The organism is Pseudomonas laurylsulfatiphila (genome assembly GCF_002934665.1).
Taxonomy (GTDB): domain Bacteria; phylum Pseudomonadota; class Gammaproteobacteria; order Pseudomonadales; family Pseudomonadaceae; genus Aquipseudomonas; species Aquipseudomonas laurylsulfatiphila.
This window is the reverse complement of record NZ_NIRS01000005.1, coordinates 228,670-453,943: the sequence shown is the minus strand read 5'-3', so window position 1 is coordinate 453,943 and position 225,274 is coordinate 228,670. Positions and strand designations below refer to the sequence as shown.

The following is a 225,274-nucleotide window of genomic DNA, read 5'->3' as shown; positions in this document are numbered from 1 at the left end:
GGCCTGCCTCTGGGGTTGGGCAAACCCAATCACTTCGTCAACGCGCTGTATCGACGAATCGCACAGTTGCCCGAGCGGCGGCTGACGATCTACACCGCGTTGTGTCTGGGCCGCCCGCCCTTGGGCGACGGATTGCAAAAGCGCTTCCTGGAACCCTTTGTCGAACGGGTGTTCGGCGATTATCCGGAGCTGGATTTCCTCGCCGACCTGCGTCGCGATCAACTCCCGGGCAACATCCACATCCAGCAGTTTTTCATGCAGCCCGGCAGCCTGCTCAACAGTGCCACGGCGCAGCAGGATTACGTCAGCAGCAACTACAGCCATGCGGCGCGGGACATCAATGCCGCCGGTTTGAACCTGGTGGCGCAACTGGTGGCCAGTCATGCCGAGCATCCCGACCGCTTGAGCTTGAGCTGCAACCCGGACATCACCCTCGACCTGTTGCCGATGATCGCCAAGCGCCGCGCCGCCGGAGAAATCATCCTGATGGTCGGCCAGGTGCACAACGATCTGCCCTACATGCCCGGCGATGCGGAACTGGGCATCGACACCTTTGACCTGCTGATCGATGAGAAAGACCACACCACACTGTTTTCCACGCCGAACATGCCGGTGGGGTGTCAGGACCATTTCATCGGCTTGCATGCCAGCACCCTGGTGCGTGACGGCGGTACGTTGCAGATCGGCATCGGCTCCATGGGCGATGCGCTGACGGCGGCGCTGCTGACGCGGCAAGCGGACAACGACGCTTACAAGGCGTTGCTGGCCGACGTAAACCTCAGCCACTGGGCGCAACTGATCGAGCGCCAAGGTGGCATCGAACCCTTCGCCAAAGGCCTGTATGGCTGCAGCGAAATGTTCGTCAACGGCTTGTTGGTGCTGGCCGATGCCGGAATCGTACGGCGCAAGGTTTATCCGGACGTGGCGACCCAGCAGCAGGCGAATGCCGGCACCCTCGACGAGGCTGCGCAAACCGATGGCATCTCGGTGCACGGCGGTTTCTTCCTCGGTCCGCGCAGCTACTACGAACGCTTGCGCGAATGGTCACAAAACAAGCGGCTCGAATTCAACATGACCCGCATCAGCTACATCAACGAACTCTACGGCCAGGAAGAACTCAAGCGCTTGCAGCGCCTGGATGCGCGGTTCATCAACACCGCGTTCACCGTGACCTTGCTCGGTGCCGCGGTGGCGGATCAGCTCGAAGACGGACGTGTGCTCAGCGGCGTAGGCGGGCAATACAACTTCGTGGCTCAGGGCCATGCGCTGCAAGGCGCGCGCTCGGTGTTGCTGCTGCGCAGCTGGCGTGAGTCTGGCGGCGATGTCAGCTCGAACATCGTCTGGGAGTATGGCCACTGCACGATTCCCCGGCACTTGCGGGACGTGGTGGTCACCGAATATGGCATCGCCGATCTTCGTGGCAAAACCGATGCTGCAGTGATCGAAGCCTTGCTCAATATCAGCGACTCGCGTTTTCAGTCGGGATTGATTGAACAGGCGCAGAAGGTCGGCAAATTGCCCAAGGACTTCCGACTCGAGCCGCGCTTTACCGATAACAGTCCGCAGCGGTTGCAGGGCATTCAGGCACAGCATCCGCAGCTGTTTCCAGAGTATCCGCTGGGGTGTGATTTCACCGAGGTCGAGCGAGATGTGTTGCGGGCGCTGAACTGGCTCAAGAGCAAGTTCAAGCTGAGCGAGGTGCTGGAGTTGGGCAAGGCAGCGCTGGATGCGCCGGAGGCGGCAGCGTTCCCGGAGCATCTGGAGCGCATGCAGCTGGCCAACCCGGAGGGACTGAAGGAGGATTTGTATCAGCGGTTACTGCTGGCTGGCCTGAAAGCCACCGCGCAATAACTGCCCACCCAAAATCAACTGTGGGAGCGAGCCTGCTCGCGATAGCAGTGTGTCAGTCAACGAAGATGTCGACTGACACTATGCAATCGCGAGCAGGCTCGCTCCCACAAGGTATTACTGTGTCCCGGCTTACTCGATGAAGGTCACAACCCCATCGGCCAACGACTTCACGCGAGCCAACGACTCCACGCGATAACCCTGCGAATCCAGCTCCGCACGGCCGCCCTGGAACGACTTCTCGATCACGATGCCCAGCCCCGCCACAGTGGCGCCGGCCTGTTTGATGATCGAAATCAGCGCCTGGGACGCCTTACCGTTGGCCAGGAAGTCATCGATGATCAGCACGCGGTCACTGCTGGTCAGGTGGCGCGGGGAGATCGCCACGGTGCTTTCGGTTTGCTTGGTGAACGAGTACACGGTCGCCGACAGCAGGTTTTCGGTGAGGGTCAGGGACTGGTGCTTGCGGGCGAAAATCACCGGCACACCGAGGTTCAGGCCAGTCATGATTGCCGGGGCGATGCCCGAGGCTTCGATGGTGACGATCTTGGTGATACCCGAGTCCTTGAACAGCGTGGCGAATTCGTCGCCGATCAGCTTCATCAGGGCCGGGTCGATCTGGTGGTTCAAAAAGGCGTCGACCTTCAGGACCTGGTCGGAAAGCACAATGCCTTGTTCGCGAATTTTCTGGTGCAGGGCTTCCATGAAGCTGTCCTCTTTTGGCGCCTGTGCGCCGAAGGTCATATAAAAGTGGTCAATTCTAGCGCTTTAACATCGCGCGTATATCCGCCAATGCGTTGTTGCCCCGCACGGCTTTGACTTCGGTCGGTGTGTCGTCGTTGCCTTCCCAGGCCAGATCGTCCGGTGGCAACTCATCGAGAAAGCGGCTCGGCGCGCAATCGATGATCTCGCCGTACTGCTTGCGCTTGGCCGCGAAGGTGAAGGCCAGGGTCTGGCGCGCGCGGGTAATGCCCACGTAGGCCAGGCGACGTTCTTCTTCGATGGTGTCGGCTTCGATGCTGGAGCGGTGCGGGAGGATTTCCTCCTCCATGCCCATGATGAACACGTAGGGGAATTCCAGGCCCTTGGACGCATGCAAGGTCATCATCTGCACGCCTTCGGCGCCGTCTTCCTCTTCCTGCTGACGCTCGAGCATGTCACGCAGGACGAGTTTGCCGATGGCGTCCTCGACGGTCATTTCGCCTTCTTCGTCTTTTTCCAGGGTGTTCTTCAGTGCCTCGATCAGGAACCAGACGTTACCCATGCGGTAGTCGGCGGCCTTGTCGCTGGAGCTGTTGGTGCGCAGCCAGTTCTCGTAGTCGATGTCCATGACCATGCTGCGCAGGGCCGAGATCGGGTCTTCGCCGGCGCACTGCTCGCGCACCCTGTCCATGAAGCGCTTGAAGCGCGACAGGCGATCGGTGAAGCGGCTGTCCAGATGCTCGCCCAGGCCGATTTCGTCGGTGGCGGCGTACATCGAGATCTTGCGTTCGGTGGCGTAGTTACCCAGCTTCTCCAGCGTGGTCGAGCCAATCTCGCGGCGCGGCACGTTGATCACCCGCAGGAAGGCGTTGTCGTCATCCGGGTTCACGATCAGGCGGAAGTAGGCCATCAGGTCTTTCACTTCCTGACGGCCGAAAAAGCTGTTGCCGCCGGACAGGCGATACGGCACCTGGTGGTGCTGCAATTTCAGCTCGATCAGCTTGGCCTGGTAGTTGCCGCGATAGAGGATCGCGAAATCGCTGTAAGGCCGGTCGGTGCGCAAGTGCAGGCTGAGGATTTCCATGGCCACACGCTCGGCCTCGGCGTCCTCGTTGCGGCAGCGGATCACGCGGATCTCGTCGCCGTGACCCATTTCACTCCACAGCTGTTTTTCGAATTCGTGAGGGTTGTTCGAGATCAGCACGTTGGCGCAGCGCAGGATGCGACTGGTGGAGCGGTAGTTCTGCTCCAGCATCACCACTTTCAAGGACGGGTAGTCTTCCTTGAGCAACATCAGGTTTTCCGGGCGGGCACCGCGCCAGGCGTAGATCGACTGGTCATCGTCGCCCACCACGGTGAACTGGTTGCGTTTGCCGATGAGCATTTTCACCAGCAAATACTGGCTGGCGTTGGTGTCCTGGTATTCGTCGACCAGCAGGTAGCGCACCTTGTTCTGCCACTTTTCCAGGATGTCGGCGTGTTCTTCGAACAGCTTCACCGGCAGCAGGATCAGGTCGTCGAAGTCCACTGCGTTGAACGCCTTGAGCGTGCGCTGGTAGTGGGTGTAGACGATGGCAGCGGTCTGCTCCTTGGGGTTGCGCGCGTTTTCCAGGGCCTGAGCCGGCAGGATCAGGTCGTTTTTCCAGGCGCCAATCATGTTCTTGATCTCGTCGACACCGTCGTCGCCCGAGTATTCCTTCTGCATGATGTCGGTCATCAGGGCTTTGACGTCGGTCTCGTCAAAGATCGAGAAGCCCGGTTTGTAGCCCAGCCGCACGTGTTCCTTGCGGATGATGTTCAGGCCCAGGTTGTGGAAGGTGCAAACCGTCAGCCCGCGACCTTCACCGGCACGCAGCAGGGTGCCGACCCGTTCCTTCATCTCGCGGGCGGCTTTGTTGGTAAAGGTCATGGCGACGATGTACTGGGCGCGGATGCCGCAGTTCTGGATCAGGTGCGCGATTTTGCGCGTGATCACACTGGTCTTGCCGGAGCCTGCACCGGCGAGCACCAAAAGAGGGCCGCCGACGTAGCTCACGGCTTCTTGCTGCCGGGGATTGAGTCGGGACATAGGTAAATTCAGGAGTCAGTCACGAAATGGGCCGGCATTTTAACAGGCTCAGCGAATTGTGCTGCTCTGTCCGACTTGTGACGTACCGCGCTATCTGCAATTGCCGGTTTTGTTACTTTCACGCAGGATGCGCAACGAATTTGCGGCTAATGTTCGTAATTCCAGATACAAAGGGCCCGTTTTGATAACTGATGTCATTGTCATTAGTTATCGGGACGGCATAATGCCCGTCGCCTACATCTTTGCAGAGTCTAGGGAGCTAGCTTGTCTACGCCTGTCGAACCCTTGCGTTTGCTGCTACTGGCCGAAGAGCCAGCGTGGGCAGCGTTGTTGCGCGAGTGTCTGGCTCCGATGGGGAGCTCGGCCGTGCTCATCAGCGCGCCGAGTTGGGAGTCGGTCAGCAGCCTGTTCGATGACAACCGCAGCGCGGTGTTATTGACGATCCCGCAACTTCAACCGGCGCCGGGCCGTTGCAGCCTGCCGACGGTGTTGCTGCTCGACCATGAGCCGCTGACCCCGCCTGACGGTGTAAGTGACTGGCTGGTGCGCGATCATCTCGATCCGGGCATGTTGCGCCGTTGCCTGCGCCATGTGCGCGAACGTGGCGTCCTGGAAAACACCCTGCAACGCCTGGCCGAGCAAGATCCGCTCACAGGCATCGCCAACCGCCAGGGCTTTCAGACCCTGTTGACGGCGCGGCTGGCGGAAAACGACGGTCGCGGCCTGGCCCTCGGTCATCTCGACCTCGACAACTTTCGTTATGCCAACGATGCCCTCGGCCATCAGGCCGGTGACCGCCTGATCCTGCAAGTGGTGGCGCGGCTCAAGAGCCAGCTTGAAGCCGGTGATCAACTGGCACGCCTGGGCAGCGATGAGTTCGCGCTGCTGATCGACACCCGTCGCGCTCCCCAGCGTGCCGAGTGGATGGCCGAGCGCATCAGCGAAGCGCTGGCCGAGCCCTATTGGATCGACGGCGAAAGCTTGTTGATCGGCTCCAGCCTGGGCATTGCCCACGCCCGGGCCCAGGCCGGCGCGGACCCGCTGATGTGGCACGCGCACATCGCGATGCAGCAGGCCAAAAGCACGCAAGGTTGCACCTTTCATATTTTCAACGAGCGCATCAATCGCAATGCCCGCAGCATCGCCGACCTCGAAACCGAACTGCGCCGGGCACTGCGCCGCGATGAGCTGGAATTGCACTACCAGCCACGGCTGAACCTTGAAGACGGACAGATCGTCGGCCTCGAAGCGTTGGTGCGCTGGCGGCATGCCGAGCGCGGCTTGCTGCCGCCAAGCGAATTCGTGCCGCTGGCCGAGCAAAGCGGCCTGATCGTGCCGCTGGGCTACTGGGTGATTTCCCGGGCCTTGCGCGACATGCAGGCGCTGCTTGAGCTGGGTTTGCCGCCGTTGCACATGGCGATCAACCTGTCGTTCCGACAGTTCCAGGACAGCCAGTTGCTGTCGACCCTGAGCCGCCTGATTGCCGAGCGCGGCGTCGAGGCGCAGTGGCTGGAGTTCGAACTGACCGAAACGGCGGTGATGCGCCGCAGCGATCTGGTCAAGCAGACCATGGACGCCCTCGGGCGCCTCGGTGTGCGCTTCTCTCTCGACGACTTTGGCACCGGCTTCTCGTCGTTCGTGCACCTCAACAGCCTGCCGATCACTTTGCTGAAGATCGACAAGAGCTTTGTCGGCGGCATGGAACAGCGTGAGGAAAACCGCAAGCTGGTCCACGCGATGATCAACCTGGCACACAACCTCAACCTTGAGGTGGTCGCCGAAGGTGTGGAGACACCGGAGCAACTGGATCTGCTGCGCGGGTTCGAATGCGATCAGGTGCAGGGGTATTTGATCAGCAGGCCATTGCCGTTGGCCGAGCTGGTGGAATATCTGATGTTTGGCTCCAGTCAGCAGCCGCCGCTGGAAGTCGTGATCTGATCACGAGTAATTGGTTGCCACGGAACCCTGTAGGAGCGAGCTTGCTCGCGATGGTCGTCAACGATAACGCTGGTTGGCAGGTGCCCCGCGGCGTTCTCGGATTTATCGCAAGCGGGCTCGCTCCTACAAGGGATCTCAGTCAGGCTGAGCGACTTCGAAGCGCTGCTCTGACGTCGTTTCGCGCTTGATCATCCGCTTCATCTTCCACTCAAACCCCAGCGTCAGGCTCACCGCCGCAAACGCCAGGCCCAGCGCCAGGCCCCACCAGACACCCGTTGGCCCCCAGTCCAGGTGGAACGCCATCCACCACGCCGCCGGAGCGCCAATCAGCCAATAGCAACCCAGGCCCACCAGGAACGTGGTCTTGGCATCCTTGAGCCCGCGAATGCAGCCCATGGCAATGGTTTGCGTGCCGTCGAACAGCTCGAACCATGCCGCCACCGCCAGCAGGCTCACGGCGAGGTTGATGACATCGCGGAACGCCGGGTCGTTATGGTCGAGAAACAAACCGACCAACTGATTCGGCAATAGCCAGAAGACCATGGCGAAACACAGCATCGCCGCCGCCCCGAACGCAATGCCGACCCGCCCGGCCAGCCGCGCATCCAGCAATTGCCCGGCGCCGTAGTGCTGACCGATCCGCATGGTGATCGCATAGGAAATGCCCGCCGGCACCATGAACGCCACCGAGACGATTTGCAGGGCGATCTGGTGTGCACCCAGTTGCGTGCTACCCATGGTGCCCATGCACAGCGCGGCGAAGGCAAACAGCCCGACTTCCACCGCGTAGGTGCCGCCAATCGGCAGGCCCAGACGCCACAACTCCTTCAGGTACTGACGGTTCAGCCGTGACAGGCCCTGACGCAGCGGATAGGCCTCATACGCCGGGTGCCGACGAATGTGCCACGCCAGCGCCAGGGCCATCAGGTTGGCGACAATCGCCGTGACCAGCCCGATGCCCATCAGCCCCAGTTTCGGCAGGCCGAACATGCCGGTAATCAGCGCATAGTTGAGCAGGAAGTTGGCCACGGTCCCGCCCAGGCTGATAACCATAACCGGTGTCGCACGGCCAATGGCGCTGGTGAACCCGCGCAGGGCCATGAAGCTCAGGTAGCCGGGCAGGGCGAACGGCAGGAATATCAAAAACTGCCCGGCCATCTGGACATTGCTTTCGGTCTGGCCGAACAGCAGCAGCACCGGTTTGAGGTTCCACAGCAGCAAACCGGCGACCAGCGCCATCAGCCATGCCAGCCACAACCCGGCCTGGGTCAGCCGGGTCGCCCCGAGAATGTCGCCAGCCCCCTGACGGATCGCCACCAGAGTGCCGACGGCAGCAATCACGCCGATGCAGAAAATCGACACGAACGAATAGGTCGCCGCGCCGAGCCCGCCACCGGCTAGCGCCTCGGGACTCAGGCGCGCCATCATCAGGGTGTCGGTGAGGACCATCAGCATGTGCGCCAACTGCGAGGCAATCAGCGGCCCCGCCAGCCGCAGGATGGCCCAGAGTTCAGTACGTGCTGGATGCTGCATGGTCATCGCGCTCGATTCTAGAAGTGGACAGGAAAGCGTCGATTCTCGGCGCTCTGCGGCGTTTGCACAAAGGGATAAAAAGGATGGGTAGCATGATTCAAACTCATGCTGGATAGTTTCTGCTAGGGTATCCAAAAACCGCTGTAGGAGCTTTCCTGATGTCGCGTCGTCTTCCTCCCTTATATGCCTTGCGCGCATTTGAAGCGGCGGCGCGACACACGTCGTTTACCCGGGCCGCGGAAGAACTGTCCATTACCCAAAGTGCGGTCAGCCGGCACATTCGTACGCTCGAAGAGCATTTTGCCTGCCGCTTGTTTCACCGCAGTGGCCGCAACCTGCAACTGACCGAGTCGGCCCGTTTGCTGTTGCCGGGTATTCGCGAGGGCTTCACCGCCCTGGAACGCGCCTGCAATACCTTGCGTGCCGAAGACGACATCCTGCGTATGAAAGCCCCGTCGACCCTGACCATGCGCTGGTTGCTGGCGCGCCTCAGTCGCTTCCGTCATCTGCAACCGGGTAACGAAGTGCAGCTGACCAGTGCGTGGATGGACGTCGACTCCGTGGATTTCAACGACGAGCCGTTCGACTGTGCGGTGCTGTTAAGCAACGGACACTTCCCTCCGGACTGGGAGGCGAGTTACCTGTTCCCGGAGGAGTTGATCCCGGTCGGCGCGCCTCATCTGCGGGGTGACCAGCCCTGGGATGTCGAGCGCCTGAGCAACACCGAGTTGCTGCACCCGACGCCGGACCGCCGCGACTGGCGCAACTGGCTGGAGCGCATGGGCCTGGCTGAACAGGTGTCGCTCAAGGGCGGGCAGGTGTTCGATACCCTGGAACTGGGCATGATCGCCGCTGCGCGAGGCTATGGCGTGTCCATGGGCGATCTGCTGATGGTCGCGGAGGACGTGGCCCAGGGACGTTTGAGCCTGCCGTGGCCGACAGCGGTGGCCAGCGGCTTGTGTTATTACCTCGTGTGGCCGAAAACCCGTCCCGGTGGCGAACGCATGCGCCGGCTCAGCGACTTTCTGCAAAACGAAGTCCGGTCCATGGAGTTGCCGGATGTCGTGCACCTGAGTTGAACGATGTCTCCGCTTTCTCCCCTCATCGCCGTCCCCTAATGAAATGGTTACCCCCGCTGCTCCCTGTGATCGCCCACTAAGCTTTCACAGGGGGTTTATCGGAGATCGTTGCCATGAAAGTCGCTATTGCCGCCATCGACCTGGGAAAACACTCCTTTCACCTGCACGCTCAAGATGAGCGCGGTCATGAGCTTTGCCGCAAAAAGTTTACTCGGCCGTCTCTCATTCAATATCTGGCCAACCTCGACCCCTGTACTGTCGCGATGGAGGCCTGCGGCGGAGCCCATTTCATGGCACAGGAGGTGGCCAAACTGGGGCATACACCCAAGCTCATTGCCCCGCATCTGGTGCGTCCTTACGTCAAAAGCAACAAGAACGACTTCGCCGACGCCGAAGCGATCTGCGAGGCGGCGACCCGCCCCACCATGCGTTTTGTGGCCCCCAAGACCCAGGCCCAGCAGGTGCTGGCCATGCTCAACTCGACACGTGATGCGTTCATCAAAGACCGTACCGCTACCGTCAATCGGATTCACGCCGCCCTCCTGGAGGTTGGCGTCAGCCTGGCCCCAGGTTTCAAGTCCATCATAGAACTTCCGGCGCTGCTTGAAGCAGGTTCATTCTCTGTCCCCCTCAAAAAAATTCTGATGAGGTTGCATGGGCATTTCTGTTATCTGGATGAGCAGGTCAAGACCTCGGACAAAGACCTTGAGTGCCAAGCCGCTGAAGATGATCTGGCGGCTCGTTTGATGACCATGCCGTGTGTCGGCCCGATCACCTCCAGCGCCCTGGCTGCCGAGCTCGGTGATGGCAAACAGTTCAAGTGTGGGCGAGGTTATGCGGCCTCCATCGGCCTGGTGCCCAAACAGCATTCCACGGGCGGCCAAACAGTGCTTTTGGGCATCAGTAAACGCGGCGATCGAAACCAGAGGCGCCTGCTTATCCAGTGCGCCCGGGTTTATTTGATACAGCTGGACCGTCAGAAAGGCGCTTTGGCGGACTGGGTCCGCCAACTCTTGGCATCGCGCCATCACTCCAATCTCGTGGTCTGCGCGCTGGCCAACAAGCTGGCCAGGATCGCTTGGGCGATTGCGGCCCACCACACTGAATTCGATGCGGGGCCAGCCGCGATGAACGCCTGACCCCGCTGCCACCCGAGCACCACCCACCTGGTTTTGCGATGCTGGATAACAGATGACGTGAACGGCCAACCGGCCTGACGACAACCCTGGGCTCTCACACGGCTGAAAGGCCGTTCTCTTAATCAGGATCGTTGGGCATCGATTCTCATCGAGGCGCTGGGGCTACAACCCCAACTCAGACGCCGGATAGATGAAAGCAAGCCAAACACGCATCAAAAACAGTATTGCAGAAAAGGGGGTAACCATAGATGTGGGAGCGAGCCTGCTCGCGAAGGGCGCGCCTCGGTTTCAGACTCACTGAGTCGCCGGCCGATACTGCAACGCCTCCGCCAGATGCTCACGGCTGATCGCATCAACCTGTTCCAGATCCGCCAGCGTCCGTGCCACCTTGAGCAATCGGTGGGCCGAGCGCAGCGACAGGGTCAGTCGTTCACAGGCAGATTCGAGCCAGTGCTCATCGGCTGTGGATAACTTGCAGTGCTGGCGCAGACCCGGCAGATCGAGAAACGCATTGGCACAACCCTGGCGCTTCTGCTGGCGCTCACGAGCCTCGGCGACAAGCGACGCAGCACTGGCGCTGTTCTCGCCTGGCTTCACTTTGGGATTCAACGCCGTGGCTTCCCGGGCAACAGTCAGGTGCAGGTCGATGCGATCGAGCAGCGGCCCCGACAGTTTGTTGCGATAACGCTGCACCATGTCCGGCGTGCAGGAGCAGCGCCCGCTTGGCTCGCCAAGATATCCACAGGGACACGGATTCATTGCCGCCACCAATTGGAAGCGTGCTGGAAAGCGCACGCGATCTTTCGCTCGCGAGATGACGATATGCCCGGATTCCATCGGCTCCCTCAGGACTTCCAATACTCTGCGCTCAAACTCGGGAAGCTCATCAAGAAACAGGACGCCGTGGTGGGCGAGGGTAATTTCACCCGGCTGCGGTTTCGAGCCGCCACCCACTAAAGCGGGGCCAGAGGCGGAGTGATGGGGCTGGCGAAAGGGGCGCTGTGGCCAGTGACGCAAGGGCACACAACTGGTGACCGATTGAATCGCCGCCACTTCCAGCGCCTCGCTTTCGGTCAGCGGCGGCAGCAGCCCTGGCAAACGACTCGCCAGCAAGGTTTTTCCGGTCCCCGGGGGACCACTGAGTAACAGGTTGTGAGCGCCCGCAGCCGCAATCAGCAGCGCACGCTTGGCCGCCAGCTGCCCTTGCACTTCATTCAGGTCGGGATAAGGTTTGCTGGCGCAGAGCAGCCCATCGGAAGCATAAGGCTCGATCGGTGTATGCCCGTTGAAGTGCGCAACGGCCTCCAGCAAATGGTCGACAGCAATCACTTTCAGTCCCGACGCCAGGCACGCTTCCTCAGCGTTCGCCCGTGGCACCATCAGCCAGCGCCCGGCCTTGCGCGCCGCCAACGCCGCCGGCAACACCCCTCGAACTGCCCGCACCGCACCTGATAGGGCCAACTCCCCCAAACACTCCACGTCATCCAGTGTCAGCGTCGGCACCTGCACACTGGCCGAGAGAATCCCCAGGGCAATCGCCAGATCGAAGCGCCCTCCATCCTTGGGCAAATCAGCCGGCGCCAGATTTAGCGTGATTCGTCGCGCCGGAAATTGCAGCCCCGAATTGATGATCGCACTGCGCACCCGGTCCTTGCTTTCCTTCACCGCCGCCTCGGGCAGGCCGACCATGGTCAGGGATGGCAGGCCGTTGGCCAGATGAACTTCTACGGTGACGGCAGGCGCCTCCACGCCGACTTGGGCGCGGCTGTGGACGATGGAGAGGGACATGGGCGTTCCTTGAGTTGAAGAGCACCGCTTCCTGCGGGTTTGTGAAGGGTAGACGGGGGAGAGGGAATTGGTGAGGTGGTTACGTGGGCAAAATTTCACGAGATATTGCGGTTACGAACCAGGGCATTGGCGAGGTACAAAAAAACCGCCATTTAGACGGTTTCTTTCACGAAAGAAATTCAGCTTCGTCCACCGGCCAACCAACCACCTGGCTCAAGTTCTTTACCGCGCGCGATGGCGACTTCAATAAAGCGTCGTTGATTGGCCGATAAATTTCCAGCCAAACGACGTGCTTCGGCGTGAAACTCAACAACTTGTAACAGCTTCGCCTTTCGCTTTTTTGGGCTCATACGCACCTCCTGCGATTGGATGTTATTGGTCGCTCAAGTAGATGACAAGGCGGTTGTTATGGTCAAAGTCGAACCCGAGATCTCGATAATAAAAAACAACGTTCGGATCAGGGTCCTGGATTTCGATCTCTCTGCACCCAAGCATACGCGCATAGAAATCAGCGGCCAGTATCGCGATCGGAGCGATCAAGCCACGAAGCGGATGGGATCTGTCTGGATCGCTCTGCAGAAGAACTACCTTCAGACAGAGAGCGCTCCTTCGCGGTGTTGCATAGCTCAAGCCACACAGATTCTGCCCATACCAAATTGCCAAATCCAAACCTTTGGCATCTTTGCGCTTCCAGTCGGGGATGTGATCCCATGGGTAGATTGTTGCTCCTTCCCATAAATGACATTTCTCTAACGCTGCTGTGGTAATCGGCTCAAACCTGACAGCTGCTACGTCCATTTTTAATGCACGAGGCGCGATGTTTTTAATAAATGCTTGGTAGGTAAGCTTCCGTGCGTTCGATTTAAAAGTCTGGTTACGAAGGTCCGTGCCTTTCCCTTTTCTTCTCATTGCTAACGTCTATGGAATATCAAGGTGAAAAGCGTAGGGGAACGGGTCCGGGGAATAAATCAGGCCGGAGAGCTGCTTTTTGTAGGACCCTGCCGAGACAGATGAAGGACATCGGTGAAAGAGCGTGGATGGTCTTGCCGGATGAAGGCTGCTGCTTATGATCTCGCTGAATGCAGTCGTAGGAGGTGTGAATGAACAGGAATGGGAGGCGCCCGATTCATCCTGGTGAAATTCTCAGTGAGGAGTTTTTGAAGCCGCTGGGCGTGACAGCCGATGCTCTGGCTCGCTCGCTGAACGAGCCAGAGGCTGAAATAAGTGATGTTGTGAATCAGCTGAGCGGTGTCAGTGTTGGTCTGGCGCAAAAGCTATCCATCCACCTGAACACCACACCCGATTTCTGGCTGAATCTGCAATCGACCTACGAGTTGCGCTCAACCCGGATCGAGCGTGGTTGAGCGTTAAATATTCAAAGCGACTGCAGGACACGTGAAGCCCGCTTCCACCACGGTATTACTGGGCGTCCTGCCTGCTTCCGCTCTGTCATCATCTGCGGCACATCCTGAAGCCGAATCCATGGCTGGTTATTCCAGTGCAGCAAGCTCAACGACATTTCCGGCCAGTTGAGCAGGCTCAGTTGTGGGCGTTCGGTTGTGGTGGGGTGTTGGGCGTCTCGCAGGGCGGGGACGACTTCGTGGGTGAGCCATTCACGCAAGGCTCGATATTCGGGGCAGTAGTGGTAGACGAGCATGGCGTAGACACCGGATTCGCTGATCAGCAGGGTGTTTTCGATGTGACCGTGGATGAGGGATTTGATGGTTTGGAATTGGTCGGGATCGAGTTTTCGGAGTTGGCGGTCGTTGAGATGGATGCGTAGTAATCGGCCGAGGTCGCGGGCGCTGAACCAGGGTTGGTTATGTATTAGGAGGGCGTGGAGGTGGAGTTAGTGGCGGGTGAAGATGTTAGGGATTAGATAGCTTTCTTCCATTTTGCAACTCCGGATGCGTATGAAGGAAGCTGCCTCTATTCGTCGCCAAACGAAAGGGTGGCAGCTGCGCGCGGGTTGGCGAACCGGTGCATCCGGACAAACCGGCAGACCTGAAGGTCTCCCACGCACAGCCGCCATAATTCGAGATGGGATAATTCCCTGAATCGAATGTGGTCGCGGTGCGTCGGATGCTATCTAGGTCGCCAAACCCAGTGCTGAACATTCAGCGGGGATGAGCTTAGAGACCGGATACCTGGCGACGCAATCGGACGGCGGAGTGATGTTTGTAGGACGTTGCCGGGATTTTTGCGGGGCTTGGGATCAAAAGATCGCAGCCTTCGGCAGCTCCTACAGGGGGCTGTGTTTCAAAGCGGGATTGATGGGTTACTCGGTTGGCGGATTCAGCTTCGCTTCCATCTCCGCGACCTTCGTTTCAAGAGCCTCCAGCCGCGCCCGCGTGCGTGCCAGTACAACCATCTGGCTATCGAACTCTTCCCGGCTCACCAGATCCAGTTTGCTGAAGCCGCTCTGCAGCAACATTTTGAACTGGCTTTCGATTTCGGCTTTCGGCAGCGGCGTGTCGCCGCTGAAGAGGCGGGAGGCGGTGCCGGTCAGGGCGTCGAGGAAGTCTTTTGGCGCGAGCATGGGCGATGTCCTGGAAACAATGACGGGCAGTGTATCACGCAGTGTCTATAGTCATTTGCGCGGGCAAGGGGTGCACGGTTTTCGCGCATCGGGACGGGCGGCGTCGCACCGTTGTTGTGCGTAACGTGCCGGGTGTTGTCGCGAAGTATTCGCCATCCGCCGGTAAAGACTTGAAAACAGTCAATTTTGTGGAGATGGCAAGCTTTCTGCTTAGATGCTGGTGACCCATGCACTGATGCAGTCGCTGTGACGAATGCAGTGCGCCAGGCGAATCACGGGGAGTGCTTCGCAAGGAGCGGTTAGCTGGCGTCGGACGGGCAGGTAAGGCCGACGATGCGTTACAAAGCCAGGCACTGCGCTTAGACTTGAGACGGGTTTGTTTTCCTGGGGCAAGTCCACCAATTCGGGAGAGAGTTTTCATGAAGCTAGTCACTGCCATCATCAAGCCGTTCAAGCTGGACGACGTACGCGAGTCGCTGTCCGAGATCGGCGTGCAGGGCATTACCGTCACTGAAGTCAAAGGCTTTGGTCGGCAGAAGGGTCACACCGAGCTGTATCGCGGCGCGGAATACGTGGTCGATTTCCTGCCCAAGGTGAAGATCGACGTCGCCATCGACGACAAGGATCTGGACCGGGTAATCGAGGCCATCACCAAGGCTGCCAACACCGGCAAGATCGGTGACGGCAAGATCTTCGTGGTCAATCTGGAACAGGCGATTCGCATCCGTACCGGCGAAACCGATACCGACGCTATCTAAGCCGCCACAAACCCAACGCCCCAGGAGAAAACAATATGACTCTGCGTAAATTCGCAGGGCTAGGAGCCCTGTTGTCTATCGTAATGCCCAGCCTTGCTTTGGCGGCAGACGAAGTGGCGGCCCCGGTCCTCAACTCCGGCGACACCGCCTGGATGTTGACCTCTACAGCCTTGGTGCTGTTCATGACCATTCCCGGCCTCGCGCTGTTCTACGGCGGCATGGTCCGGTCGAAAAACATTCTTTCCGTGATGATGCAATGCTTCGCCATTACCGGTCTGATCAGCATCCTGTGGGTCATCTATGGCTACAGCATCGCGTTCGACACCACCGGCATGGAGCAGGGCGTCGTCAACTTCAACTCGTTCTTCGGCGGCATGGGCAAGGCATTCCTTGCCGGTGTCACGCCAGCCAGCCTGACCGGTCCTGCGGCGCTGTTCCCTGAAGCGGTGTTCATCACCTTCCAGATGACCTTCGCCATCATCACGCCGGCGCTGATCGTCGGTGCCTTCGCCGAGCGGATGAAGTTCTCCGCGATGCTGGTCTTCATGGGCATCTGGTTCACCCTGGTTTACGCGCCGATTGCGCACATGGTCTGGTCCGGTAACGGCGGCCTGATGTGGGACTGGGGCGTTCTGGACTTCGCCGGCGGCACCGTGGTGCACATCAACGCCGGTGTGGCCGGTCTGATTGCCTGCCTGGTGCTGGGCAAGCGTAAAGGCTTCCCGACCACGCCGATGGCACCGCACAACCTCGGTTATACCCTGATGGGCGCGGCCATGCTGTGGGTCGGCTGGTTCGGTTTCAACGCCGGTTCCGCCGCTGCGGCCAACGGCACCGCCGGTATGGCGATGCTGGTGACACAAATCGCGACTGCCGCTGCTGCGCTGGGCTGGATGTTTGCCGAGTGGGTCACCCATGGCAAACCTAGCGCACTGGGCATCGCTTCGGGCGTGGTTGCTGGCCTGGTGGCAATTACTCCGGCTGCCGGCACCGTTGGCCCGATGGGCGCGCTGGTCATCGGTCTGGCGGCTGGCGTGGTGTGCTTCTTCTGCGCCACCACCCTGAAACGCAAGCTCGGCTATGACGACTCCCTGGATGCCTTCGGCGTACACGGTATCGGCGGTATCCTCGGTGCAATCCTGACCGGTGTGTTCGCCGCGCCGTCCCTGGGTGGCTTCGGCACCGTGACCGACATCGCCGCACAAGTGTGGATTCAGTGCAAAGGCGTAGGTTTCACGGTGATCTACACCGCGATCGCCACGTACATCATCCTCAAGGTGCTGGATGCGGTCATGGGTCTGCGCATCAATGAAGAAGAAGAGGCGGTCGGCATCGATCTGGCGCTTCACAACGAACGCGGCTACAACTTGTAAGCACGCGCATAAAAAACTTGCCCGGCTTGCCGGGCATTTTTTTTGTCTGAAATTTGTCATTGAAGGGTGAGCTGAAAGGTTTTTTCCTACAGGTTTTAGGATCTTTGCGTCGGGTGTTTTTGTGCGGTCGAAGGCTTACATGATTGAAGGAATATTAGGGCCTTTGTTTTTTCCCAGAGCGCGCTAGAATGCGCCCCGAACGTGCGGAGAACTGTATGTGGCAACAGACTCTGATTACCTTGCGGGCGAGGCCCCGGGGCTTTCACCTGGTAACGGACGAGTTACTCGCCGGCCTGCCTGAACTCAAGGCGTGTCGGGTCGGTCTGTTGCATTTGTGGCTACAGCATACCTCGGCGTCGTTGACCATCAACGAGAACGCCGATCCGGCGGTACGTCGCGACTTCGAACGGTTTTTCAATCGTCTGATCCCACAAGGAGCAGACGGCTATGAGCATAACGACGAAGGCCAGGACGACCTCCCGGCGCACTTCAAGGCCAGCGTGCTTGGCTGTCAGCTCTGTTTGCCGATTTCGGCAGGCCGGCTGGCGTTGGGAACCTGGCAAGGCGTTTACCTGGGCGAGCACCGCGATCATGGCGGTGCCCGTAAAGTCCTCGCCACCGTGCACGGTGAAGAGGCATAACCGCTGGTCAGCAGCGGCTGTTGATTTTTTTCCGGCAGCCTTCGACAGAGGGCAAAGCTGGGCTATAACTAATCTGCTTTTCGCAAGTCATGAGGTAGAACATGAGCGACGATGATCTGGAAAACGACGACCTCGAAGTAGGCGACGACGACGAAACCGAAGAAGGTCTGGAAGCAGCGGCGGAAGACGTCGCTGAAGACGACGGCGGTGATGCGCCGGTTCCGACCGCCAAAGGCAAGGCCAAGGCAGCGGTATCGGTCGATGAGCTGCCGAGTGTCGAAGCCAAGAACAAGGAACGCGATGCCCTGGCCAAGGCCATGGAAGAGTTCCTTGCGCGTGGTGGCAAGGTGCAGGAAGTGGAGGCCAATGTGGTCGCCGATCCTCCCAAGAAGCCGGATAACAAGTACGGCAGCCGGCCTATCTGAGCCTGCTACCCGCTTGCTGAAAAAGCCCGCCGTCGCTGCGGGCTTTTTCATGCCCGGAACAAAAAATATGAAACCTGTGGTGATCCCTGTGGGAGCGAGCTTGCTCGCGATGGCGGAGTGTCAGGCAACATTTATTTTGAATGTTAAGCCCTCATCGCGAGCAAGCTCGCTCCCACAGGTATTGTGTCAGGCCGAAGCCTTGTTCCACCGCGCCAACAACGCCGGCAATTCGGTCAGGCTGCAAATTTCGGCATCAGGCAACCGTTCCGCCTCCCAGACCTTGCCCGCCGGGTTGAACCAGATCGCCCGCATCCCCGCTTGTTGCGCACCGGCAATGTCATCGCCCGGATGATCGCCAATATGCACCGCCGTATCAGCCGTCGCGCCGCCGCGTTGCAAGGCTTCATGGAACAGCCGCGCATCAGGTTTGGCGATGCCGATGTCTTCGGCACACAACGCAAACTTGAAGTAGTCCGCCAGCCCCAGCCGACGCACATCGGCGTTGCCATTGGTGACCACGCCGAGGGCGTAATGGTTGGCCAGCAACTCCAGGGTCGGTTGGACCTCCGGAAATATTTCCAGCTGATGCCGGGCATGCAGGAACACTTCGAAGCTCTGATCGGCCAGGTCCGACGCTTCAGCGTGGGGATATCCGGCTTCTTCCAGGGCCTGGAACAACACGCGCCGGCGCAAGGCGCTGATGCGGTGCTTGAGGTTCGGCTCGATGCTCAGGATGCGTTCGCGTATGGCCCACAAATGTTCCACCGGCACCGCCCCCAGGTTGGGCGCATGTTCGGTCAGCCATGCACGCAATATGGCTTCGGCGCTGACGATGACGGGTGCGGTGTCCCACAGGGTGTCGTCGAGGTCGAAGGTGATCAACTGAATGCTCATGAATCGTCGCCCTTAATGCGTTTGGCCCTTGGGTGGGCGCTGTCGTAGACCGTGGCCAGGTGCTGGAAGTCCAGGTGGGTGTAGATCTGCGTGGTCTTGATGTCCGAGTGCCCGAGCAGTTCCTGCACCGCGCGCAGGTCCTGGGAGGATTCCAGCAAATGGCTGGCGAAGGAGTGCCGCAGCATGTGCGGATGCAGGTTCTGCCCCAGTTCGCGCTCGCCGGCAGCCTTGACCCGCACCTGGATCGCTCGGGGGCCGAGACGTCGACCCTGTTGGCTGACGAACACCGCATCGTCCGCCGGGTTGGCCATGGCCCGCAGTGGCAGCCACTGCTCCAGTGCTTCGCGGGCTTTTTTCCCCACCGGCAGCAGGCGGGTCTTGCTGCCTTTGCCGAGCACCTGGACCATGCCGTCGGCGAGGTCGAGTTGATCGAGATTGAGCCCTGTCAGCTCCGACAGCCGCAGCCCGGAAGAGTAGAACAACTCCAGAATCGCCTGGTCCCGACGTGCCAGAAAGTCATCTTCAACTCCGCCTTCAAGCAGTTGCAGGGCACGATCGGTGTCGAGGGTTTTCGGCAGGCGGCGTTCACCTTTCGGCGGCGCCAGGCCATTGGCCGGATCGTGGTCGCACAGGCCTTCGCGATTGAGGTAGTGATAGAGCCCGCGAACGGCCGACAGCAATCGCGCCAGGCTGCGGGACGATTGCCCTTGGGCGTGCAGGCGGGCAATCAGGCTGCGCAGGCGCTGGATGTCCAGTGCCGCCCAACTGCCGATGTTCTGTTTGACGCACCAGCCCAGCACTTTATCGAGGTCGCGGCGGTAGGCCGACAGCGTGTGCGGCGACACCTGCCGCTCACTGCGCAGGTGTTCGCAGTAAGCGTCCAGTTGTCGTTCCATGTTCAGCGTACCGAGCGCAGGGGATTGTTGACCCGTGGCAGCACGCGACCCATGACTTCAGCGATGTAGCTCAGGAACAAGGTGCCCACCGAGCTTTTGTAGTGCTGCGGATCACGGCTGGCGATGGCCAGGATGCCGTGGATGCCCTGGTGGCTGATGGCGACGACCGCGGTGGAGCCGATCTGCTTGCGCTGTTCTTCGCCGAACAGGAAGTCCAGCTCATGCTCGCGCAGGCTGCCGCTGACGCTTTTGTCTTCCGAGAGCAAACCGCCGATGGCCACTTGCGCTTCGGCGTGAGTAGCCCAGCGGCCCACCGGCATGGCGTTGTCGCCGAGCAGGATGAGGCTGACGAAGGGCACCTGGAATTCCTGGCGCAGGCTGTCTTCGACGCACATCACCACGTCTTCCAGGCTGGCGGCGTCCATCAGCGCGAGGATCAGGCGACGGGTCTTTTCGAACAGCCGGTCATTGTCCCGGGCCACGTCCATTAAATGCGACAGGCGATGACGCAGTTCAATGTTGCGGTCGCGCAGAATGGTCATCTGACGCTCCACCAGCGACACGGTATCGCCGCGTCGATGGGGAATACGCAGGGACGGGAGCAGTTCTTCGTGCTCGACGAAGAAGTCCGGATGAGCCTCCAGGTACGCGGCAACAGCCGCCGCCTCCAGGCTTTCGGACGGTGATTCGTCAGCTTGTCGTGCGGGTACCTTAGGCTTGTCTGTCATAGGTTTCGCTCACTCAAAGACGCACTTGTCCTTCGTATACGCGCACTGCCGGTCCGGTCATCATCACCGGCTGGCCAGGGCCCGCCCATTCGATGGACAAGCGCCCGCCAGGCAGGTCGATCAATAGCGGCGAATCCATCCACCCCTGGCTGATCGCGGCCACTGCGGCGGCACAGGCGCCGGTTCCGCAAGCCTGGGTTTCCCCGGCTCCGCGTTCCCAGACGCGCAACTGCGCGCGGCTCCGGTCGATGACCTGGAGAAAACCGACATTGACCCGTGCCGGGAAGCGCGGGTGATGTTCGATTTTCGGCCCCAGCTCATGCACCGGCGCGTTGTTGATATCGCTGACCCGCAGCACGGCATGGGGGTTGCCCATGGACACGGCGGCCAGATCGACCGGGGTGCCGTCGACGTCGACCTGATAACTCTTGGCCTGCTCCGGTGCCTGGAACGGAATATCAGCCGGCACCAGGCGTGGGGCGCCCATGTTCACGCTGATCTGGCCGTCGTTACGCACGTCCAGTTCGATGATGCCGCTTTTGGTCTCGACCCGAATCAGCCGTTTTGCGGTCAGGCGTTTGTCGAGCACGAAACGGGCGAAGCAGCGTGCACCGTTGCCGCACTGTTCCACTTCGGAACCGTCGGCGTTGAAGATCCGATAGCGGAAATCCACGTCCGGATTGCTCGGTGCCTCAACGATCAGCAACTGGTCGAAACCGATGCCGGTGTGCCGGTCGCCCCATTGCTTGGCATGCTTGGGCAGGATGTGCGCGTGCTGGCTGACCAGGTCGAGGACCATGAAGTCATTGCCCAGGCCGTGCATCTTGGTAAAACGCAGCAGCATGGTTTTACTCCGGCAGCAGGCTTTCGCCAGCAAACAACTCGGCTACCGTTTCACGGCGACGCACTTCAAATGCCTGATCACCGTCCACCAACACTTCAGCGGTACGGCCGCGGGTGTTGTAGTTGGAACTCATGACAAACCCGTAGGCACCGGCCGAATGCACGGCCAGCAGGTCGCCTTCTTCCAGGGCCAGCTGACGATCCTTGGCCAGGAAGTCGCCGGTCTCGCAGATCGGGCCGACGATGTCGTAGGCGCGGGCCGCCGATTGACGCGGGCGCACGGCCGTGACGTCCATCCAGGCCTGGTACAGCGCCGGGCGGATCAGGTCGTTCATGGCGGCGTCGACGATGGCGAAGTCTTTGTGCTCGGTGTGCTTGAGGTATTCGACCTGGGTCAGCAATACACCGGCGTTGGCAACGATGAAACGGCCCGGCTCGAACACCAGCGCCAGGTCGCGACCATCGAGGCGTTCACGCACGGCCTTGATGTAGTCGGCAGCCAGTGGCGGCTCCTCGTCCTTGTAGCGCACGCCCAGGCCACCACCGAGATCGATATGGCGCAGGTAGATGCCGCAATCGCCGAGGCGGTCGACCAGGCCCAGCAGGCGGTCGAGAGCGTCGATGAACGGCGGCAGGGTGGTCAGTTGCGAGCCGATGTGGCAATCGACGCCGACCACTTCCAGGTTCGGCAACTGCGCGGCACGCACGTACACGTCTTCGGCGTCGGCGATGGCGATGCCGAACTTGTTCTCTTTCAGACCGGTGGAAATGTACGGGTGGGTGCCGGCATCGACGTCCGGGTTAACACGCAACGAAATCGGCGCGCGAACGCCCAGTTCGGCAGCGACCACTTGCAAGCGTTCGAGCTCGTCGGTGGATTCGACGTTGAAGCAGTGCACGCCGACTTCCAGGGCGCGACGCATGTCGTCACGGGTCTTGCCGACGCCGGAGAACACGATCTTGTCGGCGCTGCCGCCAGCGGCTAGTACACGCTCCAGTTCACCACGGGAAACGATGTCGAAGCCGGCGCCCAGACGCGCCAGGACATTCAGGACGCCCAGGTTGGAGTTGGCCTTGACTGCGAAACACACCAGGTGCGGCGTGCCAGCCAGCGCATCGGCATAAGCCAGGTACTGGGCTTCGATGTGTGCACGGGAGTAAACGTAGGTCGGCGTACCAAAGCGCTCGGCGATGGCAGACAGGGCAACACCTTCCGCGAACAGTTCACCGTCACGGTAGTTAAAAGCGTCCATGAGGTTCCCTTATTATTGGTAGACGTCGTGCTTGTGTGCTTTGGAGGCAGGCTGCTGCTGCGACGACTTGGCTTGCTCGACAGGGTCCTGGTCTTCATCGGGCAGGTACAGCGGGCCTTTTTGACCGCAGGCCGACACAAGGCAGGCAACCGCGAGGAGCGCAGCAAGGGAAGAGATCAGGCGCTTCATGGCGAAATCCTTGAAAATGCATTAATTGCGCCGGAGTATACCGGCCACCCGGCAGCTTGCCTATGCAACGGACCGCCCGTCCGGCGGGGGTTGGGCGGGTGCAGGTCGGTAACGTGCAATCCCTGTGGGAGCGAGCCTGCTCGCGAAAGCGGTGTGTCAGCCAACGAATAGGTTGAATGTACCTGCCATTCGCGAGCAGGCTCGCTCCCACAGGTCGTTATTCTTTGCATTCAGCAGGGCTCGGCCGTATCTTGCGGCGCTTGAGCCTGATCAGACACTTTTTGAGGTTGCCGTAATGAGTTTGTCCGAAGCGCGTTTCCACGACCTGGTCGATGCCACCCAGCAAACCCTGGAGGACATCTTTGACGACAGCGACCTGGATATCGACCTCGAAAGCTCGGCCGGTGTGCTGACCGTCAAGTTCGAGAACGGCAGCCAGTTGATCTTCAGTCGCCAGGAGCCGCTACGTCAGCTGTGGCTGGCGGCGGTGTCCGGTGGTTTCCACTTCGACTACGACGAAGAAAGCGAGCGCTGGATGTGCGACAAGAGTGAAGAGCAGTTGGGTGAAATGCTCGAGCGTATCGTCCAGCAGCAGGCCGGTGTCGAGCTCGATTTCGAAGGCCTGTGAGATCGTGACCCAGCCTGCGTCTGTCCGCCCACCGAAGCCGCTCTACAGCAATGTCAGCCCGGCGGTGCCGTCGCCGTGCAGCGGTGTGTGTCGGCTGGACGAGCAGAAAGTCTGCCTGGGCTGCTTCCGCCATGTCGAAGACATCCGCGAATGGCGCTCGGCTGATGACGAGCGCCGACGGGTGATTTGCGCGCAGGCCTCTGAGCGCAAAGCCACCTCCCTGTAGGAGTTGTCGAGCGAAGCGAGGCTGCGATCTTTTGATCTTCAGCGTCTTCAGCACCTTCTGAGCCGCAAAAAATCCAGATCAAAAGATCGCAGCCTTCGGCAGCTCCTACAGGGGGGGGCGGTGCTGGCGTCCGGCCCCAGCTTGTATATTTTTTGAGCTGTGATAGTGTCCAGATACGCCTCAACCCATCGAGGCTTGTGAAAACCCCGCCTTTTTCTGGCGGGGTTTTGCTTTTTTCGTGCAGAAGAAAGGAGTCTGCCCAGATCATGACCGCACCTTCCATCACCCTTACCCGTCTGGACGTCCAGCGTCTGGAGCGTCTGATCGACAGCCTGGACGACACGCTGCCGGGCGTTATTGCGTTGCAAACCGAACTGGATCGCGCCGATACCGTGGTCGGCCACGATGAAGTGCCGGCGGATGTCGTGACCATGAATTCCCGTGTGCATTGCCGGGAAGAAGGCAGTGGCAAGGACTACCACCTGACCCTGGTGTACCCCAAGGATGCGAATGCCGACGAAGGCAAGGTCTCGATCCTGGCGCCGGTGGGCAGCGCGCTGCTCGGCCTGAAGGTTGGCCAGCATATCGATTGGCCGGCTCCAGGCGGCAAGACCCTGAAGCTGACGCTGCTGGAAGTCGAATCGCAGCCGGCCAATGGCGGCGCGTTCCCGGAGTGACATCCCCTCAGACCTGATCGAGCGCCTCGTTCAATGCCTGCTCCAGGTCTGCTTTGTAGCGCAGGTACAGATGGGTGGAACTCTGCCCTTCGCCGAGCAGGCCTGACAGGTCGAGGTCGGTGATGTAGCAGCGGTAGCGTTCGGTTTCCCGGCGCTGCCCGACGATTTCCCGGGCGACCACGCTGAACAGCTGGTCGCCATGCTCCAGTTCGAAAAACTCCCGTTGATTGCAATACAACGTCACCTGCACCTGACCCGGTGCGGCTTTGCCGATGATTGCCTGCACGTCGTAAAACGGTTTGTTCGCTGGCGTCTGCGGCACCGGCCGGGCTTCAATGCGGCGCGCCCGGCCAGGGCCTGACGGCAACAGCAGGCAATACAGGGTGTCGAGGTTCAAGGGGTGGGCAGCGTCCATCGGCAACAGGGCATCGCGACGGTACTGGATCGATTGCAGGAAACGTTGCAGCGGCACCAGCAAACTTTGCTCGTCGTGCCAGGGCAGGCGTTGCTGCCACAGGGCATTGAGCTCATCGAGCACGTACAGATCGGCCTGATCTTCGTTGACCCGATAGAACACTTGGATGCAGTTCGGCTGGCCCGTTGGCAGGAACAGCGCAAGGTCGTGCTCTTCCAGTGCGTTTGGGTCCAGGTGAAGCGGGCTGTAGCTCGCCATTTCTTCACCCAGGTAGTCGATCAACGCCGGCAGGGTGGCCAGTGCGATGTGCTGGACCTGTCCCGGCACCAGCTCCAGCACGTGGTAGTGCTGCTGGACCTGGATCAGGTAGCGGTGATTGAGTCGGCTCAGCAGCAGGTTCTGCGCGGTGTCGAGGATGTTTTCCACCCGTTGGGCGATGAACTGCGCGCGGTTATGGCAGAAACAGCGCACCCTCAGCTTCGGCTGTTGCGGCCCGACGGGCAGGTTGTTGAGATAATCGCGAATGCAGTCGAGCAGGGCGTGGGGACCGTCGTAGCGAGCCACCAGCACTTCGTTCCAGCTATTGAGCGTGACCTGGTCCAGCGTCAGCACCAGGTTTTCCCGAACCCCGGCGTAGCTCAGGGAATCGGTGCGCTCAGTGGTCATCAGGATGTTCAGGTCGCGATGGTGCTTGAGCGGATCGATGCCGACATTCACCAGAATCAGCACTTCACTCGGCACGCTGGCGCGCAACAGAGGTTCTTCGGCAACCGTGGGCAAGGGCAGGGCGATAGTCTGTTGCAGGCTGCCGAGCAAGTTGAACAGCTCGAACTCGCTCAAGTCGCTGGTGCCAGGGTGCAGGGCCAGGCGGGTACTGCTGTCGATTACGCCATTGCGGTGGCACCAGGTCAGCAGCTCGAGCAAGTGACGGCTGCGTTTGATCGGTGCGAAATGCTCCCACTCCAGCGCCGTCAGGCTGCCGTTGTAGACACCCCACTGGCTTTGCCCCGGTTCTTTCCTGTTCGGCGCGTGCACCAGCGTCAGGGTGTCTTCAGCCAGGTCCGGGGCGATCCCGGGGTTGATGAATTCTACTTTGCCGGCCTTGCGCTCGAAAGCGGCGTATAGCCGACGCCCGAGGACACTCAGGTCGCGCTTGTTGATGCGGCTGACCGTTTGCTCCTCTCGGGCAAACTGGGTGAGAAAGCGGTAGCTGTAGTTCAGCTCATTGACCAGCGCCCGCCGCTCGGAGCCGACCTGGCGGACTTTCCACTGACTGCGGCTATCTAGCAGGGCCAGTTGGCGCTGGTCCCAGCGCCATTCATGGGCCAGACGCTCAAGCAAAGAACGTTGCCAGCCCTGGGTGCGGCTGCTGCCGGTCAGTTTGCGATTGACCTTCAGGTACAGCGCGCGACGCACCAGTTCCAGCCGTTCCGGTTCGTTGCGGGCGATCAGGTATTCCTCGATGCGCCGGTACACCACGACGTACGGGTCCAGCTCGTCGAGGTCGAGCCGGTTGGCGAACACCGCTTGCTTGAAGCGCAGGCTCAGGCAATGGACCCTGGGGTGTTCGCTGGCATAGACCTCGGTCAGCAGCAGCTTGAGTACCGACTTGTAGGGCGACTCGATGCCCTTGAACAACTGCCAGAGTCCGGCGCCGATAAATTCGCCGGGGGGGATAAAGGCCAGGTTGCCGAGGTCGAGGGTTTCATCGGCGCGGATAAAGCGCTTGGAAATCAAGGTATGGGTGTAGCGGTCGTAGCTCGATTCTTCGTAGACCGGCACCAGCCACCAGATCGGCGTACGCCCGGCCAGCCAGATTGCGGTGCGGTAAAACTCGTCCAGCAACAGGTAGTGCTGGGTGGTGCCGCAATCCTCCGAACTCAGCTGGGTATCGCGCTCGCCACGGACGAAACGGGTCGGTTCGATCAGGAAAAAGTGCGCTTCGGCGCCCTGGCTGGCGGCCCAGGCTTCCAGCAACTGGCATTTTTTGCGCAGTTCGGCGAGTTCGTTCTCGGTCAGGTCCGGCCCATGACAGACCCAAACATCCATGTCGCTCTGGTCGGCCTGGGCCAGGGTGCCGAGGCTGCCCATCAGGAACAGCCCGTGAATCGGCCTCGGCGGGTTGCTGCCGTGGCGAGGCTTGTAGGAAAACGAGCGGGTCAGGCGCTGGGCTTCTGCGAGGACATTGGCGTCCGGTTCGAAATTCGACAGCCCCGCCGGCGTACTGCCGGAAACGTAGCCGGGCAATAGCGGATGATTAACGTGGAAGAACAGCGGCAGCAAGGTCAGGACCCCTTGCTGGCGGGTCGACAAGCCTTCCATGGCGCGAGCCATGCGCCCTTCGTTGAGTTTCAGAAAGCGTGCGCGCAGCTGGCTGAGAACCTTGCGGTCGATTCCCTCGTCCAGATCAGGGCGGATTTCATGGGTGCGCGTCATGTCAGCTCAAACCGGCTCGCAGGGCTCGGACGTGGGAGTCTCAGGTGGGGGGCAGTTTAGCGCCTCGATCACGGGACTTTTAAGCTGATTTTGTATTTCTGGCGGCAGATTTCTATCGCGTCGCGACAGCGGACAATGAAGTGCGCCCGCGGAAATCCTTTCAGCAGGGGTTTCCGTGGGCGATGCGGGCGAATTCAGGCTGTTTCTTCGGCTCTCAGAATGGTGAGCATCGTTTGCACATTTTGCGCGGCGTCGCGACCCAGACTGGTGAGGTAGCCACCATCAGGCTGATCGGTCAGTTCTTTTTCAAAGAGGCGTTTGGCGGCGGCAATGTGTTTCGGGGCAGCGGTCTGATGAATTTTCAGGCCTTCCTGGGAACTGTCCAGGTTGAAGAGTGCGAGGACTTCCAGTTCGGCAACCAGCTCAGGGGTAAGCGACATAAGGACTCCAGACTTTCTAGGAATTGGACGACAGCGCCCCTAAGGTGAACCCGCTTGTCCGGCATGTCCAGTGCTGGCGACAGAGATTTTTTGCCTCACATAAAAAAGATCGCAGCCTGCGGCAGCTCCTGCCTGGAATGCGATCCACGCAGGAGCTGCCGCAGGCTGCGATCTTTTGATCTTACTGCTTTTGCGGCGGCAACTCGGGCAATGCGCGCAGCGCAGCTTCGTACCATTCGGTGTTGAACGCGCGGTCTTCTTCGAGGATCGCGTCGATTTCTACCGCCAAAACGTGAGCCATCAGGTTGAGGATCTCTTCCCGCTCGTAGCCCACCAGGGTCAGCTTGTTGAAGGTCGCCTTGGCCGCTGGCGGGTTGTCGCTTTCGATCTGATTTTCGATAGCTTCGATCAAGGTATTTTCGGCGAATTCTTCTTCGTCGTCTTCGATGTCGATTGGCTCGCTCATGGCAGGCTCCTCAGGGAAAGGCGGCCAGTTTACCCGTATTCATTGGCGTGATGCTGCTGGCAAGAAACCCTCGAGCGTTCTATAAACAGGCACTGCCCACCCCGCATGGCCTGGAGGCTTTGTGATGATCAAGCTTTATGGATTCTCCGTCAGTAACTACTACAACATGGTCAAACTGGCGCTGCTGGAAAAAGGACTGCCTTTCGAAGAAGTGCCGTTTTACGGTGGCACCACCCCCGAAGCACTGGCCATTAGCCCGCGTGGAAAGGTCCCGGTGCTGCACGTAGAACAGGGATTCATCAATGAAACCAGCATAATCCTTGAGTACCTGGAGCAAAATCACAACGGCACGCCGCTGCTGCCGAGCGACCCGTTCGAGCGCGCGCAGGTGCTGGCACTGGCCAGGGAAATCGAGCTGTATATCGAGCTGCCTGCGCGCGCCTGCTACGCCGAAGCGTTTTTCGGCATGACCCTGCCGGATGCGATCAAGGAAAAAACCAAGGCGGAACTGTTGCTGGGGATAGCTGCGCTGGGCCGGCACGGCAAATTCAGCCCTTACGCGGCGGGTGACAGCTTGAGCGTGGCGGATCTGTATTTCCTGTACAGCGTGCCGTTGGCGTGTGGCGTGGCGCACAAGTTGTTCGGCATTGATTTGTTGGCTGAAATGCCGAAGGCCAAGGCGTTGCTGGAGCGTCTGGAACAGAATCCGAATGTGAAGCGGGTCGCAGCGGACAAGGAGGCGGCGATGCCGGCGTTCATGGCGATGATTGCTGCCAGGAGGTAGGTTTTGTAGCGTTTGAAAGTCAGTCATCGCGAGCAGGCTCGCTCCCACATTGGATCGGGTTCATACATCAAACCCTGTGGGAGCGAGCCTGCTCGCGAAGCTTTTAACGGCTGGCGAGCAGCGCCTGACCGCGAGCCACAGCAGCCTTCACCTGTGCCGGCGCGGTGCCGCCGATGTGGTTGCGGGCATTGACCGAGCCTTCGAGGGTCAGCACGGCGAACACGTCCTGATCGATCTGGTCGCTGAACTTGCGCAGTTCTTCCAGGCTCATTTCCGCCAGGTCCTTGCCGCTGTCCACGCCGTACTTGACGGCATGGCCGACGATTTCGTGGCAATCACGGAATGGCAGGCCGCGACGCACCAGGTAGTCGGCCAGGTCGGTGGCGGTGGAGAAACCGCGCAGGGCTGCTTCGCGCATCATCGCGTGCTTGGGCTTGATCGCCGGCACCATGTCGGCAAAAGCCCGCAGCGAGTCGCGCAGGGTGTCGGCGGCGTCGAACAGCGGTTCCTTGTCTTCCTGGTTGTCCTTGTTGTAGGCCAGGGGCTGGCCTTTCATCAGGGTCAGCAGGCCCATCAGTGCGCCGAATACGCGACCGGTCTTGCCGCGTACCAGCTCCGGCACGTCCGGGTTTTTCTTTTGCGGCATGATCGAGCTGCCGGTGCAGAAGCGGTCGGGCAGGTCGATGAACTGGAATTGCGCGCTGGTCCACAGCACCAGCTCTTCGGAGAAGCGCGACAGGTGCATCATCGCGATGCTGGCGGCCGAGCAGAATTCGATGGCGAAATCGCGATCGGAGACGTTATCCAGCGAATTGCCGCCAACCGCGTCGAAACCCAGCAGTTGGGCGGTGTACTCACGATCGATCGGATAGGTGGTGCCGGCCAGTGCCGCGCTGCCCAGTGGCATGCGGTTGGTACGCTTGCGGCAGTCGACCAGGCGCTCGTAGTCGCGGCTGAGCATCTCGAACCAGGCCAGCATGTGGTGCCCGAAGGTCACTGGCTGAGCGGTCTGCAGGTGGGTGAACCCCGGCATGATGCTGGCGGCTTCGTGCTCGGCCTGCTCCAGCAAGCCTTTTTGCAGGCGGGTGATTTCGGCCAGGATCAGGTCGATTTCGTCACGCAGCCACAGGCGGATATCGGTGGCGACCTGATCGTTACGGCTGCGGCCGGTGTGCAGTTTTTTACCGGTCACGCCGATGCGGTCGGTCAGCCGCGCCTCGATGTTCATGTGGACGTCTTCAAGGTCGATGCGCCAGTCGAACTGGCCGGCCTCGATTTCACCCTGGATGGTCTTCAGGCCATCGATGATGCTGTCGCGCTCGGCATCGGTCAGCACGCCGACCTTGGCCAGCATGGTGGCGTGGGCGATCGAACCCATGATGTCGTGGCGATACAGGCGCTGGTCGAAGGTGACGGAGGCGGTGAAGCGGGCGACGAAGGCGTCGACGGGTTCACTGAAGCGGCCGCCCCAGGACTGATTGGTCTTGTCAGTGCTCATGAATTCGCTCGTATCGGCTTGAAGAAAGAAGGCGTGGAACGCTGGCGCGGATAATAACAGGGTTGCCAACCCTGTCGCTGACACTGGTCGATACGTTTTTTGGTGTAGGAACGAGCTTGCTCGCGATGAACCTGAAGTCGAGGCGTTTATCCAGGAGGCACGCGTTATCGTTAACGCCCATCGCGAGCAAGCTCGCTCCTACATTAGCGCAACGATATTTTTCAATTGAGCAATAACGTCCCGGCAACCGTCTACAGTTGGACAGTAGGATCAGCGCACTTCTCGGTGCAGAAGCTGACCATAAGTAGAGGGGGGGTGTTCATATTGCATATCAGCAAACCCTGTGGCGATGTGTCGCCAATGCGGGCCTGGGCCGCCAATCGCCCGGCAGATGAAAATTTAGCCGCCGGACAAGCGGCACTTTTTGACGCTCGGGCTAGTCTTAGCGTGGATCGCGGTGACGGACGTCACTTCACCTGTCTACGCTATCCTTGTGCGAGACTCACGCAGGAATCCAGCGCAATATGAATGTCCTGATCGTTGATGACGAACCCTTGGCCCGCGAGCGCCTGTGCCGAATGGTTGGCGAACTCGAGGGATACAGTGTCCTGGAGCCTAGTGCCACGAATGGCGAAGAGGCGTTGGCACTGATCGACAGCCACAAACCGGATATCGTGCTGCTTGATATCCGCATGCCCGGCCTCGATGGCCTGCAAGTGGCTGCACGGTTATGCGAACGCGAAACTCCGCCCGCCGTGGTGTTCTGCGCCGGGCCCGATGAATTTGCCGTGGAAGCCTTACAGGCCAGCGCCGTAGGCTATCTGGTGAAACCTGTGAGAACTGAACAGTTACATGACGCATTAAAGAGAGCCGAGCGCCCAAATCGTGCCCAGCTCGCCGCCCTGACCCGCCCTGCTGCCGAAAGCGGCAGCGGACCGCGCAGCCATATCAGCGCCCGAACCCGTAAAGGGATCGAGCTGATTCCGCTGGATCAGGTGGTGTACTTCATTGCCGACCACAAATACGTAACCTTGCGTCACGAAAGCGGTGAAGTACTGCTCGATGAGCCACTCAAGGCCCTCGAGGACGAATTCGGAGACCGTTTCGTGCGTATCCATCGCAACGCACTGGTCGCCCGTGAGCGTATTGAGCGACTGCAACGCACACCCCTGGGGCATTTCCAGCTGTTCCTCAAAGGCCTCAATGGTGATGCGCTGATCGTCAGCAGGCGCCATGTGGCTGGCGTGCGCAAGATGATGCAACAGCTCTAAACAGCTGTGCGCAGGCGAATTTCACACCCGATTGCCGGACATCCGGGGCCAGGGAGGCCGAGTAGTATCTGATACAAGTCAAAGTGGATTTGGCTGAGCTGTTATTATCCGCCGTATCTATTCAGTACGGATTGATCCATGTCCTCTCGCGAAATCCGCATCGCCACCCGCAAAAGCGCACTCGCCCTGTGGCAGGCCGAATACGTCAAAGCCCGCCTTGAAGCGGCTCACCCGGGCCTGCTGGTGACTCTCGTCCCCATGGTCAGCCGTGGTGACAAGCTGCTTGACTCACCGCTGTCGAAAATCGGCGGCAAAGGCCTGTTCGTCAAGGAACTCGAAACCGCGCTGTTGGACAATGAAGCCGACATCGCCGTGCACTCCATGAAGGACGTGCCGATGGACTTCCCCGAAGGTCTCGGCCTGTACTGCATTTGCGAGCGGGAAGACCCGCGCGACGCCTTCGTTTCCAACACTTTCACCAGCCTGGATGAGTTGCCTCAGGGCAGCATCGTCGGCACCTCCAGCCTGCGCCGTCAGGCGCAATTACTGACCCGTCGCCCTGATCTGGAAATCCGCTTCCTGCGCGGTAACGTCAACACGCGCCTGGCCAAGCTCGATGCCGGTGAATACGACGCCATTATCCTTGCCGCTGCCGGCCTGATCCGACTGGGCTTTGAAGACCGCATCACGTCGGCCATCAGTGTCGACGACAGCCTTCCGGCCGGTGGCCAGGGCGCGGTGGGTATCGAATGCCGCAGCGCCGACAGTGAAATCCATGCGCTGCTGGCGCCCCTGCATCACCAGGACACAGCCACCCGCGTGACCGCCGAACGTGCCCTCAACAAGCACCTCAATGGCGGTTGCCAGGTACCGATTGCCTGCTACGCCGTGCTGGAGGGTGAACAGCTCTGGTTGCGCGGACTGGTGGGCGATCCCGCCGGTGGCCTGCTGCTCAGCGCACAAGCCCGTGCCCCTCGCGGCGATGCCGAGGCACTGGGTGTGCGTGTCGCTGAAGACCTTCTAAGCCAGGGTGCCGACGCCATTCTCAAAGCGGTCTATGGCGAGGCAGGTCACGAGTGATCGGCTGGCGCTTGCTGCTGACGCGTCCCGCCGATGAGGCGGCGGCGCTGGGCAGCTTTTTGGCCGGACAGGGGATTTTCAGCAGCAGTCTGCCGCTTTTGGACATCATGCCCATTGCGGCAACTGACACAATGCGCCAGGTGATTCAGACGCTGGAAAAGTTCTGCGCAATCATCGTGGTCAGCAAGCCGGCCGCCCGGATCGGCGTCGAACTGCTCAAGCGGTTTCGGCCAGCGCCGCCCGCTGTGAAGTGGTTCAGCGTCGGCGCGGCGACAGCGCAGATCCTCCAGTCTCACGGATTGGATGTGAGCTTCCCGGCAGAAGGCGATGACAGTGAAGCCTTGCTCGAACTTTCCCGCCTGCGCGAGGCTATCGCACCACCCGATGCGCGGGTGCTGATCCTGCGCGGGGAGGGTGGGCGCGAATTGCTGGCTGAGCGTTTGCGTGAGCTTGGTGCTAGTGTCGAGTATCTGGAGCTGTACCGCCGGGCAATGCCGATTTACCCACCGCAAGTGCTACCGCAACGGATCCAGGCGGAACGCCTGAACGGGCTGGTGGTCAGCAGTGGACAAGGTTTTGAGCACCTGCATCAATTGGCCGGCGATGCCTGGCCGCAGTTGGCGCGGTTGCCGTTGTTTGTACCAAGCCCCAGGGTTGCCGAGCTGGCGCTTGCCGCCGGGGCCAAAACAGTTGTGGATTGTCGCGGCGCGAGTGCCGCGGCCTTGCTGACGGCGTTACGGGAGCAACCCGTACCCGTTTTCTGATGCAAAGGATGGATACGTGAGCGAAACAGCCTTGCCTAAAGATGACTCGCGACCGGTGCTTGATGCACCTGTTGATGCTCCTCTAGAAGAAATGCCGCCGCCGTCACCAGCTGCCGAGCAGCGTAGAGGCAATGGTCTGGCAATCCTCGCGCTGTTGCTGGGCGCGGCCGGTGTCGCGGTGGGCGGTTGGGGTGTCTGGCAGGTTCGTCACCTGCAGGCCAACAACCAGCAGCAGTTGAGCCAGGTACAGGCGCTGAATGACCAGGCGCAAAATCTCAAGCTCAATGAGGAGCGCCTGAGTGCACGCCTGGCACAATTGCCTGCTGCCGATGAGCTGGAAGCACGCAGTCGCCTGGTGATCCAGCTGCAAGGTGATCAGCAGCGTTTGAACCAGCGTCTGGAAACCGTACTCGGCGCCAGTCGCAAGGACTGGCGCCTGGCCGAGGCCGAGCACTTGCTGCGTCTGGCCAGTCTGCGACTGTCGGCCTTGCAGGACATCAGCAGCGCCCAGGCACTGGTCCAGGGAGCCGACGAGATACTGCGTGAGCAGAACGATCCGGGCTCCTTTGCCGCGCGCGAGCAGGTGGCCAAGACCCTGATTGCCTTGCGCAGTACCGAACAACCGGACCGCACCGGGCTGTTTCTGCGTCTGGGCGCACTGCGCGATCAAGTGGCCAGCCTCACCGAGCTGGCACCGGAGTACAAGGACCGTGGCGATTCGCTGCTGGGCCTGACTGCCGATGGCGACGGTGCCAGTCGCTGGGCGCAATGGTGGGATCAGATTTCGCGCTACATCCGTATCGATTTCAATGCCGATAAAAACGTTCGTCCATTGCTGGCCGGCCAGAGCCTGAGTCAGGTACGCCTGGCCTTGAGCCTGGCGCTGGAGCAGGCACAGTGGGCCGCACTCAATGGTCAAGCTGCGGTGTACTCCCAAGTGCTGGACGAAGCGCGGGACATCCTCAAGGGCAACTTCAACCCGGACAACTCGCAAAGCAAAGTCATGCTTGAGCAGGTAGCCGAGCTGAGCAAGCAACCTGTCACCGTAGTCACCCCAGACATGACCGGCACCCTGAGCGCGGTGCAGGGGTACCTGGAACGGCGCAACGTCAACGCCGAAGACTCGGTCAAGCCAATGGCCAGGCCTGCCGCGAACACCGCGTCGGAGGCCACGCCATGAAGCGCCTCTATGTGATCGTGTTCCTCGCGATCGCCGCTACCGCTGCGCTGGGGCTGGCGATTGCCGAACATTCCGGTTACGTGCTGATTGCCTACAAGACCTTCCGCTATGAGTCGAGCCTGTGGGCTACTTTGGCGCTGGTGGCTGTGCTGTGGCTGGTGATCTGGGGTATCAAGGCGCTGGTCGAACTGGTGATGGCTTCCAGCGGAGTGGTCAACCCGTGGTCCCGGCGTAACCGCAGCCGTCGGGTGCAGGTGGCGATCGAGCATGGTCAACTGGACCTGGCCGAGGGGCGCTGGGCCAGCGCGCAACGTCACTTGCATCGTGCTGCCGAGGCCGAGCGCCAGCCGTTGCTTTACTACCTCGGTGCGGCCCGTGCCGCAAACGAACAAGGCAATTACGAAGAAAGCGACAACTTGCTGGAGCGCGCCCTGGAGCGTCAGCCTCAGGCCGAGTTGGCGATCGCCTTGAACCACGCCCAGTTGCAGACCGACCGCGGTGATACCGACGGCGCCCTCGCCACCTTGCAAGCCATGCGTGAGCGCCATCCTCATAACGCACAGACCCTGCGTCAGTTGCAGCGCCTGCTTCAACAGCGTGGTGACTGGTCGGCAGTGATTCGCCTGCTGCCGGAACTGCGCAAGGACAAAATTCTGCCGGCGGCCGAACTCACCGAACTGGAGCGTCGGGCCTGGGGGGCGAACCTGTCTCTGGCGGCGCAACGGGAAGAAGACGGAGCGGTGGGGCAGCAAGCGCTCGAACGTGCCTGGCAGCAACTGACCTCGGCGCAACGCCAGGAGCCGCAGCTGGTGCTCGCCTATGCCGAGCAACTGCGGCAATTGGGGGCTCAGGTCGAAGCCGAGGAAGTCCTGCGCACCGCGCTCAAGCGCAGCTACGACAGCCATCTGGCTCGTCTCTACGGGCTGGTGCGCGGCAATGATCCGGCCCGCCAGCTGCAGGCCGCTGAAGGCTGGCTCAAGGACCATCCGACCGATCCGGGCCTGCTGCTGACACTGGGTCGTCTGTGCCTGCAAAACAGTTTGTGGGGCAAGGCCCGGGACTATCTGGAAAGCAGCCTGCGTGTACAACGCAATCCGGAAGCCTGTGCGGAGCTGGCGCGGTTGTTGGCGCAAATGGGCGATACCGAGCGCAGCAACCAGCTGTTTCAGGAAGGCCTGGGATTGCTGGATGAACGCTTGCTCGCGGCCCCTCTGCCAGTGGCAGTTCGCGCTTGACCCATTCGCTGGCGCCAGGCTCCGGCGTCTGTGTGATGAGCTGCGGCGAGGAAGCAATCTTCCTCGTCGCAGTGAGATGATTCGCTGAAACTCGGTTACCCATTCTCGTCGCAGGCAAAGTCCTACAGAGGACTACGTTTTATCCTCTCGTCTGCGTCGGGATTTCCCTACACTTCTGCTGAAGTCTCCGTGGGCGCCTGCCTTGAAAGGCCGCCGCGCTTTCCTCTACCGTAACGGCCTGTCACTACTTTTACGGATAAGCCATGTCTTTGGCCTGCTCACGCTCCTTGTTTTTCATGGCTTTCATTGCGGGTGCCCTGGCGTTGGGCGTTTCCTACTACCTGGAATATGCGGTCGGCCTACGGCCTTGCGGCTTGTGTCTGGTACAGCGGTTTTGTCTGGCGCTCCTGACCGGTGTCTGCCTGATGGCTTCGGTCCATGGTCCAGGTCGCATCGGAACCGTTCTGTATTGGCTGCTCAGTCTTGGTTGCAGCCTGGCCGGCACTGTCACGGCGTGGCGACAGGTTCTGCTGCAAAGCCTTCCGATGGAACAGGCAGCGGCGTGCTCGACCCATCTGGCGGATCTGTTCGCCGGTTCTGCGCTGCGCTCCGTCCTGCAGCAAGTGTTCAAGGGCACTGTCGATTGTGTGGAAATTTCCTGGACGCTGTTCGACCTGAGTCTCACGGAGTGGAGCCTGCTGTTCTTCGTCGCGATGATGATTCTGGCTGTTTACCAGTCGTTGCGAATGGTCTGGATCAGCTATCAGCGACCGCTCAGCGACGAGTCGTCGCACCGGGCCTTTGCCGGCGATTAAACACTTGTATGAACTTTATCGCCTGCGTACCTTGAAGCCAGTGTCGTGCGGGCATAATCTGGCCCGCACGTGTCATTGGAATTATGTTGCTCGATGACGCTCTGCCTGACCGCCCACCGATGTTTACAAGAGGCGAGCGGGCATAGAGCAGCTGACCCACAAGGGAAGAGAGATCACCATGCTCGAAAGTTGTCAGAATGCTCAGGAACGCTGGGGTGGAGTGCACCTGCTGATCGATCGCTGGTTGCAGGAACGACACGAACTGGTCAAGGCCTATGACACGCTGGGCGCAAAGCCTGAGGCGCTGGGTGAGAACCGCAAGCCTTTGCAGGAATTCTGCGGCGTGCTGGTCGATTATGTATCGGCCGGGCACTTCGAGATCTACGAGCAACTGACGGGGGAGGCCAAGGCCTTCAACGACAAGCGTGGCCTGGAGCTCGCCGAGACGATCTACCCGCGTATCGACGTCATCACCGAAAAGCTGCTCGCGTTCAATGACCTGTGTGATGCAGGAAAGTGTGTCGCCGAAGAGTTCAAAACACTCGGCGGACTGTTGCATGAACGCTTCGAGCTGGAAGACTGCCTGATCGAAGTGCTGCACACGGCCCACAAGGAAGTCGATTCGGTTCAGGCCTGAAGCGCTTTCTGCAAGATCTCGAAACGGCGTGCCAAGGCACGCCGTTTTTCGTTTGTGTCGTCAGCCGGTGGCACCGCGCAATTCGATTTCAAACACCAGTGGTGTGAACGGTGCGATCACGTCACCGGCACCCTCGGCGCCATAGGCCTGGGCCGAGGGAATCACCAGTCGCCATTTCGCCCCGACCGGCATGTTTTGCAATGCGCTGCGCCATCCGGCGATCACGCTGTCGAGACTGAACCATTGAGGCTGACTGTTCTGATCGAACACCGTGCCGTCGGGCAAGCGACCGATGTACAGCACCTGCACCTTACCGTTGGGTCCTGCCTTGGCGCCAGCGCCTGGCGTCAACTCGGTCAGCAGCACGCCGTCATCCAGTTCGCGCACGCCGGGTCTGGCTTTCTCGGTGGCGAGAAAACGCTGTTCCTTTTCCAGTGCCAATTCACTTTGCGGCTCGGCTGACTGCATGGCAATCCGCGCTTCATGCTCGGTCAATATCTGCTGGATCTGCTCGTCTTTCAGCGCCAGCGGCTTGCCCTGATAGGCTTGTTGCAATCCCTCGACCAGTGCCTGGAGTTGCAGGTCGGGAGCCTCTTGGCGCAAGCGTTCGCCAAGGCTCGCACCCAGGCTGTAAGCGAGATCGTGGGCTTCATTTTCCGGTGTTTTTTCGGCGGCTTGGGCCACCGAAAAAAACACACACAGCGATAAAAAAAGGCAGCGCGACATGGGCACTCTCCGACCTGAATTGCGGGCGATTATGCCAGTGAGAATGCGCGCAACGGTGAACTGCTTTCACGTCGACGCAGAAGTTTTTCAGTCCTTTGCAACACAACGCTTTCGATAGTGTCAACATGCCCTAGCGGCGGTTGCTACAGAGGTCTAGTATGAGCCGCACTCACTTCAGCCAGGAGGTAAACCATGTCGGCCACCAAGAAGCCAGTAAACACTCCATTGCACCTGCTCCAACAACTCTCGGGCAGCCTGCTCGAGCATCTGGAAACCGCTTGTTCCGAAGCCTTGGCTGATGCTGAAAAACTGCTCGCCAAACTGGAAAAGCAGCGCGGAAAAGCGCAAGAAAAACTGCACAAGTCCCGCACCAAATTGCAGGACGCGGCGGCGGCCGGAAAAGCCAAGGCGCAAGCCAAGGCCAAGGGCGCAGTGACCGATCTTGAGGAACTGCTCGATGCCCTCAAGGATCGTCAATCGGAAACCCGCGGCTACATTCTGCAACTCAAGCGCGATGCCCAGGAAAGCCTGAAACTGGCCCAGGGCGTCGGTCGTGTACAAGAGGCTGTCGGCAAGGTGTTGTCCCTGCGTGCGGCCAAGCCTGCTGCGGCACCTGCGAAGAAAGCCGCTGCCAAACCGGCTGCTGCAAAAGCACCGGCCAAGCCTGCTGCTGCAAAACCTGCAGCTGCCAAGCCAGTCGCTAAAACTGCCGCAGCCAAACCTGCTGCCAAACCGGCAGCGAGAAAACCGGCTGCTGCCAGCGCTGCAAAACCTGCGGCTAAAACCACGGCTGCCAAACCAGCCGCTGCACGACCTGCCGCCGCAAGAACCGCTGCTGCCAAACCAGCCGTGGCTAAAACAGCTGCCGCTAAACCGGCTGCAAAACCAGCTGCCAAACCGGCCGCTAAACCAGCTGCCCGCACCGCTGCTGCGAAACCTGCTGCCAAGCCGGCTGCAAAACCTGTCGCTGCAAAACCGGCCGCTAAACCAGCAGCCAAGCCAGCGGCAAAACCTGCTGTAAAAGCGGCTGCCAAACCTGCTGCTAAACCAGCCGCAAAACCAGCTGCAGCTAAACCAGCAGCCAAGCCCGCCGCTGCCAAGCCAGTTGCCGCCAAACCGGCTGCTGCAAAACCGGCTGCTGCAAAACCTGCTGCTGCAAAACCTGCTGCTGCAAAACCTGCTGCAAAACCTGCTGCAAAACCCGCAGTGAAGAAGCCGGTTGCCGCCAAGCCAGCCACCGCACCGGCTGCCAAGCCAGCCAACCCGGCTCCGGTAGCAACGTCTGCTTTGGCAGCAGCCACCTCGACAGCCACGCCAGCGCCAACGCCGGCCGCCGCATCGATCGCAGCAACCACCCCAACCAGCGCTTCCTAAGTGCCGGTTACCGCGACGCGCAGCTGATGCAGCGCGTCGCGGTGCAGGTGGGCGGCCTCGGCCGTCACACCTTCCAGCCAGGCCGCCAGATCGGTCTCGGCATTTTGCGGCCAACTCTGCGCCGATCTCTCCAGCCGCAACAACAGATGCCGTTCGGCTTCCAGCTCGAGTGCCTTCACTTGTTCACGCAGAGCATGCAGATCTGCGTCTTGCGTAGCCCCGACCTTCCATTGTGTGCGTAAGGTGCGTAACGGCCGCACGACATCGATGTCCCACGAGGTGGCCACTCTGCGCAGTTGCTGCAAGCGCTGCTCATCGCAGGCCACGCCTCGGTGTCCCAGCCACGCACCACACAGCAACAGACACACATTGACCCCCGCCGACTGCAATTGCAGGCATGCCTGCTCAACACCGGGACGGGCATAAGTGGTCAGGGAAAAGCTCCACAGGTCAGAGGACATAGTGCTACTCGCGCCAGTTGCGAGCGAAGCTGGTAGACTCCGCCGCCATTATGATTCGACTTCAGAACCTGACTTTACAGCGTGGCCCGCAACGTCTGCTAGAAGACGCCGAGCTGACCCTGCACGCCGGCCAGAAAGCCGGCCTCATCGGTGCCAACGGCGCCGGCAAATCGAGCCTGTTCGCCTTGCTTCGGGGTGAGCTGCACCCGGACTCGGGTGATTGCTTCCTGCCGGCCGACTGGCGTATCGCCCACATGCGCCAGGAGGTCGACACCCTCGAACGCCTGGCCGTCGACTACGTGCTCGATGGCGACCTGCGCCTGCGCCAGGTGCAACGCGACCTGGCGGCAGCCGAAGCGGCCCATGACGGTGCCGCACAGGCGCGCCTGCATTCGGAACTCGACAGCGCCGACGGTTACACCGCCGACGCCCGGGCGCGCAAGTTGCTGGCCGGTCTTGGATTCACCAACGAGCAGATGGATCGCCAGGTCGGGGACTTCTCCGGTGGCTGGCGGATGCGTCTGAACCTGGCACAGGCCTTGATGTGCCCGTCGGACCTGCTGCTGCTCGACGAACCGACCAACCACCTGGACCTCGACGCCATCATCTGGCTTGAGGAATGGCTCAAGAGCTATCCGGGCACCCTGATGCTGATCTCCCACGATCGGGACTTCCTCGATGCCGTGGTCGATCACGTGGCCCACGTCGATCAGCGCAAGATCACCCTGTACCGCGGTGGCTACAGCGCCTTCGAGCGCGCCCGTGCCGAACGCCTGGCCCAGCAACAGCAAGCCTACGAGAAGCAACAGGCGCAACGTGCGCACATGGAAAGCTACATCGCCCGCTTCAAGGCCCAGGCCACCAAGGCCCGTCAGGCCCAGAGCCGGATCAAGGCCCTGGAGCGGATGGAAGAGCTGACCGCTGCCCACGTCGATTCGCCGTTCGACTTTGTCTTCCGCGAATCGCAGAAGATTTCCAGCCCGCTGATCGACCTGTCCGACGCCCGCCTGGGTTACGGCGACAAAACCGTGCTGGAGAAGGTCAAGCTGCAACTGACCCCGGGTGCGCGAATCGGTCTGCTCGGCCCTAACGGTGCTGGTAAATCGACCCTGATCAAGAACCTTGCCGGTGAGCTCTCGCCATTGGCCGGTCGCTTGACCCGTGGCGAGAACACCGTGGTCGGTTACTTCGCCCAGCATCAGCTCGACTCTCTGGATTCCAAGGCCAGCCCGTTGCTGCACCTGCAGCGCCTGGCACCGACCGAGCGCGAACAGACCTTGCGCGACTTCCTCGGCGGTTTCGACTTCCGTGGCGCGCGGATCGACGAGCCGGTACTGAATTTTTCCGGTGGTGAAAAGGCGCGCCTGGCCCTGGCATTGATTGCCTGGGACCGGCCGAACCTGTTGCTGCTCGACGAACCGACCAACCACTTGGACTTGGAAATGCGCCTGGCGCTGACCATGGCCCTGCAGGAGTTCAGTGGTGCGGTACTGGTGGTCTCTCACGATCGTCATTTGCTCAAAAGCACCACCGACAATTTCTATCTGGTGGCGGACGGCAAGGTCGAGGAGTTCGACGGCGACCTGGAGGACTACACCCGCTGGCTGGTGGAGTATCGCCAGCGTAATGCCCCGGTCAGCAGCACCCCGGTCAACCCGGACAAAACCGACAAGAAAGCCCAGCGTCAGGCCGCAGCGGCGTTGCGTCAGCAGCTGGCCCCGCACAAGCGTGAGGCTGACAAGCTCGAAGCCGAACTGGGCAAGCTCCACGAAAAACTGGCGAAGGTCGATACCAGCCTCGGCGACAGCGACATCTACGAGCCGGCGCGCAAGAACGAATTGCGTGATCTGCTGGCCGAACAGGCCAAGCTGAAGGTGCGTGAGGCGGAGCTGGAAGAAGCGTGGATGGAAGCCCTGGAATTGCTGGAAAGCATGCAGGCGGAGTTGGAGGCGCTGTCCTGATGGACGCCTTCAAGCTGCCGTTGCCGGCGGTGTGGGTCGAGCCGATCTGGCTCGGCGTGCAACTCCTGCTGATCCTGCTCGCCGGCTACTTCACCCAGCGCTTCGTCGCCAAAGGCCTGACCCGTCTCGGTGAGCGTTACCCGTTTCCGCCGCAATTGATGATGCCGCTGCGAGGCGGCTTGCGCTGGCTGATCATGGGCAGCGCGCTGATTTTCGTGCTGGAGCGACTCGGTGTATCGGCCACGGTGCTCTGGACCGCGTTGTCCGGTTTCGTCGCGGTCGCGGCGGTGGCGTTTTTCGCCATGTGGAGCGTGCTCTCGAACCTGCTGTGCGCGATCCTGATCTTTACCGTCGGCCCGTTCCGCATAGGTGACGTGGTCGAGTTGGTGGACACCACCGACAAGCCCGGCGTCAAAGGCCGGGTGGTGGCGATCAATCTTCTTTACACCACGTTGATAGAGGCTGAAGAAGCCGGCACCGGCAGCGCCATGGTGCAGGTGCCCAACAGTTTGTTCTTCCAGCGTTCGGTTCGGCGTTGGCGGGGGACTGATATGTTCCCTTCGAGCGGGTTTGAAAAGTAGTCCTTCTGTTGCGTGACAGATTGCTTTCGCGAGCAGGCTCGCTCCCACAGTCGATCTTCAGCGAACACAAATCTTGTGGGCACCTGAGAGCCAATGTGGGAGCGAGCCTGCTCGCGAAGGGGCCCGCCCCTGTAAACGCTGGTCGGCCGTCGCCATGCCCCACAAAAAATCGGTAGCCATCCAATCAAAGCCGCATTAGCTTAGACGTCTGTCACGAGTCCGAGTCGAGGTGTGCAATGGAGCTTCAAACATGGCTGGCGTTTTTTGCCGCCTGCTGGGTGATCAGCCTGTCCCCCGGTGCCGGCGCCATTGCGTCGATGTCCAGCGGCCTGCAATACGGCTTCTGGCGTGGCTACTGGAATGCCCTGGGCCTGCAACTGGGCCTGGCTTTGCAGATCGCCATCGTCGGTGCCGGTGTCGGCGCCATTCTCACGGCTTCGGCCACGGCCTTCTACGCCATCAAATGGTTTGGCGTGGCGTACCTGGTCTACCTCGCGATCAAGCAATGGCGTGCGCTGCCCAGCGACATGAGCGATGACGCGGCGGTGCGTCAGATCGGCAAGCCGATGGCCCTGGTATTCCGTGGTTTTCTGGTGAACATCAGCAACCCCAAGGCGCTGGTGTTCATGCTGGCGGTGTTGCCGCAGTTCATCGACCCTCATGCTCCGCTGCTGATTCAGTATCTGGTGATTGGCGTGACCATGGTCTGCGTCGACCTGATCGTCATGGCCGGCTACACCGGTCTGGCGTCCAAAGTGCTGCGTCTGTTGCGCACACCGAAACAGCAAAAGCGCATGAACCGGACCTTTGCCGGGCTGTTCATCGGGGCGGCGGCGTTTATGGCGACGTTGCGCAGGGCCGCCGTGTAAAACGGCGACTGACAAAAAAAGGCGGCCCGGGTGGTCGCCTTTTTCGTTTGGGGGGAGCTGTTCCCGAAACCGATGCAATTACGAAGAAGTATCAACAAAGCTTGAGCGAAACCCGTTGGGCGATAACAATATGTAACTTCGTTTTTCAAATTGAGATTCATTCATGATTGCCCCCTCCCGTTTCCTGGCCTGGCTGTTGCTGCCGCTGGTGGCTGCGTGCAGCTTTCAACTGCTGGCCGCCTCCGCCGAAGGTACGCCGCAGGCGCTGCACTTGCTCGACTACATCGGCGCGGATTACCCGGGCACGGTGCAGGCGGGCAGCATCACGGACCCGTCCGGATTTCGCGCGCAGCAAGAGTCGGTCAGGACCCTGGGAAGTCTGATTGCAGCCATGCCGGCCAAGCCGGAAAAAGCCGCGCTGGAGCAAAGCCTGGCCGCGCTGGGAAACTCCATCGACGCCCATCAGGACGGTGCCGAAGTTGCACGCCAGGCCCGGCAACTGGGTGCGAAACTGGCCGTGGCCTATGAAGTCAGCCAGGCCCCGGTCATTACGCCGGACCCGGTGCGTGGCGCGCCGCTGTACACTCAGCAATGCTCGGTCTGCCATGGCGACTCAGGAGCCGGTGACGGCCCGGCAGGTGTCGGCATGACGCCAGCGCCCACCGATCTGCGTGATGCCTCACGGCTGGACCGCCTGAGCCTCTACGCGATCTACAGCACCCTCGGCCAAGGCATTGAAGGCACTGACATGCCGGCCTTCGCCGACCAGCTGGATGATCGTCAGCGTTGGGACCTGGCCACCTATATTGCGGGCTTCAGTGTTGACCCGGCGACGGCCAAGGCTGAAAAGACCTACAACATCGCCGACCTCGCTCGTCAGACCCCGGCCGAAGTACAGGCCGTCGAAGGCCCGCAAGCCGCCGCGACCTTCCGTGCCCAGCGGGCGCAACCGCCGCAGGTCAAGCGTGGCCCGGCGCAACTGCTTGACTACACGGCGGCCACGCTGGACAAGAGCATCGCGGCGTATCGTGCCGGTGAGCATGATCAGGCTTATGACTTATCGGTAGCGGCGTATCTGGAAGGCTTCGAGCTGGTCGAGAGCTCGCTGGATAACATTGACGCCAACGTGCGTAAAGACACGGAAAAATCCCTGATGGCCTACCGTCAGTCGTTGCAGGACGGCTTGCCGGTGAGCGAGGTCGAGCAACGCCTGGACGTGGCCAAGGACAAGTTGAAGGCATCGGCCGGCTTGTTGGGCAAAGACGGTTTGAGCTGGTCGCTGAGTTACATTTCCGGCTTGCTGATTCTGCTGCGCGAAGGTCTGGAGGCGATCCTGGTGCTGGCGGCGATCCTTGCCTTCCTGCGCAACACGGGTCAACAGGCGGCGGTGCGCAGCGTCAACGTCGGTTGGGGGCTGGCATTTCTGGCCGGGTTGGGCACCTGGGCGCTGGCAGCTTATGTGATTGATGTCAGCGGTTCGCAGCGCGAGTTGCTGGAAGGCGCGACGGCGTTGTTTGCCAGTGTCATGGTGCTGTGGCTGGGCGTGTGGATGCATGACCGTCGTCATGCGGCGGCCTGGCAGGATTACATCAAGTCCAGCCTGGTCGGTGGCGGTGGGCGTTTCGGCTTTGCGACCCTGGCGTTTTTCTCGGTGTATCGCGAACTGTTCGAAGTGATTCTGTTCTACGAAACCCTGTGGCTGCAGGCAGGTCCCGCAGGGCACAACGCCGTGTTGGCCGGTGGGGCCACGGCGGTGGTGCTGCTGATCGGCCTGGCCTGGGTGATTTTGCGCGGTTCGGCGAAGTTGCCGCTGGCGCTGTTCTTCAGCATCAACGCGGGTCTGCTGTGCGCCTTGTCGGTGGTGTTTGCCGGGCATGGCGTGAAAGCGCTGCAGGAAGCCGGAATTTTCGGCACGCGGCCGGTGCCGTTCTTTGACTTCGACTGGCTGGGGATCCACGCCGATGCCTACTCGCTGAGTGCTCAGGCCGTGGCGATCATTGCGATTGTCGTGTTGTATGGTCGTAGCCGGGTGGTTGAGAAGCGGCGGGTGCAGGTTTCTTAAACAACAGCATTCGCTGCGCTCACATTCGCGGGCAAGCCCGCTCCCACAGGTTTAGCGCTAACCTGTGGGAGCGGGCTTGCCCGCGATGCTTTTCAACAGAGGAATATACAATGCGTGTGTGGATCGACGCCGATGCCTGCCCACGGGCAGCCAAGGATCTGGTGGTGAAGTTCGCCCTCAAGCGCCAGTTCGAAGTGGTGCTGGTGGCCGGGCAGCCGCAGACCAAGCCGGGGCTGGCGTTGGTCAAGCTGATCGTGGTGCCGAGCGGACCGGATGCGGCGGATGACTACCTGGTGGAGCACGCGGTGCCTGGTGAACTGGTGATCTGCAGCGATGTGCCATTGGCCGACCGTCTGTTCAAGAACGGTGTGGCCGTGCTCGATCCTCGGGGCAAGGAGTTTGACGCGCAGAACATGGGGGAGCGGCTGGCGGTGCGCAACCTGTTCACTGATTTGCGCGAACAGGGGCAGATGGGGGGTGGACCGGCACCGTTTGGCGACCGTGAGAAGCAGGCGTTTGCCAATGCGCTGGACCGGATCCTCACACGGCTGGCCCGCAATTCTTGAGACCTGCGGCGAACCTTGTGGGAGCGAGCTTGCTCGCGATAGCGGACTTACAGACAACATCAAAGTTGAATGTGTTGGCCCCATCGCGAGCAAGCTCGCTCCCACATTTTTGAAGGGTGTCAGGCGTCGTTTTCGTGGGTCAGTTCCAGCACCCGGTCTACCAGCTTGTTGATCCCCGATGCCACTTCACTGATCGATTGCGCCAGCATGTAAGCCGGGGTGCTCACCAGTTTGCGTGCCTTGTCTTCGACGATGTCACTGACCGCGCAATCGGTATGGGTCGCGCCCATCTTGTTCATCGCGGCAGCGGTGTCGGTGTCATTGCCAATGGTGCAGGTGACGCCGGGGCCGTAGATCTTGGCCGCCAGGGCAGGGGATATGCACATCAACCCCACCGGCTTGCCGGCCTCGGCAAAGGCCTCGGTCAGTGCCAGGACATCCGGTTGAACGGTGCAGCTGGCGCCTTCAATGGCGAAATTGGACAGGTTCTTGGCTGAGCCGAAGCCGCCGGGCACGATCAACGCGTCGAAGTCATCGACGTTCGCGTCACGGATGTCCTGGATGTTGCCCCGGGCAATCCGCGCCGACTCGACCAGCACGTTGCGCGATTCGGGCATTTCTTCGCCGGTCAGGTGATTGATTACATGTAACTGCGCGATGTTCGGTGCGAAGCACTGCACCTGCGCCCCGCGTTGATCAAGGCGCAACAGGGTGATGACGCTCTCGTGGAGCTCGGCGCCGTCGTACACGCCACAACCGGAAAGGATCACTGCAACTTTTTTGCTCATGGGCTTTTCTCCAGATTCATGGCGTTAAATGTCCACTAATTTGTCACACGTTGCCATAGGGTTAATTCGCGGTTACACATAGCATTTGTCCTCAGGATTCCGATCAGGGCGCGTCATGGACTTCATTCTGTACGCGGTGCCGTTCTTCTTTGTGCTGATCGCCCTCGAGCTGCTGGCCGACCGTCGGCGCGGAATGAGTAACTATCGGGTGGCTGACGCGATCAACAGCATCAGCACCGGCGTGCTGTCGACCACCACGGGACTGCTGACCAAAGGCATTGGACTGGTGACCTACGCGTTCGCCTTCAAGCGTCTGGCGCTGTTCGAGTTGTCGGCCGACAGCGTCTTGACCTGGGTGTTTGCCTTCGTCCTCTACGATTTCTGCTACTACTGGCTGCATCGCCTGGGCCACGAGCGCAACATTCTCTGGGCCGCGCATTCGGTGCATCACCAGAGTGAGGACTACAACCTGTCCACGGCGTTGCGCCAGACCAGTACCGGATTCCTCCTGGGCTGGATCTTTTATCTGCCGATGGCGGTGGTTGGTGTGCCGCTGCTGGTGTTCGTCAGTGTCGCGGCGCTGAACCTGCTGTATCAGTTCTGGGTGCATACGCGGCACATTCCCAAGCTTGGCTGGTTCGAATGGTTTTTTGTCACGCCATCCAATCATCGGGCTCACCATGCACAGAACGCTCTCTACATGGATCGCAACTACGGCGGCGTGTTCATTATTTGGGACCGTCTGTTCGGCTCGTTCCAGGAAGAAGACGACAACGAGCCGGTGATCTTCGGCGTGACCACTCCGCTGGCGAGCTGGAATCCCGTGTGGGCGAACGTGCAGTTCTACGCGCAGTTGTGGGCCGATGCGCGGCGTGCCGAAAGCGCCTGGGACAAGCTGCGGATCTGGTTCATGCGCACGGGCTGGCGCCCGGCGGACGTGGCGGCCAGATACCCGATGAACAAGCCGGACCTGAGCCAGTTCCGCAAATTCGAGGTGCCGCTGGACGGGCGTCAGCAGCTCTACGTCTTGTTGCAGTTCTGCGTCTATATCGCACTGGGCAGCTACTTGATGAATCTCGAACCGAAGCTGTCAGTCGCTGCCCTGGTGCTGGGCTGGGGAGTGGTGGCGTTCGGTCTGTTTGTGCTGGGCGTGGCCCTGGAGAATCGCCCGTGGGCGTTGAAGCTGGAGCTGGTGCGGCTGGCGTCGAATCTGCCATTGGCATGGCTGGCCCCGATGGTGGGGCTGTGGCCGGCCAGCGCCGTGGGCTGGGTCGGCCTGCTCAGTTACAGCCTGTTGAGCGGCATCGGTCTCTACTGTTGCAGAAACCGCATCACTCGGTTGGCGTCGTAGGGTCTTCGGTATTGGTCCGCGCAGCTTTCAGGGCCTGCTCGTCGGCATAGACCTGCTTGGCCAGGCGGGCATTCTTGAAGCGCCGGCGCAGCCACAGCACGAGGCCCAGGACCAGCAGGGCGCCGAGCACCCAAAGTTCGTACTTCTTCACACTGCCGAGCATGCCTTCGAGCACTGCGCCGAAATGGTAAGCGGCCGCCGCCAGGGCTGCGGCCCAGATCGCCGCGCCAATGCCGTTGAGCAGCAGGTAACGGCCCGGCGGATAGCCAGACAGCCCGATGGCCACCGGCATGACCGTACGTAAACCGTAAACGAAGCGGAAGCTCAGTACCCAGATGTCCGGATGCTTGCGAATGTGCTCCAGCGCCCGGTCACCCATCATTTGCCAGCGCGGCTTGCGCGCCAGCAGTTTTCGACCGTGCTTGCGTCCCAGGAAATACCACAGTTGGTCGCCGGCATAGCTGCCGAAGAAGGCCACGACCACCACCAGGTTGATGTCCATGTATCCACGGAACGCGAGGAAGCCCGCGAGTACCAGGATGGTTTCGCCTTCGAAGAACGTGCCTAGAAAAAGGGCAAAGTAGCCGAAGTCATGCAGAAATTGTTGGAGCATTGTCTGGGTGCTGGCGAAATGAACGCGCAGCCTAACCCTTCGGACACATTCAGGAAAGTGTCCAAATGTGTCTCGACGTGAACATTTCCTACAACGACAATGGAATGCGGCTACACGTCGCAGGGTGCACATAACTGTCATACGTTCGTCATAATGGGCACTTATAACTGTCACGCTCGCCCGTCTGCGCGGGCTCAGGAGTCTGCCGTGAGCTTTACCCCCGCCAACCGTCTGTTCCCCGCAACCCGCCTGCGCCGCAACCGTCGTGACGACTTCTCGCGTCGACTGGTCCGTGAAAACGTCCTGACCGTCGATGACCTGATCCTGCCGGTGTTCGTTCTGGACGGTGAAAACCGTCGCGAATCGGTGGCTTCGATGCCGGGCGTCGAACGCCTGACCATCGACCTGTTGCTTGAAGAGGCGGCCAAGTGGGTCGAACTGGGGATTCCGGCGCTGGCGCTGTTCCCGGTGACGCCTTCGGAACTCAAGTCTCTGGATGCTGAGGAGGCCTGGAACCCGGAGGGCATCGCCCAGCGCGCCACCCGCGCCCTGCGTGCGCAATTCCCTGAGCTGGGCGTGATCACCGACGTGGCCCTGGATCCGTTCACCACCCACGGTCAGGACGGCATTCTTGATGAAGAAGGCTACGTGCAGAACGACATCACCGTCGACGCACTGGTCAGGCAAGCCCTGTCCCACGCCGAAGCCGGCGCTCAGGTCGTGGCCCCATCGGACATGATGGACGGTCGCATCCAGGCGATTCGCGAAGCCCTTGAAGTGGCCGGTCACGTCAATGTGCGGATCATGGCCTACTCGGCCAAGTACGCGAGCGCCTATTACGGCCCGTTCCGCGATGCGGTCGGTTCGGCGCTGAACCTGGGCAAGGCCAACAAGGCCTCCTATCAGATGGACCCGGCCAACAGCAACGAAGCCCTGCACGAAGTCGCGGCGGACTTGTCAGAAGGTGCGGACATGGTCATGGTCAAGCCAGGCATGCCGTACCTCGACATCCTGTGCCGGGTCAAAGAAGAATTCAAAGTGCCGACGTTTGTCTATCAAGTCAGCGGCGAATACGCCATGCACATGGCGGCGATCCAGAATGGCTGGTTGAGCGAAGGGGTTATCCTCGAGTCGCTGACCGCTTTCAAACGAGCAGGTGCCGATGGCATCCTGACGTACTTTGCCGTTCGTGCCGCTCAATTGTTACGAGAGCAAAAATAGCCCTCCCAGGAACATTCGATGAATACCGAAGTACTCACTGAAGTTGCCGTAAAAGACGCTCAACCGGTGGTGGAGCAAGTCGACGAGACCCCGCCGGAGCTGGAGCCAGCTCCGCCCGCGGCGGTCGTCGAAACCGCTGCGGCAGCACCGGCGGTGGCCATTCCCGGTCTGGATGACAGTAGCCTGTACATCCACCGCGAACTGTCGCAACTGCAGTTCAACATCCGCGTGCTGGAGCAGGCGCTGGACGAGTCCTACCCATTGCTGGAGCGGCTGAAGTTTCTGCTGATCTTCTCCAGCAACCTGGATGAGTTCTTCGAAATTCGCGTTGCCGGCCTGAAGAAGCAGATCACCTTCGCCCGTGAACAGGCGGGCGCCGATGGCCTGCAACCGCATCAGGCGTTGGCGCGCATCAGCGAACTGGTACACGGTCACGTCGACCGTCAGTACGCGATCCTCAACGACATTCTGTTGCCGGAGCTGGAGAAACATCAGGTCCGCTTCATCCGTCGCCGCAATTGGACGACCAAGCTCAAGACCTGGGTGCGCCGCTATTTCCGCGACGAGATCGCACCGATCATCACCCCCATCGGCCTCGACCCTACGCACCCGTTCCCCTTGCTGGTGAACAAGAGCCTGAACTTCATCGTCGAGCTCGAAGGTATCGACGCCTTCGGTCGCGACTCCGGTTTGGCGATCATCCCGGCGCCACGCCTGCTGCCGCGCATCATCAAGGTGCCGGAAGAAGTCGGCGGCGCCGGCGACAACTATGTATTCCTGTCGTCGATGATCCACGCTCACGCCGATGACCTGTTCCAGGGCATGAAGGTCAAGGGGTGCTACCAGTTCCGCCTGACCCGCAACGCCGACCTCGCGCTGGACTCCGAAGACGTCGAAGACCTGGCCCGCGCCTTGCGCGGCGAGCTGTTCTCCCGTCGCTACGGTGACGCAGTACGCCTTGAAGTGGCCGACACTTGCCCGAAACACCTGTCCGACTACCTGCTCAAGCAGTTCAACCTGAGCGAGACCGAGTTGTACCAGGTCAACGGTCCGGTGAACCTGACGCGGCTGTTCAGCATCACCGGCCTGGACAGCCAGCGCGATCTGCAATACCTGCCGTTCACCCCGCAGATCCCGAAACTGCTGCAGAACAGCGAGAACATTTTCAGCGTGATCAGCAAGCAGGACATCCTGCTGCTGCACCCGTTCGAGTCGTTCACCCCGGTGGTCGACCTGCTGCGCCAGGCCGCCAAGGATCCACACGTGCTGGCGGTGCGCCAGACGCTGTACCGCTCCGGCGCGAACTCGGAAATCGTCGATGCGCTGGTGGATGCGGCGCGTAACGGCAAGGAAGTCACGGCGGTGATCGAATTGCGTGCGCGGTTCGACGAAGAATCCAACCTGCAACTGGCCAGCCGACTGCAAGCGGCCGGTGCGGTGGTGATCTATGGTGTGGTCGGCTTCAAGACCCACGCCAAGATGATGCTGATTTTGCGTCGCGAAGCGGGCGAGATCGTGCGTTATGCGCACCTCGGCACGGGCAACTACCACGCCGGCAACGCCCGCCTGTACACCGACTACAGCCTGCTGACCTCCGACGACGCCTTGTGCGAAGACGTAGGCAAACTGTTCAGCCAGTTGATCGGCATGGGTAAGACGCTGCGCATGAAGAAGCTGCTGCACGCGCCGTTCACCCTGAAAAAGGGCATGCTCGATATGATTGCCCGGGAAACCCAGTTCGCCCTCGACGGCAAACCGGCGCACATCATCGCCAAGTTCAACTCGCTGACCGATCCGAAGATCATCCGCGCGCTGTACAAGGCCAGCCAGTCAGGCGTGCGCATCGATCTGGTGGTGCGTGGCATGTGCTGCCTGCGGCCGGGCATCGCGGGGGTCTCCCACAACATCCATGTGCGTTCGATCATCGGCCGTTTCCTGGAGCACACCCGGGTCTTCTACTTCCTCAACGGCGGCGACGAGCAGATGTTCCTGTCCAGTGCCGACTGGATGGAACGCAACCTCGACAAGCGCGTCGAGACTTGCTTCCCGGTGGAAGGCAAGAAGCTGATCATGCGGGTCAAGAAAGAGCTGGAACTGTATCTGACCGATAACACCCACAGCTGGAGCCTGCAGCCGGACGGTCGTTACATCCGTAACACACCGACCGGCAACCAGAACCCGCGCAGCGCCCAGGCGACATTGCTGGAGCGTTTGGGCAGTCCGATTCTGGCCGTGCGCTAACCCAAACCAGAAACAAAAAATGGCGATTCCTGCGGATCGCCATTTTTGTTTGCGCCGAAAACCTTGTAGGAGCTGGCTTGCCAGCGATGGCGGCCTTGCAATCACCGCAAGGCGCAGGCCCGATCGCCGGCAAGCCGGCTCCTACAGAGCGTGTGTCAGCGGGCGGTCAACACGATGTCGACCCGGGTCAGCCATTGCGCTTCAATTTCAAAGTCGGCCTGGGTCAGCTGGTTTTCGTCCAGCCAGTTCTCCGGGAACACCACCTCCAGGTGGTTGCCATGGGCGTTCAGTTCCACCTGGGGCATTTGCTGGGTGCCGCGGATGTGGTGGAACAGGATCGCAAAGCGCAGTAGCACACACAGGCGAATCAGCTTGACGCCGTCGTCACCGAAATCGGCGAACTTGTCCTTGGGAATGTTGCGTCGGTGGCCACGTACCAGCAGCGCGAGCATTAACTGGTCTTCGCGGGAGAATCCGGCGAGGTCCGAGTGCTCGATCAGGTAGGCGCCGTGCTTGTGGTACTGGTAGTGAGCGATGTCCAGGCCCACTTCATGGACCTTGGCCGCCCAGCCGAGCAGTTCGCGCCAGACACCGTCTTCCAGGTCCCAGTCTTCGGCCACCTGGTCAAACGCATGCAGCGCCTTGCGCTCGACCCGTGCCGCCTGTTCCTGATCGACGTGGTAGCGCTCCATCAGCGAGGTGAGGGTGCGTTCACGCACGTCCTCATGGTGATGGCGGCCCAGCAAGTCATAGAGCACGCCTTCGCGCAGGGCGCCTTCGCAGTGATCCATGCGTTGCAGTTCGAGGGAGTCGAAGATTGCTTCGAGGATTGCCAGGCCCGCCGGGAAGATCGCCCTGCGATCCGGCTTGATACCTTCGAAATCGATTTTCTCGACGTCGCCCAGCTTGATCAGTTTGCGCTTGAGCCAGGCCAGGCCTTCGGCGTTGACCTCGCCGGTGCCGTGGCCGCCAGCCTTCAGCGCCAGACCGATGGCGCGGATGGTGCCCGAGGAGCCGATGGCTTCATCCCAGGTCAAGCGGTGCAGGGCGTGCTCGATGCTCATGATCTCCAGCCGCGCCGCCGTGTACGCCTGGGCGTAACGGGCCGGGGTGATCTTGCCGTCCTTGAAATAGCGCTGGGTATAGCTGACACAGCCCATCTGCAGGCTTTCGCGCAGCAGCGGTTCGAAGCGCTGGCCAATGATGAATTCGGTGCTGCCGCCGCCGATGTCGGCCACCAGGCGCTTGCCCGGGGTGTCGGCGAGGGTGTGGGACACGCCGAGGTAGATCAGGCGCGCTTCTTCACGGCCGGAAATGACTTCCACCGGGTGGCCGAGAATTTCTTCGGCGCGACGGATGAATTCGGCGCGGTTGCGGGCTTCACGCAAGGCGTTGGTGCCGACGATGCGTACGGCACCCGTGGGCATACCGTTGATCAGTTGGGCAAAGCGTTTGAGGCAATCGAGCCCGCGTTGCATCGATTCTTCGTTGAGATGGCGCTCTTCGTCGATGCCGGCGGCCAGCTGAACCTTCTCCCCGAGACGCTCGAGAATACGGATTTCGCCGTTCTGGGCCTTGGCCACGACCATGTGAAAGCTGTTGGAGCCCAGGTCGATTGCGGCGATCAGGGACAGATTCTTGGCTTGGGATTGCGGCATGGTCGGGGGTCTCGGTCGATAACCTCGACATCGTGCCACGATCAAAGGCTGCCGCCAACGCGTAGGAGCTGCCGAAGGCTGCGATCTTTTACCGCGGGGCTCTAGTGGTGCGGCCACTGGCCTCTTCGCGGGCAAGCCCGCTCCCACAGGTTTTTGCAGCGAATACGCAATCGTATTTCAACAGAAGACCCTGTGGGAGCGGGCTTGCCCGCGAAGGCGGCGTCATTGGCACCGATGATTTTCAGCCCGCCGCCTCAACTGTCCCGATGAAATTCGCCAGCTCCGCCGTCTGCGGATTGGCGAACACTACTTTCGGATCCCCCACCTCATGCACCTTGCCCTGGTGCATGAACACCAACTTGTCCCCAACTTCCCGGGCGAAGCGCATTTCGTGGGTGACCATGATCAGTGTCATGCCTTCCCGGGCCAGTTGCCGGACCACGCTCAGCACTTCGTTGACCAACTCCGGGTCCAGGGCCGAGGTGATTTCATCGCACAGCAGCACTTTCGGCGACATCGCCAGGGCACGGGCAATCGCCACTCGCTGTTGCTGGCCGCCGGACAGTCGATCCGGAAAGGCATCGAACTTTTCCCCCAGCCCGACTCGTTCCAGCATCTGTCGCGCCAGTTCGGCGGCCCTGGCCTTTGGCACCTTCTGCACCACTTGCGGCGCCAGCATGACGTTCTCACCCACGGTCAGGTGCGGGAACAGGTTGAACTGCTGGAACACCATGCCGACTTTCTGTCGCAGGCTGCGCAGGTCGGCGCGGGCGGCGTCGAGGTATTCGCCGTCGACTTCGATCACGCCGTCGTTGATCGACTCCAGGCCGTTGAGGGTGCGCAGTAAGGTGGATTTGCCCGAGCCACTGCGGCCGATGATCGCCACCACCTGGCCTTCCTCGATGCTCAGGTCGATGCCTTTGAGCACATGATGGTCGCCGTAGTATTTATGCAGGGCGGAAATTCTAAGCAGAGGCATGCAGTCTCCTTTCCAGGTAGCGCGCACTGAGCGACAGGGGGTAGCAGAGCAGGAAATAGCCAAGGGCGACGAGGCCATAGACCATGAAGGGTTCGAAAGTCGCGTTGGCGAGCATGCCGCCGGTCTTGGTCAGCTCGGTGAAGCCGATGATCGAGGTGACGGCGGTGCCTTTGACCACTTGCACCGAGAAGCCCACGGTCGGCGCCACGGCGATGCGCAGTGCCTGGGGCAGGATCACATGGCGCAATTGTTCCAGCGGGTTCAGCGCCAGGCTCGCCGAGGCTTCCCACTGGCCGTTGGGGATCGATTCGACGCAGCCGCGCCAGATCTCCGCCAGATAGGCGCTGGTGAACAGCGTCAGGGCAATCGCCGCCGCCATCCATGGCGAAATCTCCAGCCCGGCCAGGGCCACGCCGAAAAACACCAGGAACAGTTGCATCAGCAGCGGCGTGCCCTGGAACAGTTCGATGTAGGTGCGGGCAAAGCTGCGGGGCAGGGGTTTGTCCGAGATGCGCATGACCATGATCAGCAAGCCGATCAGCCCGCCGCCAATGAACGCCACCAGCGACAGCGCCAGCGTCCATTGCAGGCCGGTGAGCAGGTTGCGCACGATGTCCCAGAAGGTGAAATCACTCATCGGCTGCTCCTTGCGATGAAGCGGTGGCCTATCCAGTTCAGCAACTGGCGGATCAGCAGTGCCATGCACAGGTACAGCAAGGTAGTCAGGGCGTAGGTTTCAAAGGCGCGGAAGTTGCGCGACTGAATGAAGTTGGCAGCGAAGCTCAACTCTTCAGTGGCGATCTGCGAACACACCGCCGAGCCGAGCATGACGATGATGATCTGGCTGCTCAGGGCCGGCCAGACTTTGCCCAGTGCCGGCAGTAGCACCACATGGCGGAACGCTTCGAAGCGCGTCATCGCCAACACCGCCGCGGCTTCCAGTTGACCCCGGGGGATCGCCTGGATGCCGGCGCGGATGATCTCGGTCGAATAGGCGCCAAGGTTGATCACCATCGCCAGCACTGCCGCCTGCCATTCGGAAATCTGCACGCCCAGGGACGGCAAGCCGAAGAAGATGAAAAACAGCTGCACCAGGAAGGGCGTGTTGCGGATCAACTCGACGTAGACCGCGAAAATCCCCGCGAAAGGCCGGATGTTCCACGCCCGCACCAGCGCCCCGACGATGCCCAGCCCCACGCCGAGCACCGCACCGATGGCGGTCAGCTCAAGGGTGAACAACGCACCGCGCAGCAACAGATCGGTGTTGTTCACCACCGGCAAGAAGTCGAACTGATAAGCCATAACGTGTCTCCTGCGCGCGAGATCAGAGGTCAGTCGGCAGTGGTTCTTTCAGCCAGGTCAGGGCATTTTTCTCCAGGGCACCGTCGCTCTTGGCGGTAACGAGGATCTGGTTGACCTTGTCCAGCAGCGCCGGCTCGTTCTTGTTCACACCGACGTAGACCGGTGAATCCTTGAGCTTCACTTTCAGCGCAGGCACGCGTTTCGGGCTTTTCTCGCTGATCGCGACCATCACCACGTTGCCGCTGGCGATCAGGTCGACCTGGCCCGCCAGGTACGCGGCAATGGTCGAGTTGTTGTCTTCGAAGCGCTTGATGGTCACGCCTTCGGGGGCGACCTTGGTCAGCTCGATGTCTTCGATGGCGCCGCGGGTGACGCTGATGGTCTTGCCCTTGAGGTCGTCCAGGGTCTTGATGTCGGCGTCTGGCGGACCGAACACGGCGAGGTAGAACGGCGCATAGGCGCGGGAAAAGTCGATGACCTTCTCACGCTCCGGGTTCTTGCCGAGGCTGGAGATCACCAGGTCGACCTTGCCGGTGGTCAGGAACGGGATGCGGTTGGTGCTGTTGACCGGAGTCAGTTCGAGTTTGACCTTGAGCTGGTCGGCCAGCAGTTTCGCGGTGTCGATATCGAGGCCACGGGGTTTCATGTCCGGACCGACCGAGCCGAAGGGCGGGAAGTCCTGGGGCACGGCCACCTTGAGGACGCCGCGCTTGACCACATCCTCCAGACCGTCGGCGTGGGCGGGTGCCTGGCTCAGCATCAGGCTGGCAAACAGGGCGGCGAGGAGGGCGCTGTAACGCTGGGTCATGGCAAATCTCCGAATCGGCAAGAAGTGATTTCTGCCGATCGACAGAGCATGGGCCATGCCAACATGGGGTTTTGGGGGTGCCAGAGCGCGGTTTTGCTGGCGTCGAACGGTCTTACTGGTCTGAACAGTCAGGTTGTGTTTCGCACCCCGATGGCGCAGCCGGTAAAATCACCGAACCCCCATGGGGCACGACTTGCCGGGCGTCGCGAATAGCTTTACAACTGAGCGCACATTGGCCTGGTTCGTCTGGAAAACCATGAACTCGATCTCCCGCGCCGTACCCGAAGTGGCGCTGCAAGCCATCCGCAAACTGATTACCGAACAGGGCTTCGGGCCGGGGGATGCCCTGCCCTCGCAACGGGACTTGGCGGTACAGTTGGGCGTAAGCCGGGCTTCTTTGCGCGAGGCGCTGTCGTCCCTGAGTGCGCTGGGCGTCATCAGCATCCAGCCGGGCAAAGGTGTGTTCGTGCAGGCGCCGGTGGAGTTGCCGCGAGGCGAGGCCGCAGCGGGCTGGCCGTTTGCGGCGCAGGCTTCGCCACTGGATATCTTCCAGTTGCGCTACGCACTGGAGGGGTTTGCCGCGGGGCTGGCGGCCGTGACCTTGAGCACCGAGGAACTCGATGCGCTGGAAGACAATGTCGCCGCCATGCGCAACGAGCTCAAAGCCGCTGACTTCGAAGCGGCGGCGCGCCTGGACTTCGAATTCCACCGGCGCATCCTGCTCGCCAGCGGCAATCAGGCAATGTTGAGTATCCTCACCGCCAGCGCCGATATCTTCCTGGAAAGCCAGAAACTACCGTTCATCCGGGCCGAGCGGGCCATGGAAACCTGGCAGGAGCACCGCAAGATCCTTCGCGCGCTGGCTCGCCGTGCCTCAGGCGCCGCGCAAAAAGCCATGCACGAACACGTGCGTAACGCGGCGTTGCGCACCGGAATCGCCTTCGTCGCTCCCGCCACGGCGTGACCCGGGCTATACCCAAACTCATGGAACACCATAGCGAGACTCAATCAACTGCACCTTCCTGAACGAGGGAAGGGCAGCTATGATGGGCCACGTTTTTTTGCTTACAACCCTGGAGAATTCCATGAGCAGCGATCTTATCAAACACGTTAGCGACGCTAGCTTCGAGGCCGACGTACTCAAGGCTGAAGGCGCTGTACTGGTCGATTACTGGGCTGAGTGGTGCGGCCCTTGCAAAATGATCGCTCCTGTTCTGGACGAAATTGCCGAGACCTACAAAGGCAAGCTGACCGTCGCCAAGCTGAACATCGACGAAAACCAGGAAACCCCGGCCAAGCATGGCGTGCGTGGTATCCCGACCCTGATGCTGTTCAAGAACGGCAACGTTGAAGCGACCAAGGTCGGCGCACTGTCGAAGTCGCAACTGGCTGCCTTCCTCGACGCCAACATCTAAGCGTCGTTGCAAAGTGTCCTGAAAAAGCCCCGCAAATAGCGGGGCTTTTTGCGTATTCAGGGCTAGACGCTCCTAAACTCAGGTGGTACATTCGGCCCCGCACTGGTTTCTCCATTGCCCCCTGCTAGCCGTCGCCGACGCACTCCTTTTCGAATAAGTACGCGATCCTGTCGCCTTCTCTGCGGCGCGGCCTCATTAAGCCAAAAGCTTAATTTCCCCCCTCCATAAATGATTACGTCATTCCTATATGAATCTGACTGAACTCAAGCAAAAGCCGATTACCGAACTGCTCGAATTGGCCGAACAGATGGGCATAGAAAATATGGCCCGTTCGCGCAAGCAGGACGTGATTTTCTCCCTGCTCAAGAAGCACGCGAAAAGCGGTGAGGAAATCTCCGGTGATGGCGTGCTGGAGATTCTCCAGGACGGCTTCGGCTTCCTGCGCTCCGCTGACGCCTCCTATCTCGCCGGTCCAGACGATATCTACGTCTCGCCGAGCCAGATCCGTCGTTTCAACTTGCGCACCGGTGACACCATCGTTGGCAAGATCCGCCCTCCAAAGGAAGGCGAGCGTTATTTCGCGCTGCTCAAGGTCGACACGATCAACTTCGACCGTCCGGAAAACGCGAAAAACAAGATTCTCTTCGAGAACCTGACCCCGCTGTTCCCGACCGTGCGCATGAAGATGGAAGCCGGTAACGGTTCCACCGAAGACTTGACCGGTCGTGTCATCGACCTGTGCGCCCCGATCGGCAAAGGCCAGCGCGGTCTGATCGTTGCTCCGCCGAAAGCGGGCAAGACGATCATGCTGCAGAACATTGCCGCGAACATCGCGCGTAACAACCCTGAAGTTCACCTGATCGTGCTGCTGATCGACGAGCGTCCGGAAGAAGTAACCGAAATGCAGCGCACCGTGCGCGGCGAAGTGGTTGCCTCGACGTTCGACGAGCCGCCAACCCGCCACGTGCAGGTTGCCGAAATGGTGATCGAGAAGGCCAAGCGCCTGGTCGAGCACAAGAAAGACGTAGTGATCCTGCTCGACTCCATCACCCGTCTGGCCCGTGCCTACAACACCGTGATCCCGAGCTCCGGCAAGGTACTGACCGGTGGTGTCGATGCCCACGCCCTGGAGAAACCGAAACGTTTCTTCGGCGCCGCGCGGAACATCGAAGAAGGCGGCTCGCTGACCATCATCGCCACCGCGCTGGTTGAGACCGGCTCGAAGATGGACGAAGTGATCTACGAGGAATTCAAAGGCACCGGCAACATGGAACTGCCTCTGGATCGCCGCATCGCTGAAAAACGCGTGTTCCCGGCCATCAACATCAACCGTTCCGGCACCCGCCGCGAAGAGTTGCTGACCGCCGACGACGAGCTACAGCGCATGTGGATCCTGCGCAAGCTGCTGCATCCGATGGATGAAGTGGCTGCCATCGAGTTCCTGGTCGACAAGCTGAAAACGACCAAGACCAACGATGAGTTCTTCCTGTCGATGAAACGCAAGTAAGTCGAGCAGGCACAAAAAGCCGGGGAAACCCGGCTTTTTGCTATCCGATTTTTGATCAGGTGGCAGTTCGTGGTTCTGAACCGAAGGGTTCGGCGCTAAACTGCCTGCCCCGAACGCCACGGCCAAACACGAGGCTTACGCATGCAGTATCGCGACTTGCGCGACTTTATCAGCGGGCTGGAACAGCGCGGCGAACTCAAGCGCATTCAGGTTCCGGTGTCCCCAGTACTGGAAATGACCGAGGTCTGCGACCGCACCTTGCGCGCCAAAGGCCCGGCCCTGCTTTTCGAAAAGCCCACGGGTTTTGACATTCCGGTGCTCGGCAACTTGTTCGGTACGCCTGAGCGCGTAGCACTCGGCATGGGCGCGGAAGCGGTGAGCGAACTGCGCGAGATCGGCAAGCTGCTGGCGTTCCTCAAGGAGCCCGAGCCGCCGAAAGGCCTGAAGGACGCCTGGTCCAAGCTGCCGATCTTCCGCAAGATCATCTCGATGGCGCCCAAGGTGGTCAAAGACGCGATCTGCCAGGAAGTGGTCATCGAAGGCGACGATGTTGACCTCGCGAAGTTGCCGGTGCAGACCTGCTGGCCAGGCGACGTCGCGCCGCTGATCACCTGGGGCCTGACCGTCACCAAGGGGCCGAACAAGGACCGACAGAACCTAGGTATCTACCGTCAGCAGGTGATTGGCCGCAATAAAGTCATCATGCGCTGGCTGAGCCACCGTGGCGGTGCGCTGGATTATCGCGAGTGGTGCGAAAAGCATCCGGGCCAACCCTTTCCTGTTGCCGTTGCATTGGGCGCAGACCCGGCGACCATCCTCGGCGCCGTGACCCCGGTACCCGACAGCCTTTCCGAATACGCCTTCGCCGGCCTGTTGCGCGGCAACCGCACCGAGCTGGTGAAATGCCGCGGCAATGACCTGCAAGTGCCGGCCACCGCCGAAATCATCCTTGAAGGCGTGATCCATCCGGGCGAGATGGCCGATGAAGGCCCGTACGGCGACCACACCGGTTACTACAACGAAGTCGACAGCTTCCCGGTGTTCACCGTCGAGCGCATCACCCACCGGATCAAGCCGATCTACCACAGCACCTACACCGGCCGGCCGCCGGATGAGCCGGCGATCCTCGGCGTCGCGCTGAACGAAGTGTTCGTGCCGATCCTGCAGAAGCAGTTCCCGGAGATCACCGATTTCTACCTGCCACCCGAAGGTTGCTCGTACCGCATGGCCATCGTGACCATGAAAAAGTCGTACCCGGGCCATGCCAAGCGGGTAATGCTGGGTGTCTGGTCGTTTTTGCGACAGTTCATGTACACCAAGTTCGTTATCGTCACTGACGACGATATCAACGCCCGGGACTGGAACGACGTGATCTGGGCCATTACCACGCGCATGGACCCCAAGCGTGACACGGTGATGATCGACAACACGCCGATCGACTACCTGGACTTCGCTTCGCCGGTGTCCGGCCTGGGGTCGAAAATGGGCCTTGATGCCACGCATAAATGGCCGGGCGAAACCACCCGTGAGTGGGGCCGCGTCATCGTCAAGGACGATGCGGTGACCCAGCGGATCGATGCCATCTGGAATCAGTTAGGAATAGATTGATGCGTGTAACCTTGCAGCCCTCCGGAGCAGTGCTTGAGATATTGCCCGGCGAGCGGATTCTCGATGGCGCGCGACGACTGGGCTACGAATGCCCGCAAAGTTGCCGCAACGGCAATTGCCACGTGTGCGCGGCGCTGCTGGTGGAAGGTCGGGTCGAGCAGGCCGGCAATGTGCGTGATCATGGCGAGTTCTACACTTGCATAGCGGAGCCGCTGGAAGACTGCATCGTGCTGTGGGATGGCGTGCTCGCCTTGGGAGAACTGCCGGTGCGCAGCGTGTCGTGTCAGGTCATTGAGTGCAAGGACGTGGGCGGCGATACCTGGCGCGTGCGTCTGCGGGCTCCGGCCGGCAAACCGCCGCGCTACCACGCCGGGCAGTACCTGATGATCGAACGCGAGAACGGCGAAAAGTCCGCCTTCTCCCTCGCCTCGGCACCGCATGCGGGGCGCGACCTGGAAATCCACGTACTGGCGCGCGAATCCAGTGCGCTGAGCCTGATCGAGCAGCTCCAGCGCAACAGCATGGTGCGGGTCGAGTTGCCGTTTGGCGATACCCACCTGGAGGAGTTGCCGGACGGCCCTCTCGTACTGATCGCCGCCGGCACCGGCATGGGTCAGATACATGGTCTGATCGAACATTGCCGGGCCACGGGTTTCAAGCATCCGGTGCATTTGTATTGGGGCGTGCGTCGTCCAGAAGACTTTTATCAAATCGAGCACTGGAACGAATGGCTGAAATTGCCCAACCTGTTCCTGCACAAGGTCGTCAGCGATCAATGCGGTTGGGAAGGGCGTTGCGGCATGTTGCATGAAGCGGTCTGTGAAGATTTCCCGGACCTCAAGCCGCTGCACGTTTACGCCAGTGGCTCGCCGGCCATGGTCTACGGCACGCTGGATGCGCTGGTAGAGGCGGGGATGGACGCCCATCAGATGCGCGCTGACGTATTTGCCTACGCCCCCAGATCCTGATGCTGCCCCCCTGTAGGAGCGAGCTTGCTCGCGATGGACTCAAGAACGCTGCGGGTAGCCTGACCTCCCGCGTAATCGTTAACGACCATCGTCGGAACGCCGCCCGGAGCAAGCTCGCTCCTACAGGTATATAACTCGCTATATAGCCTATCGGTATTTATAAACTTTAATAAATATCGGTAGGTTATATATCACGCAGGCAACCCGTTAAGAACTGTGCCATGGCATTCAAATTGCCTTAAAACTTATGTGCCTTATTGTTACAGCTGTGCGTTCTATTAAGTAATTCTTCACCCGCGGGGAGCTGAACGCTATTCGCCATGAGCGCCATCGAATCTGCTTTTTTGAATCTGGCTTACCCTCCGCGGCTCGATCTGGGGCCGCAGCTCACCCACGAACAATTGCTCAGCTCGATGCAGTCGACCATGGCCCGTCACAAGGGTGGGCCGGTGTGGCTGTTTGCCTACGGCTCGCTGATCTGGCGGCCTGAATGCACGGCGGTTGAACGGGTTCGCGGCCGGGTGCATGGCTACCATCGCGGGTTGTACCTGTGGTCCCACGAACATCGCGGCACCCCGGAAATGCCCGGCCTGGTGTTCGGCCTGGATCGCGGTGGCTCTTGCAGCGGTTTCGCCTATCGCTTGCCCGAAGAGCAACTCGAAGCGTCGCTGTACGCACTTTGGCAGCGCGAGATGCCATTTCCTTCCTACCGCCCGCACTGGCTCAACTGCCGACTCGAAGATGGCAGCCAGGTTCAGGCCTTGGGTTTTGTGCTGGAGCGACATCTGCCCAGCTATGCCGGCAACCTGCCGGATCACGTGCTGAGCCATGTGTTCGAAAACGCTTGCGGGCGTTATGGCACCACTCGCGATTATGTCGAGCAGACCGCGCACGCCCTGCGTAGCCACGCCATGCCAGACCGGAACCTGGAGGCGCGGCTCAAGCGCTGTAAATCAAAGGCCGATCAAGCGAGTGCTTCGCGGCCCTGACTGGCGACTTGTTTGTGTCGTAGCGTCGGGGCGAGGAAAGCCATCGCCAGCAGGCAGGCGCCCACCAGCAGCACGAAACCGCCGTCCCAACCGAAGTGGTCCACGGTGTAGCTCTTGGCTTCCTTGAGGTAGGTCGGTGCCCAGTCCAGCACGCTGTAGCGCAGCAGATAGACAAAGACGTTGGCCAGGGTGATGTACCAGAGCATCGGTTCTCATCGGCAAAACAGCGGAAATGTTGGATATCGCGCGTTCCTTTATGAACCTGTTGCTCAGGTGCAAGTGAAGGGTGTTGTAGGAAGCGTTACCTACTCATGCTTTACGCGGCTGATCCGTCCCGGGTAGGGCAATTCTTTGGGAAATGTCCTGCTCTGTTACCGGAAGCCGTGACCTTCAGTGCAGCACCCTTGAGCTTTAACCTTGGCCGTACAGCCAACTGTGGCGTTTCAGGTGCGGGGGAGAGGAGGATGCGGTGGTTTGTGTTCGTGGTGCTGCTGTTTGTCTGGTCTGTTGCAAGCAACGCAGGTGAGGTGTTCCTGATACCGGAAAACAACCCCAAGCCGATTTACCCACCGGCGCTGCACCGGGCTGGAATCACCGGTAATGTCCGGGTCAGGTTCATGGCACATGCCAATGGCTCGGTCAGCAAGGTGAGCATTTTGCAAAGCGATCACCCTGATTTCGCCGAGGCGACCCGGGTCGCCATAGCGCAGTGGCGGTTCAAGCCATGGACCGTTGAGAGTGACAAGCCTGAGGAGCAGGAAGTCATTGCGCCGATGATATTCGGGTTCGATGTGTATCTACCGCTGCATCTCAATCAGCGGCTCAAGGCATTGAGATGCCGCGATCTCAATGAGGCACTGGCGAATACCCCGGAGCACGAGTGGATCGATTCCGCCGCGTTCCATTACGTCCGGGCCTATCTGTCGAACGCGTTTTCCACGGCAACACTGCCGACCGAACGGCGTCTGTCATTGATCGCCGATATGAACAGAAAGGTGCCGATCATTATCAGGCAATGCTCGAACAATCCGGTTTCCAGCTATGTAAGGTTTTTGCCGGAAGATATCCGCCAGTTACTGTAGGAAAAGAGCCTGGACCCGTTAGCAGAGGTCCGGGCCCTTTGCCGGGTTCAGCGAACCTGCACCACCACTTTCCCGACTGCTTTACGCTGGCCAAGATCATTGATCGCCTGCGCCGCATTGCCCAGCGGATACACCTGCGATACCAGCGGCTTCAGCTTGCCTTCGGCAAACCAGCCAAACAGCTGCTGGAAGTTCGCGGCATTGTCCTGCGGTTGGCGTTGGGCGAAGGAGCCCCAGAATACGCCGAGCACCGCCGCGCCTTTGAGCAGCGCCAGGTTGACCGGCAATTCGGGGATGCGCCCGCTGGCGAAGCCGACCACCAGCAGGCGACCGTTCCAAGCGATTGCGCGGATAGCCTGGTCGAACAGGTCGCCGCCCACCGGGTCGTAGATCACGTCGGCGCCCTGGCCGTCGGTCAGGCGCTTGATTTCGTCCTTGAGGCTGGTTTCGCTGTAGTTGATCAGTTCATCGGCGCCGGCGGCCTTGGCCACGGCGAGTTTTTCCGCGCTGCTGGCTGCGGCAATTACCCGGGCACCCATGGCTTTGCCGATTTCCACCGCCGCCAGGCCGACACCGCCGGAGGCACCCAGCACCAGCAGGGTTTCGCCCGGTTGCAGGTTGCCGCGCTGCTTGAGTGCGTGCATCGAGGTGCCGTAGGTCATGCTGAAGGCGGCGGCGGTGTTGAAGTCCATGGACGGCGGAATCGGCAACACGTTGTAGCCCGGCACGGCGACCTGTTCGGCAAAGCTGCCCCAGCCAGTCAAGGCCATGACCCGGTCACCGACTTTCAGGTGGCTGACCTTTTCGCCGACTTCGCGGACCATGCCGGCCGCTTCGCCACCCGGGGAAAACGGGAAGGGCGGCTTGAACTGGTACTTGCCCTCGATGATCAGCGTGTCGGGGAAGTTGACCCCGGCGGCGTGCACGTCCAGCAGGATTTCATTCTTCTTCGCGACAGGACTGGCGACGTCTTCCAGCACCAGCGATTCGGCAGGGCCGAAGGCTTTGCACAGCACGGCTTTCATCAGGGCTATTCCTTTTGGAGTGATGGCCGATAAGTGTAGGTGTGTGGGTCGAAGGGTCAACGAGCATGCCCGACCCTGATAGTCAGCCATAAGCTTGTGCTTGCATGGCGGGTCGTTATGCTAGGCCGCAAACCTGATAAGGAGTGAATTGTGAAAGCGTGGATCATGTTGTTGCTGGCCCTGTCCCTGCCTGTGGCAGCGGTGGCCGAAGAAGCCAAAGAAGATACCGCTCCGAAGGTCAGTTACATCACCCTGAGTCCACCGTTCGTGGGTAACTACGGGCTGGACGGCACGCCGAAACTGAAAGTCTACAAGGCCGATGTGGCGTTGCGGGTGACCGGTGACGAGGCTGCCAAGGCGGTGAAGGCCAATGAACCCTTGATCCGCAATCAATTGGTCGCGCTGTTCGCCCAGCAGACTACCGAGACAATGAACAATGTCGAGGCCAAGGAAAAGCTGCGTCAGGAAGCTCTGAAACAGACCCAGCAAGTGATGAGCGACGAGACCGGCAAACCGGTGGTTGAGGATCTTTTGTTCAACAACCTCATTATCCAGTAAAAACTCTGTTGCCTGGGCCTGCCCTATCGCGGGCAAGCCCGCTCTCACAAGGATTAGCGGTGAACACAAATTTTGTGAGCACCAGAAGCCACTGTGGGAGCGGGCTTGCCCGCGATGGCAATTGGATGGGCGCCGAGAACCTTACGGCTTGAGCGATATCACCGCCGCCCACTGCTCTGGCGTCACCGGCATCACCGACAGCCGCGAACCTTTCTGCACCAGCGGCAATTCGGCCAGCGCCGTCTGCTGCTTCAGGTAATCCAGCTTCAGCACCCGGGCAAACGTCTCGACATGGGCGACATCGATCGCGCTCCAGGCGTTTTTCTCCGCCGTTGCCTTTGGGTCGTAGTAATGACTTTCAGGTTCCAGCGCCGTCGGGTCCGGATACGCGGCTTCGACAATCCTGCCGATGCCGGCGATGCCTGGTTCCGGGCAGCTGGAATGATAGAAAAAGAACTCATCCCCCACGGCCATGGCCCGCAGGAAGTTGCGTGCCTGGTAGTTGCGAACCCCGTCCCAGCGCGCTTTGCCGAGTTTTTCCAGCCCCTTGATCGAGAGTTCGTCGGGCTCGGATTTCATCAGCCAATAGGCCATGTCTTTTGCTCCTTGCGTGGTGATTGAGCAGCTTGTCGGCAATTTTATGACAAACCGACAGTCGGTTGACGTCAGCATTTGCGCAGCGGTTCACGTTGTCGCAAAATGCCGGCCTTTAAAGCTTGACGCTGCTGCACGGCCTACAAACGGAAACCGCTGCTGTCATCGTGTAGATCTGCCTTTGGGGGGCAATCGATGAAACGCAAACCGGATTTACTATGGATTTTGGTCATTTTGTTTGGCCTTGGCGTCGTGACCACCGGCTATGCCCAAAGCCTGTGGGCCAGCAAGACCGATGCACCGGTCGAGTTCGCCCAGTTGCAGCAACAGTCGACAGCCTTCAAGCGCTGATCCTGTTGTCCCGGCGTCGCTGATCGAAGTGGCGCCTAGCCTGCGTAATACCAGGCCTTGTCTGTTACCGTTCCCTGCAGCGGCACATCCCAGCTCGCCTGAGCCAATCGTTCCACTTTCTGACATTCATGGGCCAGCCCCAACAGCGTCGGCTTGCGCCAGTCATTGCGGCGCGCCAGGTAAGCCAGGCTCCGATCATAGAAACCGCCGCCCATCCCCAGGCGTCCGCCAACATCGTCAAACCCCACCAGTGGCAACAACACCAAGTCCAGCGCCCAGATCCTGCGCTGCCGGGCGAGGTTGGCCCGTGGTTCGAGAATGCGGAAGCGGTTGGGTTTGAGTTTTTCCCCTGGCCGGATGCGCTGGAACACCATTTTGGTTCGCGGCCAGGCACTCAGCACCGGCAGATAGGTGGCCTTGCCCCGGCGCTGTGCGGCACGCAGCAACAGACGCGGATCAATTTCACCGTCGGTCGGCAGATAGAGGGAGATATGTCGGGCGCGGCGGAACAGCGGTTGCTGGGCTAATTGCTTGTACAGCCCGCGAGCGGCCTGGCGCTGCTGACTGGGTGTCAGTGCGCGACGGGCCTTGCGCAGCATGCGTCGAAGTTGCGGGCGGGGAAGCAGCGCAGGTTCGGTCATGGATTCGGACTTCGCTGGTCAGGTACATGAAGCGTAACTGTAAAAAGCGGATCTATAAAAACGCCAATGCCGGTATTTAAACCGGCATTGGACTGGAATCAGGCTCCCCGAATGTGTCGCTGTCGACTTAGCCCTTGAACCCGAAAGTTCAAGGTGGAAGATGCAGTAGGCTTTAAGGCTTTCCGTCTAGCGGACATGCACACCAGCCCAACGTGCAACCTCCAGGGTATAGCAAATCGGCTCAGGGACATCGCCAACTGGCAAACACCCCAGGGAGTGAGGGCAGTATACCGCAAGCGGCGACGCGAATCAGCCTTTGGTGACGTCCGGATCGGTCGCGAGCACCAGATCGACGCGATCGAGCAGGTCGCGAACCTGCTCACGGGTCGAGCCGCTGACCTGAACATCCGGGCGATCTTCCTTGTGCAGCAGGTCGTGGGTGATGTTCAGTGCAGCCATCACGGCGATACGGTCGGCGCCGATGACTTTGCCGCTGCTGCGGATCTCGCGCATCTTGCCGTCCAGATAACGGGCGGCGCTGACCAGGTTGCTGCGCTCTTCCTGAGGGCAGATGATCGAATACTCTTTGTCGAGAATCTGCACGGTGACGCTATTGCTTGAACTCATGAGTCTTGCTCCAGGGCCTTGAGGCGCGAAATCATCGACTCGACCTTACGCCGGGCGATTTCGTTTTTTTCAATGAGATGCGCGCGTTCCTCGCGCCAGGTCTTTTCCTGAGCTAGTAAGAGTCCATTTTGACTCTTAAGTTGCTCGACTCGGGTAATCAGCAATTCGAGTCTGGCCATCAGCGCTTGCAGGTCGGTGTCTTCCATTGTCTTCACTGTCTGATGGGTGTTGGACTGTAGGAGCGAGCTTGCTCGCGAGGAACCTGAGAACGCCGCGGGTTGTCAGGTTCCCAGCGTTATCGTTGACGACCATCGCGAGCAAGCTCGCTCCTACGGGGGTAGTCGATGTAGGATACAAGGCCTTCATTCTAGACATAGCGCCGTCTGGCGCCTAGCTGCCCATGACCATTCAGAATTCCCCGTACCAAGCCTTCGCCACCCTGCTGACTTCCAGCGGCCACAACGTCTCGCCTGCCGAACTGCACGGCTTGTTGCTCGGCCGCAGCTGCGCCGGCGCCGGTTTCGACGCCGAAGGCTGGCTGATCGACGCCGCCGAACTGCTCGAAAGCGAGCCGCAGGACAACGTTCGCAACGCCCTGATCGGCCTGCAAGAGATGGTAAAAGGCGAGCTCACCGGCGATGACGTGACCGTCGTTCTGCTGCTGCCGTCCGACGAAGCTCCGCTCACCGAACGTGCCGCCGCACTGGGCCAATGGTGTCAGGGTTTCCTCAGCGGTTTCGGCCTGAACTGCCGTGACAGCAGCGCCCTGAGCACCGAGGCCACCGAAGTGCTGCAGGATCTGGCGGCCATTTCCCAGGTGCAAGATGCCCTGGAAGAGTCCGACGACGGCGAAAACGACTATATGGAAGTCATGGAGTACCTGCGCGTCGCGCCGCTGCTGCTGTTCTCCGAGACCAAGAAAGACGTGCCGGCCGCCGCCAAACCGTCGCTGCACTAATCGTTTGCCAGGGAACGCCATCTGCCCATGATCCATATCCCGAAATCGGAATACAGCCGTCGCCGCAAGGCCCTGATGGCGCAGATGGAACCCAACAGCATCGCCATCCTGCCCGCCGCCGCGGTGGCCATTCGTAACCGCGACGTCGAGCACGTCTACCGCCAGGACAGCGACTTCCAGTACCTCAGCGGTTTTCCCGAGCCCCAGGCCGTACTGGTGCTGATGCCGGGGCGCGTGCATGGCGAATACATCCTGTTCTGCCGCGAGCGCAACGCCGAGCGCGAATTGTGGGATGGCCTGCGCGCCGGGCAGGAAGGCGCGATTCGCGACTTCGGTGCCGACGACGCCTTTCCCATCACCGATATCGACGACATCCTGCCGGGCCTGATCGAAGGCCGTGACCGGGTGTACTCGGCCATGGGCAGCAACCCCGAATTCGACCGCCACCTGATGGAATGGATCAACGTGATCCGCTCCAAGGCCAACCTCGGTGCCCAGCCGCCGAACGAATTCGTTGCCCTGGATCATCTGCTGCACGACATGCGCCTGTATAAATCGGCGGCAGAAGTGAAAGTGATGCGCGAGGCGGCGCGGATTTCCGCCCAGGCGCATGTGCGGGCAATGCAGGCCTGTCGCGCCGGGCTGCACGAATTCAGCCTGGAAGCCGAGCTCGATTACGAATTCCGCAAGGGCGGGGCGAAGATGCCGGCCTACGGGTCGATTGTCGCGGCAGGGCGCAACAGCTGCATCCTGCATTACCAGCAGAATGACGCGCTGCTCAAGGACGGTGACCTGGTGCTGATCGACGCCGGGTGCGAGATCGACTGCTACGCCAGCGACATCACCCGGACCTTTCCGGTCAGCGGCAAGTATTCAGCGGAACAGAAAGCGATTTACGAATTGGTGCTGGCCTCCCAGGAAGCCGCCTTTGCCGAAATCGCCCCGAACAAACACTGGAACCAGGCGCACGAGGCCACGGTCCGGGTCATCACGGCCGGGCTGGTCAAGCTGGGGTTGCTCCAGGGTGAGGTTGACGAACTGATCGCCAGCGAAGCCTACAAGGCGTTCTACATGCACCGCGCCGGCCATTGGCTGGGCATGGATGTGCACGATGTCGGCGAATACAAGGTCGGCGGCGAGTGGCGCGTACTGGAGGTCGGCATGGCGTTGACCGTGGAGCCGGGGATCTACATCGCTCCGGACAACCAGAGCGTGGCGAAGAAATGGCGCGGCATTGGCGTGCGCATCGAGGACGACGTAGTGGTCACCAGAACCGGTTGTGAAATATTGACGGGCGGCGTGCCGAAAACCGTCAGCGAAATCGAGGCCCTGATGGCGCAAGCACGGACACAAGCGGCATGAGTCGAGTCAACCTGGCAATCATCGGTGGCGGGCTGGTCGGTGCGAGCCTGGCGCTGGCCTTGCAGGCCGGCGCCAAGGCCCGAGGCTGGAAGATCGTGCTGATCGAGCCGTTCGCCCCGGGGGACACTTATCAACCGAGTTACGACGCCCGTTCTTCGGCGCTGTCCTTTGGCTCGCGGCAGATTTATCAACGCCTGGGCGTCTGGCAGGAAGTTTCCCGCCGCGCCGAACCGATCAAGCAGATTCATGTTTCCGACCGTGGCCGATTCTCGACGGCGCGGTTGTCGGCGATGGAAGAGGGTGTTCCAGCGCTGGGTTATGTCGTTGAAAACGCCTGGCTCGGCCAATGCCTGTGGCAAGGCCTGGACAAGGACGTGATCAGCTGGCGCTGCCCGGCGGAAGTCACCCGCATGGAGCCGCTGACCGATGGCTATCGCCTGACCCTCAATGATGAAACCACCCTTGAGTGCGACCTCGCGGTGCTCGCCGATGGCGGCCGCTCCGGCCTGCGCGAGCAGTTGGGGATCGGTATTCGCAAGCGTCCGTACAACCAGAGCGCGCTGATCGCCAACATCACCCCGAGCGAGGCCCACAACGGCATGGCCTTCGAGCGCTTCACCGATGAAGGCCCGATGGCGTTGCTGCCGCTGCCGGAAAACCGCTGTGCACTGGTCTGGACCCGCCTGGGCATGGACGCGCAACGCCTGGCAGCCCTTGATGAGCGCTGTTTCCTCAGTGAATTGCAGGGCGTCTTCGGTTATCGCCTTGGTACATTGAAACAAGTCGGTGCACGACACCTGTATCCGCTGACGCTGGTCGAGGCCGAAGAACAGGTGCGCCCGCATCTGGCAGTGCTCGGCAATGCGGCGCACAGCCTGCATCCGATTGCCGGCCAGGGGTTCAACCTGTCCCTGCGCGATGCCCAGGCCCTGGCCGATGCCCTGCTCGCCAGCGAAAAGCCCTTGGGCGACTTTGCCACCTTGCAGACCTATCGCGAACGTCAGCGTCTCGACCAGGACCTCACCGTGGGCTTCTCCGATCAGGTCACGCGTCTGTTCGGCAGTACCCAGCCGCTGGTGTCCCTGGGGCGCAACATCGGCTTGCTCGGCCTCGACCTGCTGCCACCGGCCAAACGCTGGTTTGCCCGACAGGCGATGGGGCTGGGGACGCGACCGGATGCGTAGCTGGCTGATCCGCCGGTTTGGCAAGGCACGATTGATAAAAAACCTGCCGCACTTGCAGGTCGACATTCATGACGGCGTCGGCCACCTGGTGGCGCGGGTCGGAAAAACCCTTTACGTGCGGCTCAAGCCGCAAGAGAGACAGGCTTAAAGCATGGAAATGCGCGCAGATCTGCTGATTGTCGGGGCCGGAATGGTCGGCAGCGCTTTGGCGCTGGCGTTGCAGAACAGCGGGCTGGAAGTCCTGCTGCTGGACGGCAGCCCCATGAGTGTCAAACCCTTCAACGCTCAGGCCGCGTTTGAGCCGCGCGTGAGCGCCTTGTCGGCTGCCAGCCAGCGGATTCTCGAACGCCTTGGCGTCTGGGACGGCATCGCCGGGCGGCGCAGCAGCCCCTACACCGACATGCAGGTCTGGGATGGCAGCGGCACCGGGCAAATCCACTTCTCGGCGACCAGCGTGCATGCCGAGGTGCTGGGGCACATCGTCGAAAACCGAGTGGTCCAGGATGCCTTGCTCGAGCGCCTGCACGACTGTGACCTAGGGTTGCTGGCCAATGCACGGCTGGAACAGATGCGCCGCTCCGGCGATGACTGGCTGCTGACCCTGGCCGATGGCCGCACCCTGCGCGCGCCGCTGGTGATCGCAGCGGATGGCGCCAACTCGGCCGTGCGGCGCCTGGCCGGGGTCGCGACCCGCGAATGGGATTATCTGCACCATGCCATCGTCACCAGCGTGCGTTGCGCCAAGCCGCACCAGATGACGGCCTGGCAGCGCTTCACCGACAACGGTCCGTTGGCGTTTCTGCCGCTGGAACGCGACGGCGAACAGGATTGGTGCTCGATCGTCTGGTCGACCACACCCGGCGAAGCCGAACGCTTGATGGCGATGGATGACCAGGGTTTCTGCAAGGCACTGGAGCGAGCCTTCGAGGGGCGACTCGGTGAAGTGCTCAGCGCCGACCCGCGCCTGTGTGTGCCCCTGCGCCAGCGGCATGCCAAGCGTTATGTGGCGGAAGGCCTGGCGTTGATCGGCGACGCGGCCCATACCATTCACCCGTTGGCCGGGCAGGGTGTGAACCTCGGATTCCTCGATGCCGCCGTGCTGGCCGAAGTGTTGCTGCAAGCGGCAACCCGTGGCGAACGCCTGGCGGATGTGAAAGTCCTCAGCCGTTACGAGCGTCGGCGCATGCCCCACAACCTGGCGCTGATGGCGGCGATGGAAGGCTTCGAGCGCTTGTTCCAGGCAGATCCGTTGCCGGTGCGCTGGTTGCGTAATACCGGGTTGAAAATGGTTGAGAAGATGCCGGAAGCCAAGGCCTTGTTCGTGCGTGAAGCGCTGGGGTTGACCGGGGATCTGCCGGCGCTAGCCAAGCCCTGAGTTCTCTATTGAGGCTGATGGCCTCTTCGCGAGCAGGCTCGCTCCCACCTTGGAATGCATTTCAAATGTGGGGGCGAGCCTGCTCGCGAAGACGGCGGCACATTCGCCCTCAATTTCTGCTTGTGCAACATCCGGTAACTCCTCCGCCGCCAGCTTCGATTGAGAAGCTAAATGTGAGTCCTTATCATTTGGCCTCATTTTTCAATCGAGAGACCGCTCCCATGTTGGCACCGAAGCGTCTACTGACTGCACTGGCCCTGACCCTGATTGGCAGCACCGCCGTCCAGGCCGCTGACGAGGTGGTGGTCTACTCCTCGCGTATCGACGAGCTGATCAAGCCAGTATTCGATGCCTACACCGCCAAGACCGGCGTGAAGGTGAAGTTCATCACCGACAAGGAAGCGCCCCTGATGCAGCGGCTCAAGGCCGAGGGCGCGAATACGCCGGCCGACCTGCTGCTGACCGTCGATGCCGGCAACCTCTGGCAAGCCGAGCAGATGGGCATCCTCCAGCCGTTCACCTCGAAAACCATCGACGCCAACATTCCGCTGCAATACCGGGCAGCCTCCCACGCTTGGACCGGCCTGAGCCTGCGGGCGCGGACCATTGCCTACTCCACTGACCGTGTGAAGCCGGGCGAACTGACCACCTACGAAGCACTGGCCGACAAGCAATGGGAAGGCCGCCTGTGCCTGCGTACGGCGAAGAAGGTCTACAACCAGTCCCTGACCGCGACCATGATCGAAGTGCACGGCGCCGACAAGACCGAGGAAATCCTCAAGGGTTGGGTCAAGAACCTGTCCACTGACGTATTCTCCGACGACACCGCCGTGCTCGAAGCGATCAATGCCGGCCAGTGCGATGTCGGCATCGTCAACACCTACTACTACGGCCGCCTGCACAAGCAGAAGCCGGACCTGCCGGTGAAGCTGTTCTGGCCGAACCAGGCCGACCGTGGCGTACACATCAACCTGTCGGGTATCGGCCTGACACAACACGCGCCACACCCGGAAGCGGCCAAGGCCCTGGTGGAGTGGATGACCACGCCTGAAGCGCAGAAGATCTTTGCCGACGTGAACCAGGAGTTCCCGGCCAACCCGGCCGTGCAGCCATCGGCTGAAGTCGCTGCATGGGGCAAGTTCATCGCTGATACCTTGCCTGTGGAAATCGCTGGCAAGCGCCAGGCCGAGGCGATTCGTCTAATGGACAAGGCTGGCTGGAACTGACACCTGCTGGTTTAAAGAGCAAAAGATCGCAGCCTTCGGCAGCTCCTACAGGGTGATCACCAACCCGATGTAGGAGCTGCCGAAGGCTGCGATCTTTTCGCGTTTCACGTACATTTCGTTGATTTATCCAGAGAGCTTTTCCTTGGCCCACCCCGCCCAACGCCGCTGGTATCCCGTCGTCTTCGCCATCGCTGCGCTGGTCCTGTTGCCCCTGAGCGTCCTGCTGCTTTCCTGGCAAACCATCGACGTTCAAATCTGGTCCCACCTGTGGGACACGCAGATGCCGCGCTTGCTGGGCAACACACTGACGCTGGTGCTTGGCGTTGCTGTGGGTGTCACCCTGTTGGGTGTCAGCCTTGCCTGGCTGACCAGCCTTTGCGAATTCCCCGGCCGGCGCTGGCTGGACTGGGCATTGATGTTGCCCTTCGCGATCCCGGCCTATGTGCTGGCCTTCGTCTTCGTCGGCCTGCTGGATTTTGCCGGGCCCGTGCAGACGCTGCTGCGAGAATGGTTCGGCAGCGGTCTGCGGCTGCCGCGCGTGCGCTCCACGGGCGGGGTGATTGTGGTGCTGGTGCTGGTTTTCTATCCCTATGTGTATCTGCTGGCCCGCACGGCCTTCCTCGCCCAGGGCAAAGGCCTGATGGAAGCGGCGCGGGTCCTTGGTCAATCGCCCTGGCAAGCGTTCTGGCGGGTAGCGCTGCCCATGGCGCGGCCAGCCATTGGAGCGGGCGTGGCATTGGCGCTGATGGAAACCCTGGCGGATTTCGGCGCAGTGTCGGTGTTCAACTTCGATACCTTCACCACGGCTATCTACAAGACCTGGTACGGTTTTTTCAGCCTGTCCTCCGCTGCGCAACTGGCCAGCCTGTTACTGCTGGTGGTGATGCTTGTGCTGTACGGCGAGCGGCGTGCTCGCGGGGCCAACCGGGCGGGCAACGAGCGACCACGGGTCAAGGCGCTGTATCACCTGCGAGGCGTCAAGGCGCTGGCAGCCATGACATGGTGCGGGCTGGTGTTTGCCTGCGCCTTTGTCATTCCAATGCTGCAACTGATGGTGTGGTTCTGGCAGCGTGGGCGCTTCGATCTCGACGAACGTTACGCCGGGCTGATCGCCCATACCTTGTACCTGGGGGCGATGGCGGCGTTGATCACCGTCAGCGTCGCCTTGTTGCTGGCGTTTGCCCGACGCCTGGCGCCCACCCGGGTCATTCGTTCCGGGGTCAGTCTGGCCAACCTGGGTTACGCCTTGCCGGGCTCGGTGCTGGCGGTGTCGATCATGCTGGCGTTCAGTTACCTGGATCGCGAGCTGGTGATCCCGCTCTCGAGCTGGCTCGGTGGCGCGGGCAAGCCGCTGCTGCTGGGTAGTCTGTCAGCGTTGTTGCTGGCCTATCTGGTGCGCTTCATTGCGGTGGCCTACGGACCCTTGGAAAGCAGCCTGGCGCGTATACGGCCATCTTTGCCCGAAGCGGCACGTAGCCTTGGCGTCAGTGGGCCACGACTTTTTTTCAAAGTGTATCTACCGTTGTTGTTGCCCGGCACCTTGAGTGCGGCGCTGCTGGTGTTCGTCGACGTGCTCAAGGAAATGCCCGCGACCCTGCTGATGCGCCCGTTTGGCTGGGACACGCTGGCGGTGCGGATCTTTGAAATGACCAGCGAAGGAGAGTGGGCGAGGGCATCTTTGCCAGCGTTGACGCTAGTGCTGGTCGGGCTGCTGCCGGTCATCGGATTGATCCGGCGCTCAGCGCATCGAAACAGCTAGGTGTCAGTCCTACACCTTGCGGCTACAATGCGCGGCATTCGGTGCGGTCCGTCTGACAGACCAGGTAGCTGAAATCGGCTAAAGGCCTTTTGTTTCAAGGCATTCAGTCCGTGCAGCACTTGCCCGCACCTTCGCCACGCCCGGAAGGAGAAACCCATGGGACAGCGTACGCCTCTGTATGACCTTCATCTCGCGCTCGGCGCAAAGATGGTCGATTTTGGCGGTTGGGACATGCCTCTGCATTATGGATCGCAGGTCGAGGAACACCATCAGGTGCGCCGCGATTGCGGTGTCTTCGATGTATCCCACATGACCGTTATCGACGTCGGCGGCCCCCAGGCCAAAGCCTGGCTTCAGCATTTGCTGGCCAATGATGTCGAACGCCTGCACAGCCCCGGCCGTGCGTTGTACAGCACCATGCTCAACGAGCAGGGCGGCATCGTCGACGACATGATCGTCTACCGTCTCGACGAGGGCTATCGCCTGGTGGTCAACGCCTCCACCCGCGATCAGGACATGGCCTGGATGCAAGCGCATCTCGACGGTTTCGACGTGCAGCTTCGCGAGCGTTCCGAGTTGGCGATGCTGGCCATCCAGGGGCCTCACGCCCGGCAAAAGATTGCCGAGCTGGTCAACCAGTCCCGTGGCAACCTGATCCAGCTCCTCAAGCCCTTCGAAGGCCTGCCCGATGGTGACTGGTTCATCGCGCGCACCGGTTATACCGGCGAAGACGGCCTGGAAATCATTCTGCCGGCGGATCAGGCGCCCGGGTTCTTCAACGATCTGGTCGGTGCCGGGATTTCTCCCATCGGTCTTGGCGCGCGAGATACCTTGCGGGTCGAAGCCGGCATGAACCTTTACGGTCAGGATATCCAGCAGGATGTTTCACCCCTGGCCTCCAATATGGCCTGGACCATCGCCTGGGAACCTGCCACCCGGCAGTTCATCGGGCGCAAGGCCCTGGAAGCCGAGCAAGCCGCTGGTGTACAGCACAAACTGGTCGGTCTGGTCCTTGAGGAGCGCGGTGTTTTACGCGCTCATCAGGTGGTCCGCATCGCCGATGTTGGCGAAGGGGAGATCACCAGTGGTAGTTTCTCTCCTACGCTTAGCAAGTCGATAGCACTGGCGCGCGTGCCGATGGCAACTGCCGACCGCGCTGAAGTGGAAATTCGTGGCAAGTGGTACCCGGTCCGGGTGGTCAAACCGACCTTCGTACGCCACGGCAAAACCTTGATCTAATCTTTTCCAGCGGTTAACTACCGCTGACAATTTCCTGAGGACACAGAACATGAGCAATATCCCTGCCGACCTGCGTTTTGCCGAAAGTCACGAATGGGCACGTCTGGAAGCCGATGGCACCGTCACCGTGGGCATCAGCGATCACGCGCAGGAAGCGCTGGGTGATGTGGTGTTCGTCGAACTGACCGAAGTTGGCAACGTGTTTGCTGCCGGTGATCAGTCGGGTGTCGTTGAATCGGTCAAAGCCGCTTCTGATATCTACTCCCCGATTGCCGGTGAAGTGATCGCGGTCAACGAAGCGCTGAGTGCTGAGCCTGAGCTGCTCAACTCCGATCCGTACAGCGCGTGGATCTTCAAGCTCAAGCCAAGCAACACCGCCGATCTGGAAAAACTGCTGGATGCCGCCGGCTACAAGGCCGCCATCGGCGAGTAATGCTCGCCCCTGTAGGAGCCGGCTTGCCGGCGATGGCGTCCTCTAAATCGCCATCGCCGGCAAGCCGGCTCCTACAAGGGTGGATCAAGGCTTGAGTACTGCTTTCACCGCCGCCACCGAGCGCTCGACATCGGCTTTGCTCATCGCGGTGAACATCGGCAGCGAGACAATCAGCCGACCGACCCGCTCGGCGACCGGGAACATGCCCTCCTTGAAACCGCGCTCGCGGTAAAGACTCAACAGGTGAATCGGCGGGTAGTGATAGCCGATCCCGACACCCAAAGCCTGCATCTGCTCCATGAAAGTCGCCCGTGCCGGTTTGCCATCCGTGCGTTCCGGCAATACCAGCTGGAACAAATGCCAGTTGCTGTGGGTGAAATCCGCCGGAGGCAGTTGCGCTCCGTACTGCGCTTCGAAATCCTCGCCAAAGCAGGCGAAATAATGCTGGGCCAGCTCACGGCGATGAGCGGTGATGGCTTCGATATGAGCAAATTGCCCCAGGCCAATGGCTGCGGCGACGTCGGTCATGTTGAATTTGCCACCCAGCACGTCGACGTCCAGGCCATCGAAGCCGTTGCGGGTAACGCCCTGCAGCCGGTATTTCTCTGCCAGTCGCACTTCTTCGGGCGTAGTCAGCACCAGGCAACCGCCTTCGGAGGAGGTGACGTTTTTGTTCGCCTGAAAACTGAAGGACACGAAATCACCGGTCGAGCCAATGCGCTGGCCGTTCCAGCTGGAGCCCAATGCCTGGGCCGCATCCTCGACGATTCGCAGGCTGTGCTTCTTCGCCAGTGCGTACAGACGCGTCATGTCCACGGGCAATCCGGCGAGGTACACCGGGATGATGGCCTTGGTGCGTGGAGTGATCGCTGCTTCCAGTTGATCCAGATCGATATTGCGCGTCACCGGGTCGATGTCGGCAAACACCGGGGTGGCGCCGACCTCCAGGATGACGTTGGCGGTGGCCACCCAGGAAATCGGCGTGGTGATCACTTCATCGCCCGGCCCGACCCCGGCAATACGCAAGGCGATTTCCATGGTGCAGGTGCCGGAATTGAAGGTGCGCACCGGGCGCCCGCCAAAATACTCCGAGAGTTGCGCTTCGAAGGCCTGGACCTTGGGGCCGCTGGTAATCCAGCCCGAGCGCAATACGTCACCGACAGCGGCGATCGTGGCTTCATCGATGGTGGGTTTGGAAAACGGCAGGAACGGCAGTTGGCTCATGGATACGTTCACCCGATCAGCGGACATTAGAGAGGCGCCGGACATGATGAGCCGGATTGGCCGACGACGCCACGCCATCCACGCGGAGATCGACTGCTATGCTGGTTTGACCGTGTTGCATCGACGCTGAGCGCCAGTCAAGAGAGAGCCCGTCATGTCCCAGTTGCCGTCCCTGAGCCAGTTACACGACCCCAATGCCTTTCTGCGCCGCCACCTAGGACCCGATGCCGCCGAGCAACAGGCGATGCTCGATAGCCTCGGCCTGGGCAGCCGGGTCGAATTGATCGAGCAAACGGTGCCGCCGGGCATCCGCCTCAACCGGGCGCTGGACCTGCCCCCGGCGCTCGATGAAGAGGCTGCGTTGGCCAAGCTGCGCGGTTATGCCGAGCAGAACCAGGTCTGGACCAGCCTGATCGGCATGGGCTACCACGGTACCCTCACGCCGGCGGTGATTCTACGTAACGTGCTGGAAAATCCCGGCTGGTACACCGCATACACACCCTATCAACCGGAGATCGCCCAAGGGCGGCTCGAAGCGCTGCTGAACTTCCAGCAATTGACCATCGACCTGACCGGCCTGGAGTTGGCCAACGCCTCGCTGCTGGATGAGGCCACCGCCGCGGCGGAAGCGATGGCCCTGGCCAAGCGGGTCGCCAAGTCCAAAAGCAACCTGTTCTTTGTCGACGAAAACTGCCACCCGCAAACCATTTCCGTGGTGCAGACCCGCGCCGAAGGTTTCGGCTTCGAGCTGATCGTCGATGCTGTGGATAACTTGAAGCAGCACCAGGTGTTCGGTGCGCTGCTGCAATACCCTGACACCCACGGCGAGATCCACGACCTGCAGCCATTGATCGATCACCTGCACGCGCAACAGGCCCTGGCCTGTGTCGCCACGGATTTGCTGAGCCTGTTGCTGCTGACCCCGCCGGGTGAACTGGGCGCCGATGTAGTGTTCGGCTCGTCCCAGCGATTTGGCGTGCCCATGGGCTACGGCGGGCCGCATGCGGCCTTTTTTGCCAGCCGCGATGAGTACAAACGGGCGATTCCCGGGCGGATCATCGGTGTTTCGAAAGATGCACGGGGCAACACCGCCCTGCGCATGGCCCTGCAAACCCGCGAGCAACATATCCGCCGGGAGAAGGCCAACTCCAACATCTGCACGGCCCAGGTGCTGCTGGCCAATATCGCCAGTTTCTATGCGGTCTACCACGGCCCGGAAGGGCTCAGGCGAATCGCCCAGCGGGTTCACCGGCTGACCTGCATCCTGGCCGCCGGGCTCGAGCGCAAGGGTATCACCCGGGTCAACCGGCACTTCTTCGACACCCTGACGCTGGAGGTCGGCGGAACCCAGACCGCGATCATCGAAAGTGCCCGGGCCGCGCAGATCAACCTGCGCATTCTCGGGCGCGGCCAACTGGGCTTGAGCCTTGACGAGGCCTGCGACGAAACCACCGTGGCGAAGCTGTTCGACGTGTTTCTCGGGGCCGATCACGGGCTCAGTATCGAGGACCTGGATGCCGAAGTCCTGCCTGGTGGAATTCCCCAAGGGTTGCTGCGAACTTCACCTTATCTGCGTCATCCGGTGTTCAGCGCCCATCACAGCGAAACCGAGATGCTGCGCTACCTCAAGCAACTGGAAAACAAGGACCTGGCGCTCAATCAATCGATGATCCCGCTGGGCTCCTGCACCATGAAGCTCAACGCCACCAGCGAGATGATCCCGATCACCTGGCCGCAGTTCGCCAATCTGCACCCGTTCGTGCCGAAGGAGCAGGCCGCCGGGTACGGGCTGATGATCGAGGAACTGGAGCGCTGGTTGTGCGCGATCACCGGTTTCGATGCCATCTGCATGCAGCCCAACTCCGGTGCCCAAGGCGAATACGCCGGGCTGCTGGCGATCCGCAAATACCATGAGAGCCGGCAACAGGGCGGCCGCGATATTTGCCTGATTCCTTCGTCGGCGCACGGCACCAATCCCGCGTCGGCGCAAATGGCCGGGATGCGCGTGGTGATCGTCGAGTGTGACGAGGCCGGCAACGTAGACCTGGATGACCTCAAGGAAAAAGCCGCGCAGGCCGCCGAGAAACTCGCCTGCCTGATGGCGACCTATCCTTCGACCCATGGCGTGTATGAAGAAGGCATCAGCGAAATCTGTGAAGTGATCCACCATCACGGCGGACAGGTGTACATGGATGGCGCCAACCTCAACGCCCAGGTCGGGCTGGCGCGGCCGGCGGATATTGGCGCCGATGTCTCGCACATGAACCTGCACAAGACTTTCTGCATTCCCCATGGTGGCGGCGGTCCGGGCATGGGGCCGATTGGTGTTAGGGCACATCTGGCGCCGTTCGTGGCCAACCATCCGGTGGTTCCGATCGACGGGCCGCAGCCGCAAAATGGCGCCGTCAGCGCGGCGCCCTGGGGCAGCGCAAGCATTCTGCCGATCAGCTGGATGTACATCGCCATGATGGGGCCGCAACTGGCGGACGCCAGCGAAGTGGCGATCCTGGCTGCGAATTACCTGGCGCGGCATTTGTCCGGTGCCTTTCCGGTGCTGTACACCGGACGCAACGAACGGGTGGCCCACGAATGCATCCTCGACCTGCGACCGCTCAAGGTGTTGACCGGCATCACTGAAGAGGACGTCGCCAAACGCCTGATGGACTACGGCTTCCATGCCCCGACCATGTCGTTCCCGGTGCCGGGGACGCTGATGGTCGAACCGACCGAAAGTGAATCGAAAGCGGAGCTGGACAGGTTTATCGGCGCAATGCTGAGCATCCGCGCAGAAATCAACGAGGTGCAGAACGGTAACTGGCCGGCTGAGGAAAACCCGTTGAAAGGTGCGCCGCATACGCTGGCCGATATCACCGGCGTGTGGGAGCGGCCGTACAGCATCGAGCAAGCCGTCACGCCGGACGCGCATACCAAGGCTCACAAATACTGGCCGGTGGTGAACCGGGTGGACAATGTGTATGGGGATCGGAACCTGTTTTGTGCGTGTGTGCCGGTCGACGACTACCGTTGACCTCCCAGGCAATACATAACCCCTGTGGGAGCGAGCCTGCTCGCGAATGCGGTGTGACAGTCAATGAAGTTTTTACTGATCCACCGCTATCGCGAGCAGGCTCGCTCCCACAGGGGCATCAGTGAACATGGGATTTCTGTTCGTCGGGCAAAAAAATGCCGCTCAAGTGAGCGGCATTTTGCTGTTCTCGACTGTTACTCCGAAACCACGGCATTCTTCGCCAGGATCGCATTCGCCAGTTCCATGTCCGTGGCTTGCAGCCCCGGGTTGTCGGCACGGACTTTCTGCATGGCTGCTTCCAGGTACGGGCCGCGGATGCTGCCGTCACTGGCGACGAAGCTGCTGGCATCGTCCTGGGCCGCGACGACCAGCTTGTGATCCTTGGATGTCAGATAGCTCGAACCGGTGGTTGCACCGGACGTAAGAACGTTACGCCAAAAAGTATCGGCCATCGCCGAACCGACAGGCAGGGACAACAGCGCGACGGTAGCGACAGCAAGTTTGAAACGCATGACAGGGTGACTCCACTGGGTTGACTACGCGGTTGGATTGCCAACCCCCAATCGAGTTCCGTGGCTGCCTATTCCGCCGTTTCGACCAGCAGGATCGCGCCTTGCTGGCCGACCACCCGCACGCGGCTGCCAATGGCAGCGTCCGGCCCGCGGGCCATCCACACGCCGTCGGCCACCTTGATTTTGCCGCGACCGTCGACAATCGCTTCATGCACCACGAAGGTCTTGCCAATCAGCTCCTGGCCACGCAGGTTCAGGTGCGGCTGATCGCTTGGACGGGTCGCCGTGCGCTGACGCCGCCACCAGTACAACGCGGTGGCGATCGACAGCAGGCCGAACAACAGGAACTGCCATTCCCACGACAGGCCCGGCAGGAGGAAGGTCAGAACGCCCACGGCAGCCGCGGCCATACCGATCCACAACAGGTAGCCGCCGGCACCGAACACTTCAAGAATCAACAGCACCGTGCCCAGCGCCAACCAGTCCCAGAACGAAAGATGCTGCAAAAATGCCCACATGGCGGGCCTCAGGCTTTCTTGTTGTCGAAAGTGGCTTTGACGATTTCGCCGATGCCGCCCACCGCGCCGATCATCGAACTGGCCTCCAGCGGCATCAGGATCACTTTGCTGTTGTTGGCCGAAGCCAGCTTGCCCAGCGCATCGATGTACTTCTGCGCCACGAAGTAATTGACCGCTTGCACGTTGCCACTGGCGATGGCTTCGGACACCACTTTGGTCGCCTGGGCTTCCGCCTCGGCTTGCCGCTCCCGGGCTTCGGACTCCAGGAAGGCGGCCTGCCGGCTGCCTTCGGCTTCGAGGATCTGCGCCTGCTTCTTGCCTTCGGCGGTCAGGATCGCTGCGGCACGCAGGCCTTCGGCTTCGAGGATCTGTGCACGCTTGATCCGTTCGGCTTTCATCTGCCCACTCATCGCCGCCATCAGGTCGGCGGGTGGGCTGATGTCCTTGATCTCGATCCGGGTGATCTTGATGCCCCATGGCGCGGTCGCTTCATCGACGGTGCGCAGCAGTTTTTCGTTGATGCCGTCGCGCTGGCTGAGCATGGCGTCGAGTTCCATCGAGCCGAGCACCGTGCGGATGTTAGTTTGCAACAGGTTGCGGATAGCGTGCTCGAGGTTGTTGACTTCGTAGGCGGCCTGGGCCGTGTTGACCACCTGGAAGAAGCACACCGCGTCGATTTGTACCGTGGCGTTGTCGGCGGTGATGACTTCCTGTGGCGGAATGTCCAGCACGCTTTCCATCACATTCATCTTGCGACCGATGCGGTCCATGACCGGAATGATGATGTTCAGCCCCGGTTTGAGCGTATTGGTGTAACGCCCGAAACGCTCGACGGTCCATTCAAAGCCCTGGGGCACGACCTTGAAGCCCATGAACAGAATGGCGACCACCAGGCCGACAAAAAGCAAAAGCACACTACCGATCTGCATAACGATTCCTTGTTGATGTGTGGATCTGTGGAGTTGCAATCGCTGGAGTGTAGCGGTGCCGATGGCGGATAAGAACAGCAGGGCTCAGTTCTGCTCGCTCTGAGGCGTCACGCGCAGCACCTCCTCGATGGTCGTCAGCCCGGCGGCGACCTTTTGCGCCCCTGACAGCCGCAGGCTGCGCATGCCTTCCTTGAATGCCTGGCGTCGCACGGCCAGCAGATCGGTATCAGGACTGATCAACGCCTTGATGCCATCGCTGAGTTGCATGATTTCGTAGACCCCGGCACGGCCGCGATAACCGGTGTCGCGGCATTCCACGCAACCGATGGCTCGTTGGGCATTGCCTGGCAGCGGGGCCTGCCAGGGGCGGGTCAGGGTTTGCCAATCGTCTTCGCCCAGCGCCAGTGGCGCCTTGCAGTGCGGGCACAGGGTTCGCACCAGTCGCTGGGCCATGACGCCAAGCACTGTGGCCTTGATCAGGTAATGCGGCACGCCGAGTTCCAGCAGGCGGCTGATGGCACCGGGCGCATCGTTGGTGTGCAGGGTCGACAGCACCAGGTGCCCGGTGAGCGCCGCCTGGATCGCCATCTCCGCGGTCTCGAGGTCGCGGATCTCGCCGATCATGATGATGTCCGGGTCTTGTCGCATCAGCGCACGCACGCCGGCGGCGAAGGTCAGGTCGATGTTGTGCTGGACCTGCATCTGGTTGAAGGCTGGCTCGACCATTTCAATCGGGTCTTCGATGGTGCAGAGGTTGACCTCCGGCGTCGCCAGTTTTTTCAGGGTGGTGTACAGGGTGGTGGTCTTGCCCGACCCCGTCGGCCCGGTGACGAGGATGATGCCGTGGGGCTGGCGGGTCATGTCCTGCCAGCGGCGCAGGTCGTCGGTGGAGAAACCGAGCTGGTCGAAGTCCTTGAGCAGGACGTCCGGGTCGAAGATCCGCATGACCATTTTTTCGCCGAACGCGGTGGGCAGTGTCGACAAGCGCAGTTCAACTTCGCCGCCGTCCGGGGTCTTGGTTTTCACCCGGCCGTCCTGGGGTTTGCGTTTCTCCGCGACGTTCATGCGCCCCAGGGTTTTCAGGCGACTGACGATGGCCATGGTGACCTGGGGCGGGAATTGATAGACGTTGTGCAACACGCCGTCGATGCGAAAGCGTACCGTGCCTTGCTCGCGACGGGGCTCGATGTGGATGTCGCTGGCGCGTTGCTGGAACGCGTACTGGAACAGCCAGTCGACGATGTTGACGATGTGTGCGTCGTTGGCGTCCGGCTCCTGGTCGCTGGCGCCGAGGTTGAGCAACTGTTCGAAATTGCCGAGGGTGCTGACGTGCGGGTCGGCGCTGTTGGCCCCGGTGACCGATTTGGCCAGACGGAAAAATTCGACGCTGAAGCGCTGGATGTCCACCGGGTTGGCCACCACGCGCTTGATCGGCAATTTGAGCACGTGGGTCAGGTCCGCCTCCCAGCCGCTGACATAAGGCTGGGCGCTGGCCACGGTCACCGCATCACGGTCGATCGCTACCGCGAGGATCTTGTGGCGCTGGGCGAAGGCATAGGACATCAGCGGGGTCACGGCCGCGACGTTGATTTTCAACGGATCGATGCGCAGATAAGGCTGTCCGGCCTGCCGGGACAGCCACAGGGTCAGGCTTTCCAGGTCCAGCAGTTTGCCGGGGCGGCTGAGGTCGCCCAACTGTTGGCTGGCGATGAACTCCAGCGGATGCATTTGGCCATGGGCGGCGTTGCGGCGGCGGGCATTGAGCGCGTGTTCGGCCGAATCCTGGCTGATAAAGCCCTGCGCGACCAGTTCGCGCAGCACATCATTGAGATCCAGCCAGCGGTCCTGAAAGGCGAGTTGAACGGACATGCGGGCTCCTTTTGAACGACAGTGCGCAAAGGATAGCCGTGGCCCGGCTGACCGCTGGGCCACTACCCGACGAAGCCGTTTCGGCGTTTTTCAGCCCGCCGCCTGTACCGTTTCGGCCCAGGCAGAGTCAGCTGCTTGCAGCTCTACCGAGCAGACGCAGATCAGGTTACGAAGTTTTTCCGCTATCACTTGCGCGCGGTGCCAGCTCAAACCGTCGATGACGATCTCGATGGTCAGCCAGTCGTCCTGGCGCTGCACGTTGACCTGTTCCGGCGTGAGCAATTGCAAGGCAAACAGATTGAGGGCGCGACACAGCAGGTCCGGTTCGGCCTCGGCCAGTATTTGATAGCGAACTCGGCAATGGGCATTGCTGATGTTCCAGACATCGGCGCGGGCAGGTGGGGTGTTCACGGCTTCGAGATACGGCATGGTCAGGCTCCAGAATTACTGGAGAAATATTTACATCCTGTACCGGGTATTTCTTCTCTATGATTGGCCAAATGGCAGGAATACAGACTTAATCAATTCACATATTGAGAGATCAAAGGTTTTTTTATGCAGAGCGTACTGGACAGCTACGACCGCAAGATCCTCGCCTTGCTGCAAGAGGACGCTTCGCTCTCCAGCGCGCAGATCGCCGAGCAGGTGGGGCTCTCGCAATCGCCCTGCTGGCGGCGGATCCAGCGGATGAAGGAGGAGGGCATCATTCGCGGCCAGGTGACCTTGCTCGACCGCAAGAAAATCGGCCTGAACACGCAGATCTTCGCGGAGGTGAAACTCAATGCCCACGGGCGTTCGAACTTCACCGAGTTCACCGAGGCGATTCGCGGCTTTCCGGAGGTGCTGGAGTGTTATGTGCTGATGGGGGCGGTGGATTTTCTGCTGCGGATTGTCACGGCGGACATCGAGGCGTACGAGCGCTTCTTCTTCGAGAAGCTGTCGATGGTGCCGGGGATTCAGGAGGTCAACTCGATCGTGGCGTTGTCGGAGATCAAGTCCACGACAAGTTTGCCGGTTTAGGGTTTTGTGGTGATTGTGCGGGCCACATCGCCGGCAAGCCAGCTCCTACAGGTTTTCGGTGTAGGAGCTGGCTTGCCAGCGATAGCGGTATTACAGACGCAGCAACATCTTCCAGGCACGGTTCTGATACACCGCAATCGCCTGCTGCTTGCGCGCATCCAGGACTTCGTCGGTGATCGACTCGTTGGCCAGTTGCGCCAGTTTGTTCAGCTCGCCGTACAGGCGATCCATTTCCGGGATCTCCAGCACGTTACGCGCATGGTGCAGCCAGACCTGGATGCGTTCGATGCGCGGCAGTTGCTCGGCCAGGTCTTCCGGTTGTTGCTGATAGCGTTGCAATTGCAGCGAGTTGGCTTCTTCGCCCAGCAGGCGTGGCAACCAGCTGCCCAGTTGCGCAGCGCCTTGGCGATTGCCACGGGTGTTGCGGTCGGCAGCCCAGGTGCGGGCCAGCAGCCAGCGTGAGGTAGTCAGTGAGAACAGGCCCCAGCGCGGGTCTTCGAGTTCTTCAAGGAACTGCTCGGGTGCGGCTTTGCGCACGTCTTCATCGTCCAGGCCGGCCTGGACCAGCGGGCGCCAGTCTTCCAGCAAGGCATCAAGGGCGATGCGCAGATCGTGAGTTGACTGACGGGGTGCGGCTTGACCAAGGCTGCTGATCAGCGCGCGCATTTCGGCCAGGCACTCGACCCAGTCCTGCAACAGGCGCCAGTGACCGTTGAAGCGATACTGCTCGGCCAGGCGCTGGCTGCTGCCGAGCAAGTGCCAGCTTAGTGCGGCGAACGCGTCGTCCAGCGGCGTTTCGGCCGTGATCTGCGGCGCCGGCAGGCTCAATGAGTAGCTGTGGGCGTCGTACAGGCGATATCCGCGCTCGGCCTTGCTGATATCGCATGGCATCAGCGCCAGTTTCTCGGCCAGCTCGGCGGCCAGCTCCAGCAATGCGGCCGGTTCGCCTTCACGCAGCTCCAGCTCCAGCTCGCAGATTTCTTCTTTCTGCTTGCCGACCACTACGTGGCCGAGGTCCAGGGCGGCTTCGATGACCACTTTGGTCTTGCCGCGGCCCCAGGCGATTTCCGCGCGTTCGCGGACGAAGTCGGTGGTGAAGATCGGCTTCAGGGTTTTCTTGTCCAGTGTGGCCAGTTCCTCGGGCCAGCATTCGCCGTCGAGCTTCTTCAGGTCGAGCTTGGCTTTGGGCAGGTTCCAGTCGTACTCGTTACGCACCGACAGGCCGGCGACGCTCTGGCCGCGGGTCTTGAGGGTCTGGATCACTTCTTCGCCATCCTTGCGCAGGCGCAGGGCGACTTTGGCCTGGGCCAGATCGCGCTCTGGGGTGTCGAAGTATTGATTCATCAACTCACGGCGTTCCCAGCCACTTTTGTTGCGTTTTTTCAGTAAGGGGTGCTCGCGCAGGGCGGCGAGGGTTTCGCGGCTGACGCGGAGTTTGATTTCGGTTTCTTTCTGCATGGCCGGAAAATCCAGGATCGGGAGCGCAGCCGGGGGAATGTGTGGCTGCCAAGGTCGTGCAGTGTACAGGACTCAAGGTTAGTACGCGCCGAGACGGTTTATTCCTGTCATCGGTTGGTTCTATGATGAACCTCAATTCGGGTGCCGGGAGTCAGCGATGCCATTGCCGTCGATGAAAGAACAGTTCGCGGCGCTGATCGCCGCGCCGTCCGTCAGTTGTACCCAGCCCAGACTCGATCAAAGCAACCGCCCGGTCATCGATCTGCTGGCGACGTGGCTCGGTGAGCTGGGTTTTACCTGCGAGATCCAGCAGGTCAACCCCGGCAAGTTCAACCTGCTGGCCAGTTTCGGTTCCGGCCCCGGCGGCCTGGTGCTGGCAGGGCACAGCGACACCGTGCCGTTCGACGGTGCGCTGTGGCAAACCGACCCGCTGAAGCTGACGGAAGTCGACGGTCGTTGGGTCGGCCTGGGCAGTTGCGACATGAAGGGGTTTTTCGCCCTGGCGATCGAAGCGGTCATACCGCTGCTCGATCAGCCGTTCAAACAGCCGTTGTTGATTCTCGCCACCTGCGATGAAGAAAGCTCGATGTCCGGTGCCCGTGCGCTGGCCGAAGCGGGGCGGCCGCTGGGGCGGGCGGCGGTGATCGGCGAGCCGACCGGGCTCAAGCCGATCCGCATGCACAAAGGCATCATGATGGAGCGCATCGACATCCTCGGGCAGAGCGGTCACTCTTCCGACCCGCGCCTGGGCCACAGCGCCCTGGAGGCCATGCACGATGCCATCGGCGAACTGCGTGGCCTGCGCTTGTTATGGCAGCGCGAATTCCGCAATCCACAGTTTGGCGTGCCGATGCCAACGATGAACTTCGGCTGCATCCATGGCGGCGACAATCCCAATCGCATCTGCGGTCAGTGTTCGCTGGAATTCGATTTGCGACCGTTGCCCGGCATGGACCCCAAGGTCCTGCGTGCCGAGATCCTGCAGAAGCTCAAGCCGGTTGCCGAGCGGCATCAGGTCAAGATCGATTACGCGCCGTTGTTCCCCGACGTGCCGTCGTTCGAACAGGCCGAGGACGCCGAGCTGGTGCGCCTTGCCGAAAAGCTCACCGGTCACAGCGCCGAAGCAGTGGCATTCGGCACCGAAGCACCTTATCTTCAGCGCCTTGGCTGTGAAACGCTGGTGCTTGGCCCGGGTGATATCGCCTGTGCTCACCAGCCGGGGGAATACCTCGAAATGTCACGTTTGCAGCCTACGGTGCATCTATTAAGGCAGCTGATCGAACACTATTGCCTGACGCCGGCCAAAACTGCGGTGCCAACCACTTGAACGCAACACTTGTAGGAGCTGCCGAAGGCTGCGATCTTTTGATCTTGATTCTAAAACCAAAGATCAAAAGATCGCAGCCTTCGGCAGCTCCTACAGGGGACGCGATTAAATTGCCAGTTTCCAAACCCGTATTCATGAGGAGAGCGCGCGTGTCGCCAAGCCTGTTCCGACGATAACCATCAGCCCGCTGTGCGTTTTCAGTTTCGCCCTTTTTTTGGCTGCTATTTATTACAGGCCCAGGTTCATGCCCGAATACGTCAATTGGCTTCGTCACGCTTCGCCTTACATCAACGCCCACCGCGATTGCACCTTTGTCGTCATGCTGCCCGGCGACGGCGTTGAACACCCGAATTTCGGCAATATCGTCCACGACCTGGTGCTGTTGCACAGCCTGGGCGTGCGCCTGGTGCTGGTCCACGGCTCCCGGCCGCAAATCGAAGCGCGCCTCGCGGCCCGTGGCCTGACCCCGCATTACCATCACGGCATGCGTATCACCGATGCCGCGACCCTGGAGTGCGTGATCGACGCGGTCGGCCAGTTGCGCATTGCCATTGAGGCTCGCCTGTCGATGGACATGGCTTCGTCGCCCATGCAGGGCTCGCGCCTGCGGGTGGCCAGCGGCAACCTGGTGACGGCTCGACCGATCGGCGTGCTTGAAGGCGTCGACTATCACCACACCGGCGAAGTGCGCCGGGTCGACCGCAAGGGCATCAACCGTCTGCTGGACGAGCGCTCCATCGTGCTGCTGTCGCCGCTGGGCTATTCGCCGACCGGGGAGATTTTCAACCTGGCTTGCGAAGACGTCGCCACCCGCGCGGCCATCGACCTGGGTGCGGACAAGCTGCTGCTGTTCGGCGCCGACCTGGGCCTGATCGACGAACACGGGCGGCTGGTGCGCGAGCTGCGTCCACAGCAAGTGCCGGCGCATCTGCAACGCCTGGGCAATAACTATCAGGCAGAGTTGCTCGATGCCGCGGCCGAAGCTTGCCGTGGCGGCGTGGCCCGTAGCCATATCGTCAGTTACGCCGAAGACGGTGCGTTGCTGACCGAGCTGTTCACTCGCGACGGTGGCGGCACCCTTGTGGCCCAGGAACAGTTCGAAGTGGTACGCGAAGCGGCCATTGAAGACGTCGGTGGTTTGCTGGATTTGATCAGTCCGCTGGAAGAGCAGGGCATCCTGGTGCGCCGCTCCCGCGAGGTGCTGGAGCGCGAAATCGAGCAGTTCAGTGTGGTTGAACGCGAAGGCATGATCATCGCCTGTGCGGCGCTGTATCAGATCGCCGATTCGGACGCGGGTGAACTCGCGTGTCTGGCAGTGAATCCGGAGTACCGCCATGGCGGTCGCGGTGATGAGCTGCTGGAGCGTATTGAAACCCGCGCGCGGGCTCAGGGACTGAAAACCTTGTTCGTCCTCACCACCCGCACCGCGCACTGGTTCCGCGAGCGTGGTTTCGAACCCAGCAGCGTCGACCGGCTGCCGTCGGCGCGAGCGTCGCTTTACAACTATCAGCGTAATTCGAAGATCTTCGAAAAAGCCCTTTGAGGTTGTAGGAGCTGCCGCAGGCTGCGATCTTTTGATTTTGCTTTTCAAGATCAAAAGATCGCAGCCTGCGGCAGCTCCTACAGGAACCTTGTGTTACTCCTGGACAAACTTCGCGCTGACATACGGCGAATAGTCCGGCAGCACCGCCTCTACCTTCCCTTGCTCCTTCAGGAATTTCGCCGTCTCGCCAATGGCCTTGGCCGTGCCGCCGTCCAGCAGCGCGCTGCCCTGTTGCGCCTTGGCATCGGGGAATGCGGAACCGGCCAGTAACTCCGGCACGTCGGCGGCGTTGGCACCGGTCAGTTTGGCGATTTTCTGGACGGGCACCGAATCAACGGTCCATTGGTCCTTATGGGCGGCATAGTCGGCGAACGAATCCAGGGTGACCTTGGCGAATTTGGCCACCACCTCTGGGTGCTTCTCTGCGTAATCCTTGCGCGCTACCCAGACCTCAAAGGTTGGCGCGCCCCATTGGCCGACTTGCGCAGCGTCGGTCAGGGTCTTGCCAGTCTTGCGGATTTCCCCCAGTGCGGGCGACCAGACAAATGCGCCGTCAATATCGCCGCGCTTCCAGGCGGCGGCGATTTCTGCTGGCTGCAGGTTCACCACTTTGACTTTCGAACTGTCCAGGCCCCAGTGCTTCAGCGCACCGAGCAGGCTGTAGTGGGAGGTTGAAACGAAAGGCGTGGCGATGGTCTTTCCGATCAGATCTTGCGGTTTTTCGATGCCGCTGCCGTTACGCACCACCAGCGCTTCGGCGGCATTGATCTGGGCCGAGACGATGAACGCGACAATCGGCAGGTTGCGTGAGGCGGCAGCGGCCAGCGGACTGGAGCCGAGATTGCCGATTTGCACATCGCCCGAGGCAATCGCCGTGACCACTTCCGGGCCGCTGTTGAAGCGCCGCCAGTCGATGGGCTGGCCGATGGTTTTTTCATAAAGACCATCGGCCTGGGGGACTTTGCTGGGGTCGATTCCGGTTTGATAACCGACGGTGAGGTTCGCCGCCTGAGCGGTGAAGGAAAATGCGAGCGATACACAAACTGTAACAATTGATCCGGATAGTGCGCGTTTGATCGTCATGGGGCCGCCTTTCGGTAAAGAAATTGTTTCCGAATTGCGTCGAAAACTAAACGATCTAAAAAAGTAAAAATAAATACCGATTAGGAATTAGCTTATGGTCCAAACCCTCTATTCTGGGGTGAATGGCGATCGGGGAGCTAAATTCCTAAACGGTATTAGAAAAGAATCGGGTAATTCTTTTCAGGTTCATGACGAATTCATGACCCAGCAGGGACCAAAAAAACGGGGGTTAGACTATGGTCGTAGACACATATAGTTACGATTGACTTATGGGTCACGGTCTGGCGCTAATCGCGCATCTTAGGATTTCGGGCGTCGACTCGAGACCAGGAATACAAGAATTAGAATCGAGAGGAGCTTCACAATGAACAAGTCCACCTTGGCTTTGGCCGTGGCCGTAGGGGTAGTTGCGCAGCAGGCAGGCGCCGCAGGTTTCCTGGAAGACAGCAAGGCTTCCATCAGTTCCCGCACCATGTATTACGACGCCGATGTGCGTTCAAGTCTGAGTTCTCCTGCTAACGATCTTCCTGCCAACCGTCAGCGCGAAACCGCTGAGGGTCTCAAGTTCGACTACCTGTCCGGTTTCACCCAGGGTACGGTAGGTTTTGGTATCGACGCCCAAGCTGTGATGGGTATCCACCTGGATGGCGGCAAGGGGCATCACCCAACCGGTAACGCCAACTCGTTCTTCCCTAGCGACGGCGATAAGGCGGCCGACGAATGGAGCCGTCTGGATGGCAACGTCAAGGCTCGCTTCTCGAAGACCGAAGCCCACCTGGGTGGCGCTCTGGCACCTAACCTGCCGATCCTGATCGCGAACGACAGTCGTGTGCTGCCGCAGACCTTTGAAGGTGGCACCATCTCCTCCAAAGAAATCGACAACGTGACCTTTAACTTTGGTCAACTGGAGCATGCGTCGGGTCGCGCCTCCTCGAACTCCACTGGCCTGTCTGTGGCTGGCGCTACTAAGGACAGCAACAAGTTCCTCTACGGCGGTGCTGACTGGAAGGTCACCAAAGACCTCACGCTGCAGTACTACTATGCGAACCTGGAAGACTTCTACAAGCAGAACTTCCTCGGCCTGGTGCACGTCTACCCGATCGCGGCCAATCAGTCGTTCAAGACCGATATCCGTTATTTCGACAGCAGCTCCGACGGCAAGAACGGCGACGCCGGCTATCAATTCAACAACAACAATGGCTTTGCCAAAGAAAGGGGCGTGGTCGATAACAAGACCTGGAGCGCCATGTTCACCTATACCCTGGGTGGCCACGCGTTCCTGCTCGGGCATCAGCGCGTCAACGATGACGGCGGCTTTGTGTTCTTGAACCAGGGCAGCCTTATTGATGATCAGGGTCGTCAAGAAGGTGCCGGCGGCGCCAGCTTCTACTCGTTTACCGATGCCACGGTGGGCAGCTTTATCCGTGCCGGTGAAAACACCACCTTCGGTCAGTACTCCTATGACTTCGCCTCCCTGGGTGTACCGGGGTTGAAAGCTTCGATTGGTTACTTGAATGGCCAGGACATCAAGGCTACCAGCGGTGTGGGTAAAGACCTGAGCGAGCACGAGACTGACGCGCGTGTGGACTACGTGATTCAAACCGGTGCACTGAAAGGGTTTGGTACGACGCTGCGTCACGGTACCTACCGTGGCAACACCAGCACCCTTGATCAAGACCAGACCCGTCTGATCTTCAACTACACCTACAGCTTCATGTAATAGCCGCAAGAAAAAGCCCCGTCGGTTGGCGGGGCTTTTTTTCGTGTCGAGCTTTATATTCCAAAAACAAAGATGTTATTTCTTTTTTATTCTTTTTGGTTTTTTAATCCGCACACTAAAGTGCGCCTGTCCGACACTCATCCCTGAACTCGGATTTGGCAGCTTCGTCCCTCGACAATTGATCAGTTTCAGGAATCGGCCCTGCCGCCGATACCTCGGATCTGCCGTGGGAAGTCATATTCCACAGTGATATTAAAAAAACCAAAGAAATTCTTTTTGGCTTTAAGGCCATGTATCCTGCGGCCCGCCAAACGACCGGCTTAGACGGTTTGCCGCGAATTTATGCATTCAGGATCCCGGGCAATCGATTCGGGACCAGGAGCATCAGAACTAGAAACGAGAGGAGCGAAACATGAACAAGTCCACCTTGGCCATGGCTGTGGCCGTCGGGGTATTGGCCCAGCAGGCAAACGCCGCGGGTTTCATCGAAGACAGCAAGGCAACACTGGGGCTGCGTAACTTCTACATCAACACCGACAACCGCGACGGTACCGGTCCCAACAAAAACGAAGAGTGGGGCCAAGGCTTCGACCTGCGTTTCATTTCCGGTTACACCCAGGGCACCGTCGGTTTCGGTATCGATGCGATCGGCCTGTTGGGCGTCAAGCTGGATTCGGGCGGCGGTACCAACGGCGCCACGGCGACTTCTTACGGCGGCACGGTTTTCCCGAGTAAATCCAATGGCGAGGCGGTAGATGATTTCTCCAGCCTGGGCCTGACCGCCAAAGCCAAGGTTTCCCAGACTGAATTGAAGCTGGGTACCCTGCAGCCGAAAAACCCGGTGATCGTGACCAACGATGGTCGTCTGCTGCCGCAAACCTGGCAGGGTGGCCAGATCACTTCCGCCGAGATCAAGGACCTGTCGCTGGTCGCCGGTCAGATCGAAGCCGTTAAAGGCCGTAACTCCAGCAACAATGAGCAGATGTCGATTTCCGGTGCGAACACTCGCGGTACCAAGTTCCGCGACAGCAACAAGTTCATCTATGCCGGTGGCGACTACAAGATCACCAAGGACCTGACGGCTCAGTACTACTACGGCAAGCTGGAAGAGTTCTACAAGCAGCACTTCCTGGGTCTGGTCCACAACTGGGCAATCGGCCCAGGCGTGTTGAAGTCGGATTTCCGCTATTTCAACAGCTCTGATGATGGTGCCAACGGTCACGACCCGCTGTACTTCACCACTGGCAACTACAACGCGCCAAACGGTAAAGGCAAGGTCGACAACAACCTGTACAGCGGCCTGTTCCTGTATTCGGTTGCCGGTCATACCTTCGGTGGCGGTTACCAGGTCAGCAACGGCAGCAGTGACTTCCCTTGGCTGAACCAGGGTGACGGTTCGTCGAACTACACCATCACCGATTCGCAAATCCAGAAGTTCGGCCGTGCCGGCGAGAAAACCTGGCAAGCACGTTACTCGTTCGACTTCGCCAAGGTCGGTGTGCCTGGCTTGACCGCGGGTCTGGTGTACTTGCACGGCGACAGCATCGATACCGTCAACGCCAAGGGTGGCCAGGCGGCCAATGGTGCTTCCGAGTGGGAGCGTGACCTGAGTGTTGCCTACGTGGTGCAGGAAGGTCCGTTGAAGAACCTGGGCCTGGCGTGGAAAAACGCTACCTGGCGCACCGACCTGCCGAACACCCGTTCGCAGGACGAAAACCGTCTGATCGTCAGCTACTCGATCCCGCTGTTGTAATAGCGTTCGCGTAACCGAGACAAAAAAGCCCCGCCCGGTGCAATACCGGGCGGGGCTTTTACATGTTCAGGACGGGTTCACCCCCGTAATCCCGTCCTGAGTTCCCTCTTTGCAGCAACTCAAGGCCTTCTCGAACCTCGCGGCCGATGTTCGGCGGGTTGTGCGTGCACGTCCAGTGAACAGATCTTTAATATTTCTTAATGATCTAAATAAATCGATATTTATTCTTTTTAATAGATAAAAAACACAGGCACAGTTGAACCCATCAAGCACTCACAAGGAGCAGCACCATGGGTCTCAGACTTGGCGATATCGCCCCCGATTTCGAACAGAACTCCAGCGCCGGCATCATCCGTTTCCATCAGTGGCTGGGCGATAGCTGGGGCGTGCTGTTTTCCCATCCGGCGGATTTCACGCCGGTATGCACCACCGAACTGGGTTTCACCGCCAGGCTCAAGGATGAGTTCGCGGCGCGCGGTGTCAAGGCTATCGCACTGTCCGTGGACCCTGTGGAGTCGCATCACAGATGGATCGAGGACATCAACGAGACGCAGAGTACTGTGGTCAACTTTCCGATCCTGGATGACGCCGACCGCAAAGTCTCGGACCTCTACGACCTGATCCATCCCAACGCCAACGACACCCTGACCGTGCGTTCGCTGTTCGTGATCGACCCGAACAAAAAGGTTCGGTTGACGATTACCTACCCGGCGAGCACCGGGCGCAATTTCAATGAAATCCTGCGGGTGATCGACTCGCTGCAACTCACCGACAACTACAAGGTGGCCACGCCGGCCAACTGGCAGGACGGTGATGAAGTGGTGATCGTGCCGTCGCTCAAGGATGAAGAGGAAATCAAACAGCGTTTTCCCAAGGGCTATCGTGCCGTCAAGCCTTACCTGCGCCTGACGCCGCAGCCCAATCGCTGATCCTTTTTTGTAGGAGCCGGCTTGCCGGCGATAGATACAACGCGGTGTATCAGATTCACCAGCCATCGCTGGCAAGCCAGCTCCTACAGGTATGTGTTCGGATGTTCTCTAAGCAGGGGATTTCAGGCCGTTTCGACGGCCTTTTTTTTGCCCGAATGAAGTCGATTCGTATATCTCTAAAATACATAACCAAATGAATAAATATGATTTATGGATATATAAATCAGCTGTTAAGGTCACTCCATCGAAGCGAGATCGCAAACCGCGAATCGCCAACACCGCTCAAGGAATCGTCTGAATGTTGGTCGTCTCACTCGGAGGCAGTCCCAGTCAACGCTCCCGTTCCGGGGTGCTGCTGGACCGCTCCAAGAGTTGGTTGCAAGAACAAGGCGTGGAGGTGGTGAGTTATCAGGTACGGGACTTCCCGGCCGAAGACTTGCTGCATGCACGCTTCGACAGCCCGAAGGTCATTGACCTGCTGCAACAGATTGAAAACGCCGATGGCCTGCTGATCGCTACGCCGGTGTACAAGGCTTCGTTCTCCGGCGCATTGAAAACCGTGCTGGATCTGCTGCCCGAACGCGCCCTGAGCCACAAGGTGGTGTTGCCGATGGCAACCGGCGGCAGCATCGCCCACATGCTGGCGGTGGACTACGCGCTCAAGCCGGTGCTGTCAGCGTTGAAAGCCCAGGAAATGCTCCACGGGATTTTCGCCGTCGACAGCCAGATCGCTTACGGCGAAGGCAGCGCCCTGGCGCAGTTGGCGCCGGAGCTGGAGCAACGCCTGAACGAATCGCTGGAGCTGTTTCTCAGCGCCATGGCACGACGGCCCAAGCCGCTCGATCCGAACCTGTTGAATGAACGTTTGTTGAGTGCTCGCTGGAGCATATGAACTCCACTGAACATTAGCCCCACCGAAAATTGAAGTACTGGCCTTACTCGCCCGCCAACGGGCAAGCAGGTGCAGCCAAAACCCAACTGCAAAAAGGAGAGCGCCATGCGCCCTGTCATTTTGCGTCGTGGTCTGGTCGCTCTGTTTGCTGCGGCTGTCACCTTCGGCGCCTTTACTCAAGCCCAGGCCGAGACGCTACGAATCGGCTATCAGAAATACGGCACCCTGGTGCTGCTCAAAGCCAAGGGCACCCTGGAAAAACGCCTCGCCGCCCAAGGCGTGGACGTGCAATGGACTGAATTCCCCGGTGGCCCGCAACTGCTTGAAGGCTTGAACGTCGGCTCCATCGACTTCGGCGTTACCGGTGAGACGCCGCCCGTGTTCGCTCAAGCGGCCGGCGCCGATCTGCTCTACGTCGCCTACGAACCGCCAGCGCCGCACAGTGAGGCGATCCTGGTGCCGAAGGACTCGCCGATCAAGTCGGTGGCAGAGCTCAAGGGCAAGAAAGTCGTGCTCAACAAGGGTTCCAACGTGCACTACCTGCTGGTGCGTGCACTGGAAGACGCCGGCCTCAAATACACCGACATCCAGACCGTCTTCCTGCCGCCGGCCGATGCCCGCGCTGCGTTCGAGCGTGGCAGTGTCGACGCCTGGGTGATCTGGGACCCCTACCAGGCCGCCGCCGAACAACAGTTGCAAGCGCGCACCCTGCGCGATGGCCAGGGCATCGTCGACAACCATCAGTTCTACCTGGCGACCAAACCCTACGCGCAAAAAAATCCCGAGGTGATCAAGACCCTGGTGGAAGAAGTGCGCGCAGTGGGCGAGTGGTCCTGGGCCAATCCTGAAGACGTGACCCAGCAGGTCTCGCCACTGCTCGGCCTGTCGGCAGACATCACCCGCACTTCGGTGAAACGCCAGGGCTACGGCGCGTTGTTCCTGACCCCGGAAGTGGTCGCGGCGCAGCAGAAAATCGCCGACACCTTCTACCAGCTCAAGCTGATTCCAAAGCAATTGAGCATCAAAGACGTGATCTGGACGCCGCCGGCAGCTGTTGCCCAAAGCTCAATTACGAAAGCCCAGTAAATCGATTCCCCTAGGAGACCACTCCATGAGCCTCAATATCTTCTGGTTCCTGCCTACCCACGGCGACGGCCATTACCTTGGCACCGCCGAAGGCGCACGCGCCGTTGACCACGGTTACCTGCAACAAGTCGCGCAAGCGGCGGACCGACTGGGTTTCGGCGGCGTGCTGATTCCCACCGGCCGCTCTTGCGAGGATTCGTGGCTGGTGGCGGCGTCGCTGATCCCGGTGACCCAGCGCTTGAAGTTTCTGGTTGCCCTGCGCCCCGGGATCATTTCCCCGACGGTGGCGGCGCGTCAGGCCGCGACCCTGGATCGTCTGTCCGGCGGCCGTGCGCTGTTCAACCTGGTGACCGGCGGTGATCCGGAGGAGTTGGCGGGTGATGGTCTGTTCCTCAGCCACGAAGAACGCTACCAGGCTTCCGTGGAGTTCACCCGTATCTGGCGCCGCGTGCTGGAAGGTGAAACCGTTGATTACGACGGCCAGCACATCAGCGTGAAGGGCGCGAAACTGCTCTATCCACCCATCCAGCAGCCGCGCCCGCCGCTGTACTTCGGCGGCTCTTCGGATGCCGCGCAAGACCTGGCTGCCGAACAGGTGGAAATGGTCCTGACCTGGGGCGAGCCGCCGGCCGCCGTGGCGGAAAAAATCGAACAGGTCCGCGCCAAGGCCGCGAAGCTCGGACGCACCGTGCGCTTCGGCATTCGCCTGCACGTGATTGTGCGCGAAACCAACGATGAAGCCTGGAAAGCCGCGGATCGGCTGATCTCCCATCTCGACGACGACACCATCGCTCGTGCCCAGGCGTCGCTGGCGCGCTTCGATTCGGTCGGTCAGCAACGCATGGCCGCATTGCATGGCGGCAGCCGCGACAAACTGGAAGTCAGCCCGAACCTGTGGGCCGGTGTCGGCTTGGTGCGTGGCGGTGCCGGTACGGCGCTGGTGGGCGATGGCCCGACCGTGGCCGCCCGCGTGAAGGAGTACGCGGACCTCGGCATCGACACCTTTATTTTCTCCGGTTATCCACACCTGGAAGAGTCGTACCGAGTCGCCGAACTGCTGTTCCCGCACCTCGATGTCGAGCGTACTGAGCTGGCGAAAAGTGCTGGCTACGTGAGTCCGTTCGGCGAGATGGTCGCCAACGACATCCTGCCCAAAGCCGCGTCCCAGAGCTGAGGCGCGGTCATGAAGAAAATCATCCACAGTCTCGCGCCCTGGGCGTTGCCGGTGTTGTTGCTGGCGGTGTGGCAGTTGAGTGTGTCGGCGGGCTGGTTGTCGACACGGATTCTGCCGGCGCCGGTTGCCGTGATCGAAGCTGGCGTGAGCCTGGTGCGCAGCGGCGAAATCTGGACGCACCTGGCGATCAGTGGCTGGCGTGCCGCGCTGGGTTTCACCATCGGTGGCGGCATCGGTTTGACCCTGGGTTTCATCACCGGTCTGTCGAAGTGGGGCGAACGCCTGCTCGACAGTTCGGTGCAGATGATCCGCAACGTGCCGCACCTGGCGCTGATTCCGCTGGTGATCCTGTGGTTCGGCATCGACGAGTCGGCGAAGATTTTCCTGGTGGCGCTGGGCACGCTGTTCCCGATTTACCTCAACACCTATCACGGCATCCGCAACGTCGACCCGGCATTGGTGGAGATGGCGCGCAGCTATGGCCTGACGGGTTTCAGCCTGTTCTGGCAGGTGATTTTGCCGGGGGCGCTGCCTTCGATTCTGGTTGGCGTGCGCTTCGCCCTCGGCTTCATGTGGCTGACGTTGATCGTCGCGGAAACCATCTCCGCCAGTTCCGGTATCGGTTATCTGGCGATGAATGCCCGGGAGTTCTTGCAGACCGACGTGGTGGTGCTGGCGATTCTGCTGTACGCGGTGCTCGGCAAACTGGCCGACCTCGCGGCCCGTGGACTTGAGCGCGTGTGGCTGCGCTGGCACCCGGCGTATCAGGTTGCCAAGGGAGGTGCGGCATGATCGCGGTACAACCTCCACGCCTGCTGCGCGGCATTCCGCTGGCGGTGCGCAAGCTGCAAAAAACCTTTGGCTCGCGGCAGGTGCTGCGCGAGATCGACTTGCACATTCCGGCGGGCCAGTTTGTCGCCGTGGTGGGTCGCAGCGGTTGCGGCAAAAGTACCTTGCTGCGATTGCTCGCCGGCCTTGACCGGCCCACCGGTGGTGATTTGCTCGCCGGTGCCGCGCCATTGAGTGACGCACGGGAAGACACGCGGCTGATGTTCCAGGAAGCGCGTTTGCTGCCCTGGAAAAAGATCATCGACAACGTCGGTCTGGGCCTCAAGGGTAACTGGCGGCCGCAAGCGCTTGAAGCCTTGGACGCGGTGGGCCTGGCCGACCGCGCCAACGAATGGCCGGCAGCGTTGTCCGGTGGACAGAAGCAACGCGTGGCTTTGGCCCGTGCGTTGATTCATCAGCCGCGCCTGCTGTTGCTCGACGAACCCCTGGGCGCTCTGGATGCCCTGACCCGAATTGAAATGCAGCAACTGATCGAACGGCTCTGGCAACAGCACGGCTTTACGGTGCTGCTGGTGACCCACGACGTCAGTGAAGCGGTGGCGATTGCTGATCGGGTGATCCTGATCGAAGACGGCGAAGTCGGCCTCGACCTGCACGTGGAACTGCCGCGCCCTCGAGTGCGCGGCTCCCACCGGCTGGCGGCGCTGGAAACCGAAGTCCTCAATCGCGTGCTGGCGCTGCCCGGCCAACCACCGGAGCCGGAACCTGTTTCACCCTTGCCTACGCAATTGCGCTGGGCTCAATAACTCAAGTCTTACCCAACGACAGGAATCAACATCATGACTATCAAGGCCATCAACGTTCGCAACCAGTTCAAAGGCTCCATCAAGGAAATCGTCCTCGGCGACGTGCTGTCGGAAATCGACGTGCAGACCGCTTCCGGCATCGTCACTTCGGTGATCACCACGCGCTCGGTGAAAGAGCTGGAACTGGCGGTGGGCAGTGAAGTGATCGCGTTTGTGAAATCCACTGAGGTGTCGATCGCCAAGTTGTAAGCCACATGCGTAAACAACAACCCCGAAGGGTTTGAGCCCTTCGGGGTTTTTTTGTGCGTGTGATTCATTGAGATCGGTGGCGCGGCCTTCGCGAGCAGGCTCGCTCCCACAGGGGAATGCATTTCAAATGTGGGAGCGAGCCTGCTCGCGAAGAGGCCAGTAAGGCCAATCAAGAAATCAGGATGGAATGCCGCGCTTGGGCAGATAGGGCGGCAGGTACAACCCCACATAAGCATCAAACACCCGCATCCCTTCCTCGGCCATGCGTGGCGTAATCTGCCCGTGCTGCTGCACCGAGCGCGCATACACCCGGTCGCCAAGCTCCATGGCCAGGGCGAACACATCGACATCACTCGGCAGCGTCGGCAGCTCGAAGTGGTGATCGAACAGCTTGTGCATCAGCTCGCCCAGTTCGAGGTCGTGCTGGCGGTCGGCCTGGGTGACTTCGGTAAGGCCGTGCTGGGCCAGAATGAGTTGGCGGGCGGCGGCGTCCTCAGCATAGATGTCGAGCATGCGTTGTTCCACCAGGCGTGACAGATCGCGCCAGCTGCCGAGGGCGTGATGATCGATGGGTGCTTGCAGGCACGCGCGGAAGGCCGCATGGACGTCGGCGGTCAAGGCTTCGAGCAGCGCCGGCACGCTGGCGAAGAAATGGTAGACCGAGGAGGGCGGAATCTCCGCGCGCTCGGCGACACTGTAGATCGACAGACTGGCCACGCCCTCGGCGGCCAACAGCGTGCGGGCCGCATCGAGTATCGAATCGATCCGGGCCTGGCTGCGTGCGCGGGGTTTGCGGGGGGTGGTTACGCGTGTCATTGGAGTCTCCTGCGGGGCAGGGGGCATTGTACGAGCAGGTCTGTGTGTTGTCTGCCAGGACGCCATCGCTGGCAAGCCAGCTCCCACGGGTTATGTGTCGACCACAAGATCTGTATTCGCTAAAGATCCACTGTGGGAGCTGGCTTGCCAGCGATCCGCCGAAGGCGGCCATAAAAAAACGCCGCAGGCTGTGAAGCCGACGGCGTTTTCTCTACCGCAACCGCTTACACGGTATGCAGGTACCAGTTGTACTCGAGGTCGGAGATGGAGTGTTCGAACTCCTCCAGCTCGCTCTCTTTACAGGCCACGAAGATATCGATGTATTTCGGATCGATGTACTTGGCCATGACTTCGCTGTCGTCCAGCTCGCGCAGCGCATCACGCAGGTTGTTCGGCAGGCTTTGCTCGTTCTGCTCGTAGCTGTTGCCTTCGACCGGAGCGCCAGGCTCGACCTTGTTGACCAGACCGTGGTGCACGCCCGCCAGGACCGAAGCCATCAGCAGGTACGGGTTGGCATCGGCGCCGGCCACGCGGTGTTCGATGCGCACGGCATCGGCAGAGCCGGTAGGCACGCGAATCGCTACGGTACGGTTGTCCAGGCCCCAGCACGGCGAGTTCGGCACGTAGAACTGTGCGCCGAAACGACGGTAGGAGTTGACGTTCGGGCAGAGGAAAGCCATCTGCGCCGGTAGGGTCTCGAGCACACCGCCGATCGCGTGACGCAGTGCGGCGTTCTGCTCGGGATCCTCACTGGCAAAAATGTTCTTGCCGTCTTTGTCGAGAATCGAGATGTGGACATGCAGACCATTACCCGCCTGGCCCGGGTAAGGCTTGGCCATGAAGGTGGTGTCCATTTCATGGTCGTAGGCGATGTTCTTGATCAGGCGCTTGAGCAGGACCGCGTAGTCGCAGGCCTTGATCGGATCGGCCACGTGGTGCAGATTCACTTCGAACTGCGCCGGGGCACTTTCCTTGACGATGGCGTCGGCCGGAATGCCTTGCTCTTTGGCACCTTCCAGAATGTCCTGGAGGCAATCGACGTATTCGTCGAGGTCGTCGATCAGGTAGACCTGGGTCGAGTGCGGACGTTTGCCGGAAACCGGTGAGCGAGGTGGTTGCGGACGACCGTTCACGTTCTCCTGGTCGATCAGGTAGAACTCCAGTTCGAACGCGGCGCAGATGGTCAGGCCCATTTCGTCGAACTTGCGCACCACATTGGCCAGCACTTCACGCGGGTCGGCGAAGAAGGGTTCGCCTTCGAGTTCGTGCATGGTCATCAACAGTTGCGCGGTTGGGCGCTTCTGCCATGGCTCGTTGCACAGGGTATCGGGAATTGGATAGCAGATTCGGTCAGCATCGCCGATGTCCAGGCCCAGGCCGGTGCTTTCCACCGTCGAGCCGTTGATATCCAGAGCAAATAGAGAGGCCGGCAGGTTGATGCCTTTCTCGTAAACCTTGTGGAGGCTGGTGCGTTCGATGCGCTTGCCGCGCACCACACCATTCATATCCGCAATCAGAAGGTCAACGTACAGAACCTCAGGATGTTCCTTAAGGAACGCGTTCGCTTCGTTAAGCTGAACGGCACGCGGGGGTACCGACATGATGCAACACCTTTGTTGTTAAAAATATCAATCATTGATCTTTTCTGGTTTCAGTCAACCCGAACGGCATGCCGAAGTCAAGCGAGGCCTTTTTTGCCCTAAAAAAGCACCCGTGTGGCTTTTTTGAGGCACTTTGGGGCGTTTTTATGACCTTGGTCTCTATGGCGCCCGCAGGCTTGAGCGGGCCGTGTTGTATTTTTTACGGGGGTGTTGTGTAAAAAAATGAACAAGGCTAAGCTCGAATCAAACCCATAACAGCAATAATACCGGGGTGCTTCATGTCTCGCCTGCCGATAATCGGCGTCACCGACTGCTCAAGACAGGTCGGTCGGCATGTTTATCACATCAGTGATGACACGTCCGTCCGTTCCGTGGTCCCGGCGCTTGCGGTGATCCTCCCATCCGCGACGGTTCAACCGTCCCCGTCCGATATTCTGGACGGTCGCGATGGCACCCCCATTACGGTTACTCCATTCAATATAGAACCGATTCACAATAGCGGCCTGACCATCGTTCGGGGCTTCGCTCGTGATTCTGCACGCCCGGCCTCTGCGGCAGTGTTGGCAAACACGATAATCTGCCGCGCAAACGCTCTACAACGCGACGCCGATGCGTCAAACAACGCCTGACCTTAAAAGGGTCAGACAACTCAAGCCTAGAGGCATTTATGAGTAACAACCTCGACCAGCTCACCGATTGGTTGAAAAACCACAAGATCACAGAAGTCGAATGCATGATCGCCGACTTGACCGGGATTACCCGGGGCAAGATTTCGCCGACCAACAAATTCATCGCCGAAAAAGGCATGCGCTTGCCAGAAAGCGTTCTGCTGCAGACCGTGACCGGCGATTACGTCGAAGACGACATCTATTACGAACTGCTCGACCCGGCCGACATCGACATGATCTGCCGTCCCGACCAGAGTGCGGTGTACCTGGTGCCGTGGGCCATCGAGCCGACCGCCATCGTTATCCACGATTCCTACGACAAGCAAGGCAACCCGATTGAGCTGTCGCCGCGCAACGTGCTCAAGAAAGTCCTGAAACTCTATTCCGACAAAGGCTGGCAGCCCATCGTGGCGCCGGAAATGGAGTTTTACCTGACCAAGCGCAGCGACGACCCGGACTACCCGCTGCAGCCGCCGGTCGGTCGCTCCGGTCGCCCGGAAACGGGGCGTCAGTCGTTCTCCATTGAAGCGGCGAACGAGTTCGATCCGCTGTTCGAAGACGTCTATGACTGGTGTGAACTGCAGGACCTTGACCTCGATACGCTGATTCATGAAGACGGCACGGCGCAGATGGAAATCAACTTCCGTCACGGTGATGCCCTGTCCCTGGCCGACCAGATCCTGGTGTTCAAGCGCACCATGCGCGAGGCTGCGCTCAAGCACAACGTGGCCGCGACCTTCATGGCCAAGCCAATGACCGGCGAGCCGGGCAGTGCCATGCACTTGCACCAGAGCATCATCGACATCGAGACCGGCAGGAACATCTTCTCCAATGATGACGGGACCATGAGCCAGCTGTTCCTGCACCACATCGGTGGCTTGCAGAAACTCATTCCCGAGCTGTTGCCGCTGTTCGCCCCCAACGTCAACTCGTTCCGCCGCTTCCTGCCCGATACCTCGGCGCCGGTGAACGTGGAGTGGGGCGAAGAGAACCGCACCGTGGGCCTGCGGGTTCCGGATGCCGGGCCGCAGAACCGTCGGGTGGAAAACCGCCTGCCGGGCGCCGATGCCAACCCGTACCTGGCGATTGCCGCGAGCCTGCTCTGCGGGTACATCGGCATGGTTGAAGGCCTGAATCCGAGTGCGCCGGTGGTAGGGCGTGGCTATGAACGCCGCAACCTGCGCCTGCCGCTGACCATCGAAGACGCGCTGGAACGCATGGAAAACAGCGCGACCATCGAGCGCTACCTTGGCAAAAATTTCATCACTGGCTACGTCGCGGTCAAGCGGGCCGAGCATGAAAACTTCAAGCGCGTGATCAGTTCGTGGGAAAGGGAATTCCTGCTCTTTGCCGTCTGATACGCCAGGCGCCGTTGTCCTCTAATGGCGCCTTCACCTGATTTTTTTAGGAGATTCGTATGACCAGCAACAATCCGCAAACCCGTGAATGGCAAACCTTGAGCAATGATCACCACCTGGCCCCGTTCAGCGACTTCAAACAGCTGAAAGAGAAAGGCCCGCGGATCATCACCAACGCCAAGGGCGTTTACCTCTGGGACAGCGAAGGCAACAAGATCCTCGACGGCATGGCCGGCCTGTGGTGTGTCGCGATTGGTTATGGTCGCGATGAACTGGCCGATGCCGCCAGCAAACAGATGCGCGAGCTGCCTTACTACAACCTGTTCTTCCAGACGGCGCACCCGCCGGTACTGGAACTGGCCAAGGCCATCGCCGACATCGCGCCGCAAGGCATGAACCATGTGTTCTTCACCGGTTCCGGCTCTGAAGGCAACGACACCATGCTGCGCATGGTTCGCCACTACTGGGCGATCAAGGGCCAGCCGAACAAGAAAGTCATCATCAGCCGCAAGAACGGCTATCACGGTTCCACCGTGGCCGGCGCGAGCCTGGGTGGCATGACGTACATGCATGAACAGGGCGACTTGCCGATCCCGGGCATCGTTCACATTGCCCAGCCGTACTGGTTCGCCGAAGGCGGCGACATGACCCCGGAAGAATTCGGTGTATGGGCGGCCAACCAACTGGAAGAAAAGATTCTGGAAGTCGGCGTCGACAACGTCGGTGCCTTTATTGCCGAGCCGATCCAGGGCGCCGGTGGCGTGATCATTCCGCCAGACACCTACTGGCCGCGCATCAAGGAAATCCTCGCCAAGTACGACATCCTGTTCGTGGCTGACGAAGTGATTTGCGGTTTCGGTCGTACCGGCGAATGGTTCGGCAGCGATTTCTACGGCCTCAAGCCAGACATGATGACCATCGCCAAGGGCCTGACCTCGGGCTACATCCCGATGGGTGGCCTGATCGTGCGTGACGAAGTGGTGGAAGTCCTGAACGAAGGCGGCGACTTCAACCACGGCTTCACTTACTCCGGTCACCCGGTGGCGGCTGCGGTGGCGCTGGAAAACATCCGCATCATGCGCGACGAGAAAATTATCGAGCGCGTCCATGCAGAAACGGCACCGTATTTGCAAAAGCGTCTGCGGGAACTGAACGATCACCCGCTGGTGGGTGAAGTTCGCGGGGTCGGTTTGTTGGGGGCCATCGAACTGGTCCAGGACAAGGCCACGCGCAAGCGTTATGAGGGCAAGGGCGTCGGCATGATCTGCCGCCAGTTCTGCTTCGACAACGGCCTGATCATGCGCGCCGTCGGCGACACCATGATCATCGCTCCGCCACTGGTGATTACACCGGCGGAAATCGATGAGCTGGTAACCAAGGCTCGCAAGTGTCTTGACCTGACCCTGAGTGCATTGCAGGGCTAAGTGCTAGGCTCTGAGCGGAAGTCCGAAGTTCTGCATATGAAGTAGGAACTTTCGCTCAGAACTGTCAGAAAGCGTGGCCGTTTCCTTGAAAGACCGATGTGGATCTTGCCAGACTAGCCGCGGTTCCAGTTGCCCGGGTTCGGTCGCTGAACAAGTGGTTCAAAAAAGAAAAATTTGGAGCATTACGCATGAAGGCACTAGGTAAAAAGCTCGCTGGCAAGACTCTGCTTGCCATGTCCGTGATGGGGTTGATGGCGGGCGCGGTTCAGGCCGATGACAAAGTACTGCACGTGTACAACTGGTCCGACTACATCGCACCGGACACCGTCAAGAAGTTTGAAGACGAGTCGGGCATCAAGGTTGTCTATGACGTCTTCGACAGTAACGAAACCCTGGAAGCCAAGTTGCTGGCAGGCAAGTCCGGCTACGACATCGTCGTACCGTCGAACAACTTCCTGGCCAAGCAGATCAAGGCTGGCGTCTACCAGAAGCTGGACAAGTCCAAGCTGCCTAACTGGAAGAACCTGAACACCGACCTGCTCAAGGCCGTTTCCGTGAGCGACCCGGGCAACGAGCACGCCTTCCCGTACATGTGGGGTTCGATCGGTATCGGCTTCAACGCCGAGAAGGTCAAGGCAGCACTGGGTGCCGACGCACCGGTCGATTCCTGGGACCTGATCTTCAAGCCTGAAAACGCCGCCAAGCTGAAAGCGTGCGGTATCAGCCTGCTGGACTCGCCAACCGAGATGATTCCGGTGGCGCTGCACTACCTGGGCCTGCCAACCGACAGCCAGAAGAAAGAAGACATCGACAAGGCTGAAGCGCTGATCATGAAGGTCCGTCCTTCGATCGCCTACTTCCACTCGTCCAAGTACATCTCCGACCTCGCCAACGGCAACATCTGCGTGGCTGTGGGTTACTCGGGTGACATTTACCAGGCCAAATCCCGCGCTGCCGAAGCCGGTGACAAGGTGAAAGTCAGCTACAACATTCCGAAAGAAGGTGCCGGCAGCTTCTACGACATGGTCGCCATCCCTAAAGATGCCGAAAACGTCGAAGGCGCCTACAAGTTCATGACCTTCCTGCAGAAGCCGGAAATCATGGCTGAAATCACCAACGCCGTGCGTTTCCCGAACGGTAACGCGGCTGCAACTCCGTTGGTCGATAAAGACATCACCAGCGACCCGGGCGTTTACCCGCCGGCGGACGTGCTGGCCAAGCTGTACGCGATTGCCGACTTGCCGGCCGCGACCCAGCGGATCATGACCCGCAGCTGGACCAAGATCAAATCGGGTAAATAAGTAAAACCCCTGTAGGAGCGAGCCCGCTCGCGATGAACCTGAGAGCACCGCTGGGTGTCAGGCACCCAGCGTCATCGTTGACGACCATCGCGAGCGGGCTCGCTCCTACAGGTATCTGCATAAAAGTTTTGCTGGAACGGTTTTTCGAGGGTAAGTTGCGCGCCGGTTTTGTTGCTGGGCAATCACGGTTGTCATGTAACGCGGGGCAACTTGGGCCCAACTAATTTTAGAGGACCTCCACGTGCCTATTTTTTCTTTGTTGCGCAATGCCATGCTGGTCGGCGCCGGGCTGACGATTGCGGTCAGTGTCCAGGCCGCCGGCACCGTGCATATTTATAACTGGTCGGACTACATCGGCGAGAGCACTCTGGCGGACTTCCAGAAAGAGACCGGGATCAAACCGGTCTACGACGTCTTTGACTCCAACGAAACCCTGGAAGGCAAGTTGCTGGCCGGGCATACAGGGTATGACGTGGTCGTGCCGTCCAATCACTTCCTCGGCAAGCAGATCAAGGCCGGTGCTTTCCAGAAGCTCGACAAGTCGCAGCTGCCGAATTACTCGAACCTCGACCCGGTGCTGCTCAAGCGCCTGGAGCAGAACGATCCGGGCAACCTGTACGCCGTGCCGTACCTGTGGGGCACCAACGGCATCGGTTACAACGTCGACAAGGTCAAGGCCGTGCTGGGCGTCGACAAGATTGACTCCTGGAGCGTGCTGTTCGAGCCCGAGAACATCAAGAAGCTGCACAAATGCGGCGTGGCGTTCCTCGATTCCGCTGATGAAATGATGCCGACAGTCCTTAACTACATGGGCCTGAACGCCAACAGCACCAACGAGGAAGACTACAAGAAGGCGACCGCCAAGTTGCTGGCCGTGCGTCCCTACGTTACCTACTTCAACTCGTCCAAGTACATCACCGACCTGGCCAACGGCGATATCTGCGTGGCGGTCGGGTTCTCCGGCGACATCTTCCAGGCCCGCAACCGTGCCCAAGAAGCCAAGAAAGGCATCAACATCGCCTACGCCATTCCGAAAGAAGGCGGCGCTCTCTGGTTTGACATGCTGGCGATTCCGAAGGATTCGGCCAACCCCAAGGAAGCCCACGCGTTCATCAATTATTTGCTGAAACCCGAGGTTATCGCCCAGGTCAGCGATTACGTCGGCTATGCCAACCCTAACCCGGGGTCGGACAAACTGATGGAACAGTCCATTCGCACCGACGAAGCGGTTTATCCACCGCAAGAGGTGCTCGACAAGACCTACGTGTCCGTCGAGCTGCCACCGAAGATTCAACGCTTGATGACCCGCAGCTGGACCATGGTCAAGTCGGGTAAATAGTTTCAAGGCTCAGACTATCCAAAGTTGGCTCACCTTGAGCGAACTGCACTCTTTTTTTTTGGGAGTTTCGTAAATGGCAGTTGCCTCCGGCGCCTATAAGAAAGCCCTCGAGGGCGACCAGCAACCTAAACAGGTGCTGGTCAAAATCGACCGGGTCACGAAGAAGTTCGACGAGACGATTGCCGTGGACGACGTGTCCCTGGAAATCAAGAAAGGCGAGATCTTCGCCCTGCTCGGCGGCTCGGGATCGGGCAAGTCCACATTGCTGCGCATGCTCGCAGGTTTCGAACGGCCCACGGAGGGGCGCATTTTCCTCGATGGCGTAGACATCACCGACATGCCGCCCTACGAGCGGCCGATCAACATGATGTTCCAGTCCTACGCCCTGTTCCCGCACATGACCGTGACGCAGAACATCGCCTTCGGCCTCAAGCAGGACAAATTGCCTGCCGCCGAAGTCGATGCGCGAGTGGCCGACATGCTCAAGCTGGTGCAGATGAGCCAGTACGCCAAGCGCAAGCCGCATCAGTTGTCCGGCGGCCAGCGTCAGCGTGTGGCCCTGGCCCGTTCCCTGGCCAAGCGCCCGAAGCTGCTGCTGCTCGACGAACCGATGGGCGCACTGGACAAGAAGCTGCGTTCGCAGATGCAGCTGGAGCTGGTGGAGATCATCGAGCGCGTCGGCGTAACCTGCGTCATGGTGACCCACGACCAGGAAGAGGCCATGACCATGGCCGAGCGCATCGCGATCATGCACCTGGGCTGGATCGCCCAGATCGGCAGCCCTATCGACATCTACGAAACCCCGACCAGCCGCCTGGTCTGTGAATTCATCGGTAACGTCAACATCTTCGACGGTGAAGTGATCGACGATGCCGAGGGTCACGCGATCATCACCTGCAAGGACCTCGACCGGAAGATCTATGTGGGCCACGGCATCAGCACCTCGGTGCAAGACAAATCCGTGACCTACGCGATCCGTCCGGAAAAACTGCTCGTGACCCCGACCATGCCGACCTGCGAATACAACTGGTCCAGTGGCAAGGTGCACGACATCGCCTACCTCGGCGGCCACTCGGTGTTCTACGTCGAATTGCCGAGCGGCAAGATCGTCCAGTCCTTCGTCGCGAACGCTGAGCGCCGTGGCCAGCGGCCGACTTGGGGTGATCAGGTCTACGTGTATTGGGAAGACGATAGCGGCGTGGTACTTCGCTCATGAACATGCGCAAATTCAAACGCCGCCTCAATCGAATAATTCCCGGTGGCCGTCAGATGGTCATCGGGGTTCCCTTCATCTGGCTGTTCCTGTTCTTCATGCTGCCGTTCTTCATCGTCTTGAAGATCAGCTTCGCCGAAGCGGACGTGGCCATTCCTCCCTACACCGAAATCTACAGCTACGCCGAGCAGAAGCTGCAGTTGCTGCTTAACCTGGGCAACTACGCGATGCTGGCCGGTGACGAGCTGTACATCGCTGCTTATCTCGGGTCGTTGAAGATGGCGCTGTTCAGCACCATCCTCTGCCTGCTGATCGGCTACCCGATGGCCTACGGCATCTCCGTTGCCCGCAAGGAAGTGCAGACGGTGCTGGTGCTGCTGATCATGATGCCGACCTGGACCGCGATCCTGATCCGCGTGTATGCCTGGATGGGCATCCTCAGCAACAACGGCCTGCTCAACGGTTTCCTGATGAGCATGGGCTGGATCAACGAGCCGCTGCAGATCCTCAACACCAACCTGGCGGTCTACATCGGTGTGGTTTATTCCTACCTGCCGTTCATGATCCTGCCGCTGTACGCCAACCTGGTGAAGCACGACCAGAGCCTGCTGGAAGCCGCGTCGGACCTGGGTTCGAGCACCTTCAACAGCTTCTGGAAAATCACCGTGCCGCTGTCGAAAAACGGCATCATCGCCGGCTGCATGCTGGTGTTCATCCCGGTGGTGGGCGAGTTCGTGATTCCGGAACTGCTCGGCGGCCCGGAAACCCTGATGATCGGTAAAGTGCTCTGGCAAGAGTTCTTCAACAACCGTGACTGGCCGGTGGCGTCTGCCCTGGCGGTGGTGATGCTGGCGATCCTGATTGTGCCGATCATCCTGTTCAACCGCAGTCAGGCCAAGGAAATGGAGGGTAAAGAATGAAGCGCTTCCGTTTCTCCAGCCTGATGCTGGTAGTGGGTCTGTTGTTCATCTACCTGCCGATGCTGATCCTGGTGATCTATTCGTTCAACGCCTCGAAACTGGTGACGGTGTGGGGCGGTTGGTCGATCAAGTGGTACGTCGGCCTGCTCGACAACTCGCAACTGATGGGCTCGGTGGTGCGCTCGCTGGAAATCGCCTGCTACACCGCCGTCGCGGCAGTGGCGCTGGGGACCCTGGCGGCGTTCGTCCTGACGCGTATTACGCGCTTCAAGGGTCGTACCCTGTTCGGTGGCCTGGTGACCGCGCCGCTGGTGATGCCTGAGGTGATCACCGGTCTGTCGCTGTTGCTGCTGTTCGTGGCCATGGCGCAGATGATCGGCTGGCCACAGGAACGCGGCATCGTCACCATTTGGATCGCCCACACCACGTTCTGTGCGGCCTATGTGGCGGTGGTGGTTTCGGCACGCTTGCGCGAGCTGGACCTGTCCATCGAAGAAGCGGCCATGGACCTGGGCGCGAAACCGTGGAAAGTGTTCTTCCTGATCACGATCCCGATGATCGCACCGTCGCTGGCAGCGGGCGGCATGATGTCGTTCGCCCTGTCGCTGGATGACCTGGTGCTGGCGAGCTTCGTGTCGGGCCCGGGGTCCACGACCCTGCCGATGGAAGTGTTCTCGGCGGTACGTCTGGGCGTGAAACCCGAGATCAACGCCGTGGCCAGCCTGATCCTGTTGGCCGTGTCGATCGTGACTTTCCTGGTCTGGTTCTTCAGCCGTCGCGCCGAAGAAGGCCGTCGTCGTGCGATCCAGCAAGCGATCGAAGAAGCGGCCGCCGATTCGTGGAAGCAACCGGACGTGCGTCGCGCGCAGGCACCGGAAGCGGCTTGAGCCTGAAATCGGGTTGACCACAACACTGCGGTCAACCCGACCCCCTGTGGGAGCGAGCTTGCTCGCGATAGCGGACTGACATTCAACATCGATGTTGACTGTGATGCCGCCATCGCGAGCAAGCTCGCTCCCACAGGTTCTTTGGCGGTCAGGAAATCCAAGGGGATTGGCGAATGACCTCGACGAAATTCATCGGCTTGAATCCCGGCTCCTGATCCACCAGCACATCCGTCTTCACATTCCCGAACGTAGTCTGCGGACGATGACGCAATCCATCGGCAAACGCGCAGATGATGCACTCCTTGAACCCCTCGCCCCGTGGATGCGCATGCACCACCGCTTCACGCTGCACGGTGGAGAATGCCGCGTAGTCCATGCCCAGCACGTCCATCTCGACACCCGCCGTTACCAGTGCCACGGTGGGCCGCAAGTGTTGAGGAACGCCCGGTGTGGTGTGCAGGGCAATCGAAAGCCAGACCTGTTCGATATCGTCGTCGCTCAGCCCGTAAGGCTTGAGAAATGCGGCTGCCGCATTGGCGCCGTCGACTTCGAAACGCTCGTTGTCGCTGCGGTGACCCTCCATCAGGCCCAGGTCATGGAACATCGCGCCGACGTACAGCAACTCCGGGTTGTAGGCCAATTGCTTGCGCTCGCCGCTCAGGGTGCCGAACAGAAAGACCCGACGTGAGTGGTGGTAGAGCAGGTCCGATTCGATGTCACGGATGTACTCGGTGGTGGCCTTGGCCAGCGCGCTGTCGGGGATCCTGATGCCGGCGATGGTGGTGCTCATGGAGTTTTCCTCGTCGTGAACGCCTGGGTGGCGCTGAGGGTTCCAGTCTGTTCCGCCCCCCGAAACCGGACAATCGCGCCATGGCTGCGATCCCGGCCAATGAGCATGCATATCGCGCCAACCTCGCTTGTTGCGCCTGGTTTGGCTAGGGTGCATGCAAACCCTGTAGGAGCGAGCTTGCTCGCGATGGTCGTCAACGATAACGCGGGGAACCTGATACCCCGCGGCGTCTTTGATTTCATCGCGAGCAGGCTCGCTCCTACAGAGGGAAGGTGCAATCAGATCCAAAGGAGGCGATTCACGTCATGAGTAAAACCATCGCCATCGTGGTCTTCGCCGGCGTCCAGTCGCTGGATGTCACCGGCCCCATGGATGTGTTTTCCGAGGCCAATCGATTCCTTGCCCCGCAGGATCGCTATCGGCTGGAGGTGATCGGCGTCGAGCACGGGATGATGGCGTGCTCCAACGGTTTGGCACTCAATGCCCATCGGCACTTCAGCGAAGCGCTCGAGGCGTACGACTTGTTATTGGTGGCGGGCGGGCCGCAATTGCCGTTCATGAGTTTCGGCGTGGCGTTCGACACCTGGCTGCGCGGGGCCTGCGGGCGGGCGCAACGGTTTGGCTCGATCTGCAACGGTGCCTTCATGCTCGCCCGCGCCGGGTTGCTGGAGGGGCGCACGGTCACCACGCATTGGCAGGACGCATCGGATCTGGCGGCGCTGTGCCCCTCGTCTCGGGTGGACGCGGATCGACTGTACGTTGAGGACGGCGACCTGTTCACCTCGGCCGGGGTCACCGCGGGGATCGATCTTTCGTTGTATCTGTTGGGCCGGGATCACGGGCCGGAGGTGGCTCTGAATGTCGCCAAGCGGCTCGTGGTGTTCACCCAGCGTTCGGGCGGGCAGTCGCAGTTCAGCCCGTTCCTCACGCCCCACGCCGAACCGGACTCGGCGGTGGCGATGGTTCAGCATTACGTGCTGGCCAACCTGACGGGCGATTTAGCCATCGCCGACCTGGCCAATGCGGCCAACATGAGCGCGCGCAATTTTTCCCGGGTGTTTGCCAGGGAAGCGAAAATCACCCCGGCCGAGTTCGTCGAACGCGCGCGGGTCGATGCGGCGCGGGTGATGCTCGAAAGCACTCGTGCGCCGCTCAAGACCGTGGCCTATCAATGCGGTTTCCGCGATGCCCAGCACATGCGCAGTGTGTTCAATCGCAGGCTGGGGGTGACGCCGCAACAGTTCAGGTTGAATTTTGCGGCGATGGTTTGAACCATGAATTTGCATTGCTCTTGCGGGCCCCTTCGCGGGCAAGCCCGCTCCCACAGGTTTCTCTGGTGTTCACAAAATTTGTGTTCGACACAGATCCCTGTGGGAGCGGCGGTGCGGCGATCCGACTTGCCCGCGAAGGGGCCGGTCCAGCCAATGCAAAATTACTGAGCCGCCCGCGCCGGCAACAGCTTCAACGTACTGCGCGTATTGGCCGTGACTTCTTCATCATTGAGATGCGCCTGGAAGTACATCCCTTCGATGTAGGCCTCGGCCTGATCATCATAGTGACTGTCGAACACTACGCCGCTCTGGCCAACCGGGTTGACGGTCAGGCTGTGGGCCGGGTCGGCGAAGTCGATCAGGCGCCGGGTCGAAGGGCCGTAGGTGACGGGCCAGGGTGCCGGGCCAATTTTCGCCGAGAGGTTGTTCGGCACTTCATGGCTGCCGGGTGCGGCGAAGGGGCCGACGTTGAAGACCAGGTCCAGCGGCTTTTGCTGCCCTAGCGGATGACCATGGGTCAAGGTGTGCGCGCGACCCCACTGCCATTGCGAGGCGTCTGCGCCGAGGGTGCTCTTGAGGTGGGCGAGGCTGGCTTGCCAGGCGGCCTTCACCGTGTCGGCGCGGGTCTCCTTGCCGAGGGTGCTGCGGTTGTCCCACCACGGTGAATCGGCGTTGGCGGCCACGCGGGGGAGCGCGGCGTCGATCACCCGGGTCGAAAGCAGCGTTTCGAAGAATTCGTTGCCCAGCTCATCGTGCATCGTCGCGTCAGCCAGATTGAACAGGAACTGGTTGAACAGCGTGGCGCTGGTCGAATCGAGCGGGTAGTCGCCTTTCCACTGGGCCAGTTGCTCCACCAGTTTGAGTTCGGCGGGGTCGCTCACCACTTCGCGCAACACCGGCAGCAGCGGCGCCAACAAGCGCGGGCCGTAGGCGGTGGTAGTGCCCAGTTGCAGTTTCTGGCTGTTTTCCAGGTCCCATTTCACGGCTTTGTCGCTGAGCTGGCGATTGAGCTGCTGGCCGCGATCGGCAAGGTTGTAATAGCCGGGAATCTCCATGCCGGTCGGCGACACCGGCTGGAAGTTGGCCGAGACGATGTAGCCCCGCGCCGGGTTTTCTTCTTGAGGGTTGGCGCTGAACGGGTAGAAGCCATCTTTGTCGGCCTCGGCGCTGCTGCCGTCGAGGATGAACCATGGGCGTACACCCGCCGGACGTTTCGGCAGTTGCGCCGCTGCCCACCAGCCGATGTCACCCTTGGCATTGGCCCATACGACGTTCAGGCCCGGTGCCTGGATTTTTGCCGCGGCACTGCGGGCCTTGACCAGGGTGTCGGCGCGATTGAGCTGGTAGAAGCCGTCCAGAATCGGGTTCTGGCTTTCGAGAAACGCCCACCACATGGCAATCGGTGTCTTGCCGACGCCACTGCCCAAGGCATCGTTGACGATCGGGCCGTGGGGCGACTGGCGCAGCACTAGCGTCACCGGTTCCTGGCCCTTGACCGCAATCTTCTGCTCGCTGGTGACCATGTCCACCCACTTGCCGCGATACCAGACCTGATTGGGATTGTCCGGGTTGACCTTCTCGGCGATCAGGTCGAGGTCGTCGTTCTGGAACATGGTGATGCTCCAGCCGAAGTCGTTGTTCATGCCCAGTGAGGCGAACGGCATCAAGGCCTGGTAGTGGCCGTAGAGTTCGAAGCCCGGCGCCGAGAGTTGTGCTTCGTACCACACCGACGGCGCGGAAAAACGGATATGCGGATCGCCCGCCAGCAGTGGCTTGCCGCTTTGGGTCCGGCTGCCCGCGACGACCCAGGCGTTACTGCCCTCGAACTGGGGCAGGCCGTTGTCAGCCAAGGCCTGTTCGCTCAGGCGGGCGAGGGCGTTGAGGTCTTTCCAGTCGGCGCTGGCCAGGGAAGGTGCGGTCCCGTTGAGCACGCCTTTGGGCTGCCAGTCGAGATCGAAAACGCTCAGGTAGTCGGGGCCCAGTTGATCGCGCACGAATGTCAGCAAGGGTTCGGTACGAAATGCAGCCGCAAAACTGTAGGCCATGTAACCGGCGATGCTGATGGTGTCCTGAGCGGTGAACGGGCGTTTTGGAATGCCCAGCACATCGAACTCCACGGGTTTGGCGTGGCTGTCCTGATACTGGTTGATGCCGTCCAGATAGGCCTGCATGGCGATGAACGAGGGTGACTGTTTGTCGAGATTGGCGAAGTAGGTTTCAGCGCGTTCGCGAATGCGCAGGCTGCGCATCAGTTTGTCGGTGTCGAGCAGCTTCGGTCCGAGCACCTCGGCCAGTTCGCCACGAGCCAGACGACGCAGGACTTCCATCTGGAACAAGCGGTCCTGGGCATGCACGTAGCCGAGCGCGCGGTACAGGTCGGTTTCGTTGTCGGCGCGGATATGCGGAACGCCGCGCTCGTCGTAGCGCACGGTGACTGAGCCTTGCAGGTGTTGCAGTTCCACCATGCCCTGGCGTGACGGCTGCTTGCTGTAGAGGTACCAGCCGGCTCCGGCGGCCAGCACGACGATCAACAGCGCGAGAGCGGTCAAGCTGCGTTTCATGGGAACTCCTTGTTGTTATTGTGATTCCAGGTGGCACTGTTTAACACGACGCGCCGGTTTGGCGCATCGCCCGTAGGAGGGATTCGTATTGGCGTGTCTTGGCCTACTTCGCCGGATCGACAGGCCACGGGCAGTAACACCCCACGGCCAGTGTGTGCGTGGCGCTCACCGCACGGCCTTCATCCAGCGCTTGCAGGATGGGTTCGATAAAGCTGTTGCTGGAATTGCAGGTCAGGCCTTCGCTGTAGGGGCCGAAGTACGCCAGTTTGCCGCTGCGGTCCCAGATCGCCACGGCCGGGCTGGCGGGGATCTGTTCGGAGCCGGGCAGGACGTCGATGGTTTTCAGGCGGCTCAAGGTGCCCGGTAACTGGCCATGGCTACCGGGTTTTTGCACGGCATAGAATTCCACTCCATGGGGGACATAGCGCTCGACCAGTTCGGTCAGGTGTTGTTGATTGCCGACGTTGCACGGGCAGGCCGGGTCCCAGAAATGCACCAGGCGGATGGCGCCAGGGCCTGCGAGGTCATCGGGAAGGCGCAGCGGATCACCCGAAAACATTGCAGTGTGTTCGCTGAATGCCCGCAGGTAACGCCCCTGGAACCAGTCGTAGGCCGCCCACAATACGCCGGCGCACACCACGGTGAGCAGGCTGGCAAACAGGGTGGCGCGAAAGGGCGGGCGCATCGGTTCAGTCCTCGAAGGTCGGCTAGCTTGCCATGCTTGCCGCGACAGAAGAATATCGCAGGCCTATAAAGTCCGTTTCACGCTCTGGAATCGTCCATGCCGGCCACTTTCGACCCTGATCTTCTACGTGCAAGCTTGCTGCCACTGGCGGCCGGGCAGCCGTTGTCGGCGCAGGCGCAGGCCTACCAGCAATTCTACGGGCTGGATTTTGCGCCGCGTCAGGTGCGCAGCGGTCTTGGGCGCTTCGAGGTCGATGGTTATGAGCTGGTCAGCCAGTTCTGGTGGCCCGAGCGGGCGAAGGCGACGCTGTTTGTCATCCACGGCTTCTACGACCACACCGGGCTCTACCGGCATGTGATCGAATGGGCCTTGGACCAAGGCTTTGCGGTGATTGCCTGTGACCTGCCGGGGCATGGCTTGTCCAGCGGCGAGCGGGCGAGCATCAGGGATTTCGCCGAGTACCAGGACACGCTGCAAGGGTTGTTCAGCGAGGCGCAATCCCTCGATTTGCCGCAACCGTGGCACCTGTGCGGGCAAAGTACCGGTGGGGCGATCGTGATCGATCATGTGTTGCATGCGGGGGCGAGCAGCCCGGCCCAGGGTCAGGTGATTCTGTTGGCACCGTTGGTGCGGCCGCGAGCGTGGGGTTGGTCGCATCTGAGCTATTACTTGCTCAGGCCGTTCGTCAAAGCCATTGCCCGGCGCTTCAGCGAGAACTCCAACGACCCGGCCTTTCTGCCGTTCCTGCAAGCCGATCCATTGCAGCCGCTGCGTCTGCCGACAGCCTGGGTGGGCGCGCTGGCACGCTGGATCAAACGCGTTGAGGCGGCGCCGGTCAGCACCAGGCGGCCGCTGATCGTGCAGGGGCAGGCAGACATGACCGTGGATTGGGAGCATAACCTTGAAGTGTTGCGGGGCAAGTTTGATAGGCCGCAGGTCCTGATGTTGCCTGAGGCGCGGCATCATCTGGCGAATGAAACACTGGTGATGCGGCAGGAGTATCTAGGGTTTTTGACCAAGCGGATCAAGGGTCGGAATCCTTAGCAACAGTTCGGGCCCCATCGCGGGCAAGCCCGCTCCCACAGGTTTCGCGGTGATCACAAAATAGTGGGTTGACTCAAAACACTGTGGGAGCGGGCTTGCCCGCGATAGCAATCTGTCAGGCGCCGAAAATCACTGCGTCAGGTTCGAGTTGCTCTGTCCCACCGCCAACCCCGCGCGAATCGCCGCCAGTGCCGCCTGATAGTAAGCCTGACCTTGCGTCGATTCGGCGAAGGTCGCGAACTCTTCCAGTTCGTCGTCCGACAGGTCGCGATAGACATACAGCAGCGTGTTGTTCAGGTCGCTGCCAATCTGGTCCATCAGGCGCTGGCGCTGGCCGTTGAGCATGCCCTGGGCCTGACCGGCACCGAGCAATCCCGGGATCATCGAACTCAGGCTGTCGGCGGCCACACCGGCAATCGCCAGGCTGACTTCCGCGCCGGCTTCGCGAGCAGGCAGCGCTTGTGCCAGATGGCCGATGATCAGTAGGCGGCTGTCGCTGGCCTGCATCTTTGGCAAGCCCTTGGCATTTTTTGCCAGTTGGTCGCGACGGGTCGCCAGCAACTCGGCAGCAACGATCTTCTTGCCCAGGGGCGACTGGAAAAACGTCAGTGCAGGTTTTGGATCGGCGAGGTTCTTGCGCAATTGCGCTTCGGCGCGCTGGTCCACGGCCTGGGCGGAAAATCGCTGATTGCTGTTATTGACCAGAGCCTGATACACCGCAGGAGGCAGGCTGCCCTGGTAGCGTTGCTGGGCAGCCGAGAGGGCGTCGTTGAAATGCGCGCGTTGTTCCGGCCAGCCGGCGACCTTGTACAACTGGTCGTGGCCGTCTGCCCAGGCGGGCAATACGCAGAACATCAGCAGTGATAAAAGCAAACGGCGCATAGGGACTCCAGTCAGCAGGCGACTATTCTCCGTGTGGCATCCGTACTTGTCGAGAATTCGTATCAACCCGCTGCGCGGCTCTGTCGGATTTTCGGGCACAGGAATACTATGCGCGCCATGCAAATATCCTCTGATCACCCGCTGCTGTTACGAATCGTCGACGACCTGGCCGAGCACGGCTGGTCGCAGCAGAATATTTTCCTGCCTCAGGACCTGACCCGAGCGCTGGCGGCCGAGTGTCGCAAGCGTGCTGCCGAGGGTGAGCTGGCTCCGGCCGCCGTGGGCCGTGGACCGTTTTCGGAAATCCGCGAAGGGATTCGTGGCGACCATATCCAATGGATCGACCCCGGTCAGGCCGAGGCTTGCGACAGCTATCTGAGTTTGATGGACAGCCTGCGCGAGGCGATCAATCGCGGTCTGTTTCTCGGCCTGGAGGATTTCGAAAGCCATTTTGCGATGTACCCGCCCGGGGCGTTCTACCTCAGGCATGTCGATCGCTTTCGCGATGACGACCGGCGCATGGTTTCGGCGGTGGTTTACCTCAATGACGGCTGGCTTCCCGAGCACGGTGGCTCGTTGCGCATGTACCTCGACAACGATCGCGTCCACGACGTACAGCCTACCGGCGGCTGCCTGGTGGTGTTTCTCTCCGGAGAGGTTCCCCACGAAGTCCTGCCCGCGACCCGCGATCGCCTGTCGCTGACGGGCTGGTTCCGGCGGCGCGGCAACGAGCCGTTCTGATCATGCAGAAAATTCTCGTCAGCCGCTGCCTGTTGGGCCACCGCGTTCGTTACGACGGCGGGGCCAGCGGGCCGTTCGATCAGCTTCAGCAATGGCTCGACGAAGGTCGGGTCGTGGCGCTGTGCCCGGAGGTCGCCGGCGGTTTGCCGACGCCTCGGGCGGCCGCGGAAATTCCAGGCGGGCAGGGCGTGCAAGTCCTCGATGGCCAGGCCTCGGTGATCACTACCGAGGGCGAGGACGTCAGTGCGCAGTTTTTGTCGGGGGCGTATCAGGCACTGGAATTGGTGCAAAAACACGGCATCCGCATTGCCGTCCTCAAGGCCAACAGCCCGTCCTGCGGCAATCTGCTGACCTATGACGGGACGTTCAGCGGTGTGAAGGTCGATGGCGAGGGCGTGTCGGCGGCGCTGCTCAAGCGCCATGGGGTGCAGGTGTTCAGTGAGTTGGAATTGCCGCAAGCAGCGGCAGCCTTGGCAGCACTGAACTAACACCGAACACCTATCCTTGTAGGAGCTGGCTTGCCAGCGATGACGGTATAACAGGCAACATAGTCGTTGAATGTCATGGCCTCATCGCTGGCAAGCCAGCTCCTACAGGTTATTGTTTCGGTACCACATCCGCCCCCGCCCCCAACCACTTCTGCTCCAGCGCTTGCAGTCGCCCATCATCCTTGATTCGCTGCAAGGCGTTTTCCAGGCTGGCATGGAACGCCGGATTTCCCTTCTGAAACGGAATCGCCAGGCTCACGGCCGGGTTGGTTTTGGGCTTCTCTTCGGTCAACGACTGCACCAGCAGAATGGAGCGCGGCTCTTCTTTTTGCGCGATCAATTGCGCCCGGGCTTGAACGTAAGGTTCGCTGAAATCGAAACGATCACTGAGATCCGGGGTCACTGCTATGTGGTTGATAGCGATGTCGTATTTGCCGCTTTCGACGCCGGTCAGCAGATCGCTGCCGTCGGTGACGACAAAGTCGGCCCGGACATCGAGTTCACTTGCCAGCAGTTGGCCCAGTTCGACTTCGAAGCCGGTGAGCTTGTCGCCATCCTTGAAGTTGAATGGGGGAGTGTTGGCTTCAACGGCTATGCGCAACTCGCCCCGGTCGTTGACGTCATCAATCAGTTCGGCATGAGCCAAAGGGCTCAGAAGGGGTAGCAGGCAGATCAGGCCAGGCAGAAAGCGCATGGTCACTCCTTTGAATTTATTATCGCGACCCTCTGATTCAGGCTCGCTTTGCTATGGTTGTCGAGTGCCTTCGACAACGAATGGCCATGAAGTTGTCATGGTCACGCGGATTTTACGAAAAAACTGGAGAAGAGAATGAAAACCTTTATGTCACGCGCTGCTTTGGCTGGCCTGTTGATGGGTGTTTCGGTGCTGGCCAGTGCTGCAACGCCGGCTCCGAAAGGCGCCGAAGTGTCCATCGTGTCTCCCAAGGACGGCGCGACTGTTCCACAGACTGTCGTCGTCAAGTTCGCTGTCGAGAATATTGCCTTGGCACCGGCGGGCGACACCACCAAGAACACCGGTCATCACCATTTGTTGATCGATGTCGATGAGTTGCCGGCCGCCGGAGCGCCGATCCCCAAAGATGCCAACCACCAGCATTTCGGCGCCGCGCAGACCCAGGCTGAAGTAACGCTCACGCCGGGCAAGCACACCCTGCAGCTTGAACTGGGCGATAGCAACCACATGCCGTTCGATCCGCCGATCGTTTCCGAGAAGATCACCGTCAACGTCAAGTAACGTTGTTGCGTAAATGAAAAAGGGAGCCCGAAGGCTCCCTTTTTTTGCTCAAGCCGCGATCAGAACAACACACGGCTACGGATGGTGCCTTTGACGTGTTGCAGCTTCTCTTGCGCCAGGTCCGAATACTCGGCGTCGACGTCGATCACCACGTAGCCAACCTTCTCGTTGGTCTGCAGGAACTGACCGGAGATGTTGATGCCGTTTTCGGCGAAGACCTTGTTGATCTCGCTGAGTACGCCCGGAATGTTTTCGTGGATGTGCAGCAGGCGGTGCTTGCCAGGGTGAGCCGGCAGGGCCACTTCCGGGAAGTTCACGGACGATACCGAAGTACCGTTGTCGCTGTACTTGACCAGTTTTTCCGCAACTTCCAGACCGATGTTGGCCTGGGCTTCAGCGGTAGAGCCGCCGATGTGCGGGGTCAGGATCACGTTGTCCAGGCCACGCAGCGGGCTTTCGAACTCTTCGTCGTTGGAGCGTGGCTCCACCGGGAATACGTCGATGGCCGCGCCGATCAGGTGCTTGTCCTTGATGGCGGCCGCCAGGTGGTCCAGTTCTACAACAGTGCCGCGGGCGGCGTTGATCAGGATGCCGCCTTTCTTGATGGCGCGGATTTCTTTCTCGCCCATCATCCACTGGGTGGCGGCGGTTTCCGGTACGTGCAGCGAAACGATGTCGGACATCGCCAGCAGCTCGTGCAGGTTGCCTACCTGAGTGGCGTTACCCAAAGGCAGCTTGGTGATGGTGTCGTAGAAGTACACCTGCATGCCCAGGCCTTCCGCCAGGACCGACAGTTGAGTACCGATCGAGCCGTAACCGACGATGCCCAGCTTCTTGCCACGGATCTCGAAGGAGTTGGCCGCGCTCTTGATCCAGCCGCCACGGTGGCAGGAAGCGTTCTTCTCAGGGATGCCGCGCAGCAGCAGGATCGCTTCGGCCAGCACCAGCTCCGCTACGGAACGGGTGTTGGAGTAGGGCGCGTTGAACACCGCGATACCGCGTTCGCGGGCAGCGTCCAGGTCGACCTGGTTGGTGCCGATGCAGAAACAGCCGACCGCCACCAGCTTCTTCGCGTGATCGAAGATCTCTTCGGTCAGTTGAGTGCGCGAGCGAATGCCGATGAAGTGAGCGTCAGCGATCTTTTCCTTGAGCTGGGCTTCCGGCAGAGAACCTGTGAGGTACTCGATGCTGGTGTAGCCCGCCGCCTTGAGGACGTCGACAGCCGATTGGTGGACGCCTTCGAGAAGAAGGAACTTGATCTTGCTCTTATCGAGAGAAGTCTTGCTCATCTGCGTAAACCTGTATCCCGGAGAAAAATGGCAGGGAGGGGCGCAGCCCGGAGCTGACCCGAACGGCAGGAATGCCGTCACCGCAGAACAGCCTTTGGGCACTACCCTGCGGGGTCGGTATGCTAGCATATGCACCCCGCTAAACACTCATTCCTGCGACGTGAAGCGTTCTCAGGATGACCATGAATTGTTCGAGAGTTCTGTCGATGACCAATCCTGCCCTGATTGAAGAGCTGAAGACCCTGGTTGAGCCTGGCAAGGTGCTGACCGATGCCGACTCCCTGAATGCTTACGGTAAGGATTGGACCAAGCATTTCGCCCCGGCCCCCACTGCCATCGTGTTCCCCAAGACCACCGAGCAGGTCCAGGCCATTGTCCTGTGGGCCAACAAACACAAGGTCGCGCTGGTGCCGTCCGGCGGTCGTACCGGTTTGTCGGCCGCTGCCGTGGCAGCCAATGGCGAAGTGGTCGTGTCGTTCGACTACATGAACCAGATCCTCGATGTGAACCTCACTGACCGCACCGCCGTTTGTCAGCCGGGCGTGGTCACCGAGCACCTGCAGAACGTGGCCGAAGAAAACGGCTTGTACTACCCGGTGGACTTCGCTTCGGCAGGATCGAGCCAGATTGGCGGCAATATCGGCACCAATGCCGGCGGGATCAAGGTGATTCGCTACGGCATGACCCGTAACTGGGTCGCCGGCATGAAAGTCGTCACCGGCAAGGGCGACGTGCTGGAACTGAACCGCGACCTGATCAAGAACGCCACCGGCTACGACATGCGCCAGCTGTTCATCGGTGCTGAAGGCACACTCGGGTTCGTGGTCGAAGCGACCATGCGCCTAGATCGCGCGCCGAAAAACCTGACCGCGATGGTCCTCGGCACCGCCGATTTCGACTCGATCATGCCGGTATTGCACGCGTTTCAGAGCAAACTTGACCTGACCGCCTTCGAATTCTTCTCCGACAAGGCCCTGGCCAAGGTCATGGCCCGTGGGGACGTGCCGGCGCCATTCGAGTCCGATTGCCCGTTCTACGCGCTGCTGGAATTCGAAGCGACCACCGAAGAAGTGGCCAACCACGCGTTGGAAACCTTCGAGCACTGCGTCGAGCAGGGTTGGGTGCTGGACGGCGTGATGAGCCAGAGCGAAACCCAGCTGCAGAACCTGTGGAAGCTGCGCGAGTACATTTCCGAAACCATTTCCCACTGGACGCCGTACAAGAACGACATCTCGGTCACCGTATCGAAAGTCCCGGCGTTCCTGAAGGAAATCGACGCGATCGTCGGCGAACACTACCCGGATTTCGAAATCGTCTGGTTCGGCCACATCGGCGACGGCAACCTGCACTTGAACATCCTCAAGCCGGATAACCTGAGCAAGGACGAGTTTTTCGCCAAGTGCGCCACCGTGAACAAGTGGGTGTTCGAAACCGTCGAGAAGTACAACGGTTCGATCTCCGCCGAGCACGGCGTGGGCATGACCAAGCGTGATTACTTGACCTACAGCCGTTCGCCGGTCGAGATCGAGTACATGAAAGCGGTCAAGGCAGTGTTCGACCCGAACGGCATCATGAACCCGGGCAAGATCTTCGCGGTTTGAACTGCAAACCTTACGCACCCTTGAAGGCAGGAGACGGTAAATGAGCTATCAGCACCAGTATGTCGACGGTACGCGTATTCATTTCCCGTTGGGGAAAGTGGTGTGCATCGGCCGCAACTACGCCGAACACGCCAAGGAACTGGATAACCCGGTGCCGACCGAGCCACTGCTGTTCATCAAGCCGGGCAGTTGCGTGGTGCCGCTGGAAGGTGGTTTCAGCATTCCCACCGAGCGCGGCTCGGTGCACTACGAAGCGGAAATCGCGGTATTGATCGGCAAGCCGTTGTCGACCAAACCGAGCCGTGAAGAAGTGCTCGACGCCATCTCCGGTTTCGCCCCGGCCCTGGACCTGACCCTGCGCGACAAGCAGGCCGAGCTGAAATCCAAGGGCCTGCCGTGGGAAATCGCCAAGTCCTTCGACGGTGCGGCAGTGATTGCTCCATTCGTGTCTGGCAGCACCTTTGCCGACCTGACCGACATCGGCATCCGCCTGACCATCAACGGCGAAGTGCGCCAGGACGGCAACAGCAGCGCAATGCTCAACCCGATCGTACCGATGATCCAGCACATGGCCGGTTGCTTCTCGTTGCAGGCCGGGGATGTGATCCTCACCGGCACGCCAGTGGGCGTCGGTCCGCTGAATGTCGGTGACGAGATCGTCCTGGAACTGCCGGGCGCCAGCCGCTTCAGCAGCAGCGTTCGCTGATCTACCGCTGCCCCCTGTAGGAGCTGGCTTGCCAGCGAAGAGGCCTCAGCATTCAACATCCATGTTGACTGTTACACCGCTTTCGCTGGCAAGCCAGCTCCTACAGCCATTACCCCTAGCCTGAATTTCTGGAACGCATTCCCCAATGGCCACTCCTCCGCTATCCGCGCTTAAACCTGCCCGCCGCTCACGTTTCGCCCTGCGTTGGCACACCTGGCTTTTGTTGGTGGCCGTTGTCGCCTACGGCGTTGCATTTGCCATGCACTGGGATGCGCGGGGCGTGCTCTGGGTGAAAGAGCAATTCAAAAGCCCGGCCGAGCGTCAGGCCAGTATCTGGCTGCCGGACTATCGGGCGGTGATCGATGCCAAGCCGTTGCCGGGCATGGAGAAGGACGAAGCATCGGACGTGGCCTATGACCCTCAGACCAAGACCCTGTTTTCGGTCATGGGCAAGAACCCCTTCCTGGTCGAGTTGAACCTGCAGGGTGATGTGCTGCGCAAAATGCCATTGGTCGGCTGGAGCAACCCTGAGGGCGTCACCGTGCTGGGCGACGGCCGACTGGCCATTGTCGATGAGCGCGAGCATCTGATCGCTATCGTCAAGGTCGATGCCGACACCCGCGAACTGAACATCGCCGACTTCCCGAAATACGACCTCGGCCCTTCCAAAGATCAGAACAAAGCCTTTGAGGCTGTTACCTGGGATCCGCGCAATCAGCAACTGGTGTTGGGTGAAGAGCGCCCGCCGGCATTGTTTACCTGGAAGGGTGACGGCAAGGTCCTGACCGGCGACAAGCTGAAGCTGGCCAGTCATGCACTGGACATGCGCAACCTGTCGGCGCTGGCCATCGACCCGCGAACCGGCCACATGCTGGCGCTGTCCGCCGACTCGCACCTGTTGCTGGAGCTGGACAAGAATGGCGAGCAGGTCAGTTTCATCACCCTGCTGCGTGGCTTCAACGGCCTGAAAAATACCATTCCGCGCGCCGAAGGCGTGACCATGGATGAAGCGGGCACGCTGTACATGGTGAGTGAGCCGAACCTGTTTTATCGCTTCGAAAAACAGAGGTAATGCCTCCGTGTAGGAGCTGCCGCAGGCTGCGATCTTTTGACTTTGGCGTCTACCAAATCGCTTAAGATCAAAAGATCGCAGCCTGCGGCAGCTCCTGCGCGTATACGTAAAGGGCCCGCGGCCATTAAGCTTCAGTTCAGACGGGCGTGATATTTCATCCGCCTGTTTTGACCCTGAGCCCACCCGAATGCGTCGATTTGCCCGCCCAAAATCCCTGATTCTGATCCTGTCGGTGATCTCGCTGATCGCCTTGGTTGCGTTCGGCCAATACCTGCGTCTGTTCGAGCGTGCCTGGTTCAATCTGCATACGCTGTGGCAGCCGGTGAGCTCCCAATCCATGGGCCTTGACCAATACCGGGTCGTGACCGAAGCGCAGGTGATCGATGGCCTGGCGGACAACGTTTCAGCGTTGACCTACGACCCGGTGCGCAAAAGCCTGTTCACCGTCACCAACAAACACAGCGAGCTGATCGAGTTGTCCCTCGACGGCAGGATTTTGCGCCGTGTGGCGCTGGTCGGTTTCGGCGATCCGGAGGCGGTGGAGTTCATCAGTGAGGACACCTATGTGGTCACTGATGAAAGCCAGCAGCGGCTGATCAAGATTCGTCTGGAGCAGGACACTACTTTCGTCGATGCGGCAGACGCCGAGCAGATGACCATCGGCGTCCACATGGGCGGCAACAAGGGTTTCGAGGGCCTGGCTTACGATTCTGTGGGCAAGCGCCTGTTCGTCGCCAAGGAGCGCAACCCGATGCTGATCTACGAGGTGCACGGTTTCCCGCGCTTCAATCCTGAAGAATCCTACTCGGTACACGTGATCAACGACCCCAAGCGTGATGCCGGGATGTTCGTGCGGGATCTGTCGAGCCTGCAATACGACGAGCGCAGCGGGCATTTGCTGGCGCTGTCGGATGAGTCGCGGTTGATTCTGGAGCTGGATGTGAGCGGGCGTCCGCTGAGCACAATGTCGTTGGGCAAGGGGCGCCAGGGCCTGCAGAAAACCGTGCCGCAAGCGGAGGGGATCGCTGTGGACGACGACGGTACGCTGTACCTCGTCAGCGAGCCGAACCTGTTTTACGTGTTCAAGAAACCCACGCAACTCTAACCGACACCACAAAACAAATGTGGGAGCGAGCCTGCTCGCGAAAGCGGTGTGTCATTCAATATCTTTGTTGGCTGACACGCCCCCATCGCGAGCAGGCTCGCTCCCACAGGTATTTCATCTGTCCACAAATATGTGGAAGGCCTGGCTTACTCGGCGCGCAGGGTCTTCACGCCTTCACTGGTACCCAGCAGCAACAGATCCGCCGGACGCGCCGCGAACAAACCATTGGTGACCACGCCGACGATCGCGTTGATCCGTGTCTCCAGCTCCACCGGGTTGGTGATCTGCATGTTGAACACGTCGAGGATGATGTTGCCGTTGTCGGTTAGCACGCCTTCGCGGTAAACCGGGTCGCCACCGAGCTTCACCAGTTCGCGGGCTACATGGCTGCGGGCCATCGGGATGACTTCCACCGGCAGCGGGAAAGTACCGAGGACCGGCACCAGTTTGCTGGCATCGGCGATGCAGATGAACGTCTTGGCCACGGCCGCGACGATCTTCTCGCGGGTCAGGGCGGCGCCGCCGCCCTTGATCAGGTTCAGGTGCTCGTCGCTTTCATCGGCGCCGTCGACATAGAACTCCAGGTCGCTGACGGTGTTCAGTTCGTACACCGGAATCCCGTGGCCCTTGAGGCGCGCGGCGGTGGCTTCGGAACTGGCGACGGCGCCATCGAATGCGCCCTTGTGCTGCGCCAGGGCATCGATGAAGCAGTTGGCGGTGGAGCCGGTGCCGACCCCGACGATGCTCTTGTCGTCGAGTTTCGGAAGGATGAAGTCGACGGCGGCCTGGGCCACTGCCTGTTTGAGTTGATCCTGGTTCATGCGGGCTCCGGAGTGCCGAGGAGGGAACGAAAGGCCGGCATTATAGGCCCCGGGGCGGGGAAGGTCATTGCCCGATTGGCGGGTCGGATGTGTATACCTGCTGCCCCGACAACTGTAGGAGCGAGCTTGCTCGCGATGGTCGTGAACGATAACGCGTGAAACCAGACACCCAGCGGCGCCATTGGTTTTTTCGCGAGCAAGCTCGCTCCTACAGGTAATGAACTCTCTCGGCGTTTTAAAACCACCGGTTTAGTGTGGTCGTGCGGCCGAAAGCCGGGTTAGACTCCTTGGTCCCGCCCAACCCGCTCAGTGATGCTTTCCGATGCTTGAACAGTACGTCAAAAAGATCCTCACCTCGCGCGTTTATGACGTTGCCGTAGAAACCCCGCTGCAGTCTGCCCGCCAGCTTTCCGAGCGGCTGGGCAACAGCATTTGGCTCAAGCGCGAAGACTTGCAGCCGGTGTTCTCCTTCAAGATTCGCGGCGCCTACAACAAGTTGACCCAGCTGAGCGACGAAGAGCGCGCCCGCGGCGTAGTGACGGCTTCGGCGGGCAACCATGCGCAAGGCCTGGCCCTGGCGGCGAAGGTGCTGGGTGTGAAAGCGACCATCGTCATGCCAAAGACCACCCCGGAGATCAAGGTCGAAGGCGTGCGCTCGCGCGGCGGTAAAGTGGTGCTGCACGGCGATTCGTTCCCGGAAGCCCTGGCTTACTCGCTGAAACTGGTCGATGAAAAAGGCTACGTCTACATTCACCCGTATGACGATCCCCACACCATTGCCGGGCAGGGCACCGTGGCGATGGAGATTCTGCGCCAGCACCCGCAGCCACTGGATGCGATTTTCGTCCCGGTGGGTGGTGGCGGCCTGATCGCCGGCATTGCGGCATACGTGAAGTACCTGCGCCCTGACATCAAGATCATCGGTGTCGAGCCGGATGACTCCAATTGCCTGCAAGCCGCCATGGCGGCGGGCGAGCGTGTGGTGTTGCCGACCGTGGGCATCTTCGCCGACGGTGTTGCGGTGGCTCAGATCGGTCAGCACACCTTTGACATCTGCAAGGACTATGTCGATGAAGTGATCACCGTCAGCACCGATGAAATCTGTGCTGCCATCAAGGATATCTACGACGATACCCGCTCGATCACCGAACCTGCCGGCGCCTTGGGCGTGGCCGGGATCAAGAAGTATGTCGAGCAGCGCGGCGTCAGCGGCCAGACCTTCGTCGCCATCGACTCCGGGGCCAACGTCAACTTCGACCGCCTGCGCCACGTCGCCGAGCGTGCGGAGCTGGGCGAGGGCCGCGAAGCGATCATCGCCGTGACCATTCCCGAGAAGCCGGGCAGCTTCAAGGCGTTCTGCGAAGCCATCGGCAAGCGCCAGATCACCGAATTCAACTATCGCTACAACACCGGCAGCGAAGCGCACATCTTTGTCGGCGTGCAGACCCACCCGGAAAACGACCCGCGCAGCGCCCTGATCGCCAGTCTGAGCGAACAAGGTTTCCCGGTGCTGGACCTGACCGACAATGAACTGGCCAAGTTGCACATCCGCCACATGGTCGGCGGGCGTGCGGCACATGTGGTCGACGAAGTGATCCTGCGTTTCGAATTCCCGGAGCGTCCGGGGGCGTTGTTCAACTTCCTCAACAAACTCGGCGGGCGCTGGAACATCTCGATGTTCCATTACCGTAACCATGGCGCGGCGGATGGCCGGGTCGTCGCGGGTCTGCAAGTGCCGCACGATGAACGCCACCTGGTGCCGGCGGCGCTGGAAGAAATCGGTTATCCGTACTGGGATGAAAGCGACAACCCGGCCTATCAGCTGTTTCTTGGCTGAGGGGCTACGCTGTTGGGCAGGTCATAAGGAAATCGAACAATGGAAACGTTAACTGCCCTGAAAGCGGCGCACATGGTGGCAACCGTTGTACTGCTGGCTTGTGCGCTGGGCCTGGGCGTCTGGGTTTTGCTTGCGCGGCGCAAGGGTGATGCAACGGCGGGAAGCCGCACCCTGCAACGGCCACGTGTATTTGTCTGGCTGTTGATGGGGCTGGCGCTGCTGAGCATGCCGTTTACCGGCTGGTGGATGGTGCACCTGGTGGGATGGCCGTTGGGTCAGACCTGGTTGCTGGCCTCCAGTGTGCTGTACACCGTGGCGGCGTTGGCGTGGTTCTGGTTGTTGGTGCGCTTGAACAAGCTGCGCAAGGCGCCGGGTGGCGTGGGTAAATTTACCTTTGCCCTGGCGTTGTTCAGTTTTGTCTGTTTTGTCGCCATTGCCGGGTTGATGGGCGCCAAGCCTGTGTAGGAGCGAGCCTGCTCGCGATGGGCGTTAACGAAAACGCGGGGCGCCTGACGCCCCGCAGCGATCTTGAGTTTTTCGCGAGCAAGCTCGCTCCTACAGTAAAGCGATATCAGTCGCGCAACGAAATCACCGGCCACCCACGCTTCTCAGCCTCGGCCCGCAGATTCGGGTCCGGATCAACCGCCACCGGATTCGTCACCTGCTCCAGCAACGGCAAATCATTCATCGAGTCGCTATAGAAGTAGCTGTCTTCCAGCGTAAACCCGGTTTCTTCCAGCCAGCGATTCAACCGCGTCACCTTGCCTTCGCGGAAGCACGGCACATCGGTGCTGCGTCCGGTGTAGCGGCCGTCGACCATTTCGCATTCGGTGGCGATCAGGGTTTCGACGCCCAGGCGCTCGGCGATCGGCCCGGTGACGAAGCGGTTGGTGGCGGTGATGATCACCAGTTTGTCGCCGGCGGCGCGGTGCTTGGCCAGCAACTCGATAGCCTTGGGCAGCACGATCGGTTCGATGCAGTCGCGCATGTAGTCGCTGTGCCACTGATCCAGCGTAGCCATTTCGGTGCGCCCGAGGACTTCCAGGCAGAAGTTCAGGTAAGCAGCGTTATCCAGTTTTCCGGCCAGGTAATCCTGGTAGAACTCATCGTTGCGCGCCTTGTAGGCGACGGCGTCGAGAAAGCCGCGCTCGCACAGGTAATCGCCCCAGGCGTGATCGCTGTCACCGCCCAGAAGGGTGTTGTCCAAATCGAATAAAGCCAGGCGCATTGCAGTTACCCGCTGAAAAGTCAGTAAAAAGGCGACAAGAATACGGTCTTTTCACAAGAGTGCACATAAGGTAGGAACCTTCGTTGCCGCCTTAACAACCTTTGTGGAACAATGCGGCGACATGCGTTTGCGAGGTTGTTGCCGTGATCGACCCCGATGGTTTTCGCCCCAATGTCGGGATCATTCTGACGAATGACGCCGGCCAGGTGCTATGGGCTCGCCGAATCAATCAAGATGCCTGGCAGTTTCCGCAGGGGGGAATCAACCCCGAAGAGACGCCGGAAGACGCCTTGTACCGCGAGCTGAACGAAGAAGTAGGCCTGGAGCGCGAAGATGTTGAAATTCTCGCCTGCACCCGGGGCTGGTTGCGCTATCGTTTGCCGCAACGTCTGGTACGTACCCACAGCCAACCGCTGTGCATCGGCCAGAAACAGAAATGGTTTCTCCTGCGCCTGGTCTCCAACGAGCAGCGGGTGCGGATGGATTTGACCGGTAAACCGGAGTTCGATGGCTGGCGCTGGGTCAGCTATTGGTATCCGTTGGGCCAGGTGGTGACATTCAAGCGCGAGGTGTATCGACGCGCTCTCAAAGAGCTTGCCCCGCGCCTTTTAGCGCGCGACTGACGACGGAGTTCGACCCCGAGCCATGCTCAATACGCTGCGCAAGATCGTCCAGGAAGTTAACTCCGCCAAGGATCTCAAGGCGGCGTTGGGGATTATTGTGTTGCGCGTCAAAGAGGCCATGGGCAGCCAGGTCTGCTCGGTCTACCTGCTTGACCCCGAGACCAACCGCTTCGTGCTGATGGCCACCGAGGGCTTGAACAAGCGCTCGATCGGCAAAGTCAGCATGGCACCCAACGAAGGTCTGGTTGGCCTGGTCGGTACGCGCGAAGAACCCCTGAACCTCGAAAACGCTGCGGACCACCCGCGCTACCGCTACTTCGCCGAGACCGGTGAAGAGCGCTTCGCCTCATTCCTCGGGGCGCCGATCATTCACCACCGCCGCGTCGTCGGCGTGTTGGTCATTCAGCAAAAAGAACGTCGCCAGTTCGATGAAGGTGAAGAAGCCTTCCTCGTGACCATGAGCGCGCAGCTCGCCGGCGTTATCGCCCACGCCGAAGCCACCGGCTCGATCCGTGGCCTCGGTCGTCAGGGCAAAGGCATCCAGGAAGCCAAGTTCGTCGGCGTGCCGGGTTCGCCGGGTGCGGCAGTGGGTACGGCGGTGGTCATGCTGCCACCGGCCGACCTGGACGTGGTGCCGGACAAGACCATCACCGACATCGACGCCGAACTCGGGCTGTTCAAGACCGCCATCGAAGGCGTGCGCGCCGACATGCGCGCGTTGTCGGCCAAGCTCGCCACGCAGTTGCGCCCCGAAGAGCGGGCCCTGTTCGACGTCTATTTGATGATGCTCGACGATGCGGCGTTGGGCAGCGAAGTCACCACGGTGATCAAGACCGGTCAGTGGGCCCAGGGCGCGTTGCGCCAAGTGGTCACCGATCACGTCAACCGTTTCGAATTGATGGACGACGCTTACCTGCGTGAGCGCGCCTCGGACGTCAAGGACCTCGGCCGGCGCTTGCTGGCTTATTTGCAGGAAGAGCGCCAGCAAACCCTGGTCTACCCCGACAACACCATCCTGGTCAGCGAAGAACTGACGCCGGCGATGCTCGGCGAGGTGCCGGAAGGCAAGCTGGCCGGCCTGGTGTCGGTGCTCGGTTCCGGTAACTCCCACGTTGCCATTCTCGCCCGCGCCATGGGCATCCCGACCGTGATGGGTCTGGTCGACCTGCCGTACTCCAAGGTCGACGGCATCCAGATGATCGTCGACGGCTACCACGGCGAGGTCTACACCAACCCGAGTGACGTGCTGCGCAAGCAGTTCGCCGAAGTGGTCGAGGAAGAGAAGCAACTGGCCCTCGGGCTGGATGCGCTGCGTGATCTGCCGTGTATCACGGTCGATGGCCACCGCATGCCGCTGTGGGTCAACACCGGCCTGCTGGCGGACGTGGCGCGCGCGCAGAAGCGCGGTGCCGAAGGCGTGGGCCTGTACCGCACCGAAGTGCCGTTCATGATCAACCAGCGGTTCCCGAGCGAAAAGGAACAACTGGCGATCTACCGCGAACAACTGGCCGCGTTCCACCCGCAACCGGTGACCATGCGCACCCTGGACATCGGTGGCGACAAGTCACTGTCGTACTTCCCGATCAAGGAAGACAACCCGTTCCTAGGCTGGCGCGGCATTCGCGTCACCCTCGACCACCCGGAAATCTTCCTGGTGCAGACCCGTGCCATGCTCAAGGCCAGCGAAGGCTTGAACAACCTGCGCATTCTGCTGCCGATGATCTCCGGCATTCATGAATTGGAAGAAGCGCTGCACCTGATCCACCGCGCCTGGGGCGAAGTGCGCGACGAAGGCTGTGACGTGCCGATGCCGCCGATTGGCGTGATGATCGAGATCCCGGCGGCGGTGTACCAGACCAAGGAACTGGCGCGGCAAGTCGACTTCCTGTCGGTCGGTTCCAACGACCTGACCCAATACCTGTTGGCCGTGGACCGTAACAACCCGCGGGTCGCCGATCTTTACGACTACCTGCACCCGGCGGTGCTTCAGGCCTTGCAGAACGTCGTGCGTGACGCCCATGCCGAAGGCAAGCCGGTGAGCATCTGCGGTGAAATGGCCGGTGACCCGGCGGCGGCCGTGCTGTTGATGGCGATGGGTTTCGACAGCCTGTCGATGAACGCCACCAACTTGCCGAAGGTGAAGTGGATGCTGCGCCAGATCAACCTGAGCAAGGCCAGGGAGTTACTGGCCGAGCTGATGACCATCGACAACCCGCAGGTTATCCACAGCTCGCTGCAACTGGCGCTGAAGAACCTCGGGTTGGCGCGGATGATCAATCCGGCGGCGATCAAGCCCCTCTAGATCTGGGGCGCCCCATTCGCGAGCAGGCTCGCTCCCACATTGGATCTGTGAACGACGCAAATCCCCTGTGGGAGCGAGCCTGCTCGCGATGAGGTCTGTGCTGACAACACAAAACTAAAGCCTGATCTCCACTTCCCCAAGATGCCCGCCATACGGCCCGAAACTGCGTTCGACGATACGCCGCGTGCCATCCGCCTGCACAATCAACGCCGTACTCGCCCGCGTCCCATAACTCTGACTGGCGATGAACACACTCGACAGCAACGTCTCGGTCGCCAGCCCCACTCCGGTGTCGGGCAACTCGGCAAACGGCGCGGTCTGCGCATCGCTCAATAACGCCAGCAGTGCCTGAGGCTGCGGATCATCCAGCACCTCGCTCAACGCCGCCCTGGCCTTGAGCAGTTTCGGCCAGGGTGTATCCAGCCCGGCATTGGATAACCCGTAGACCCCCGGGGCCAGCATGACGGCTTCCGATTCCCGTTGATTGAAGTGCCAGAGCTCATGGGGATTGCCGATCAGCAGGTTAAAGCCACCATACTCCAGCGAACGGTCGACAACGTCGGCTAAGTAGTCGTCAATTGTCAGTTCCCCGGTGAGAAATCGCGCGACCAGCTCCCCACGAGACTTGCGCCCTGGCGGTCGGTGGGGGTCGCGGATGTTGGTCAGCGCCGCAAAGCGTCCGTTGGCGCCAACACCGAGCCAGGTGCCGCCGGCCTCGAGGTCACGCCCCGCATGCACGTGCGGCGCTTCGGGCCATGGCGCCAGAGGGAGGCTGGGGCGGGCATAGAATTCGTCGCGATTGGCCGCCACGACCAGCGGCTGGGCATGGCCCGGGCGCCAGGCAAAAACAATCAGGCACATAAGGGAGTCCTTGTGTGTTTTTTGCCCACTCTACGCAGACATCGCTCATCGATCCATCGCCTTGCACAGTGGAGCTTGAGGCCATGCATCCGTTACCATGCCGCTCCGGTTTTGGGGATGCAGGCGGGACAACCATGGAATTTCTGCTCTATCTGGCGCTCGGCGCCTGTGCAGGTGTGCTTGCCGGGCTGTTTGGCGTGGGTGGCGGGATCATCATCGTCCCGGTGCTGGTGTTCAGCTTCAAGGCCCAAGGGTTCGATCCGTCGATCCTCACGCACCTGGCGGTGGGGACCTCCCTGGCGACGATCATCTTTACCTCGGTCAACGCGGTACGCGAGCATCACCGCCGTGGCGCCGTGCGTTGGCCGATCTTCATGTGGATGACCGTCGGCATTCTGATCGGTGCCGGGTTCGGCGCCTTGACGGCAGAAGCGATTTCCGGCCCCAACCTGCAGAAACTCATTGGTGTATTCGCCCTGGTGATCGCCGCTCAACTGGCACTGGACGTCAAACCCAAGGCCAGCCGAACCGTGCCGGGCAAACTCGGTCTGACCGTGGCCGGCAGCGTGATTGGCTGGGCCTCGGCGATTTTCGGCATTGGCGGTGGTTCGTTGACCGTGCCATTCCTGACCTGGCGCAGCGTACCGATGCAGCAAGCCGTGGCCACTTCATCGGCCTGCGGGCTGCCGATTGCCCTGGCCAGTGCATTAAGTTTCATGATTCTGGGCTGGCACGATCCGTTGCTTCCGGCCCATAGTCTCGGTTTTGTTTATTTGCCGGCGCTGCTGGGCATTGCCCTGACCAGCATGGTGTTCGCCCGTTTGGGCGCGCGACTGGCCCACAGGTTGTCGCCGAAGTTGCTGAAAAGGCTGTTTGCCGCTTTGCTGTTCTGCGTCGGTCTGAACTTTCTAGTCTGAAGCATCTGCTCTGACGCACAGCGCAATCCTGGCTTAATCCTGAGGTGGCAGCGTCGCCCGGGAATTTTTGAGATTTGAACTCTAACGAGGAGTCGCAATGCTGCCTTACCCGCAGATCGACCCGGTGGCCCTGGCCATCGGTCCGCTGAAAATCCACTGGTACGGCCTGATGTACCTGATCGGCATCGGCGGTGCCTGGCTGCTGGCCTCCCGCCGGCTGAACCGCTTCGACCCGACCTGGACCAAGGAGAAACTCTCCGACATGGTGTTCTGGATGTCGATGGGGGTGATCGTCGGCGGGCGCCTGGGTTATGTGCTGTTCTACGATCTGAGCGCCTATCTGGCCAACCCGACGCTGATTTTCGAAGTGTGGAAGGGCGGCATGTCGTTCCACGGCGGTTTCATCGGCGTGATGCTGGCGGCGTTGTGGTTCGGTAAGAAGAACAACAAGTCGTTCTTTCAGCTGATGGATTTCGTTGCGCCGATGGTGCCGATTGGCCTGGGGGCCGGGCGTATCGGCAACTTCATCAACGCCGAGCTGTGGGGCAAGCCGACCGACGTGCCGTGGGCGATGATCTTCCCGCCGTTCAGCGACCCGGCGCAGTTGCCGCGTCACCCCTCGCAGCTGTACCAGTTCGCCCTCGAAGGTGTGGCGCTGTTCCTGATCCTCTGGTTGTTCTCGCGCAAGCCGCGGCCGACCATGGCGGTATCGGGGATGTTCGCGCTGTTCTATGGCATCTTCCGTTTCATCGTCGAGTTCGTCCGCGTACCGGACGCGCAGCTGGGCTATCTGGCCTGGAACTGGCTGACCATGGGCCAGGTGCTGTGCCTGCCGATGATCGTCGGCGGCCTGGTCCTGATCTGGCTGGCGTATCACCGCGCCCCGGCAACTCCAGCGGCAGCCGTATAAAATTCGAACCCCGCAGCGATGGCTGCGGGTTCAAGGACACAGGTAACTCATGAAGCAATATCTCGAACTGGTCGCCCACGTCATCAAGAACGGCACCAAGCAGGCCAACCGTACCGGCGTGAACACCATCAGTTTTCCTGGCGCGATGCTGCGTTATGACCTGCAGGAAGGTTTTCCGGCGATCACCACGCGCAAAATGGCGTTCAAGTCGGCCATCGGCGAAATGTGCGGATTCCTGCGTGGCGTGAACAACGCTGCCGAATTCCGCGCTCTGGGCTGCAAGGTCTGGGACCAGAACGCCAACGAAAACGCCCAGTGGCTGGCCAACCCGTTCCGCCAGGGCGAAGACGACCTTGGCGAAATCTACGGTGTGCAATGGCGCAAGTGGCCGGCGTACAAGCAGATTCCGCTCAGCAACCCGGCCGCCATCGAGCAGACCCTCAAGCAAGGCTACCGCCAGATCGCCGAAGGTGAAGAAGACGGTCAGGCCTATGTGGTGCTGTACAAGGCCATCGACCAGGTTCGCCAGTGCATCGACACCATCATCAAGGATCCGGGCAGCCGTCGTATCCTGTTCCACGGCTGGAACTGCGCCCAGCTTGATGAAATGGCCTTGCCGCCGTGCCACCTGCTGTACCAGTTCCACCCGAATGTCGAGACCAAAGAGATTTCCTTGACCCTCTACATCCGCTCCAACGACCTGGGCCTGGGCACGCCGTTCAACCTCACTGAAGGCGCTGCGCTGCTGAGCCTGGTCGGGCGCTTGACCGGCTACACGCCGCGCTGGTTCACCTATTTCATCGGCGATGCGCACGTCTACGAGAACCACCTGGACATGCTCAACGAACAGCTCAAGCGTGAACCGTTCCCGATGCCGAAACTGGTGATTTCCGACCGTGTGCCGGAGTTTGCCAAGACTGGTGTGTATCAGCCGGAATGGCTGGAACGGGTCGAGCCGGGTGACTTCTCGCTGGAAGGCTACGAGCACCACGCGCCGATGACCGCGCCGATGGCGGTCTGAAGTACAACACCTGAACCTGTGGGAGCGGGCTTGCCCGCGATGGCGGCGGCACATCCAACATTGATGTGACTGACATACCGCTATCGCGGGCAAGCCCGCTCCCACAGGGATTTGTGGTGTTCTCAGTGGCCGTGACTACGGCCGACATGGGAATGCTCAGCCTCTGTCGCCACAACCCCGCCGCTCACTTCCAACTGCTGCAAAATCCCGCATTGATCGATACCCGGCCCCTCGCCGCAGCGTTGGCGCAGGTCGAGCAGTTGTGCCTGCAAGGCCAGCAGGCCGTCGATCCGGGCCTTGACGTGGTGGATGTGCTCGTCGATCAGTGCGTTGACGCTTTCGCACTGGTCCTGCGGGCTATCGCGAAATGCCAGCAGGCTGCGGATTTCCTCGAGGGTCATGTCGAGGGTGCGACAGTTGCGGATGAAGGTCAGGCGCTCGGCGTGAGCCTGGGTGTAGACGCGATAGTTGCCATCACTGCGGGCCGGTTCCGGCAAAAGGTTCTCGCGCTCGTAGTAGCGGATCGTCTCTACGGCGCAGTCCGTGAGTTTCGCCAATTCTCCAATCTTCATGACGACAATCTCCAAAACTCCAAAATGGGTGCTTGACCCTATAGTGGCTACAGGGTCTTTACTGGGCAACAGGCACTCTTATGGACGCAACCAATGAGCGATTCTCAGCATACCCACAAACCTGTGGCCGAACATGAAATCAGCGCTAAGCTCCGGCCCTTGCCCAAGCATGACCATGGAGGTCACGGCGACGCTTGCTGCTCATCAAGAACGGCAGCGCCTGCGCGGGTCACCCTGAGCGAATCGCCGACGGCGGGTGCCCGTCTGAGCAGCTTTCGCATCGAGGCAATGGACTGCCCGACCGAGCAGACGCTGATCCAGAACAAGCTAAGCAAGCTGACAGGCGTGCAGCAGCTGGAGTTCAATCTGATCAACCGGGTGCTCGGCGTGACCCACGATTTGCCAGGCACCGAGCCAATCATCGAGGCGATCAAGTCCCTGGGCATGCACGCCGAACCGCTGGAGCAGGGGGCTGAAACACCGGCGGTGAAACCCGACAGGAAACACTGGTGGCCATTGGCGTTGTCCGGTGTGGGCGCATTGCTAGCGGAAGTCATCCACTTCACCGCTACCGCGCCTGATTGGGTGGTAGCGGTCATTGCGCTGGTGTCCATCCTCAGCGGCGGTCTCGGCACCTATAAAAAGGGCTGGATCGCGCTCAAGAACCTCAATCTGAACATCAACGCACTGATGAGCATCGCCGTCACCGGCGCCGTCCTGATCGGTCAATGGCCGGAAGCGGCGATGGTGATGTTCCTGTTCACGATGGCCGAGCTCATCGAGGCTCGTTCCCTGGATCGCGCGCGCAATGCCATCGGCGGGCTAATGCAGATGGCGCCGGACCAGGCGACGGTGTTGCAGGCCGACGGGAGTTGGGTCGAGCAGGATGTCAAAACCATCGAAATCGGTGCGCGGGTGCGTGTGCGTCCCGGCGAACGCATTGGTCTGGACGGCGAAGTGCTGTCCGGGCGTTCGACCATCGATCAGGCGCCCATTACCGGGGAAAGCCTGCCGGTAGAGAAAACCGTCGGCGACAAAGTGTTCGCCGGCACCATCAATCAGGCCGGTTCCCTTGAGTACGCGGTCACTGCCGCTGCGGGTAATTCGACCCTGGCCCGCATCATCCACGCCGTTGAACAGGCCCAGGGCGCGCGGGCGCCGACCCAGCGATTCGTCGATCAATTTTCGAAAATCTACACCCCGGCAGTGTTTGTCCTTGCGCTGGCAGTGGCGGTCATCCCACCGCTGTTCATGGGCGCGTTGTGGTTCGACTGGATTTACCGGGCGCTGGTGCTGCTGGTGGTGGCGTGCCCGTGTGCGCTGGTGATTTCCACGCCGGTGACCATCGTCAGCGGCCTTGCGGCAGCGGCGCGCAAAGGGATCCTGGTCAAGGGCGGCGTCTACCTGGAGGGCGGTTACAAGCTCGACTACCTGGCCCTGGACAAGACCGGCACCATCACCCATGGCAAACCGGTGCAGACCGATTACCTGTCGCTGGACCCGACCGCCGATGCATCGGCGCCGGCCATTGCCGCCGCGCTGGCCGGACGCTCGGATCACCCGGTTTCCCTGGCCATCGCCAAAGCGGCTGTGGACAACCAAACCGCGGCGCTGATTGTGGATAACTTCGAAGCCCTGGGCGGGCGCGGTGTTCGCGGTGAGATCAACGGCCAGCTGTATCATTTGGGCAACCATCGTCTGGTGGAAGATCTGGGCCTGTGCTCGCCGGCGCTGGAAGAAAAACTGTTTGCCCTGGAAAAGCAGGGCAAGTCGGTGGTGCTGCTGCTTGATTCGTCTGGTCCTTTGGCACTGTTCGCTGTCGCCGATACGGTAAAGGCGTCCAGTCGCGAAGCCATCGAGCAACTGCATGACCTGGGCATCAAAACCCTGATGCTCACCGGCGACAACGTCCACACCGCGCAGGCCATTGCCGCGCAGGTCGGCATCGACGAAGCCAGGGGCGACCTGTTGCCGGGGGACAAATTGCAGTCTATCGAGGCCCTTTATGCCCAGGGGCACCGGGTCGGCATGGTCGGCGACGGCATCAACGACGCGCCTGCGCTGGCGCGCTCCGAGATCGGTTTCGCCATGGCCGCCGCGGGCACCGATACCGCGATCGAAACCGCCGATGTCGCCCTGATGGACGACGATCTGCGCAAGATCCCGGCATTCATTCGCCTGTCGCGGCAGACGTCGAGCATCCTCAAACAGAACATCGCCCTGGCGTTGGTCATCAAAGCGATCTTTCTTGGGGTAACCTTCGCCGGGGTCGCTACCATGTGGATGGCAGTGTTCGCCGACATGGGCGTGAGTTTGCTGGTGGTGTTCAACGGTTTGCGCCTGCTGCGCAAGTAAAGAATGAGGGGCGGTTGTGCTGAGTGCCGAGCTGAAGGCGTTTTACATGGTGGCCCGCCTGGGCAGCATTACCCAGGCGGCCAAAAAGCTCGGCCTGAGCCAACCGACGGTGACGACGCAGATCCGCAACCTGGAGAGTCAGTATTCGGTCGAGCTGTTCTACCGTGGCGGTCGGCGCCTGAGCGTCAGCGAGGAGGGCGCGCGGCTGCTGCCGATGGTCAAGGTGCTGATGCAGCAGGAAGCCGATATCGAGTTTTTCCTGCGTAACTGCGGCCAGGTCCAGGGCACATTGCGCATTGCCGCCACGGCGCCGTATTACATCCTCGACCTGGTGAAAACCTTTCGCGAGCGCTTGCCCCAGGTGGAGGTGTCGGTGGAAATCGGCAATTCCCAGCAGGTGCTCGAAGCGCTGGAAGAGTACCGGGTCGATGTCGCGGCGTCGTCGCAGCTGCTCGATGACGCTCGGCTGATTCGCCGGGTGCTCGGCAGCGATCCGCTGGTGTTGGCGGTGCATCGCAATCATCCACTGGCGGTTCACGATCACGTACCACTCGGCGCCCTGGCCGGGCATACCCTGCTGATGCGCGAACCGGGCTCGACCACCCGCCGCCTGACCGAAGAGTTGCTGGCCGGCGCCGGAGTGAGTTTCGGGCCGCTGCTGGAGATCGGCAGCCGCGAATCGATCCGCGAGGCGGTGCTGCGCAACATCGGCATCAGCATCATCGCCCGCCAGGAAGTACCCCATGATCCGCAACTGCGGGTGCTGACCATCCAGAATGCGCCGCAGATTCCCGAATACCTGTATTGCCTGAAGGAACGCAAAGGCGCGCGGTTGCCGGCGGCGTTTCTGGGGTTAGCGCAGGAAATGGCGCCGGTCTGACATCTTCGGTGACTGTTCGGGCCTCATCGCTGGCAAGCCAGCTCCTACAGGGGAATGCGAAACCTTGTAGGAGCTGGCTTGCCAGCGATAGCGTCAGATCAGACAACACTCAACCAAAATCCTTGAATACCACTATCGGCAGTTTTTGCCTTACTGCCACATGACGGACTCATTACAACCCTAGGATGGCCTTCATCTGCTAGATGAGGTCCGTCCATGAACAACTCGATCGCAACTGCCCTGACCAATCCTGGCGCCCCGATGAAGGTGCGCGGCGTACAGAAACGTTTCGGCGCTTTCACCGCGCTGGATAACGTTTCACTCGACGTGGCGGCCGGTGAGCTGGTGTGTCTGCTGGGGCCGTCCGGCTGTGGCAAGACCACCTTGCTGCGCTGCATCGCCGGCCTGGAAAAGCAGGACAGCGGCGAGTTGTACCTGGGTGACCGCGACGTTTCCCACCTGGCTCCCCAGGCGCGGGACTACGGCATTCTGTTCCAGTCCTACGCGTTGTTCCCCAATCTCACCGTCGAAGCGAACATTGCCTACGGCCTCGCCGGCAATGGTCGCGACCAGACTCGCCAGCGTGTCGGTCAGATGCTGGAACTGGTCGGCCTGGGCGGCAGCGAGAAAAAATATCCCGGTCAGTTGTCCGGTGGCCAGCAGCAGCGGGTTGCACTGGCTCGCGCTCTGGCCCCGGCGCCTTCGCTGTTGCTGCTCGACGAGCCGATGTCGGCTCTCGATGCCCGGGTGCGCGAGCATCTGTGCACCGAACTGCGCCAGCTGCAACGCAACCTCGGCATCACCACCCTGATGGTGACCCACAATCAGGACGAGGCCATGTTGATGGCCGACCGTATCGCCGTGATGAACAACGGCAAGGTCGAGCAGTACGCCACGCCCCAGGAAATCTACAACCGGCCGGCTACGCCGTTCGTGGCGGAGTTCGTGGGCCAGGGCAACTGGTTGCCGTTCCAGCGCAGCAGCGATAGCCACGCCCAGGTCGGCGGGATGAGCATGCGTCTGGCCGATGGCGGTGCCAAGACCGCGTCGGGCCGCTTGTTCTGCCGTCCGGAAGCGATCAACGTCAATCCGCTGGTGCACGAGGAAAACCTGTTCCCGGCCAAGGTGCGTGAGATCACCTTTCTCGGCAACCGCTGTCGCATGAGCTTCGAGCTCGATCATTTGCCGGGCCATGCGCTGTTGGCGGAACTGGCACCGGAAGCCATGCCGCGCCTTGGCGCCCGGCAGATCATGGTCGCCTTGCCGCCGCGCAGCCTGCAGGTGTTTGCCTGATGAGCGCGAACATCGCGCTGCCGCTGCCACACAAGCAGGTTCGGCAGACTTCCCGTGCCGAGATCGGTGACTGGCTGTTCGTGGTCGGCGGCAAAGTGCTTCTGCTGGTGCTGTTGGGCGTTGCCGTATTGATGCCGTTGCTGGCGATCTTCTGGCGTGGCTTCAGTGCTGAAGCCGGGCAGGGTGGTGGTTGGGTTGCAGCGAAAGAACTGGTGACCAGCGAGAACTTCCACTGGTTGCTCGGCAACAGTCTGAAGGTTTCCCTCAGCGTCGCGGCTATTGTCGTACCCCTGGCTTACCTGTTTGCCTACGCGCTGCAACGCACCCTGATTGCGGGTAAAGGCATCTGGCGTGGCATTTCCCTGCTGCCATTGATGGCGCCGTCGATGCTGCCCGGGATTGCGCTGGTTTACCTGTTCGGCAACCAGGGCATGCTGCGAGGCCTGCTCTCGGACAACATCTACGGCTTCTGGGGCATTGTTCTGGGTGAGTTGATCTACACCTTCCCGCACGCCTTGATGATTCTTCTGTCGGCCTTGTCCCTGGCCGATGCGCGACTGTTCGATGCTGCTTCAAGCATGGGCGCCAGTCCGGCGAAAGCGTTCCGCAGCATCACCTGGCCGGCGACCCGTCAGGCGGTTTTCGCTGCGTTCTGCCTGGTGTTCACCCTGACCATCACCGATTTCGGGGTTCCGGTGGTGGTTGGTGGTGACTATCAAGTGCTGGCACTGGAAGCCTATAAGGCCGTGGTCGGCCAACAGCAATTCGGCCGCGGTGCCTTGATCGGCATGGTGTTGTTGCTGCCGGCGCTATTCAGCTTTGGCGTCGATGCCTGGTTGCGTCGTCGTCACGGCGACTCCATGAGCGGTCGTGCCCAGGTGTTCAAGCCTGCGCCATCGAAACTGCGCGACGCTTGCTACCTGGCCATCGTCCTGTTGATCAGCGCCGCATTGCTGCTGGTGTTCGGCATGGCGGTGTTCTCGTCCCTGGTGAAGTTCTGGCCGTACAACCTGTCGCTGTCGCTCAACCACTACCAGTTCAATGAAACCGCCGGCGGTGGCTGGCTGGCCTACGGCAACAGCTTGAAGATGGCCTTGGGCACGGCATTGATCGGCAGCCTGCTGATTTTCACCGGCGCCTACCTGATGGAAAAAACCAGGGGTCAGCGCGGCCTGAACCTGACCTTGCGCATGCTCAGTTTCGTACCGATGGCGGTGCCGGGCCTGGTGTTGGGGTTGGGTTACGTCTTCTTCTTCAACCTCACCGGCAACCCGCTGCATGTGCTGTACGGGACCATGACCCTGCTGATCGTCTGCACCATTGCGCACTATCTGACCACCGCGCAAATGACCGCCACCACCGCATTGCGCCAACTCGATACCGAGTTCGAAGCCGCCGCGCTGTCGCTCAAGGCGCCGCTGTACCGCCATTACCTGCGCGTCACCGTGCCGATTTGCCTGCCGGCTTTGCTGGACATCGTGCGCTACCTGTTCGTCTCGGCCATGACCACCGTCTCGGCGGCGATCTTCCTCTACAGCCCCGACACCATCCTCGCAGCGGTGGCGGTGCTGAACATGGACGACGCCGGCAACGTCGGCGGTGCGGCGGCGATGTCGACCCTGATTCTGTTCACCTCGGCGGGCGTGTCCCTGCTGCTGGCCTGGGCCTCGCGCGGTTTGCTACGTCGCTCCCAGGCCTGGCGGCAGACCGCGCCCGGTCACTGATTCACACCCTCAACTCAAATACAGGAAAAGATCATGTTCAAGCCTTTGGCCCTGGCCGCCGCTGTCCTCACCGCTTTCAGCCTGAACGCCTTTGCGGCGAAAACCGAGTTGACGGTGTACACCGCCCTCGAAGCCGAACAGCTGAAAACCTATAAAGAAGCCTTCGAAAAGGCCAACCCGGACGTCGAAATCAAATGGGTGCGTGATTCCACCGGCATCATCACCGCCAAACTGCTGGCCGAAAAAGAACGCCCGCAGGCTGATGCCGTGTGGGGCCTGGCGGCTTCCAGCCTGGCGATCCTCGACCAGCAGGGCATGCTGCAAAGCTATGCACCGAAGGACCTGGGCAAGATCGGCGCCAACTACCGCGACGCCGCCAACCCGCCAGCCTGGGTCGGCATGGATGTCTGGGCCGCGACCATTTGCTTCAACACCGTCGAAGCCGAAAAGCAGGGCCTGACCAAACCAGTAAGCTGGCAGGACCTGACCAAGCCTGAGTACAAAGGCAAGATCGTCATGCCGAACCCGGCATCGTCCGGCACCGGCTTCCTCGACGTCAGCGCCTGGCTGCAAACCTTCGGCGAGAAGCAGGGCTGGGCCTACATGGACGGCCTGCACCAGAACATCGGCCAGTACGTTCACTCCGGTTCCAAGCCTTGCAAACTGGCGGCCGCGGGTGAGTTCCCTATCGGTATTTCCTTCGAGTACCCGGCCGTTCAACTGAAACGCCAGGGCGCACCGCTGGACATCATCCTGCCGAAGGAAGGCCTGGGCTGGGAAATCGAAGCGACTGCCGTGATCAAGGGCACGGCCCACGAAGAAGCCGCGAAGAAACTGGCTGACTTCTCCGCCAGCCCGGAAGCGATGGAACTGTACAAAGAAAACTTCGCCGTGCTCGCCCAGCCTGGCATCGCCAAGCCGCAGACCGAACTGCCAGCCGACTACGAACAGCGCCTGATCAAGAACGACTTCGCCTGGGCTTCGAAGAACCGCGACGAGATCCTGACCGAATGGCGCAAGCGTTATGACGGCAAGTCCGAGAAAGTGGCGGCCAAGTAAGATCTTTATCGGCTGAAAGTGCCTCTTCGCGAGCAGGCTCGCTCCCACAGGGAAATGCATTCCTATGTGGGAGCGAGCCTGCTCGCGAAAGCGGTCTACCATTCACCACAAATCTCACTGACCGGGAGGCTTCTAATGCACAGCAATGAACAAACCGTCGCCAAGGTCTTCGCCCTCTACGAACGCTTTGGCGACAGCGACTACATCGGCGAGCCGGTGTCGCAGATCGAGCACATGTCCCAGGCCGCCCAATGCGCGATGGCTGAAGGCTTCGACGACGAAGTCGTGCTGGCGGCGTTCTTCCACGATATCGGGCACATCTGCGCCGGGGGGGCCGAGAACATGGGCGGCTACGGCGTGGTCAGCCATGAACGGCTGGGCGCCGACTACCTGCGTCGCGCCGGCTTTAGCGAGCGCATGGCGCGACTGGTCGAATATCACGTTCAGGCCAAGCGTTATCTGACGTTGAAGGAGCCTGGGTACTACGAACGTTTGAGCGAAGCCAGTCGCCGGACCCTGGAGTATCAGGGTGGGATGATGACCGAAGCCGAAGCCGATGCCTTCGAGCAGGACCCGTTGTGCGAAGTCAGTTTGCGCATGCGCCAGTGGGATGAACAGGCCAAGGAGATGCATGTACCGGTGATTGATCTGGAGGTGTTGAAGCGCAAAGCCATCGGAGTCTTGTCTCTCGAGGTCTGCTGAAACGCCCTACAAGCAAAAGAAACTGTTCGCGCAGAGAGTTCCGACGGGACGGGCTAGCTTGATCGGCCCTTCTTCAATGAGAAACTCCACCATGCGTTATTTGAAAGTGACTGCCCAGGACCGCAGCGCGAACGGCAAGGCCGACACCGTCCTCCTGCATTTTTTCGAGGAGAGTAGCGGGGCAGAAGACAGGCTCATCCATAAAGCCTATGCGCTGGATATCACGGCTGATGGCAAGGTTGATTTCCAGGTCGGTGATGTGAACAACGACGGTAAGGAAAACACCAAGGACGAGCGGTTGCTCAAGTCGTTTGCAAACGCCTACTTGCAGCTCAACTGGTTCAACCGCGGCGAGACCTGGGATCGCTATCTGAAGATATTCACCGAAGATTTCGCCAATGACGGTTCGCCAGACACCGTGCGCCTGCACTTTCATGAAGGCGTCGGCAAACCGTCGGATCAAACTATCGTTTACACCGCCTCCGCCTATGACACCAACAACGACGGGAAGATGGATTGGCTGATCCACTTCGATATGGATAACGACGGTGACCAGGATGCGGTGGATCAACAGCGCGTCTCACAGCTCAGTACTGCGTATCTGCAGTTCAACTGGCGCTGACGATCAGCAGGTTCACAACTGCTGCGCCAACACCTCAACCTGCTCCTGCCGCTCTGCCTGATTCAACTTCGGATGCGGATTCAACGACGACCACTGCGGATGCGCCCGCGCCTTGTTCAACGCCTCGGGCAGTTTGCCTTCGCGCCAGCTCTTGTCCTGAGGCGTGGCCACCTGGATGCTGTCCATCGCCGCATGCCCACGGGCGTTCAGCGCTTGCAGCAATTGCCGCTGGCGCAGCGCCAACAGGCGCAGCACGTTGTCATCCACCGTCAGTTCGCGCTGGCCCTTGATCTTGCCCAGCAAGCGGCTGCCATAACTGCGCGCGGTTTGCAGGGCGCCACCGGCGATGGCGCCGGCCAGTGCGGCGGCGCCGAGCGTAATCCCGCCCACCAGCAAATCGACTCCGGCCCCGGCAGCGGCGCCTGCGGCAATCCCACCACCGACGCGCACACCCAGTTGCTTGAGAGTTTCCGGGTTGAACAAATCATCACCCCAACGGCCATCGAGCAGCGGTAAATCACTGGCGGCGGCATCCTGTGGGCGGAAGGCGTAGAGCTTGAGCAGGGCCTCGACGCAACGCTGCTCGCGCTGGCGTACGGCTTTGCGCAATTCGCTGATCGCCTGTTGTTCCTGCTCGGCTTCACTGACCACACTGCGTCGGCAAGCCGCGCAATCGATCAGCAATTCGGCAATCAATCGCTCCGCGCTTTGCTGGCGAGCCAGACGCTGGGCCTGCTGATCGGCGATCAGGCGTTCGAGTTGCGGCCGGGCAGTTTCCAGCAGGAGGGCGAGACTTTCATAGAGTCGACGCTCGCCGTCTTCCGGCGGCGCGACGCTGTCGAAACGCACCAGGGCATGCAAGCCCAGCCGCGCCAGCGCCTCACGCCAGGCCGGTTCGCGATGGTTGGCGCTGCTGACGAAATTCAGCACCGGCAGCAAGGGTTTGCCGCAACTGGCCAACACTTCCAGCTCGTCGCGATACTTGGCCAACACCGGCTCACGGGCGTCGATCACATAAAGACCGGCATCCGACGCCAGCAACTGACGCAGCACCTTGGCTTCCTGTTCGAAGCGTTGCCGGGCTTCGCTGCCATCAAGGAAACGCGCCAGGCGTGCAGGACCGTCGAGGCGCTCACCCGGGCGTTCGAGGCGTTCGAGGTAATCGAGCAGGGCGATGGCGTCTTCCAGGCCGGGGGTGTCGTAGAGGTCGAGCAGTGGCTCGCCGTCCACCGAAAGACGGGCGCCTTCGACGTGCCGCGTGGTACTGGGACGATGGGACACTTCACCGAAACCGACGTCGCGGGTCAGGGTGCGCAACAACGAGGTTTTACCGACGTTGGTGTGACCGACCACGGCGAGTTTCAGAGGTTGCTTCCTGGTGTCAGTCATGACCCGTCTCCAGCCAGTTCATCGGTGCACAATCGGCAAATGGCAACTCGAGCTGTTGCAGCGCCACGTGCCAGTCGCCCAGGCGCTCGGCGTCCAGCGCTTCACCGGGCGGCGCCTGCAACAACCACACGCGGGTGGCGCTGGCGCTGCGGGCCAGTTCGGCAATCAAGGCCAGGCTGCCGCGATCCGGCGAGCGTCGCGGATCGCAGGCGATGGCCAGGCGTGCCGGGGGAAAGCGGCTCAGTTGTTCGAGGAGTTTGTGCCGCGATTCGCGACTGTCGAGGATGCCGGCGTTGCTCACGTTTTTTGGCAATTGCGGTGGCCACGGGCGTTGGTCGTCCAGTTCGATGGCGACCAACAGCGCACCGTCGCTTTGCTGCTCGGTGACACCGCTTTCCACGCGATGCAGTTGCGCCGGTGCCGCATCGCTGACGCCGAGGCGTTCGCTGGTGGGCATCAAGCGTTCGCGCAGTTGCGCGTAGCCGGGCAGGTTCAAATCCAGACGCAGCGCTGTTTGCCCTGTCTTCCAACGCCACAGGCAAAACAGCGCGAGCAGCAGGCGCGGCAAAACGCCGTAGACCAGCAGTACGCCCACCAGCCAGGCGGCCCAGGCCTGGCGGGCGCTTTCGATGTTCAGTGCGGCATCGCCACTGGCGCGGATCATCTCTACGGTCGGCACACTGAAGCCAAACAGGGCCGGCAACGCACCCAGCGCCTGAGTGACGGCGATAAAGGTGTCAGCACTGAGGATCGTGGTTTCCCAGACGAAGCCGTAGCGCCGGGTCGCCATCAACATCAGCAAGATCACCAGCGCGCTGATCATCGCCAACAACCACAGGCTGTTGACCAGCACGCCGATGGCCCAGCGATTGAGTTTCTGCCGCTGCAGTAACAGGAGCAGGGCGGGGGCCAACTGCGCGGCCTTGGCGTCACGAGCGAGTTTTTCGCTGAGCCATAGCCACAGGCGTCCGAGGCTGGCGCCGTGTTCGCCGGCAAACACCAGTCCCAACGCCCAACTCAGCAACAGGACCAGATTGAGCCCGAGCAGGCTGCCCAATGCCCAGAACACATTCACCGGGTGCAGGCCGTCGCCCATAGCCGCGAAGGCCAGGCCGGCACCGCTGATCACCGCCAGCACGGCCATTACGATCAGCGCCAGCCGCGAGCCTTGCAGCCAGTGTTTAAGGGCTGCAGTCAGGCCATCGCGTTCAGCCAGCCACAGGGCGCGGCGTTGAATGCGCGCCGGCAAATCGCCGCCGGCGCTGCGGGCCAGTCGGTTGGCTTCCAAGTCTTCCAGTGGGCCTGCGTGTTCTTCGCGCAGGCGGATGGTTTCTGTCAGCCAGAGGGTATTGAGTTCAGTCACGCGGCATCCCGTCGCTTAAATGAGCTGTGAGCATAACCGCTGTGGCGCTTATCGGCGAAAGCGAGGCTCTGGTATCCTCGCCGGCATGACTAAATCACTCCCCCTCAGCCTGATTGCAGCCCTCGGTGAAAACCGTGTGATCGGCGTCGACAACAGCATGCCCTGGCACTTGCCGGGGGACTTCAAATATTTCAAGGCCACCACCCTCGGCAAGCCGATCATCATGGGTCGCAAGACCTGGGATTCCCTCGGTCGTCCGCTGCCGGGCCGCCTGAACATCGTGGTCAGTCGCCAGGCGGATCTGCAACTCGAAGGCGCGGAGGTTTATCCGTCGCTGGAAGCCGCCGTCGTTCGCGCCGAAGCATGGGCGAAGGAACAGGGCGTCGATGAATTGATGCTGATTGGCGGCGCGCAGTTGTATGCGCAAGGGCTGGCGCAGGCTGACCGGTTGTACCTGACCCGCGTGGCGCTGAGCCCGGAAGGGGATGCGTGGTTTCCGGAGTTTGATTTGAAGGAATGGAAACTGGTTTCCAACGTTGAAAACCCGGCATTAGACGGTAAGCCGGCGTACAGCTTCGAAGTCTGGGAAAAAGCCTAAAAGCATCGCGAGCAAGCTCGCTCCCACAGTGTTTGAGGTGAATCACAAATTGTGTGAACACCACAGATCCCTGTGGGAGCGAGCTTGCTCGCGATAGCGGTCTATCAGACGCTACTCAAGCCTGCGCCAACGCCGAATGCTCATCCGCATCCAGCAGCGCCTTGTCCGTCTGCTGCATCACCTGGCTGGTAATCGCACCGGCCGTCATCGAACCGCTCACGTTCAGCGCTGTACGCCCCATATCAATCAGCGGCTCGACCGAAATCAGCAACGCCACCAGTGACACCGGCAAACCCATCGCCGGCAGTACGATCAACGCGGCAAAGGTCGCGCCACCACCGACACCGGCCACACCGGCCGAGCTCAGCGTCACAATCGCCACCAGCGTCACGATCCACAGCGGGTCCAGCGGGTTGATGCCCACGGTCGGCGCCACCATCACCGCCAACATCGCCGGGTACAGACCGGCACAGCCGTTCTGGCCAATGGTCGCGCCGAACGAAGCGGCGAAACTGGCGATGGATTGCGGGATGCCCAGACGGCTGGTCTGCGCTTCGATGCTCAACGGAATCGTCGCTGCGCTGGAACGGCTGGTGAAGGCAAACGTCAGCACCGGCCAGATCTTGCGGAAGAACCGCAGCGGGTTGATCCCGGCGGCCGACACCAGCACGCCATGCACCACGAACATCAGGCCCAGACCGATGTAGGACACCACCACGAAACTGCCGAGCTTGATGATGTCTTGCAGGTTGGAACCGGCGACCACTTTGGTCATCAGCGCCAGCACGCCGTACGGGGTCAGCTTCATCACCAGGCGCACCAGACGCATCACCCAGGCTTGCAGGGTGTCGATGGCGTTGATCACTTTCTGACCTTTCTCGGCATCATCCTTGAGCAATTGCAGCGCCGCGACACCCAGGAACGCAGCGAAAATCACCACGCTGATGATCGACGTCGGCTTGGCCCGCGCCAGGTCGGCGAAGGGGTTTTGCGGAATGAACGACAGCAGCAGCTGCGGCACATTCAGGTCGGCGACCTTGCCGGCGTAATCGGTCTGGATGGTTTGCAGGCGCGCCATTTCCTGGGTACCGGCCACCAGGCCTTCGGCAGTCAGGCCGAACAGGTTGGTCAGGCCGATGCCGATCAAGGCCGCGATGGCCGTGGTGAACAGCAGCGTGCCGATGGTCAGGAAGCTGATCTTGCCCAGCGACGAGGCGTTGTGCAGACGGGCCACGGCGCTGAGGATCGAGGCGAACACCAGCGGGATCACGATCATTTGCAGCAATTGCACATAACCGTTGCCCACCAGATCGAACCAGCCGATCGAGGCTTTCAGCACCGGGTTGCCGGCACCGTAGACAGTGTGCAACGCCACACCGAACGCCACGCCCAGCACCAGCGCGAGCAGGACTTTTTTCGCCAGGCTCCATGTCGTGTGGCGGGTTTGCGCCAGGCCGAAGAGCAGGGCGAGGAACACCAGCAGATTGAGGATCAGCGGCAGATTCATGAAGACTCCGATAAGACTTGTGCCGGTTGCACCCTTGGGCAACCGCGAACCGGCAAGCCTAACAGCTTGAAAACTAATGAATTAATATCAAAAACGTATGATATCCGTCGTTTTTGGAATAAGCGGATGTCGCTGTCAGAAATGCAGCTGGCGCGAAAGGGACGCGGACGGTCGCTGACAGACGAGGACTGTCACACTTATTTGTTAGCGTCGATCTCTTTCACATTCAGGGAGAAACGCCAATGAAGTTCGCACCGAAATTACTGGCTGCAGCACTTTGCCTGGGCCTTGCCGGCCAGGTTTTCGCAACGGATCTGAAACACTGGCCAGCCGATCAGGCCAAGGCGCTGGACGCGATGATCGCCGCCAACGCCAACAAGGGTAACTACGCGGTGTTCGACATGGACAACACCAGTTACCGCTACGACCTCGAAGAGTCGTTGCTGCCGTTCATGGAAAACAAGGGCCTGATCACCCGCGAAAAGCTCGATCCCTCCCTGAAACTGATGCCGTTCAAGGACACCGCCGACCACAAGGAAAGCCTGTTCAGCTACTACTACCGCCTCTGCGAAGTCGACGACATGGTTTGCTATCCATGGGTCGCGCAGGTCTTCTCCGGCTTTACCCTCAAGGAACTCAAGGGCTACGTCGACGAAATGATGGCGTCCGGCAAGCCGGTGCCGGCGACTTATTACGAAGGCGACGTGGTCAAGAAACTCGACGTCAATCCGCCGAAAATCTTCACCGGCCAGCAAGAGCTGTACAACAAGCTGATGGAGAACGGCATCGAGGTCTACGTGATGACCGCCGCCTCCGAAGAACTGGTGCGCATGGTCGCGGCCGATCCGAAATACGGCTACAACGTCAAACCGCAGAACGTGATCGGCGTGTCGTTGCTGCTCAAGGACCCGAAGACGGGCGAGCTGACCACCGCGCGCAAGCAGATCACCGCCGGCAAATATGACGAGAAGGCCAACCTCGGCCTGGAACTGACCCCGTACCTGTGGACCCCGGCGACCTGGATGGCCGGCAAGCAGGCGGCGATCCTGACCTACATCGATGAGTGGAAAAAACCGGTGCTGGTTGGCGGTGATACCCCGAGCAGCGACGGCTACATGCTGTTCCAGAGTGTTGATGTGGCCAAGGGCGGCATTCACCTGTGGGTCAATCGCAAGGACAAGTACATGACCCAGATCCAGGGCATGATGGCCAAGAACGCCGCGGCCCAGGCCAAGGAAGGCTTGACGGTGACTGCCGACAAGAACTGGGTGGTCGTCAAACCGGAAGAGATCCAGTAAGACCGCGGCGCTGCCATCGCGGGCAAGCCCGCTCCCACAAAGGTCTTGGGTGAAACACAAGTTGTGCGAATCCCGACGATCCCTGTGGGAGCGGGCTTGCCCGCGATGAGGCCAGTCGGTGCAATGAAAGCCTTTGTATGATCGACATCCCTGACAGTCGCAACCTACGCATTCTTGCGTAAGGGACTACGACTACGCCAGAATCCGCCGGCTTGTGCGCCTGGGGGGGCGGCTTCTATCGTTTCCGCGTCACTGAACATCAGTGATCGGGTTTGGTAGCCCGTGTTCACCTCGGCGCATTGCGCCACCCTTTGCAGGGTTCGTTTCTGTCTCTGCTCATATGGTGGCCATGCGCAGGGCATCTTCGGACGTGCCGGGTTCCTGGTGACCGGTCTACCAACCTGCGTATGGCCGCCACCCTTCGTTTGGTAGCGAGGGTGATGGCTCCTTTTTTCTCACCCGGAGTTCCATCAAATGTTGAAAGTTACCCCCGATCCTCCCGATTGCGACAACCTCTCCACCCGCATCAATTTCACCCCGCGCAAACCCAGCCAAACATTCGTCATCGCCCCGGGCCTCGACACCGAAACCCTGTTGGCCCACGCCTGCGAATCCCTCGCCTCGGCCAATGTCATGGCCAGCGATTTCGCCGGACTGCTGGAAGGCTCGCAACGCAGCACGATGCTGGGGATCGCGCAGGTCATCATGCTGGGCGAACTGGCGGTGAACCAGGCGCTGGATAACCTCGACCCGCAGGAATAACGCCGGCCCCCTTTGTAGGAGCTGCCGAAGGCTGCGATCTTTTGACTTTGATTGTAAAAAACAGGATCAAAAGATCGCAGCCTGCGGCAGCTCCTACAGGGGATCGGTGGAAATAAAATACCCCGCACTGGGCGGGGTATTTTTGTTCAGCGATCAAGCATCAAAGCCCGTCAAGCATCGCCTTGTTACGCACAGCACCCTTGTCGGCGCTGGTCGCCAGCAGGGCGTAGGCCTTCAGGGCAGTGGTCACTTTACGTGGACGCACTTCCACCGGCTTCCAGCCTTTCTTGTCCTGCTCGACCCGGCGCGCGGCCAGTTCTTCGTCGCTGACCAACAGGTTGATCGAGCGGTTCGGAATGTCGATCAGCACCTTGTCGCCGTCCTGCACCAGGCCGATTGCACCGCCGGCAGCCGCTTCAGGCGAAGCGTGGCCGATGGACAGACCGGAGGTGCCGCCGGAGAAACGGCCGTCGGTGAGCAGGGCGCAGGCTTTGCCCAGGCCTTTGGATTTCAGGTACGACGTCGGGTAGAGCATTTCCTGCATGCCCGGGCCGCCTTTCGGGCCTTCGTAGCGAATGATGACGATGTCGCCTTCCTTCACTTCGTCGGCGAGGATGCCGCGTACGGCGCTGTCCTGGCTTTCGAAGATCTTGGCGTTGCCTTCGAACACGTGGATCGACTCGTCGACGCCGGCGGTTTTCACCACGCAGCCGTCCAGAGCGATGTTGCCGTAGAGAACGGCCAGGCCGCCTTCTTGCGAGTAAGCGTGCTCGACACTGCGGATGCAGCCGTTTTCACGGTCGTCGTCCAGGGTTTCCCAACGGGTCGACTGGCTGAACGCGGTTTGCGTCGGGATGCCCGCCGGACCGGCCTTGAAGAAGTGGTGCACGGCTTCGTCGTTGGTCTGGGTAATGTCCCACTTGGCGATGGCTTCTTCCATGCTGCGGCTGTGCACGGTCGGCAGCTGGGTGTGCAGCAGGCCGCCACGGGCCAGCGAACCGAGGATGCTGAAGATGCCGCCAGCGCGGTGCACGTCTTCCATGTGGTACTTCTGGATGTTCGGTGCGACCTTGCACAGTTGCGGCACGTGACGGGACAGACGGTCGATGTCGCGCAGGTCGAAATCGATCTCGGCTTCCTGGGCGGCGGCCAGCAAGTGCAGGATGGTGTTGGTGGAACCGCCCATGGCGATGTCCAGGGTCATGGCGTTTTCGAAGGCCTGGAAGTTGGCGATGTTGCGCGGCAACACCGACTCGTCGTTCTCGCCGTAGTAACGCTTGCACAGCTCGACGATGGTGCGGCCGGCCTGCAGGAACAGCTGCTCGCGGTCGCTGTGGGTGGCCAGGGTCGAACCGTTGCCCGGTAAGGCAAGGCCCAGCGCTTCAACCAGGCAGTTCATCGAGTTGGCGGTGAACATGCCGGAGCACGAACCGCAGGTCGGGCAGGCGCTGCGCTCGTACTCGGCGACTTTCTCGTCAGAAGCGCTGGAGTCGGCGGCGATCACCATGGCGTCGACCAGGTCGAGGCCGTGGGAGGCGAGTTTGGTCTTGCCGGCTTCCATCGGGCCGCCGGAGACGAAGATCACCGGGATGTTCAGGCGCAGGGAAGCCATCAGCATGCCAGGGGTGATCTTGTCGCAGTTGGAAATGCACACGATGGCGTCGGCGCAGTGGGCGTTGACCATGTACTCGACGGAGTCGGCGATGATCTCGCGGCTCGGCAGCGAATACAGCATGCCGTCGTGGCCCATGGCGATGCCGTCATCGACAGCGATGGTGTTGAATTCCTTGGCCACGCCGCCAGCGCGTTCGATCTCGCGGGCGACCAGTTGGCCCAGGTCCTTGAGGTGCACGTGGCCCGGTACGAACTGGGTGAACGAGTTGGCAATGGCGATGATCGGCTTCTTGAAGTCGTCATCTTTCATCCCCGTGGCGCGCCACAGTGCGCGGGCGCCGGCCATGTTGCGGCCGTGGGTGGATGTTTTCGAGCGGTAATCAGGCATGAAGCACTCCGGGCGGCTAATCAGGTATCAAAAGGGAAGTGAGCTTCTATTGACGTCTGGAACACTCAGAAATGGCCGCGTGTCCGGAAGTTGCCGATAACTTTGCGGGATCGCCGCGCGCTTCAGCTTGAGCTCATAAACCCGCCGGGGATGACTGGCGATGAATGTTCGCGATTCTACACGGCTGGCGGCTGGAGGGAATGCCTGCAAACCTGGAGGCGGCGCTTACGAGACGTGCGGGCGCGTTTTCTGTAGGAGCGAGCCTGCTCACGATGAGCCTGAGAGCGCCGCGGGGTACCAGGTTTCCCGCGTTATCGTTGACGACCATCGCGAGCAGGCTCGCTCCTACAGTGATTTGTGCATCAGAGCCAGATGGCGTCCCAGAGTGGGTAGCCGCCGATATGGTCGACGAGGCCTGCGCGTAGGGGGTTGGCGATGATGTATCGGGCAATGGCTTTCAGATCTTCCTCGCGACGCAGGGCTCGGTCGAAGTAGCCCTTTTGCCATACAGGAGCACGCAGATCCCGTTGCTGATTGATGAGGCGTGTGCAGCGAGATTTGGTGGCTTGCACCAGTTTCGGTAAATCACCGTTGTGCAATTCAATCAGCCAGTGGAAGTGATCCGGCATGACTACCCAGGCTATAGACGTGACATAGCCGGCTTCCTGAGCCCTTCTGAACTCGTGCACCAAAAAGCGACCAGTGCGCCAATCCTGGAAGAATGGTTGTCGTTCATGGGTGACAGCGGTCAGGTGATAGATGCGACCGGATTGCGAGTGCCGACCTGTGCGTAATCGATGGGCTTTTGGCGTGTTGGACATTCCGTTGTCCTCTTCGGTGATGGGAAGAGAAAACGGTAGGCGTGGGGTGGGAGGTTGTCGCTTCGGTAGTGGATCAGGATGTGTCCTGCACCTGTAGGAGCGAGCCTGCTCGCGATGAATTCAAAGACGCCGCGGGGTATCAGGTTCCCCGCGTTATCGTTGACGACCATCGCGAGCAAGCTCGCTCCTACAGTCAGTGCCCTATCCGGGCATTCGTCAGCAACCCCCAAAGGCTGAAGGCGATGAAGCCAACAGCAATGGTCATCAGCAAATTGTCTCCGGTTTGTGCGAGCGCAGCGCTGCTGACCGCGGCGGTGATGAACATAATGCTATTGCCTGCAGATGCTGCCGTTCCGGCGCTGCTTGAGAACAGCAACATTGCTGCGGAAATTGCGGCAGGTCGTACAAGGGTGACTGCCAGAGCACTGATCAGCATCGGTATGAGCAGGGTGATAGTTGTCATCAATTCATAATTGACGATCAATGCTAACAACACACCGGCGGCACCCAGCAATCCGAGCCCGATGTTGATTTGTAGTGTGAGGGAGATGTGTTTCTGCACGGCGCTGGCAACTACTCCACCAAGGAAATAGGCCAACCCATACACCATAAGCACCAGCGCGTACTGGTATTCGGATAACTTGAACTCATCCATGAAAATCAGCGGCGTCACGCTGATCAATGCGAAATAACAAGCAAACACTAACGCGGCAATCCACCAGTAGCGGATGAAATCTCGATTTCCAACAATGGATATCAGCGTGCGTAGAACGGAAACCGGTGTTCTTTGATGGCTGATTGCTTTGGATGGCAGTATTACTTGGGCATGGATAAACATGCCGAGCGCCTTGATCGCAAAACCATAAAAACTTCCCTGCCAATCGAATGTGGTTTGCAGCCATGATCCCAATAGCGGCGACAGTGCAACAAAGGAGCCGCTCAGTGTCATGTAATAAATTCGCACTCGGGCCCGATCCCGTTCTTCGAACAAGTCCTCCACCAGTGCATGACCCAGCACAAAGAAACCACACCCGATTGCCTGGATGACGCGAAATAGCAGGAAGCCCGGATAGTCTGTAGCCAGCACGCACCCTATCGAGCCGAGCGTAGAAACAACGATGCACCCAAGAAGAACTTCCTTGCGCCCCCACTTATCCGAGAGCGGGCCGGTTATTAATTGAGAAATCGCAAAAACCAGCGTGAACAGGCTGGTGGATAGGGCAATTTCTGCGGTTGAAGTGTTGAACTCCCCGGCCAAGGCAGGAAAAGAAGGCAGGAGGATATTCAGCGGGAAAAACTGATCAACGAGATATTGGTAATGAGGATAAAGCGGGAGGCCCGTTGGCGTTTCAGGTCGCTACTTAGAGCTGGACAAGAGGACTCAGACATTGTTTTTGTTTTCCGGAGTGATCAAGCGTTCGTGCTTGAAACCAGAAACCGATACTAGTCTGGGACGCAGGGAGTTCAATCAAAAGCGCTGTAGGAGGCTTCCTGTTTTGATGCCGGGAATCACTGTAGGAGCGAGCCTGCTCGCGATGAACCCGAGAACACCGCGGGGCGTCAGGCTGCCAGCGTTATCGTTGACGACCATCGCGAGCAATCGAACGTCGACCGGCTGCTCCTACATTGGTTTGCGTTTTAGCTGTTTGGCAGCAACCGGCAAGTAATGCTCTTGATATACCGAGTCTCGGCAATCGCCGGGTGCACCGGATGATCCGGCCCCTGGCCGCCACGTTCCAGCATCTGGATGTTGCGGTCCAGGTGGCGGGCGCTGGTGAGCAGGATGTTCTGCAGGTCGTCTTCCGGCAGGTGCATCGAGCACGATGCGCTGACCAGGATGCCGTCCTTGGTCAGCAGGCGCATGGCTTGCTCGTTCAGGCGGCGGTAGGCGCCTTCGCCGTTTTTCATGTCTTTCTTGCGTTTGATGAACGCCGGCGGGTCGGCCACGATCACGTCGAAGCGTTCTTCGCTGGCTTTCAGTTCTTTGAGGGCTTCGAACACGTCGCCTTCGATGCAGGTCATCTTGTCGGCGAAGCCGTTCAGCGCGGCGTTGCGCTCGACGCCGTCAAGGGCGAAGGCCGATGCGTCGACGCAGAACACTTCACTGGCGCCGAACGCGGCAGCCTGCACGCCCCAGCCGCCGATGTAGCTGTACAGGTCCAGAACGCGTTTGCCTTTGGCGTACGGCGCCAGGCGTGCGCGGTTCATGCGGTGGTCGTAGAACCAGCCGGTTTTCTGGCCCTGGATGACCGGTGCTTCGAATTTCACGCCGTTTTCTTCCAGTGCGACCCACTCCGGCACCAGGCCGAACACGGTTTCGACGTAGCGGGTGAGGCCTTCGGCGTCACGGGCGGCGGAGTCGTTCTTGAACAGGATGCCGCTTGGCTTGAGCACTTGGGTCAGCGCCGCGATCACGTCGTCTTTATGGGCTTCCATGGTCGCCGAGGCGATCTGCACCACCAGGATGTCGCCGAAACGGTCGACCACCAGGCCTGGCAGCAGGTCGGAGTCGCCGTAGACCAGGCGATAGAACGGCTTGTCGAACAGGCGCTCGCGCAGGGACAGGGCCACATTCAGGCGGTGCACCAGCAGCGACTTGTCCAGCGGCAGCTTGATGTCGCGCGACAGCACACGGGCGCAGATCAGGTTGTTCGGGCTCATGGCAACGATGCCCAGCGGCTTGCCGCCAGCGGCTTCGAGGATCGCCTGGTCGCCGGCCTTGAAACCGTGCAAAGGCGTAGCGGCTACATCGATTTCGTTGCTGTAGACCCACAAGTGACCGTTGCGCAGACGACGGTCGGCGTTGGCTTTGAGGCGCAGGCTAGGCAGGGACATGTCGTCGCTCCGGAAAAAAGAGCGGGAGTATAGCGTGTTGAGACCCCGGATTGGCCTGCAAGTGGACATGTGGCGAGGGCTGTCTTGCGATTTGGTGTGTCGGATCCAACTTCATAAAGGTTAGAATCGCCGTCTGACCCAGAGTGTGTACCTATGTCCCAAGAGCTGACTTCCGAACAGATCCAACAAGCCCTGCAGGGCATCAGCGTACCGGCCCAGCCGCAGATCATGGTGGATTTGCAGATGGAGCAGTACATGCCCGACCCGGATCTGGAAGTCATTGCCAAGCTGATATCCCAGGATCCGGGCCTTTCCGGTTCCCTGCTGAAGATCGTCAATTCGCCGTATTACGGGTTGAGCAACAAGATTGCCTCGATCCAGCGCGCGGTCAATCTGCTGGGCAGCCGCTCGGTCATCAACCTGATCAATGCGCAGTCGATCAAGGGCGAGATGAATGACGACACCATTGTCACCCTGAACCGTTTCTGGGACACCGCTCAGGACGTGGCCATGACCTGCCTGACCCTGGCCAAGCGCATCGGCGTTGAAAATGGCGACGAAGCCTATGCCCTGGGCCTGTTCCACGACTGCGGCGTGCCCTTGATGCTCCAGCGTTTCCCCGACTACATGGGGGTTCTGGAGCAGGCCTATGCCAACGCCAGCGCCGAATGCCGGGTGGTGGACACGGAGAATCAGGTGTTCAATACCAATCACTCGGTGGTCGGCTATTACACGGCCAAGTCCTGGCGTCTGCCGGAGCACGTGAGCGCGGCGATCGCCAATCACCACAATGCGTTGGCGGTATTCAGCGATGAGACTTCGCGCAACAGTTCGTTGAAGAACCTGTTGGCGATCCTGAAAATGGCCGAGCACATTTGCGCGTCGCATCGGGTGCTGGGCAATCAGACCGAAGATCACGAGTGGAACAGCATTGCGCCGCTGGTGCTCGATTATGTCGGCCTCTCGGACTACGACTTCGAGACCCTCAAGCAGACGATCCGCGACCTCGGCACTCATCGCTGAGTGTCGGACCTTTCCAGGCCATGCGCCTGATCCGAGAGCACCATGCCTGAATTGCCAGAAGTCGAAACCACCCGTCGCGGCATCGCGCCGTACCTGGAAGGCCAGCGCGTCAGCCGGGTGATCGTGCGTGATCGCCGTCTGCGCTGGCCGATCCCCGAGGACCTCGATGTGCGCCTGTCCGGCCAGCGCATCGTATTGGTGGAGCGGCGCGCCAAGTACCTGCTGATCAACGCCGAAGTCGGCACCTTGATCATTCATTTGGGCATGTCAGGCAACTTGCGTCTGGTGGAGGCCGGGTTGCCGGCGGCCAAGCATGAGCATGTGGACATCGAACTGGAGTCGGGCCTGGCCCTGCGTTACACCGACCCGCGGCGCTTCGGCGCCATGCTCTGGAGCCTCGATCCGCTCAATCACGAATTGCTGATTCGCCTTGGGCCGGAACCGCTGACCGACCTGTTCGACGGTGAGCGCCTGTTCCAGCAGTCCCGTGGCCGTTCGATGGCGGTCAAGCCGTTCATCATGGATAACGCGGTGGTGGTGGGCGTCGGCAATATCTATGCGACCGAAGCGTTGTTCGCCGCTGGAATCGACCCGCGCCGCGAAGCCAAGAGTATTTCCCGTGCGCGGTATTTGAAACTGGCCATCGAGATCAAGCGCATCCTGGCGGCCGCCATCGAGCGCGGCGGTACCACGCTGCGGGACTTTATCGGTGGTGACGGTCAGCCTGGTTATTTCCAGCAGGAACTGTTCGTGTACGGCCGTGGTGGCGAACACTGCAAGGTCTGTGGCACGGGGCTGCGGGAAGTGAAACTGGGGCAGCGCGCCAGCGTTTTTTGCCCGCGTTGTCAGAGCTGAAAGTCAAAAGATCGCAGCCTTCGGCAGCTCCTACAGGGGAATTGTGTTTTCTGTAGGAGCTGCCGAAGGCTGCGATCTTTTGGTGCGTCAAGCCTTGCCGGTAATCTTGCGGTACTTCTCCATCAACTGTTCTTCAGTCTCCGGATGGGCTTCGTCCAGTGGAATGCAATCTACCGGGCAGACCTGCTGGCACTGCGGTTCGTCGTAGTGGCCGACACACTGGGTGCACAGGTTCGGGTCGATCACGTAGATCTCTTCGCCCTGGGAAATGGCGGCGTTCGGGCACTCGGGTTCGCAGACGTCGCAGTTGATGCAATCGTCGGTGATGATCAGGGACATGCTAACTCCAGCCGGGGCGGCAGGCCCGGGCGCAATAAACCAATGCGTACAATTGTGCCGCATTGGCGCCCGTGTTGCACGCAGGTGCGACGTACTGTAGGAGCCAGCTTGCTGGCGATGAAGCCGAGAACACCGCGGGGTGTCAGGTTTCCCGCGTTATCGTTGACGTCCATCGCGAGCAGGCTCGCTCCTACAGTATTGCGGGGTTATTTCTTGAAGCGCTCGGTCAGGGCGTCCGCCACCGCAGGGTGTACGAACTTGGTGATATCGCCACCCAGGGCCGCAATTTCACGGACCAGCGTCGAGGAGATGAACGAATAACGCTCGGACGGGGTCAGGAACAGGCTTTCCACATCCGGCGCCAACTGGCGGTTCATGTTGGCCAGCTGGAATTCGTATTCGAAGTCCGACACCGCGCGCAAACCACGCAGGAACACGTTGGCGTTCTTCTCTTTGGCGAAGTGCGCCAACAGCGTCGAGAAGCCGACGACTTCAACGTTCGGCAGATGTTTAGTGACCTCGCGCGCCAGTTCTACCCGTTGTTCCAGAGGAAACAGCGGATTTTTCTTCGGGCTCGCGGCGACGGCGATGATCACGTGATCGAACAGGCGCGAGGCGCGTTCGACCAGATCGCCATGGCCCTTGGTAATAGGGTCGAAGGTACCTGGGTACAACACTCGGTTCATCGCGTCGTCCTGGCGGGAATCCGTTGGGGAGTCGGATGGTATCGCAGCCTTCCCGGTCGGCCAAGTCGCCTGTTGGGTAAGAAAGCACTATAGACGATGGGAATAATCGTCATTTTCATGGGTTTTTCAAACGCTCGGCCAGGGAAGTCGCCAGTTGTGCTGTCAGTCCGTAGACCGATAATTGCGGATTGGCGCCAATGCTGGTGGGGAACAGCGAGCCGTCGTGGATCGACAGATTGCCCAACTGATGGTGCCGGCCGAGGCTGTCGGTCACCGCGTTTGTCGGGTCTTCACCCATGGCGCAGCCGCCCATCACATGGGCACTGCCCAGGCGTGTGCGGTACAACTCCAGGCTCAGGCCATCGATCAGCGTACGGGCTTCGGCGAGGGTCTTCACGTAACGGGCGTCGGCGTGCATCGGCATCACGGCCCTGGCGCCACCGGCAAACTGGATCTCGGCCATGCTGTGGAATGCCCGGCGCAAGCCATCCCAGGCGTACGGTGAAAGCTGATAATCCAGCACCGGCGTGTCGTCGCTGCGCAATTCGACGCTGCCACCGGGGCTGTCCGGGTGAAAGCCGTCCCGCAGCAACGCCAGCATGGCGTGGGTATGGGGCAGATTGGCCATGTGCTGCGAATTATCCTGACCGAAACCGCCGAGCAAGGTGGCGGCCAGCGCCGGATGCAGTGGCGGGACCTCCAGCTTGAAGGACATCTTGCCCGTGGTGCCGTCCTGCCACTGGAAATGGTCGGAATAGATCGACTGCGGCGCGCCGTAGAACGGGTTGACGACTTCGTCGAACAACGCGGCGGACATGTTCACCGGGTGCAGGAACGTGCGTTTGCCCAGACGCTTGTGCGGGTCGGGTGCCCCGGAGCGCATCAGCAGGGCCGGGCTATTGATGCCGCCACCGGCCAGCACGAAATGCCGCGCCTTGACCGTGATGGTGCGCCCGGTCGGTGCGACGCAACGTTCATCCATCGCCGAACAGTGCAGGCCGGTGATCTTGTCGCCGTTGATCATGAGTTTTTCGGCGCGGGCCAGGTAAAGCAGTTCGCCGCCTTTTTCCAGGGTCGCCGGAATGGTGGTGACCATCATCGATTGCTTGGCGTTGGTCGGGCAGCCCATGCCGCAGTAGCCGAGGTTCCAGCAGCCGCGAACGTTGCGCGGGATGACGTGCCAAGAGTAATTCAGCGCTTCGCAGCCCTTGCGGATCACATCGTTGTTGGCGTTGGGTGGCACCATCCACGGCGCGACGCCCAGGCGCTGCTCCATTTTCTCGAACCACGGCGCCATGTCCGCCGGGCTGTGACCCTTGACGTTGTGCTCTTTGGCCCAGTGTTCCAGGGTCGGTTCCGGGGTGCGGAAACTGGAGGTCCAGTTGATCAGCGTGGTGCCGCCCACCGCCCGGCCCTGGAGGATGGTGATTGCGCCATCCTTGCTCATGCGGCCGATGCCTTCCTGATAGAGGCTGCTGTAGGCCTGGTCTTCGAGCAGCTTGAAGTCGCTGCTGGTCTTGAGCGGACCTTCCTCGATCAACAGCACTTTGTAACCGGCAGCGCTGAGGATTTCGGCGGTGGTGCCGCCGCCGGCACCGCTGCCGATGATCGCCACGTCTGCTTCGAGTGTCAGGTCCTGGGTCAGTTGTGAGCCGTTGTAGGTTTTCCAGCCTCGGGCCATGCCTTCGCGAAACGGATCGGGTACGGGCATCTTCGGGTTCTCTTTTTATTATGGTTCAGGTGCTGTGGTGATAAGACTGACGCCTTCGCGAGCAAGCCCGCTCCCACAGGGGTACGCGGTCAATGTGGGAGCGGGCTTGCCCGCGAAGGGGGCGACTCGATTTCAGACGGTGGGCGGTCCGGGATACCCGCAATGCGCCCACGATTCCTTGCGGCCGTACCAGGCCATCATCACCAGTTGCAGCAAAGAGCTGTGGCCCATGCGCAACAGGCTCAACGAGCTGTTTTCCCAACGATCGAGGAATTGCCGGATATCGTCGGCGCTGGCGTTTTCCCAGCTGCCCCAGATTCCGGTCAACGGTACGCGGGTGACGGCCATGCCCAGCACATCGAACAGTTGCCGGGTCAGCTTGAGCATTTCCGGCGACAGGTGCGCGAGGTTGTAATCCAGGCTTTTAAGCGTGCCTTCGACAGCCTCGGGCATCCGTTCGGAGGTCACGGCGCCATCGAGCATGACCGGAATCAGCGCTCGCAAGAACAGCAGGTCGCCGCTGCGCAGCGTGACGAAGCCACTGGCCGGGACGCTCGCCGAACAGCCGCTGAGGCTGGCGCCCAACCCGGCAGTGGCGAGAAAGGCGCTGGCGCCGAGGCTGAATTTAAGCAACCCGCGCCGTGACAGCGCGGGTGTATCGGACAGACTGGGATTCATTATTGTTATTACCCGGCGGTGATGATCGTTAGCGGATGAACAGCTTCTGGATCAGCTTCTGGATCGATTTGCCATACGGCGGATAAATCAGTTTCGCCGCGTTGAACCGCTGTTTGATCAAGACACCCTTGGCCTTGCTGAAGGTCAGGAAGCCTTCATGGCCATGGTAGTGACCCATGCCCGAGGCACCTATGCCGCCGAACGGCATGTCGTCCTGGGCGACGTGCAGCAGCGTGTCGTTCAGGCATACGCCGCCGGAGTGGGTTTCGTGCAGCACGCGCTGTTGTTCGCGCTTGTCGTAGCCGAAGTAGTACAGCGCCAGTGGGCGCGGGCGTTGATTGATGTAGGCAAAGGCCTGGTCTAGATCCTTGTACGGCACGATCGGCAGCAGCGGCCCGAAGATTTCGTCCTGCATCACCGTCATCTCGTCAGTGACATTGAGCAGCAGGCTATGGCTCATGCGGCGGCCCTGGCCCTGGTCGAACAGCGGCATCAGCAGTGCACCCTTGCTGGTGGCGTCGCTGATATAGCCGTTGAGGCGCGCCAGTTGTCGCTCATTGATGATCGCGGTGTAGTCCGGATTGTCGGCCAGCGTCGGATAAAACCCGCGGACGGCAGAGCGATAGGCTTCGACGAAGCCTCCCACGCGATCCTCCGGCACCAGCACATAGTCCGGGGCCACGCAGGTCTGGCCGGCGTTCAGGGTTTTACCGAAGGCGATGCGCTCGGCGGCGTCCTTGAGCGGTACATCGCGGGAAACGATGGCCGGGGACTTGCCGCCCAGCTCAAGGGTCACCGGGGTCAGGTTTTCCGCAGCGGCGCGCATTACGTGTTTGCCGATGCTGGTGGCGCCGGTGAACAGCAGGTGATCGAACGGCAGGCGTGAAAACGCCACGCCCATGTCTGCCTCGCCAAGGACCACGCACACCAGGTCTTCGGGGAAGATGCGTGCCAGCAGTTGCTTCATCAGCAGGCCGGTCGCGGGGGTCGACTCGCTGAGCTTGAGCATCACCCGGTTGCCCGCCGACAGTGCGCCGACCAACGGACCGATGGCCAGGTACAGCGGGTAGTTCCACGGCACGATGACCCCGACCACGCCCAGCGGTTGGTAAACGACTTTGGCAGAGGCGGGCTGGAAAGCGACGCCGACCTTGCGCCGCGAAGCTCGCATCCAGCCCTTGAGGTGTTTGCTGGCGTAATGGATGCCGTGCAGGCTGGGCATCAGTTCGGCGACCAGGGTTTCATCGGCGCTGCGATGGCTGAAGTCCTGGCTGATCGCATCGATCAGGGCCTGGCGTTCGCTGTTCAATAAATCCTTCAGGGCCTTGAGCCATTGCTGACGCTGCGCGGCGGGTGGCATCGGGTTGGCGGCGTAGGCGGCACGCTGTGCGTCGAACAGGGTCTGAAGCTCTTCCAGCGGCTGCTGTAGGTTTTGCAGGTAGGAAATGTCAGCAGTCATGGTCGGCTCCGGATTTATTGTAATAAGGCACTTTTTAGAGTCTATGCTCTAGAAAGTCAAATGACATCCTGGAACAGCTTTGTTTTATCCGCTCGCGGATAGATCTAAGATGCCCGTCAACGCACTCTGAATTAAAGCTCAAGCCATGGCCCCACGGATCAAAACCAGCGAGCGCATCGTGCAGAACAGCCTGGAGCTGTTCAATCAACAGGGCGAGCGCAGCATCAGTACCAACCACATTGCTGCCCATATGGAAATTTCCCCGGGCAATCTGTACTACCACTTCCCTAACAAGCAGGCGATTATCGCCGTGCTGTTCAGCGAGTACGAAAGCCTGGTGGACAGCTTCCTGCGCCCGCCCCAGGGCCGCGCCGCCACGGTGGAAGACAAACGCTTCTACCTCAAGGAGCTGCTGTCGGCGATGTGGCGCTACCGCTTTCTGCATCGCGATCTCGAACATTTACTCGACAGCGACCCCGAGTTGGCCGACCGCTATCGACGCTTTTCCCAGCGCTGCCTGATCCAGGGTGGAGCGATCTATGAAGGCTTTGTCGCCGCCGGCATTTTGCAAATGGACCAGGTGCAGATCGAATCCCTGACTCTCAATGCCTGGATCATCCTCACGTCCTGGGTGCGCTTCCTGTGCACCACGCGGGAGAACTCCAGCCACTTGAGCGAACAGGCCATTAAACGCGGGGTTTATCAGGTGCTGGTGCTGGAAGCCGGGTTCGTCACGGATCAGTCCCGCGATGCGGTCAAGGCCTTGTTCGAAGAGTTTTACGTGCCCCTGGTCCAGGCGCTCGAGGAAGTGTCGTAGGATCGACGTCTGATAAAAATCACAGGAGCCCGTTATGCCCATTGCGCAACTGATCAGCCCGCAAGCACTGGACCTGAAAAAGGACCAGCCGGGGCTGGTGATTCTGGATTGTCGTTTTGCCCTTGAAGACCCGGTTTACGGTCAGCGCAGCTATGCCGAAGGGCACATCGCCGGTTCGAGCTATGCCGACCTTGAGCGTGATCTGAGCGGCGCGGTGGTCAAGGGTGTGACCGGGCGTCATCCGCTGCCCGAGCCGGCGCAACTGATCGAGCGCCTGCAAGCCTGGGGTATCAACGCCGATAGCGAAGTGGTTCTGTATGACGACGGTCCGGGGGCCTATGCGGCGCGGGCCTGGTGGTTGCTGGCGTGGTTGGGCAAACGCGACGGTGTATTTATCCTCGATGGCGGTCTCAAGGCCTGGCACGCGGCCGGTTTGCCGCTGAGCCTGGATGCGCCGGCGATCACTCGTGGTTCCTTCACCGGCAGTCCTGACACGGCGTTGCTGATCAGTGCCGAGCGGCTGCATAAGCGCCTCTCCCGGCCGGAACTGACCCTGCTCGATGCCCGCGCACTGCCGCGTTTCAAGGGGGAAGTGGAACCGATCGATCCGATCGCCGGGCACATTCCTGGCGCTCAATGTGCGGCGTTTACCGACAACCTGGGCAGTGACGGGCGTTTTCTGCCGGCCGATCAGCTCAAGCAGCGTTTTGCCGCAAAACTGGGCGATCGTTCGCCGAAGGATCTGGTGGCGTACTGCGGTTCCGGCGTGACGGCGTGCCATAACCTGTTTGCGTTGTGTCTGGCCGGTTATCCGTTGGGTTCGTTGTATGCCGGGTCGTGGAGTGAGTGGATCAACGAGCCTGCGCGGGGCATTGCCACCGGCGAATAAACACACATCCTCTGTAGGAGCTGGCTTGCCAGCGATGGCGGTGGAACAGTCAACATCATCGTTGAATGTGATGGCCTCATCGCGAGCAAGCTCGCTCCCACAGGGGCCGTCGCTGTTCGTGAAATACCGTCAGCATTCGAGTGACTGCCGGGCCGTGCGATACGCGCCCGGTCCAACCCCATACACCTGCTTGAACTGCCGACTCAGGTGGCTCTGGTCGGCAAACCCCAGTTGCATGGCGACTTCCAGCGGCAGATAACCACTTTGCAGCAATGTCCGCGCCCGGGCGATGCGCTGTTGCATCAGCCAGGTGTGCGGCGGCATGCCGGTAGCCCGGCGGAATACCCGGGCGAAATGGAAGGGCGAGAGGTTGACCGCCGCCGCCAACGTCTCCAGTGAGGGCGGCACTGCCAGTTGCGCGTGCAGCAACTCCTTGGCCAGGCTCACGGCCCGGTGTTCCTTGCCGGGTTGACCGGCATCGGGCACCGCCGCATGACGCTGCAACAGCGACAGCACCAGTTCGCGCCAGACCGTTTGTTGCTGCAAGGCGGTGGCGGGGCTTTCCAGCAAGCGATGGAGTTGGCAGAAGCCGTTCACCAGATCCTGGTCGCGATACAGCGTGGCACCGAAGGTCGGCAGGTGCTGGGTCGGCAGTTCGAGTTCGGCCAGCAGCGAGGTTATCTGCCCGCTGTCCGGATAAAACGCCCGGTAAAGCCAGCCATCCTCGGTGCCTTTGTGGCCGGTGTGCAATTCATCGGGGTTGATCAGTACCAGCGTGCCGCTGCCCGCGAGGTGTTCGGCACCACGATAGCGATAACGCTGGGCGCCGGCCATGATCATGCCGATCACATAGCCGTCATGCACGTGGGGGGCGAAACGATGATCGATGTAGCGGGCGGACAATAACTCGACCCCGGCCAGGGGCGGGGTTTGCCAGAAGTGGATTGACTCGCCCTGGTCAGCGTCCATGACTCAAGCGCGCCCTGTGGCGGCCAGCCACTCGGGGATACGCCGTTCAAGGTAGTAACCCGGTTGCCTGAGCGTGCCGTCGACGAAGCCGACATGCCCGCCCTTGGCTTGCAGCTCGAATTGCGTGGATGCGGACAACTCATCGGCGTGCGGCAGGCTGTGGGGAAACACGAAGGGATCGTCGGCGGCCTGAATCATCAAGGTCGGCGTACGAATCTCGCCGAGGAAGTAGCGACTTGATGCGCGGCGATAGTAATCCTCGGCATCGGCGAACCCATGCAGTGGCGCGGTGACACGGCCATCGAAATCCCAGAACGTACGCATGTTTTCCAGCGAACCGAGCGCAGCCAATGCGGCCAGTCCTTCCTCGCGTCCGTCGTGCTGGAACTGTCGTTGTTTGTTCTTGATGTAGGCGACCATCTCGCGCATGAAATGTGCCTGGTAAACCTTGGAGAAACCCTGGCCGATGCGGTCGGCGCACTGGTCCAGGCGGAACGGCACCGATACCGCCACGGCGGCGGTCACGCCGCTGTCGCTGCCGGTTTCGCCCAGATGCTTGAGCAGGACATTACCCCCCAGGGAGTAACCCACCGCATACAGGGGTGCGAGAGGTCGTTTGGCCCGCAAGTGTTTGATCGCTTCGGCCAGGTCTTCACTGGCACCGGAATGGTAACTGCGTGGCAGCAGATTGGGTTCGCCCGAGCAACCGCGCCAGTTCAGCGCGACGCTGGCCCAGCCCCGGTCACCCAGGGCTTTTTGCAAGCCAGCGACATAAGGTGAATTCGAGGACCCGGTGAGCCCGTGCAGCACCAGCACCAAAGGCGCGTCGGCGCTGTGCGGACCGTGCCAGTCCAGATCGAGAAAGTCGCCATCTTCAAGCCACAGGCGTTCGCGTTCGCGGCCGATGTGCACGGTTTTACGCCACAGCGGCCCCCACAAGGTTTGCAAGTGCGGATTGCCGAGGCCGAAGGCTGGGGTGAACGGTGACGGGGCCATTGCGGGGTGCGGGTGCACAGCGATTCTCGGAGAAAGTGCTCATGGGTCTGCCCGAGGGCGCGGCGGGACAGCGCCGCGACCGCGTCGTCGGGGGGTAACTAACTTGCCACAATCTCGTCAGGTGCGCGACACATGGCGTTGGTTGCGCTTTCGATTGGAGCGGGTAGCGGTTGTTGATCTGCCTTCGGCCCCAGGATGACAACGCGCCATTGTTCGGCGTGGTAATGCCGGTTGAGCGCGGTTTTGATGGATGCGAGGTTCAGCTTCAAGGCGGCTTGCGTGGAGAAGTCGAGGTCCAGCGGCAGATTGTGGGCACTGATGGCGTACAGCTGGTTAAGAATCTGCGCATTGGTAGCGCTGTTCAACGGTGCGCTACCGGCCAGTTGCTGCTGGCTGTCATCAAGTTCCTCTTGGGTTGGCCCTTGGGCGAGGAAGTCGCTGAACATCGTCTTGATATGGGCCAGCACGGCATCGGCCTGCTCGGGTGGCGTCTGCAATCTAATGGTCAGCAACCCTTGTACCTGAAGGGCTGAGAGGCCGGCTTCAACGTGGTAGGTCAGGCCTCGGCGTTCACGGAGTTCATTGCTCAGTCGGTTGGTGAACACCCGCATGGCCATCTGCAGCGCGTCGTAGTCCGGACTGCTGCGCAGGACACTTGGCTGGACAAGGCGCAGGTAAGCCTGGGCCGATGGTCGCTCAACGCGCAGCAGACTCGGGGCCGTTGGACTTGTCACTGACTGGATCGCGGCAGTGGCCGGCCCCAGGGGCAAGGCTGCGGATATCTGTGTACCGATGCGCTGGGCTTCTTCCTCGGTGAGGTCGCCGACCAGTGTGATCTGGGCATTGCCTGCGGCATAAGCCTCGCGATGAAAGTCTTGCGCCTGAGTGCGGGTGATGGAGGCAAGCCCGGCTCGGGTTCCGTAGAGGGACTGAGCGTAACCGTGGTCGGGAAACAGTTGGCCGAGGTTCATTTGCCGGGATTGAGTGGCATGGGACTGATCCTCGAGGTCCAGAAAGTACTGCAGTTGGGATTTCACCGCAGGCAGGGATGCCTCCGGCAACAGCGGCTTGCCGAGTACCTGGGCAAACAGTTCCAGGGCTGGAGCGCGCCGCGATTCGTCACTCAGGCTGCGCAGGGAAAACCAGGTCCGGTCCTGACCGATACCCATGTCCATCCTTGCACCCAGATTATCGAACGTCGCCTGTATGGCATTGACGTCCTTGCCAGCCACGCCCTCATTCAAAAGGCTGAAGGTCACCGCTGCCAGGCCGGGTTGATGGGGGGTGTGGGCGCTGCCGGCAGCAAAGCTCACCAAGGCATCAAACATCGGCAGGCCAGGCGTGCGGATGAACAGGATCTTGGTCCCGCTGTGAGTTTTGTAGCCCTTGATCGACAGCGTGCGGTGGATAGCCGGAATCTGTGGTTCCTTGAGCGATTGCAGCGTCGGTTTCTTTGGTGTCGCTATCGTAGTGGCAGAGGCCAGTCCACTGAAAAACATGGCGGCCAATATCAGTCCCTTGATGACGGTCTTGAGCTTATCCATTGTTTTTCTCCGGCAAGATTTTCGCGGTACTCAGGCGCTCATGCGTCAGGTAAGTGATTGCGGCGTGTTGAATGTCCTTGGGGGTGACCTGGCTCAGCTCATCCGTATCCTGATCGGCCAACCGCCAGTCGAGGCCGATGCTTTCCAGCAAGCCAAGGGCACTGGCCTGCGCTTCCAGGTCGTCCTGTGCATAAACCGTGTTGGCGATCAGGATGTTTTTCGCGCGCTCCAGTTCTGCCGGTTCCGGTGCCTTGCTTTTCAGTGAATCGATCACTTGCCAGACACGGGCGAGGGCTTCATCAGGGTCGTTGAGCTTGTCCGGGTTGAGCTGTGTGCTGATGGTGAGCAACGAATCGCCACGGTTGAAGGCGTCGTACTCTGCCTGGACTTCGGTAAACATCGTCTCGCTCAGTTGCAGTTGCTGTTTGATCCGCGCGCTGTTGGACCCGGCCAGTAACGTATTGAGCAGGCGCAAGGCATGAGCGCTCCGGCGATTTTCAGCTGTGGTCAGGCTGGGTGTGTTGAAACTCATGATGAGGCGCGGGGACGATATCGGTGCATGCAGGGTCAATGACCGCTCGCCGACATCAGCCAACTCAATGGGGGCAAGAGTCATGGGTGTCGCACGCCGCTGCATGTGGCCGAAGTACTGCTGTGCCAGCGCCTTGATCCGCTCAGGCGCAACATCGCCAACGACCACCAGCGTGGCATTGCCCGGCGCATACCAGGCCTGATACCACTGCCGCAATTGAACGGCGTTCATTCGTTGCAGGTCGTGCATCCAGCCAATTATCGGCGTGCGGTAGCCGCTGGCCGGGTAGGCGATGCTGTTCAGTCGTTCGTGCGCCGACGCGGTGATTTCATCATCAACGCGCATCCGACGCTCCTCCTGAATGACCTTGAGCTCTGGTGCGAAGTCCTGTGCATCCAGCTCGGCCGTGCTCATCAGGTCGGCGAGTATTTCGAAAGCGACGCCGGCGCGGCCGGAAGACAGTGTCTGGTGGAAGACCGTGAAGTCGGTGCCGGTAAAGGCGTTTTGGCTGGCCCCCAGCTTTTCAAGTGTCGCCGCGAACTCTCCGGCGCAGGCTTTGCTGCTGCCCTTGTACACCATGTGTTCGAGGGCGTGGGACAGGCCCGACTGGCCCGGCGGTTCGTAGCTTGAGCCGACCTTGATCCAGAGTTGGGCGGTGACGATGGGGGACCGGTGGTCCTCGCGCACGACGACCTTGAGACCGTTATCCAGCAAGAAGTCTTGTGTTGCAGGGGGTGATGTCGCGGCAGCCATGAGCGGCAACCAGGCGATAAAGGACAGCATCAGCGTGCTGCAGGAGATGTTCATCCGTGTACATCCTCAGTGGTTTGCAGGTATTTGCGCAAACCACTGTGGATCATCCGGAAAGGTGTCAGGCGGTAACTATGTAGTGCACCCCCCAATCGGCTCGGGGGTCGTCATCTCAACGGAGTGTCAGGCGCTTCGTTGCCACAACGAGTAGTAGACGCGCCCGGATTTCTGTTCGCGGTGCAGGCGCCAGTTCTCCGGCAGGCCCAGGGTCGACGGCGCGGACTCGCTTTCGGTGTACACCCAGGCATCTTCGGCCAGCCATTGACGCTCTTCGAGCAACTTGCAAACGGCGGGCAGCAGGTTCTGGTTGAACGGCGGGTCGAGGAACACCAGGTCGTAGGCCGTTGCGGTCTGGGTTTCCAGATAGCGCAGGGCATCGGCGGTCTGGACCTGGCCGTTGGTGCACCGCAGGGTGCCCAGGTGCTCCTTCAGGCTGGACACCGCGATGCTGCTGGCGTCCAGCGCCTGGCCCATGGCCGCGCCACGGGACAGGGCTTCGAGGAACAACGCGCCGCTGCCGGTGAACGGGTCGAGCACCTTGGCGCCCGGCACGTACGGCGCGAGCCAGTTGAACAGGGTTTCACGCACGCGGTCCGGCGTCGGGCGTAGGCCCGGGGCGTCGGGGAAGCTCAGTTTGCGGCTGCGCCATTCGCCACCGATGATGCGCAGCTGGTTCACGCCGTTATGGACGTTTTTGGCGGGTTTCTTGGGACTGGCCATTAATGCTCCGGAACCCCGAGCGGCTGCTCGGAAGGTTTATCAGTAGGGGCCGGTAACGGCTTTTGCGGCACGGTCGGGCCAGCGCTGACGATGACCATTTTGTCCGTGCCCAGGTGTTTGTTCATGGCGGCTTTGACCTGTTCGACGGTCAAGGCCTGGGACTGCTGCATGAATTCTTCCAGGTGGCTCAGCGGCAGGTTGTAGAAACCGATGGCGCCCAGTTGGCCGACGATATCGGCGTTGCTGGCGGTGGACAACGGGAAACTGCCGGCCAGTTCGCGCTTGGCGTCGTCGAGTTCCTTTTCGGTCGGGCCGGTTTCAAGGTAGTCGGCCAGTACGTCCTGCACCAGTTTCAGGGTGCCTTCGCTCATCTCGGCGCGGGTCTGCAGGTTGATCATGAACGGGCCGCGCACCTGCATCGGGGTGAAGCCCGAATACACGCCGTAAGTCAGGCCACGCTTCTCGCGCACTTCGCTCATCAACCGGGTGCCGAAACCGCCGCCACCGAGAATCTGGTTACCCATGGACAGCGCCGCGTAGTCCGGATCGTCGCGATCGATGCCCAATTGCGCGAGCAACAGGTTGGTCTGCTTGGACGGGAACTCTATGTGGCCGATGCTCGCCTTCGGCTCAGTCGGTTGCGCGATTTTTGGCAGCGCCGGACCTTTGGGCAGGGCGGCGGAAACCTGTGCGGCAATCGTTTCCGCTTCGGCGCGGGACAGGTCGCCGACCAGTGCGATCACCACGTTACCCGCTGCGTAGGCCTTCTCGTGGAACGCACGCAGTTGTGCCTGGGTGATCGCCGGTACGCTTTTCGCCGTGCCATCGCTGGAGTGCGCGTACGGGTGATCACCGTACAAGCGGCTCATCAGTTCCAGGCTCGCCAGTTTGCCGGGGTTCTGTTTCTGGTATTCGAAACCGGCGAGCATCTGGTTCTTGATGCGCAACAGTGAGTCGGCAGGGAAGGTCGGCTTGCCGATGACTTCGGCGAACAGCTTCAGGGCCGGCTCGCGCTTGTCTTTGGCACTCAGGCTGCGCAGTGAAGCGATTGCCATGTCTTTGTAAGCACCGTTGCCGAAATCGGCGCCCAGGCCTTCGAAGCCTTGGGCAATGGCGCCGACGTCCTTGCCGGCCACGCCTTCGTTGAGCATGGCGTTGGTCAGCAGCGCCAGGCCCGGTGCGTCGCCGTCCTGGCTGCTGCCGGCGGCGAAGATCAGGCGCATGTCGAACATCGGCAGCTCATGGGCTTCGACGAACAGCACCTTGGTGCCTTCGGCAGTGTTCCAGGTCTGCACGTCCAGCTTGCGGTGGTCCGGCGCCTTGCCGTTGAGTTCGGTCAGCGATTGCAGTTTCTGGCTGGCCTTGGCTTTGTCCAGGGCTTCACTGGCACTGGTTTCGCCGGAGCGCGACAGATAGAACGCGGCAGAGCCGATAACGGCGGCAGCGATCAGCCCGATCAGGGCCAGGCGGGAGGGTTTACGCTCACTCATGAGTCGTCTCCAGAGGCAGTACATGGGCGACGCTGAGACGTTCGCGGGTGAAATACAGCTTGGCGGCTTTCTGGATATCTTCCGGGGTCACGCTTTCCAGGTCGGCCAGTTCGGTGTCCATCAGTTGCCACGACAGGCCGACGGTTTCCAGTTGGCCGATGGCGGTGGCCTGGCTGGTGATCGAGTCGCGCTCGTAGACCAGGCCGGCGATGACTTGCGCACGAACCCGTTCGAGCTCTTCAGCCGTCGGCGCAGTGGTTTTCAACTGATCGAGCAGCTTCCACAATCCGGCTTCTGCCTGGGCGATGGTCTTGTGTTTCTGTGAGTTTGGCGATGCCGACAGGGTGAACAGGCTGTCGCCACGGGTGTAGGCGTCGTAACTCGACGAGCCGCCGGACACCAGTTCTTCTCCGCGCTCCAGTTGCGTCGGGATGCGCCCGCTGTAGCCGCCATCGAGCAGCGCCGAGATCAGGCGCAGGGCATTGACCAGACGTTTGTCTTCGGCGGTGGCAATGCTCGGCACGTTGAAGGCCAGCATCAGGCTGGGCAGTTGGGTTTGCACATGCAGGGTGATCTGGCGCTCGCCCGGTTCGGCCAGTTCCAGGGGCTTCTTCGCGGCCGGCACATCACGCTTGGCGATCGGGCCGAAATAGCGTTGGGCCAGAGCCTTGACTTCGTCCGGTGTCACGTCGCCGACCACCACCAGCGTGGCGTTGTTCGGCACGTACCAGGTCTGGTACCAGTGGCGCAGTTCTTCGACCTTCATCCGCTCAAGATCGGCCATCCAGCCGATGGTCGGCGTGTGATAGCCGCTGGCCGGGTAAGCCATGGCCTTGAAGCGCTCATAGGCTTTGGACATTGGCTTGTCGTCGGTGCGCAGGCGACGTTCTTCCTTGATGACTTCGATTTCCTTGGCGAACTCGTCGGCCGGCAGGCGCAGGCTGGCCATGCGGTCGGCTTCCAGTTCGAAGGCTACGCCCAGGCGATCCCGGGCCAGTACCTGATAGTACGCGGTGAAGTCGTCGCTGGTGAATGCGTTCTCTTCGGCGCCGAGGTCGCGCAGGATCAGCGAGGCTTCACCGGGGCCGACCTTCTCGCTGCCCTTGAACATCATGTGTTCCAGAGCGTGGGACAGACCGGTATTGCCCGGCGTCTCGTAGCTGGAGCCGACCTTGTACCAGACCTGGGAAACGACAACAGGTGCACGATGGTCTTCGCGCACGACCACCTTCAAGCCATTGTCGAGAGTGAATTCGTGGGTGGGTTGCGGGTCGGCAGCCAGGGCCGAAAGGGGCAGGCAAACTGTGCTGAGCAGCAGGCCTGCGGCGCGGCGGGCAAGAGCATTCATTCGTTTTCAAACCTTTGGGGCTGCCCGCTTGTTCTTAGCGTCAGCGGGCGAGAGGGTGCTAGGATACTGATCCGTTTTACTGGCGGCCACGCCTATCAGGCCTTTGATTGGCCTGCGGGTTGTATGGGTTACCGGCAGAAACTTTGAGTTTGTCAGCTAAACTCTGCGTTTTCGCCGACGATGCCGTTTCAGTGCTTCGTATTAGTCGACCTTTGAGGCGCCGTTGGCACCTCGACAAAATGTTGCGCGTGAACAAGCTGGGTCAATCACAGTCTGTTCTGCATCGATTATTTATTTGCCGGGGCGCCATTGGCGCGTCGCTACCGTGAGATAGCCGTCCTCCATGTTTGGTTCCAACGACGACAAGAAGACCCCAGCTGCGGCTGGCGAGAAGAAAAGCCTGTTCGGATGGCTGCGCAAAAAGCCGCAGGAACCCGTCGTCGAACAGCCACAAGCCATTCCTGAACCCGCGCCGACGCCGGTCCCGGTAATAGAAGAAGCACCTGCGCCGGTTGTTCTACCGATTGCCGAGCCGTTGCTGCAACCCAAGGTTGAAGCTGCCGCTCCCGAACCCGTCAGCGAAATCGTCACCGAAGAGCCGCTGGCCCCGACGGCCGAACCCTGGTTGACCCTGCCGGTAGCCGAAGAACCCGTGGCATTGGTCGAAAATGACCTGGCCCCTCACGTGACCCCGCCGATTCCGGCCCCGGCAGCGTTTACGCCTGCACCGGTTCATGCGTCTGTGGTCGAAGCGATGGTTGAACCAGTTGTCGTGGCCGAGCCTGTTCCCGTTGTCAGCCAGCCAGAGGTTCCGGTATTCGTTGCTCCGGTTGCTCCGGTTGCTCCGGTTGCTCCGGTTGCTCAAGCACCGGCACCCGCTCCGACTCCTGCACCGATCGCGACGCCCGTCGAAACCCCGGTAGAACCCGTACGCACCGAAGAAACCAAAGCCGGTTTCTTCGCCCGCCTCAAGCAAGGCCTGTCCAAGACCAGCGCCAGTATCGGCGAAGGCATGGCCAGCCTGTTCCTGGGCAAAAAGGTTATTGATGACGAACTGCTCGAGGACCTCGAGACCCGTTTGCTGACCGCCGACGTCGGTGTCGAAGCCACCTCGGTGATCATCCAGCGTCTGACGCAGAAGGTTGCGCGCAAGGAACTGGCCGACGCCGATGCCCTGTACAAATCCCTGCAAGCCGAGCTGGCTGCCATGCTCAAGCCCGTCGAGCAGCCGCTGAAAATCGCCTCGCAGAACAAGCCGTTCGTGATTCTGGTCGTCGGCGTCAACGGTGCGGGCAAGACCACCACCATCGGCAAGCTGGCGAAGAAACTGCAGCTGGAAGGCAAGAAAGTCATGCTCGCCGCCGGCGATACCTTCCGTGCGGCGGCGGTAGAGCAGTTGCAGGTCTGGGGCGAGCGCAACAAGATCCCGGTGATCGCCCAGCATACTGGCGCCGACTCGGCTTCGGTGATCTTCGACGCCGTGCAGGCCGCCAAGGCTCGCGGCATTGATGTGCTGATCGCCGACACTGCCGGCCGCCTGCACACCAAAGACAACCTGATGGAAGAGCTGAAAAAGGTTCGCCGCGTGATCGGCAAGCTCGACGCCGACGCACCTCACGAAGTGCTCCTGGTGCTTGACGCCGGCACTGGCCAGAACGCCATCAACCAGGCCAAGCAATTCAACCAGACCGTCGAACTGACCGGCCTGGCGCTGACCAAGCTCGACGGCACCGCCAAAGGCGGGGTGATTTTCGCCCTGGCCAAGCAATTCGGCCTGCCGATCCGCTACATCGGCGTCGGCGAAGGCATCGACGATTTGCGTACCTTTGAAGCAGAACCCTTTGTCCAGGCATTGTTTGCCGAGCGGGAGCGTTCATGATTCGTTTCGAACAGGTCGGTAAGCGCTACCCGAACGGTCACGTCGGCTTGCATGAGCTGAGCTTTCGAGTCCGTCGTGGCGAGTTTCTGTTTGTCACCGGCCATTCCGGCGCCGGTAAAAGCACCTTGTTGCGGCTGCTGCTGGCCATGGAGCGTCCGACCAGCGGCAAATTGCTGCTCGCCGGGCAAGACCTGAGCACCATCAGCAACGCACAGATTCCTTTCCTTCGCCGACAGATCGGCGTGGTGTTCCAGAATCACCAGTTGTTGTTCGATCGCACGGTGTTCAATAACGTCGCGTTGCCTTTGCAGATCCTCGGGCTGTCCAAGGCCGAGATCGCCAAGCGCGTGGACTCGGCGCTAGAGCGTGTGGCGCTGTCGGATAAAACCGACTTGTACCCGGGCGACCTGTCCACTGGCCAGCAACAGCGCGTCGGCATCGCCCGCGCCATCGTCCATCGCCCGGCCTTGCTGCTGGCGGATGAGCCGACCGGTAACCTCGACCCGCGTCTGGCCGCCGAGATCATGGGTGTGTTCGAAGACATCAATCGCCTGGGTACCAGCGTGCTGATCGCCAGTCACGACCTGGCCCTGATCGCCCGCATGCGCCATCGCATGCTGACGCTGCAACGCGGTCGACTGATCGGTGACGGGGAGGCCGCGGTATGAGTGCAACACGTAGCCCCAAGGTTTCCGAGCGCGTGGCCCCGAAAGCCGCCGATCCGCAGCCGCAAAAGAAAAAGCACGACGATGACGACGGGCCGGACTTCGCCACGTTGTTCCGTGCCTGGATCGAAAGCCATCGCGCCAGCATGGTCGACAGCCTGCGCCGCCTGGGCAAACAGCCCATCGGAAGTTTTTTCACCTGCATGGTGATGGCGGTGGCCCTGAGTTTGCCCATGGGCCTGTCACTTTTGCTAAGTAACGTCGAGCGTCTGGGGGGTTCCTGGCAGCGCGCGGCGCAAATTTCCCTGTATCTGGACCTTGAGGCCAAACCGGCCGAAGGCGAATCGCTGCGCGATCAGATCAAGGGCATGCCGGGCGTTGCCGACGCCGAATACGTTGGCCGGGATCAGGCGCTGGAAGAGTTCCAGCAACAGTCTGGGCTGGGCGAGGCGCTCAAGGAGTTGCCGGAGAACCCGCTGCCGGGCGTGGTCCTGGTGACGCCGAACGAGGTCGACAAGCCGGCCCTTGAAGCATTAAGACAAAAACTATCCGAGCTGCCGAAGGTACAACAGGCGCAACTTGATTTAGTCTGGGTCGAGCGTCTGGCAGCCATCCTCAAGCTGGGTGACCGTTTTGTCTTCGGTCTGACCGTGCTTCTGGTTTCTGCATTACTTTTGGTGATAGGCAATACCATTCGTCTTCATATTGAAAACCGCCGCACAGAGATAGAAGTGATTAAACTGGTCGGCGGCACTGACAGCTATGTCCGCAGGCCTTTCCTGTACATGGGGGCGCTGTATGGCTTCGGTGCGGGGATTCTGTCCTGGGGCGTGCTTGCGTTCGGCCTTGATTGGCTGAACGACGCGGTGGTAGGGCTGGCCGGTTTGTACGGCAGTGATTTTGCGCTGGCTGGAGTGCCAGTTGCCGACGGTCTGTCTCTCTTGCTTGGCGCGGTGCTGTTGGGGTATATCGGTGCATGGATTGCAGTCGCACGCCACCTGAGGGAGCTTGCGCCTAAGTAGTATCATTTTGCTCGTATTGACCTTTCAGCGTTTTTGGGTTTTAGGGAACTTGTCTTTCGGTTTCCGGTCAATTTTCGCAGTGCTGAACTGCACGAGTTTGTAAGTCGGAGGTTTTTTCGTATGACCAATTCTTTGCAACCTGCATATGCTCTGGTCCCGGGTGCGAACCTGGAGGCCTATGTGCACACCGTCAACAGCATTCCATTGCTGTCGCCGGAGCAGGAGCGTGAACTGGCCGAGAGTCTCTATTATGAGCAGGATTTGGGGGCGGCTCGGCAGATGGTGCTCGCCCACCTGCGTTTTGTCGTACATATCGCCCGTAGCTATTCCGGCTACGGCCTGGCTCAGGCTGACCTGATCCAGGAAGGCAACGTCGGCTTGATGAAGGCCGTGAAGCGCTTCAACCCGGAAATGGGTGTGCGCCTGGTGTCCTTTGCCGTGCACTGGATCAAGGCGGAAATCCACGAGTTCATCCTGCGCAACTGGCGCATCGTGAAAGTCGCGACCACCAAGGCCCAGCGCAAGCTGTTCTTCAACCTGCGCAGCCAGAAGAAACGCCTGGCCTGGTTGAATAACGAGGAAGTTCATCGTGTAGCTGAAAGCCTGGGTGTAGAGCCTCGGGAAGTGCGCGAGATGGAAAGCCGCCTGACTGGCCATGACATGGCCTTCGACCCGGCTGCCGAAGCGGACGACGACAGTGCATTCCAGTCGCCGGCCAACTATCTGGAAGACCACCGGTACGACCCGGCGCGTCAACTGGAAGACGCCGACTGGAGCGACAACTCCAACCACAACCTGCACGAAGCGCTGGAAGTGCTGGACGACCGTAGCCGTGACATTCTCTACCAGCGCTGGCTGGCGGAAGAGAAAGCTACGCTGCACGACCTGGCGCAGAAGTACAACGTGTCGGCCGAGCGTATTCGCCAGCTCGAGAAGAGCGCGATGAACAAGCTCAAGTTGTCGATCGCTGCGTAACTGGCGGGCAGGCAGTAAAAAAACCGAGCAGTGATCCTGTGGGAGCGAGCTTGCTCGCGATGAGGTCCGAACATTCAATACATAAGTTGAATGTCAGGCCGTCATCGCGGGCAAGCCCGCTCCCACAGTGGTTTTCAGGGCCTGAAAGAATTGTGATCGGTTATTGAGACCAGGGCGCCCGGCGCGAATCGTTCAGCCCGACCAGATAGCTGTCCCCACCCAACTGGCTCATCTGCTGCCTGATCCAGCCAGCCCGACGTGAAACATAGGAAGTGGGATGGCTTGCGCTCCAGACCCGCGGGTTTGGCAGTACGGCGGCCAGCAAGCTCGATTGCTGTCGGCTGAGATTTTTCGCGCTGGTCCCAAAATGATGCCGTGCCGCAGCCTCCGCGCCAAACACCCCTTCATCCCACTCAACGCTATTCAGGTACACCTCAAGAATCCGCTGCTTGGGCCAGAGCACTTCGATCAGTCCGGTGAACCAGGCTTCCAGGCCTTTGCGCAGCCAGCTGCGGCCGGACCACAGGAACAGGTTTTTCGAGACTTGCTGGCTGAGGGTGCTGGCGCCGCGGATCGAACCGCCGCGCTCGTTATGGGCAAATGCCGCCTGAATCGCGCCGATATCGAAGCCCCAGTGCTCCGGGAATTTCTGGTCTTCGCCGGCAATCACCGCGACTTTCAGGTCGTCGGAGATCTCGTCCCAGGGTTTCCAGCTCCGTTGCAGGTCGATGGGTTCGCCGTCAAACCAGGATTCGATCTTGCGCTCGACCATCAGCGCCGTCCCCGGAGGCGGCACTACGCGAAAGATCAGCACCAGCAATACGCTGCCGCCCATGAACCAGAGCACGGCCTTGGAGAAATGACGGAAATAGATACGCAGCATAGAGATGGCTTGGCCGAACCCGTTGAGCGGGCCATTATACAGACCCTTTGGATCGAAACTGACTGGAGTTCTGCATGCTGCGTGGCTTTCTGATGCTGGCCGCTTTTTTCGGTTTCACTGGTGTCGGCCTTGGCGCCTTCGCTGCCCATGGCCTGAAAAATAGCCTGAGCGCCGAGTACCTGGCGATCTTCCATACCGGCGTCACTTATCAATTGGTGCACACCTTGGCGTTGCTGGGCGTGGCGCTGCTGGCCGCGCAGGTTCCCGGTCGTTTGGTCACTTGGGCCGGCGCATCGTTTGCCGTCGGGATCCTGCTGTTCTCCGGCAGTCTTTACGTGCTGACGCTGACGGGTATCAGCAAGCTCGGCATCATCACGCCTTTCGGCGGTCTTGCGTTCCTCGTGGGTTGGTTCTGCCTGGGACTCGCCGCCTGGCGCTTGCAGCTTACCGCTTGACGCTTGTTGCTGACCTTTAGGTCATGATCAAGCTAGAATGCCTGCCCCAAAAAATGATGGCGGCATCCGGCATGCGCATTCAGTTGAACGGCGAATCCTTTGAACTGCCCGACGGTGAAACCGTTGCGGCCCTGCTCACCCGTCTGGACCTGACCGGACGCCGGGTGGCGGTCGAACTCAATCTGGATATCGTCCCGCGCAGCCAGCATGCAGACACCACGTTGAACGACGGCGATAACGTTGAAGTGGTGCACGCCATCGGCGGCGGCTAGTAGTCTTGGCCGAGTGGCCACAGAATTCTGCAAGTACCTCACCCCTACAGAGGATTTCCCATGAGCATCGTTCGCAGCGACAAGCCTTTCGTCCTGGCCGGTCGTACTTACCAGTCGCGTTTGCTGGTCGGTACCGGCAAGTACCGTGACATGGAAGAAACCCGCAAGGCCATCGAAGCCTCGGGTGCCGAGATCGTCACCTTCGCCGTGCGCCGCACCAACCTCGGTCAGATCGAGGGCGAGCCGAACCTGCTCGAAGTGCTGTCGCCGGATCGCTACACCTTCCTGCCGAACACCGCCGGTTGCTACGACGCCATCGAAGCCGTGCGCACCTGCCGCCTGGCCCGTGAGCTGCTCGACGGCCACAACCTGGTGAAGCTGGAAGTACTGGCCGATCAGAAAACCCTGTTCCCCAACGTGATCGAAACCCTCAAGGCCGCCGAAACGCTGGTCAAGGAAGGCTTCGACGTTATGGTCTACACCAGTGATGATCCGATCATCGCCCGTCAGTTGGCGGAAATCGGCTGCATCGCGGTGATGCCGCTGGCCGGCCTGATCGGCTCCGGTCTAGGGATCTGCAATCCGTACAACCTGCAGATCATCCTCGAAGAAGCCAAAATCCCGGTGCTGGTGGATGCCGGCGTCGGCACCGCTTCCGACGCCACCATCGCCATGGAACTGGGCTGTGATGCGGTGCTGATGAACTCGGCCATCGCCCATGCCCAGCAGCCGGTCATGATGGCTGAAGCCATGAAACATGCGATCGTCGCAGGCCGCCTGGCTTACCTCGCCGGCCGTATGCCGAAAAAACTCTATGCCAGCGCCTCTTCGCCGCTGGATGGTCTGATCAAGTAAGAGCCATTGATGACTGAATCGAACGACACGCCAATCCAGACGGAAGAAGGCGACGAGCGCCAACACCGCCGCATCAAGAGTTTCGTGATGCGCGCCGGGCGCATGACCGAAGGCCAGCAAAAAGGCCTGGAGCAGGGCACGCCGCTGTTCGTGCTGCCGCTGGCCGATGCGCCGGTGGATTTCGACCAGGTGTTCGGTCGCTCGGCACCGCGCTCGCTGGAAATCGGTTTTGGCATGGGCCATTCGTTGCTGGAAATGGCAGCGGCTGCGCCGGACCAGGATTTCATCGGCGTAGAAGTGCACCGTCCGGGTGTCGGGGCGCTGCTCAATGGCGTGCTGACCCAGGGCCTTACCAACCTGCGGGTCTACGATTGCGATGCGATCGAAGTGCTCAACCGCTGCGTGGCTGATAACAGCCTTGATCGTCTGATGTTGTTTTTCCCGGATCCGTGGCACAAGAGCCGTCACCACAAGCGCCGTATCGTCCAGGCGTCCTTCGCCGAGCTGGTACGTAGCAAGTTGAAGGTCGGCGGCATTCTGCACATGGCCACCGACTGGGAACCGTACGCCGAATACATGCTGGAAGTGATGAATGTCGCCCCGGGTTATCGCAACCTCGCCGAAGACGGCAAGTGCGTACCGCGCCCGGCCGAGCGGCCGATCACCAAGTTCGAACGCCGCGGCGAACGTCTTGGGCATGGCGTGTGGGATTTGAAGTTCGAGAAGCTGGCTTAAGACCAATGCAATAAAACTGTGGGAGCGGGCTTGCCCGCGATGGCGGTGTAACAGTCAACATAGATGTTGAATGTTATGGCCTCATCGCGGGCAAGCCCGCTCCCACAGTGTTTTGTGTGTGGCTCGGGATCAGCGGCGGTCGGCTACGACGCCGATGAGTACCAACACCACTAACAACACCGGCGCCAGGCTGTAGTTGTTGAACTGGCTCAATCCGCGTACGACCCACGGCGTGGCGTAGATCAGCGCTGCACCGCTGCCGATCATGCACAGCAGGGCCATCAGTGGCACGCGCAAGGCGCCGGCGATGCTGCCCAGGCGCTGCTCGACCCAGCCTTTGAAATCCGCACCAAACAGCACCAGCAGGCAACCCACCAGGGCCAGGGCGATTTCCGAGAGGTTGCTGCGGCTCCAGCGGGATACCGTGGCCAGCAGGTCGAGTATCAGATCCATTCGATTTCCTTATGTCAGAAATTTCTGCAGCAAGTCGTTGAGGAAGAGTTGTCCGCGTACGGTGGCTACCAGGCGTGACGGTTCGACCTGCAACAGGCCGCTTTGTTCGGCTTCACGTCGGCCTTCAGCAAGGCTTTCCAGGGTCATGCCGGTACGTTCAGGGTACAGCCGCGATTCGACGCCTTCAGTCAGGCGCAGCGCGTTCATCAGGAATTCGAACGGCATTTCATCGTTGCCCAGCGCTTTCTCGCCGGCCCGGAAGCTTTTCGCCGGATTCAGGTAATCCTTCGGCAGGCGGGTTTTCCAGGTGCGGACAATGCGCCCGTCCGGGTGACTGAGCTTGCCATGGGCACCGGCGCCGATGCCGATGAAGTCGCCAAAACTCCAGTAGTTGAGGTTGTGTCGCGCCGGGCGACCGAGCAGGGCATAGGCCGAGACTTCGTACTGTGCGTAACCGTGTTCAGCCAGCAGTGCTTGCCCGGCCTCCTGGATGTCCCACAGCGTGTCGTCTTCCGGCAGTGTCGGCGGCTGGTTCCAGAACACCGTGTTCGGTTCCAGGGTCAGTTGATACCACGACAGGTGTGTCGGTTTCAGGGCGATGGCTGTGCGCAGGTCGGCCAAGGCGTCGTCCAGGGACTGATTCGGCAAGCCATGCATCAAGTCCAGGTTGAAGTTATCGAAGCCGGCCTGCCGCGCCATGCCGGCGGCACGTACGGCTTCGTCGCCGTTGTGAATCCGGCCCAGAGCCTGGAGTTTTTCCTGCTGGAAGCTCTGGATGCCGATCGACAGGCGATTGATCCCCAGTTTCCGGTACGCCACGAACTTGTCTTGCTCGAACGTCCCCGGATTGGCCTCCAGCGTGATTTCGATGTCGCTGGCAAAGGGAATGCGTTGTTCGACGCCTTTGAGCAAGCGACCCAGGGAATCGGCACTGAACAGGCTCGGCGTGCCGCCACCAAAGAAGATCGAGCTCAGTTCACGGCCATAGACGGCGTGGAGGTCCTGGTCGAGATCGGCCAGCAACGCGTCGACATACTCTTCTTCCGGCAGCACAGGGCTGGCGGTGTGGGAGTTGAAGTCGCAATAAGGGCATTTGCGCACACACCACGGGATGTGGATGTACAGCGCCAGGGGCGGCAGCACAGGCAGTGCCGCCCGGGGCGATGAAGCATCGCCGCCGAAGATCAGCGGCGACGCGGATGATTCACGGGTCATTTCAAGCCCAGACGCTGGCGCAGCAGATCCATTGCACGGGCGCGGTGGCTGATCTGGTTCTTGTCGGCAGGGCTCAGCTCGGCGCTGGAGCAATCGCGCTCCGGCACCCAGAACAGCGGGTCGTAGCCAAAACCGTGTTCGCCGCTGGCCTGGGTCAGGATTCGCCCGTGCCACAAACCTTCGCAGAGGATCGGCAGCGGATCGTCTGCGTGACGTACCAGTGCCAGCACGCAGACGAACTGCGCACCACGCTCGGCTTCAGGCACGTCTTTCAACACGTCGAGGAGCTTGGCGTTGTTCGCCGCATCGCCCTTGCCGTCGGCATAGCGCGCCGAATAAATGCCTGGCGCGCCACCGAGGAAGTCCACCGCCAGCCCGGAATCGTCGGCCAGCGCCGGCAAACCGGAAATGCGTGCGGCATTACGGGCCTTGAGGATGGCGTTCTCGACGAACGACAGGCCGGTTTCTTCAGGCTCGACGCTGCTGAACTCGCCGATCGAGCGCAGATGCACCGACTCGCCGAGCATGGCCTGGAGTTCCTTGAGTTTGCCGGCGTTATGGCTGGCCAATACGAGTTGCGTGAAATTGATCATTGGCCAGGGAAGAGCTCTTGGTTGAAATTGATGGTGTTGATTTTATCGCCGGTCTGCACCTTGATGTCGAAGGTGCGGACTTCCTGCTGATCCACCGGATATTGCGCGATGTAGTAGATCGCGCCTTGTTCGGTGATCTGTTTGAACTGCAGTGGCACCGTCTGGCTGGTCAGGTCTTTGACCGAGCCGCTCACCTGGGCCATCAGTGGCTTGCCTTCCTTGAGCACCGAGATATTGATCACGCCCTGGTTCTTGCTGCGGATCAGTTCGGCGGACTTGGCAATGTCCGGAGTCAGGTAGGTGGAGTTGAAGGTGTTGTAGTGCACCGTCACGTCACCGAAGGTTTCCTGGCGCTCGCCCTTGATGGCTTCGGCGCCCATGGCGGTGACGCTCAGGCAGGCAGTGAGTAGAAACAAAGCAAGACGACCCATGATCGTTCTCCTTGAAATAGGGTGGATCAGACCGCGACCTTGTGGTCGGAAAGTCCCGGACTGCTGACGCGGTAGATTCCGATCTCACCTAACAGATTAGGCCATAGCTTACTGGCCCACCCGTGCCGATGCTGTTGATCCACGGCAAGCCGATCAATGACCTTCGCTTCACGTTCGCGACACAAGGCTTCAAAGTCCGCGAAGGTGCAGAAGTGGATGTTCGGCGTGTTGTACCAGGTGTACGGCAGGAACTCGGAAACCGGCATCCGGCCCTTGCTCGCCAGGTACCAGCGGCAGCGCCAGTGACCGAAATTCGGGAAGGTGATGATGCACTGACGGCCCACGCGCAGCATTTCTTCGAGGATCTTGTCCGGGTAGTGCACGGCTTGCAGCGCCTGGGTCATGACCACGATGTCGAAACTGTTGCTGGCGAAGTTGCCCAGGCCCTTGTCCAGGTCCTGTTCTATGACGTTGATGCCCTTGGCCACGCACTCGGCGATGTTGTCGGCGTCGTTTTCCAGGCCATAACCGGTGACTTGCTTGTTGTCGCGCAGCCAGGTCAGCAGTTCGCCATCGCCGCACCCGAGGTCGAGCACGCGGCTGCCGGCGGGGATCCATTCCTGGATGATTTCCAGATCAGCTCTCATGGCTTTCTCACAGCGTAATGCGGTTCATGTAATTGCCGAATGCCTGCAGGTAGCGCGGGATCGGAATCAGGAAGGCGTCGTGGCCTTGCGGTGCGTCGATCTCGAGGTAGCAGACGTCCTTGCGCGCGGCCATCAGCGCGTCCACCAGCTCTCGCGAGCGGGCAGGGGAGAAGCGCCAGTCGGTGGTGAACGACATCACACAGAACTTGGCTTTCGCACCTTCAAAGGTTTTCGCCAGGTTATCGTCGAAGTTCGCCGCCGGATCGAAGTAATCGAGCGCCTTGGTCATCAACAGGTACGTGTTGGCGTCGAAGCGCCCGGAGAACTCTTCGCCCTGATAGCGCAGGTAGCTTTCGACCTGGAACTCGACGCTGTGGAAGTCGTAGTTGAGCTTCTCGCTCTTCAGGCCGCGGCCGAATTTCTCGCCCATGGAGTCGTCGGACAGGTAGGTGATGTGCCCGACCATCCGCGCCAGCATCAGGCCGCGCTTGGGGATCACACCCTGTTCCTGGAACGAACCGCCGTGGAATTCCGGGTCGGTGAGGATCGCCTGGCGCGCCACTTCGTTGAACGCGATGTTCTGTGCCGACAGCTTGGGGGCCGAGGCGATGGCCAGGCAGTGACGGATGCGGTCGGGGTAGGTGATGCTCCATTGCATCGCTTGCATGCCGCCGAGGCTGCCGCCGATCACGGCCGCGAACTGGGCGATACCGAGGCGATCGGCCAGGCGCGCCTGACTGTGCACCCAATCTTCGACGGTCAATACCGGGAAATCGGCGCCGAACGGCTTGCCGGTGTCCGGGTTGATACTGCTCGGGCCAGTGGAGCCGTTGCAGCCGCCGAGGTTGTTCAGGCTGACCACGAAGAACTTGTTGGTATCGATCGGCTTGCCGGGGCCGATGCAGCTGTCCCACCAACCGGGTTTGCGGTCATCGGCGCTGTGATAGCCGGCAGCGTGGTGGTGCCCGGACAAGGCGTGGCAGATCAGCACGGCATTGCTCGCCGTGGCGTTGAGCGTGCCGTAGGTTTCGTAGATCAGGTCATAGGCCGGGAGCGAACGACCACAGGCCAAAGCCAGCGGCTCGCTGAAGTGCGCCACCTGCGGCGTCACCAGACCAACAGAATCGGGGGGAAAGGCAGCTGGCATCGACCCTGCTCTCATTGAAATGAGGCGTAAGTCTAAAGACCGCTGGGGTTAGCGGCAAGCAAAGGTCCGAGCTGATTTTTTCATGTAAGACCGAGGTGTGCCATTCGCGAGCAGGCTCGCTCCCACAGGATTGATGCAGTCCATGTGGGAGCGAGCCTGCTCGCGATGAACGATGACGCGGTCAGCCTGCCGGGCGCACCAGATCAGGCAAGTCCGGCAACTTCTTCGGCGAGCAAATTCGCACCCGCTTCTGCCGGTTCAGCTCGCCACTGATCAAGCAGACCTGGCTCTTGGACACGCCAAAGGCCTTGGCCAGAAACGCCATCAGATACGCGTTGGCCTTGCCCTCGACCGGCGGCGCGGTCAGGCGGATCTTCAGGCGATCACCGTGCAGCCCGGCGAAGTCATCGCTACGGGCTGCCGGTTGCAGGTGACACTCAAGAATCAGGTCGTCACCGTCCCAGCGAAACCAGCTCACCGGGTCAGATCAACACGCGGAGGATTTCCGGCATCAGGGTCAAGGCGGCGAGGTTGTTGATCACCAGCATGTCGATCAGTTTGATCGCCAGGAACGCAAAGATCGGCGACAGATCAAGCCCGCCCAGGTTCGGCAGGAATTTGCGGAACGGCGCCAGGGCCGGCTCGCAGACGTCGTTCACCAGTTCGGCGCCCGGGTTATGGCTGCCCGGTGCGACCCAGGACAGGATCACGCTGATGATCAGGGCAAAGAAGAAGATGTTCAGGAATAGCGCGGTCACACCGATGATCGACCAGATCAGCAGTTGCAGCGGATTGCCGGTGGTGCCGTAGGTCAGCAACAGGGTCAGGGCCATGAGTGCCAGTTGCACCAGGATTGCCAGCACCAGCGAGGACATGTCCAGGCCGAACACGCTCGGGATGATCCGGCGCAGCGGCTTGAGCAGCGGCTGGGTGGCCTTGACGATGAACTGGCAGATCGGGTTGTAGAAATTCGCCCGCACCAGTTGCAGTACGAAGCGCATCAGAACGATCAGCAGGTACAGGCTGCCGAGGGTTTGCAGCACGTAGACCGCTGCGGTGTTCAATCCAATCATGAAAAGCTCCTTATTGACCCAATTGTTCGGCCATCTCGGCCGAGCGATGCGCGGCAGCGCCGAGTGCTTTTTCGACCAGGGCTTCAAAACCATTGGCCTGGAACGACTTGATTGCAGCTTCCGTGGTGCCCGCAGGGGAGGTGACACGGCGGCGCAGCTCGGCCGCGTCGACGTCGCTGGAGACGGCCATGTGCGCGGCGCCCAGTGCGGTCTGCAAGGTCAGTTGCGCGGCGATGTCCGCCGGCAGGCCAAGTTTCACGCCGGCGGCGGTCATGGCCTCGATCAGCAGGAAGAAATACGCCGGGCCCGAGCCGGAAACGGCGGTGACGGCATCCAGTTGCTGCTCTTCATTGAGCCATAAGGCGATGCCGACCGCGGACAGCAGCTCCTGGGCTTGCTGACGCTGTTCGGCGGTCACTTGGGCTGTTGCGAACAAGCCGCTCACGCCCTGACGCAGTAGCGCCGGGGTGTTGGGCATGCAGCGCACGATCGGCTGGGCGCCAAGCCAGTTGTTCATGCTGGCGCAGGTGATGCCTGCGGCAATCGACACCACCAGTTGATGGGGCTTGAGGCTTGGGCGAATCGCTTCGCACACGGCTTTCATCGCCTGCGGCTTGACCGCAAGGACGACGACGTCGGCGCCTTCGATGGCCTGGGCGTTGTCGGCGAAGGTTTCGATGCCGTGTTCAGCGCTCACGCGGGCGCGGGTTTCTTCGCCCGGATCGCTGGCGCGGATCTGCGCGGCTTCCAGACCCTTGGCCCGCAGGCCGCCGATCAGGCTGGCGGCCATGTTACCGGCACCGATAAAGGCAATACGCGTCTTGCTCATGTCAGGTCCTTATAAAGAAGAGCGTCGGTCATGGGTTATGGCCGATCGTAATCACGGGCGCCAAACAGGGCCGTACCGATACGGACCCAGGTGGCGCCCTGGGCAATGGCCGACTCAAGGTCGTGGCTCATGCCCATGGAAAGTGTGTCGAGTGGCAGATTCAGGCTGGCTTGCAGGCTTTGCACGGCCGCAAACGCGGCGTCCTGGGCGGCGCGATCTTCAGTCGGCTCAGGGATGGCCATCAGCCCGCGCAACGTCAGGCGCGGCAGGGCGCTGATGGCGCTGGCCAGGGCCGGCAGGTCAGCCGGGGTGCAGCCGGATTTGCTGGCTTCACCGCTGACGTTGACCTGAATGCAGATATTCAGGGGCGGCAAATCGGCAGGACGTTGTTCGGACAGGCGTTGTGCGATTTTCAGACGATCCACGGAATGCACCCAGTCGAAGTGCTCGGCGATAGCACGAGTCTTGTTCGATTGAATGGGGCCGATGAAGTGCCAGATCAAGGGCAGGTCGGCCAGTTCAAGCTGTTTGCCCAGCGCCTCCTGCAGGTAGTTCTCGCCAAAGTCGCGCAGGCCGGCGGCGTAGGCTTCACGCAGGTCCTGTGCGGGTTTGGTCTTGCTCACGGCCAGCAGATGGACGCTGTTTTCGGCGCGATTGGCGGCAAGTGTTGCGGCATGGATGCGCGAACTAACTTCGAGAATGTTGTCTGCTATGGTGGACATCAAGAGGCGCCAGCGGTCTGAAGGTTCGCGGCATTCTACTGGAATTGAGAGGCGCTATGGATATCACTGAACTGCTGGCGTTCAGCGCCAAACAGGGGGCATCGGACCTGCATTTGTCTGCTGGCCTGCCACCGATGATTCGGGTGGATGGCGATGTGCGGCGCATCAACCTGCCGGCCCTGGACCACCAGCAGGTGCAGGCGCTGATCGATGCCATCATGAACGACACCCAGCGGGTGGACTTTGAGAAGCATCTGGAAATCGACTTTTCCTTTGAAGTGCCCGGTGTGGCGCGTTTTCGGGCCAATGCGTTCAATCAGAGCCGAGGCGCGGGTGCGGTGTTTCGCACCATTCCGGCAAAAGTGCAGAGCATGGACGAACTGGGTATGGGAGAAGTGTTTCGCAAAATGACCGACGCTCCCCGAGGCCTGGTGCTGGTGACTGGCCCGACCGGTTCCGGAAAATCCACCACGCTGGCGGCGATGATCGACTACCTCAATAACCATCGCCATCACCACATCCTCACCATTGAAGACCCTATCGAGTTTGTCCACGAGCCACGCAAGTGCCTGATCAACCAGCGTGAGGTCCACCGCGATACCCGCAGCTTCGCCACGGCCTTGCGCTCGGCGTTGCGGGAGGACCCGGACGTGATTCTGGTGGGGGAGATGCGCGATCTGGAAACCATACGCCTGGCGTTGACCGCCGCCGAAACCGGCCATCTGGTGTTCGGCACGCTGCACACCACGTCGGCGGCGAAGACCATTGACCGGGTGGTGGACGTGTTTCCGGGGGACGAGAAGTCAATGGTGCGCTCGATGCTCTCCGAGTCACTGCTGGCGGTGGTGTCCCAGACGCTGGTGAAGAAGGTCGGCGGCGGACGCATCGCGGCCCACGAAATCATGTTGGGGACGTCGGCGATCCGCAACTTGATCCGCGAGGACAAGTTGGCGCAGATGTACTCGGCGATTCAGTCGGGAGGGGCGTTGGGAATGCAGACGCTGGATATGAGCTTGAAGGACCTGGTGACCAGGGGGTTGATCAGTCGTGAACATGCGCGGGAGAAGGCGCGGTCACCGGAGGGGTTTTGATAGCCCTGAAAGCAAAAGATCGCAGCCTTCGGCAGCTCCTACACAGGATGTGTCCTGTGGGAGCTGCCGAAGGTTGCGATCCTTTGACCTTGCTTCAATCAGCGCTGAACCACACGCATCTGATTCGGTTCTTTCGGCAGAACCCGCTTGGCAACCACGTAGTGGTTTTCCCAGTACGGTTTCTTCAAGGTGTCGATGCTCACCGACTTGCCGCGACGTGGCGCGTGGATGAAACGGTCGTTGCCCAGGTAGATGGCGACGTGATTGACCCGGCGGCTCTTGATGTTGAAGAAAATCAGGTCGCCCGGCTTCAGGTCGTTGCGATCGACTTTCTCCCCATGACCGCTGGCCATGGCGTTGGAGGTGCGTGGCAGGTCGAACGTGGCGTCGTTGAACGCGTATTTCACCAGGCCGCTGCAATCGAAGCCTTTGCTTGGACTGCTGCCGCCCCAACGATAGGGAGTGCCAAGGACGTTTACGGCGCGGCTCAGCACGTCGCTGCTTTCCTTAGTACCCATCGGTGGAACCAGGCCGCTTTTGCTGTTGGCCAGGCTTGGAGCATATTTGGCGGATTTCTTGTCTTTGCTCGAAGGAGCAGAGACATGGGATTTTGGGGTGTAACCATTAACGTTAGGAAGACGTTGCTCACGATTGGTGGCGTGGGCGGCCAGTGGCATCAAAAGGCAAATGGTTAGCCATGTCTTGAAAAATGAACGCATTAGGCAAGGCTCTTAATAAGTTAGCGCGCAACTTTATAACAGCTTTTTTGCCGCTTCCGAGGCCGTTGGTCGATTCAACCTGGGGGACAATGGTGGCAAAAAAGCGGCAAAATGGCGCAATTGTCGGACAGAAGTCCGGTGTTACAAGGCTTTGACGGGAGTGAAGGTAGCATTTGCCATACGTCGGGTGCCTGTAAAAAAGTCACAAAGAATTGAAGAATATTTATCTATCGTGTGAATCGAGGTCATTCATGAACCCCTATCAACAGACTTTTCCGCAGCAAGACACCCACAGCAAAGTGATCGGTTATTTGCTGTGGATTTTCGGATTTACCGGCGCTCACCGTTTCTATTACGGCAAGCCGGTGACCGGGACGATCTGGTTCTTCACCTTTGGTTTGCTGGGCATCGGCTGGCTGATCGACCTGTTCCTGATCCCGGCGATGGATCGCGAGGCTGACCTGCGGTTTACCGCGGGGCCTATCGAATACAACGTGGCGTGGATTCTGCTGACGTTTCTCGGGGTGTTCGGCGTGCACCGGATGTATCAAGGGAAATGGATCAGCGGGCTGCTGTACCTGCTGACGGGTGGGCTGTTCTTTATTGGCGTGCTGTATGACTTCTGGACGTTGAATGACCAGGTTTCCGTGCGTAACGCGCAGCGTCGATAAGCGAAGAAAAGATCGCAGCCTGCGGCAGCTCCTACACAGGAATATGCATTTCCCTGTAGGAGCTGCCGCAGGCTGCGATCTTTTGTTTTTAAGCCTGGTGGCTAATGCGCCCATCCACCAGGGTGTAACGCACCACACCCGGCAGGCTGTGGCCAATGAACGGGCAGTTCTCGCCCTTCGACAACCAGGTTTCGCCCGCGACGGTCGAGGTCGCCGGGTCGAACAGCACGATGTCCGCCGCACCACCTACCGCCAGTTTGCCTGCCGGAAGGCGCAAGGCCTCGGCAGGGCCGGCGCTCAGGCGTTTCAGCAACGTCGGCAGGTCCAGCAAGCCGTCTTCGACCAGGGTCATCGCCAGTGGCAGCAGCAGTTCAACGCTGCTGATGCCCGGCTCGGTAGCGCCGAACGGTGCCAGCTTGGCGTCACGCTCATGAGGTTGGTGATGGCTGGAGATGGCCGAGATCACGCCGGATTTCACCGCTGCGCGCAGGCCATCGCGGTCGGCGCGGGTACGTAGCGGCGGCTGGACGTGATACAGGCTGCTGAAGTCGATCAGGGCTTCGTCGGTCAGGATCAGCTGGTACAGGGCGACATCCGCGGTCACCTTCAAGCCCCGGGCCTGGGCCTGGGCGATCAGTTCCACGCCGCGGGCACTGGTGAGCTGGCTGAAGTGCGCGCGCACGCCGGTCTGTTCAACCAGCAGCAGGTCCCGGGCCAGGGCGACGGTCTCGGCGCTTTCCGGGATGCCTGGCAAACCAAGGAAGCTGGCGGTCGGGCCTTCGTGAGCCAGGCCACCTTCGGCCAGGTCGTAATCCTGGGAGTTGAAAATCACCGTCAGGTCGAACGTTGCCGCGTAGTCCAGCGCCCGGCACAGGGTGCGGGTGTTGCGGAAGCTCTCCAGGCCGTTGCCGAAGGCCACGCAACCGGCGTCGCGCAAGGCAACCAGCTCGGCCAGCTGTTCACCGTCCAGGCCTTTGCTCAGGGCGCCAATCGGGAAGACTTTGGTGTTGCCGGCCTCACGGGCGCGGTCGAGGATCAGTTCGGCCACCGCCGAGGTGTCCAGCACCGGTTTGGTCTTCGGCGGGCAGCACAGGCTGGTCACGCCGCCAGCCGCCGCCGCGCGGGTTTCGCTGACAATCGAGCCTTTGCGGCTGTAACCCGGCTCGCGCAGGGCAACGTTGAGGTCGACCAGGCCGGGAGCGGCCACCAGGCCTTTGGCGTCGATCGTTTCGACGGCGACAAAACCGGCGGGCGCCGCGCCAAGGGCGACGACTTTGCAGGCTTCAATGTGGATATCGGTCACTTGATCCAGGCCACTGGCCGGATCGATCACGCGGGCGCCGAGAATGCTGAGCTTCACTGTGCGTTCTCCTGTTCGAATTGGCCCTGCTCGAATTGACGCTGCGCAGTCTGCCCGCTCATGGCCATGGACAGTACGGCCATACGAATGGCGATCCCGTAGGTCACCTGGTTGAGGATCACCGAGTGCGGACCGTCGGCCACTGCCGACTCGATTTCCACGCCGCGGTTGATCGGCCCCGGGTGCATCACGATGGCATCGGGTTTGGCGCCGGCCAGGCGCGCGGTGGTCAGGCCGAACAGGCGGTAGAACTCGCCTTCGCTCGGCAGCAGGCCGCCGGTCATGCGTTCACGCTGCAGACGCAACATGATCACCACGTCGACGTCCTTCAGGCCTTCGGTCATGTCGGTGTAGACCTTCACGCCGTATTGCTCGATGCCGATCGGCAGCAGGGTCTTCGGTGCGATCACGCGAATGTCCGGACAACCGAGGGTTTTCAGGGCCAGCATGTTCGAGCGCGCCACCCGCGAGTGCAGGATGTCGCCGACGATGGCCACCGAAAGGTTTTCGAACCCGCCCTTGTGTCGGCGGATGGTGAGCATATCGAGCATGCCCTGGGTCGGGTGCGCGTGCCGGCCGTCACCACCGTTGATGATCGCCACTTGCGGGCAGACATGCTCGGCGATGAAGTGCGCGGCGCCGGAATCGCCGTGGCGCACGACGAACATGTCGGCAGCCATGGCTTCCAGGTTGCGCAGGGTGTCGAGCAGGGTCTCGCCCTTGCTCGCCGACGACGTGGACACGTTGAGGGTGATCACGTCCGCCGAGAGCCGCTGGGCCGCCAGTTCGAAGGTGGTGCGGGTACGGGTCGAGTTCTCGAAGAACACGTTGCACACGGTCTTGCCGCGCAGCAACGGGACTTTCTTCACGGCCCGGGCGCCGACTTCGAGGAAGGAGTCGGCGGTGTCGAGGATTTCCGTCAACAGCTCACGGCGCAAGCCGTCGAGCGAGAGGAAGTGGCGCAGCTGGCCCTGATCATTGAGCTGCAGCGGGCGCTTGGTGTCTAGAGGCGTCATCGCAAGGGGGACTCTCAATAGGGCGAATTAAAGGGCGAGGTCTTGCAGTTCGAGCGCGAGCTCCGGGCCGGACAGCTTCACCCGTTCGTGGGCGGCCAGCGACAAGGTCGCGCCCACCACGTTCGGGCGGATCGGCAGTTCGCCGGCGTCCAGGTCCAGCAGGCACACCAGCGTCACGCTGGCCGGGCGGCCGTAGTCGAACAGTTCGTTCATGGCGGCGCGGATGGTCCGGCCGCTCATCAGCACGTCGTCGATCAGCACCAGGTGCTGGCCTTCGATCTCGAACGGCAGCACCGAAGGGCGAACCTGCGGGTGCAGACCGTTCTGGCTGAAATCGTCGCGGTAGAAGGACACGTCGAGGGTGCCGAGGGGCTCATCGCTGCCCAGTTCCTTGAGCAGGGCCTGGGCCACCCAGACGCCGCCGGTACGAATGCCGATGAAACGCGGGTCGCTGATGCCACGGTGTTCCAGGTGGGCCTTCAGGCGCGTGGCCATCTGGCTGATCAGTTCGGCGGGATTGGGCAGGCTCATGGTTGCTCCTTCTTGGGCCCGAGCCGGGTTTCACGCAAGGTGGCTCGGGTTGTAGCTAAGAGAGACGCGTCGCGGCTCTTCAGGATTCGAACAGTGCGCCATTTTCGTCGAGCCAGCCTTGCAGCAGCAGGGCGGCGGCGATGGCGTCGACCGGGTTGTCGCGGTAACTGCCTTTCTGGCCGCCACGAGCCAGGCGTTCGCCCTTGGCCTCGAAGGTGGTCAGGCGTTCATCGTGGGTATAGAAGGGCAGGTTGAAGCGGCCGTTCAGGCGCCGGGCGAACTTTTCCGCGCGGGCGCACATGTCGCTGGGCGTGCCGTCCATGTTCAGCGGCAGGCCGACCACCACGGCATCGGGTTTCCACTCTTTGATGAGGGCTTCGACCTGGTTCCAGTCAGGAATGCCGTTCTGCGCTTTCAGGGTGCACAGCTCACGGGCCTGGCCGGTAATCACCTGGCCGACCGCAACGCCGATCTGTTTGGTGCCGTAGTCAAAACCCAGAATCAGCTTCAGGGCCATCAGGCGTGTCCCGCCTGGCTGGTCAGCAGGCTGAGGTTGACACCCAGGTGTCTGGCGGCCGCTTCCAGGCGAAGTTCGCTGCTGGTGTTGAACAGGATGTCGGCGTCAAACGGGCAGTTCAGCCAGGCGTTCTGCGCCAGTTCGGCCTCCAGTTGCCCGGCTTCCCAGCCGGCATAACCGAGGGCGATCAGGCTTTTTGCCGGGCCGACGCCGTCAGCGATGGCGAACAGTACGTCCTGGGACGTCGACAGGGACAACTCATCTTCCAGATCAACGGTCGCCTGGAAACTCTGCCCCTTGGGGTGAAGGACGAAGCCGCGATCGGTTTGCACCGGGCCGCCGATGAAGATCGGCACATGCTGGCAGAGCGCTGGCGGTTCGATTTCCGGGCGTAATTGCTCAAGGATATCGGCCAGGTTCAGCTCTTGCGGACGGTTGACCACCAGCCCCATGGCACCATTGGCCGTGTGCTCGACGATGTAGGTCAAGGTGTGCGCAAAGTTCGGGTCGGCCATGTGCGGCATGGCGATCAGGAATTGATGCTTGAGGTAGCTGGGGCTGACGTTTTTCATGTGCGCTAGTGTGGCGTTCGGGGGGCGAACTGACAAGCCGGGGATGTGCAGGAAATGCCGTAATTCTGTAGGAGCGAGCTTGCTCGCGATGAACCTGATAACACTGCGGGGTGTCAGGCTTGCAGCGTTATCGTTGGCGACCATCGCGAGCAAGCTCGCTCCTACAGGGGGATTTGTGCGGGTCAGTTGCTTGAGAGGCGATCCCCGCGGGCAAACTTCCAGGTCCGGATGATCTCCAGCCGGTCAACATCCGACAGATCCCCGGTAAAGGGGGCGAACGGCGCCGCCAGCCGGACGATCCGTTGCGCCGCCTGGTCCAGCAGCGGCTGGCCTGAAGATTCCAGCACCAGCACCTCATACAGCGATCCGTCACGGTTGATCGACACCATCAGGCGCAAATTGCCGTAGATCTGTTTGCGCCGTGCTTCGTCGGGGTAATTGAGGTTGCCGATGCGCTCGACTTTCTTGCGCCATTCGTCCTTGTACCAAGCGCCCTTGTCGCGCATGGTCGAGGCGGCACTCAAGCGGTGGATGCGCGGGCGCTTGGCGTACAGCTGTTGTTCGGCGGCCAGTTCCGCTTCGAGGCTGGCGATGTCGCTGGACAGTTGCTCGCTGTCGAACGTCGGCGCCTGGACCTGGGGTTTGACCTCGGTCTTGGGCTCCTCGGTCTTGGCGGGGGCTTTTTTCGGCTTCGGCGCCACGGTGGTCACGGCAGCCTTCGGTGGGGCTACCTGCACTTCAGGCTTGGCGGCCGGCGGTGGCGTGACTTTCTGTACCTTGTTGTCCTGGAAGGGCGCGACCTCGGTGGTCTTGGGAATCGCCTTTTTATCCAGGGTGCCGCTGCCTTGCTGGTTCTCTTGGGCCAGGAAATCGGCCTTTTCAGGCTTCTTTTCGCTTTTGAAGGTGGCGAGGGTGATTTCCAGGGTTTTACTGATCTGCTTGGGCTCGACCACGGCAAACCCGACACCCAGCAGCAAGGCCAGGTGGATCAACGCCGCCAGGAACAGGGTAAAACCGAGGCGATCGGCCGGGCGCACGCCACGGTGGGCGAGTTCGACAGGCAGATCGGACGGGAGGGTCATGACAAGGAAACCAACATCGCGTTTTCACAGGCCGCGCATGATAACGCAATGTTGGTTTGGCTAATCAACGTGCCTTGAGCTTCTGATCGATGGCATCCATCAGCAGGCCGCCGATATCGGTGCCAAAGGCATTGTCGATTTCGCGGATGCAGGTCGGGCTGGTGACGTTGATCTCGGTCAGGTGCTCGCCGATCACGTCCAGGCCAACGAACAACAGGCCTTTTTCACGCAGGGTCGGGCCGACTTGTGCGGCGATCCAGCGGTCCTTGTCGGTCAGTGGACGGGCTTCGCCACGGCCGCCGGCGGCGAGGTTGCCACGGGTTTCGCCCTGGGCCGGAATCCGTGCCAGGCAATAATCCACAGGCTCGCCGTCGATCATCAGGATGCGCTTGTCGCCGTCCTTGATGGCCGGCAGATAGGCCTGGCCCATGATCTGCTGGGCGCCGAGGGCGGTGAGGGTTTCGAGGATCACCGACAGGTTCGGGTCGCCCGCGCGGTGACGGAAGATCGACGTGCCGCCCATGCCGTCCAGCGGCTTGAGGATCACATCGCCGTGTTTGGCGGCGAACTCACGCAACACGTCGGCGCGGCGGCTGACCACGGTCGGCGGCGTGCACTGCGGGAACAGCGTGGCGAACAGCTTTTCGTTGCAGTCGCGCAGGCTCTGCGGCTTGTTGACCACCAGCACACCGGCGCGCTCGGCCTGTTCCAGCAAGTAGGTGGAGTAGACGAACTCCATGTCGAACGGCGGATCCTTGCGCATCAGGATCACGTCCAGATCGCTCAGCAGCGCGTCGTTTTCGGCGCCCAGTTCGAACCATTTTTCCGGATTGGCGAACACCTGCAGCGGACGCATCCGCGCCCGGGCCTCACCTTCGCCCTGATACAGGTCGCGCTGTTCCATGTAGAACAGCTCCCAGCCACGCTTCTGCGCGGCCAGCAGCATGGCCAGCGAGCTATCCTTTTTATAGGAAATGCTGGCGATAGGGTCCATGACAATCCCGACGCGAACGCTCATTGGGTTTTCCTCGAAATTTGGGGGCCAGACGTTGATCTTCTGTAGGAGCGAGCCTGCTCGCGATGGCGTGTCAGTCGACACCAATGCAGCTGATACACCATCGCGAGCAGGCTCGCTCCCACAAAAAGCGATCAGGCCAAGGGGCCGTATAAAAGTGGCGTCAGAGTGGCGCTGAGTGTGTTTGCGGTCAAGGAAAAACCATCGCCCCGGTCGGCCGATAGATTGGTTCTGGAGACTGTGCTAAAAAGGCTGCCATGCCGTGCTGGCCCTTGAGTATCAAGGGTTTCGAGCCGCCAATTACCCGCAAACGGACAATTTGATTCGTAAAGGCGACGCAGAGCATCTTATGGAACAGCACCCCAGCGCCTTGAAGGTCATGGTGATCGACGATTCGAAGACGATCCGTCGTACCGCCGAAACGCTGCTCAAGAACGTGGGTTGTGAGGTCATCACGGCCATCGACGGCTTCGATGCCCTGGCCAAGATTGCCGATAACCACCCCGGCATCATCTTTGTCGACATCATGATGCCGCGCCTGGATGGCTATCAGACCTGCGCCCTGATCAAGAACAACAGTGCGTTCAAGTCCACTCCGGTGATTATGCTGTCATCCAAGGATGGCCTGTTCGACAAGGCCAAGGGGCGCATCGTCGGCTCCGACCAGTTTTTGACCAAGCCTTTCAGCAAGGAAGAATTGCTCGATGCGATCCAGGCCCATGTACCTGGTTTCGCCGCCGTTTTGCCGCAGTAGGACACGCACAGTGACGCTCGGCCACCGGGCCCTGCGTCGACAAGAATGGGGAAGACCATGGCACGTATTCTGATCGTCGATGATTCGCCGACCGAAATGTACAAACTGACCGGCATGCTGGAAAAGCATGGTCATGAAGTGTTGAAAGCCGAAAACGGCGCCGACGGCGTGGCCCTGGCCCGCCAGGAAAAGCCCGACGCCGTCCTGATGGACATCGTCATGCCCGGCCTCAATGGCTTCCAGGCAACACGCCAGTTGACCAAGGACCCGGAAACCGGACACATCCCGGTGATCATCATCACCACCAAGGATCAGGACACCGACAAGGTCTGGGGTACGCGCCAGGGCGCCAAGGACTACCTGACCAAGCCGGTCGATGAAGAGACCCTGATCAAGACCCTGAACAACGTGCTGGCCGGTTGATCGTCAGGCCATGAACGAGTCGCTGACGGCTTTCGAACTGCTGCTGCAAATCGACCAGCGCTGTCGTTTGCTGGCGGCGGACTTGCCGTCCCAGCCGACCCGTCGGGACAGCTGGAGCGGCATCGGTTTTCGCCTGGGCGAGCTCTGGTACGTCGCGCCCATGAGTGAAGTCAGCGAAGTCTTGCATGAGCCGCGACTCACCCAGCTACCGGGGGTCAAATCCTGGGTCAGGGGTGTCGCCAACCTGCGTGGGCGATTGCTGCCGGTCATGGACCTGAGCGGTTTCTTCGGGCACGAACTTTCGGCGGTGCGCCGGCAGCGCCGGGTGTTGGTGGTGGACCACGATGAGGTGTTTGCCGGGTTGCTGGTCGATGAAGTCTTCGGCCTCCAGCACTTTGCCCGGGACAGCCTGGAGCCGGTGCCGGCAGAGGAGTTGAAAGGGCCGGTGGCGGCATTCGTCAAAGGCCGGTTTCAGCGCGGGCAGTGCTGGCAGGTGTTCAGCCCGTTTGCGTTGACGCGGTCTCAGGGGTTCATGAGCGTCGCGGTGTAGCCGGAACAACAGAGATCCAATGTGGGAGCGAGCCTGCTCGCGAAGGCGGTCGAACTGCCAATATGAGTGTCGACTGGTGCATCGCTTTCGCGAGCAGGCTCGCTCCCACAGGGGCGGACCTCAGTAGGCATCAAGGGTGTTGGTTAACAGGCGAGGACCGATGATAAAAACAAAAGCAGGCAAGCCAATGGAAGGGTCGCGCAGCCGGTCGCAGATCATCGTGCTGTTCATCGCGCTGATCGTCTTCATCATGCTGCTGTTCGCCAACTTCGCGTACCTCAACACCCAGGCTACCTACGACAAACAGTACATCGGCCACGCCGGCGAACTGCGCGTGTTGTCCCAGCGTATCGCCAAGAACGCCACCGAAGCGGCCGCCGGCAAGGCTGCCGCCTTCAAGTTGCTCAGCGATGCGCGCAACGATTTTGCCCGGCGCTGGGGTTATCTGAAGAAGGGCGACCCGGCTACGAGCCTGCCACCGGCCCCCGCCAACGTGCGTCCAGAGATGCGCGCGGTGCAACAGGACTGGGAACGCCTGCTGAAAAACACCGACGCGATTCTCTCCAGCGAGCAAACCGTTCTGTCTCTGCATCAGGTCGCCGCGACGCTGGCCGAAACCGTGCCGCAGTTGCAGGTCGAGTACGAAAAGGTCGTCGAGATCCTCCTGCAACGGGGCGCCCCGGCAGCCCAGGTGGCCATGGCCCAGCGCCAATCGCTGCTGGCTGAACGGATCCTCGGTGCGGTCAATACGGTATTGGCCGGCGACGAAAACTCACAGCAGGCCGCCGATGCGTTCGGGCGTGACGCGACGCAGTTCGGCAAGGTGCTCAATGGCATGCTCCAGGGCGACCCGGCGCTCAAGGTCAGCCAGGTCGAAGACCACGACGCCCGTGCGCGACTGGCGGAAATCGCCGAGCTGTTCGAGTTCGTCTCGGGCTCGGTGGACGAGATCCTCGAAACCTCGCCTGAGCTGTTCAAGGTCCGTGAATCGGCCTCGAACATTTTCAGTCTGTCGCAAACCCTGCTCGACGAAGCCTCACACCTGGCCAGCGGTTTTGAAAACATGGTCGGCGGGCGCACCACCGACACCATAGGCGGTTATGTGCTGGGCTTGCTGGCGCTGGCTTCGATCATCCTGATCGGCCTGGTGATGGTGCGCGAAACCAATCGCCAGCTGCGCGAAACCGCCGAGAAAAACGAGCGTAACCAGAACGCGATCATGCGTTTGCTCGACGAGATCGAAGACCTGGCCGACGGCGACCTCACGGTGACGGCCTCGGTGACGGAAGACTTCACCGGCACCATCGCCGACTCGATCAATTACTCCGTCGACCAGTTGCGCGATCTGGTCGCGACCATCAACCTCACCGCCGGCCAGGTCGCCGCCGCCGTGCAGGAAACCCAGGCCACCGCCATGCACCTGGCCCAGGCTTCGGAACATCAGGCCCAGCAGATTTCCGAAGCCTCGATGGCGATCAACGACATGGCCGAGTCCATCGACCAAGTGTCGGCCAACGCGGCTGAATCTTCGGCGGTTGCCGAGCGCTCGGTGGAAATCGCCAACAAGGGCAACGAGGTGGTGCACAACACCATCCACGGCATGGACAACATTCGCGAGCAGATTCAGGACACCGCCAAGCGCATCAAGCGCCTTGGCGAGTCGTCCCAGGAAATCGGCGATATTGTCAGCCTGATCGATGACATTGCCGACCAGACCAACATCCTCGCCCTCAACGCGGCCATCCAGGCGTCCATGGCCGGTGACGCCGGTCGCGGTTTCGCCGTGGTGGCCGATGAAGTGCAGCGGCTGGCCGAGCGCTCGTCCGCCGCCACCCGGCAGATCGAGACCCTGGTGCGGGCGATCCAGACCGACACCAACGAAGCGGTCATCTCCATGGAGCAGACGACGACCGAAGTGGTGCGCGGCGCCCGACTGGCGCAGGATGCCGGTGTGGCCCTGGAAGAAATCGAGGGTGTGTCGAAGACGCTCGCGGCGCTGATCCAGAGCATCTCCAATGCCGCACAACAGCAGACGTCGTCGGCCGGCCAGATTTCCCTGACGATGAACGTGATCCAGCAGATCACCTCGCAGACGTCGTCGGGTTCCACCGCCACGGCCGACAGCATCGGCAACCTGGCTAAAATGGCCAGTCAGTTGCGCCGTTCGGTGTCCGGTTTCACCTTGCCGGATGCCAAGGCGCAGGTTGTGGACAAAGCTTGAACCGCCCATGGGTATCTGAATTGTGATTGGAGTGGTTATGGGTGATCGGCACGACTATGTGGCCCTCGAGTGGGTCAAGGGCGAGATTGCCGAAACGCTGAAACAGGCTCATCACGCGATTGAAAACCTGCTCGATGACCCGCAGGCGACGCACGCGCTGGATGAATGCCTTGTGTGCATCCATCAGGTCCACGGCAGTTTGCAGATGGTCGAATTCTACGGTGCGGCATTGCTCGCCGAAGAAATGGAACAACTGGCCGTGGCCTTGCAGGGCAACCGTGTCAGCCATCGCGACGAGGCGCTACACCTGTTGATGCAGGCCCTTGGGCAGTTGCCGATCTACCTGGACCGGGTGCAAGGCGCGCGCGGCGATTTGCCACTGGTGGTGTTGCCCCTGATCAACGACCTGCGCAGCGCCCGTGGCGAAAGCCTGCTGTCGGAAACCAGCCTGTTCAGCCCGCAATTGCCCGAGTTGCCTGCGCTGGACGCAGAAACGCTGGCGCAGCTTGAGCCGGCCGAATTACCCAATGTGCTGCGCAAGCTGCGGCAGATGCTGCAGATGGCGTTGGTTGGGTTCCTGCGTGAGCAGGACAACGAAACCAACCTCGATTACCTGGCCAAGGTCTTCGCCCGCCTCGAAGCACTGTGCGCCAATGCACCCCTAAGCCCACTATGGCAGGTGGCCTCGGCGCTGGTCGAAGGCATGCAGGGCGGTGCGATCGCCAACAGCCCGGCCTTGCGCAGCCTGTTCAAGGACGCCGACAAGGAACTCAAGCGCCTGCTCGAAGAAGGCATGCGCGGCATCAACCAACCGGCGCCACCGGAGCTGCTCAAGAGTTTGTTGTTCTACATTGCCAAGGCCGAACATCCCACCGGGCAGATGCTGACCATGAAAGAACGCTACTCACTGGACGACGCGCTGCCCGACAGCGCGATGGTCGATGAAGAACGCGCGCGGCTGGCCGGTCCCGACCGTGATGCCATGCGCTCGGTGCTGGCAGCGCTGTGCGAAGAGCTGGTGCGGGTCAAGGAACGCCTGGATCTGTTCGTGCGCAGTGACCGCCAGCACACCTCTGACCTCGACAGCCTGCTGGCACCACTGCGGCAAATCGCCGACACCCTGGCGGTCCTGGGCTTCGGCCAGCCGCGCAAGGTGATCATCGATCAATTGGCGGTGGTGCTCAGCCTCGCCCAGGGCCAGCGCGAACCCAACGATGCGATCCTCATGGACGTTGCCGGGGCCTTGCTGTACGTCGAAGCGACGCTGGCCGGCATGGTCGGAACCGTGGAGCCGGAGAGCCAGGATGACAATCGCCTGCCGACCACCGACCTGACCCAGATCCATCAGATCGTGATCAAGGAGGCCCGCATCTGTTTGCAGCAGGCCAAGGACATGATCGTCGACTACATCGACGCCGATTGGGACCGCCAGCATTTGCAGGCGCTGCCGGCCTTGCTGACCCAGGTACGCGGCGCGCTGGCAATGATTCCGTTGAGCCGGGCGGCGAGCCTGGTCGACACCTGCAATCACTTCATTCGCGAGCACCTGTTGCTCGAGCCGGGTCAGCCGGGCTGGCAGGAACTGGACAATCTGGCCGACGTGATCACCAGCATCGAGTACTACCTCGAGCGCCTCGGCGATGACCCGCAGGCGCAGGGTGAAAACCTGCTCGATGTTGCGGAAAAAAGCCTGGCGAGCCTCGGGTTTTTCCCCAGTGAGCAGCATGTGCCGGTGCTGGATGATGTGCTCAACCCGAGCGAAGCGCAGGTCATGCAGATGATGCAGGAGCTGGATGACCCGCAGATCGTCCAGACCCTGGCCGATGTGCTCGCCAGCCCGGTTTCGAGCCTGAACCCGCCTGCCCTGGACACCCCGGGCAGCCTGCTGCCACCCCCCCCGGGCGAAGAGCCGGTGGACGAGGAACTGCGCGAGGTGTTCCTTGAAGAGACCGACGAAGTCCTGGAAATCCTGCGCGAGTATTTGCCGCGCTGGTCGGTCAACCCTGACAGCCGCTCGGCCCTGAGCGAACTGCGCCGCGCCTTTCATACCCTCAAGGGCAGTGGCCGCATGGTGCGTGCCCTGGTGCTGGGCGAACTGGCCTGGGCCGTGGAAAACCTGCTCAACCGCGTCCTGGAAAACAGCGTGGAGCCGGGCGCTACGGTGCAGCAACTGATCGGCGATGTGCTGCAACTGCTGCCGGAGCTGGTGGCTGAATACGCCGCCAATGCCCAGCGTCAGCGCAACGATGTCGACCAGTTGGCCGCCCGCGCCCATGCCCTGGCCAAGGGCGACGAACCGGTGTCCGATGAGGATACGCAGGATGTCGCGGCCCTCGACCCGCTGTTGCTGGAGATCTTCCGCAAAGAGGCGCAAACCCACTTGGGCAGCCTCAATCGTTTCCTTGATCAGGCCGCCGAGCACGTGCCGTTGCAGGCCAGCGACGAATTGCAGCGTGCCTTGCACACCCTCAAGGGCAGTGCCTATATGGCCGGTGTCTTGCCGATTGCCGAGCTGGCCGCGCCACTGGATCAACTGGCCCGGGAATACAAGGCACACCTGATCGCGCTGGACCTGGATGAAGTGGAATTGCTGCTGGAAGCCGAAGGGCTGTTCCGCCTCGGTCTGCGCCAGCTCAAGACCGATCCGCTGGCGGAAATTCCCGGCGCCCGGGGTTTGACCGAGCGAGCCAAAGCGCTGCTGGCCGAACGCCTGGAAAACCTCCTGAACACTCCGAACACCGGGCTGCGGATCAAGCGCGATCCGCAGCTGATCAACAACTTCCTCGCCCAGGGCATGGACATCCTGCTCGACGCCGAGAGCCTGCTACAGCGTTGGCAGCAACACCCCGGCGAACGTCAGGAACTCAGCGCGCTGCTGGACGAATTGACCACCCTCGGCGAAGGCGCCCACCTTGCCGACCTGCACCCGGTGGATGAGCTGTGCGAAGCGTTGCTCGACCTGTACGGTGCCGTAGAAGAAAGCAGCCTCGCGGTCAGCGAGCGGTTTTTCCATGAGGCACAGAATGCCCACGAAGCGCTGATCAACATGCTCGACGAACTGGCCGCCGGTCAGGAAGTCAGCCCGCAGCCGCAACGGATCAGGGCCTTGCGCGAGTTGCTTGACGAGAGCCTCGACCCTTCGGCCATGGGCCTGATCCGCAGTGATGGCAGCCGCACCCTGAGCATCCGCGAATTGGGAGCTGCCACCGCCGATCTAGAGCACACGCTACCCCCTGTAGGAGCGAGCCCGCTCGCGATGGACGTTAACGATGACGCGTTATCATTGGATAAACGCGGCGCCGGTGAGACCATCGCGAGCGAGCTCGCTCCTACAGGAGAGGGGCGCGAACTGGACGACGAGATCGTCGCGATCTTCCTCGAAGAAGCGGTGGATATCCTCGAAAGCGCCGGTCAGGCTTTGCAGCGCTGGTTGCGCGACTCGGACAACGCCGCGCCGCTGTCGTCCCTGCAACGGGATTTGCACACCCTCAAAGGCGGCGCGCGCATGGCCGAGGTCGGGCCGGTCGGTGATCTGGCCCATGAACTGGAAAGCCTTTACGAAGGCCTGGTGGATCGTCGCTACGCCTACAGCGACTCATTGGCGGTGCTGTTGCAGCAGAGCCATGACCGCTTGGCGCAGTACCTTGACCAGTTACGGCACAACCAGCCCTTGGGCGATTGCGCTGAGCTGATCGAGGCCATTCGCGCCTACCGGCAGGGCCACTCGGGCGCCGCCGAAGTCAGCGAACTGGCGGCCACCAATGACTCGGCCGCCCATGATCCGGAGTTGCTGGAGATCTTCCTCGAGGAAGGTTTCGACATCATCGAAAGCTCCGGTGCGGCGCTGGAGCGCTGGCAGGCCCAGCCTTCGAGCCGTCAGGAAGTGGAAACCCTGCTGCGCGACCTGCACACCCTCAAGGGCGGCGCACGCATGGTGGAAATCGCCGCGATTGGCGACCTGGCCCATGAACTGGAATTCCTCTACGAAGGCTTGTCCACCGGCGTGCTGCAACCGACCGCGCCGTTGTTCGCGCTGTTGCAACGCAGCCATGACCGCCTGGCGCAGATGCTCGACGCGGCCCGCGCCGGTGAGCCGATGCCGCCCGCCGACCGCTTGATCGATGCGATCAAGAACTTCAGCCACCCGGCCGTGCCCGAAACGCTCGCACCGGTTGCGTCACCGGCCACGCCCAAGGCCGAACCACTGCCGCCGCCCTCCGATGCCGGCGCCGACATGGTCAAGGTCTCGGCGGAACTGCTCGACGATCTGGTCAACCTGGCCGGTGAAACATCGATCTTCCGTGGCCGGATCGAGCAGCAGGTCAACGATGCACACATCGCCCTGAGCGAAATGGAGACCACCATCGAGCGCATGCGCGACCAGTTGCGCCGCCTCGATACCGAAACCCAGGGGCGGATCCTCAGCCGCCAGCATGTCGACGCCGAACGCCTGGGCTATGAAGAGTTCGACCCGCTGGAAATGGACCGCCACTCACAGTTGCAGCAACTGTCCCGCGCGCTGTTCGAATCCGCCTCTGACTTGCTCGACCTCAAGGAAACCCTCGAACGACGCAATCACGACACGGAAAACCTGCTGCAACAGCAGGGCCGCATCAACACCGAGTTGCAGGAAGGGCTGATGCGCACGCGTATGGTGCCGTTCGAACGCATGCTCCCGCGGTTACAGCGCATCGTCCGCCAGGTGTCCAGCGAATTGGGCAAGGACGTGGATTTCATCGTCGATAACGCCGAAGGCGAGATGGATCGCAACGTGCTTGAACGCATGGCCGCGCCGCTGGAACACATGCTGCGCAACGCCGTCGACCATGGCCTGGAGTCCGTCGAAGCGCGGCTGGCGGCGGGGAAGCCGGCCAAGGGCAAGATCACCCTCGATCTGCTGCGCGAAGGCGGCGACATCATTTTCGACATCCGCGACGACGGCGCCGGTGTGCCGCTGGACGCGGTGCGGCGCAAGGCGATCAAGCGCGGCATGCTCGCCCCGGACAGCGTTATCAGTGATCACGACGTGTTGCAGTTCATCCTGCAACCGGGGTTTTCCACGGCCGAGAAAATCACCCAGATCTCCGGGCGCGGCGTCGGCATGGACGTGGTGCACGAAGAGGTGCGGCAACTGGGCGGCACCATGAGCATCGACTCAGTGCCCGGGCAGGGCGTGCATTTCCGCATTCGCCTGCCGTTTACCGTATCGGTCAACCGGGCGCTGATGGTGCAGTGCGGTGAGGATCAATACGCGATCCCGCTCAATACCATCGACGGCATCGTTCGCGTCCTGCCCAATGAGCTTGAAGGCTATTTCCGCTTCGATTCGCCCACCTACGAATACGCCGGGCAACGTTACGAGCTGTGCTACCTGGGTGAGCTGCTGAAAACCATCCTGCGCCCGAAACTGTTGGGCCAGAGCCTGCCATTGCCGGTGTTGCTGGTGCAGTGCAACGAACGGCACATCGCGGTGCTGGTGGACGCCATGGCCGGCACTCGCGAGATCGTGGTCAAGAGCCTGGGGCCGCAATTTGCGGCAGTGCAAGGGGTGACCGGGGCGACGATTCTCGGCGATGGCCGGGTGGTGCTGATTCTGGATCTGCTGGCGCCGATCCGCGCCATGCAGGCCCGCGTACCCCAACATCCCGCGGGGCAGGAGATAGAGGTCGAACCGCATCGGCCGTTGCTGGTGATGGTGGTCGACGACTCGGTCACCGTGCGCAAAGTCACCAGCCGCTTGCTCGAACGCCACGGCATGAACGTGCTGACCGCCAAGGATGGGGTCGATGCCATGCTGCTGCTGGAAGAGCACATGCCCGACCTGATGCTGCTGGACATCGAGATGCCGCGCATGGACGGCTTCGAGGTCGCGACCCAGGTGCGCAACGACGAACGCCTGCAGCACCTGCCGATCATCATGATCACCTCCCGCACCGGGCAGAAACACCGCGACCGCGCCATGGCCATCGGCGTCAACGACTACCTGGGCAAGCCGTACCAGGAATCGGTGCTGCTCGAAAGCATCGCCTTTTGGAGCAAGACCCATGCTTGAACACCGCACCAGCAACCTCACCGGCCTGCTGCTGCCATTGGCCGACCGCAACCTGATCCTGCCCAACGTCGCCGTGGCCGAGCTGATCGATTACCAGCAACCGGGGACTTTCGATCTCGACACACCGCCGTGGTACCTGGGCCTGGTGACATGGCGCGAACGGCAGATACCGCTGCTGAGTTTCGAGTCGGCCTGCGGGCAGAAAATCGTCATCGGTGAACGCGCGCGGATCGTCATCCTCAACGCTCTCGGCGGGCGCCCCGAACTGAAATTCATCGCGCTGTTGGTGCAGGGGATTCCGCGCTCGTGCAAGCTCGACAGCCAGTTGAGTTACGTGGATGTGCCGTTGTGTGCGCTGGAACAGGCGGCGGTGCAGGTGGGGGAGCAGGTGGCCAAGGTGCCGGATCTGCTGGCGCTGGAGGCGTTGTTGGTGGATGCCGGGTTAATCAACTGACTCGGGTTTTGCTGTGACCATGCTGGCCCCTTCGCGAGCAGGCTCGCTCCCACAGGGATCTTGAGTGCGAAACAGGCCCATTGTGGGAGCGAGCCTGCTCGCGAAGGCGTCAGCCCAGACAACCATTACCCTGAGCGTAACGAACCGCCACTCTGCTTGATTGATGCCCCCACCCAACACTCCTAATGTGACCCCCACGACAGCGAACCCGTGGAGTGGTCATGACAACAACAATATCCCCCGACTCGCGATGGACGCGGCGGCGCAGCGAAAAGCAGCGGCGTCTCGAGCTGGTGCGAGGTCTTGCCGACGGTGTGGTGCTGCCCACCGATAACATCGTCGCGGCGCTGGAGGCGTTGATCCTGCCGGGCGACCGCGTGGTGCTCGAAGGCAACAACCAGAAGCAGGCGGATTTCCTTTCACGTTCCCTGGCCAAGGCCGACCCCGCGAAGCTGCATGACCTGCACATGATCATGCCCAGCGTCGGGCGCTCCGAGCACCTGGACCTGTTCGAACGCGGCATTGCGCGCAAGCTCGACTTCTCTTTCGCCGGCACCCAAAGCCTGCGCATCAGCCAGTTGCTCGAAGACGGCCTGCTGGAAATCGGCGCGATCCACACCTACATCGAACTCTACGCACGGCTGGTGGTGGACCTGATTCCCAACGTCGTGCTCTCGGCCGGTTTCATGGCCGACCGCGCCGGCAACATCTACACCGGGCCGAGCACCGAAGACACCCCGGCACTGATCGAACCGGCGGCCTTCAGCGACGGTATCGTCATCGTCCAGGTCAACCAGTTGGTGGACGATGTCAGCGATCTACCGCGCGTCGACATTCCTGCTTCCTGGGTCGACTTCGTGGTGGTGGCCGACAAGCCGTTCTACATCGAACCGCTGTTCACCCGCGATCCACGACACATCAAACCTGTGCACGTGCTGATGGCGATGATGGCGATCCGCGGCATCTACGAAAAACACAACGTGCAGTCGCTCAACCACGGCATCGGTTTCAACACCGCGGCCATCGAGCTGATCCTGCCGACCTACGGCGAATCCCTCGGCCTCAAAGGCAAGATCTGCCGCAACTGGACGCTCAACCCGCACCCGACCCTGATCCCCGCGATTGAAAGTGGCTGGGTCGAAAGCGTGCATTGCTTCGGCACCGAACTGGGGATGGAGAACTACATTGCGGCGCGGCCGGATGTGTTCTTTACCGGGCGCGACGGTTCCCTGCGTTCCAACCGGATGTTCAGCCAACTGGCCGGGCAATACGCCGTGGACCTGTTCATCGGCGCGACCTTGCAGGTCGATGGCGACGGTCATTCTTCCACCGTGACCCGTGGGCGCCTGGCCGGTTTCGGTGGCGCGCCGAACATGGGCCACGACCCGCGCGGTCGTCGCCATGGCACCCCGGCCTGGCTCGACATGCGCAACACCGACGTGGCCGAGCCGATGCTCGAGCGCGGCAAGAAACTCGTGGTGCAGATGGTCGAGACCTTCCAGGAGGGCGGCAAACCGACCTTCGTCGAAACCCTTGATGCCGTTGATGTGGCGAAGAAAAGCGGCATGCCGTTGGCGCCGATCATGGTCTACGGCGACGACGTCACCCATTTGTTGACCGAAGAAGGCATTGCCTACCTGTACAAGGCGCGCTCGCTGGAAGAACGCCAGGCGATGATCGCCGCCGTCGCCGGGGTGACCGCCATCGGCCTGTGTCACAACCCCAAAGACACCGCGCGCATGCGCCGCGAAGGCCTGATCGCCTTGCCCGAAGACCTCGGCATCCGCCGCACCGACGCCACCCGCGAACTGCTCGCGGCGAAAAGCGTGGCCGATCTGGTGGAGTGGTCCGGTGGCCTCTACAACCCGCCCGCCAAGTTCAGGAGCTGGTAATGCACGCATTCAACCTGCAACCCAAAACCCTGAGCCTGGCCGAGCGGCTGGCGGACCTGGCGGTGGACGCGCTGATCGACGAGGCTGATCTGTCGCCGAAACCGGCACTGGTCGACCGTCGCGGCAATGGCGCCCACACCGATTTGCACCTGGGGCTGATGCACGCTTCGGCACTGTCCCTGTGGCCGGCCTTCAAGGCGATGGCCGATGCCGCGATTGAGTTCGGTGAGATCGGCATGCCCCTGCGTGAAGCCGTCGGCCGCATCGGTCGCGAAGGCGAGCAAGCGATGCTCGACACCACGGGCGGCGTGAATACTCATCGCGGGGCGATCTGGGCCTTGGGCCTGTTGGTCACTGCCGCTGCGCTGGACCCTGAATCCACGGCTGCAAGCAGCGTATCGATTCGTGCGGCGCGCCTGGCTCTGCTCGACGACCGTTACGCGCCGCGTCCACTCAGCCACGGTGCTCAAGTCGCTCAACGCTACGGCGCTCGCGGAGCCCGTGAAGAAGCGCAACTGGGCTTCCCGGCGGTGTTGCAACGCGCGTTGCCGCAACTCAAATGCAGCCGCGCCGCCGGCCATGGCGAACAGAACGCCCGGCTCGATGCACTGCTGGCGATCATGACGAATCTGGCCGACACCTGCGTGCTGTACCGCGCGGGAGAACAAGGTCTGCACACCATGCAACTCGGCGCTCAAGCCGTGCTCGATGCCGGGGGGAGCGCCAGCCTCGCCGGACGTCGCCGCCTGCATGAGCTGGACCAACAACTCATCGCGTTGAATGCCTCGCCCGGTGGTGCTGCGGACCTGCTCGCAGCCTGCCTGTTCATCGACCGTATCGAGTCGGGCGACGGCCTTATCCAGGGAGTGTTTTGATGGAAACCTTATCTTTTGAATTCCCCGCCGGGCAGCCGCCACGCGGCCGCACCCTGGTGGGTTGTGTCGGCTCGGGCGATCTGGAAGTGCTGATCGAACCGGGTCAGGCCGGCAAGCTGACGATCAACGTGCAGACCTCGGTCAATGGCAGTGAACAACGCTGGCAGCATCTGTTTGCACGGATGTTCGACGGCCAGACGCCGCCGGCGATGGCCATCGACATCCACGATTTCGGCGCGACCCCCGGCGTGGTGCGCCTGCGTCTGGAACAGGGTTTCGAGGAGATCGGCCATGACTGACAGCGCATCCCTGCTGAACAAGCACAGCTTCGTCGAACTCGGTGCGCGGCAACGGGCCAAGGCCCTGCTCGACGCTGGCACCTTCCGCGAACTGCTCGACCCTTTTCAACGGATCATGTCGCCGTGGCTGTCGCGCCAGGGCGTGGTGCCGCAAGCCGACGACGGCGTGGTGATCGCCAAGGGCAACCTCGATGGTTTGCCGGTGGTGATCGCCGCCATCGAAGGCGCGTTCCAGGGCGGTAGCCTCGGTGAAGTCGGCGGGGCAAAAATCGCCGGTGCGCTGGAGCTTGCCGCCGAAGACAACCGCAACGGTATCCCGACTCGCGCCGTGCTGCTGCTGGAAACCGGCGGCGTGCGTTTGCAGGAAGCCAACCTCGGCCTGGCGGCCATTGCCGACATCCACGCGGCGATTGTCGATTTGCAGCAGTACCAGCCTGTGGTCGGTGTGGTGGCGGGCAGCGTCGGTTGTTTTGGCGGGATGTCGATTGCTGCCGGGTTGTGCAGCTACCTGTTGGTGACCCAGGAAGCGCGACTCGGCCTGAATGGCCCGCAGGTGATCGAGCAGGAAGCCGGACTCGAGGAATACGACTCCCGCGACCGGCCCTTCATCTGGAGCCTGACCGGTGGCGAGCAGCGCTTCGCCAGTGGCCTGGTGGATCGCTATGTGGCCGACGACGTGGCGCAGATTCGCCAGCAGGTGGGTGAGTTGCTCCAGCAAGGTTTGCCGGCGCAATCACGCAGTCGTCAGGCCGAACTGTTCCTGCAGCGCCTGGCGCGTCTGGACGCCGAACCGCAAATCGAGCCGTCCGTGGTTCGCGATCTGTACCAAGGAGAACGCCCATGAGCTCGTATTCCCTGCGTGGTTTGAACTGGTTCAACGCCTTGAGTGCCGGGGCGAAAGCGGTCGAGGGTTTGCCGGCTTCGCTGAAGGTCGCGGACGGTGAGCTGGGCGATCAGCCTGTGCGTTTCATCGCGGTGGTGGCTGACCCGGAAAACCGCTTCGTCCGTGCACGCAGCGGCGAAGTGGGGTTGCTCGAAGGCTGGGGCCTGGCCAAGGCCGTGGATGAAGTCATCGCCGCCGATCAGAACAAGGCTCGCAAACGCGCCCTGATCGCCATTGTCGACGTGCCGAGCCAGGCTTACGGTCGCCGCGAAGAAGCCCTCGGCATTCATCAGGCGTTGGCCGCAGCGGCGGGCAGTTACGCCCGTGCCCGTCTGGCTGGCCATGCGGTGATCGGTTTGCTGGTGGGCAAGGCGATGTCCGGGGCGTTCCTGGCCCACGGCTATCAGGCCAATCGCTTGATCGCCCTGCGCGATCCGGGAGTGATGGTGCATGCGATGGGCAAGGCGTCGGCTGCGCGGGTGACCTTGCGCAGCGTCGAAGAACTCGAAGCCCTGGCGGCCAGTGTGCCGCCGATGGCCTATGACATCGACAGCTATGCCAGCCTCGGGCTGCTGTGGGAAACCTTGTCGGTTGAGCAGATTGAGCAGCCGACTGCAGCGGATCTGGCGCGGGTGACCGGGTGCCTGAGTCAGGCGATGGGCGATATCGCCGAGAAGGGGGCAGATCTCAGCGGTCGTCTCGGTGCGGCCAATCGTGCGGCGTCGAACAAGGTTCGCCAATTGTTGAGAGCACAGTGGTGAATGCGCTTCTGGCTCACGACCTGCTGTGGGGCATGACCCCGTGGCAGTTGCCTGCGGATGCCCCGACCTGGGTGATCGAGTCGATCAGTGCCGGCCAACCGGTGGTGGTCCGTCGTGCCTTGAGCGCGGCGGGGCAGGTGGCGGTGGGCGTGCGCGGGCCGTTGCGCGAGCAGCGGTTTGCAGCGGTGATGGAAGTCGCCGCCATCACGCGGCGGGTGCAGCCGGAAGAACTTTGCCGTGTTCAAGGCTCGCGCGATTTTCCGGCGCTGCGTGCCTTGGCGCAACTGCGCTCGCACCTCGATGAAAGTGGCTGGGTCTGGGGTGTCAGTGGCAGTGCCGGGTTTGAGTTGGCCAGCGGGTTTGCCGCATTGCACGAGGGCAGCGATCTCGATCTGATCCTGCGTACACCGCGCCCGTTGAGTCGTGCCGACGCGCATGCGCTGGTGGCCTTTCTCGACACGGCCGTGTGCCGCGTGGACCTGCAGTTGCAGACACCCTTGGGCGCCGTTGCCTTGCGCGAGTGGGCCGGTGCTTCGTCGCGGGTCCTGTTGAAAAATGCCACTCAGGCCAGTCTGGTCACTGACCCGTGGCATCCACAGGAGCAGGCAGCGTGAGCAGCTTGCTGGTGTTCCCCGGCCAGGGTGCGCAGCAACCCGGCATGCTGGCGCGCTTGCCTCGGGAAACGTTGAACGAGGCGAGCGATTGGCTCGGTGAAGACGTGACGCAGCTGGATTCTGCCGAAGCATTGCGGTCGACGAGGGCGGTTCAGCTTTGCCTGCTGATCGCTGGCGTCGCCGCTTCACGCCAGTTGGCCATGGCCCCGGACTACGTGGCCGGCTTGTCGATCGGCGCTTATCCGGCGGCAGTGGTGGCGGGTGCATTGGGTTTCAGCGATGCACTGCATCTGGTCAGCCTGCGCGGTGAGCTGATGCAGCAGGCTTATCCACAGGGCTACGGCATGACCGCGATCATCGGTCTGGAGCTGGTCACGGTGGAAGGATTACTGGCCCAGGTGAGCCGCGCAGAAATGCCGGTTTATCTGGCCAATATCAACGCCGATAACCAGGTGGTGATTGCCGGCAGCGACGCGGCGATGAAAGCGGTGGCGGAGTTGGCGAAAAGTCACGGAGCTGGCTTGGCCAAGCGTCTGGCAGTGAGCGTGCCGTCCCACTGCCCACTGCTTGAGGAGCCCGCGCAACGGTTGGCCGAAGCCTTCGACAAGGTGCCGCTGCAAGCCCCGAAGATGGGCTACCTGAGCGGCAGCCGTGCGCGTCCGCTGATCAAGCCTGAAGCCTTGCGTGACGACCTGGCCTACAACATGTGCCGCATCGTCGACTGGCGCGGCACGGTACAAAGCGCCTACGAGCGCGGCGTACGTCTACAGATCGAAATGCCGCCCGGTGCGGTGCTGACCGGGCTGGCGCGCCGGGTGTTCGAGCAGGGCAGAGTGATTGCCTTCGACGGTGCTCGGCTCGATACCCTGCAGGCGCTGATGCGAGAGGAGGACAGCCGCCACTCCTAAAACCGACTCAGGCTTCGAACAACAAAAACAACATTCGAAATGCACTTTGAGGAATACGACAATGATTATTTACGGTGTGGCGCTGTTGGCGATCTGTACGCTGGCAGGGGTGATCATGGGTGACATGCTCGGGGTGTTGCTGGGCGTGAAATCAAACGTCGGCGGTGTCGGGATCGCGATGATCCTGCTGATTTGCGCACGGTTGTGGATGCACAGGCGTGGCGGCATGACCCGGGAGTGCGAGATGGGCGTCGGCTTCTGGGGCGCGATGTACATCCCGGTGGTAGTGGCGATGGCGGCGCAACAAAACGTGGTCACGGCGCTGCACGGTGGTCCGGTGGCGGTGCTGGCGGCGATCGGTTCGGTGGTGGTTTGCGGTTGCACCATTGCCCTGATCAGCCGGACCCACAAAGGCGAACCCTTGCCCGATGAACCGGCGGATGTAACGCAGGTTGGCGCACCGGCAGGAGGTCGCTGATATGTGGGATTTGATCAAGAACGGTCTGGAACACAACGGTCTGGTCACCGCATTCGCCTTCGTCGGCGTGATCATGTGGGTGTCAGTGGTGATCTCCAAACGCCTGACCTTCGGACGCATCCACGGTTCGGCGATTGCCATCGTCATCGGCCTGGTACTGGCCTGGGTTGGCGGAACGATGACCGGCGGGCAAAAGGGCCTGGCGGACTTGACGCTGTTTTCCGGTATCGGGTTGATGGGCGGCGCCATGCTGCGGGACTTCGCCATCGTCGCCACGGCATTCGAGGTGCAGGCCACGGAAGCGAAAAAGGCCGGTTTGATCGGCGTGATCGCGCTGCTGTTGGGCACGGTGCTGCCGTTCATTGTCGGTGCGTGCATGGCCTGGGCATTCGGTTACCGCGATGCGGTGAGCATGACCACCATTGGCGCCGGTGCGGTGACTTACATCGTCGGCCCAGTGACCGGAGCCGCGATTGGCGCCAGTTCCGATGTGGTGGCGCTGTCGATTGCCACCGGCCTGATCAAGGCGATCCTGGTGATGGTCGGCACGCCGATGGCGGCGCGCTGGATGGGCCTGGACAACCCGCGTTCGGCGATGGTGTTCGGCGGGCTGGCCGGGACTGTCAGTGGTGTGACCGCCGGCTTGGCGGCGACGGACCGGCGGTTGGTGCCTTATGGCGCGTTGACCGCGACCTTCCACACCGGGCTTGGCTGCTTGCTCGGGCCTTCGCTGTTGTTCTTCATTGTTCGCGGGATTGTGGGCTGACCGTACCGACGCCATCGCCGGCAAGCCGGCTCCTACAGGATTGACGCAGCCCTTGTAGGAGCCGGCTTGCCGGCGATAGGTGCGACACGGTTTCAGACTTGCCGATTGGCATACATCCGGCACTCCGCCAGCAACGCCAGCAGGTTCGGATCACGCTCCTTGGCCTTCAGGAACACCACGCCAATGTGTTGCTGCAAACGGTACTTTTCCTGCAACGGGATCAGCTTCACCCGGTTCTCGTACACCGCAGCAATACGCCCCGGCAGCAACGCATACCCTACGCCCGAACTGACCATGCTCAGCAGGGTGAAGATGTCGTTGACCTGCATCGCCACCTTCGGCTCGAACCCTGCCTGCTCGAACACCCGCTTGCCGTCCTGGTGGGTGGCGAAGCCCTGGGTCAGGGTGATGAAGGTTTCGTCGCGGACCTCGGCCAGGTCGACTTCAGTTCGCTGGGCAAACTTCGAGTCGGCGGGTGTGGCGAGGAAGATGTCGTCGGAAAACAGCGGGATCTGTTCGCAGTCCGGGTCGTTGACGCTGTCGTCCAGCGACACCAGGATCGCATCGACTTCCATGTTCTTGAGCTTGTAGAGCAGGTCGATGTTGGAGCCCAGAATCAGGTCGATGTTGAGTTCGCTGCGGCGGATTTTCAGGCCCATGATCAGTTGCGGTACGGTCTTCACCGTCAGCGAATACAGCGATCCCAACTTGAAACGCTCGGCCGAGAACCCGGCAGCCTCCCGGGTCAGGCGCACGCTTTCGACGACATCCTGAATCAGCTTCTGCGCCCGCTCTTCCAGCACGTAAGCGCTTTCCAGCGGTGTGAGGTTGCGGCCTTCGTGCTTGAACAACGGGCAGCGCAGGGCGCTTTCCAGGGAGTGGATCGCCCGATGCACGCTGACGTTGCTGGTCTGCAATTCGGCGGCGGCGCGTGCCAGGTTGCCGGTGCGCATGAAGGCCAGGAACACCTCGAGTTTTTTCAGGGTCAACTCTTCATCGATCAGCATGGGGCGGACTCTCTTTGGTATCGGTCAATTGTGCCCATTAAACACTGAGCGTTGTAGGAGCTGCCGAAGGCTGCGATCTTTTGACGTTGAAGATCAAAAGATCGTCCGAACGCGGCCCGAGCCTTCGGCAGCTCCTACAGGAATCGTGACGTACGGAAACATTGCACTTTTACGCTCAAGGCTTGAGCCTTGTTTTGCGGTAACCATTTTTAAGGTGAGTAATCGATGTATCACGGAGAAAGACTGAACGCCTGGACGCATCTGGCCGGGGCGGTGGCGGCGTTTATCGGCGGGGTGTGGCTCATTGTGCTGGCCAGTCTCGACGGCAGTCCGTGGAAGATTGTCAGCATGGCGATCTACGCCTTTACCTTGCTGGTGCTTTACAGCGCATCGACCGTGTACCACAGCGTGCGCGGGCGCAAGAAAGCGATCATGCAGAAGGTCGATCACTTCTCGATCTACCTGTTGATCGCCGGCAGCTACACGCCGTTCTGCCTGGTGACCCTGCGCGGGCCGTGGGGCTGGACCTTGTTCGGGATTGTCTGGGGGCTGGCGCTGATCGGCATCCTGCAAGAGATCAAGCCGCGTTCGGAGGCGCGGATTCTGTCGATCGTGATTTATGCGGTGATGGGCTGGATTGTGCTGGTGGCGGTCAAGCCGCTGCTCGCGGCGCTGGGCGCCGCCGGATTTGCCTGGCTGGCCTCGGGCGGGGTGTTGTACACGGTGGGGATAATCTTTTTTGCCCTTGATCATCGCCTGCGGCATGCCCACGGGATCTGGCATTTGTTCGTGATCGCCGGGAGCTTGCTGCACTTTGTGGCGATTTTCTTTTATGTCCTTTAAGGCTGTACCGGGGCCAGCCGATCCAGTTGCTCCCGGGCTCGGCGGCTGAATACCTGCAACAGGTCGTTCAAGGTGTGTGGCGGCGGTTCGGCGGCACGGGTCACTGCGTACAGGGTGATGGGTAACGGCGGTGCCAGAGGGCGGATCATTGTGTTGGCGGGAGAGGCGCCAAGGGCGGTGAACGGATCGATCACCGCCAGGCCCGCGCCGGATTCCACCATCGCCCGTGCCAGTGAGTAGGTTTGCACGGCGATGCGTACCCGGGGCGGCGGTTCGACCGCTTCCAGGTAACTGTCGAGCCGCGCTGCCAATGGATCGGCGCTGGATAAACCGATCAGCGGCGCATCCGCCAGCGCCATCAGCGGCAACGGTTTACCCACCTCTTCCTGAGACCAGTAACCACTCGGCGCCAGCGCCACCAGCACGCCGGACGCCAGCGCCTGGGCCTTGAGTCCTGGATGATCCGGGCGTTGCAGGGTCAGGGCGACATCCACTTCGCGCATCAACAGGTTCTGCACCAGTTCGCGACTGTGGGCGCTGGAGAGTTCGCAAGCGATGTCCGGGTAACGCCCGGTCCATTCGTGAATGGCCGGCGGCAGCAATGACAGGGCCAGCGCCGGGGTGGCACCGATGCGCAGGCTGTGGCCCGGTTCGCGGCGCAAGCTCTGCGCCAGGCGTCGCACGCCTTGCAGGCTTTCGCTGACCTTGTCCACTTCACGCTCCAGTTCCAGCGCTTCCGGCGTCGCCTGCAACTTGCCGCGTACCCGCAGGAACAGCGGGAAACCCAATTGTTGCTCGGCGTGCTGCAACACCTTGCTCACCGCTGGCTGCGAGACGTGCAGCAATTGCGCAGCAGCGCTGATCGAACCGGTCTGGCGGATGGCCTGGAAAATCTCGATATGGCGAAGGCGCATGGCAAGTCCATAACCTTTGTTTATGGGTTTGCCATCTTTATGCATTGTTCAACGTCTGTCACCTGGCTCTAACCTTGGCCTCGTCTTCACAACGGTTTTAAGGACGGACATGGCTCAGCGTGTGTGCATCATCGGTGGCGGTGTGATTGGCCTGGCAACGGCCTATGCGCTGGTGCGCGACGGCTTTGAGGTGACGGTGGTCGAGGCACGGGACTCGCTGGGCAGCGAAACCAGCTTCGCCAACGGCGGCCAGTTGTCCTATCGCTATGTCGCGCCCCTGGCCGACGCCGGTGTGCCTTTGCAAGCCATAGGCTGGATGCTGCGCGGTGACTCACCGTTGAAGCTGCGCCCGCGCTTTGACCCGGCCCAGTGGCGCTGGATGGCATCGTTCCTCGGCGCCTGCCGCCGCTCGGTCAACCGCGAGAACGCCGCGCACTTGCTGCGCCTGGCGCTGTTCAGCCAGGACACATTGAAGTCCTGGCGCGAGGGCGATGGGCTGACGGGATTCCAATGGCGGCGCAATGGCAAACTGGTGACCTTCCGCCAGAGCAGCAGCTTTGAGCGTGCGCGCCAGAGCCTGGCCGACCCGCAGCAACAGCAGGTGCTGTCGCCGGCCGAATGCGCGCAACTGGAACCGGCGCTGATCGATGCGCCCTTTGTCGGGGCGATCTACACCCCGGACGAAGAGGTGGGCGACTGCCACGGTTTTTGCCAGCAACTGGCCGCCCGGCTGCAAGCATCCGGCCGTTGCGAGTTTCGTCTCGGGCAAGCGGTAACCGGCATCCGCCACAGCAACGGCAGCGTCAACGCCATCGAACTGGGCGAGCAAGTGCTGTCGGTCGATCAACTGGTGATCGCCGCCGGTCACCGCAGCCCGCTGTTGGCGCTTCCCGGGCTGCAACTGCCACTTTACCCGCTCAAGGGCTACAGCCTGACCGTGCCGATCGGCGCCGGTCACCGGGCGCCGGACGTGAGCATCACCGACTACGACCGCAAGATCGTCTATGCGCGCATCGGCAAGCAATTGCGAGTGGCGGCAATGGTCGACATTGTCGGCTTCGACCCTGCTTTGGACCCCAAGCGCCTGGCACTGATCAAGCGTCAGGCCCATGACACCTTTCCAAATGCCGGCGCCTATGACGAAGCCGTCGAGTGGGCTGGCATGCGCCCGGCCACCCCTAGCGGCGTGCCGTTGCTGGGCGCGACGGCGTATCGCAACCTGTGGCTCAACCTCGGCCACGGCGCGCTGGGTTTCACCCTGGCATGCGGCAGCGGGCGCTTGCTCAGCGAGTTGATCGGCGAGCGCCAGCCATCCATTGACCTTCAGGGTTTCAGCCACCGGGCCGCCTGAATACTGAATACTGATTTCTGAAGAGGACACTGCAATGACCATTACCCGACTGCACAGCAACCCGCGCCTGTCTGGCGCCGTGACCTTTGGCGACCTGGTGTTTCTTTCCGGGCAAGTGCCGGGCGATGCCCGGGATGCCAGCGGCCAGACCCGCGAAGTGCTGGCGAAAATCGATACCTTGCTGGTCGAGGCGGGCAGCGACAAGGATCATCTGCTCAGTGCGACCATTTACCTGAAGAACATCACCGAGGATTTCGCTGCGATGAACGAGGTCTGGTCGGCCTGGCTATCGCCGGGGCAGGCACCGAGCCGCACCACCGTGCAGGCCGAACTGGCCCGCCCGCAGGTGCTGGTGGAAATCACCGTCATCGCTGCACGCGTCTGATAAACCAACACCCACAACGGAGAATAACAATGCAAAAAATCACGTTGCTCGCTTGTACGCTTGGCCTGTTGCTCGGCAGTCAGGTTCAGGCCAATGAAGCGCCCTTGACCGGCACCCTGAGCAAAATCGCCAGCGCCAACAGCATCACCTTGGGCTATCGCGATGCTTCGGTGCCGTTCTCCTACGTGGGCGATCACAGCGGCAAGCCGATGGGTTACTCGGTGGATCTGGCGGGCAAGATCGTCGAGCGCATCCAGCAGCAACTGGCGCTGCCGGACTTGAAGGTGAAGTACAACCTGGTGACCTCGCAGACCCGTATTCCACTGGTGCAAAACGGCACCGTGGACCTGGAGTGCGGCTCCACAGGCGTGACCGCCGAACGACAGAAGCAGGTGGCGTTTTCTTATGGTTTCATCTACGTCAAAGGCCAGTTGCTGACCGCGAAGGACAGCGGGATCAAGAGCTTCGCTGACCTGCGCGGCAAGAACGTGGTGACCACCGCCGGCACCACCAATGAGCGCTTCCTGAAAAGCTACAACGTCGATCACAAGATCGACATGTTCGTGATCAGCGCCAAGGACCACGGCGAAGCCTTCCAGATGCTGCAGTCGGGCCGGGCGGTGGCGTTCTACATGGACGACGCGCTGCTCTATGGCGAGCGCGCAAAGGCCAACGACCCGCACAAATGGGTGGTGGTCGGGGAGGAGCAATCGCGGGAGATCTACAGCTGCATGGTGCGCAAGGACGATCCGCAGTTCCTGGCGCTGGTCAACGGTGCGTTGGCGGATCTGTACAGCTCGGGTCAGATCAATGGCATCTACAAACGCTGGTTCGAGCAGCCGATCCCGCCGAAGGGTTTGAACCTTGAGTTCCCGATGACCAGCGAACTCAAGGCGATCATTGCCAAACCGGTGAGTGATCCGGTGCAGTAAATGCAAAAGATCGCAGCCTGCGGCAGCTCTTACAATTGGATGGCGTACATCCTGTAGGAGCTGCCGCAGGCTGCGATCTTTTTAGAAATCCCCCCAGAGTTGCTGGGCCACCGCCAACGCCACCACCGGCGCGGTTTCGGTGCGCAGTACCCGTGGACCGAGGCGGGCGGCGTGGAAGCCGCCGGCCTTGGCCTGATCGACTTCGGCATCGGACAAACCACCCTCCGGACCGATCAGGAATGCCAGACTTGAAGGTTTGGCATGGCTCACCAGCGGCTCGGCCACCGGGTGCAGCACCAGCTTCAACTCGGCTTGCGTCTGCTTCAACCAGTCAGCCAGCAATAGTGGTGGATGAATCACCGGTACCCGTGAACGGCCGCATTGCTCGCAAGCGCTGATCGCCACCTGACGCCAGTGCAGCAAGCGTTTGTCGGCGCGCTCGTCCTTGAGCCGGACTTCGCAGCGTTCGGTGAAGATCGGGGTGATTTCGCTGACGCCCAGTTCCGTGGCTTTCTGAATCGCCCAGTCCATGCGCTCGCCTCGGGAAAGGCCCTGGCCGAGATGGATTTGCAACGGCGATTCGATCTGCCCGGCGAAGCTTTCATCGATCTGCACCACGACGCGTTTTTTGCCGACTTCGACCAGCCTGGCGCGAAACTCCTGGCCCGAGCCGTCGAACAATTGCAACGCATCGCCCTCGGCCATGCGCAGTACGCGGCTGATGTAATGGGCCTGGGCTTCGGGC

Annotated in this window: 215 protein-coding genes, 1 other RNA gene and 6 pseudogenes (2 of these 222 running past the window's edge); 127 read left to right on the top strand and 95 right to left on the bottom strand. The window is 60.9% G+C overall.

All coding sequences use genetic code 11. The features are described 5' to 3' along the window. On the top strand, positions 1–1,851 hold the 3' portion of the coding sequence (locus tag CD175_RS20650; protein ID WP_104450268.1) for an acetyl-CoA hydrolase/transferase C-terminal domain-containing protein. The gene continues 72 nt to the left of window position 1, outside the view; 1,851 of the gene's 1,923 nt are visible here — the last part of the coding sequence; its start codon lies off the left edge, out of view; the stop codon is at positions 1,849–1,851. Positions 1,852–1,980: 129 nt separating this feature from the next. Here the strand turns inward: CD175_RS20650 and CD175_RS20645 are convergent, their stop codons facing one another. After that, complete coding sequence (locus CD175_RS20645; RefSeq protein WP_007975145.1) at positions 1,981–2,553, bottom strand: xanthine phosphoribosyltransferase; 573 nt, start codon at positions 2,551–2,553, stop codon at positions 1,981–1,983. Positions 2,554–2,608: 55 nt separating this feature from the next. After that, positions 2,609–4,618 (bottom strand): DNA helicase Rep, encoded by a 2,010-nt coding sequence (gene rep, locus CD175_RS20640; RefSeq protein ID WP_007975144.1) that lies wholly within the window; start codon positions 4,616–4,618, stop codon positions 2,609–2,611. 264 nt (positions 4,619–4,882) lie between these two features. Here rep and CD175_RS20635 point away from each other — a divergent pair, with 264 nt between their 5' ends. Continuing rightward, on the top strand, positions 4,883–6,556 hold the full coding sequence (locus CD175_RS20635; protein ID WP_102699678.1) for a putative bifunctional diguanylate cyclase/phosphodiesterase: 1,674 nt from the start codon (positions 4,883–4,885) through the stop codon (positions 6,554–6,556). Positions 6,557–6,691: 135 nt separating this feature from the next. Here CD175_RS20635 and CD175_RS20630 read toward each other — a convergent pair whose 3' ends face one another. Beyond that, positions 6,692–8,089: a NorM family multidrug efflux MATE transporter gene (locus tag CD175_RS20630; RefSeq protein WP_104450450.1), complete on the bottom strand. Its 1,398-nt coding sequence runs from the start codon at positions 8,087–8,089 to the stop codon at positions 6,692–6,694. Between the two features lie 158 nt (positions 8,090–8,247). Between CD175_RS20630 and CD175_RS20625 the strand changes: the two genes are divergently transcribed. Beyond that, positions 8,248–9,168: a LysR substrate-binding domain-containing protein gene (locus tag CD175_RS20625; RefSeq protein ID WP_104450267.1), complete on the top strand. Its 921-nt coding sequence runs from the start codon at positions 8,248–8,250 to the stop codon at positions 9,166–9,168. A gap of 113 nt (positions 9,169–9,281) precedes the next feature. Then, complete coding sequence (locus CD175_RS20620; RefSeq protein ID WP_104450266.1) at positions 9,282–10,307, top strand: IS110 family RNA-guided transposase; 1,026 nt, start codon at positions 9,282–9,284, stop codon at positions 10,305–10,307. A 294-nt stretch (positions 10,308–10,601) separates the two neighbouring features. Here CD175_RS20620 and CD175_RS20615 read toward each other — a convergent pair whose 3' ends face one another. From CD175_RS20615 to CD175_RS20610, 3 genes are all read right to left on the bottom strand, one after another. Next, the gene (locus CD175_RS20615) at positions 10,602–12,095 is read right to left on the bottom strand and encodes a YifB family Mg chelatase-like AAA ATPase (RefSeq protein WP_104450265.1); all 1,494 of its coding nucleotides are present in this window, start codon (positions 12,093–12,095) and stop codon (positions 10,602–10,604) included. Positions 12,096–12,274: 179 nt separating this feature from the next. Beyond that, complete coding sequence (locus CD175_RS31375; protein WP_167399546.1) at positions 12,275–12,445, bottom strand: hypothetical protein; 171 nt, start codon at positions 12,443–12,445, stop codon at positions 12,275–12,277. Between the two features lie 22 nt (positions 12,446–12,467). Next, on the bottom strand, positions 12,468–13,004 hold the full coding sequence (locus tag CD175_RS20610; protein ID WP_104450264.1) for an N-acetyltransferase: 537 nt from the start codon (positions 13,002–13,004) through the stop codon (positions 12,468–12,470). Between the two features lie 191 nt (positions 13,005–13,195). On the opposite strand from CD175_RS20610, the gene CD175_RS20605 reads away from it, so the two are divergent. Beyond that, positions 13,196–13,459: a HigA family addiction module antitoxin gene (locus tag CD175_RS20605; RefSeq protein WP_104450263.1), complete on the top strand. Its 264-nt coding sequence runs from the start codon at positions 13,196–13,198 to the stop codon at positions 13,457–13,459. A gap of 11 nt (positions 13,460–13,470) precedes the next feature. Here the strand turns inward: CD175_RS20605 and CD175_RS20600 are convergent. Both CD175_RS20600 and CD175_RS20595 read right to left on the bottom strand, forming a co-directional pair. Next, positions 13,471–13,989, bottom strand: a pseudogene (locus tag CD175_RS20600) (BRO-N domain-containing protein). A gap of 384 nt (positions 13,990–14,373) precedes the next feature. Beyond that, positions 14,374–14,634 carry an accessory factor UbiK family protein gene (locus CD175_RS20595; protein WP_007980822.1) on the bottom strand — a complete coding sequence of 87 codons (261 nt, stop codon included), beginning with the start codon at positions 14,632–14,634 and terminating at the stop codon, positions 14,374–14,376. Positions 14,635–15,053: 419 nt separating this feature from the next. On the opposite strand from CD175_RS20595, the gene glnK reads away from it, so the two are divergent. The 4 genes from glnK (at position 15,054) to sutA (ending at position 17,831) form a co-directional block, all read left to right on the top strand. Next, entirely contained in the window at positions 15,054–15,392 is a 339-nt protein-coding gene (gene glnK / locus CD175_RS20590; protein WP_002555808.1) for a P-II family nitrogen regulator, read from the top strand. Positions 15,393–15,427: 35 nt separating this feature from the next. Beyond that, positions 15,428–16,765, top strand: coding sequence for an ammonium transporter (locus tag CD175_RS20585; protein ID WP_104450262.1), 1,338 nt, complete (start codon positions 15,428–15,430; stop codon positions 16,763–16,765). A 215-nt stretch (positions 16,766–16,980) separates the two neighbouring features. Continuing rightward, positions 16,981–17,406, top strand: coding sequence for a secondary thiamine-phosphate synthase enzyme YjbQ (locus CD175_RS20580; RefSeq protein ID WP_015097344.1), 426 nt, complete (start codon positions 16,981–16,983; stop codon positions 17,404–17,406). Positions 17,407–17,507: 101 nt separating this feature from the next. Beyond that, on the top strand, positions 17,508–17,831 hold the full coding sequence (sutA, locus tag CD175_RS20575) for a dormancy-specific transcriptional regulator SutA (protein WP_007980816.1): 324 nt from the start codon (positions 17,508–17,510) through the stop codon (positions 17,829–17,831). Positions 17,832–18,017: 186 nt separating this feature from the next. Here sutA and CD175_RS20570 read toward each other — a convergent pair whose 3' ends face one another. From CD175_RS20570 to lptM, 6 genes are read right to left on the bottom strand one after another with little or no spacing between them, the layout of a single operon-like run. Beyond that, a complete protein-coding gene (locus CD175_RS20570; protein WP_102699674.1) occupies positions 18,018–18,725 on the bottom strand; it encodes an HAD family hydrolase in 708 nt (235 codons plus the stop codon). Further along, positions 18,722–19,621, bottom strand: a complete 900-nt coding sequence (xerC, locus tag CD175_RS20565; protein WP_015097341.1) for a tyrosine recombinase XerC — start codon at positions 19,619–19,621, stop codon at positions 18,722–18,724. The genes CD175_RS20570 and xerC overlap by 4 nt, the downstream gene beginning before the upstream one ends. A gap of 2 nt (positions 19,622–19,623) precedes the next feature. Further along, entirely contained in the window at positions 19,624–20,349 is a 726-nt protein-coding gene (locus tag CD175_RS20560) for a DUF484 family protein (RefSeq protein ID WP_104450261.1), read from the bottom strand. 13 nt (positions 20,350–20,362) lie between these two features. Continuing rightward, complete coding sequence (dapF, locus tag CD175_RS20555; protein ID WP_095964313.1) at positions 20,363–21,193, bottom strand: diaminopimelate epimerase; 831 nt, start codon at positions 21,191–21,193, stop codon at positions 20,363–20,365. A 4-nt stretch (positions 21,194–21,197) separates the two neighbouring features. Next, entirely contained in the window at positions 21,198–22,445 is a 1,248-nt protein-coding gene (gene lysA / locus CD175_RS20550) for a diaminopimelate decarboxylase (protein WP_007980806.1), read from the bottom strand. Between the two features lie 12 nt (positions 22,446–22,457). Beyond that, entirely contained in the window at positions 22,458–22,634 is a 177-nt protein-coding gene (lptM, locus tag CD175_RS20545) for an LPS translocon maturation chaperone LptM (protein WP_007980804.1), read from the bottom strand. 295 nt (positions 22,635–22,929) lie between these two features. Between lptM and cyaY the strand changes: the two genes are divergently transcribed. From cyaY to rnk, 3 genes are all read left to right on the top strand, one after another. Beyond that, positions 22,930–23,262, top strand: coding sequence for an iron donor protein CyaY (gene cyaY, locus CD175_RS20540; RefSeq protein ID WP_007980802.1), 333 nt, complete (start codon positions 22,930–22,932; stop codon positions 23,260–23,262). Positions 23,263–23,266: 4 nt separating this feature from the next. Further along, complete coding sequence (locus CD175_RS20535) at positions 23,267–23,488, top strand: DUF1289 domain-containing protein (protein WP_104450260.1); 222 nt, start codon at positions 23,267–23,269, stop codon at positions 23,486–23,488. A gap of 266 nt (positions 23,489–23,754) precedes the next feature. Continuing rightward, a complete protein-coding gene (rnk, locus tag CD175_RS20530) occupies positions 23,755–24,165 on the top strand; it encodes a nucleoside diphosphate kinase regulator (protein ID WP_007980800.1) in 411 nt (136 codons plus the stop codon). Positions 24,166–24,172: 7 nt separating this feature from the next. On the opposite strand, the gene CD175_RS20525 is transcribed toward rnk, so the two are convergent. The 3 genes from CD175_RS20525 to CD175_RS20515 form a co-directional block, all read right to left on the bottom strand. After that, entirely contained in the window at positions 24,173–27,016 is a 2,844-nt protein-coding gene (locus CD175_RS20525) for a class I adenylate cyclase (RefSeq protein ID WP_104450259.1), read from the bottom strand. 194 nt (positions 27,017–27,210) lie between these two features. Continuing rightward, positions 27,211–27,456 carry a TIGR02647 family protein gene (locus CD175_RS20520; RefSeq protein ID WP_104450258.1) on the bottom strand — a complete coding sequence of 82 codons (246 nt, stop codon included), beginning with the start codon at positions 27,454–27,456 and terminating at the stop codon, positions 27,211–27,213. 181 nt (positions 27,457–27,637) lie between these two features. Then, positions 27,638–27,922 carry a hypothetical protein gene (locus CD175_RS20515; RefSeq protein WP_007978820.1) on the bottom strand — a complete coding sequence of 95 codons (285 nt, stop codon included), beginning with the start codon at positions 27,920–27,922 and terminating at the stop codon, positions 27,638–27,640. A gap of 124 nt (positions 27,923–28,046) precedes the next feature. Between CD175_RS20515 and CD175_RS20510 the strand changes: the two genes are divergently transcribed. After that, positions 28,047–28,706: a glutathione S-transferase family protein gene (locus tag CD175_RS20510; protein WP_104450257.1), complete on the top strand. Its 660-nt coding sequence runs from the start codon at positions 28,047–28,049 to the stop codon at positions 28,704–28,706. A gap of 103 nt (positions 28,707–28,809) precedes the next feature. On the opposite strand, the gene argH is transcribed toward CD175_RS20510, so the two are convergent. Continuing rightward, the gene (gene argH, locus CD175_RS20505) at positions 28,810–30,204 is read right to left on the bottom strand and encodes an argininosuccinate lyase (RefSeq protein ID WP_104450256.1); all 1,395 of its coding nucleotides are present in this window, start codon (positions 30,202–30,204) and stop codon (positions 28,810–28,812) included. A gap of 405 nt (positions 30,205–30,609) precedes the next feature. Here argH and CD175_RS32150 point away from each other — a divergent pair. The 8 genes and pseudogenes from CD175_RS32150 to rsd form a co-directional block, all read left to right on the top strand. Continuing rightward, positions 30,610–30,732: pseudogene (locus tag CD175_RS32150) on the top strand (sensor histidine kinase); the annotation flags it as partial. Beyond that, a complete protein-coding gene (locus tag CD175_RS20495; protein WP_102699667.1) occupies positions 30,729–31,475 on the top strand; it encodes a LytR/AlgR family response regulator transcription factor in 747 nt (248 codons plus the stop codon). The pseudogene CD175_RS32150 and the gene CD175_RS20495, both read left to right, overlap by 4 nt. 138 nt (positions 31,476–31,613) lie before the next feature. Then, positions 31,614–32,555 (top strand): hydroxymethylbilane synthase, encoded by a 942-nt coding sequence (hemC, locus tag CD175_RS20490; RefSeq protein WP_104450254.1) that lies wholly within the window; start codon positions 31,614–31,616, stop codon positions 32,553–32,555. Then, positions 32,552–33,319 (top strand): uroporphyrinogen-III synthase, encoded by a 768-nt coding sequence (locus CD175_RS20485; protein WP_104450253.1) that lies wholly within the window; start codon positions 32,552–32,554, stop codon positions 33,317–33,319. Before hemC ends, CD175_RS20485 begins: the two co-directional genes overlap by 4 nt. Before the next feature lie 16 nt (positions 33,320–33,335). Further along, a complete protein-coding gene (locus CD175_RS20480) occupies positions 33,336–34,499 on the top strand; it encodes a uroporphyrinogen-III C-methyltransferase (protein WP_104450252.1) in 1,164 nt (387 codons plus the stop codon). Beyond that, a complete protein-coding gene (locus tag CD175_RS20475) occupies positions 34,496–35,734 on the top strand; it encodes a heme biosynthesis protein HemY (protein WP_104450251.1) in 1,239 nt (412 codons plus the stop codon). The genes CD175_RS20480 and CD175_RS20475 overlap by 4 nt, the downstream gene beginning before the upstream one ends. Before the next feature lie 263 nt (positions 35,735–35,997). Next, a complete protein-coding gene (locus CD175_RS20470; RefSeq protein ID WP_104450250.1) occupies positions 35,998–36,549 on the top strand; it encodes a disulfide bond formation protein B in 552 nt (183 codons plus the stop codon). A gap of 178 nt (positions 36,550–36,727) precedes the next feature. After that, positions 36,728–37,186, top strand: coding sequence for a sigma D regulator (gene rsd, locus CD175_RS20465; RefSeq protein WP_104450249.1), 459 nt, complete (start codon positions 36,728–36,730; stop codon positions 37,184–37,186). Positions 37,187–37,246: 60 nt separating this feature from the next. Here rsd and CD175_RS20460 read toward each other — a convergent pair whose 3' ends face one another. Beyond that, a complete protein-coding gene (locus CD175_RS20460; protein ID WP_104450248.1) occupies positions 37,247–37,912 on the bottom strand; it encodes an FKBP-type peptidyl-prolyl cis-trans isomerase in 666 nt (221 codons plus the stop codon). A 192-nt stretch (positions 37,913–38,104) separates the two neighbouring features. On the opposite strand from CD175_RS20460, the pseudogene CD175_RS20455 reads away from it, so the two are divergent. Next, a pseudogene (locus CD175_RS20455) lies at positions 38,105–39,022 on the top strand (AlgP family protein); the annotation flags it as partial. Between the two features lie 260 nt (positions 39,023–39,282). Here the strand turns inward: CD175_RS20455 and CD175_RS20450 are convergent. Further along, positions 39,283–39,747 (bottom strand): TIGR02444 family protein, encoded by a 465-nt coding sequence (locus CD175_RS20450; protein WP_104450246.1) that lies wholly within the window; start codon positions 39,745–39,747, stop codon positions 39,283–39,285. A 50-nt stretch (positions 39,748–39,797) separates the two neighbouring features. On the opposite strand from CD175_RS20450, the gene CD175_RS20445 reads away from it, so the two are divergent. From CD175_RS20445 to CD175_RS20425, 5 genes are all read left to right on the top strand, one after another. Next, on the top strand, positions 39,798–41,708 hold the full coding sequence (locus CD175_RS20445; RefSeq protein WP_104450245.1) for an ATP-binding cassette domain-containing protein: 1,911 nt from the start codon (positions 39,798–39,800) through the stop codon (positions 41,706–41,708). Next, positions 41,708–42,289: a mechanosensitive ion channel family protein gene (locus CD175_RS20440; RefSeq protein ID WP_104450244.1), complete on the top strand. Its 582-nt coding sequence runs from the start codon at positions 41,708–41,710 to the stop codon at positions 42,287–42,289. The genes CD175_RS20445 and CD175_RS20440 overlap by 1 nt, the downstream gene beginning before the upstream one ends. 236 nt (positions 42,290–42,525) lie before the next feature. Then, positions 42,526–43,158 (top strand): homoserine/homoserine lactone efflux protein, encoded by a 633-nt coding sequence (rhtB, locus tag CD175_RS20435; protein ID WP_007998964.1) that lies wholly within the window; start codon positions 42,526–42,528, stop codon positions 43,156–43,158. Between the two features lie 163 nt (positions 43,159–43,321). Next, positions 43,322–45,220 (top strand): FTR1 family protein, encoded by a 1,899-nt coding sequence (locus tag CD175_RS20430; protein ID WP_104450243.1) that lies wholly within the window; start codon positions 43,322–43,324, stop codon positions 45,218–45,220. Positions 45,221–45,330: 110 nt separating this feature from the next. Then, positions 45,331–45,786, top strand: a complete 456-nt coding sequence (locus tag CD175_RS20425; protein WP_104450242.1) for a YaiI/YqxD family protein — start codon at positions 45,331–45,333, stop codon at positions 45,784–45,786. A gap of 119 nt (positions 45,787–45,905) precedes the next feature. Here CD175_RS20425 and elbB read toward each other — a convergent pair whose 3' ends face one another. Then, positions 45,906–46,574 carry an isoprenoid biosynthesis glyoxalase ElbB gene (gene elbB, locus CD175_RS20415; RefSeq protein WP_104450241.1) on the bottom strand — a complete coding sequence of 223 codons (669 nt, stop codon included), beginning with the start codon at positions 46,572–46,574 and terminating at the stop codon, positions 45,906–45,908. 115 nt (positions 46,575–46,689) lie between these two features. On the opposite strand from elbB, the gene CD175_RS20410 reads away from it, so the two are divergent. Beyond that, a complete protein-coding gene (locus tag CD175_RS20410) occupies positions 46,690–47,925 on the top strand; it encodes a sterol desaturase family protein (protein WP_104450240.1) in 1,236 nt (411 codons plus the stop codon). On the opposite strand, the gene CD175_RS20405 is transcribed toward CD175_RS20410, so the two are convergent. Further along, positions 47,906–48,538, bottom strand: a complete 633-nt coding sequence (locus CD175_RS20405; protein WP_104450239.1) for a DedA family protein — start codon at positions 48,536–48,538, stop codon at positions 47,906–47,908. The two genes, CD175_RS20410 and CD175_RS20405, sit on opposite strands and share 20 nt — an antisense overlap. A gap of 207 nt (positions 48,539–48,745) precedes the next feature. On the opposite strand from CD175_RS20405, the gene hemB reads away from it, so the two are divergent. Both hemB and ppk1 read left to right on the top strand, forming a co-directional pair. Continuing rightward, positions 48,746–49,759 (top strand): porphobilinogen synthase, encoded by a 1,014-nt coding sequence (hemB, locus tag CD175_RS20400; protein WP_104450238.1) that lies wholly within the window; start codon positions 48,746–48,748, stop codon positions 49,757–49,759. 18 nt (positions 49,760–49,777) lie between these two features. Next, on the top strand, positions 49,778–52,000 hold the full coding sequence (gene ppk1 / locus CD175_RS20395) for a polyphosphate kinase 1 (RefSeq protein WP_104450237.1): 2,223 nt from the start codon (positions 49,778–49,780) through the stop codon (positions 51,998–52,000). Positions 52,001–52,155: 155 nt separating this feature from the next. Here the strand turns inward: ppk1 and ppx are convergent, their stop codons facing one another. From ppx to CD175_RS20370, 5 genes are all read right to left on the bottom strand, one after another. Beyond that, positions 52,156–53,658, bottom strand: a complete 1,503-nt coding sequence (ppx, locus tag CD175_RS20390) for an exopolyphosphatase (RefSeq protein ID WP_104450236.1) — start codon at positions 53,656–53,658, stop codon at positions 52,156–52,158. Between the two features lie 241 nt (positions 53,659–53,899). Then, a complete protein-coding gene (locus CD175_RS20385; protein ID WP_104450235.1) occupies positions 53,900–54,637 on the bottom strand; it encodes an amino acid ABC transporter ATP-binding protein in 738 nt (245 codons plus the stop codon). Further along, the gene (locus tag CD175_RS20380) at positions 54,624–55,274 is read right to left on the bottom strand and encodes an amino acid ABC transporter permease (RefSeq protein WP_104450234.1); all 651 of its coding nucleotides are present in this window, start codon (positions 55,272–55,274) and stop codon (positions 54,624–54,626) included. Before CD175_RS20380 ends, CD175_RS20385 begins: the two co-directional genes overlap by 14 nt. Next, positions 55,271–55,939: an amino acid ABC transporter permease gene (locus tag CD175_RS20375; protein ID WP_104450233.1), complete on the bottom strand. Its 669-nt coding sequence runs from the start codon at positions 55,937–55,939 to the stop codon at positions 55,271–55,273. The genes CD175_RS20380 and CD175_RS20375 overlap by 4 nt, the downstream gene beginning before the upstream one ends. A 22-nt stretch (positions 55,940–55,961) precedes the next feature. After that, positions 55,962–56,747, bottom strand: coding sequence for a transporter substrate-binding domain-containing protein (locus CD175_RS20370; RefSeq protein ID WP_104450232.1), 786 nt, complete (start codon positions 56,745–56,747; stop codon positions 55,962–55,964). Between the two features lie 256 nt (positions 56,748–57,003). On the opposite strand from CD175_RS20370, the gene CD175_RS20360 reads away from it, so the two are divergent. From CD175_RS20360 to CD175_RS20335, 6 genes are all read left to right on the top strand, one after another. Continuing rightward, positions 57,004–57,711: a FadR/GntR family transcriptional regulator gene (locus CD175_RS20360; RefSeq protein ID WP_007978878.1), complete on the top strand. Its 708-nt coding sequence runs from the start codon at positions 57,004–57,006 to the stop codon at positions 57,709–57,711. Positions 57,712–57,832: 121 nt separating this feature from the next. After that, positions 57,833–58,162, top strand: coding sequence for a thioredoxin TrxA (gene trxA / locus CD175_RS20355; protein ID WP_003206727.1), 330 nt, complete (start codon positions 57,833–57,835; stop codon positions 58,160–58,162). Positions 58,163–58,409: 247 nt separating this feature from the next. After that, positions 58,410–59,669 (top strand): transcription termination factor Rho, encoded by a 1,260-nt coding sequence (gene rho / locus CD175_RS20350; protein ID WP_003206716.1) that lies wholly within the window; start codon positions 58,410–58,412, stop codon positions 59,667–59,669. A 141-nt stretch (positions 59,670–59,810) separates the two neighbouring features. Continuing rightward, on the top strand, positions 59,811–61,277 hold the full coding sequence (gene ubiD, locus CD175_RS20345; RefSeq protein WP_104450230.1) for a 4-hydroxy-3-polyprenylbenzoate decarboxylase: 1,467 nt from the start codon (positions 59,811–59,813) through the stop codon (positions 61,275–61,277). Further along, complete coding sequence (locus CD175_RS20340) at positions 61,277–62,245, top strand: CDP-6-deoxy-delta-3,4-glucoseen reductase (RefSeq protein ID WP_104450229.1); 969 nt, start codon at positions 61,277–61,279, stop codon at positions 62,243–62,245. The genes ubiD and CD175_RS20340 overlap by 1 nt, the downstream gene beginning before the upstream one ends. A gap of 320 nt (positions 62,246–62,565) precedes the next feature. Continuing rightward, the gene (locus CD175_RS20335; protein ID WP_007978886.1) at positions 62,566–63,234 is read left to right on the top strand and encodes a gamma-glutamylcyclotransferase; all 669 of its coding nucleotides are present in this window, start codon (positions 62,566–62,568) and stop codon (positions 63,232–63,234) included. On the opposite strand, the pseudogene CD175_RS20330 reads toward CD175_RS20335, so the two are convergent. Continuing rightward, positions 63,210–63,440: pseudogene (locus tag CD175_RS20330) on the bottom strand (hypothetical protein); the annotation flags it as partial. The gene CD175_RS20335 and the pseudogene CD175_RS20330 overlap by 25 nt on opposite strands. A 258-nt stretch (positions 63,441–63,698) precedes the next feature. Here CD175_RS20330 and CD175_RS20325 point away from each other — a divergent pair. Beyond that, positions 63,699–64,316, top strand: a complete 618-nt coding sequence (locus tag CD175_RS20325; protein ID WP_104450228.1) for an energy transducer TonB — start codon at positions 63,699–63,701, stop codon at positions 64,314–64,316. 47 nt (positions 64,317–64,363) lie between these two features. Here the strand turns inward: CD175_RS20325 and CD175_RS20320 are convergent, their stop codons facing one another. Further along, positions 64,364–65,341, bottom strand: coding sequence for an NADPH:quinone oxidoreductase family protein (locus CD175_RS20320; RefSeq protein WP_104450227.1), 978 nt, complete (start codon positions 65,339–65,341; stop codon positions 64,364–64,366). A gap of 150 nt (positions 65,342–65,491) precedes the next feature. Between CD175_RS20320 and CD175_RS20315 the strand changes: the two genes are divergently transcribed. Further along, positions 65,492–65,899 (top strand): flagellar basal body-associated protein FliL, encoded by a 408-nt coding sequence (locus tag CD175_RS20315; RefSeq protein ID WP_095964287.1) that lies wholly within the window; start codon positions 65,492–65,494, stop codon positions 65,897–65,899. A 141-nt stretch (positions 65,900–66,040) separates the two neighbouring features. Here CD175_RS20315 and CD175_RS20310 read toward each other — a convergent pair whose 3' ends face one another. Further along, positions 66,041–66,493 (bottom strand): EVE domain-containing protein, encoded by a 453-nt coding sequence (locus tag CD175_RS20310; RefSeq protein ID WP_104450226.1) that lies wholly within the window; start codon positions 66,491–66,493, stop codon positions 66,041–66,043. A 195-nt stretch (positions 66,494–66,688) separates the two neighbouring features. On the opposite strand from CD175_RS20310, the gene CD175_RS31370 reads away from it, so the two are divergent. Continuing rightward, a complete protein-coding gene (locus tag CD175_RS31370) occupies positions 66,689–66,844 on the top strand; it encodes a hypothetical protein (RefSeq protein WP_167399545.1) in 156 nt (51 codons plus the stop codon). 35 nt (positions 66,845–66,879) lie between these two features. On the opposite strand, the gene CD175_RS20305 is transcribed toward CD175_RS31370, so the two are convergent. The 4 genes from CD175_RS20305 to CD175_RS20290 all read right to left on the bottom strand — a co-directional run bounded on the left by CD175_RS20305 (position 66,880) and on the right by CD175_RS20290 (position 68,318). Beyond that, positions 66,880–67,485 carry a 5-formyltetrahydrofolate cyclo-ligase gene (locus CD175_RS20305; protein WP_007978899.1) on the bottom strand — a complete coding sequence of 202 codons (606 nt, stop codon included), beginning with the start codon at positions 67,483–67,485 and terminating at the stop codon, positions 66,880–66,882. Between the two features lie 100 nt (positions 67,486–67,585). Next, positions 67,586–67,764, bottom strand: a non-coding RNA gene (gene ssrS, locus CD175_RS20300) — 6S RNA. Between the two features lie 30 nt (positions 67,765–67,794). Continuing rightward, positions 67,795–68,112, bottom strand: a complete 318-nt coding sequence (locus tag CD175_RS20295; protein ID WP_007978902.1) for a cell division protein ZapA — start codon at positions 68,110–68,112, stop codon at positions 67,795–67,797. Next, positions 68,109–68,318, bottom strand: a complete 210-nt coding sequence (locus CD175_RS20290) for a TIGR02449 family protein (RefSeq protein ID WP_007982902.1) — start codon at positions 68,316–68,318, stop codon at positions 68,109–68,111. The genes CD175_RS20295 and CD175_RS20290 overlap by 4 nt, the downstream gene beginning before the upstream one ends. A gap of 194 nt (positions 68,319–68,512) precedes the next feature. Here CD175_RS20290 and CD175_RS20280 point away from each other — a divergent pair, with 194 nt between their 5' ends. From CD175_RS20280 to gcvH, 9 genes and pseudogenes are all read left to right on the top strand, one after another. After that, entirely contained in the window at positions 68,513–69,070 is a 558-nt protein-coding gene (locus tag CD175_RS20280; RefSeq protein WP_104450224.1) for a YecA/YgfB family protein, read from the top strand. 27 nt (positions 69,071–69,097) lie between these two features. Further along, a complete protein-coding gene (gene pepP / locus CD175_RS20275; protein ID WP_104450223.1) occupies positions 69,098–70,432 on the top strand; it encodes a Xaa-Pro aminopeptidase in 1,335 nt (444 codons plus the stop codon). After that, the gene (ubiH, locus tag CD175_RS20270; RefSeq protein WP_104450222.1) at positions 70,429–71,616 is read left to right on the top strand and encodes a 2-octaprenyl-6-methoxyphenyl hydroxylase; all 1,188 of its coding nucleotides are present in this window, start codon (positions 70,429–70,431) and stop codon (positions 71,614–71,616) included. Before pepP ends, ubiH begins: the two co-directional genes overlap by 4 nt. Positions 71,617–71,653: 37 nt before the next feature. After that, a pseudogene (locus CD175_RS20265) lies at positions 71,654–71,764 on the top strand (tetrameric acyl-CoA thioesterase); the annotation flags it as partial. Between the two features lie 9 nt (positions 71,765–71,773). Further along, the gene (locus CD175_RS20260; RefSeq protein ID WP_167399549.1) at positions 71,774–72,991 is read left to right on the top strand and encodes a 2-octaprenyl-3-methyl-6-methoxy-1,4-benzoquinol hydroxylase; all 1,218 of its coding nucleotides are present in this window, start codon (positions 71,774–71,776) and stop codon (positions 72,989–72,991) included. A gap of 221 nt (positions 72,992–73,212) precedes the next feature. Next, positions 73,213–74,217 (top strand): extracellular solute-binding protein, encoded by a 1,005-nt coding sequence (locus CD175_RS20255; protein WP_104450220.1) that lies wholly within the window; start codon positions 73,213–73,215, stop codon positions 74,215–74,217. A 142-nt stretch (positions 74,218–74,359) separates the two neighbouring features. Then, on the top strand, positions 74,360–75,976 hold the full coding sequence (locus CD175_RS20250; protein ID WP_104450219.1) for an ABC transporter permease: 1,617 nt from the start codon (positions 74,360–74,362) through the stop codon (positions 75,974–75,976). Between the two features lie 156 nt (positions 75,977–76,132). Beyond that, positions 76,133–77,215, top strand: a complete 1,083-nt coding sequence (gene gcvT / locus CD175_RS20245; protein WP_104450218.1) for a glycine cleavage system aminomethyltransferase GcvT — start codon at positions 76,133–76,135, stop codon at positions 77,213–77,215. Between the two features lie 49 nt (positions 77,216–77,264). Then, positions 77,265–77,648: a glycine cleavage system protein GcvH gene (gene gcvH, locus CD175_RS20240; RefSeq protein ID WP_104450217.1), complete on the top strand. Its 384-nt coding sequence runs from the start codon at positions 77,265–77,267 to the stop codon at positions 77,646–77,648. A gap of 84 nt (positions 77,649–77,732) precedes the next feature. Here gcvH and CD175_RS20235 read toward each other — a convergent pair whose 3' ends face one another. Beyond that, a complete protein-coding gene (locus CD175_RS20235) occupies positions 77,733–78,872 on the bottom strand; it encodes a DegT/DnrJ/EryC1/StrS family aminotransferase (protein ID WP_104450449.1) in 1,140 nt (379 codons plus the stop codon). A 154-nt stretch (positions 78,873–79,026) separates the two neighbouring features. Here CD175_RS20235 and gcvP point away from each other — a divergent pair, with 154 nt between their 5' ends. Next, complete coding sequence (gene gcvP / locus CD175_RS20230; protein WP_104450216.1) at positions 79,027–81,900, top strand: aminomethyl-transferring glycine dehydrogenase; 2,874 nt, start codon at positions 79,027–79,029, stop codon at positions 81,898–81,900. 194 nt (positions 81,901–82,094) lie between these two features. Here gcvP and CD175_RS20225 read toward each other — a convergent pair whose 3' ends face one another. From CD175_RS20225 to CD175_RS20205, 5 genes are all read right to left on the bottom strand, one after another. Then, complete coding sequence (locus CD175_RS20225) at positions 82,095–82,412, bottom strand: DUF2388 domain-containing protein (RefSeq protein WP_104450215.1); 318 nt, start codon at positions 82,410–82,412, stop codon at positions 82,095–82,097. A gap of 68 nt (positions 82,413–82,480) precedes the next feature. Beyond that, entirely contained in the window at positions 82,481–82,930 is a 450-nt protein-coding gene (locus CD175_RS20220; protein WP_104450214.1) for an NfeD family protein, read from the bottom strand. Positions 82,931–82,938: 8 nt separating this feature from the next. Further along, complete coding sequence (locus tag CD175_RS20215; protein ID WP_104450213.1) at positions 82,939–83,859, bottom strand: SPFH domain-containing protein; 921 nt, start codon at positions 83,857–83,859, stop codon at positions 82,939–82,941. Between the two features lie 84 nt (positions 83,860–83,943). Further along, a complete protein-coding gene (tfpB, locus tag CD175_RS20210) occupies positions 83,944–85,728 on the bottom strand; it encodes a type IV pilus assembly ATPase TfpB (protein ID WP_104450212.1) in 1,785 nt (594 codons plus the stop codon). Between the two features lie 90 nt (positions 85,729–85,818). Then, positions 85,819–86,157, bottom strand: coding sequence for an ACT-like domain-containing protein (locus CD175_RS20205; RefSeq protein ID WP_104450211.1), 339 nt, complete (start codon positions 86,155–86,157; stop codon positions 85,819–85,821). Between the two features lie 126 nt (positions 86,158–86,283). Between CD175_RS20205 and CD175_RS20200 the strand changes: the two genes are divergently transcribed. Then, positions 86,284–86,748, top strand: coding sequence for an Lrp/AsnC family transcriptional regulator (locus CD175_RS20200; protein ID WP_104450210.1), 465 nt, complete (start codon positions 86,284–86,286; stop codon positions 86,746–86,748). A 90-nt stretch (positions 86,749–86,838) separates the two neighbouring features. Here the strand turns inward: CD175_RS20200 and CD175_RS20195 are convergent, their stop codons facing one another. Beyond that, positions 86,839–88,206 carry a CYTH domain-containing protein gene (locus CD175_RS20195; protein WP_104450209.1) on the bottom strand — a complete coding sequence of 456 codons (1,368 nt, stop codon included), beginning with the start codon at positions 88,204–88,206 and terminating at the stop codon, positions 86,839–86,841. 157 nt (positions 88,207–88,363) lie between these two features. Between CD175_RS20195 and argE the strand changes: the two genes are divergently transcribed. After that, positions 88,364–89,533 carry an acetylornithine deacetylase gene (gene argE, locus CD175_RS20190; protein WP_104450208.1) on the top strand — a complete coding sequence of 390 codons (1,170 nt, stop codon included), beginning with the start codon at positions 88,364–88,366 and terminating at the stop codon, positions 89,531–89,533. A 244-nt stretch (positions 89,534–89,777) separates the two neighbouring features. Beyond that, entirely contained in the window at positions 89,778–91,076 is a 1,299-nt protein-coding gene (argA, locus tag CD175_RS20185) for an amino-acid N-acetyltransferase (protein WP_104450207.1), read from the top strand. A gap of 93 nt (positions 91,077–91,169) precedes the next feature. Here argA and tauA read toward each other — a convergent pair whose 3' ends face one another. After that, positions 91,170–92,153, bottom strand: coding sequence for a taurine ABC transporter substrate-binding protein (gene tauA / locus CD175_RS20180; RefSeq protein WP_420849133.1), 984 nt, complete (start codon positions 92,151–92,153; stop codon positions 91,170–91,172). Positions 92,154–92,523: 370 nt separating this feature from the next. Between tauA and CD175_RS20175 the strand changes: the two genes are divergently transcribed. The 9 genes from CD175_RS20175 (at position 92,524) to CD175_RS20135 (ending at position 101,557) form a co-directional block, all read left to right on the top strand. Beyond that, positions 92,524–93,879: an OprD family outer membrane porin gene (locus CD175_RS20175; RefSeq protein ID WP_104450205.1), complete on the top strand. Its 1,356-nt coding sequence runs from the start codon at positions 92,524–92,526 to the stop codon at positions 93,877–93,879. 412 nt (positions 93,880–94,291) lie between these two features. Beyond that, on the top strand, positions 94,292–95,632 hold the full coding sequence (locus CD175_RS20170) for an OprD family porin (RefSeq protein WP_104450204.1): 1,341 nt from the start codon (positions 94,292–94,294) through the stop codon (positions 95,630–95,632). A 290-nt stretch (positions 95,633–95,922) separates the two neighbouring features. Beyond that, on the top strand, positions 95,923–96,561 hold the full coding sequence (locus tag CD175_RS20165) for a peroxiredoxin (RefSeq protein WP_015097285.1): 639 nt from the start codon (positions 95,923–95,925) through the stop codon (positions 96,559–96,561). Positions 96,562–96,859: 298 nt separating this feature from the next. Further along, positions 96,860–97,453 carry an NADPH-dependent FMN reductase gene (ssuE, locus tag CD175_RS20160; RefSeq protein WP_104450203.1) on the top strand — a complete coding sequence of 198 codons (594 nt, stop codon included), beginning with the start codon at positions 96,860–96,862 and terminating at the stop codon, positions 97,451–97,453. Positions 97,454–97,558: 105 nt separating this feature from the next. Next, positions 97,559–98,539: a sulfonate ABC transporter substrate-binding protein gene (locus tag CD175_RS20155; RefSeq protein WP_104450202.1), complete on the top strand. Its 981-nt coding sequence runs from the start codon at positions 97,559–97,561 to the stop codon at positions 98,537–98,539. Between the two features lie 25 nt (positions 98,540–98,564). Continuing rightward, on the top strand, positions 98,565–99,713 hold the full coding sequence (ssuD, locus tag CD175_RS20150; RefSeq protein WP_104450201.1) for an FMNH2-dependent alkanesulfonate monooxygenase: 1,149 nt from the start codon (positions 98,565–98,567) through the stop codon (positions 99,711–99,713). 9 nt (positions 99,714–99,722) lie between these two features. Further along, entirely contained in the window at positions 99,723–100,505 is a 783-nt protein-coding gene (gene ssuC, locus CD175_RS20145) for an aliphatic sulfonate ABC transporter permease SsuC (RefSeq protein ID WP_007976348.1), read from the top strand. Continuing rightward, entirely contained in the window at positions 100,502–101,308 is an 807-nt protein-coding gene (ssuB, locus tag CD175_RS20140) for an aliphatic sulfonates ABC transporter ATP-binding protein (RefSeq protein WP_104450200.1), read from the top strand. Before ssuC ends, ssuB begins: the two co-directional genes overlap by 4 nt. A gap of 33 nt (positions 101,309–101,341) precedes the next feature. Next, on the top strand, positions 101,342–101,557 hold the full coding sequence (locus tag CD175_RS20135; RefSeq protein WP_007967989.1) for a TOBE domain-containing protein: 216 nt from the start codon (positions 101,342–101,344) through the stop codon (positions 101,555–101,557). Between the two features lie 177 nt (positions 101,558–101,734). On the opposite strand, the gene CD175_RS20130 is transcribed toward CD175_RS20135, so the two are convergent. Next, complete coding sequence (locus CD175_RS20130) at positions 101,735–102,373, bottom strand: TetR/AcrR family transcriptional regulator (RefSeq protein ID WP_104450199.1); 639 nt, start codon at positions 102,371–102,373, stop codon at positions 101,735–101,737. 224 nt (positions 102,374–102,597) lie between these two features. Continuing rightward, positions 102,598–103,974, bottom strand: a complete 1,377-nt coding sequence (locus CD175_RS20125) for a glutamine synthetase family protein (protein WP_007976355.1) — start codon at positions 103,972–103,974, stop codon at positions 102,598–102,600. 667 nt (positions 103,975–104,641) lie between these two features. On the opposite strand from CD175_RS20125, the gene CD175_RS20115 reads away from it, so the two are divergent. From CD175_RS20115 to CD175_RS20085, 7 genes are all read left to right on the top strand, one after another. After that, positions 104,642–106,000, top strand: a complete 1,359-nt coding sequence (locus CD175_RS20115) for a glutamine synthetase family protein (protein ID WP_007976357.1) — start codon at positions 104,642–104,644, stop codon at positions 105,998–106,000. A 59-nt stretch (positions 106,001–106,059) separates the two neighbouring features. After that, positions 106,060–107,424, top strand: a complete 1,365-nt coding sequence (locus CD175_RS20110; protein WP_015097273.1) for an aspartate aminotransferase family protein — start codon at positions 106,060–106,062, stop codon at positions 107,422–107,424. Positions 107,425–107,612: 188 nt separating this feature from the next. Beyond that, positions 107,613–108,725 (top strand): polyamine ABC transporter substrate-binding protein, encoded by a 1,113-nt coding sequence (locus CD175_RS20105; protein ID WP_104450197.1) that lies wholly within the window; start codon positions 107,613–107,615, stop codon positions 108,723–108,725. A gap of 241 nt (positions 108,726–108,966) precedes the next feature. Then, a complete protein-coding gene (locus tag CD175_RS20100) occupies positions 108,967–110,064 on the top strand; it encodes a polyamine ABC transporter substrate-binding protein (protein ID WP_007976363.1) in 1,098 nt (365 codons plus the stop codon). A 73-nt stretch (positions 110,065–110,137) separates the two neighbouring features. Beyond that, complete coding sequence (locus tag CD175_RS20095; RefSeq protein WP_104450196.1) at positions 110,138–111,280, top strand: ABC transporter ATP-binding protein; 1,143 nt, start codon at positions 110,138–110,140, stop codon at positions 111,278–111,280. Positions 111,281–111,315: 35 nt separating this feature from the next. Further along, entirely contained in the window at positions 111,316–112,197 is an 882-nt protein-coding gene (locus CD175_RS20090; protein WP_240629020.1) for an ABC transporter permease subunit, read from the top strand. Then, the gene (locus CD175_RS20085; protein ID WP_104450194.1) at positions 112,194–113,084 is read left to right on the top strand and encodes an ABC transporter permease subunit; all 891 of its coding nucleotides are present in this window, start codon (positions 112,194–112,196) and stop codon (positions 113,082–113,084) included. The genes CD175_RS20090 and CD175_RS20085 overlap by 4 nt, the downstream gene beginning before the upstream one ends. A gap of 148 nt (positions 113,085–113,232) precedes the next feature. Here CD175_RS20085 and CD175_RS20075 read toward each other — a convergent pair whose 3' ends face one another. Then, entirely contained in the window at positions 113,233–113,874 is a 642-nt protein-coding gene (locus CD175_RS20075) for an HD domain-containing protein (protein ID WP_104450193.1), read from the bottom strand. A 305-nt stretch (positions 113,875–114,179) separates the two neighbouring features. On the opposite strand from CD175_RS20075, the gene CD175_RS20070 reads away from it, so the two are divergent. Continuing rightward, positions 114,180–115,145: a GlxA family transcriptional regulator gene (locus tag CD175_RS20070; protein ID WP_104450192.1), complete on the top strand. Its 966-nt coding sequence runs from the start codon at positions 114,180–114,182 to the stop codon at positions 115,143–115,145. Between the two features lie 161 nt (positions 115,146–115,306). Here the strand turns inward: CD175_RS20070 and CD175_RS20065 are convergent, their stop codons facing one another. Next, entirely contained in the window at positions 115,307–117,706 is a 2,400-nt protein-coding gene (locus CD175_RS20065; protein ID WP_104450191.1) for a penicillin acylase family protein, read from the bottom strand. Between the two features lie 103 nt (positions 117,707–117,809). Further along, positions 117,810–118,391, bottom strand: coding sequence for a DUF6436 domain-containing protein (locus tag CD175_RS20060; protein ID WP_104450190.1), 582 nt, complete (start codon positions 118,389–118,391; stop codon positions 117,810–117,812). Between the two features lie 96 nt (positions 118,392–118,487). Between CD175_RS20060 and bipL the strand changes: the two genes are divergently transcribed. After that, positions 118,488–119,435 (top strand): phospholipase BipL, encoded by a 948-nt coding sequence (gene bipL / locus CD175_RS20055; protein WP_104450189.1) that lies wholly within the window; start codon positions 118,488–118,490, stop codon positions 119,433–119,435. A gap of 129 nt (positions 119,436–119,564) precedes the next feature. Here bipL and CD175_RS20050 read toward each other — a convergent pair whose 3' ends face one another. Next, positions 119,565–120,317: a DUF2059 domain-containing protein gene (locus tag CD175_RS20050; protein WP_102699611.1), complete on the bottom strand. Its 753-nt coding sequence runs from the start codon at positions 120,315–120,317 to the stop codon at positions 119,565–119,567. Between the two features lie 108 nt (positions 120,318–120,425). On the opposite strand from CD175_RS20050, the gene CD175_RS20045 reads away from it, so the two are divergent. Continuing rightward, positions 120,426–121,058: a 2OG-Fe(II) oxygenase gene (locus tag CD175_RS20045; protein WP_104450188.1), complete on the top strand. Its 633-nt coding sequence runs from the start codon at positions 120,426–120,428 to the stop codon at positions 121,056–121,058. 2 nt (positions 121,059–121,060) lie between these two features. Next, positions 121,061–121,546 carry a 2-thiouracil desulfurase family protein gene (locus tag CD175_RS20040; RefSeq protein ID WP_104450187.1) on the top strand — a complete coding sequence of 162 codons (486 nt, stop codon included), beginning with the start codon at positions 121,061–121,063 and terminating at the stop codon, positions 121,544–121,546. Positions 121,547–121,655: 109 nt separating this feature from the next. Here CD175_RS20040 and CD175_RS20035 read toward each other — a convergent pair whose 3' ends face one another. Then, complete coding sequence (locus tag CD175_RS20035; protein ID WP_104450186.1) at positions 121,656–122,240, bottom strand: transporter substrate-binding domain-containing protein; 585 nt, start codon at positions 122,238–122,240, stop codon at positions 121,656–121,658. A 135-nt stretch (positions 122,241–122,375) separates the two neighbouring features. On the opposite strand from CD175_RS20035, the gene CD175_RS20030 reads away from it, so the two are divergent. Beyond that, complete coding sequence (locus CD175_RS20030) at positions 122,376–122,801, top strand: DUF4399 domain-containing protein (protein ID WP_104450185.1); 426 nt, start codon at positions 122,376–122,378, stop codon at positions 122,799–122,801. Between the two features lie 59 nt (positions 122,802–122,860). On the opposite strand, the gene serA is transcribed toward CD175_RS20030, so the two are convergent. Then, on the bottom strand, positions 122,861–124,090 hold the full coding sequence (serA, locus tag CD175_RS20025; protein ID WP_007976393.1) for a phosphoglycerate dehydrogenase: 1,230 nt from the start codon (positions 124,088–124,090) through the stop codon (positions 122,861–122,863). Between the two features lie 206 nt (positions 124,091–124,296). Between serA and CD175_RS20015 the strand changes: the two genes are divergently transcribed. The 4 genes from CD175_RS20015 (at position 124,297) to CD175_RS20000 (ending at position 128,574) form a co-directional block, all read left to right on the top strand. Continuing rightward, the gene (locus tag CD175_RS20015) at positions 124,297–125,691 is read left to right on the top strand and encodes a D-2-hydroxyglutarate dehydrogenase (RefSeq protein ID WP_032829505.1); all 1,395 of its coding nucleotides are present in this window, start codon (positions 124,297–124,299) and stop codon (positions 125,689–125,691) included. Between the two features lie 40 nt (positions 125,692–125,731). Further along, entirely contained in the window at positions 125,732–126,397 is a 666-nt protein-coding gene (locus CD175_RS20010; protein WP_102699606.1) for a fumarylacetoacetate hydrolase family protein, read from the top strand. Positions 126,398–126,542: 145 nt separating this feature from the next. Beyond that, a complete protein-coding gene (locus tag CD175_RS20005; RefSeq protein ID WP_104450184.1) occupies positions 126,543–127,469 on the top strand; it encodes an SdiA-regulated domain-containing protein in 927 nt (308 codons plus the stop codon). 187 nt (positions 127,470–127,656) lie between these two features. Continuing rightward, positions 127,657–128,574, top strand: coding sequence for an SdiA-regulated domain-containing protein (locus CD175_RS20000; protein WP_104450183.1), 918 nt, complete (start codon positions 127,657–127,659; stop codon positions 128,572–128,574). Between the two features lie 146 nt (positions 128,575–128,720). Here CD175_RS20000 and rpiA read toward each other — a convergent pair whose 3' ends face one another. Next, positions 128,721–129,395, bottom strand: a complete 675-nt coding sequence (rpiA, locus tag CD175_RS19995; protein ID WP_104450182.1) for a ribose-5-phosphate isomerase RpiA — start codon at positions 129,393–129,395, stop codon at positions 128,721–128,723. A gap of 322 nt (positions 129,396–129,717) precedes the next feature. Between rpiA and ilvA the strand changes: the two genes are divergently transcribed. After that, positions 129,718–131,232 (top strand): threonine ammonia-lyase, biosynthetic, encoded by a 1,515-nt coding sequence (gene ilvA, locus CD175_RS19990; RefSeq protein WP_102700005.1) that lies wholly within the window; start codon positions 129,718–129,720, stop codon positions 131,230–131,232. Between the two features lie 39 nt (positions 131,233–131,271). Then, complete coding sequence (locus CD175_RS19985) at positions 131,272–131,697, top strand: DUF2269 domain-containing protein (protein ID WP_104450181.1); 426 nt, start codon at positions 131,272–131,274, stop codon at positions 131,695–131,697. 106 nt (positions 131,698–131,803) lie between these two features. Here the strand turns inward: CD175_RS19985 and CD175_RS19980 are convergent, their stop codons facing one another. After that, entirely contained in the window at positions 131,804–132,460 is a 657-nt protein-coding gene (locus CD175_RS19980; RefSeq protein WP_102700003.1) for a histidinol-phosphatase, read from the bottom strand. 143 nt (positions 132,461–132,603) lie between these two features. Here CD175_RS19980 and CD175_RS19975 point away from each other — a divergent pair, with 143 nt between their 5' ends. Both CD175_RS19975 and ptsP read left to right on the top strand, forming a co-directional pair. Further along, entirely contained in the window at positions 132,604–133,083 is a 480-nt protein-coding gene (locus tag CD175_RS19975) for an RNA pyrophosphohydrolase (RefSeq protein ID WP_053163553.1), read from the top strand. A 22-nt stretch (positions 133,084–133,105) separates the two neighbouring features. Beyond that, positions 133,106–135,385 carry a phosphoenolpyruvate--protein phosphotransferase gene (gene ptsP / locus CD175_RS19970; protein ID WP_007976410.1) on the top strand — a complete coding sequence of 760 codons (2,280 nt, stop codon included), beginning with the start codon at positions 133,106–133,108 and terminating at the stop codon, positions 135,383–135,385. 114 nt (positions 135,386–135,499) lie between these two features. Here ptsP and CD175_RS19965 read toward each other — a convergent pair whose 3' ends face one another. Further along, on the bottom strand, positions 135,500–136,246 hold the full coding sequence (locus CD175_RS19965) for an NRDE family protein (RefSeq protein ID WP_104450180.1): 747 nt from the start codon (positions 136,244–136,246) through the stop codon (positions 135,500–135,502). Positions 136,247–136,380: 134 nt separating this feature from the next. On the opposite strand from CD175_RS19965, the gene CD175_RS19960 reads away from it, so the two are divergent. The 3 genes from CD175_RS19960 (at position 136,381) to CD175_RS19950 (ending at position 139,094) form a co-directional block, all read left to right on the top strand. Continuing rightward, positions 136,381–137,163, top strand: a complete 783-nt coding sequence (locus CD175_RS19960; protein ID WP_104450179.1) for a sulfite exporter TauE/SafE family protein — start codon at positions 136,381–136,383, stop codon at positions 137,161–137,163. A 97-nt stretch (positions 137,164–137,260) separates the two neighbouring features. After that, positions 137,261–138,073, top strand: a complete 813-nt coding sequence (lgt, locus tag CD175_RS19955) for a prolipoprotein diacylglyceryl transferase (protein WP_007976415.1) — start codon at positions 137,261–137,263, stop codon at positions 138,071–138,073. Positions 138,074–138,122: 49 nt separating this feature from the next. Continuing rightward, entirely contained in the window at positions 138,123–139,094 is a 972-nt protein-coding gene (locus CD175_RS19950) for a thymidylate synthase (RefSeq protein ID WP_104450178.1), read from the top strand. A 122-nt stretch (positions 139,095–139,216) separates the two neighbouring features. Here the strand turns inward: CD175_RS19950 and cadR are convergent, their stop codons facing one another. Next, positions 139,217–139,666, bottom strand: coding sequence for a Cd(II)/Pb(II)-responsive transcriptional regulator (cadR, locus tag CD175_RS19945; RefSeq protein ID WP_104450177.1), 450 nt, complete (start codon positions 139,664–139,666; stop codon positions 139,217–139,219). A gap of 93 nt (positions 139,667–139,759) precedes the next feature. Between cadR and CD175_RS19940 the strand changes: the two genes are divergently transcribed. The 7 genes from CD175_RS19940 to CD175_RS19910 all read left to right on the top strand — a co-directional run bounded on the left by CD175_RS19940 (position 139,760) and on the right by CD175_RS19910 (position 148,301). Next, positions 139,760–142,021 (top strand): heavy metal translocating P-type ATPase, encoded by a 2,262-nt coding sequence (locus CD175_RS19940; RefSeq protein ID WP_104450176.1) that lies wholly within the window; start codon positions 139,760–139,762, stop codon positions 142,019–142,021. A 16-nt stretch (positions 142,022–142,037) separates the two neighbouring features. Next, the gene (locus CD175_RS19935) at positions 142,038–142,901 is read left to right on the top strand and encodes a LysR family transcriptional regulator (RefSeq protein ID WP_104450175.1); all 864 of its coding nucleotides are present in this window, start codon (positions 142,038–142,040) and stop codon (positions 142,899–142,901) included. Between the two features lie 216 nt (positions 142,902–143,117). Continuing rightward, positions 143,118–144,194 carry a putative 2-aminoethylphosphonate ABC transporter ATP-binding protein gene (locus CD175_RS19930; protein ID WP_104450174.1) on the top strand — a complete coding sequence of 359 codons (1,077 nt, stop codon included), beginning with the start codon at positions 143,118–143,120 and terminating at the stop codon, positions 144,192–144,194. Beyond that, positions 144,194–145,918: a putative 2-aminoethylphosphonate ABC transporter permease subunit gene (locus CD175_RS19925; protein WP_104450173.1), complete on the top strand. Its 1,725-nt coding sequence runs from the start codon at positions 144,194–144,196 to the stop codon at positions 145,916–145,918. Before CD175_RS19930 ends, CD175_RS19925 begins: the two co-directional genes overlap by 1 nt. A gap of 33 nt (positions 145,919–145,951) precedes the next feature. Further along, entirely contained in the window at positions 145,952–146,977 is a 1,026-nt protein-coding gene (locus CD175_RS19920; protein WP_104450172.1) for a putative 2-aminoethylphosphonate ABC transporter substrate-binding protein, read from the top strand. A gap of 135 nt (positions 146,978–147,112) precedes the next feature. After that, a complete protein-coding gene (locus CD175_RS19915) occupies positions 147,113–147,679 on the top strand; it encodes a phosphonate degradation HD-domain oxygenase (RefSeq protein WP_104450171.1) in 567 nt (188 codons plus the stop codon). Between the two features lie 91 nt (positions 147,680–147,770). After that, entirely contained in the window at positions 147,771–148,301 is a 531-nt protein-coding gene (locus tag CD175_RS19910) for a hypothetical protein (RefSeq protein ID WP_104450170.1), read from the top strand. A gap of 12 nt (positions 148,302–148,313) precedes the next feature. Here CD175_RS19910 and CD175_RS19905 read toward each other — a convergent pair whose 3' ends face one another. After that, positions 148,314–149,690, bottom strand: coding sequence for a GTPase/DUF3482 domain-containing protein (locus tag CD175_RS19905; RefSeq protein ID WP_104450169.1), 1,377 nt, complete (start codon positions 149,688–149,690; stop codon positions 148,314–148,316). Next, positions 149,683–151,053 carry a DUF2868 domain-containing protein gene (locus CD175_RS19900; protein WP_104450168.1) on the bottom strand — a complete coding sequence of 457 codons (1,371 nt, stop codon included), beginning with the start codon at positions 151,051–151,053 and terminating at the stop codon, positions 149,683–149,685. The genes CD175_RS19905 and CD175_RS19900 overlap by 8 nt, the downstream gene beginning before the upstream one ends. Before the next feature lie 85 nt (positions 151,054–151,138). Here CD175_RS19900 and CD175_RS19895 point away from each other — a divergent pair, with 85 nt between their 5' ends. Then, complete coding sequence (locus CD175_RS19895) at positions 151,139–151,651, top strand: dihydrofolate reductase (protein ID WP_104450167.1); 513 nt, start codon at positions 151,139–151,141, stop codon at positions 151,649–151,651. Positions 151,652–151,766: 115 nt separating this feature from the next. Here CD175_RS19895 and CD175_RS19890 read toward each other — a convergent pair whose 3' ends face one another. Further along, positions 151,767–153,158, bottom strand: a complete 1,392-nt coding sequence (locus CD175_RS19890) for an L-cystine transporter (RefSeq protein WP_104450166.1) — start codon at positions 153,156–153,158, stop codon at positions 151,767–151,769. A gap of 242 nt (positions 153,159–153,400) precedes the next feature. On the opposite strand from CD175_RS19890, the gene CD175_RS19885 reads away from it, so the two are divergent. Together CD175_RS19885 and CD175_RS19875 are read left to right on the top strand one after the other, a co-directional pair. Then, on the top strand, positions 153,401–154,456 hold the full coding sequence (locus tag CD175_RS19885) for an HAD family hydrolase (RefSeq protein WP_104450165.1): 1,056 nt from the start codon (positions 153,401–153,403) through the stop codon (positions 154,454–154,456). Between the two features lie 474 nt (positions 154,457–154,930). Beyond that, positions 154,931–155,218, top strand: coding sequence for a DUF6124 family protein (locus CD175_RS19875; RefSeq protein WP_104450164.1), 288 nt, complete (start codon positions 154,931–154,933; stop codon positions 155,216–155,218). 160 nt (positions 155,219–155,378) lie between these two features. Here the strand turns inward: CD175_RS19875 and ilvD are convergent, their stop codons facing one another. From ilvD to CD175_RS19840, 4 genes and pseudogenes are all read right to left on the bottom strand, one after another. Continuing rightward, on the bottom strand, positions 155,379–157,220 hold the full coding sequence (ilvD, locus tag CD175_RS19865; RefSeq protein WP_008048311.1) for a dihydroxy-acid dehydratase: 1,842 nt from the start codon (positions 157,218–157,220) through the stop codon (positions 155,379–155,381). 362 nt (positions 157,221–157,582) lie between these two features. Continuing rightward, the gene (locus CD175_RS19855) at positions 157,583–158,041 is read right to left on the bottom strand and encodes an REP-associated tyrosine transposase (protein WP_104450162.1); all 459 of its coding nucleotides are present in this window, start codon (positions 158,039–158,041) and stop codon (positions 157,583–157,585) included. Between the two features lie 193 nt (positions 158,042–158,234). Further along, positions 158,235–159,430 (bottom strand): annotated as a pseudogene (locus tag CD175_RS19845) (MFS transporter). Positions 159,431–159,679: 249 nt separating this feature from the next. After that, a complete protein-coding gene (locus CD175_RS19840; RefSeq protein ID WP_102673476.1) occupies positions 159,680–160,876 on the bottom strand; it encodes a class I SAM-dependent rRNA methyltransferase in 1,197 nt (398 codons plus the stop codon). Positions 160,877–161,029: 153 nt separating this feature from the next. Here CD175_RS19840 and CD175_RS19835 point away from each other — a divergent pair, with 153 nt between their 5' ends. Together CD175_RS19835 and mutM are read left to right on the top strand one after the other, a co-directional pair. Further along, a complete protein-coding gene (locus tag CD175_RS19835) occupies positions 161,030–161,899 on the top strand; it encodes an HDOD domain-containing protein (RefSeq protein ID WP_104450160.1) in 870 nt (289 codons plus the stop codon). Between the two features lie 42 nt (positions 161,900–161,941). Beyond that, on the top strand, positions 161,942–162,754 hold the full coding sequence (mutM, locus tag CD175_RS19830) for a bifunctional DNA-formamidopyrimidine glycosylase/DNA-(apurinic or apyrimidinic site) lyase (RefSeq protein ID WP_104450159.1): 813 nt from the start codon (positions 161,942–161,944) through the stop codon (positions 162,752–162,754). A gap of 87 nt (positions 162,755–162,841) precedes the next feature. Here the strand turns inward: mutM and CD175_RS19825 are convergent, their stop codons facing one another. The 5 genes from CD175_RS19825 to CD175_RS19800 form a co-directional block, all read right to left on the bottom strand. Continuing rightward, positions 162,842–163,093, bottom strand: coding sequence for a YfhL family 4Fe-4S dicluster ferredoxin (locus CD175_RS19825; protein ID WP_003195146.1), 252 nt, complete (start codon positions 163,091–163,093; stop codon positions 162,842–162,844). 206 nt (positions 163,094–163,299) lie between these two features. Beyond that, positions 163,300–163,779 (bottom strand): pantetheine-phosphate adenylyltransferase, encoded by a 480-nt coding sequence (gene coaD, locus CD175_RS19815; protein ID WP_045059801.1) that lies wholly within the window; start codon positions 163,777–163,779, stop codon positions 163,300–163,302. A 115-nt stretch (positions 163,780–163,894) separates the two neighbouring features. After that, a complete protein-coding gene (locus CD175_RS19810) occupies positions 163,895–165,490 on the bottom strand; it encodes a GMC family oxidoreductase (protein ID WP_104450158.1) in 1,596 nt (531 codons plus the stop codon). 132 nt (positions 165,491–165,622) lie between these two features. Next, a complete protein-coding gene (locus CD175_RS19805) occupies positions 165,623–166,168 on the bottom strand; it encodes a twin-arginine translocation pathway signal protein (protein ID WP_104450157.1) in 546 nt (181 codons plus the stop codon). Between the two features lie 28 nt (positions 166,169–166,196). After that, on the bottom strand, positions 166,197–167,627 hold the full coding sequence (locus CD175_RS19800; RefSeq protein ID WP_104450156.1) for a coniferyl aldehyde dehydrogenase: 1,431 nt from the start codon (positions 167,625–167,627) through the stop codon (positions 166,197–166,199). 145 nt (positions 167,628–167,772) lie between these two features. Between CD175_RS19800 and CD175_RS19795 the strand changes: the two genes are divergently transcribed. Together CD175_RS19795 and CD175_RS19790 are read left to right on the top strand one after the other, a co-directional pair. Continuing rightward, positions 167,773–168,444, top strand: coding sequence for a TetR/AcrR family transcriptional regulator (locus CD175_RS19795; RefSeq protein WP_104450155.1), 672 nt, complete (start codon positions 167,773–167,775; stop codon positions 168,442–168,444). A gap of 34 nt (positions 168,445–168,478) precedes the next feature. Then, positions 168,479–169,333 (top strand): sulfurtransferase, encoded by an 855-nt coding sequence (locus tag CD175_RS19790; protein ID WP_104450154.1) that lies wholly within the window; start codon positions 168,479–168,481, stop codon positions 169,331–169,333. Between the two features lie 129 nt (positions 169,334–169,462). Here the strand turns inward: CD175_RS19790 and CD175_RS19780 are convergent, their stop codons facing one another. From CD175_RS19780 to CD175_RS19750, 7 genes are all read right to left on the bottom strand, one after another. After that, a complete protein-coding gene (locus CD175_RS19780; protein WP_104450153.1) occupies positions 169,463–170,302 on the bottom strand; it encodes an AraC family transcriptional regulator in 840 nt (279 codons plus the stop codon). Between the two features lie 3 nt (positions 170,303–170,305). After that, positions 170,306–171,298 (bottom strand): hydrolase, encoded by a 993-nt coding sequence (locus CD175_RS19775; RefSeq protein ID WP_104450152.1) that lies wholly within the window; start codon positions 171,296–171,298, stop codon positions 170,306–170,308. 98 nt (positions 171,299–171,396) lie between these two features. Further along, complete coding sequence (locus tag CD175_RS19770; protein ID WP_104450151.1) at positions 171,397–172,842, bottom strand: M16 family metallopeptidase; 1,446 nt, start codon at positions 172,840–172,842, stop codon at positions 171,397–171,399. After that, complete coding sequence (locus tag CD175_RS19765) at positions 172,835–174,181, bottom strand: M16 family metallopeptidase (RefSeq protein WP_104450150.1); 1,347 nt, start codon at positions 174,179–174,181, stop codon at positions 172,835–172,837. The genes CD175_RS19770 and CD175_RS19765 overlap by 8 nt, the downstream gene beginning before the upstream one ends. Before the next feature lie 126 nt (positions 174,182–174,307). Further along, a complete protein-coding gene (gene rsmD, locus CD175_RS19760) occupies positions 174,308–174,904 on the bottom strand; it encodes a 16S rRNA (guanine(966)-N(2))-methyltransferase RsmD (RefSeq protein WP_104450149.1) in 597 nt (198 codons plus the stop codon). Further along, positions 174,904–176,394, bottom strand: a complete 1,491-nt coding sequence (locus CD175_RS19755) for a M16 family metallopeptidase (protein ID WP_104450148.1) — start codon at positions 176,392–176,394, stop codon at positions 174,904–174,906. Before CD175_RS19755 ends, rsmD begins: the two co-directional genes overlap by 1 nt. Then, on the bottom strand, positions 176,387–177,742 hold the full coding sequence (locus CD175_RS19750) for a M16 family metallopeptidase (protein ID WP_095964216.1): 1,356 nt from the start codon (positions 177,740–177,742) through the stop codon (positions 176,387–176,389). Before CD175_RS19750 ends, CD175_RS19755 begins: the two co-directional genes overlap by 8 nt. Before the next feature lie 343 nt (positions 177,743–178,085). On the opposite strand from CD175_RS19750, the gene ftsY reads away from it, so the two are divergent. The 4 genes from ftsY to rpoH all read left to right on the top strand — a co-directional run bounded on the left by ftsY (position 178,086) and on the right by rpoH (position 182,283). Next, a complete protein-coding gene (gene ftsY, locus CD175_RS19745; RefSeq protein ID WP_104450147.1) occupies positions 178,086–179,621 on the top strand; it encodes a signal recognition particle-docking protein FtsY in 1,536 nt (511 codons plus the stop codon). Continuing rightward, positions 179,618–180,289 (top strand): cell division ATP-binding protein FtsE, encoded by a 672-nt coding sequence (ftsE, locus tag CD175_RS19740; RefSeq protein ID WP_007975383.1) that lies wholly within the window; start codon positions 179,618–179,620, stop codon positions 180,287–180,289. Before ftsY ends, ftsE begins: the two co-directional genes overlap by 4 nt. Further along, positions 180,286–181,308, top strand: a complete 1,023-nt coding sequence (gene ftsX / locus CD175_RS19735) for a permease-like cell division protein FtsX (protein WP_007975385.1) — start codon at positions 180,286–180,288, stop codon at positions 181,306–181,308. The genes ftsE and ftsX overlap by 4 nt, the downstream gene beginning before the upstream one ends. Before the next feature lie 120 nt (positions 181,309–181,428). Beyond that, positions 181,429–182,283, top strand: a complete 855-nt coding sequence (rpoH, locus tag CD175_RS19730; protein ID WP_007975386.1) for an RNA polymerase sigma factor RpoH — start codon at positions 181,429–181,431, stop codon at positions 182,281–182,283. A gap of 160 nt (positions 182,284–182,443) precedes the next feature. Here the strand turns inward: rpoH and mtgA are convergent, their stop codons facing one another. Beyond that, positions 182,444–183,166, bottom strand: coding sequence for a monofunctional biosynthetic peptidoglycan transglycosylase (mtgA, locus tag CD175_RS19725; protein ID WP_104450146.1), 723 nt, complete (start codon positions 183,164–183,166; stop codon positions 182,444–182,446). A gap of 74 nt (positions 183,167–183,240) precedes the next feature. On the opposite strand from mtgA, the gene CD175_RS19720 reads away from it, so the two are divergent. From CD175_RS19720 to trmB, 4 genes are all read left to right on the top strand, one after another. Beyond that, entirely contained in the window at positions 183,241–183,621 is a 381-nt protein-coding gene (locus CD175_RS19720) for a DUF423 domain-containing protein (RefSeq protein ID WP_104450145.1), read from the top strand. 71 nt (positions 183,622–183,692) lie between these two features. Beyond that, positions 183,693–183,893 carry a sulfur carrier protein ThiS gene (gene thiS / locus CD175_RS19715; RefSeq protein WP_007953386.1) on the top strand — a complete coding sequence of 67 codons (201 nt, stop codon included), beginning with the start codon at positions 183,693–183,695 and terminating at the stop codon, positions 183,891–183,893. A 60-nt stretch (positions 183,894–183,953) separates the two neighbouring features. Beyond that, a complete protein-coding gene (locus CD175_RS19710) occupies positions 183,954–184,748 on the top strand; it encodes a thiazole synthase (protein WP_104450144.1) in 795 nt (264 codons plus the stop codon). A gap of 9 nt (positions 184,749–184,757) precedes the next feature. Beyond that, a complete protein-coding gene (trmB, locus tag CD175_RS19705; RefSeq protein ID WP_057712910.1) occupies positions 184,758–185,483 on the top strand; it encodes a tRNA (guanosine(46)-N7)-methyltransferase TrmB in 726 nt (241 codons plus the stop codon). 129 nt (positions 185,484–185,612) lie between these two features. Here trmB and CD175_RS19695 read toward each other — a convergent pair whose 3' ends face one another. The 10 genes from CD175_RS19695 to CD175_RS19650 all read right to left on the bottom strand — a co-directional run bounded on the left by CD175_RS19695 (position 185,613) and on the right by CD175_RS19650 (position 192,593). Beyond that, complete coding sequence (locus CD175_RS19695) at positions 185,613–185,936, bottom strand: DUF3392 domain-containing protein (protein WP_104450143.1); 324 nt, start codon at positions 185,934–185,936, stop codon at positions 185,613–185,615. Positions 185,937–185,945: 9 nt separating this feature from the next. Next, entirely contained in the window at positions 185,946–187,151 is a 1,206-nt protein-coding gene (hemW, locus tag CD175_RS19690; RefSeq protein ID WP_104450142.1) for a radical SAM family heme chaperone HemW, read from the bottom strand. After that, positions 187,148–187,744 (bottom strand): RdgB/HAM1 family non-canonical purine NTP pyrophosphatase, encoded by a 597-nt coding sequence (gene rdgB, locus CD175_RS19685; protein ID WP_007975395.1) that lies wholly within the window; start codon positions 187,742–187,744, stop codon positions 187,148–187,150. The genes hemW and rdgB overlap by 4 nt, the downstream gene beginning before the upstream one ends. Continuing rightward, the gene (locus CD175_RS19680; protein ID WP_007975397.1) at positions 187,741–188,175 is read right to left on the bottom strand and encodes a DUF4426 domain-containing protein; all 435 of its coding nucleotides are present in this window, start codon (positions 188,173–188,175) and stop codon (positions 187,741–187,743) included. The genes rdgB and CD175_RS19680 overlap by 4 nt, the downstream gene beginning before the upstream one ends. A 26-nt stretch (positions 188,176–188,201) precedes the next feature. Next, complete coding sequence (metW, locus tag CD175_RS19675; RefSeq protein WP_007975398.1) at positions 188,202–188,822, bottom strand: methionine biosynthesis protein MetW; 621 nt, start codon at positions 188,820–188,822, stop codon at positions 188,202–188,204. A 7-nt stretch (positions 188,823–188,829) separates the two neighbouring features. Continuing rightward, positions 188,830–189,969 carry a homoserine O-succinyltransferase MetX gene (gene metX, locus CD175_RS19670; RefSeq protein WP_015097209.1) on the bottom strand — a complete coding sequence of 380 codons (1,140 nt, stop codon included), beginning with the start codon at positions 189,967–189,969 and terminating at the stop codon, positions 188,830–188,832. A gap of 181 nt (positions 189,970–190,150) precedes the next feature. Continuing rightward, on the bottom strand, positions 190,151–190,447 hold the full coding sequence (locus CD175_RS19665) for a DUF167 domain-containing protein (RefSeq protein WP_104450141.1): 297 nt from the start codon (positions 190,445–190,447) through the stop codon (positions 190,151–190,153). 4 nt (positions 190,448–190,451) lie between these two features. Next, a complete protein-coding gene (locus CD175_RS19660; RefSeq protein WP_104450140.1) occupies positions 190,452–191,042 on the bottom strand; it encodes a YggT family protein in 591 nt (196 codons plus the stop codon). A 10-nt stretch (positions 191,043–191,052) separates the two neighbouring features. Beyond that, a complete protein-coding gene (gene proC / locus CD175_RS19655) occupies positions 191,053–191,871 on the bottom strand; it encodes a pyrroline-5-carboxylate reductase (protein WP_007975403.1) in 819 nt (272 codons plus the stop codon). Positions 191,872–191,906: 35 nt separating this feature from the next. Next, on the bottom strand, positions 191,907–192,593 hold the full coding sequence (locus tag CD175_RS19650) for a YggS family pyridoxal phosphate-dependent enzyme (RefSeq protein WP_015097206.1): 687 nt from the start codon (positions 192,591–192,593) through the stop codon (positions 191,907–191,909). Between the two features lie 56 nt (positions 192,594–192,649). On the opposite strand from CD175_RS19650, the gene CD175_RS19645 reads away from it, so the two are divergent. After that, positions 192,650–193,684: a type IV pilus twitching motility protein PilT gene (locus tag CD175_RS19645; RefSeq protein WP_104450139.1), complete on the top strand. Its 1,035-nt coding sequence runs from the start codon at positions 192,650–192,652 to the stop codon at positions 193,682–193,684. 98 nt (positions 193,685–193,782) lie between these two features. Here CD175_RS19645 and CD175_RS19640 read toward each other — a convergent pair whose 3' ends face one another. Beyond that, the gene (locus CD175_RS19640; RefSeq protein WP_104450138.1) at positions 193,783–194,403 is read right to left on the bottom strand and encodes a C40 family peptidase; all 621 of its coding nucleotides are present in this window, start codon (positions 194,401–194,403) and stop codon (positions 193,783–193,785) included. A 251-nt stretch (positions 194,404–194,654) separates the two neighbouring features. Between CD175_RS19640 and CD175_RS19635 the strand changes: the two genes are divergently transcribed. Further along, positions 194,655–195,074, top strand: a complete 420-nt coding sequence (locus CD175_RS19635; RefSeq protein ID WP_007975407.1) for an NINE protein — start codon at positions 194,655–194,657, stop codon at positions 195,072–195,074. A gap of 88 nt (positions 195,075–195,162) precedes the next feature. On the opposite strand, the gene CD175_RS19630 is transcribed toward CD175_RS19635, so the two are convergent. From CD175_RS19630 to gshB, 7 genes are all read right to left on the bottom strand, one after another. Beyond that, positions 195,163–196,434 (bottom strand): dihydroorotase, encoded by a 1,272-nt coding sequence (locus CD175_RS19630; RefSeq protein ID WP_104450137.1) that lies wholly within the window; start codon positions 196,432–196,434, stop codon positions 195,163–195,165. Beyond that, on the bottom strand, positions 196,431–197,450 hold the full coding sequence (locus tag CD175_RS19625; protein WP_104450136.1) for an aspartate carbamoyltransferase catalytic subunit: 1,020 nt from the start codon (positions 197,448–197,450) through the stop codon (positions 196,431–196,433). The genes CD175_RS19630 and CD175_RS19625 overlap by 4 nt, the downstream gene beginning before the upstream one ends. Positions 197,451–197,477: 27 nt before the next feature. Then, positions 197,478–197,981, bottom strand: a complete 504-nt coding sequence (pyrR, locus tag CD175_RS19620; protein WP_104450135.1) for a bifunctional pyr operon transcriptional regulator/uracil phosphoribosyltransferase PyrR — start codon at positions 197,979–197,981, stop codon at positions 197,478–197,480. A 79-nt stretch (positions 197,982–198,060) separates the two neighbouring features. Continuing rightward, positions 198,061–198,498, bottom strand: a complete 438-nt coding sequence (gene ruvX, locus CD175_RS19615) for a Holliday junction resolvase RuvX (protein ID WP_007975412.1) — start codon at positions 198,496–198,498, stop codon at positions 198,061–198,063. Then, positions 198,498–199,070 (bottom strand): YqgE/AlgH family protein, encoded by a 573-nt coding sequence (locus tag CD175_RS19610; RefSeq protein WP_015097200.1) that lies wholly within the window; start codon positions 199,068–199,070, stop codon positions 198,498–198,500. The genes ruvX and CD175_RS19610 overlap by 1 nt, the downstream gene beginning before the upstream one ends. A gap of 182 nt (positions 199,071–199,252) precedes the next feature. Next, positions 199,253–200,152: an energy transducer TonB gene (locus tag CD175_RS19600; RefSeq protein WP_104450133.1), complete on the bottom strand. Its 900-nt coding sequence runs from the start codon at positions 200,150–200,152 to the stop codon at positions 199,253–199,255. A gap of 64 nt (positions 200,153–200,216) precedes the next feature. Next, a complete protein-coding gene (gene gshB, locus CD175_RS19595) occupies positions 200,217–201,170 on the bottom strand; it encodes a glutathione synthase (RefSeq protein WP_104450132.1) in 954 nt (317 codons plus the stop codon). Positions 201,171–201,516: 346 nt separating this feature from the next. Here gshB and pilG point away from each other — a divergent pair, with 346 nt between their 5' ends. The 15 genes from pilG to madM all read left to right on the top strand — a co-directional run bounded on the left by pilG (position 201,517) and on the right by madM (position 219,097). Then, positions 201,517–201,921, top strand: a complete 405-nt coding sequence (gene pilG / locus CD175_RS19590; protein ID WP_007987791.1) for a twitching motility response regulator PilG — start codon at positions 201,517–201,519, stop codon at positions 201,919–201,921. 57 nt (positions 201,922–201,978) lie between these two features. Then, on the top strand, positions 201,979–202,344 hold the full coding sequence (pilH, locus tag CD175_RS19585) for a twitching motility response regulator PilH (RefSeq protein ID WP_007975417.1): 366 nt from the start codon (positions 201,979–201,981) through the stop codon (positions 202,342–202,344). A gap of 10 nt (positions 202,345–202,354) precedes the next feature. Then, positions 202,355–202,894: a chemotaxis protein CheW gene (locus tag CD175_RS19580; protein WP_104450131.1), complete on the top strand. Its 540-nt coding sequence runs from the start codon at positions 202,355–202,357 to the stop codon at positions 202,892–202,894. A gap of 160 nt (positions 202,895–203,054) precedes the next feature. Beyond that, complete coding sequence (locus tag CD175_RS19575; RefSeq protein ID WP_104450130.1) at positions 203,055–205,115, top strand: methyl-accepting chemotaxis protein; 2,061 nt, start codon at positions 203,055–203,057, stop codon at positions 205,113–205,115. Between the two features lie 37 nt (positions 205,116–205,152). After that, positions 205,153–211,167 (top strand): Hpt domain-containing protein, encoded by a 6,015-nt coding sequence (locus tag CD175_RS19570; protein ID WP_104450129.1) that lies wholly within the window; start codon positions 205,153–205,155, stop codon positions 211,165–211,167. Next, positions 211,160–211,621 carry a chemotaxis protein CheW gene (locus CD175_RS19565; RefSeq protein WP_104450128.1) on the top strand — a complete coding sequence of 154 codons (462 nt, stop codon included), beginning with the start codon at positions 211,160–211,162 and terminating at the stop codon, positions 211,619–211,621. The genes CD175_RS19570 and CD175_RS19565 overlap by 8 nt, the downstream gene beginning before the upstream one ends. Before the next feature lie 221 nt (positions 211,622–211,842). After that, the gene (mdcA, locus tag CD175_RS19560) at positions 211,843–213,513 is read left to right on the top strand and encodes a malonate decarboxylase subunit alpha (RefSeq protein ID WP_104450127.1); all 1,671 of its coding nucleotides are present in this window, start codon (positions 211,843–211,845) and stop codon (positions 213,511–213,513) included. Further along, the gene (locus CD175_RS19555; protein ID WP_104450126.1) at positions 213,513–214,388 is read left to right on the top strand and encodes a triphosphoribosyl-dephospho-CoA synthase; all 876 of its coding nucleotides are present in this window, start codon (positions 213,513–213,515) and stop codon (positions 214,386–214,388) included. The genes mdcA and CD175_RS19555 overlap by 1 nt, the downstream gene beginning before the upstream one ends. Beyond that, entirely contained in the window at positions 214,388–214,687 is a 300-nt protein-coding gene (locus CD175_RS19550; protein ID WP_008001147.1) for a malonate decarboxylase subunit delta, read from the top strand. Before CD175_RS19555 ends, CD175_RS19550 begins: the two co-directional genes overlap by 1 nt. Then, the gene (locus tag CD175_RS19545; RefSeq protein WP_007975426.1) at positions 214,680–215,531 is read left to right on the top strand and encodes a biotin-independent malonate decarboxylase subunit beta; all 852 of its coding nucleotides are present in this window, start codon (positions 214,680–214,682) and stop codon (positions 215,529–215,531) included. Before CD175_RS19550 ends, CD175_RS19545 begins: the two co-directional genes overlap by 8 nt. Then, positions 215,528–216,331, top strand: coding sequence for a biotin-independent malonate decarboxylase subunit gamma (mdcE, locus tag CD175_RS19540; protein ID WP_104450125.1), 804 nt, complete (start codon positions 215,528–215,530; stop codon positions 216,329–216,331). The genes CD175_RS19545 and mdcE overlap by 4 nt, the downstream gene beginning before the upstream one ends. Further along, complete coding sequence (locus CD175_RS19535) at positions 216,325–216,945, top strand: malonate decarboxylase holo-ACP synthase (RefSeq protein WP_104450124.1); 621 nt, start codon at positions 216,325–216,327, stop codon at positions 216,943–216,945. Before mdcE ends, CD175_RS19535 begins: the two co-directional genes overlap by 7 nt. Continuing rightward, positions 216,942–217,853, top strand: coding sequence for a malonate decarboxylase subunit epsilon (mdcH, locus tag CD175_RS19530; RefSeq protein WP_104450123.1), 912 nt, complete (start codon positions 216,942–216,944; stop codon positions 217,851–217,853). Before CD175_RS19535 ends, mdcH begins: the two co-directional genes overlap by 4 nt. Before the next feature lie 61 nt (positions 217,854–217,914). After that, entirely contained in the window at positions 217,915–218,331 is a 417-nt protein-coding gene (gene madL / locus CD175_RS19525) for a malonate transporter subunit MadL (protein ID WP_008050285.1), read from the top strand. Position 218,332: 1 nt separating this feature from the next. Next, complete coding sequence (gene madM, locus CD175_RS19520; protein ID WP_103396750.1) at positions 218,333–219,097, top strand: malonate transporter subunit MadM; 765 nt, start codon at positions 218,333–218,335, stop codon at positions 219,095–219,097. 92 nt (positions 219,098–219,189) lie between these two features. On the opposite strand, the gene CD175_RS19515 is transcribed toward madM, so the two are convergent. Continuing rightward, a complete protein-coding gene (locus tag CD175_RS19515; protein ID WP_104450122.1) occupies positions 219,190–220,104 on the bottom strand; it encodes a LysR family transcriptional regulator in 915 nt (304 codons plus the stop codon). 225 nt (positions 220,105–220,329) lie between these two features. Here CD175_RS19515 and trhA point away from each other — a divergent pair, with 225 nt between their 5' ends. Next, positions 220,330–220,947 carry a PAQR family membrane homeostasis protein TrhA gene (gene trhA / locus CD175_RS19510; protein WP_104450121.1) on the top strand — a complete coding sequence of 206 codons (618 nt, stop codon included), beginning with the start codon at positions 220,330–220,332 and terminating at the stop codon, positions 220,945–220,947. Here the strand turns inward: trhA and CD175_RS19505 are convergent. Continuing rightward, positions 220,944–221,861 carry a LysR family transcriptional regulator gene (locus tag CD175_RS19505; RefSeq protein ID WP_104450120.1) on the bottom strand — a complete coding sequence of 306 codons (918 nt, stop codon included), beginning with the start codon at positions 221,859–221,861 and terminating at the stop codon, positions 220,944–220,946. The genes trhA and CD175_RS19505 overlap by 4 nt on opposite strands. 109 nt (positions 221,862–221,970) lie before the next feature. On the opposite strand from CD175_RS19505, the gene CD175_RS19500 reads away from it, so the two are divergent. From CD175_RS19500 to CD175_RS19490, 3 genes are read left to right on the top strand one after another with little or no spacing between them, the layout of a single operon-like run. Next, positions 221,971–223,212, top strand: coding sequence for a D-amino acid dehydrogenase (locus CD175_RS19500; protein ID WP_104450119.1), 1,242 nt, complete (start codon positions 221,971–221,973; stop codon positions 223,210–223,212). A gap of 34 nt (positions 223,213–223,246) precedes the next feature. Next, positions 223,247–223,597: a RidA family protein gene (locus CD175_RS19495; protein ID WP_104450118.1), complete on the top strand. Its 351-nt coding sequence runs from the start codon at positions 223,247–223,249 to the stop codon at positions 223,595–223,597. A gap of 29 nt (positions 223,598–223,626) precedes the next feature. Beyond that, complete coding sequence (locus CD175_RS19490) at positions 223,627–224,529, top strand: transporter substrate-binding domain-containing protein (RefSeq protein ID WP_104450117.1); 903 nt, start codon at positions 223,627–223,629, stop codon at positions 224,527–224,529. A gap of 81 nt (positions 224,530–224,610) precedes the next feature. On the opposite strand, the gene CD175_RS19485 is transcribed toward CD175_RS19490, so the two are convergent. Beyond that, positions 224,611–225,274 carry the 3' portion of a 16S rRNA (uracil(1498)-N(3))-methyltransferase gene (locus tag CD175_RS19485; RefSeq protein WP_095964181.1) on the bottom strand. It continues 56 nt past the right edge of the window, so only the last 664 of its 720 coding nucleotides appear in the window; its start codon lies beyond the right edge, outside the window; it ends in the stop codon at positions 224,611–224,613.

Excerpts from the sequence above, each read along its gene's own strand:
- CD175_RS20645 (WP_007975145.1), bottom strand. The coding sequence starts at position 2,553 with ATGGAAGCCCTGCACCAGAAAATTCGCGAACAAGGCATTGTGCTTTCC.
- rep (WP_007975144.1), bottom strand. The coding sequence starts at position 4,618 with ATGTCCCGACTCAATCCCCGGCAGCAAGAAGCCGTGAGCTACGTCGGC.
- CD175_RS20630 (WP_104450450.1), bottom strand. The coding sequence starts at position 8,089 with ATGCAGCATCCAGCACGTACTGAACTCTGGGCCATCCTGCGGCTGGCG.
- CD175_RS20625 (WP_104450267.1), top strand. The coding sequence starts at position 8,248 with ATGTCGCGTCGTCTTCCTCCCTTATATGCCTTGCGCGCATTTGAAGCG.
- CD175_RS20620 (WP_104450266.1), top strand. The coding sequence starts at position 9,282 with ATGAAAGTCGCTATTGCCGCCATCGACCTGGGAAAACACTCCTTTCAC.
- CD175_RS20615 (WP_104450265.1), bottom strand. The coding sequence starts at position 12,095 with ATGTCCCTCTCCATCGTCCACAGCCGCGCCCAAGTCGGCGTGGAGGCG.
- CD175_RS31375 (WP_167399546.1), bottom strand. The coding sequence starts at position 12,445 with ATGAGCCCAAAAAAGCGAAAGGCGAAGCTGTTACAAGTTGTTGAGTTT.
- CD175_RS20610 (WP_104450264.1), bottom strand. The coding sequence starts at position 13,004 with ATGAGAAGAAAAGGGAAAGGCACGGACCTTCGTAACCAGACTTTTAAA.
- CD175_RS20605 (WP_104450263.1), top strand. The coding sequence starts at position 13,196 with ATGAACAGGAATGGGAGGCGCCCGATTCATCCTGGTGAAATTCTCAGT.
- CD175_RS20595 (WP_007980822.1), bottom strand. The coding sequence starts at position 14,634 with ATGCTCGCGCCAAAAGACTTCCTCGACGCCCTGACCGGCACCGCCTCC.
- glnK (WP_002555808.1), top strand. The coding sequence starts at position 15,054 with ATGAAGCTAGTCACTGCCATCATCAAGCCGTTCAAGCTGGACGACGTA.
- CD175_RS20585 (WP_104450262.1), top strand. The coding sequence starts at position 15,428 with ATGACTCTGCGTAAATTCGCAGGGCTAGGAGCCCTGTTGTCTATCGTA.
- CD175_RS20580 (WP_015097344.1), top strand. The coding sequence starts at position 16,981 with ATGTGGCAACAGACTCTGATTACCTTGCGGGCGAGGCCCCGGGGCTTT.
- sutA (WP_007980816.1), top strand. The coding sequence starts at position 17,508 with ATGAGCGACGATGATCTGGAAAACGACGACCTCGAAGTAGGCGACGAC.
- CD175_RS20570 (WP_102699674.1), bottom strand. The coding sequence starts at position 18,725 with ATGAGCATTCAGTTGATCACCTTCGACCTCGACGACACCCTGTGGGAC.
- xerC (WP_015097341.1), bottom strand. The coding sequence starts at position 19,621 with ATGGAACGACAACTGGACGCTTACTGCGAACACCTGCGCAGTGAGCGG.
- CD175_RS20560 (WP_104450261.1), bottom strand. The coding sequence starts at position 20,349 with ATGACAGACAAGCCTAAGGTACCCGCACGACAAGCTGACGAATCACCG.
- dapF (WP_095964313.1), bottom strand. The coding sequence starts at position 21,193 with ATGCTGCTGCGTTTTACCAAGATGCACGGCCTGGGCAATGACTTCATG.
- lysA (WP_007980806.1), bottom strand. The coding sequence starts at position 22,445 with ATGGACGCTTTTAACTACCGTGACGGTGAACTGTTCGCGGAAGGTGTT.
- lptM (WP_007980804.1), bottom strand. The coding sequence starts at position 22,634 with ATGAAGCGCCTGATCTCTTCCCTTGCTGCGCTCCTCGCGGTTGCCTGC.
- cyaY (WP_007980802.1), top strand. The coding sequence starts at position 22,930 with ATGAGTTTGTCCGAAGCGCGTTTCCACGACCTGGTCGATGCCACCCAG.
- rnk (WP_007980800.1), top strand. The coding sequence starts at position 23,755 with ATGACCGCACCTTCCATCACCCTTACCCGTCTGGACGTCCAGCGTCTG.
- CD175_RS20525 (WP_104450259.1), bottom strand. The coding sequence starts at position 27,016 with ATGACGCGCACCCATGAAATCCGCCCTGATCTGGACGAGGGAATCGAC.
- CD175_RS20520 (WP_104450258.1), bottom strand. The coding sequence starts at position 27,456 with ATGTCGCTTACCCCTGAGCTGGTTGCCGAACTGGAAGTCCTCGCACTC.
- CD175_RS20515 (WP_007978820.1), bottom strand. The coding sequence starts at position 27,922 with ATGAGCGAGCCAATCGACATCGAAGACGACGAAGAAGAATTCGCCGAA.
- CD175_RS20510 (WP_104450257.1), top strand. The coding sequence starts at position 28,047 with ATGATCAAGCTTTATGGATTCTCCGTCAGTAACTACTACAACATGGTC.
- argH (WP_104450256.1), bottom strand. The coding sequence starts at position 30,204 with ATGAGCACTGACAAGACCAATCAGTCCTGGGGCGGCCGCTTCAGTGAA.
- CD175_RS20495 (WP_102699667.1), top strand. The coding sequence starts at position 30,729 with ATGAATGTCCTGATCGTTGATGACGAACCCTTGGCCCGCGAGCGCCTG.
- hemC (WP_104450254.1), top strand. The coding sequence starts at position 31,614 with ATGTCCTCTCGCGAAATCCGCATCGCCACCCGCAAAAGCGCACTCGCC.
- CD175_RS20475 (WP_104450251.1), top strand. The coding sequence starts at position 34,496 with ATGAAGCGCCTCTATGTGATCGTGTTCCTCGCGATCGCCGCTACCGCT.
- CD175_RS20470 (WP_104450250.1), top strand. The coding sequence starts at position 35,998 with ATGTCTTTGGCCTGCTCACGCTCCTTGTTTTTCATGGCTTTCATTGCG.
- rsd (WP_104450249.1), top strand. The coding sequence starts at position 36,728 with ATGCTCGAAAGTTGTCAGAATGCTCAGGAACGCTGGGGTGGAGTGCAC.
- CD175_RS20460 (WP_104450248.1), bottom strand. The coding sequence starts at position 37,912 with ATGTCGCGCTGCCTTTTTTTATCGCTGTGTGTGTTTTTTTCGGTGGCC.
- CD175_RS20450 (WP_104450246.1), bottom strand. The coding sequence starts at position 39,747 with ATGTCCTCTGACCTGTGGAGCTTTTCCCTGACCACTTATGCCCGTCCC.
- CD175_RS20445 (WP_104450245.1), top strand. The coding sequence starts at position 39,798 with ATGATTCGACTTCAGAACCTGACTTTACAGCGTGGCCCGCAACGTCTG.
- CD175_RS20440 (WP_104450244.1), top strand. The coding sequence starts at position 41,708 with ATGGACGCCTTCAAGCTGCCGTTGCCGGCGGTGTGGGTCGAGCCGATC.
- rhtB (WP_007998964.1), top strand. The coding sequence starts at position 42,526 with ATGGAGCTTCAAACATGGCTGGCGTTTTTTGCCGCCTGCTGGGTGATC.
- CD175_RS20430 (WP_104450243.1), top strand. The coding sequence starts at position 43,322 with ATGATTGCCCCCTCCCGTTTCCTGGCCTGGCTGTTGCTGCCGCTGGTG.
- CD175_RS20425 (WP_104450242.1), top strand. The coding sequence starts at position 45,331 with ATGCGTGTGTGGATCGACGCCGATGCCTGCCCACGGGCAGCCAAGGAT.
- elbB (WP_104450241.1), bottom strand. The coding sequence starts at position 46,574 with ATGAGCAAAAAAGTTGCAGTGATCCTTTCCGGTTGTGGCGTGTACGAC.
- CD175_RS20410 (WP_104450240.1), top strand. The coding sequence starts at position 46,690 with ATGGACTTCATTCTGTACGCGGTGCCGTTCTTCTTTGTGCTGATCGCC.
- CD175_RS20405 (WP_104450239.1), bottom strand. The coding sequence starts at position 48,538 with ATGCTCCAACAATTTCTGCATGACTTCGGCTACTTTGCCCTTTTTCTA.
- ppk1 (WP_104450237.1), top strand. The coding sequence starts at position 49,778 with ATGAATACCGAAGTACTCACTGAAGTTGCCGTAAAAGACGCTCAACCG.
- ppx (WP_104450236.1), bottom strand. The coding sequence starts at position 53,658 with ATGCCGCAATCCCAAGCCAAGAATCTGTCCCTGATCGCCGCAATCGAC.
- CD175_RS20385 (WP_104450235.1), bottom strand. The coding sequence starts at position 54,637 with ATGCCTCTGCTTAGAATTTCCGCCCTGCATAAATACTACGGCGACCAT.
- CD175_RS20380 (WP_104450234.1), bottom strand. The coding sequence starts at position 55,274 with ATGAGTGATTTCACCTTCTGGGACATCGTGCGCAACCTGCTCACCGGC.
- CD175_RS20375 (WP_104450233.1), bottom strand. The coding sequence starts at position 55,939 with ATGGCTTATCAGTTCGACTTCTTGCCGGTGGTGAACAACACCGATCTG.
- CD175_RS20370 (WP_104450232.1), bottom strand. The coding sequence starts at position 56,747 with ATGACCCAGCGTTACAGCGCCCTCCTCGCCGCCCTGTTTGCCAGCCTG.
- CD175_RS20360 (WP_007978878.1), top strand. The coding sequence starts at position 57,004 with ATGAACTCGATCTCCCGCGCCGTACCCGAAGTGGCGCTGCAAGCCATC.
- trxA (WP_003206727.1), top strand. The coding sequence starts at position 57,833 with ATGAGCAGCGATCTTATCAAACACGTTAGCGACGCTAGCTTCGAGGCC.
- rho (WP_003206716.1), top strand. The coding sequence starts at position 58,410 with ATGAATCTGACTGAACTCAAGCAAAAGCCGATTACCGAACTGCTCGAA.
- ubiD (WP_104450230.1), top strand. The coding sequence starts at position 59,811 with ATGCAGTATCGCGACTTGCGCGACTTTATCAGCGGGCTGGAACAGCGC.
- CD175_RS20340 (WP_104450229.1), top strand. The coding sequence starts at position 61,277 with ATGCGTGTAACCTTGCAGCCCTCCGGAGCAGTGCTTGAGATATTGCCC.
- CD175_RS20335 (WP_007978886.1), top strand. The coding sequence starts at position 62,566 with ATGAGCGCCATCGAATCTGCTTTTTTGAATCTGGCTTACCCTCCGCGG.
- CD175_RS20325 (WP_104450228.1), top strand. The coding sequence starts at position 63,699 with ATGCGGTGGTTTGTGTTCGTGGTGCTGCTGTTTGTCTGGTCTGTTGCA.
- CD175_RS20320 (WP_104450227.1), bottom strand. The coding sequence starts at position 65,341 with ATGAAAGCCGTGCTGTGCAAAGCCTTCGGCCCTGCCGAATCGCTGGTG.
- CD175_RS20310 (WP_104450226.1), bottom strand. The coding sequence starts at position 66,493 with ATGGCCTATTGGCTGATGAAATCCGAGCCCGACGAACTCTCGATCAAG.
- CD175_RS31370 (WP_167399545.1), top strand. The coding sequence starts at position 66,689 with ATGAAACGCAAACCGGATTTACTATGGATTTTGGTCATTTTGTTTGGC.
- CD175_RS20305 (WP_007978899.1), bottom strand. The coding sequence starts at position 67,485 with ATGACCGAACCTGCGCTGCTTCCCCGCCCGCAACTTCGACGCATGCTG.
- CD175_RS20295 (WP_007978902.1), bottom strand. The coding sequence starts at position 68,112 with ATGAGTTCAAGCAATAGCGTCACCGTGCAGATTCTCGACAAAGAGTAT.
- CD175_RS20290 (WP_007982902.1), bottom strand. The coding sequence starts at position 68,318 with ATGGAAGACACCGACCTGCAAGCGCTGATGGCCAGACTCGAATTGCTG.
- CD175_RS20280 (WP_104450224.1), top strand. The coding sequence starts at position 68,513 with ATGACCATTCAGAATTCCCCGTACCAAGCCTTCGCCACCCTGCTGACT.
- pepP (WP_104450223.1), top strand. The coding sequence starts at position 69,098 with ATGATCCATATCCCGAAATCGGAATACAGCCGTCGCCGCAAGGCCCTG.
- ubiH (WP_104450222.1), top strand. The coding sequence starts at position 70,429 with ATGAGTCGAGTCAACCTGGCAATCATCGGTGGCGGGCTGGTCGGTGCG.
- CD175_RS20260 (WP_167399549.1), top strand. The coding sequence starts at position 71,774 with ATGCGCGCAGATCTGCTGATTGTCGGGGCCGGAATGGTCGGCAGCGCT.
- CD175_RS20255 (WP_104450220.1), top strand. The coding sequence starts at position 73,213 with ATGTTGGCACCGAAGCGTCTACTGACTGCACTGGCCCTGACCCTGATT.
- gcvT (WP_104450218.1), top strand. The coding sequence starts at position 76,133 with ATGGGACAGCGTACGCCTCTGTATGACCTTCATCTCGCGCTCGGCGCA.
- gcvH (WP_104450217.1), top strand. The coding sequence starts at position 77,265 with ATGAGCAATATCCCTGCCGACCTGCGTTTTGCCGAAAGTCACGAATGG.
- CD175_RS20235 (WP_104450449.1), bottom strand. The coding sequence starts at position 78,872 with ATGAGCCAACTGCCGTTCCTGCCGTTTTCCAAACCCACCATCGATGAA.
- gcvP (WP_104450216.1), top strand. The coding sequence starts at position 79,027 with ATGTCCCAGTTGCCGTCCCTGAGCCAGTTACACGACCCCAATGCCTTT.
- CD175_RS20225 (WP_104450215.1), bottom strand. The coding sequence starts at position 82,412 with ATGCGTTTCAAACTTGCTGTCGCTACCGTCGCGCTGTTGTCCCTGCCT.
- CD175_RS20220 (WP_104450214.1), bottom strand. The coding sequence starts at position 82,930 with ATGTGGGCATTTTTGCAGCATCTTTCGTTCTGGGACTGGTTGGCGCTG.
- CD175_RS20215 (WP_104450213.1), bottom strand. The coding sequence starts at position 83,859 with ATGCAGATCGGTAGTGTGCTTTTGCTTTTTGTCGGCCTGGTGGTCGCC.
- tfpB (WP_104450212.1), bottom strand. The coding sequence starts at position 85,728 with ATGTCCGTTCAACTCGCCTTTCAGGACCGCTGGCTGGATCTCAATGAT.
- CD175_RS20205 (WP_104450211.1), bottom strand. The coding sequence starts at position 86,157 with ATGCCGTATCTCGAAGCCGTGAACACCCCACCTGCCCGCGCCGATGTC.
- CD175_RS20200 (WP_104450210.1), top strand. The coding sequence starts at position 86,284 with ATGCAGAGCGTACTGGACAGCTACGACCGCAAGATCCTCGCCTTGCTG.
- CD175_RS20195 (WP_104450209.1), bottom strand. The coding sequence starts at position 88,206 with ATGCAGAAAGAAACCGAAATCAAACTCCGCGTCAGCCGCGAAACCCTC.
- argE (WP_104450208.1), top strand. The coding sequence starts at position 88,364 with ATGCCATTGCCGTCGATGAAAGAACAGTTCGCGGCGCTGATCGCCGCG.
- argA (WP_104450207.1), top strand. The coding sequence starts at position 89,778 with ATGCCCGAATACGTCAATTGGCTTCGTCACGCTTCGCCTTACATCAAC.
- CD175_RS20175 (WP_104450205.1), top strand. The coding sequence starts at position 92,524 with ATGAACAAGTCCACCTTGGCTTTGGCCGTGGCCGTAGGGGTAGTTGCG.
- CD175_RS20170 (WP_104450204.1), top strand. The coding sequence starts at position 94,292 with ATGAACAAGTCCACCTTGGCCATGGCTGTGGCCGTCGGGGTATTGGCC.
- CD175_RS20165 (WP_015097285.1), top strand. The coding sequence starts at position 95,923 with ATGGGTCTCAGACTTGGCGATATCGCCCCCGATTTCGAACAGAACTCC.
- ssuE (WP_104450203.1), top strand. The coding sequence starts at position 96,860 with ATGTTGGTCGTCTCACTCGGAGGCAGTCCCAGTCAACGCTCCCGTTCC.
- CD175_RS20155 (WP_104450202.1), top strand. The coding sequence starts at position 97,559 with ATGCGCCCTGTCATTTTGCGTCGTGGTCTGGTCGCTCTGTTTGCTGCG.
- ssuD (WP_104450201.1), top strand. The coding sequence starts at position 98,565 with ATGAGCCTCAATATCTTCTGGTTCCTGCCTACCCACGGCGACGGCCAT.
- ssuC (WP_007976348.1), top strand. The coding sequence starts at position 99,723 with ATGAAGAAAATCATCCACAGTCTCGCGCCCTGGGCGTTGCCGGTGTTG.
- ssuB (WP_104450200.1), top strand. The coding sequence starts at position 100,502 with ATGATCGCGGTACAACCTCCACGCCTGCTGCGCGGCATTCCGCTGGCG.
- CD175_RS20135 (WP_007967989.1), top strand. The coding sequence starts at position 101,342 with ATGACTATCAAGGCCATCAACGTTCGCAACCAGTTCAAAGGCTCCATC.
- CD175_RS20130 (WP_104450199.1), bottom strand. The coding sequence starts at position 102,373 with ATGACACGCGTAACCACCCCCCGCAAACCCCGCGCACGCAGCCAGGCC.
- CD175_RS20125 (WP_007976355.1), bottom strand. The coding sequence starts at position 103,974 with ATGTCGGTACCCCCGCGTGCCGTTCAGCTTAACGAAGCGAACGCGTTC.
- CD175_RS20115 (WP_007976357.1), top strand. The coding sequence starts at position 104,642 with ATGAGTAACAACCTCGACCAGCTCACCGATTGGTTGAAAAACCACAAG.
- CD175_RS20110 (WP_015097273.1), top strand. The coding sequence starts at position 106,060 with ATGACCAGCAACAATCCGCAAACCCGTGAATGGCAAACCTTGAGCAAT.
- CD175_RS20105 (WP_104450197.1), top strand. The coding sequence starts at position 107,613 with ATGAAGGCACTAGGTAAAAAGCTCGCTGGCAAGACTCTGCTTGCCATG.
- CD175_RS20095 (WP_104450196.1), top strand. The coding sequence starts at position 110,138 with ATGGCAGTTGCCTCCGGCGCCTATAAGAAAGCCCTCGAGGGCGACCAG.
- CD175_RS20085 (WP_104450194.1), top strand. The coding sequence starts at position 112,194 with ATGAAGCGCTTCCGTTTCTCCAGCCTGATGCTGGTAGTGGGTCTGTTG.
- CD175_RS20075 (WP_104450193.1), bottom strand. The coding sequence starts at position 113,874 with ATGAGCACCACCATCGCCGGCATCAGGATCCCCGACAGCGCGCTGGCC.
- CD175_RS20070 (WP_104450192.1), top strand. The coding sequence starts at position 114,180 with ATGAGTAAAACCATCGCCATCGTGGTCTTCGCCGGCGTCCAGTCGCTG.
- CD175_RS20065 (WP_104450191.1), bottom strand. The coding sequence starts at position 117,706 with ATGAAACGCAGCTTGACCGCTCTCGCGCTGTTGATCGTCGTGCTGGCC.
- CD175_RS20060 (WP_104450190.1), bottom strand. The coding sequence starts at position 118,391 with ATGCGCCCGCCCTTTCGCGCCACCCTGTTTGCCAGCCTGCTCACCGTG.
- bipL (WP_104450189.1), top strand. The coding sequence starts at position 118,488 with ATGCCGGCCACTTTCGACCCTGATCTTCTACGTGCAAGCTTGCTGCCA.
- CD175_RS20050 (WP_102699611.1), bottom strand. The coding sequence starts at position 120,317 with ATGCGCCGTTTGCTTTTATCACTGCTGATGTTCTGCGTATTGCCCGCC.
- CD175_RS20045 (WP_104450188.1), top strand. The coding sequence starts at position 120,426 with ATGCGCGCCATGCAAATATCCTCTGATCACCCGCTGCTGTTACGAATC.
- CD175_RS20040 (WP_104450187.1), top strand. The coding sequence starts at position 121,061 with ATGCAGAAAATTCTCGTCAGCCGCTGCCTGTTGGGCCACCGCGTTCGT.
- CD175_RS20035 (WP_104450186.1), bottom strand. The coding sequence starts at position 122,240 with ATGCGCTTTCTGCCTGGCCTGATCTGCCTGCTACCCCTTCTGAGCCCT.
- CD175_RS20030 (WP_104450185.1), top strand. The coding sequence starts at position 122,376 with ATGAAAACCTTTATGTCACGCGCTGCTTTGGCTGGCCTGTTGATGGGT.
- serA (WP_007976393.1), bottom strand. The coding sequence starts at position 124,090 with ATGAGCAAGACTTCTCTCGATAAGAGCAAGATCAAGTTCCTTCTTCTC.
- CD175_RS20015 (WP_032829505.1), top strand. The coding sequence starts at position 124,297 with ATGACCAATCCTGCCCTGATTGAAGAGCTGAAGACCCTGGTTGAGCCT.
- CD175_RS20010 (WP_102699606.1), top strand. The coding sequence starts at position 125,732 with ATGAGCTATCAGCACCAGTATGTCGACGGTACGCGTATTCATTTCCCG.
- CD175_RS20005 (WP_104450184.1), top strand. The coding sequence starts at position 126,543 with ATGGCCACTCCTCCGCTATCCGCGCTTAAACCTGCCCGCCGCTCACGT.
- CD175_RS20000 (WP_104450183.1), top strand. The coding sequence starts at position 127,657 with ATGCGTCGATTTGCCCGCCCAAAATCCCTGATTCTGATCCTGTCGGTG.
- rpiA (WP_104450182.1), bottom strand. The coding sequence starts at position 129,395 with ATGAACCAGGATCAACTCAAACAGGCAGTGGCCCAGGCCGCCGTCGAC.
- ilvA (WP_102700005.1), top strand. The coding sequence starts at position 129,718 with ATGCTTGAACAGTACGTCAAAAAGATCCTCACCTCGCGCGTTTATGAC.
- CD175_RS19985 (WP_104450181.1), top strand. The coding sequence starts at position 131,272 with ATGGAAACGTTAACTGCCCTGAAAGCGGCGCACATGGTGGCAACCGTT.
- CD175_RS19980 (WP_102700003.1), bottom strand. The coding sequence starts at position 132,460 with ATGCGCCTGGCTTTATTCGATTTGGACAACACCCTTCTGGGCGGTGAC.
- ptsP (WP_007976410.1), top strand. The coding sequence starts at position 133,106 with ATGCTCAATACGCTGCGCAAGATCGTCCAGGAAGTTAACTCCGCCAAG.
- CD175_RS19965 (WP_104450180.1), bottom strand. The coding sequence starts at position 136,246 with ATGTGCCTGATTGTTTTTGCCTGGCGCCCGGGCCATGCCCAGCCGCTG.
- CD175_RS19960 (WP_104450179.1), top strand. The coding sequence starts at position 136,381 with ATGGAATTTCTGCTCTATCTGGCGCTCGGCGCCTGTGCAGGTGTGCTT.
- lgt (WP_007976415.1), top strand. The coding sequence starts at position 137,261 with ATGCTGCCTTACCCGCAGATCGACCCGGTGGCCCTGGCCATCGGTCCG.
- CD175_RS19950 (WP_104450178.1), top strand. The coding sequence starts at position 138,123 with ATGAAGCAATATCTCGAACTGGTCGCCCACGTCATCAAGAACGGCACC.
- cadR (WP_104450177.1), bottom strand. The coding sequence starts at position 139,666 with ATGAAGATTGGAGAATTGGCGAAACTCACGGACTGCGCCGTAGAGACG.
- CD175_RS19940 (WP_104450176.1), top strand. The coding sequence starts at position 139,760 with ATGAGCGATTCTCAGCATACCCACAAACCTGTGGCCGAACATGAAATC.
- CD175_RS19930 (WP_104450174.1), top strand. The coding sequence starts at position 143,118 with ATGAACAACTCGATCGCAACTGCCCTGACCAATCCTGGCGCCCCGATG.
- CD175_RS19925 (WP_104450173.1), top strand. The coding sequence starts at position 144,194 with ATGAGCGCGAACATCGCGCTGCCGCTGCCACACAAGCAGGTTCGGCAG.
- CD175_RS19920 (WP_104450172.1), top strand. The coding sequence starts at position 145,952 with ATGTTCAAGCCTTTGGCCCTGGCCGCCGCTGTCCTCACCGCTTTCAGC.
- CD175_RS19915 (WP_104450171.1), top strand. The coding sequence starts at position 147,113 with ATGCACAGCAATGAACAAACCGTCGCCAAGGTCTTCGCCCTCTACGAA.
- CD175_RS19910 (WP_104450170.1), top strand. The coding sequence starts at position 147,771 with ATGCGTTATTTGAAAGTGACTGCCCAGGACCGCAGCGCGAACGGCAAG.
- CD175_RS19905 (WP_104450169.1), bottom strand. The coding sequence starts at position 149,690 with ATGACTGACACCAGGAAGCAACCTCTGAAACTCGCCGTGGTCGGTCAC.
- CD175_RS19895 (WP_104450167.1), top strand. The coding sequence starts at position 151,139 with ATGACTAAATCACTCCCCCTCAGCCTGATTGCAGCCCTCGGTGAAAAC.
- CD175_RS19890 (WP_104450166.1), bottom strand. The coding sequence starts at position 153,158 with ATGAATCTGCCGCTGATCCTCAATCTGCTGGTGTTCCTCGCCCTGCTC.
- CD175_RS19885 (WP_104450165.1), top strand. The coding sequence starts at position 153,401 with ATGAAGTTCGCACCGAAATTACTGGCTGCAGCACTTTGCCTGGGCCTT.
- CD175_RS19875 (WP_104450164.1), top strand. The coding sequence starts at position 154,931 with ATGTTGAAAGTTACCCCCGATCCTCCCGATTGCGACAACCTCTCCACC.
- ilvD (WP_008048311.1), bottom strand. The coding sequence starts at position 157,220 with ATGCCTGATTACCGCTCGAAAACATCCACCCACGGCCGCAACATGGCC.
- CD175_RS19855 (WP_104450162.1), bottom strand. The coding sequence starts at position 158,041 with ATGTCCAACACGCCAAAAGCCCATCGATTACGCACAGGTCGGCACTCG.
- CD175_RS19840 (WP_102673476.1), bottom strand. The coding sequence starts at position 160,876 with ATGTCCCTGCCTAGCCTGCGCCTCAAAGCCAACGCCGACCGTCGTCTG.
- CD175_RS19835 (WP_104450160.1), top strand. The coding sequence starts at position 161,030 with ATGTCCCAAGAGCTGACTTCCGAACAGATCCAACAAGCCCTGCAGGGC.
- mutM (WP_104450159.1), top strand. The coding sequence starts at position 161,942 with ATGCCTGAATTGCCAGAAGTCGAAACCACCCGTCGCGGCATCGCGCCG.
- CD175_RS19825 (WP_003195146.1), bottom strand. The coding sequence starts at position 163,093 with ATGTCCCTGATCATCACCGACGATTGCATCAACTGCGACGTCTGCGAA.
- coaD (WP_045059801.1), bottom strand. The coding sequence starts at position 163,779 with ATGAACCGAGTGTTGTACCCAGGTACCTTCGACCCTATTACCAAGGGC.
- CD175_RS19810 (WP_104450158.1), bottom strand. The coding sequence starts at position 165,490 with ATGCCCGTACCCGATCCGTTTCGCGAAGGCATGGCCCGAGGCTGGAAA.
- CD175_RS19805 (WP_104450157.1), bottom strand. The coding sequence starts at position 166,168 with ATGAATCCCAGTCTGTCCGATACACCCGCGCTGTCACGGCGCGGGTTG.
- CD175_RS19800 (WP_104450156.1), bottom strand. The coding sequence starts at position 167,627 with ATGACTGCTGACATTTCCTACCTGCAAAACCTACAGCAGCCGCTGGAA.
- CD175_RS19795 (WP_104450155.1), top strand. The coding sequence starts at position 167,773 with ATGGCCCCACGGATCAAAACCAGCGAGCGCATCGTGCAGAACAGCCTG.
- CD175_RS19790 (WP_104450154.1), top strand. The coding sequence starts at position 168,479 with ATGCCCATTGCGCAACTGATCAGCCCGCAAGCACTGGACCTGAAAAAG.
- CD175_RS19780 (WP_104450153.1), bottom strand. The coding sequence starts at position 170,302 with ATGGACGCTGACCAGGGCGAGTCAATCCACTTCTGGCAAACCCCGCCC.
- CD175_RS19775 (WP_104450152.1), bottom strand. The coding sequence starts at position 171,298 with ATGGCCCCGTCACCGTTCACCCCAGCCTTCGGCCTCGGCAATCCGCAC.
- CD175_RS19770 (WP_104450151.1), bottom strand. The coding sequence starts at position 172,842 with ATGGATAAGCTCAAGACCGTCATCAAGGGACTGATATTGGCCGCCATG.
- CD175_RS19765 (WP_104450150.1), bottom strand. The coding sequence starts at position 174,181 with ATGAACATCTCCTGCAGCACGCTGATGCTGTCCTTTATCGCCTGGTTG.
- rsmD (WP_104450149.1), bottom strand. The coding sequence starts at position 174,904 with ATGGCCAGTCCCAAGAAACCCGCCAAAAACGTCCATAACGGCGTGAAC.
- CD175_RS19755 (WP_104450148.1), bottom strand. The coding sequence starts at position 176,394 with ATGAGTGAGCGTAAACCCTCCCGCCTGGCCCTGATCGGGCTGATCGCT.
- CD175_RS19750 (WP_095964216.1), bottom strand. The coding sequence starts at position 177,742 with ATGAATGCTCTTGCCCGCCGCGCCGCAGGCCTGCTGCTCAGCACAGTT.
- ftsY (WP_104450147.1), top strand. The coding sequence starts at position 178,086 with ATGTTTGGTTCCAACGACGACAAGAAGACCCCAGCTGCGGCTGGCGAG.
- ftsE (WP_007975383.1), top strand. The coding sequence starts at position 179,618 with ATGATTCGTTTCGAACAGGTCGGTAAGCGCTACCCGAACGGTCACGTC.
- ftsX (WP_007975385.1), top strand. The coding sequence starts at position 180,286 with ATGAGTGCAACACGTAGCCCCAAGGTTTCCGAGCGCGTGGCCCCGAAA.
- rpoH (WP_007975386.1), top strand. The coding sequence starts at position 181,429 with ATGACCAATTCTTTGCAACCTGCATATGCTCTGGTCCCGGGTGCGAAC.
- mtgA (WP_104450146.1), bottom strand. The coding sequence starts at position 183,166 with ATGCTGCGTATCTATTTCCGTCATTTCTCCAAGGCCGTGCTCTGGTTC.
- CD175_RS19720 (WP_104450145.1), top strand. The coding sequence starts at position 183,241 with ATGCTGCGTGGCTTTCTGATGCTGGCCGCTTTTTTCGGTTTCACTGGT.
- thiS (WP_007953386.1), top strand. The coding sequence starts at position 183,693 with ATGCGCATTCAGTTGAACGGCGAATCCTTTGAACTGCCCGACGGTGAA.
- CD175_RS19710 (WP_104450144.1), top strand. The coding sequence starts at position 183,954 with ATGAGCATCGTTCGCAGCGACAAGCCTTTCGTCCTGGCCGGTCGTACT.
- trmB (WP_057712910.1), top strand. The coding sequence starts at position 184,758 with ATGACTGAATCGAACGACACGCCAATCCAGACGGAAGAAGGCGACGAG.
- CD175_RS19695 (WP_104450143.1), bottom strand. The coding sequence starts at position 185,936 with ATGGATCTGATACTCGACCTGCTGGCCACGGTATCCCGCTGGAGCCGC.
- hemW (WP_104450142.1), bottom strand. The coding sequence starts at position 187,151 with ATGACCCGTGAATCATCCGCGTCGCCGCTGATCTTCGGCGGCGATGCT.
- rdgB (WP_007975395.1), bottom strand. The coding sequence starts at position 187,744 with ATGATCAATTTCACGCAACTCGTATTGGCCAGCCATAACGCCGGCAAA.
- CD175_RS19680 (WP_007975397.1), bottom strand. The coding sequence starts at position 188,175 with ATGGGTCGTCTTGCTTTGTTTCTACTCACTGCCTGCCTGAGCGTCACC.
- metW (WP_007975398.1), bottom strand. The coding sequence starts at position 188,822 with ATGAGAGCTGATCTGGAAATCATCCAGGAATGGATCCCCGCCGGCAGC.
- metX (WP_015097209.1), bottom strand. The coding sequence starts at position 189,969 with ATGCCAGCTGCCTTTCCCCCCGATTCTGTTGGTCTGGTGACGCCGCAG.
- CD175_RS19660 (WP_104450140.1), bottom strand. The coding sequence starts at position 191,042 with ATGATTGGATTGAACACCGCAGCGGTCTACGTGCTGCAAACCCTCGGC.
- proC (WP_007975403.1), bottom strand. The coding sequence starts at position 191,871 with ATGAGCAAGACGCGTATTGCCTTTATCGGTGCCGGTAACATGGCCGCC.
- CD175_RS19650 (WP_015097206.1), bottom strand. The coding sequence starts at position 192,593 with ATGTCCACCATAGCAGACAACATTCTCGAAGTTAGTTCGCGCATCCAT.
- CD175_RS19645 (WP_104450139.1), top strand. The coding sequence starts at position 192,650 with ATGGATATCACTGAACTGCTGGCGTTCAGCGCCAAACAGGGGGCATCG.
- CD175_RS19640 (WP_104450138.1), bottom strand. The coding sequence starts at position 194,403 with ATGCGTTCATTTTTCAAGACATGGCTAACCATTTGCCTTTTGATGCCA.
- CD175_RS19635 (WP_007975407.1), top strand. The coding sequence starts at position 194,655 with ATGAACCCCTATCAACAGACTTTTCCGCAGCAAGACACCCACAGCAAA.
- CD175_RS19625 (WP_104450136.1), bottom strand. The coding sequence starts at position 197,450 with ATGACGCCTCTAGACACCAAGCGCCCGCTGCAGCTCAATGATCAGGGC.
- pyrR (WP_104450135.1), bottom strand. The coding sequence starts at position 197,981 with ATGAGCCTGCCCAATCCCGCCGAACTGATCAGCCAGATGGCCACGCGC.
- ruvX (WP_007975412.1), bottom strand. The coding sequence starts at position 198,498 with ATGGCCCTGAAGCTGATTCTGGGTTTTGACTACGGCACCAAACAGATC.
- CD175_RS19610 (WP_015097200.1), bottom strand. The coding sequence starts at position 199,070 with ATGAAAAACGTCAGCCCCAGCTACCTCAAGCATCAATTCCTGATCGCC.
- CD175_RS19600 (WP_104450133.1), bottom strand. The coding sequence starts at position 200,152 with ATGACCCTCCCGTCCGATCTGCCTGTCGAACTCGCCCACCGTGGCGTG.
- gshB (WP_104450132.1), bottom strand. The coding sequence starts at position 201,170 with ATGAGCGTTCGCGTCGGGATTGTCATGGACCCTATCGCCAGCATTTCC.
- pilG (WP_007987791.1), top strand. The coding sequence starts at position 201,517 with ATGGAACAGCACCCCAGCGCCTTGAAGGTCATGGTGATCGACGATTCG.
- pilH (WP_007975417.1), top strand. The coding sequence starts at position 201,979 with ATGGCACGTATTCTGATCGTCGATGATTCGCCGACCGAAATGTACAAA.
- CD175_RS19580 (WP_104450131.1), top strand. The coding sequence starts at position 202,355 with ATGAACGAGTCGCTGACGGCTTTCGAACTGCTGCTGCAAATCGACCAG.
- CD175_RS19575 (WP_104450130.1), top strand. The coding sequence starts at position 203,055 with ATGATAAAAACAAAAGCAGGCAAGCCAATGGAAGGGTCGCGCAGCCGG.
- CD175_RS19570 (WP_104450129.1), top strand. The coding sequence starts at position 205,153 with ATGGGTGATCGGCACGACTATGTGGCCCTCGAGTGGGTCAAGGGCGAG.
- CD175_RS19565 (WP_104450128.1), top strand. The coding sequence starts at position 211,160 with ATGCTTGAACACCGCACCAGCAACCTCACCGGCCTGCTGCTGCCATTG.
- mdcA (WP_104450127.1), top strand. The coding sequence starts at position 211,843 with ATGACAACAACAATATCCCCCGACTCGCGATGGACGCGGCGGCGCAGC.
- CD175_RS19555 (WP_104450126.1), top strand. The coding sequence starts at position 213,513 with ATGCACGCATTCAACCTGCAACCCAAAACCCTGAGCCTGGCCGAGCGG.
- CD175_RS19550 (WP_008001147.1), top strand. The coding sequence starts at position 214,388 with ATGGAAACCTTATCTTTTGAATTCCCCGCCGGGCAGCCGCCACGCGGC.
- CD175_RS19545 (WP_007975426.1), top strand. The coding sequence starts at position 214,680 with ATGACTGACAGCGCATCCCTGCTGAACAAGCACAGCTTCGTCGAACTC.
- mdcE (WP_104450125.1), top strand. The coding sequence starts at position 215,528 with ATGAGCTCGTATTCCCTGCGTGGTTTGAACTGGTTCAACGCCTTGAGT.
- madL (WP_008050285.1), top strand. The coding sequence starts at position 217,915 with ATGATTATTTACGGTGTGGCGCTGTTGGCGATCTGTACGCTGGCAGGG.
- madM (WP_103396750.1), top strand. The coding sequence starts at position 218,333 with ATGTGGGATTTGATCAAGAACGGTCTGGAACACAACGGTCTGGTCACC.
- CD175_RS19515 (WP_104450122.1), bottom strand. The coding sequence starts at position 220,104 with ATGCTGATCGATGAAGAGTTGACCCTGAAAAAACTCGAGGTGTTCCTG.
- trhA (WP_104450121.1), top strand. The coding sequence starts at position 220,330 with ATGTATCACGGAGAAAGACTGAACGCCTGGACGCATCTGGCCGGGGCG.
- CD175_RS19505 (WP_104450120.1), bottom strand. The coding sequence starts at position 221,861 with ATGCGCCTTCGCCATATCGAGATTTTCCAGGCCATCCGCCAGACCGGT.
- CD175_RS19500 (WP_104450119.1), top strand. The coding sequence starts at position 221,971 with ATGGCTCAGCGTGTGTGCATCATCGGTGGCGGTGTGATTGGCCTGGCA.
- CD175_RS19495 (WP_104450118.1), top strand. The coding sequence starts at position 223,247 with ATGACCATTACCCGACTGCACAGCAACCCGCGCCTGTCTGGCGCCGTG.
- CD175_RS19490 (WP_104450117.1), top strand. The coding sequence starts at position 223,627 with ATGCAAAAAATCACGTTGCTCGCTTGTACGCTTGGCCTGTTGCTCGGC.